Annotated in this window: 201 protein-coding genes, 1 pseudogene, 2 riboswitches and 1 other annotated feature (2 of these 205 only partly in view); of the genes and pseudogenes, 38 read left to right on the top strand and 164 right to left on the bottom strand. The window is 44.4% G+C overall.

Features of this window, described 5'->3' with window-relative positions; translation table 11 throughout:
• The 9 genes from EYS05_RS08985 to EYS05_RS08945 form a co-directional block, all read right to left on the bottom strand.
• Nucleotides 1-1295: the 5' portion of a glycoside hydrolase family 3 C-terminal domain-containing protein gene (locus EYS05_RS08985; RefSeq protein WP_174235840.1), read on the bottom strand. The gene continues 1144 nt to the left of window position 1, outside the view; 1295 of the gene's 2439 nt are visible here — the first part of the coding sequence; the start codon lies at nucleotides 1293-1295; its stop codon lies beyond the left edge, outside the window.
• Nucleotides 1296-1321: 26 nt separating this feature from the next.
• Complete coding sequence (locus EYS05_RS08980; RefSeq protein ID WP_138277038.1) at nucleotides 1322-4183, bottom strand: glycoside hydrolase family 3 C-terminal domain-containing protein; 2862 nt, start codon at nucleotides 4181-4183, stop codon at nucleotides 1322-1324.
• A 140-nt stretch (nucleotides 4184-4323) separates the two neighbouring features.
• Nucleotides 4324-5631, bottom strand: a complete 1308-nt coding sequence (locus tag EYS05_RS08975; protein WP_138277037.1) for an ATP-binding protein — start codon at nucleotides 5629-5631, stop codon at nucleotides 4324-4326.
• A 23-nt stretch (nucleotides 5632-5654) separates the two neighbouring features.
• Nucleotides 5655-6359 carry a LytR/AlgR family response regulator transcription factor gene (locus EYS05_RS08970; RefSeq protein ID WP_118512626.1) on the bottom strand — a complete coding sequence of 235 codons (705 nt, stop codon included), beginning with the start codon at nucleotides 6357-6359 and terminating at the stop codon, nucleotides 5655-5657.
• A gap of 203 nt (nucleotides 6360-6562) precedes the next feature.
• Entirely contained in the window at nucleotides 6563-7312 is a 750-nt protein-coding gene (locus tag EYS05_RS08965; RefSeq protein ID WP_117593148.1) for an ATP-binding protein, read from the bottom strand.
• Between the two features lie 136 nt (nucleotides 7313-7448).
• Nucleotides 7449-7643: a hypothetical protein gene (locus EYS05_RS08960; RefSeq protein ID WP_015542178.1), complete on the bottom strand. Its 195-nt coding sequence runs from the start codon at nucleotides 7641-7643 to the stop codon at nucleotides 7449-7451.
• Nucleotides 7644-7659: 16 nt separating this feature from the next.
• Complete coding sequence (locus tag EYS05_RS08955) at nucleotides 7660-9477, bottom strand: cobaltochelatase CobT-related protein (RefSeq protein ID WP_138277036.1); 1818 nt, start codon at nucleotides 9475-9477, stop codon at nucleotides 7660-7662.
• 6 nt (nucleotides 9478-9483) lie between these two features.
• Complete coding sequence (locus EYS05_RS08950; protein ID WP_138277035.1) at nucleotides 9484-10416, bottom strand: AAA family ATPase; 933 nt, start codon at nucleotides 10414-10416, stop codon at nucleotides 9484-9486.
• 85 nt (nucleotides 10417-10501) lie between these two features.
• Nucleotides 10502-11272: an ATP-binding protein gene (locus EYS05_RS08945; protein ID WP_138277034.1), complete on the bottom strand. Its 771-nt coding sequence runs from the start codon at nucleotides 11270-11272 to the stop codon at nucleotides 10502-10504.
• Nucleotides 11273-11440: 168 nt separating this feature from the next.
• Here EYS05_RS08945 and EYS05_RS08940 point away from each other — a divergent pair, with 168 nt between their 5' ends.
• Nucleotides 11441-12088 (top strand): TetR/AcrR family transcriptional regulator, encoded by a 648-nt coding sequence (locus tag EYS05_RS08940; protein ID WP_082424858.1) that lies wholly within the window; start codon nucleotides 11441-11443, stop codon nucleotides 12086-12088.
• Here the strand turns inward: EYS05_RS08940 and EYS05_RS08935 are convergent.
• Both EYS05_RS08935 and EYS05_RS08930 read right to left on the bottom strand, forming a co-directional pair.
• Nucleotides 12010-12636, bottom strand: coding sequence for a DUF3786 domain-containing protein (locus EYS05_RS08935; protein ID WP_138277033.1), 627 nt, complete (start codon nucleotides 12634-12636; stop codon nucleotides 12010-12012). The two genes, EYS05_RS08940 and EYS05_RS08935, sit on opposite strands and share 79 nt — an antisense overlap.
• Before the next feature lie 40 nt (nucleotides 12637-12676).
• The gene (locus EYS05_RS08930) at nucleotides 12677-13009 is read right to left on the bottom strand and encodes a nitrous oxide-stimulated promoter (protein ID WP_118064022.1); all 333 of its coding nucleotides are present in this window, start codon (nucleotides 13007-13009) and stop codon (nucleotides 12677-12679) included.
• 228 nt (nucleotides 13010-13237) lie between these two features.
• Here EYS05_RS08930 and EYS05_RS08925 point away from each other — a divergent pair, with 228 nt between their 5' ends.
• Nucleotides 13238-13675 carry an Rrf2 family transcriptional regulator gene (locus EYS05_RS08925; RefSeq protein ID WP_118623306.1) on the top strand — a complete coding sequence of 146 codons (438 nt, stop codon included), beginning with the start codon at nucleotides 13238-13240 and terminating at the stop codon, nucleotides 13673-13675.
• Nucleotides 13676-13997: 322 nt separating this feature from the next.
• On the opposite strand, the gene EYS05_RS08920 is transcribed toward EYS05_RS08925, so the two are convergent.
• The 4 genes from EYS05_RS08920 to EYS05_RS08905 form a co-directional block, all read right to left on the bottom strand.
• Nucleotides 13998-14840, bottom strand: coding sequence for a S8 family serine peptidase (locus tag EYS05_RS08920; RefSeq protein ID WP_243119068.1), 843 nt, complete (start codon nucleotides 14838-14840; stop codon nucleotides 13998-14000).
• 107 nt (nucleotides 14841-14947) lie between these two features.
• Complete coding sequence (locus EYS05_RS08915; RefSeq protein WP_005428244.1) at nucleotides 14948-16540, bottom strand: recombinase family protein; 1593 nt, start codon at nucleotides 16538-16540, stop codon at nucleotides 14948-14950.
• Complete coding sequence (locus tag EYS05_RS08910) at nucleotides 16537-18126, bottom strand: recombinase family protein (RefSeq protein ID WP_110103791.1); 1590 nt, start codon at nucleotides 18124-18126, stop codon at nucleotides 16537-16539. The genes EYS05_RS08915 and EYS05_RS08910 overlap by 4 nt, the downstream gene beginning before the upstream one ends.
• A 76-nt stretch (nucleotides 18127-18202) precedes the next feature.
• Nucleotides 18203-18370, bottom strand: a complete 168-nt coding sequence (locus tag EYS05_RS08905) for a hypothetical protein (protein WP_009245398.1) — start codon at nucleotides 18368-18370, stop codon at nucleotides 18203-18205.
• A gap of 343 nt (nucleotides 18371-18713) precedes the next feature.
• Here EYS05_RS08905 and EYS05_RS08900 point away from each other — a divergent pair, with 343 nt between their 5' ends.
• A complete protein-coding gene (locus EYS05_RS08900) occupies nucleotides 18714-20957 on the top strand; it encodes a tetratricopeptide repeat protein (protein ID WP_005428247.1) in 2244 nt (747 codons plus the stop codon).
• 336 nt (nucleotides 20958-21293) lie between these two features.
• On the opposite strand, the gene EYS05_RS08895 is transcribed toward EYS05_RS08900, so the two are convergent.
• From EYS05_RS08895 to EYS05_RS08870, 6 genes are all read right to left on the bottom strand, one after another.
• Nucleotides 21294-22973, bottom strand: coding sequence for an ABC transporter ATP-binding protein (locus EYS05_RS08895; protein ID WP_005428253.1), 1680 nt, complete (start codon nucleotides 22971-22973; stop codon nucleotides 21294-21296).
• 25 nt (nucleotides 22974-22998) lie between these two features.
• On the bottom strand, nucleotides 22999-24093 hold the full coding sequence (locus EYS05_RS08890) for a S8 family serine peptidase (protein WP_009245400.1): 1095 nt from the start codon (nucleotides 24091-24093) through the stop codon (nucleotides 22999-23001).
• Nucleotides 24094-24208: 115 nt separating this feature from the next.
• Nucleotides 24209-25729 carry a DUF6034 family protein gene (locus tag EYS05_RS08885; protein ID WP_005428257.1) on the bottom strand — a complete coding sequence of 507 codons (1521 nt, stop codon included), beginning with the start codon at nucleotides 25727-25729 and terminating at the stop codon, nucleotides 24209-24211.
• A gap of 255 nt (nucleotides 25730-25984) precedes the next feature.
• Nucleotides 25985-26626 (bottom strand): ABC transporter ATP-binding protein, encoded by a 642-nt coding sequence (locus tag EYS05_RS08880; protein ID WP_009245407.1) that lies wholly within the window; start codon nucleotides 26624-26626, stop codon nucleotides 25985-25987.
• A 12-nt stretch (nucleotides 26627-26638) separates the two neighbouring features.
• On the bottom strand, nucleotides 26639-27532 hold the full coding sequence (locus EYS05_RS08875) for a hypothetical protein (protein WP_005428264.1): 894 nt from the start codon (nucleotides 27530-27532) through the stop codon (nucleotides 26639-26641).
• Nucleotides 27525-28280 carry a hypothetical protein gene (locus tag EYS05_RS08870; protein WP_005428267.1) on the bottom strand — a complete coding sequence of 252 codons (756 nt, stop codon included), beginning with the start codon at nucleotides 28278-28280 and terminating at the stop codon, nucleotides 27525-27527. Before EYS05_RS08870 ends, EYS05_RS08875 begins: the two co-directional genes overlap by 8 nt.
• Before the next feature lie 537 nt (nucleotides 28281-28817).
• On the opposite strand from EYS05_RS08870, the gene EYS05_RS08865 reads away from it, so the two are divergent.
• The 6 genes from EYS05_RS08865 (at nucleotide 28818) to mobQ (ending at nucleotide 33953) form a co-directional block, all read left to right on the top strand.
• A complete protein-coding gene (locus EYS05_RS08865) occupies nucleotides 28818-29735 on the top strand; it encodes a ParM/StbA family protein (protein ID WP_009245410.1) in 918 nt (305 codons plus the stop codon).
• Nucleotides 29736-29738: 3 nt separating this feature from the next.
• Nucleotides 29739-30122, top strand: coding sequence for a hypothetical protein (locus EYS05_RS08860; protein ID WP_005428271.1), 384 nt, complete (start codon nucleotides 29739-29741; stop codon nucleotides 30120-30122).
• Nucleotides 30123-30146: 24 nt separating this feature from the next.
• On the top strand, nucleotides 30147-30863 hold the full coding sequence (locus EYS05_RS08855; RefSeq protein WP_005428274.1) for a replication initiator protein A: 717 nt from the start codon (nucleotides 30147-30149) through the stop codon (nucleotides 30861-30863).
• Entirely contained in the window at nucleotides 30860-31717 is an 858-nt protein-coding gene (locus EYS05_RS08850; protein ID WP_005428275.1) for an ATP-binding protein, read from the top strand. The genes EYS05_RS08855 and EYS05_RS08850 overlap by 4 nt, the downstream gene beginning before the upstream one ends.
• Nucleotides 31718-31886: 169 nt before the next feature.
• Complete coding sequence (locus EYS05_RS08845; protein ID WP_005428277.1) at nucleotides 31887-32108, top strand: hypothetical protein; 222 nt, start codon at nucleotides 31887-31889, stop codon at nucleotides 32106-32108.
• Between the two features lie 135 nt (nucleotides 32109-32243).
• Nucleotides 32244-33953 (top strand): MobQ family relaxase, encoded by a 1710-nt coding sequence (gene mobQ / locus EYS05_RS08840; RefSeq protein ID WP_023924145.1) that lies wholly within the window; start codon nucleotides 32244-32246, stop codon nucleotides 33951-33953.
• A gap of 411 nt (nucleotides 33954-34364) precedes the next feature.
• On the opposite strand, the gene EYS05_RS08835 is transcribed toward mobQ, so the two are convergent.
• Together EYS05_RS08835 and EYS05_RS08830 are read right to left on the bottom strand one after the other, a co-directional pair.
• On the bottom strand, nucleotides 34365-35030 hold the full coding sequence (locus EYS05_RS08835; protein WP_005428282.1) for a PBECR4 domain-containing protein: 666 nt from the start codon (nucleotides 35028-35030) through the stop codon (nucleotides 34365-34367).
• A 309-nt stretch (nucleotides 35031-35339) separates the two neighbouring features.
• On the bottom strand, nucleotides 35340-35720 hold the full coding sequence (locus EYS05_RS08830) for a TnpV protein (RefSeq protein WP_005428283.1): 381 nt from the start codon (nucleotides 35718-35720) through the stop codon (nucleotides 35340-35342).
• A 156-nt stretch (nucleotides 35721-35876) separates the two neighbouring features.
• Between EYS05_RS08830 and EYS05_RS17470 the strand changes: the two genes are divergently transcribed.
• A complete protein-coding gene (locus tag EYS05_RS17470) occupies nucleotides 35877-36047 on the top strand; it encodes a hypothetical protein (protein ID WP_005428285.1) in 171 nt (56 codons plus the stop codon).
• A 54-nt stretch (nucleotides 36048-36101) separates the two neighbouring features.
• Here the strand turns inward: EYS05_RS17470 and EYS05_RS08825 are convergent, their stop codons facing one another.
• Complete coding sequence (locus EYS05_RS08825; protein WP_118512634.1) at nucleotides 36102-36938, bottom strand: S8 family serine peptidase; 837 nt, start codon at nucleotides 36936-36938, stop codon at nucleotides 36102-36104.
• Between the two features lie 201 nt (nucleotides 36939-37139).
• Here EYS05_RS08825 and fliB point away from each other — a divergent pair, with 201 nt between their 5' ends.
• Entirely contained in the window at nucleotides 37140-38288 is a 1149-nt protein-coding gene (gene fliB / locus EYS05_RS08820) for a flagellin lysine-N-methylase (RefSeq protein ID WP_138277032.1), read from the top strand.
• A gap of 32 nt (nucleotides 38289-38320) precedes the next feature.
• On the top strand, nucleotides 38321-38638 hold the full coding sequence (locus EYS05_RS08815) for a LysR family transcriptional regulator substrate-binding protein (RefSeq protein WP_118512636.1): 318 nt from the start codon (nucleotides 38321-38323) through the stop codon (nucleotides 38636-38638).
• A gap of 90 nt (nucleotides 38639-38728) precedes the next feature.
• On the opposite strand, the gene EYS05_RS08810 is transcribed toward EYS05_RS08815, so the two are convergent.
• The 12 genes from EYS05_RS08810 to EYS05_RS08760 form a co-directional block, all read right to left on the bottom strand.
• The gene (locus tag EYS05_RS08810; protein ID WP_138277031.1) at nucleotides 38729-39550 is read right to left on the bottom strand and encodes a protein-ADP-ribose hydrolase; all 822 of its coding nucleotides are present in this window, start codon (nucleotides 39548-39550) and stop codon (nucleotides 38729-38731) included.
• A 99-nt stretch (nucleotides 39551-39649) separates the two neighbouring features.
• Nucleotides 39650-40630 (bottom strand): Sir2 family NAD-dependent protein deacetylase, encoded by a 981-nt coding sequence (locus EYS05_RS08805; RefSeq protein WP_138277030.1) that lies wholly within the window; start codon nucleotides 40628-40630, stop codon nucleotides 39650-39652.
• A 226-nt stretch (nucleotides 40631-40856) separates the two neighbouring features.
• Nucleotides 40857-41252: a pyridoxamine 5'-phosphate oxidase family protein gene (locus tag EYS05_RS08800; protein WP_138277029.1), complete on the bottom strand. Its 396-nt coding sequence runs from the start codon at nucleotides 41250-41252 to the stop codon at nucleotides 40857-40859.
• A gap of 307 nt (nucleotides 41253-41559) precedes the next feature.
• Nucleotides 41560-41991: an Rrf2 family transcriptional regulator gene (locus EYS05_RS08795; RefSeq protein ID WP_118512640.1), complete on the bottom strand. Its 432-nt coding sequence runs from the start codon at nucleotides 41989-41991 to the stop codon at nucleotides 41560-41562.
• Between the two features lie 90 nt (nucleotides 41992-42081).
• Nucleotides 42082-42699 carry a flavodoxin family protein gene (locus tag EYS05_RS08790; protein ID WP_138277028.1) on the bottom strand — a complete coding sequence of 206 codons (618 nt, stop codon included), beginning with the start codon at nucleotides 42697-42699 and terminating at the stop codon, nucleotides 42082-42084.
• An 84-nt stretch (nucleotides 42700-42783) separates the two neighbouring features.
• Nucleotides 42784-43005 carry a hypothetical protein gene (locus EYS05_RS08785; protein WP_118512642.1) on the bottom strand — a complete coding sequence of 74 codons (222 nt, stop codon included), beginning with the start codon at nucleotides 43003-43005 and terminating at the stop codon, nucleotides 42784-42786.
• Nucleotides 43006-43160: 155 nt separating this feature from the next.
• Nucleotides 43161-43766 (bottom strand): hydrolase, encoded by a 606-nt coding sequence (locus tag EYS05_RS08780; protein ID WP_138277027.1) that lies wholly within the window; start codon nucleotides 43764-43766, stop codon nucleotides 43161-43163.
• Nucleotides 43767-43813: 47 nt separating this feature from the next.
• Nucleotides 43814-44311, bottom strand: a complete 498-nt coding sequence (locus EYS05_RS08775; RefSeq protein WP_138277026.1) for a nitroreductase family protein — start codon at nucleotides 44309-44311, stop codon at nucleotides 43814-43816.
• Between the two features lie 90 nt (nucleotides 44312-44401).
• Nucleotides 44402-44938: a methylated-DNA--[protein]-cysteine S-methyltransferase gene (locus EYS05_RS08770; protein WP_138277706.1), complete on the bottom strand. Its 537-nt coding sequence runs from the start codon at nucleotides 44936-44938 to the stop codon at nucleotides 44402-44404.
• A gap of 65 nt (nucleotides 44939-45003) precedes the next feature.
• Nucleotides 45004-45126, bottom strand: coding sequence for a hypothetical protein (locus tag EYS05_RS17805; RefSeq protein ID WP_256372094.1), 123 nt, complete (start codon nucleotides 45124-45126; stop codon nucleotides 45004-45006).
• Between the two features lie 45 nt (nucleotides 45127-45171).
• A complete protein-coding gene (locus tag EYS05_RS08765) occupies nucleotides 45172-45546 on the bottom strand; it encodes an MATE family efflux transporter (protein ID WP_243119067.1) in 375 nt (124 codons plus the stop codon).
• Nucleotides 45547-45584: 38 nt separating this feature from the next.
• Nucleotides 45585-45905 carry an MATE family efflux transporter gene (locus EYS05_RS08760; protein WP_138277024.1) on the bottom strand — a complete coding sequence of 107 codons (321 nt, stop codon included), beginning with the start codon at nucleotides 45903-45905 and terminating at the stop codon, nucleotides 45585-45587.
• Between the two features lie 297 nt (nucleotides 45906-46202).
• Between EYS05_RS08760 and EYS05_RS08755 the strand changes: the two genes are divergently transcribed.
• Genes EYS05_RS08755 through EYS05_RS17665 form a run of 3 tightly spaced genes read left to right on the top strand, consistent with a single transcriptional unit; the run spans nucleotide 46203 to nucleotide 48259 of the window.
• On the top strand, nucleotides 46203-46418 hold the full coding sequence (locus tag EYS05_RS08755; protein WP_118512644.1) for a FeoA family protein: 216 nt from the start codon (nucleotides 46203-46205) through the stop codon (nucleotides 46416-46418).
• A gap of 48 nt (nucleotides 46419-46466) precedes the next feature.
• A complete protein-coding gene (locus EYS05_RS08750; RefSeq protein ID WP_138277023.1) occupies nucleotides 46467-48065 on the top strand; it encodes a diguanylate cyclase domain-containing protein in 1599 nt (532 codons plus the stop codon).
• The gene (locus EYS05_RS17665) at nucleotides 48014-48259 is read left to right on the top strand and encodes an EAL domain-containing protein (RefSeq protein WP_243119295.1); all 246 of its coding nucleotides are present in this window, start codon (nucleotides 48014-48016) and stop codon (nucleotides 48257-48259) included. The genes EYS05_RS08750 and EYS05_RS17665 overlap by 52 nt, the downstream gene beginning before the upstream one ends.
• A gap of 48 nt (nucleotides 48260-48307) precedes the next feature.
• On the opposite strand, the gene EYS05_RS08740 is transcribed toward EYS05_RS17665, so the two are convergent.
• The 4 genes from EYS05_RS08740 to EYS05_RS08725 form a co-directional block, all read right to left on the bottom strand.
• A complete protein-coding gene (locus EYS05_RS08740) occupies nucleotides 48308-49672 on the bottom strand; it encodes an MFS transporter (protein ID WP_138277021.1) in 1365 nt (454 codons plus the stop codon).
• A 101-nt stretch (nucleotides 49673-49773) separates the two neighbouring features.
• Nucleotides 49774-50802: a zinc-dependent alcohol dehydrogenase gene (locus EYS05_RS08735; protein ID WP_118623290.1), complete on the bottom strand. Its 1029-nt coding sequence runs from the start codon at nucleotides 50800-50802 to the stop codon at nucleotides 49774-49776.
• A gap of 301 nt (nucleotides 50803-51103) precedes the next feature.
• On the bottom strand, nucleotides 51104-52210 hold the full coding sequence (locus tag EYS05_RS08730; protein WP_118512648.1) for an ROK family transcriptional regulator: 1107 nt from the start codon (nucleotides 52208-52210) through the stop codon (nucleotides 51104-51106).
• A 78-nt stretch (nucleotides 52211-52288) separates the two neighbouring features.
• Entirely contained in the window at nucleotides 52289-53473 is a 1185-nt protein-coding gene (locus tag EYS05_RS08725; RefSeq protein ID WP_114001789.1) for an SAM-dependent methyltransferase, read from the bottom strand.
• Nucleotides 53474-53809: 336 nt separating this feature from the next.
• On the opposite strand from EYS05_RS08725, the gene EYS05_RS08720 reads away from it, so the two are divergent.
• Nucleotides 53810-54331 (top strand): hypothetical protein, encoded by a 522-nt coding sequence (locus EYS05_RS08720; protein ID WP_118623288.1) that lies wholly within the window; start codon nucleotides 53810-53812, stop codon nucleotides 54329-54331.
• A 499-nt stretch (nucleotides 54332-54830) separates the two neighbouring features.
• Here the strand turns inward: EYS05_RS08720 and EYS05_RS08715 are convergent, their stop codons facing one another.
• Nucleotides 54831-55442, bottom strand: a complete 612-nt coding sequence (locus tag EYS05_RS08715) for an NUDIX hydrolase (RefSeq protein ID WP_138277020.1) — start codon at nucleotides 55440-55442, stop codon at nucleotides 54831-54833.
• A 176-nt stretch (nucleotides 55443-55618) separates the two neighbouring features.
• Between EYS05_RS08715 and EYS05_RS08710 the strand changes: the two genes are divergently transcribed.
• Nucleotides 55619-57007, top strand: a complete 1389-nt coding sequence (locus tag EYS05_RS08710) for an MATE family efflux transporter (protein WP_243119066.1) — start codon at nucleotides 55619-55621, stop codon at nucleotides 57005-57007.
• Nucleotides 57008-57134: 127 nt separating this feature from the next.
• On the opposite strand, the gene EYS05_RS08705 is transcribed toward EYS05_RS08710, so the two are convergent.
• From EYS05_RS08705 to EYS05_RS08605, 21 genes are all read right to left on the bottom strand, one after another.
• Nucleotides 57135-57770, bottom strand: a complete 636-nt coding sequence (locus EYS05_RS08705) for an ECF transporter S component (protein WP_118512651.1) — start codon at nucleotides 57768-57770, stop codon at nucleotides 57135-57137.
• A 130-nt stretch (nucleotides 57771-57900) separates the two neighbouring features.
• Nucleotides 57901-58018: riboswitch (FMN riboswitch) on the bottom strand.
• Nucleotides 58019-58066: 48 nt separating this feature from the next.
• Nucleotides 58067-61270 carry a glycosyl hydrolase gene (locus tag EYS05_RS08700; protein WP_138277019.1) on the bottom strand — a complete coding sequence of 1068 codons (3204 nt, stop codon included), beginning with the start codon at nucleotides 61268-61270 and terminating at the stop codon, nucleotides 58067-58069.
• Nucleotides 61271-61306: 36 nt separating this feature from the next.
• On the bottom strand, nucleotides 61307-62809 hold the full coding sequence (locus tag EYS05_RS08695; RefSeq protein WP_138277018.1) for a response regulator transcription factor: 1503 nt from the start codon (nucleotides 62807-62809) through the stop codon (nucleotides 61307-61309).
• Nucleotides 62787-64478, bottom strand: coding sequence for a sensor histidine kinase (locus EYS05_RS08690; RefSeq protein ID WP_158293327.1), 1692 nt, complete (start codon nucleotides 64476-64478; stop codon nucleotides 62787-62789). Before EYS05_RS08690 ends, EYS05_RS08695 begins: the two co-directional genes overlap by 23 nt.
• Before the next feature lie 265 nt (nucleotides 64479-64743).
• Nucleotides 64744-65574, bottom strand: coding sequence for a carbohydrate ABC transporter permease (locus tag EYS05_RS08685; RefSeq protein ID WP_138277016.1), 831 nt, complete (start codon nucleotides 65572-65574; stop codon nucleotides 64744-64746).
• A 1-nt stretch (nucleotide 65575) separates the two neighbouring features.
• Nucleotides 65576-66436 (bottom strand): carbohydrate ABC transporter permease, encoded by an 861-nt coding sequence (locus EYS05_RS08680; RefSeq protein WP_138277015.1) that lies wholly within the window; start codon nucleotides 66434-66436, stop codon nucleotides 65576-65578.
• 101 nt (nucleotides 66437-66537) lie between these two features.
• Nucleotides 66538-67857, bottom strand: coding sequence for an ABC transporter substrate-binding protein (locus EYS05_RS08675; protein WP_138277014.1), 1320 nt, complete (start codon nucleotides 67855-67857; stop codon nucleotides 66538-66540).
• A 359-nt stretch (nucleotides 67858-68216) separates the two neighbouring features.
• The gene (gene thiC, locus EYS05_RS08670; RefSeq protein WP_022426187.1) at nucleotides 68217-69521 is read right to left on the bottom strand and encodes a phosphomethylpyrimidine synthase ThiC; all 1305 of its coding nucleotides are present in this window, start codon (nucleotides 69519-69521) and stop codon (nucleotides 68217-68219) included.
• Between the two features lie 479 nt (nucleotides 69522-70000).
• Nucleotides 70001-70249 (bottom strand): hypothetical protein, encoded by a 249-nt coding sequence (locus EYS05_RS08665; RefSeq protein ID WP_118512653.1) that lies wholly within the window; start codon nucleotides 70247-70249, stop codon nucleotides 70001-70003.
• Between the two features lie 106 nt (nucleotides 70250-70355).
• The gene (locus EYS05_RS08660) at nucleotides 70356-71384 is read right to left on the bottom strand and encodes an AraC family transcriptional regulator (protein ID WP_138277013.1); all 1029 of its coding nucleotides are present in this window, start codon (nucleotides 71382-71384) and stop codon (nucleotides 70356-70358) included.
• Between the two features lie 202 nt (nucleotides 71385-71586).
• Nucleotides 71587-72573 carry a bile acid:sodium symporter family protein gene (locus EYS05_RS08655; protein ID WP_138277012.1) on the bottom strand — a complete coding sequence of 329 codons (987 nt, stop codon included), beginning with the start codon at nucleotides 72571-72573 and terminating at the stop codon, nucleotides 71587-71589.
• Nucleotides 72574-72576: 3 nt separating this feature from the next.
• Nucleotides 72577-73416 carry a pantoate--beta-alanine ligase gene (panC, locus tag EYS05_RS08650; protein WP_015526223.1) on the bottom strand — a complete coding sequence of 280 codons (840 nt, stop codon included), beginning with the start codon at nucleotides 73414-73416 and terminating at the stop codon, nucleotides 72577-72579.
• Between the two features lie 100 nt (nucleotides 73417-73516).
• Entirely contained in the window at nucleotides 73517-73909 is a 393-nt protein-coding gene (gene panD, locus EYS05_RS08645) for an aspartate 1-decarboxylase (RefSeq protein ID WP_015526224.1), read from the bottom strand.
• A 410-nt stretch (nucleotides 73910-74319) separates the two neighbouring features.
• A complete protein-coding gene (locus EYS05_RS08640; protein ID WP_306466229.1) occupies nucleotides 74320-75183 on the bottom strand; it encodes a mechanosensitive ion channel family protein in 864 nt (287 codons plus the stop codon).
• A gap of 342 nt (nucleotides 75184-75525) precedes the next feature.
• Nucleotides 75526-77682, bottom strand: a complete 2157-nt coding sequence (locus tag EYS05_RS08635; RefSeq protein ID WP_138277011.1) for a Tex family protein — start codon at nucleotides 77680-77682, stop codon at nucleotides 75526-75528.
• 72 nt (nucleotides 77683-77754) lie between these two features.
• Nucleotides 77755-78702, bottom strand: a complete 948-nt coding sequence (locus EYS05_RS08630; RefSeq protein ID WP_138277010.1) for an L-lactate dehydrogenase — start codon at nucleotides 78700-78702, stop codon at nucleotides 77755-77757.
• A gap of 346 nt (nucleotides 78703-79048) precedes the next feature.
• A complete protein-coding gene (locus EYS05_RS08625) occupies nucleotides 79049-80650 on the bottom strand; it encodes an FMN-binding protein (RefSeq protein WP_138277009.1) in 1602 nt (533 codons plus the stop codon).
• Between the two features lie 164 nt (nucleotides 80651-80814).
• Nucleotides 80815-83028 carry a penicillin-binding Tp47 domain C-containing protein gene (locus EYS05_RS08620; RefSeq protein ID WP_158293326.1) on the bottom strand — a complete coding sequence of 738 codons (2214 nt, stop codon included), beginning with the start codon at nucleotides 83026-83028 and terminating at the stop codon, nucleotides 80815-80817.
• A 125-nt stretch (nucleotides 83029-83153) separates the two neighbouring features.
• Nucleotides 83154-84218, bottom strand: coding sequence for an FAD:protein FMN transferase (locus tag EYS05_RS08615; RefSeq protein WP_138277008.1), 1065 nt, complete (start codon nucleotides 84216-84218; stop codon nucleotides 83154-83156).
• Between the two features lie 3 nt (nucleotides 84219-84221).
• Complete coding sequence (locus EYS05_RS08610) at nucleotides 84222-84995, bottom strand: 4Fe-4S binding protein (RefSeq protein ID WP_138277007.1); 774 nt, start codon at nucleotides 84993-84995, stop codon at nucleotides 84222-84224.
• Complete coding sequence (locus EYS05_RS08605; RefSeq protein WP_138277006.1) at nucleotides 84992-85585, bottom strand: FMN-binding protein; 594 nt, start codon at nucleotides 85583-85585, stop codon at nucleotides 84992-84994. Before EYS05_RS08605 ends, EYS05_RS08610 begins: the two co-directional genes overlap by 4 nt.
• 416 nt (nucleotides 85586-86001) lie before the next feature.
• Here EYS05_RS08605 and EYS05_RS08600 point away from each other — a divergent pair, with 416 nt between their 5' ends.
• Both EYS05_RS08600 and EYS05_RS08595 read left to right on the top strand, forming a co-directional pair.
• The gene (locus EYS05_RS08600; RefSeq protein WP_138277005.1) at nucleotides 86002-86370 is read left to right on the top strand and encodes a NusG domain II-containing protein; all 369 of its coding nucleotides are present in this window, start codon (nucleotides 86002-86004) and stop codon (nucleotides 86368-86370) included.
• Nucleotides 86371-86471: 101 nt separating this feature from the next.
• The gene (locus EYS05_RS08595; protein ID WP_138277004.1) at nucleotides 86472-86960 is read left to right on the top strand and encodes a Gx transporter family protein; all 489 of its coding nucleotides are present in this window, start codon (nucleotides 86472-86474) and stop codon (nucleotides 86958-86960) included.
• A gap of 58 nt (nucleotides 86961-87018) precedes the next feature.
• On the opposite strand, the gene EYS05_RS08590 is transcribed toward EYS05_RS08595, so the two are convergent.
• The 16 genes from EYS05_RS08590 to EYS05_RS08515 form a co-directional block, all read right to left on the bottom strand.
• Nucleotides 87019-87807 (bottom strand): DUF975 family protein, encoded by a 789-nt coding sequence (locus tag EYS05_RS08590; protein ID WP_118512665.1) that lies wholly within the window; start codon nucleotides 87805-87807, stop codon nucleotides 87019-87021.
• A gap of 102 nt (nucleotides 87808-87909) precedes the next feature.
• On the bottom strand, nucleotides 87910-89118 hold the full coding sequence (locus EYS05_RS08585; protein ID WP_138277003.1) for an aspartate kinase: 1209 nt from the start codon (nucleotides 89116-89118) through the stop codon (nucleotides 87910-87912).
• Nucleotides 89119-89139: 21 nt separating this feature from the next.
• Nucleotides 89140-90351: a homoserine dehydrogenase gene (locus EYS05_RS08580; RefSeq protein ID WP_021652697.1), complete on the bottom strand. Its 1212-nt coding sequence runs from the start codon at nucleotides 90349-90351 to the stop codon at nucleotides 89140-89142.
• A 4-nt stretch (nucleotides 90352-90355) separates the two neighbouring features.
• On the bottom strand, nucleotides 90356-90808 hold the full coding sequence (locus EYS05_RS08575) for an ACT domain-containing protein (RefSeq protein ID WP_059086691.1): 453 nt from the start codon (nucleotides 90806-90808) through the stop codon (nucleotides 90356-90358).
• 172 nt (nucleotides 90809-90980) lie between these two features.
• Nucleotides 90981-92100 (bottom strand): peptide chain release factor 2 gene (prfB, locus tag EYS05_RS08570; protein ID WP_118512668.1). Its coding sequence is split into 2 segments (ribosomal slippage): nucleotides 90981-92024 and nucleotides 92026-92100, totalling 1119 coding nucleotides; the frame shifts between segments, so codons are not numbered across the junction.
• A gap of 73 nt (nucleotides 92101-92173) precedes the next feature.
• Complete coding sequence (locus EYS05_RS08565; protein ID WP_138277002.1) at nucleotides 92174-93007, bottom strand: carbon-nitrogen hydrolase family protein; 834 nt, start codon at nucleotides 93005-93007, stop codon at nucleotides 92174-92176.
• Between the two features lie 154 nt (nucleotides 93008-93161).
• A complete protein-coding gene (secA, locus tag EYS05_RS08560; RefSeq protein WP_092069768.1) occupies nucleotides 93162-95741 on the bottom strand; it encodes a preprotein translocase subunit SecA in 2580 nt (859 codons plus the stop codon).
• A 232-nt stretch (nucleotides 95742-95973) separates the two neighbouring features.
• Nucleotides 95974-97743, bottom strand: a complete 1770-nt coding sequence (locus EYS05_RS08555; RefSeq protein ID WP_138277001.1) for a fibronectin type III domain-containing protein — start codon at nucleotides 97741-97743, stop codon at nucleotides 95974-95976.
• 70 nt (nucleotides 97744-97813) lie between these two features.
• Entirely contained in the window at nucleotides 97814-98683 is an 870-nt protein-coding gene (locus EYS05_RS08550) for a hypothetical protein (protein ID WP_138277000.1), read from the bottom strand.
• A 173-nt stretch (nucleotides 98684-98856) separates the two neighbouring features.
• Nucleotides 98857-99384: a ribosome hibernation-promoting factor, HPF/YfiA family gene (gene hpf / locus EYS05_RS08545; RefSeq protein ID WP_015526242.1), complete on the bottom strand. Its 528-nt coding sequence runs from the start codon at nucleotides 99382-99384 to the stop codon at nucleotides 98857-98859.
• 247 nt (nucleotides 99385-99631) lie between these two features.
• Entirely contained in the window at nucleotides 99632-100402 is a 771-nt protein-coding gene (hisA, locus tag EYS05_RS08540) for a phosphoribosylformimino-5-aminoimidazole carboxamide ribotide isomerase (protein WP_118512673.1), read from the bottom strand.
• Nucleotides 100403-100482: 80 nt separating this feature from the next.
• Nucleotides 100483-100941, bottom strand: coding sequence for a hypothetical protein (locus tag EYS05_RS08535; protein ID WP_138276999.1), 459 nt, complete (start codon nucleotides 100939-100941; stop codon nucleotides 100483-100485).
• A gap of 179 nt (nucleotides 100942-101120) precedes the next feature.
• Complete coding sequence (dapB, locus tag EYS05_RS08530; RefSeq protein WP_015526245.1) at nucleotides 101121-101876, bottom strand: 4-hydroxy-tetrahydrodipicolinate reductase; 756 nt, start codon at nucleotides 101874-101876, stop codon at nucleotides 101121-101123.
• 35 nt (nucleotides 101877-101911) lie between these two features.
• Nucleotides 101912-102808, bottom strand: a complete 897-nt coding sequence (dapA, locus tag EYS05_RS08525) for a 4-hydroxy-tetrahydrodipicolinate synthase (RefSeq protein WP_015526246.1) — start codon at nucleotides 102806-102808, stop codon at nucleotides 101912-101914.
• Nucleotides 102809-102843: 35 nt separating this feature from the next.
• Complete coding sequence (locus EYS05_RS08520) at nucleotides 102844-103251, bottom strand: cob(I)yrinic acid a,c-diamide adenosyltransferase (RefSeq protein WP_330575607.1); 408 nt, start codon at nucleotides 103249-103251, stop codon at nucleotides 102844-102846.
• Nucleotides 103252-103480: 229 nt separating this feature from the next.
• A complete protein-coding gene (locus tag EYS05_RS08515; RefSeq protein WP_021652685.1) occupies nucleotides 103481-104107 on the bottom strand; it encodes a single-stranded DNA-binding protein in 627 nt (208 codons plus the stop codon).
• Nucleotides 104108-104308: 201 nt separating this feature from the next.
• Here EYS05_RS08515 and typA point away from each other — a divergent pair, with 201 nt between their 5' ends.
• Both typA and adhE read left to right on the top strand, forming a co-directional pair.
• A complete protein-coding gene (typA, locus tag EYS05_RS08510) occupies nucleotides 104309-106141 on the top strand; it encodes a translational GTPase TypA (RefSeq protein WP_138276998.1) in 1833 nt (610 codons plus the stop codon).
• A gap of 752 nt (nucleotides 106142-106893) precedes the next feature.
• Nucleotides 106894-109530 (top strand): bifunctional acetaldehyde-CoA/alcohol dehydrogenase, encoded by a 2637-nt coding sequence (gene adhE / locus EYS05_RS08505; protein ID WP_022427337.1) that lies wholly within the window; start codon nucleotides 106894-106896, stop codon nucleotides 109528-109530.
• A gap of 155 nt (nucleotides 109531-109685) precedes the next feature.
• Here the strand turns inward: adhE and EYS05_RS08500 are convergent, their stop codons facing one another.
• From EYS05_RS08500 to EYS05_RS08435, 14 genes are all read right to left on the bottom strand, one after another.
• The gene (locus EYS05_RS08500; RefSeq protein ID WP_138276997.1) at nucleotides 109686-110876 is read right to left on the bottom strand and encodes a pyridoxal phosphate-dependent aminotransferase; all 1191 of its coding nucleotides are present in this window, start codon (nucleotides 110874-110876) and stop codon (nucleotides 109686-109688) included.
• Nucleotides 110877-111032: 156 nt separating this feature from the next.
• A complete protein-coding gene (locus EYS05_RS08495) occupies nucleotides 111033-111587 on the bottom strand; it encodes a phosphatase PAP2 family protein (RefSeq protein ID WP_015526252.1) in 555 nt (184 codons plus the stop codon).
• Nucleotides 111588-111941: 354 nt separating this feature from the next.
• Nucleotides 111942-112616, bottom strand: coding sequence for a V-type ATP synthase subunit D (locus tag EYS05_RS08490; protein WP_021975777.1), 675 nt, complete (start codon nucleotides 112614-112616; stop codon nucleotides 111942-111944).
• 14 nt (nucleotides 112617-112630) lie between these two features.
• Nucleotides 112631-114004, bottom strand: a complete 1374-nt coding sequence (locus EYS05_RS08485) for a V-type ATP synthase subunit B (RefSeq protein ID WP_015526254.1) — start codon at nucleotides 114002-114004, stop codon at nucleotides 112631-112633.
• A 1-nt stretch (nucleotide 114005) separates the two neighbouring features.
• Entirely contained in the window at nucleotides 114006-115775 is a 1770-nt protein-coding gene (locus EYS05_RS08480; protein ID WP_022427341.1) for a V-type ATP synthase subunit A, read from the bottom strand.
• A 24-nt stretch (nucleotides 115776-115799) separates the two neighbouring features.
• Nucleotides 115800-116120 (bottom strand): V-type ATP synthase subunit F, encoded by a 321-nt coding sequence (locus EYS05_RS08475; RefSeq protein ID WP_021652678.1) that lies wholly within the window; start codon nucleotides 116118-116120, stop codon nucleotides 115800-115802.
• Entirely contained in the window at nucleotides 116113-117084 is a 972-nt protein-coding gene (locus EYS05_RS08470) for a V0D/AC39 family V-type ATPase subunit (RefSeq protein ID WP_015526257.1), read from the bottom strand. Before EYS05_RS08470 ends, EYS05_RS08475 begins: the two co-directional genes overlap by 8 nt.
• A 30-nt stretch (nucleotides 117085-117114) precedes the next feature.
• Nucleotides 117115-117708: a V-type ATP synthase subunit E gene (locus tag EYS05_RS08465; protein ID WP_015526258.1), complete on the bottom strand. Its 594-nt coding sequence runs from the start codon at nucleotides 117706-117708 to the stop codon at nucleotides 117115-117117.
• A gap of 20 nt (nucleotides 117709-117728) precedes the next feature.
• On the bottom strand, nucleotides 117729-118199 hold the full coding sequence (locus tag EYS05_RS08460) for a V-type ATP synthase subunit K (protein ID WP_015526259.1): 471 nt from the start codon (nucleotides 118197-118199) through the stop codon (nucleotides 117729-117731).
• Nucleotides 118200-118203: 4 nt separating this feature from the next.
• Nucleotides 118204-120210: a V-type ATP synthase subunit I gene (locus EYS05_RS08455; protein WP_138276996.1), complete on the bottom strand. Its 2007-nt coding sequence runs from the start codon at nucleotides 120208-120210 to the stop codon at nucleotides 118204-118206.
• Between the two features lie 16 nt (nucleotides 120211-120226).
• Nucleotides 120227-120535, bottom strand: a complete 309-nt coding sequence (locus EYS05_RS08450; protein WP_158293325.1) for a hypothetical protein — start codon at nucleotides 120533-120535, stop codon at nucleotides 120227-120229.
• A 302-nt stretch (nucleotides 120536-120837) separates the two neighbouring features.
• Entirely contained in the window at nucleotides 120838-121935 is a 1098-nt protein-coding gene (locus EYS05_RS08445) for a substrate-binding domain-containing protein (RefSeq protein WP_118512686.1), read from the bottom strand.
• 140 nt (nucleotides 121936-122075) lie between these two features.
• On the bottom strand, nucleotides 122076-122774 hold the full coding sequence (locus EYS05_RS08440) for an RluA family pseudouridine synthase (RefSeq protein ID WP_118512687.1): 699 nt from the start codon (nucleotides 122772-122774) through the stop codon (nucleotides 122076-122078).
• Between the two features lie 2065 nt (nucleotides 122775-124839).
• Nucleotides 124840-127098 carry a hydratase gene (locus EYS05_RS08435; protein ID WP_138276994.1) on the bottom strand — a complete coding sequence of 753 codons (2259 nt, stop codon included), beginning with the start codon at nucleotides 127096-127098 and terminating at the stop codon, nucleotides 124840-124842.
• A gap of 227 nt (nucleotides 127099-127325) precedes the next feature.
• Here EYS05_RS08435 and EYS05_RS08430 point away from each other — a divergent pair, with 227 nt between their 5' ends.
• The gene (locus EYS05_RS08430; protein ID WP_015526267.1) at nucleotides 127326-127592 is read left to right on the top strand and encodes a hypothetical protein; all 267 of its coding nucleotides are present in this window, start codon (nucleotides 127326-127328) and stop codon (nucleotides 127590-127592) included.
• 56 nt (nucleotides 127593-127648) lie between these two features.
• Here the strand turns inward: EYS05_RS08430 and EYS05_RS08425 are convergent, their stop codons facing one another.
• Complete coding sequence (locus EYS05_RS08425) at nucleotides 127649-128512, bottom strand: MurR/RpiR family transcriptional regulator (protein ID WP_118512689.1); 864 nt, start codon at nucleotides 128510-128512, stop codon at nucleotides 127649-127651.
• Nucleotides 128513-128785: 273 nt separating this feature from the next.
• On the opposite strand from EYS05_RS08425, the gene EYS05_RS08420 reads away from it, so the two are divergent.
• Nucleotides 128786-130054, top strand: coding sequence for a Glu/Leu/Phe/Val family dehydrogenase (locus tag EYS05_RS08420; RefSeq protein ID WP_138276993.1), 1269 nt, complete (start codon nucleotides 128786-128788; stop codon nucleotides 130052-130054).
• Between the two features lie 287 nt (nucleotides 130055-130341).
• Here the strand turns inward: EYS05_RS08420 and EYS05_RS08415 are convergent, their stop codons facing one another.
• The 5 genes from EYS05_RS08415 to EYS05_RS08395 all read right to left on the bottom strand — a co-directional run bounded on the left by EYS05_RS08415 (nucleotide 130342) and on the right by EYS05_RS08395 (nucleotide 136408).
• Nucleotides 130342-130941: a hypothetical protein gene (locus EYS05_RS08415; RefSeq protein ID WP_118512691.1), complete on the bottom strand. Its 600-nt coding sequence runs from the start codon at nucleotides 130939-130941 to the stop codon at nucleotides 130342-130344.
• A gap of 149 nt (nucleotides 130942-131090) precedes the next feature.
• The gene (locus EYS05_RS08410; RefSeq protein WP_138276992.1) at nucleotides 131091-132479 is read right to left on the bottom strand and encodes a UDP-N-acetylmuramoyl-tripeptide--D-alanyl-D-alanine ligase; all 1389 of its coding nucleotides are present in this window, start codon (nucleotides 132477-132479) and stop codon (nucleotides 131091-131093) included.
• 64 nt (nucleotides 132480-132543) lie between these two features.
• A complete protein-coding gene (locus EYS05_RS08405; RefSeq protein WP_118512768.1) occupies nucleotides 132544-133584 on the bottom strand; it encodes a D-alanine--D-alanine ligase family protein in 1041 nt (346 codons plus the stop codon).
• A gap of 67 nt (nucleotides 133585-133651) precedes the next feature.
• Nucleotides 133652-135052: a L,D-transpeptidase family protein gene (locus tag EYS05_RS08400; protein WP_138276991.1), complete on the bottom strand. Its 1401-nt coding sequence runs from the start codon at nucleotides 135050-135052 to the stop codon at nucleotides 133652-133654.
• A 72-nt stretch (nucleotides 135053-135124) separates the two neighbouring features.
• On the bottom strand, nucleotides 135125-136408 hold the full coding sequence (locus EYS05_RS08395; RefSeq protein WP_118512694.1) for an aminotransferase: 1284 nt from the start codon (nucleotides 136406-136408) through the stop codon (nucleotides 135125-135127).
• A gap of 393 nt (nucleotides 136409-136801) precedes the next feature.
• Between EYS05_RS08395 and EYS05_RS08390 the strand changes: the two genes are divergently transcribed.
• Both EYS05_RS08390 and EYS05_RS08385 read left to right on the top strand, forming a co-directional pair.
• A complete protein-coding gene (locus EYS05_RS08390) occupies nucleotides 136802-137665 on the top strand; it encodes a class I SAM-dependent methyltransferase (RefSeq protein ID WP_138276990.1) in 864 nt (287 codons plus the stop codon).
• A gap of 682 nt (nucleotides 137666-138347) precedes the next feature.
• On the top strand, nucleotides 138348-138536 hold the full coding sequence (locus tag EYS05_RS08385) for a hypothetical protein (RefSeq protein WP_138276989.1): 189 nt from the start codon (nucleotides 138348-138350) through the stop codon (nucleotides 138534-138536).
• A 122-nt stretch (nucleotides 138537-138658) separates the two neighbouring features.
• On the opposite strand, the gene EYS05_RS08380 is transcribed toward EYS05_RS08385, so the two are convergent.
• From EYS05_RS08380 to EYS05_RS08300, 17 genes are all read right to left on the bottom strand, one after another.
• Nucleotides 138659-139933, bottom strand: coding sequence for a GIY-YIG nuclease family protein (locus tag EYS05_RS08380; RefSeq protein WP_138276988.1), 1275 nt, complete (start codon nucleotides 139931-139933; stop codon nucleotides 138659-138661).
• 534 nt (nucleotides 139934-140467) lie between these two features.
• Nucleotides 140468-141919 (bottom strand): uracil-xanthine permease family protein, encoded by a 1452-nt coding sequence (locus EYS05_RS08375; protein ID WP_138276987.1) that lies wholly within the window; start codon nucleotides 141917-141919, stop codon nucleotides 140468-140470.
• Nucleotides 141920-142125: 206 nt separating this feature from the next.
• Entirely contained in the window at nucleotides 142126-143502 is a 1377-nt protein-coding gene (locus tag EYS05_RS08370) for a radical SAM protein (RefSeq protein WP_021652466.1), read from the bottom strand.
• A gap of 56 nt (nucleotides 143503-143558) precedes the next feature.
• Nucleotides 143559-144113, bottom strand: a complete 555-nt coding sequence (locus EYS05_RS08365) for an HdeD family acid-resistance protein (protein WP_118512697.1) — start codon at nucleotides 144111-144113, stop codon at nucleotides 143559-143561.
• A 180-nt stretch (nucleotides 144114-144293) separates the two neighbouring features.
• The gene (locus EYS05_RS08360) at nucleotides 144294-144848 is read right to left on the bottom strand and encodes a TetR/AcrR family transcriptional regulator C-terminal domain-containing protein (protein WP_118512698.1); all 555 of its coding nucleotides are present in this window, start codon (nucleotides 144846-144848) and stop codon (nucleotides 144294-144296) included.
• Between the two features lie 145 nt (nucleotides 144849-144993).
• Nucleotides 144994-146322 carry a hemolysin family protein gene (locus tag EYS05_RS08355; RefSeq protein ID WP_227574281.1) on the bottom strand — a complete coding sequence of 443 codons (1329 nt, stop codon included), beginning with the start codon at nucleotides 146320-146322 and terminating at the stop codon, nucleotides 144994-144996.
• A gap of 267 nt (nucleotides 146323-146589) precedes the next feature.
• Complete coding sequence (locus EYS05_RS08350; protein WP_330575604.1) at nucleotides 146590-148272, bottom strand: sensor histidine kinase; 1683 nt, start codon at nucleotides 148270-148272, stop codon at nucleotides 146590-146592.
• Nucleotides 148273-148306: 34 nt separating this feature from the next.
• Nucleotides 148307-148990, bottom strand: coding sequence for a phosphate signaling complex protein PhoU (gene phoU, locus EYS05_RS08345; RefSeq protein WP_022427023.1), 684 nt, complete (start codon nucleotides 148988-148990; stop codon nucleotides 148307-148309).
• Nucleotides 148991-148994: 4 nt separating this feature from the next.
• Nucleotides 148995-149753, bottom strand: a complete 759-nt coding sequence (gene pstB, locus EYS05_RS08340) for a phosphate ABC transporter ATP-binding protein PstB (RefSeq protein ID WP_021652472.1) — start codon at nucleotides 149751-149753, stop codon at nucleotides 148995-148997.
• Nucleotides 149754-149762: 9 nt separating this feature from the next.
• Nucleotides 149763-150677: a phosphate ABC transporter permease PstA gene (gene pstA, locus EYS05_RS08335; RefSeq protein ID WP_138276985.1), complete on the bottom strand. Its 915-nt coding sequence runs from the start codon at nucleotides 150675-150677 to the stop codon at nucleotides 149763-149765.
• Complete coding sequence (gene pstC, locus EYS05_RS08330) at nucleotides 150667-151524, bottom strand: phosphate ABC transporter permease subunit PstC (RefSeq protein ID WP_118061759.1); 858 nt, start codon at nucleotides 151522-151524, stop codon at nucleotides 150667-150669. Before pstC ends, pstA begins: the two co-directional genes overlap by 11 nt.
• Nucleotides 151525-151653: 129 nt before the next feature.
• Nucleotides 151654-152517 carry a substrate-binding domain-containing protein gene (locus EYS05_RS08325; protein WP_138276984.1) on the bottom strand — a complete coding sequence of 288 codons (864 nt, stop codon included), beginning with the start codon at nucleotides 152515-152517 and terminating at the stop codon, nucleotides 151654-151656.
• A gap of 152 nt (nucleotides 152518-152669) precedes the next feature.
• Complete coding sequence (locus tag EYS05_RS08320; RefSeq protein WP_118512709.1) at nucleotides 152670-153104, bottom strand: RrF2 family transcriptional regulator; 435 nt, start codon at nucleotides 153102-153104, stop codon at nucleotides 152670-152672.
• A 447-nt stretch (nucleotides 153105-153551) separates the two neighbouring features.
• Complete coding sequence (gene cysK / locus EYS05_RS08315) at nucleotides 153552-154484, bottom strand: cysteine synthase A (protein WP_118512710.1); 933 nt, start codon at nucleotides 154482-154484, stop codon at nucleotides 153552-153554.
• Between the two features lie 237 nt (nucleotides 154485-154721).
• Nucleotides 154722-155726 carry a DUF4097 family beta strand repeat-containing protein gene (locus EYS05_RS08310; RefSeq protein ID WP_118512711.1) on the bottom strand — a complete coding sequence of 335 codons (1005 nt, stop codon included), beginning with the start codon at nucleotides 155724-155726 and terminating at the stop codon, nucleotides 154722-154724.
• Nucleotides 155719-156402: a DUF1700 domain-containing protein gene (locus tag EYS05_RS08305; protein WP_118623196.1), complete on the bottom strand. Its 684-nt coding sequence runs from the start codon at nucleotides 156400-156402 to the stop codon at nucleotides 155719-155721. Before EYS05_RS08305 ends, EYS05_RS08310 begins: the two co-directional genes overlap by 8 nt.
• Entirely contained in the window at nucleotides 156399-156719 is a 321-nt protein-coding gene (locus EYS05_RS08300) for a PadR family transcriptional regulator (RefSeq protein WP_118512713.1), read from the bottom strand. The genes EYS05_RS08305 and EYS05_RS08300 overlap by 4 nt, the downstream gene beginning before the upstream one ends.
• Before the next feature lie 176 nt (nucleotides 156720-156895).
• On the opposite strand from EYS05_RS08300, the gene EYS05_RS08295 reads away from it, so the two are divergent.
• The 3 genes from EYS05_RS08295 to EYS05_RS08285 are packed head-to-tail and all read left to right on the top strand — an operon-like array spanning nucleotide 156896 to nucleotide 161761.
• On the top strand, nucleotides 156896-157921 hold the full coding sequence (locus tag EYS05_RS08295; protein ID WP_243119277.1) for an N-acetylmuramoyl-L-alanine amidase family protein: 1026 nt from the start codon (nucleotides 156896-156898) through the stop codon (nucleotides 157919-157921).
• Nucleotides 157922-157942: 21 nt separating this feature from the next.
• Nucleotides 157943-159097, top strand: coding sequence for a serine hydrolase (locus tag EYS05_RS08290; RefSeq protein WP_118512714.1), 1155 nt, complete (start codon nucleotides 157943-157945; stop codon nucleotides 159095-159097).
• Nucleotides 159098-159139: 42 nt separating this feature from the next.
• Entirely contained in the window at nucleotides 159140-161761 is a 2622-nt protein-coding gene (locus tag EYS05_RS08285; protein ID WP_138276983.1) for a CAP domain-containing protein, read from the top strand.
• Between the two features lie 101 nt (nucleotides 161762-161862).
• Here EYS05_RS08285 and EYS05_RS08280 read toward each other — a convergent pair whose 3' ends face one another.
• The 11 genes from EYS05_RS08280 to EYS05_RS08230 all read right to left on the bottom strand — a co-directional run bounded on the left by EYS05_RS08280 (nucleotide 161863) and on the right by EYS05_RS08230 (nucleotide 179471).
• Complete coding sequence (locus EYS05_RS08280; protein WP_138276982.1) at nucleotides 161863-163089, bottom strand: hypothetical protein; 1227 nt, start codon at nucleotides 163087-163089, stop codon at nucleotides 161863-161865.
• A 42-nt stretch (nucleotides 163090-163131) separates the two neighbouring features.
• Nucleotides 163132-163947, bottom strand: coding sequence for a PP2C family protein-serine/threonine phosphatase (locus tag EYS05_RS08275; RefSeq protein WP_138276981.1), 816 nt, complete (start codon nucleotides 163945-163947; stop codon nucleotides 163132-163134).
• Nucleotides 163948-163977: 30 nt separating this feature from the next.
• Nucleotides 163978-165927, bottom strand: coding sequence for a serine/threonine protein kinase (locus EYS05_RS08270; protein ID WP_138276980.1), 1950 nt, complete (start codon nucleotides 165925-165927; stop codon nucleotides 163978-163980).
• Between the two features lie 97 nt (nucleotides 165928-166024).
• On the bottom strand, nucleotides 166025-169723 hold the full coding sequence (gene rpoC / locus EYS05_RS08265) for a DNA-directed RNA polymerase subunit beta' (RefSeq protein WP_138276979.1): 3699 nt from the start codon (nucleotides 169721-169723) through the stop codon (nucleotides 166025-166027).
• A 17-nt stretch (nucleotides 169724-169740) separates the two neighbouring features.
• Complete coding sequence (gene rpoB, locus EYS05_RS08260) at nucleotides 169741-173598, bottom strand: DNA-directed RNA polymerase subunit beta (RefSeq protein ID WP_138276978.1); 3858 nt, start codon at nucleotides 173596-173598, stop codon at nucleotides 169741-169743.
• A 225-nt stretch (nucleotides 173599-173823) separates the two neighbouring features.
• Complete coding sequence (locus tag EYS05_RS08255; protein WP_138276977.1) at nucleotides 173824-175980, bottom strand: right-handed parallel beta-helix repeat-containing protein; 2157 nt, start codon at nucleotides 175978-175980, stop codon at nucleotides 173824-173826.
• The gene (locus tag EYS05_RS08250) at nucleotides 175896-176459 is read right to left on the bottom strand and encodes a hypothetical protein (RefSeq protein ID WP_138276976.1); all 564 of its coding nucleotides are present in this window, start codon (nucleotides 176457-176459) and stop codon (nucleotides 175896-175898) included. The genes EYS05_RS08255 and EYS05_RS08250 overlap by 85 nt, the downstream gene beginning before the upstream one ends.
• 149 nt (nucleotides 176460-176608) lie before the next feature.
• A complete protein-coding gene (rplL, locus tag EYS05_RS08245; RefSeq protein ID WP_015526302.1) occupies nucleotides 176609-176983 on the bottom strand; it encodes a 50S ribosomal protein L7/L12 in 375 nt (124 codons plus the stop codon).
• 75 nt (nucleotides 176984-177058) lie between these two features.
• Nucleotides 177059-177568 carry a 50S ribosomal protein L10 gene (gene rplJ, locus EYS05_RS08240; RefSeq protein WP_138276975.1) on the bottom strand — a complete coding sequence of 170 codons (510 nt, stop codon included), beginning with the start codon at nucleotides 177566-177568 and terminating at the stop codon, nucleotides 177059-177061.
• Nucleotides 177569-177619: 51 nt separating this feature from the next.
• Nucleotides 177620-177756: a sequence feature (ribosomal protein L10 leader region), on the bottom strand.
• A 50-nt stretch (nucleotides 177757-177806) separates the two neighbouring features.
• Nucleotides 177807-178436, bottom strand: coding sequence for a uracil phosphoribosyltransferase (gene upp, locus EYS05_RS08235; protein WP_118623620.1), 630 nt, complete (start codon nucleotides 178434-178436; stop codon nucleotides 177807-177809).
• Nucleotides 178437-178592: 156 nt separating this feature from the next.
• Nucleotides 178593-179471, bottom strand: a complete 879-nt coding sequence (locus EYS05_RS08230; protein ID WP_138276974.1) for a Cof-type HAD-IIB family hydrolase — start codon at nucleotides 179469-179471, stop codon at nucleotides 178593-178595.
• 330 nt (nucleotides 179472-179801) lie between these two features.
• Here EYS05_RS08230 and EYS05_RS08225 point away from each other — a divergent pair, with 330 nt between their 5' ends.
• The gene (locus tag EYS05_RS08225) at nucleotides 179802-180938 is read left to right on the top strand and encodes an FAD:protein FMN transferase (protein ID WP_138276973.1); all 1137 of its coding nucleotides are present in this window, start codon (nucleotides 179802-179804) and stop codon (nucleotides 180936-180938) included.
• Between the two features lie 124 nt (nucleotides 180939-181062).
• Here the strand turns inward: EYS05_RS08225 and EYS05_RS18185 are convergent, their stop codons facing one another.
• Nucleotides 181063-181233, bottom strand: a complete 171-nt coding sequence (locus tag EYS05_RS18185) for an MGH1-like glycoside hydrolase domain-containing protein (RefSeq protein WP_442858068.1) — start codon at nucleotides 181231-181233, stop codon at nucleotides 181063-181065.
• Here EYS05_RS18185 and EYS05_RS08220 point away from each other — a divergent pair.
• Nucleotides 181224-181493, top strand: a complete 270-nt coding sequence (locus EYS05_RS08220) for a response regulator (RefSeq protein ID WP_138276972.1) — start codon at nucleotides 181224-181226, stop codon at nucleotides 181491-181493. The two genes, EYS05_RS18185 and EYS05_RS08220, sit on opposite strands and share 10 nt — an antisense overlap.
• A gap of 138 nt (nucleotides 181494-181631) precedes the next feature.
• Nucleotides 181632-181796, top strand: coding sequence for a helix-turn-helix transcriptional regulator (locus EYS05_RS18055; protein ID WP_138276971.1), 165 nt, complete (start codon nucleotides 181632-181634; stop codon nucleotides 181794-181796).
• An 87-nt stretch (nucleotides 181797-181883) separates the two neighbouring features.
• Here EYS05_RS18055 and EYS05_RS08210 read toward each other — a convergent pair whose 3' ends face one another.
• The 5 genes from EYS05_RS08210 to EYS05_RS08190 all read right to left on the bottom strand — a co-directional run bounded on the left by EYS05_RS08210 (nucleotide 181884) and on the right by EYS05_RS08190 (nucleotide 187500).
• On the bottom strand, nucleotides 181884-182135 hold the full coding sequence (locus tag EYS05_RS08210) for a hypothetical protein (RefSeq protein ID WP_044961921.1): 252 nt from the start codon (nucleotides 182133-182135) through the stop codon (nucleotides 181884-181886).
• A 108-nt stretch (nucleotides 182136-182243) separates the two neighbouring features.
• Complete coding sequence (locus tag EYS05_RS08205) at nucleotides 182244-184412, bottom strand: glycoside hydrolase family 2 protein (RefSeq protein ID WP_110103599.1); 2169 nt, start codon at nucleotides 184410-184412, stop codon at nucleotides 182244-182246.
• A gap of 9 nt (nucleotides 184413-184421) precedes the next feature.
• Nucleotides 184422-185264 carry a carbohydrate ABC transporter permease gene (locus tag EYS05_RS08200; RefSeq protein ID WP_021976595.1) on the bottom strand — a complete coding sequence of 281 codons (843 nt, stop codon included), beginning with the start codon at nucleotides 185262-185264 and terminating at the stop codon, nucleotides 184422-184424.
• The gene (locus EYS05_RS08195) at nucleotides 185261-186133 is read right to left on the bottom strand and encodes a carbohydrate ABC transporter permease (RefSeq protein ID WP_138276970.1); all 873 of its coding nucleotides are present in this window, start codon (nucleotides 186131-186133) and stop codon (nucleotides 185261-185263) included. Before EYS05_RS08195 ends, EYS05_RS08200 begins: the two co-directional genes overlap by 4 nt.
• A gap of 59 nt (nucleotides 186134-186192) precedes the next feature.
• Nucleotides 186193-187500 (bottom strand): ABC transporter substrate-binding protein, encoded by a 1308-nt coding sequence (locus EYS05_RS08190; RefSeq protein WP_138276969.1) that lies wholly within the window; start codon nucleotides 187498-187500, stop codon nucleotides 186193-186195.
• A gap of 212 nt (nucleotides 187501-187712) precedes the next feature.
• On the opposite strand from EYS05_RS08190, the gene EYS05_RS08185 reads away from it, so the two are divergent.
• From EYS05_RS08185 to EYS05_RS08175, 3 genes are all read left to right on the top strand, one after another.
• On the top strand, nucleotides 187713-189506 hold the full coding sequence (locus EYS05_RS08185; protein WP_138276968.1) for a sensor histidine kinase: 1794 nt from the start codon (nucleotides 187713-187715) through the stop codon (nucleotides 189504-189506).
• Nucleotides 189507-189520: 14 nt separating this feature from the next.
• On the top strand, nucleotides 189521-191128 hold the full coding sequence (locus EYS05_RS08180) for a response regulator (protein ID WP_158293324.1): 1608 nt from the start codon (nucleotides 189521-189523) through the stop codon (nucleotides 191126-191128).
• A gap of 183 nt (nucleotides 191129-191311) precedes the next feature.
• Nucleotides 191312-192685, top strand: a complete 1374-nt coding sequence (locus EYS05_RS08175) for a sodium-dependent transporter (protein WP_138276966.1) — start codon at nucleotides 191312-191314, stop codon at nucleotides 192683-192685.
• Between the two features lie 191 nt (nucleotides 192686-192876).
• On the opposite strand, the gene EYS05_RS08170 is transcribed toward EYS05_RS08175, so the two are convergent.
• Both EYS05_RS08170 and EYS05_RS08165 read right to left on the bottom strand, forming a co-directional pair.
• A complete protein-coding gene (locus EYS05_RS08170) occupies nucleotides 192877-196269 on the bottom strand; it encodes a DEAD/DEAH box helicase (RefSeq protein ID WP_138276965.1) in 3393 nt (1130 codons plus the stop codon).
• 123 nt (nucleotides 196270-196392) lie between these two features.
• On the bottom strand, nucleotides 196393-197823 hold the full coding sequence (locus tag EYS05_RS08165) for an aspartate ammonia-lyase (RefSeq protein WP_138276964.1): 1431 nt from the start codon (nucleotides 197821-197823) through the stop codon (nucleotides 196393-196395).
• A gap of 397 nt (nucleotides 197824-198220) precedes the next feature.
• Here EYS05_RS08165 and EYS05_RS08160 point away from each other — a divergent pair, with 397 nt between their 5' ends.
• Complete coding sequence (locus tag EYS05_RS08160) at nucleotides 198221-198667, top strand: Lrp/AsnC family transcriptional regulator (RefSeq protein ID WP_118512732.1); 447 nt, start codon at nucleotides 198221-198223, stop codon at nucleotides 198665-198667.
• An 18-nt stretch (nucleotides 198668-198685) separates the two neighbouring features.
• Here the strand turns inward: EYS05_RS08160 and EYS05_RS08155 are convergent, their stop codons facing one another.
• The 6 genes from EYS05_RS08155 to arfA all read right to left on the bottom strand — a co-directional run bounded on the left by EYS05_RS08155 (nucleotide 198686) and on the right by arfA (nucleotide 205531).
• Nucleotides 198686-199630 (bottom strand): hypothetical protein, encoded by a 945-nt coding sequence (locus EYS05_RS08155; protein ID WP_118623170.1) that lies wholly within the window; start codon nucleotides 199628-199630, stop codon nucleotides 198686-198688.
• 824 nt (nucleotides 199631-200454) lie between these two features.
• Nucleotides 200455-201096, bottom strand: a complete 642-nt coding sequence (thiE, locus tag EYS05_RS08150) for a thiamine phosphate synthase (RefSeq protein ID WP_138276963.1) — start codon at nucleotides 201094-201096, stop codon at nucleotides 200455-200457.
• Nucleotides 201097-201112: 16 nt separating this feature from the next.
• Nucleotides 201113-202015, bottom strand: coding sequence for a hydroxyethylthiazole kinase (locus EYS05_RS08145; RefSeq protein WP_138276962.1), 903 nt, complete (start codon nucleotides 202013-202015; stop codon nucleotides 201113-201115).
• Nucleotides 201978-202532 carry an energy coupling factor transporter S component ThiW gene (gene thiW, locus EYS05_RS08140; RefSeq protein ID WP_015526323.1) on the bottom strand — a complete coding sequence of 185 codons (555 nt, stop codon included), beginning with the start codon at nucleotides 202530-202532 and terminating at the stop codon, nucleotides 201978-201980. Before thiW ends, EYS05_RS08145 begins: the two co-directional genes overlap by 38 nt.
• 280 nt (nucleotides 202533-202812) lie before the next feature.
• Nucleotides 202813-202915, bottom strand: a riboswitch (TPP riboswitch).
• A gap of 50 nt (nucleotides 202916-202965) precedes the next feature.
• Entirely contained in the window at nucleotides 202966-203955 is a 990-nt protein-coding gene (locus EYS05_RS08135) for an aldo/keto reductase (RefSeq protein WP_118623166.1), read from the bottom strand.
• Nucleotides 203956-204025: 70 nt separating this feature from the next.
• A complete protein-coding gene (gene arfA / locus EYS05_RS08130; protein WP_138276961.1) occupies nucleotides 204026-205531 on the bottom strand; it encodes an arabinosylfuranosidase ArfA in 1506 nt (501 codons plus the stop codon).
• Nucleotides 205532-205866: 335 nt separating this feature from the next.
• Between arfA and EYS05_RS08125 the strand changes: the two genes are divergently transcribed.
• Nucleotides 205867-206643, top strand: a complete 777-nt coding sequence (locus EYS05_RS08125) for a helix-turn-helix domain-containing protein (protein ID WP_138276960.1) — start codon at nucleotides 205867-205869, stop codon at nucleotides 206641-206643.
• A gap of 54 nt (nucleotides 206644-206697) precedes the next feature.
• On the opposite strand, the gene EYS05_RS08120 is transcribed toward EYS05_RS08125, so the two are convergent.
• The 8 genes from EYS05_RS08120 to EYS05_RS08085 form a co-directional block, all read right to left on the bottom strand.
• Entirely contained in the window at nucleotides 206698-208395 is a 1698-nt protein-coding gene (locus EYS05_RS08120) for an acyl-CoA dehydratase activase (RefSeq protein ID WP_138276959.1), read from the bottom strand.
• Nucleotides 208392-209672: a 2-hydroxyacyl-CoA dehydratase subunit D gene (locus tag EYS05_RS08115; RefSeq protein ID WP_138276958.1), complete on the bottom strand. Its 1281-nt coding sequence runs from the start codon at nucleotides 209670-209672 to the stop codon at nucleotides 208392-208394. The genes EYS05_RS08120 and EYS05_RS08115 overlap by 4 nt, the downstream gene beginning before the upstream one ends.
• A 317-nt stretch (nucleotides 209673-209989) precedes the next feature.
• Nucleotides 209990-210169, bottom strand: coding sequence for a DUF6472 family protein (locus EYS05_RS08110; protein WP_015526328.1), 180 nt, complete (start codon nucleotides 210167-210169; stop codon nucleotides 209990-209992).
• 108 nt (nucleotides 210170-210277) lie between these two features.
• Nucleotides 210278-210736 carry a ferritin-like domain-containing protein gene (locus tag EYS05_RS08105; protein ID WP_118512741.1) on the bottom strand — a complete coding sequence of 153 codons (459 nt, stop codon included), beginning with the start codon at nucleotides 210734-210736 and terminating at the stop codon, nucleotides 210278-210280.
• Nucleotides 210737-210800: 64 nt separating this feature from the next.
• Nucleotides 210801-213185 carry a glycoside hydrolase family 31 protein gene (locus tag EYS05_RS08100; RefSeq protein WP_138276957.1) on the bottom strand — a complete coding sequence of 795 codons (2385 nt, stop codon included), beginning with the start codon at nucleotides 213183-213185 and terminating at the stop codon, nucleotides 210801-210803.
• A 31-nt stretch (nucleotides 213186-213216) separates the two neighbouring features.
• On the bottom strand, nucleotides 213217-214038 hold the full coding sequence (locus EYS05_RS08095) for a carbohydrate ABC transporter permease (protein ID WP_118512743.1): 822 nt from the start codon (nucleotides 214036-214038) through the stop codon (nucleotides 213217-213219).
• 15 nt (nucleotides 214039-214053) lie between these two features.
• Nucleotides 214054-214932: a carbohydrate ABC transporter permease gene (locus tag EYS05_RS08090; RefSeq protein ID WP_118061727.1), complete on the bottom strand. Its 879-nt coding sequence runs from the start codon at nucleotides 214930-214932 to the stop codon at nucleotides 214054-214056.
• A 110-nt stretch (nucleotides 214933-215042) separates the two neighbouring features.
• Entirely contained in the window at nucleotides 215043-216419 is a 1377-nt protein-coding gene (locus EYS05_RS08085; RefSeq protein ID WP_138276956.1) for an extracellular solute-binding protein, read from the bottom strand.
• A gap of 434 nt (nucleotides 216420-216853) precedes the next feature.
• Between EYS05_RS08085 and EYS05_RS08080 the strand changes: the two genes are divergently transcribed.
• Nucleotides 216854-217879, top strand: coding sequence for a LacI family DNA-binding transcriptional regulator (locus EYS05_RS08080; protein WP_138276955.1), 1026 nt, complete (start codon nucleotides 216854-216856; stop codon nucleotides 217877-217879).
• Nucleotides 217880-217988: 109 nt separating this feature from the next.
• On the opposite strand, the gene EYS05_RS08075 is transcribed toward EYS05_RS08080, so the two are convergent.
• A complete protein-coding gene (locus EYS05_RS08075) occupies nucleotides 217989-218261 on the bottom strand; it encodes a hypothetical protein (RefSeq protein ID WP_138276954.1) in 273 nt (90 codons plus the stop codon).
• Nucleotides 218262-218406: 145 nt separating this feature from the next.
• Nucleotides 218407-218895, bottom strand: a complete 489-nt coding sequence (locus EYS05_RS08070) for a DUF1648 domain-containing protein (protein ID WP_158293323.1) — start codon at nucleotides 218893-218895, stop codon at nucleotides 218407-218409.
• 212 nt (nucleotides 218896-219107) lie between these two features.
• Here EYS05_RS08070 and EYS05_RS08065 point away from each other — a divergent pair, with 212 nt between their 5' ends.
• Entirely contained in the window at nucleotides 219108-220490 is a 1383-nt protein-coding gene (locus EYS05_RS08065) for an NCS2 family permease (RefSeq protein WP_138276952.1), read from the top strand.
• A gap of 42 nt (nucleotides 220491-220532) precedes the next feature.
• Here the strand turns inward: EYS05_RS08065 and EYS05_RS08060 are convergent, their stop codons facing one another.
• The 14 genes and pseudogenes from EYS05_RS08060 to EYS05_RS07995 form a co-directional block, all read right to left on the bottom strand.
• Nucleotides 220533-221387 carry a YitT family protein gene (locus EYS05_RS08060; protein ID WP_118512748.1) on the bottom strand — a complete coding sequence of 285 codons (855 nt, stop codon included), beginning with the start codon at nucleotides 221385-221387 and terminating at the stop codon, nucleotides 220533-220535.
• Nucleotides 221384-221737 (bottom strand): arsenate reductase family protein, encoded by a 354-nt coding sequence (locus EYS05_RS08055; RefSeq protein WP_118061718.1) that lies wholly within the window; start codon nucleotides 221735-221737, stop codon nucleotides 221384-221386. Before EYS05_RS08055 ends, EYS05_RS08060 begins: the two co-directional genes overlap by 4 nt.
• Before the next feature lie 274 nt (nucleotides 221738-222011).
• Nucleotides 222012-222749, bottom strand: a complete 738-nt coding sequence (locus tag EYS05_RS08050; RefSeq protein ID WP_138276951.1) for a zf-HC2 domain-containing protein — start codon at nucleotides 222747-222749, stop codon at nucleotides 222012-222014.
• Complete coding sequence (locus EYS05_RS08045) at nucleotides 222746-223231, bottom strand: RNA polymerase sigma factor (protein WP_118623144.1); 486 nt, start codon at nucleotides 223229-223231, stop codon at nucleotides 222746-222748. Before EYS05_RS08045 ends, EYS05_RS08050 begins: the two co-directional genes overlap by 4 nt.
• A 234-nt stretch (nucleotides 223232-223465) precedes the next feature.
• A complete protein-coding gene (locus EYS05_RS08040) occupies nucleotides 223466-223903 on the bottom strand; it encodes a DUF4186 domain-containing protein (RefSeq protein ID WP_202030576.1) in 438 nt (145 codons plus the stop codon).
• The gene (locus EYS05_RS08035) at nucleotides 223881-224378 is read right to left on the bottom strand and encodes a GGDEF domain-containing protein (RefSeq protein ID WP_118623140.1); all 498 of its coding nucleotides are present in this window, start codon (nucleotides 224376-224378) and stop codon (nucleotides 223881-223883) included. The genes EYS05_RS08040 and EYS05_RS08035 overlap by 23 nt, the downstream gene beginning before the upstream one ends.
• 144 nt (nucleotides 224379-224522) lie before the next feature.
• Complete coding sequence (locus EYS05_RS08030; protein WP_138277701.1) at nucleotides 224523-225620, bottom strand: RNA-guided endonuclease TnpB family protein; 1098 nt, start codon at nucleotides 225618-225620, stop codon at nucleotides 224523-224525.
• Nucleotides 225583-225717, bottom strand: a pseudogene (locus tag EYS05_RS08025) (transposase); the annotation flags it as partial. The pseudogene EYS05_RS08025 and the gene EYS05_RS08030, both read right to left, overlap by 38 nt.
• A 164-nt stretch (nucleotides 225718-225881) precedes the next feature.
• Nucleotides 225882-226172 carry a hypothetical protein gene (locus EYS05_RS08020; protein WP_138276950.1) on the bottom strand — a complete coding sequence of 97 codons (291 nt, stop codon included), beginning with the start codon at nucleotides 226170-226172 and terminating at the stop codon, nucleotides 225882-225884.
• Nucleotides 226173-226260: 88 nt separating this feature from the next.
• Nucleotides 226261-226401, bottom strand: a complete 141-nt coding sequence (locus tag EYS05_RS08015) for a hypothetical protein (protein ID WP_194149847.1) — start codon at nucleotides 226399-226401, stop codon at nucleotides 226261-226263.
• A gap of 700 nt (nucleotides 226402-227101) precedes the next feature.
• Nucleotides 227102-227578 (bottom strand): XRE family transcriptional regulator, encoded by a 477-nt coding sequence (locus EYS05_RS08010; RefSeq protein ID WP_194149846.1) that lies wholly within the window; start codon nucleotides 227576-227578, stop codon nucleotides 227102-227104.
• A gap of 51 nt (nucleotides 227579-227629) precedes the next feature.
• Nucleotides 227630-229252, bottom strand: coding sequence for a recombinase family protein (locus tag EYS05_RS08005; protein ID WP_008791695.1), 1623 nt, complete (start codon nucleotides 229250-229252; stop codon nucleotides 227630-227632).
• 107 nt (nucleotides 229253-229359) lie between these two features.
• The gene (locus EYS05_RS08000) at nucleotides 229360-229545 is read right to left on the bottom strand and encodes a hypothetical protein (protein ID WP_004849804.1); all 186 of its coding nucleotides are present in this window, start codon (nucleotides 229543-229545) and stop codon (nucleotides 229360-229362) included.
• Nucleotides 229546-229815: 270 nt separating this feature from the next.
• Nucleotides 229816-230686: the 3' portion of a virulence-associated E family protein gene (locus tag EYS05_RS07995; protein ID WP_009321442.1), read on the bottom strand. 470 nt of this gene lie beyond the right edge of the window; the window shows 871 of its 1341 coding nt (coding positions 471-1341); its start codon lies beyond the right edge, outside the window — the gene reads right to left on this strand; its stop codon occupies nucleotides 229816-229818.

Raw genomic sequence — 230686 nt, 5'->3', positions numbered from 1 at the left:
AGATCGATCTGATCCTGCGGAATACGCATATGGGTTCTGTCCAGTCCTTCTGATTCACTGATCTCATCAAGACCAAAGCAGAAAATTACAATATCCGCATTCATAGACAAATTTAATGCAAACTTTCTATCATTCTCATCTACATCTCCATTTCTATGATAGCCTCTTGTCATTCCCAGAATATTCAGATCATATTGTTGCAAAATCGATGACATATCTTCTACTTTTGTTGGATTGACCATAGAAGATCCTGCCCCCTGATATCTGGGTGAAAAAGCAAAATCTCCAATAACAGCGATGGATTTTTTGGTATCCAGCGGAAGAATCTGTTTTTCATTTTTTAGAAGAATCATGCTTTCTGCTGCTGCTTTCCTTGCCAGTTGATGATGTGCGTTTCTGTCAAAGTTTTTATCTGAAAGCTTCTTTCCTGATGTCAGTTCCATCACTGCATCTACCAGTTCTCCAACTCTTTCATCCAAATCCACTTCCTTCAGCTTTCCTTTTTGGACAGCAGCAATCACTTCTCTTGCAGAATCATACCCACAGGACGGCATCTCCAGATTTGAGCCGGCAGCAACACCTTTCACATGGTCATTGCTTCCGCCCCAGTCTGTTATTACAATTCCATCAAATCCCCAATCTTTGCGCAAGATGTCTGTCAAAAGATGTTTGTCCTCATTAGCATAAATCCCATTAATCTGGTTGTAACTGCTCATGATTGCTTTTGCGTGTCCTTCTTTAACAGCTATCTCAAAACCGGTCAGATATATTTCTCTTAATGTCCGTTCGTCAACAACTGCATCCATTGCCATTCTCCGAAGTTCCTGACTGTTAACCGCCAGATGCTTCGGGCAGGCATAAACGCCTTTACTCTGTATTCCACGAATATATGATGCTGCCATCTTCCCGGAAAGATATGGATCTTCTGAAAAATATTCAAAATTTCTTCCACATAATGGGCTTCTTTTAATATTCAATCCCGGACCAAGCAGTATATTTACATCCATACTTGCTGCTTCCTCTCCAAGAGCCTGTCCAATCTCTTCCCCCAGATCCTGATTCCAGCTGTTTGCAATCGTCGCTGCTGTGGGAAAACATGTCGCATTTAAGGATGCATTCAGTCCCAGATGATCTCCTGCTCCTGCCTGTTTTCTGATTCCATGTGGTCCATCTGAAAGAAAGATGGACGGGATGGAAAGCCTGTCAATTTCTCTGGTCTGCCAGACAGTTTTTCCACTGAGGATTGCTGCCTTTTCTTCTATTGTCATCTTTTCAACCAATTTTTGCTGTTTCATAACTGTTTTCCATCCCACTTTCATCCTTATTCAGCATTCTTTCTTTTCTTATATCCTCTGATTACCAGTACTTCCATTCCTGCCATGAAAAGTGCTATTACAATGTCGATTCCAATTCCTGCTTTTTTCCAGTTTTCCATACCTGTTTCTTCGTGTTCTCCATCATAAGCCCAGCTGCTTACAACTGTATACATGACATTTTTGCAGGCATTCCTCATCTGAAGTACAGATGTTGGATGCTTCTGATTGGCTACATTGTTCTCTTCTCCGTTGAATGTGGACAACATTGCATCTACTCCATTCGCCAAAGCTGCATCTGCATTCATAAATCCATGACCATTGTTTCGGAAGAAGTCTGTAAGCGCCATTCCCCTGAATCCCCATTCATCTCTGAGAACTGTATTCATAAGGTTGCTGCTTTCTCCAGTCCATTTATCTCCAAGAAAACTCCAGGAAACCATAACCGCATTTGCGCCACCCTGTTTTACAGAAATTTCAAATGGTTTCAGATAGATTTCTCGGATTGCCTGCTCATTTGACCAGACACTTACCATCTTTGCATTTCCCTCATACAGAGCAAAATGTTTGATGTAAGAATAAACTCCATATTTTCTTGCTCCTTCTACTGCTTTTGCTCCCATATTTCCTGCAAGAACTCCATCTTCTGAAAAGTATTCATAGTTTCTTGCTCCAAATGCGGTTCTATGAGTATTCATACCTGGTGCATACCAGCCCTCTGCACCCATTTCCTGACTCATCTTGCCCATGCATTCACCCCAGGCCTGTGCAAGTTCCTTATTCCATGTGGAAGCAACCACAACTTCAATTGGAAATCCAATAGAACCAACTCCTGTAAAGTTGTTATTAATTGCTGCTGGTCCATCGAAATCAAGTGTAGCCACTTTTCCCACAGAATCCATGGCTGCTGTCTGATAACCTGCCATTGCAATCATATTTGCCATTTCATCAACAGTAAGCTGATCCAGAAGTTTTTCCCAACGAGGATCGTCATAATCAGCATCACGCATATCAGCTAATGTAAGTCCATTATCTGCTCCCGTTGTCGGCATTACATCCTCATCATTGAGATATGTAGTCTTATCAAAGTTGCTGTTCAGATGATATTCAGAAACATATGGCTCACCCAGCTCTGCAGATGCCGGTGCTACTGTAGCCTCTTCATAATTTGCAAAATGATCTGCTCGTGATAAATATGTCACATCGCCTTTTGCATCTTCAAATACATTTGTTGCTGCAGTATCATCTGATGCTCTTTTATTTTCTCCCTTATATACTACATCAGCATCTGCAGTATAAGTTTTCTGATCCAGCACAGTGTGTGAATCGCTGTTAATAGAGATTATATAGTCACCTTTTTCAAGAACATATGCTTTTGCATTATTCTCATCATAAGATGCCATATCTTCTATACTAAATGTAACTGTAACAATCTGAGATTCTCCCGGCTGAAGCAGATCTGTTTTTGCAAACTCGATCAGATTTGCAGAAGATTTCTCAATTCCCCCATTTGTATATGGCGGTTTATAATACACTTCTACTACATCTTTCCCGGCAACATCTCCGGTATTGGTTACTTCTACATCTACAGAAATCTGTCCGTCTTTTTCCTCCAGTTCACCCATTTTCTGTTCAAATTCCGTGTAACTCAGACCATATCCAAATGGATACTGTACAGTCTTATCGTAATCAATCGCACCTTCCTGTGCAGCTGTTTCATAGTACTTGTATCCTACATAAATGCCTTCCACATAATTGGTAAATGCCGGAGCATACACCTGCGCAGTTCCTGCGTTCATTCCTTCAACAGCCATATCTGCCAGATTTGTATACTCTATTTTTTCTGCATTATTCCACCACGGAGCAGTCGTCATATCATAAATAAATGTATCCGGTGTTTTTCCGGAAGGATTGACTTCACCTGAAAATACTTTACCAAGTGCATTAAATCCCACATTTCCCGTTCCGGGGCACCATACAACAGATTTAATCTGAGGATATTCATCTGCGAAACCAAGTTCAAACTGATTTGCCCCATTATAAATCACAATCACATTATCAAAGTTTGAGCAAACCATATCCACCATATCTCTCTCAGTTTGTGAAAGCTGTAAATAATGCTCTCCCTCAGGAAAATCATCATATTCATCTGAATTATTATCATATGCTGCTTTTTTTACATCCATAGGAATATCATTATGACCTTCACCTGCTTTTCTGGAAAGAACCACAACTGCCACATCAGAATACTCTTTCGCACTTTTAATAAGCTCATCATCGTAAGTATCTACAGGTGGCTCCGGTAATGTCCAGCTCTGTTTCTGGATAGACATTTCCGGATTATCTGCACCATAATTGTTATAAAAATCAACCAGTTCCTGGTTAATAGAAAATCCGGCATTTTCAAGTCCCTGATTCAGACTGACAATATCATACAGATCATTAATTCCACCGGAACCAGCTCCTCCGTAAGCCGGATTAATAGATTCCCAGCCAAAAATATTCAGTTTTTTTGTTTCATTTAAAGGAAGCAGGCTTTCATTCTTCAGAAGAACAATTCCGTCTTCCATAATTTCTTCTGCTACTTCCGCAGCTTCTTCATTTGTTTCATCACTTAAAGTTCCATTTCCCGTTGCCAGTCCAATCAACGTAGCCATTGGTCCAAAACAGATCATATTCACGCAGACAACAACTGCAAGAACCATTGCGATCGCAGCTTCCCCTCTTATCAGAAATCTTTTGTCCCTGGACATCCTGCGGCATGCTATCATAATTACGATTCCAATTACAAGTGCAGCAATAATACCGATAATATACGGTTTGCATAATTGTAATACCGCCAGAACATCTTCCATTTCAACACTGATCATTCTCTTTTTCCTCCTTTGACTCTCTTGTCTTTTTCAGGTATCATTTCCTGTTGGCATTACTATAACATGGTCATTATTTCGTGCCGTTTTTGGCACAAGATGCAGCAAATATGGCACAAAATACAAAAATACCCAGAGTATTACAATACTCTGGGTAAAAGAATCTTTAATTCAAACCAGTTCTGCTGTACTCCAAATACTACAGAACCATCATATTTTTCTACAGCTTTACGAATACTCTTCAATCCAAAACCATGGTTTTTACTATCCTTTTTTGTTGTTGTAATCAGATCTTCTTCATTTTTGGAAATTTCTGCTTCACAATAATTCTCTATCTTGATAAACACAAATCCTTTTTGAGCGGATACTGTCAGATGGATCAGTCTTTTTTCCGGATCTGAAATCAAAATTACATGTTCAATCGCATTATCCAAAGCATTTCCAAATATAGAACATATATCTGTTACATGCATATGATCCAATAATTTTCCATCTGCCACACAGGTAATCTGTATATGATTTTTTCGACAATGGAAAATCTTAGCTGCCAAAATCGTATCAAGTACCTGATTCCCCGTTCTGCTTATATTTTCAAAGGCAGCGATTTCCTTTTCCATGGAATCAATCCATTTTTTTCGTTTCTCTTCATCTGATTCCGCACGAAGTCCCGTTATCTGGTGTTTCAGATCATGGTATTTCATTTGTATAAGATCCAGGCTGTCCTGATAATTTCGGTATTGATCATACTGGCTTTTCAGCATCACGTTCATTACTGAAAGTTCTTTCTCGGCAACATACTCACTGATCCTGCTCTGATAAGCATGCAGGATTGCAATTCCTCCAAAATCGATCAGTGTTCTGATAGAAAAAATATCTGCACGTTCTCTGCTCGCAAATGGTGCATTTTCATTTAAAAATCTCAGATTACTAAAAGCAAAGATTGCAACAGCCATGATTGCCGCCGCTGCTACTTCCTTTACTGTCATCTGTTCAAGATAATTCTGCTTCAGGAGATCTTTTTCTAAATAAATATTAATAGTAAAGCAGCCTCCAAAAATAACCATCGTGATCAGAATTTCAACCCAGATGCTTTGATTCCCCCATGCCTGTACAATAGATACAATCTGCCACTGCAGCGAAGCTACAAACTCAGCAAGAACAAATGCACGGGCACAGCAATAAGCCGCTCCCAGAGGCTTCATATTTCCTCCGACCATAAGAAATCCATACATCATACCTGCAGCGATCATCATACAGGGAACCCACAAAATTTCAGTTACGCTGCCTGTCAAAGTCAGAAAGATACTCTGCATTGCCAACATGAAAAGACTGCCTGTAAGAAAATGTACAGATTTCATGTTTTCTTTTTTTAGGATATAAAGATAAACCAGACATGATCCCCACTCTGCTATTGCCGTATAAATTCTCGGAATATCCTGATATAACATAGTATCCTCCATTTCGCATGAAATCATTCCATATTGAGGTTTTGCAGAAGCACATTCATGAATTCTTTTTTTCTGGTTCTGCTGACAGGTATATGTACATTATGGATCACACAATCAGAACCAACAAATCCCTCTACATGATTCATATTTACCAGATATCCCTTTGCACATCGAAAAAAATTATGTACCGCAAGTTTTTCTTCGAGTTCTTTCATCGTAATTCTTGAACAGTAATCTCCTCTCGAAGTATAATAAATTACATTATGTCTCTGCCCCTCAATAAAATAGATATCTGCTATATCTATCTTTACAACTCCTTCCCCAATCGGAATCGTAAGAAATTCTTTAACCTCAGAGCGCATACGTCCAACTGCTTTATCCAGTTTCTGCGAAAAAGAAAAGTACTCAACTGGTTTTACTACATAATCCATTGCATCAACTTCATATCCACGTACTGCATATTGAATCATATTTGTAATAAACATAATAATTACTTTCTGATCCATCTGACGGATTTTTTCTGCTGCTGTCATACCGTCCATGAACCGCATCTGAATATCCATCAGAATAATGTCAAAACCGCCACTGTAATTCTCAGTGATATCTTCTCCATCACCAAATACCGTAACCTTTATTGATCTTCCCCTTTCCGTTTGATATTTTCGGATATACTCTGTTAATTGTTTTACATAAATTTCTTCATCTTCCACAATTGCAATCTGTATCATCCTATACCCTCCACAAGAATTACATTCTTTGTAACTGTTCAATCACACAATATAGTCCCAGGTTTTTATTGTTATTTTATAAATAACTTTTGGTTCAGTATATCACTGCTTATTTCTTGCGTCAAGTGGATGTAATATTACAAATTATAGCTGTATGATCTGGTGTTCTTTTATCATATATCCACAGTAAATCTCCTCATTCTTTAAATAGAAAGTAGAAATTCTGTTAAGTTTTCAATAGCATCTGGTTTTTCTGATAGTTCTTTCCCCATCAGTCCCTCTCCCATAATACCAGGATCCGCACTAAGAGATACAGCGACTCGACTTGAATTCCATACAGCTTCATACATCATTTCCTGATTCTCTTTTGTTACTTTATTGAGAACGTAATAAAATGGTTTTCGAATACTTTCCGATAATTCCCCGATTTTTTTGGAAAGCTGTAGGGATTCATAGGATGGATCTATGATTATCAATATCAGATCTACACCGTTATCAATTCCACGTCCAAAGTGTTCAATACCAGCCTCCATATCCATTAGCGCAAATTGGTCTTCTGTAAGCCTGAGATTTTGGATGAATTGAGTCATAACAGTTCCCATAGCACAAGAACACCCTTCATTTGCCTGATGAATTTTTCCACTGGTCATCAGTTTTACACCGTCCTTCAGGCTATAATAATCTTCTGGTATATCATCTATAGTCCAAGTTTCCTCAAAAAACTGATGAGTAAATTTTGATAACATCATATCATTTAAAACATTTTGCTTACCACCGAAATAGTCTGTAAAATCTCTGGGAAGCTTCATACCTAGCTGTCGGTGCAGACCATAATTAGATTCATCGGAATCAATTACCAAAATTTCTTTTCCTCGTCTGGCTAAAGCCTTAGCCAAAAGACTGGTTACTGTACTTTTTCCACATCCACCTTTTCCGCAAACTGCTATTTTCATCTCTATATTTACTCCTTTTCTTTTTTCTAAATAATAAGCATTACATATGACCATACTTCAAACTGTTTTCGAAAAATAATTAAATTAATATAATGTCTATTTTGCCATTACATCAAATATCTCTCTTAAATGCTTCTTACTCCACTTCCTCCAGTTCTGTTCCTTCTGGAAGAATATATCCGCAGTTATCACATACTCCGTCCTCTGCAAGTATCCCGTCTTTCACAAAGGCTTCAATGCCTCCCGGTTCATGACAGCGTGGACAATCTAATTCCTGTATCTTTTTCTGATTTCTTACATCCTGGCAATTGGCAAATTCAATTTTACCCATAGTGATTTCTCCATTTTCATTCCATATCAATTTGTCTTCGCAAAAAAGTTCCTACCATACGGGAAAAATTGCTGATATTACGAATATAGGCAAAGTCTTTTCCATAGATTCTCTTTTCCACGGAGAGTTCTTCTTCATTCCCTACAAAAATACCAATCACGAAAATTCCCTGATTTCTGGCCCGACGCACCTCATAAGCAGTATCTTTCACAGCTCCTTCTCCGTCATAGATCTTGGGCTGGCGGGTTCCTGGTCGTTGTATGCTCATATCACAGGGTTTTCCATCACTTAATACGATTAAAATCTTATTTTTTTCCGGTCGCTCCATGAGAGAGGAACAGACGGTTTTCAGTGCAAGCCCATCTCTGTTATTGGCATATGCCCGGAATTGAAAGATTCTTTCATTTGTTTCCCTTGGATCTTCATAATCCCGAAATCTCTGAAGTACTGTATATCCCCAGAAAGCACAGTATCCTGTCACCCGATGAGGAATTCCTGCCTGGCTTAATGCTTCACTGATAATATATCCCTGAGCCGCTACCTGAGCCTGTCTGCCAGCTTGGGAACCACTGGAATCAATCAGGACGTCTATTACAAACTCAGAATCTTCAGATCTCTTTTTTCTATTAAATAACTTGTCATCGTCTGTTCTTCCAATTTTCCATAACCTCTCAGGAACAAGCTGCCCTGCATCAGATCTGCTGACAGAATCATCCTTTCGGATTATAAATGCCCGTTTCAGTGACTCTGCCAACACAGAAATATTTCTTTTGATGATCCAGTGATTATTTCCATAATAGGCTTTATTTTTTTCAAACTGCAGCTGAGAAAAACGGTATTGATTATTTTTTATGACTGGGTTCTGTAAAATTCCATCTGTAAGATACAGGATACAGTTTTTGTGGATTCCTGTACAAAATTTCCGGTTGATTCTGGCCTGCTCCGATTCACTTAGATGCGATTTCCCGTAATTCAGTTCCACATATTCCCGTATCCGTCGCACTGCCTGTGGATTTATATTCTCCGAGCTTTCCGAAACTTCTTCATTTTCCGGAGAGAAATAAAATCTTTTTTTCTTTTTGTTTCTGATATCCAGACTCATCATCTTTTTTTTGAGATTAGAAAGATATTTTTGAATGATGTCTTCCATCTGTTCATCCGTCATGCATTCCTGCCACGCGTCATTGGCCAACGCCATATCCGGTAAATTCAGAATCTTCTCCAGATTTCCATTCCTTTTTTCAAAAGAGGGATCCAGAACATGATTATAAATCTCATCTATCACGTTTATGACCTCTTCCGTATTTTCCGCATCCTTCAAAGAAAGAATCTTGTACAATGCAATCTCTGCCTGTGGATCCATTCCCTCATCGTCTGTGTTCTCCAGAACATGCCTTATATACAGAAGCCTAATCCTGTGAATCAGGTCTGTTCCAGCTTTGTCTGATACCTGCTCTTCCTCGGCCTTTTCCAATTCTCTGAACGCCTGTTCTCTGATTTCCTTTGTTCCCAAACGTTCTCGAATGATAAAACGATTCACTGCAGCATCCATGCATAATCCAGCAAGAGGCAAGAGCATATCTTCTCCAGCAGAAAAATGTAATTTTTTCATCAAATACATGCCAAGTTTCTTCTGATCAAAATATCGTGCAAAGGCACCCTGCTTCACTGCCTCATATAGAACCGTTTGTTTTGAATAAACATATTTTTCTGTGTCCGGTTCAAATTCTATATCATAATCACCACTGACTGTCCAAAAAAGATTTCTGATACGATTACTGATCTCCAGACGATGTTCTTCCAGTTGTTCCGCCGGCCATCTGACATCCTCCATACAAGCTTACCCCCATATATCTTTTCCGGTCCAGGAAGATGGGATTCTGGTAGAAACCACATCTTCTACGATCTCTTTTTCAAATACATCAAAACTTTTATTTATGATCCCCATCTGGATTGCATCAATTGGAGAAAGTCCGCTTTTTGTTGCTTTTACAGCAGAAACCAATCCTCTTAGGTCAAGAGATTTTGTTGAGATTTCTCCATGATAAGCTTTGATCTGCAAATCCAGAAACAGTCCTGCAAAAGCTTTCAGCGCACTTTTTTTCCCATCTGGAAAATGTTGTCTCAATACAAAAAGGACACTATCCTCATCCATTTCAGGCATATCAATTACCATAAACCTTGAAACCAATGCTTCATTTAGTTCTCTGGTACCTGCGTAACCATAATTCATCGTACCGATAAATCGTGTTGCCGGATGAAGTAAAATCCTGTTATATCCTGGAATATCGATTCTGCGCCGATGATCCAGTGTGGCATGCAGTACAGAAACCGCATCATTTTTTGCCATATTGATTTCGTCCAGGATTCCAAATCCTCCAAATTCCGCGCATTGGTAGATAGGGCCTTTCCGAAGGCGAACCTCATTATTTATAAAGGTATCCGTTCCAATCAGATCGGCACTGTCTGTATTTACATGAAAAGAAATGTCGTATTCCGGTCTTCCGAATATCCATGCCAGTGTCTCACATAGTACATTTTTTCCTGTAGCTTTCGCACCGGAAAGTAACAGGTTATCTCCCTGAAGAAGCGCTGCTATTGACATTTCCAGAATCTTTTTCCCATAAAATAGGATATCCGGTTTTTCTACCCGTTCCTTTACTTGATTTTCTACCTCATAACGCATGTGAAAATCTCTCAGTTCTCCAATCAGTTCCTGCGCTATCTTCTGGTCTTCTAAATATTTTTCTATTTCTGTCCAATGATTTCTCATGAAGATTTTCCTTTCTTTGCAATTGGTTATACCAAATCAGATAATATTTCTGTTTGCTCAATCTTCAAACTTTCAATCCTCCAACTCACAATCCCAACTTCTTTACAATTTCTCCCAGTGCACTTCTTACAGGAGAATCTTTCGGAAGCTGTATGATCGGCTTTCCATCACAGTCATACTGATATACCTGGTCATCATGTGGCACAACCCCTAACAATTCCAGTCCCTGATTTCGGATTTCTTCCAGAGTTCCGGCATCCAGTTTTCCATCTGGAACACGATTCACGATCAATCCGGTTTTCTGTGGTTTAAAGTTTAACTCCTTCATCAGCTTTGCAATACGTCCGGCCGCCTGAACACCTCTTCTGGAACAGTCACTTACAAGAATCGCAACTTCCATCATTGGCAGGATTCCTCTGCTGATATGTTCCATACCTGCTTCGTTATCAACCACAATATATGGATAATGGCTTTGCAGTTTCTGAACCTGGGTCTGCACAAGACCATTTACAAAACAATAGCAGCCCTGTCCCTGGGTTCGCCCCATTACCATCAAATCATAATCATCTTCTTCTGCAATTGCATCGGAGAGACGCATTTCCAGATAAGCCTGTTTTGTTATTCCTGTCGGAATCTGATACCGTGGATCAACTCCTGCACGTTCAATCTCTTCTCTCAGTTCTCCGAGTGTAATCTCCGGTTCAACGCCGAGCACTTCATTCAAATTCGCATTTGCATCTGCATCTACAGCTAAAACCGGATGTTTTCCATTTTCACATAAATATTGAATCAACAATCCACAAAGGGTTGTTTTCCCTACGCCACCTTTTCCTGATACTGCAATTACATGTCCCATGTTTTTCCTCCTAAAATTCTGAACAATCTGTTGACTTTTTCTTTAAACCTCATTATAGTTGTTACTATATAAATTACAATAATCAATCTGTGAGATTTGTATGGTTACTCAACACATCAGAAAAATTGTTGAGAAATTATATGATACTAACTAATACAGGAGTATATAATGTCAGAAAAAACGAGAAAACAAGATCGCCGTACCCGCTATACCAGGCAAACCATAAAAGATACGTTCTTAGAGTTGTTAAATCAGAAAAGTTTTACGAAAATTACAGTTACAGAGATCTGCAAAAATGCTGAAATCAACCGTGGCACTTTTTATCTTCATTACTACGATATCCATGATGTATTATCAGATATTTTTAATGATATGACTCAGGATATGTTAACAACTGTAGATCATTTATTCTGTCTAAATCAAAAAAGCTGTTCCTATCCGTTCTGTCAGAAAATACAGATGGAATCACAATACAGGGCACTGTTTCTGGATGATGCAATTGCCCCTATTCTTCTGGAAAAAATAGCAGAAAATACAAAAGAAGGCTATGTGACCTGGCTTATGTCACACAGCCTCCTGACCTTTGAACAGGCAGAATCGGTTTTTTATTTTCAAATGAATGGCTGCCTTTCCATCAACAGACTGATGCTCCGCAATCACTGTAATGACTGGAAACAGATTCAGACAGTAATCGACAAATTTATCAAAGCCGGACTGGAAAGTTTTCTGATTCATGATCAGAGGGAAGAAAATGCTTCCGATAATTTTTGCAGCAAAATTTCTCCAACTGTTACCGCATCTTCTACACTCAGATAATGATCGGCATGATCCTGAAGAAATATTTTGCCAGATGCAGGAAATTCTTCATCTGCAAACCATATCTTTAAAGTTACCGGATATCTTGGCAGAACTGGAAAAACAGCACACAAATCCGCCTTTGTCTCTGTGAATTCTGCACCCAGGTTTTTACATGCTTTCTGAATTTTCTCAGGATCTTTATCCTGCAAAAGCTTTTCCAGTTTCTGCTCTGCAGTCCGGTCAAACCTGGTTCCTCGAATCAATCCATCTTTCAGGTTACCAAAAGTAATGAGCTTCTGTGAACCTTCTGTTCCATCGGCCATATCCAGATAATGCAGCAATGTCAGATAATGCCATTCATCTATATCTGAACTAATATAAAACTCAGGAAGTTGAATTTCAAACACTTCATGAAAACTCGGTACCTCAAGCACATTTCGGCTGCTATGAAAAACAGCCCCACTTTTTGCAGCAATATCCTCTCCGGAACGATTTTGCAGCCGTTTTACTGCTGCCTGCAGCATTTCCTGAAATGCACGATTTTCTGTTTGATTTCTGTATTCCATAAGTTCTCCTTTGTAAATATTTTATCGCATCATGTAATAATCAATGTTTATGCAAGGATTTTGGTGGTTTCATTAATCTGGCTTTATCCGGATTCTCTTTTATCCATTCCCGGACAAAATCCATTACCTCAGTCATAGTTTCATAATCTTTTCCACAAAAACAGCAACTTGGGCATGTTGGACATGGCCATCCCTTATTTTTGAATCTGCATGCGTCTAAATGTCGGTATGCTCTTAATAAATTTGCTTCATATTCTTCTTTAGACTGTGAAGCTTCCCTGTTTTCACGATAATAAAGGTGATACATTTTTTTAGTCATATGTTTTTTGATTCTGGTATATAAATTTCCTTTTAATTTGTCCACAATCAGCATATTATACAATCCTCCGTAAGTTTTATTACTATGTTGACTTTTCCTTTAAATTTCATTATAGTTGTAATTATATTATTTACAATCATCAAAATAAAAAATATGTACAATTTCTCAACACATTAAAAAGAGCTGTTGAGAACTTGGGATGTTTTTGACAAACCAGAAATATTTTCGCCTCAAAAACGTGAAACCAAAATCATTATATCATACTACAAGGAGTTTCTTATCATGAAATACTCAACGAAATTAAGCGATACTGTTCATGTGATGGTTCTGATTGCTATCAACCAGGAAAAATCTCTCTCCAGCGCCTCAATTGCAGAAAGTGTCCATACAAATCCCGGCTTTGTACGCCAGCTTATGTTAAAACTAAAAAAAGCGGAACTTATGACCAGTGTAGCCGGACATGCCCGTCCTTCTCTTTCAAAACCAGCAGATCAGATTACATTGCTGGATATTTATAAAGCAGTTGAAGGTGATAAACCATTGCTTCATTTAGATACTCATACCAATCCAGAATGTGGCGTTGGCATTAACATTCAGTTATCTTTGCAGGGATTTTATAATGAAATTCAAAAGACTGCCGAAGAAAAAATGAATACGATTACTTTACAGGATATCATAGATATCTACTATCAGCGGATATCTATAGAAAACAACTTATAAAATATCATTTAACAGGAGAACATTTTCATGTACCTTCAGCAAATACGAAATGCCACCATTTTTTTTTATTATGGTGGAAAAACATTTTTAATTGATCCTATATAAGTCAGTTTCATATTATCATGACCTCGCTTTCGTTTGATTCTTATTTCATTAACTGTCCATAACAGAACTGCTGGTTCATGTTATGTCATTGCTACAAAAGGTGCTTTCCATATCATTTTGCGTCTAACCCGGGCAGATTTTCTTCAAATTTATGGAAAAAGTGCTTCATTTCTGTGTTGAGAAAATGAACGGAAACACTTGATTTTACTGACTTTCTTCAATGTGACCTTATTATAACGTTCTCCCCCCATCCCACCTCCACATTCGGATACTCTTCATACCCGCCCACACTCTGTGCGCCTTTCCTCAAATACGCCTTCACCTTTTCCCCATAAAGAAACGGATCATTTCCTTTCACGATCCCCCACTCCATAAGCAGAGCTGCGCTTCCGCTGACAAAGGGTGCCGCAAAAGAAGTTCCGGTAACAGTGGCGTAGCTTCCACCGGGAAACGGGGCGGAGATGGATACGCCGGGAGCTGCGAGGTCAGGCTTCCGGATCGGCAGGAACTGACTTCCCCTTCCGGAAAAATCTGCGTAGGCATTCTGTCTGGAATCATAAGCTCCAACAGAAATAACTTTTCCGGCAGTGGAAGGAATCGTCAAAGTTCCCACAGCCCGAGGAGAATAAAACCCGGTTCCGCGATTCAGTACATTTCCACCCGGCAGCCAGAGGAAATACTGTCCGGAGCGCACACGTTTTCCACTCAAAAGAACTTTCCAGACACCACTGTCCACATAATTACCCTCAGGAATGAAATCTATGTAGATTTCCTGTGACAGCTGATAGGGACCGGGTTTTCCATAATAGATCAGAAGCTCTGTATTTTCCAGCAGATGCCGCTGTGGGCCCAGCCTTTCATATAATGGACCGATCCGTTCTCCGGACGGACTTTCCAGATAAATTTCCATCTCATCTTCATAATCCTTCCATAACTGTACATTTAATGTGGTTTCAAAAACTCCCACCGCCAACTGGATTTCTTCTGTTTTCCCCTGCTGCAGAATTCCTCCCGCATGCCAGGGCTGGCTGCCGTTATTTCCGGTTCCTGTAACGATCACAGTCCGCCCCATGGCCGCAACTGTATCAATATAGTTTTCCAGGAGGGAGTCTCCTCTGTGTGTTCATTATAACTAGGGGAAAATTACTGTAAAAAAATTTGCAGTCTTTACACTGCCTGTTTTTCTACCGGATAAGGCGACTGATACTTAAATACAATATCAATGCTCTTATCTCCATTCACAACAATTTTTTCAATCAATTCTGTCACAATTTCTCTTGTCACTTCGGATAATGTTCCATACTTGATAAATTTCTCTATCCAGTTTTCATAAGATTCTTCTGCCTCTCCAAAGCTGTCTTTCTCTTGTTCTGCCAACTGAATCTTCGCCCTGATATCTTTATCCTGCTTTTCATATTCTGCCTTATAGGAGAGATATTCTTCTTTATCCAGAACACCATCTACATAATTTTCGTAAGTTTTCTTTTTATACTTTTGGACAGCCGCAAGTTCTTTTTGTAACCGTTCAATCTGCTGGTCTGCTTCTGCACATCGTCTCTGCACCTCCTTCTTCCTATCTGCTACTTTTAATATTTCATCCTTATCACTTTCTTTCAGTGCCAGTTCCGCTTGTCTTTGGATTTCATTTTTTACAATAGAATCCAATACTTCTTTTTTAATGAAATGAGAATAACAAACTGTGTTTCCTTTTTTGTGATAGGTACCGCACTCATAACCGTCCCGACAAGTAACCCTCTGGAAATTATATCCGCAATCTCCACAAACAATAATTCCTGCGTATGGATTTACCTTTCTCACTTCGCTATTAAATCCCGGTGTCCGTGTTCTTTTCTTCATAAGTTCCTGTACCTGCTCAAAAGTATCTTTGCTAATAATTGCTTCGTGCATTCCTTCCACAATATACTGCTGTTCCTCTGGAATATATTGATACTTTTCCACTTTATAGGATATCTTTTCTGATTTATGCTGTACCATAGCCCCTGTATAAACTCTGTTTCGCAAAATTACATTGATCGTAGGATATGCCCAGCCCTTTGCACCCGCTTTTTCTAATGCATTGGCATATTTCAATCCCTGCACCTTTCTCTTATACTCTGACGGTGTCAGAATTCCTTCCTGATTCAGTTTCTTTGCAATACCATCCCTGGAATATCCTTCCAAACTCATATAAAAGATTCTCCGTACCACTTTAGCTGCTTCTTCATCTACAAGAAAATGATGCTTATCTGCCGGATCTTTTACATATCCATATGGGGCAAACCCAGACATAAACTGTCCCCGTTTCTTCTGGGCGGTCAATGCACCTCTGATTTTCTTAGATATATCACGACTATACATATCATTAAACAACGTCTTAAACTGTGCCAATTCTTCATTACTGTGATGAACAGAATCCACGCCATCCAAAATTGCAATATAACGCACACCCAAAGATGGAAAAACACGCTCAATATAGTTACTGGTTTCAATATGTTCACGCCCAAGCCGGGAAATATCTTTCGTAATAACGCCTTGAATTTTCCCTTTGTAGATATCCTCCATCATCCGCTGAAATTCCGGTCTATTCGCAAAATAAAGCCCCGAATAACCGTCATCAATATAAATATCTGCGATTTCCAGATCCTCTGATTTAGTCACATACTCACGAATCAGTTTCATCTGATTTTCAATACTCTCACTAACTTTATTCTCTCCATCATCCTTCGACAGACGACAATATACACCCATCTGATACATCATATCACCCCATCTTTCTCAAGTATTCTATCTGGTGAACTCTCTACTGAAGCAAACTTAAAATATATATCTATTTTCTGCTCTGGATATACATAAATTTTATCAACTAACTCCACAAGCGCTTCTCTGGTAAGCTGCTTTACCGTTATTCTTCTGCGATTAAAGTGCTCCAACCATATCTTTGTTTCATTGACCGCCGCCCGCTGCCTTTGCTCTTCATGGTTCAGTTCTGATAATTCTTTTTGATATTTCTGATTCTCTGTTTCATACATCTGTTTTAATTCCAGATATTCCTCTTTGGAAAGTACTTCATCCATAAACTGTTCATATGCTCGTTTCCGGTATTCCAGATTTCTTTCTATTTTTGCCTGCAATTTTGCAATTTTACCATCCAGTTCCGGCTGTTTCTGTCTGATCTGAGTTTCCAGATTATTCATATCCATCTTCATCTGTTTCAATTGCTGGTTGATTGCAAATACAACCAGTTCATCCAGCTTTTCAAATGTAATATGATTCAGCTCACAGTAATTCTGCCCCTGCTTCTGATGAAAACCACACATATATCCGTCATAGTCTTTATGAGATGCCAGATAACGTTTTCGCATGGCTGTTTTACATTTCCCACAAAAGAGCAGTCCCACATATTTATGTGGTTCATTGTTTTTATCAAAATAGGAAACTCTGCGCCCCTTTCTTATTTGCTGAACCCTATCAAACTCTTCTTTAGAAATGATTGCCTCATGTGCATCCGGCACCAGCTCCATTTCTTCCAGGGGAATTGCCTTTTTGTATTTCAGCTTATAAGACGGTCTTTCATGTTTCCGAATCACAACCGCCCCAGTATAGACCGGATTCTTTAAAATTCCACTTACAGTAGACGATGTCCACAGACCTTTTCCCGAATCCCATACATAATTGGTTTTTAAAACTTCCTTTTTATATTTTGCGGGACAAGGGATTTCATCTTCATTCAAAGTCCTGCAAATAACCGTACAGCCAAATCCATTTTGATACATTCTGTAAATTCTTCGAACAACCTCGGCTGCATAAGGATCAATTTCCAGATGATTATGAATTGTTTTACTTTTCACATATCCAAAGGGGGGCTGTTTCGGAGTATATTCGCCCATACTTCTTTTGGTCTGAATCGTTGTCTTAATCTTTCTGGATGTATCTCTCAAATACATATCATTCAGCAAAGTTTTTATTTCTAACATTTCATCATAAGTTCCAACGGCTGAATCATAATTATCCAGAATCGAAACAATCCGAATCTGTTTCTCCGGGAAATATTTGCCTAGATAATAGTTGGTATCAATATGTTCTCTTCCAAGTCGAGATACGTCCTTAAAAATCACCATATTGATAACACCAAGCTCAATATCTGCCAGCATCCTCCGAAATTCAGTTCTTTCAAAATTACTTCCAGAAGCCCCATCGTCTACATAAACTTTTTTCTCTGCAATATCTTTATTCTCTGCAATATAATCTCTTGCCATCTGAATCTGAGAGTGAATACTATTGCTGTATTCACCCTCTTTATTTTGCTCTTCAATGGAAATTCGGCAATAAATTCCTGCCTGATACATTCTATCCCTCTTTTCATCGGTCTTGCGTAGTCATTGTCTTTAATTGTCTTTATTTTACAACAAGAACTTAAGAAAATCAACCTGCAATTTTTCGTTCAGTAAGATTCTGAATGCACTGGATCAATGTCTTTTCCCCATTAAAATGCACTCGAATCTGATATCCTGCATGTTCATAGCTTACATTCTCTTTTTGGATTTCTTTTTTTGTATCCAGAACTTCTACAGAATCAAATAACGTATTCATGCTATATGCCTCCTTCAGCATACAGTTCTCTCTACATCCTATGCCGGCAGGATTGTACAAAAGTTCTGTATGAATTGAATTCGGCTTTCGAAAGCCTGATTACATTCTAAAATTATTCTGCACCAATCACATTGAATTGAAATTGACCGCAGATTGAGTTTTTAAGATTCATTTTCTTCCTATACAGTATCAATTCCTATTGTCCGGAACATTTGTTCGTGTTATAATAAAAAGACTTTAAGAATATAAAACACGAAAACCAAAGGAGGGATTTCTGTTGGAACGATGTGATTTTTCTTCTATTAGCACATGCCTAAAAAATCAAATCAGTGAAAGCAATCAGATGAACCAACCTGATTTTTTATACGAATTATTTGAAGATTTTATGAATGATCCGATAAATGAAGATTTTTCTATGGATAATGGTCTAATTTGCCGCTGGATAACCGGACAAGCAAAAATCAGTCCCAAAATAACCTCATATTATGCAAAACCCAGCAATCAGAAAAAACTGGCAACAACCATTCAGCGGAACTTACTTCCCTTAATGGCAGACTGCAACATGGTTATACAGGACATTTACACGTTATTCATACAGGACGATACGATTTCGGATACAAAAAAGCAGGAACTTGTATCTCTATATAAACCTTCTGATTCAAGGCTGTTGTTTTTAGCAAAAGTACTTTCTTTTGGTATGGAACGGCAATTTATTAAACGTGATACAAGAAATCAAAAACTGATTGCAGGAGGTGTTCTATCTCCGATTGTTCTGGATTACATTATGGACAGCGAAGTCCCAAAACCATGCCGTCATTTTCTAGGAAGAGAAGAAGAACTGGATGAACTCCATACTTTGTTTGAAGAGAACCGACATATATTTCTTTATGGAATTGCCGGAATTGGAAAAAGCGAGCTTGCTAAAGCCTATGCAAAGCAATACAGAAAACAGTACACCAATATTCTCTATATGGAATACACCGGTAATCTATATCAAGATATTGTAGACATGGATTTTATTGATGATCCACCAGAAATCAGTGAGCAGGAACGTTTTCAAAGACATAACCGTTTCTTACGCTCTTTGAAATCTGATACACTGCTGATCATAGACAATTTTAATGTCACATCCACACAGGACAGTTGCCTGTCAGTCGTATTAAAATACCGTTGCCGGGTTTTATTTACAACCAGAAGCCAACTGTCTGAATACTGTAGTTTTCAATTAAAAGAACTGAAAGATATACCCACTCTTTTTCAACTGACATCTGTATTTTATTCAGAAGCAGAGGAAAACCGGGCAATCGTAGAAAAAATCATAGAAACTGTACACTACCATACTTTTGCTGTCGAACTGGCAGCCAAACTTCTGGAAAATGGAATTTTAACTCCAGAGCAATTATTGATAAAACTTCAAGAGGAAAAGGCTTCTCTTCATAATGAAGATAAGATTAAAGTAATGAAAGATGGTCAGAGCAAAAAAGCCACCTATTACAACCATATCCATACCCTGTTTTCGTTATACTCCTTATCACGGAAACAGCAGGATATTATGTGCAATATGTGTTTTATGCCTTCATCTGGTATTTCTGCCCGTATATTTTCCAAATGGCTGGAGCTGCCTACTTTAAATGACGTGAATGATCTGATCGAGACAGGTTTTGTACAGTCAAGTCTCCGGCATACTATTTCTCTGCATCCAATGATTCAGGAAATTGCAGTTTCCGAGACCGCACCTTCTGTTACAAGCTGCCACACGTTATTGGATTCTCTGCAAAAAATATGTTTGATGCATGGCATTGAAGTTAGCTATTATAAAAAATTATTTCAAACAGTAGAAAACATCATGCTTTTCATTGAAAAGGACGATATTCCCCAATACCTGTTATTTTTAGAAGATGTTTTTCCATATATGGAGAAGTACCACTATCAAAAGGGTATGAAAAAAATCATCCAGGAACTACAGCATTTTATAAAAGCAAATACTTACGGGACTGCATCTGACCGTGCCTTACTATTGGATTATCAGGCAACTCTGGAACCCAAAACAGAAAAAGCGATAAAATTAGAAAAAGAAGCACTTGCTCAAATAAAAGAAACCACAAAAGAAAATGCCCACCTGGTTTCCAACCTCCATTCCAATCTTGGAGGGCTTTACCGAATCAACGGACAACTTGATCTCGCTAAAAGGCACATGAAAATGGGTATCTCTCTTTTACAACAATACCAGCTTCTTTATACTAATGACAGTATTCCTCAGATTAATAATTATGCTGTCCTCTTAATTGAAATACAAGAACCTGACCTTGCCCTGTCTGCTCTTCAGAAATTAGCACAGATTATCAAAGAATATAATTCAAACCACTGTTTGGATTATGCCCAGGTACAGGAATCCCTTGGAAGTATCTGCCTGATCACTGCAAATATTTCGCAAGCGAAAACCCATTTTAAAAAAGCCTTGAAAATTTATGAGGATATATGGGCAGACGAACCCGAATTGATTGAAGAAAAATATCAAGCAATTCAAGAATTGTATCCACAAGCTGGAATTGCTCTGGCAAAAAGTATTCTTCTCACCAAGCACTAACGGTTCCTACAAACACTTGTAAAATATATTGCCTCAATAATGTAAACGCCTAGTTTTGAGATACACTCCAAGACTAGGCGCTTGTCCATTTCCATTTTTTCTTAGACATGGAGCGTTTACATAAGGATCACTTTTCTTTTTTTGACACTTTTCGCTCCTCCTATCTCAAATTTTTTATAGTCTAGGTATATTGCCTTCATCAATGCCTGAGAACTTGTAAATATGCTCCTCTGCTTGTTCAATCTGCGATACATTACAATCATCTCGTCATCAACCTACTGTTTGATACAATATGTCAAATGCATAGTGGCTCAGTTCTATTAGAAATTTATATCTCTAACTCCGCACCAATTCTAAAATTCCTTTTGAAAGGCGATATACTTTATCAACACTTTCCAGTTCTTTATACTTATGCGTAATAAAAACGATAGTCTTATTTTTTAATTCACTATGTAATAACTCACGTAAAGCTTCATTTGATTCAACATCAAATCCTTCTGTAGCCTCATCCATAAGTAAAATGTCTGCATTTTTCAGCAGAGCCCTAGCTACAGCTATCTTTTGTCTTTCTCCTCCAGAAAGTTTTGCACCATCTTGTCCAATTTTTTGTCCAAATCCATGATCCAATTTTTCAATAAAACCTAAAGCACCACTTTTTCTACATGCTTCAACAACTGCATCTCTTGACGCCTTTCCATCGATATTAACATTCTCCTCTATAGTCCCTTGGAATAGATATGGCCTTTGGCTTATAACCGCAATTCTATTTCTCATATCTTGTATATCCATCAATTCCACAGGAGCTCCATACAATTTTATTATTCCTTTTTGTGGCCGGTAGAATCCCGCCAAAAGGTTCAAAAGTGTTGATTTGCCACTTCCATTTTCTCCTACGATCGCAATTCGTTCCCCTTTTTTTACACATAGTGAAATACCATTTAAAATAGGGTGTCCTGGTTCATAACCAAAGACAAGATTTTTTACTTCAAAAACCATATCCCTATCTTGATAAATTTTCTCAGGTTTCATTTCACATAATTTCATTTCCAATTCTTCCGGTTGTCCCCATAACTCAAAAAGACGTTTTGCCGATGGCTCAATTTGCGCAAAATAATATTTAATGTTTATCAATGCTGAAATTGGATTTACAACATATGCACTATATGTAATAAAAGCAAATGCTCCGCCTATAGTGAATTCTCCTTTTATTATAAAAAGCCCACTTAATATATATAATAACGCATTTACAACCGTGTCTATTACTACAACACTGACAGTACTATATTCATCTAGCATTGCGTTCTTTTTATATGAATCCATCAAATCTTTTTGCAGACCTTCAAATTGAGATTTTTTTACCTGAAACAGATTCCAGAGCTTCATTTCATGAATTCCATTTATACACTCGGCAAACCAACTCATAAACTTTCGTTTATCCTCAATCCACTGTTCAAACACTTCCCGTTTCTTGTTTGCACAATAGGACACTATTATAAATTTCAGTGGAATAATTGCTTCTATCAATATTGCTAATTTCCAGTCTAATAAGGACAGCCCAACTACTCCTCCTATTATTTGGAGAATTGATGATATAGAAAACTGAGTAATCTGATCCACAACAGATGACACATTATCAATATCCATACCAATTGTATTTATAATCTCTGCACTTCCTCTTTCAGCAAAATACTGTATTTTCATCCTATTGATTTTCCAGTAAGTCTTTTTATAGAGAGAATGTGTAAACTGATTATGTACATTTGAAAATAATTTTGTTTGGATTATATTTAACTCTTGCTGGGTTAAAGAAATTATTATTAATATAACAGAAAATAAAAGAATGTATTTCATGTTTTTCTGCAATATACCACAATCTGTTATTTGTCTTATAAGCAGTGGGTGTATAAACGTTATGAATGATGAACCCAAAAGGCAACAGATAATCCCTGGAAAATACTTTTTATATTCACACAACATTTTACAAATTCGATACCATGTTTTCCCATTTTCTCTCATATCCAATTGCCATCCTCACTATTCGTTAAGCAAAATATTGACAAACAAGCTCATATATATCCTCTATATTGTAAGTGATTCCTATTCGATCTTCTGCATACAATTCATACATATTATTTTTACGCACAATATACATATCTATATCTGATGCCTTACTACTTTCAAATATTTCTTCCTCTTGATTCAAAAGAATAATATCAGGTTCATAAGCTATATATACTGTATAAAGGATATCGTTCAATGACTCATTGGAATCGTCATAATATTCTAAAGGAATTACATTTTCATCTAAAGGATTTTTCTGCAGATTTATTGCGTAATAACCGTTCTGACTAAACATCACTTTTAGCTGTATCATTTCCTCGTAATCTAAATCAATACCGGCAATTACCGGTATCTCTATATTGGTTTTATCCCTTATTACATTTTCTAGTATATCCGGATAATCAGATTTATGCGTTGCTATAGTCATCAAAAAGTCCATAACATCATCAAATCCTGCTGTGGGCTTTCTGTTTAAATATGTAGCAATATGTCCAGTGACAACAGGAGCCGCATAACTATTGGCTTGATTTACGATCCCATTCCACGAAAAATTTGCTATAATAGAATTCTCAATATTATAACCTTTTTGTTCTTGAAACAGAATTTGACCATTTCCCAAAAGACCATAACGATCCTGCCTGACACCAAAAACACCTGGATATGCAGCTGGATAAGTCTTTATATTTCTGTTATGATATGCTGCTACTATAATCGCATCAGCATCAAGTAATCTTTTTATTTGAATCCATAAGGGTTTAATATCAAAATAATTGATTGTTCCAAGACTCATGTGAATTAACTTTATTTTATTTTGAATACACCATTCCAAAGCTTCCAGCAAAACTGTGATCTGTGTTGTTCCTGCAGAGTCAGTCACATTCAAGTCCCATAATTCTATATCACTACATATGCTTGTGATAATTCCGACGCATACAGCGCCATGGAATGATTTATCGTCTTTATACTCACTTGGATCGCATTTAGAAGCCAAAAAAGATTTATGAACAATCCTTTGATTCCTGTTATTTCTCATATGATAAGGTATACCGTTATCAATCAATGCGAGCTTAATCATTTGCACTATTCCTATTCTTACCTGTTATATATCCAAGCCAAATATCGCATATTTATTATTCTCATGATAAACCTTGTAATTCTATGGTCAATAAAAATTCAAGTGTCGCTGAACCCTAATATGCTTCTCCAATCACACTGCCATCATAAGCATTGATCACATAAGAAAGCTCCTGTAGAGAATTTCCACCAATACTTTCCCTGACAGTAAAAATCCATGCTGGAACCAACCATGCGTGTTTCGGCTCCTGATAGGCTGTGGTATAAGTATACTGCAATTTTGCGTTTACCACATCATACTCCAGTGCGGTAGTGTCGTTGGCAGACTGGCCTTTTCCGGAATACCAATAAAAAATCTGATCTGTCAGCTTTGCCTGTATTTTTTCAAAAGGCAGAAGCTTTGTATTTTCCGTCACCGTACAGACTTCTTCCGATATCCCATCCCATTTAAAATATTTAATTCCTTCCTCTGTTATCAGAATAGAGATTGTTTCTACCTGGAACGGAGGCACATAACTATCCACTGTTTCTTCCGCAACCACGCCATCAGGAACTGAAGTAATACCCTCTACACTTTTCGAAAAACAATACAGATATCCCGGTAATCCTCTATCCAGATCTCCCTGCCACAAAGCATCACTACCAAGTCCCAGACCATTGCGCTCTGAACATGCGCCATTCGGGAACCACACGGTACGATCAGAATCTACAAGGCCCATTCCATCGATACCTAAATCCTCTAAAACTTGTTCTGCCTGTTCCTTTCCATCTTCCTCTGTAAAGGTGATCTTGTCCATGCACTTTCGATACGCATCTGCCAGTTCATGAAATTTCTCTGTATAGCCGTTGGTATCCATGCCAAAGCTACTGTAATACTCACTCTGCATTTCCTCAGTTTCTATTGTTTCTTCTTCTATAAAATTAGAACCCTCCATCCAGAGAAAACTACTGTCATTGTCAATTTCCTGATTATACCGCTCTGCTTCTATATATGCCTTCCTGTCCTCGCCCACATCTGCAGTAAAATAATCCTCTGTATCTGTGTTTTCCAATTCAGTACTCATCCAACTCCGTGCCGCTTCCACACCGTGATCCTCTGTTTTTTTTTGAAATTTTATCTCCATCTTTTCCGGTGCAGACGCTTCATCCGGTGCAAGCTCCATCCCCTCTCGGGTTGCGTTTTGAATCCCTGCAATCGATGTAGAATATGCTGATTGCAAGTAACTTCCTTCCTTGCTGGAAATCCTGTCTAACACTTCCTGATACGCATCCTTTGTCACCATCTGTGGCATATATAGTTCCTCACCGTCCGTAAAATAATCAATCAATCCATTCAGTTCTTCCTGCGTTAACTCGTGATTTTGCATCTCTATGACTGGAAGATTGCCAATGCTTTGTTCGCCCAACTTAATATCTGCCTGGATAACCACACGGTCGTTGCTTTTCTTTTCTTCAAATTTCCAATGCGTTGGAACATTTGTCTCTCTCTTTTCTCCTTTTTTAAGAGGTTCACAGACAGCCGCCTCGCTAATCCCATCCACTTTGCTGACTACCGAACTCTCCTCTGGTGTTTCCTGACAGCTGGAAAGAATAATACACAACGCACCTACCATAATTGCTAGAACACTTTTTTTCATTTTTCCTCCATATATCTTATAGAATTGTCGCTTTTTCACGAAACTTCAATTATAAACTCTTTAACTTATAAATACCTTCCTGACACTATTAACGTTTTCGTATATTTTTTAGAAACAGACTACCTTATTTATTTTAATGTATAAGGCAGTCTGTTCTATGTACTAGTAATCCAAAGAACGATCATAAAAATATTTCTGCATTGGTGTTTGAATGCATTTAATTAATACCTTTCCCATATTCTTTCCCCCGTATTTTTATTTTATCTGCGTCAGGACACCTGCATCCATCTCACAGATCGTATCGCAGAGCCATTCGATCTCCAGCATGTTATGTGCTGCGATAAGAATAGTCTTCCCTCGTTCCTTTAATCCCCGCAAAAGCTCGCAGACCTCTCCTGCCCCCTGCTTGTCCAGACCATTAAAAGGCTCGTCCAATATCAAAAGCTCCGGATCTTCCATGATTGCCTGTGCGATACCAAGACGTTCACGCATTCCAAGAGAATACTGTCCTACCTTCTTTTTAGACAGAGGATCAAGCCCTAGGGCACGCATCGTCGCCCTCACATCGTCATCGGAAATACGGTGTTTCAGAGACGCCAGTCTCTTTAAATTCGCAAAACCGCTGAGATCCAGAAAGAAGCCAGGGTTTTCAATGATAATGCCTACGGAATCTGGAAAGTCCAGCTCCTTCCCGATCTGTTTTCCCCCTACGAGCACTGTGCCGCTCTCAGGTTGTAAAAATCCACAGATGCATTTAAACATTACGGTTTTCCCTGAACCGTTAAACCCCATAATCCCATGAATCTTCCCTTTTTCAAAATCATGGGTAATGTTCTTTAATACTTTTTCTTTTTGAAAGGATTTTGTCAGTCCCTTCAACCTGATTGCATATTCCATTTTGCCCTCCATTTATTCGTTTGTCTGCGTAAAAGAGAAATTATAGCCCTTAATTCGGACGGCTGACAAGCCGATCAGCGCTATGATTAATATTGCAAATATGAACATGCTCATCCCGATCCCTGGCAGGTAATCATAACCAAAGCTGTGCATGGGAAAGGTAGCTTGGTTCAACGGAGACAGCCAGCCGCAGAACACGTTCGCCCTATATTCCTGACTTTCTGTAAAATGAAACAGTTTCCGGAAAACATCTGGGTTCAGCAGGAGCCCATACAGACTGACTGCAAAAGCACCGATCACCCCTGCCATATTTCCCGCAGCCAGATTTAAAAACAACATGAGAACTGCGATAAAAAGAGTATATAAAAGTACAAGTCCAAACACTATTGCTGCGCACATATAAGGAGTTGAGCTTTCCATTGTTTTTATGGAAACAGGAACGGTTATGCTCTCCCCACCGCCATAGCCCAACATTGCCGCTGTTTCGCTCCACACATTTCCCGTAAAGGAAAAGGGAGCTCCCATAATTCCAAGCATCACAGCCAAAAAAATATTATAGATCACAGTCGCCAGGATCACATAGATAATCTGACCCGCAAGCCATATCTTCCGTTTTGTGCGTACAAGCCAATACGGAGTTGCCTGACTGATAAATGGCATGTCCGCAAAGAGCAGGATTAAAAGCAGGGAGGACAGCATAACAGAGGATGCATCCCCATATGTCCAAATAAACGGCTCGAATACCTGAAGGATTGTCTCATATTTTATCGCATGGGAAATAATCTGATCCGACAGCATCAGACATAATATAGCTGCCAAAATAAAGGTCATCCAGATCCTCGGACTTTTTTTCCATCCATAGAAATTCTGGCCTGCAATCCAAAAAGCCTGTTTAATATCACGCATACCGCAACCTTCTTTCTATTGCGCACATAAAGATCAGTGCCGTTAAAAAACTTCCAACCGCTAATATAGCAATGCAGAAGATATCATTGTAGTAAATAGACGCCGCCCAATAGCGGGGACTCAGAAAGAATGCTTTTTGATAGTAACGCTCCTGAAATACGGTCAGGACATAATAAAGAATAAAAGGAACGGCATAGGACATATAGCGATTTTTTGTTATGACAGCCGACGTACCGCCAATTAGCGCCCAAAAAGCGCCATTTAAAAACAATCTCAGAAAGCTTACCGCCGTTCTGCCCACAAGCACTGCCATCTCATAATTTCCGTCAATCAGAGAAGGATACTGACCGAACCTCAGTATACAGATTACAAGAAGGAACACCATGGCTAAAAAAGCTGTCAAACCTCCGGAGACCAACAATCCTGCTGCTTTTCCTACGAGATACTGTTTTCTCCCTGAACGGATATAACTGAACAGAAAAAAACGACTGTGCAGCTCAGCCTCCGTATTCTCTCCACCCGCAAAAGCAACAGCAATGGGAACAAACAGAAGCATATTAACGCTGTTCATACAATAGGTGTATGCTACGAACCAGCCTGGTCCTTCTGCAGATCCGCCTGCATTTATGATCTTCTGCAACATCTCATGCTCAGACATCAGGGTAGCCGAAACGATTAGAAAAATCCCCAAAATAAAGCGAATGCTTCGAATATTGTTTTTTATGTCCGTTGCCAACACATTTCTCATACGCTTTTCTCCTCACTTCAAACAGCTATAGACTTGATTTTTTTATTTTTATAAAATCCTAGTTTTTTGCAATAATATCACTATTTGTATAAAACTACACTCCTTATCAAACAACAGTTAAGGACTTGCAAAAACTGTTGTTCCTACTGAAAGCATTGCAACAGCTGTAAAAATTGATAATATTTTAAATTTTCTATTATTCTAAGTTCTACAAATACATAAGCCGCCAGTTAAGTACGATTAGTTTTATTATAATTCAATAAATTCCATCCAACTTTCCACATTTTATTGTACAATTTTACCATTTATATAATAACATGTCAACATTTAATGAACGTTTATAACAAAAAAATGCAGGGCTATAAAAAACTAAAGAAATTGCTCTATTTTACAAAATTATATCCTATTTTTCAATTCCAACTCAATTTTCCCTCAATGTCTTTTTCCTCCAACTTTCGTATGCTTATCTCACAGCAAAGCAGTACCACACCGGTACAGCCTGCTGAATTAATCAATACGAAAATGGAGGTGTTTTTTATGCGAGAACTCAGAAACACAAAAATCATTGCTGTAGATCACGGCTACGGCAACATGAAAACAGCAAATACCGTCACACCAACCGGAATCAAAGCCTATGAAACAGAACCCATCTTCACCGGGAATATTCTGGAATATAACGGCATTTACTACCGGATTGGCGAAGGACACAAAGAATTTATCCCAGATAAAGCTATGGACGAAGAATATTATCTTCTAACTCTCATGGCGATTGCAAGGGAACTGAATGTCTTTTCCATCCGTGAAGCAGACGTTCATCTGGCTGCCGGGCTTCCTCTGACATGGATCAGAAACCAGAGAGAAGATTTCCGTTCCTATCTGCTCCAGAATCCAGAAGTCCATTACCGATTTAACAGCAAAGAGTATCATCTCCGTTTTGTGGGATGCAGCCTTTACCCGCAGGGATATCCGGCTATCGTAAACCGACTTGGAGATTTCAAGGGGACAAATCTTCTTGCAGATATCGGCAACGGAACCATGAACATTCTGTATATCAATAATAAGAAAGCACAGGAAAGCCGGTGCTGGACAGAAAAGTTTGGCGTAAACCAATGCATGATTGCCGCTAAAAACGCTGTTCTGGACAACTTCGGAGTAAAGATTGAAGAATCTACCGTAGAGCAGATTCTGCGGTTTGGAACCGCTGACATTTCAGCGTCTTATCTGGATTGTATTACTGCTGTTGCCAGACAGTATGTCACAGATATTTTTGCCACGCTCCGCAAATATGAATACAATCCTGGCCTGATGCGCCTGTATGTGGTCGGAGGCGGTGGATGCCTGATCCGTAACTTTGGAGCGTATGACAAATCACGAGTTACCATCCTTGATGATATCTGTGCCACTGCCAAAGGTTATGAATCTCTGGCTTATATGAGCCTGAAAAGGAGGGGATAAGCCATGCAGAACCATATCCGCAACACAAACCTGCGATTTAATCTGGACAAAGACCAGCAGCGGAGAGCCTGGGAATATTTACAGACGATGGACAGACAGAATTTTAAATCTTACAGCCAGGTAATCTCCCTTGCACTGGTCGATTATTTTGACCGCTACTACCGCACTCAGGCTGATCCCTATCTGGAAACAAGGGAACGGGAAGAACTTTTTGTGAAACAGATTGTAGAAGCAGTAGAACACAGCCTGAAACAGTCATTGCCGATTTTTCTGTCCGGGCTGACTGCAGGCATGTTGGAAAGGGAATCCCCCATCAGGATGCCCTTTCCAGCTCCTGAAAAAGAACAGCCGGATCGTGATATAGACTGGGATTTTCTTGGAGAATAAACCATTGTGATTGGAGGTGAACACATGACGGACTTTCTGACAGCAGACACAAGCCTGCCATCTTATATGATGTTTCCCCGTTTTCTTCTGGACATGGAAATAAACGAAACTGCCAAAATGCTTTATATGATCCTGCTCGACCGTGCAAGGCTTTCCCAGAAAAATGAGGGCTGGTCAGATACAAATGGTCATGTGTTCCTCTACTTTACGATTGAAGCACTGGCAGAAGTTCTCCACAAAAGCCAGATGACGGTGAAAACTGCTCTGGCAGTACTGGAAAAACAAGAGCTTATCTTCCGAAAACGGCAGGGACCCGGACACCCTAATCGGATCTATGTAAAAATCCCGAAAGAAACCCTCAGCAATACAGACAGAATTCTTTCCTCAAGACAGACAGAAAACTGTCCTATTGACAGACAGGATTCTTTCCCTGATACAGACAGAAAACTGTCCAGTAATAAGAAAGAGATAAAAAAGAACCATTTAACAATAAGAGGGAGTAAAGAGCCACGCTCACCCTATGGAACATTTCAAAATGTTTTTCTGTCAGAGACGGAGCTGGAAAATATCCGGCAGACAATCCCTGACTGGCAGGACTATATGGAACGCTTATCCGGTTATATGGCTTCTACCGGAAAGCAATACCAAAACCATGCAGCTACCATCATCCGTTGGGCAAGACAGGATCATCCTGTTTCCCGGCAACGAAATTATGAAAGTGAGGAATACGAAACATTATGACAACATTTACAGAAAAACCAACAGCTATCACACCAAACAGAGAGCTTCAGTCTGATGAATATTTTAACGAAACAAATCACCTGATCTACTGTTCCAAATGCAATACGCCAAGACAGTGCAGGCATGAATTACAGGGAAAGGTTCTTATTCCTTCCATCCGCTGTAAGTGCCAGCAGGAGATCTTTGAACAGGAGGAAGCCCAGAGAAAACTTCATGAAAAGCAAATGGAAATAGAGCATCTCAAAACCAGCGGCTTACAGGACAAATCACTTTATGACTACACCTTTGCCAAAGATAACGGCAGCAATCCGGAAATGAAACTTGCACACAATTATGTAAGTAACTGGGAAGAGATGAAAGCAAACGCTTCCGGACTTCTCATCTGGGGCGATGTCGGTACTGGAAAATCTTTCTTTGCAGGCTGCATTGCCAATGCCCTTCTGGAAAAAGGCGTCCCGGTACTGATGACCAACTTTTCCCGGATTCTGAATACCCTTACCGGAATGCATTTTGAAGACAGGAATCAGTTCATCCACAGCTTAAACCGCTACAGCCTTCTGATCATTGATGACCTCGGAATTGAACGGAACTCTGACTTTGCACTGGAACAGGTATTCAATGTGATTGACAGCCGTTACCGCAGTAAAAAGCCCCTGATCATAACAACCAATCTCACTTTATCAGAGCTGAATAACGCCGCTGATATCGCACACAAGCGAATTTATGACCGGATTCTGGAGAGATGTGTTCCCATCCGTATCAATAACCGGAATATCCGTCAGGACAATGCAACAGCTAATTTAAAAAAAACGAAAAAAATTCTGTTAGATAATCACACTTCAAACCAGAGTTGAAACAAAGCAGCATCGCACAATAACTATTTTTCACTGACAGTAGTACTACTTTCTTTTCTTATTTATCACCAGAGACATGCCACTGTCAGTTATCTAAAACTATAGTACTAAACCACAAGATTTTAAAACTAAATCGCCCGGATACGGGCATAAAAAGGAGGTGCCAGATATGGCAAATAAAAGAATTATGACACCAGAAGAAAAAGTGCTTTTACAGGCAAAACACAGACTGGAAGAAATCGAAGCAAGAAACCGTAAAAAGGAACGTAATGCCAGAACACGCAGATTGATTCAAGAAGGAGCGATTCTGGAAAGCATTGCTCCACATATTAAAGAAATGGATTTAGATACCCTAAAGCGGGAGCTGATGCTCCGGCTAAGAGGAATGTAAATACACAAGTTCTACTCCCGAAGGGCGCACTTACTCACCACCCGATAAATCGGGCGGTGGTATCCCCTACGGGGCTCGTGCGCTCTGCCGAGGGCTATCCGCTGTTGCAGGCAACATCGAAAGGAGGTGCCAGATATGGCAATTTATCATATGCAAGCCAAGGTCGTCAGCCGTGGTTCCGGGCGGTCTGCTGTCGCTGCATCTGCTTATATGAGCTGTAGCCGCATATACAATGATTACGATGGCATCCAGCATGACTACACCCGAAAACATGGACTGATCTATCAGGAAGTAATGCTTCCCCCTATGGCTCCGCCTAAATGGAAAAACCGGGAGCAACTCTGGAATGCTGTAGAAGCTGCTGAAAAAACAAAAGACAGCCGACTGGCAAGAGAATTTGTTGTCGCACTCCCTATTGAGTTGGATAAAGACAGCAATATTTCTCTTCTTCAGAATTTTATTCAAAAGAATTTTGTAGATATGGGAATGTGTGCCGATTTCGCCATTCACGATACAGATGGTCACAATCCCCATGCACACATTCTACTTACTGTCCGTCCATTAAACGAAAACGGAACATGGCAGTATAAAACCGAAAAAGAATATCTATGCATCAAAGATGGAGAGGAAAAGGGATTTACTGCTTCTGAATTTAAGGATGCTCAGAAAGAGGGCTGGGAAAAACAGTATCGTTATAAAGCTGGGAAAAAGAAAGTATATCTGACTCCCTCGGCAGCACAGGAGAAAGGTTATGAACGTATCGACAAACATCCAAAAAGCACCCGGTATGGCAGACAAAACCCGATTTCCGAACAATGGAACAGTGAGGAACAGCTCTGCCTCTGGAGAGCAAACTGGGCAGATGCCGTAAATAAAATGCTTGCCCTTAATCAGATAAATGCCGCCATTGATCACCGCAGTTTTGCAGCTCAGGGAATCACTGAACAGCCAACCATCCACGAAGGCTACATTGCCCAGAATATGGAAAAGAAAGGCATGATAGCAGACCGGTGTGAAATCAACCGTCGGGTTCGTGCGGATAACAGAATACTACGGGAATTAAAAACACAGATAAAAAAATTGGTTCAAGCTGTCGAAAAATCTATTCCGGTAATTGCAGAAACATTAGAAGCAATCCGCAATCATATGATTTTTACACAATATCATTTACTTCATAATGAAATGCAAAAAGAAGTGATCCATGACTGGATGCAGCATTTTCGTCCTATCCTAAATAAATATGATACCATTAAGAAAAAGCTCAAAGCGAAAGTTACTGAAAAGAAAGAACTAAATGTGCAAAAAAGTAAAACCAGTATTCTAAATCCTTTCCAGCATATAAAGTTAAACCAGCAGCTTACAACCGTAACAGAAGAAATCGAGGAACTGAAATCTGCCAAAGAACAGCTGCTGTTTCAGGCTGAATGCTCCACAGAGAAAGATATGGCGAGCCTTTCCAGAAAATACGACCAGATGGATAAGAATCTGGATATTCTCGATTCTCAGGATATGGCTCTCAAAGAGCAGCTTGAAAAAGATGCTGTCGCTTTCCAAGAGGAAAAACTCCGGCCTAAACCAGAGCAATATACAGAATTACTGGATGCCAGAATCCAGATACGACCTACTTTCCGAGAGAAACTGATTGAGCAGCTCAAAGGTACTTTTGGTGAATATTATGACTATCACTATCGTGATATCGCAACCCATGAAGTGGATGATCTCAATATGGAAGATCCCTATAGCTTCTCTCATCGTACCTGGGAACTTGAATATCAGAGGAAACAGGAATTGCAAAAAAAACATCCTGTTCAATCCAGGCAAAAATCGCACAACACAGAACTATAATGTTTAAACTACTAATATAAAAAATATCCCGTTTTCTCAAAACAGTTATATTGCTTCATCCCAATAATTCACAAACTGCTAACCACCGAGCAAAAGTGAGGCACAAAGTGCGTAAGCATAATTTGATTTCTTTCCGCTTACGCACTCTCTTTTTATCTTGAGCAAAAAATTCCTACTTTGTAAAGCCAACAAATGGGGTTTGGGGGGCTCCCAAAGTGCGTTTGGATATCCAAACGCTATGCTTGCAAAACCAGTTCCACTAATTTCCCTCGATACTCCCTTCTTCTAAAATCAATGATAATTATAACATTGCCAATTTTGTAAAGTAATAATCAACTTAAAATATAGACGACAAACAATAAAACCATGATACTGTTACAAAAAGCAGTAGCATGGTTTCTTTATATTTCATTATAGATTTTCTCTATCTATCATATTTTCTATTGTTTCTGAGAAACAACACTCTTTCAAATCAATACTTTTGTCCATCTTCACAAGATTTGTATATTTCTCATCTGTATAGTGTTTTGATATTACAGCAAATACTTTATATGTAGGCTGTGCTGTTACATCTCTGATGTCCTTTTTCAGCAATGTGTTCGGTACATTTAATTTCGTATTTTTATCTTTTACGAAGCCAATACAACCACATATATTCCCGGCAGCTTTTTCTGTATATAATTTCGGTCCTCGATCTGTAAATTCTCCTATCATTGTTACGTTTTTCTTAATAAGCATCATACGTTCCAATATATCCAATTTTTGCCCCGTAGAGCCATCTTTTGCAAAAACAAAATCATTTTCTGTTAATCGCTTATCCAGGCATTTCTGGTAAAAATGAATTGCAGAAGCTGTCTCTTTTTTATTCAATCGAACTCCTGTCAAATGTAAAAAATTGTATCTATGGAAAACAACTTCATATCCCTGTACAGATGACAAAATCTTATTACTTTCCTGTAATTGCTTATTCACCTCTTTCGGTAAGCCATATAGGAACAAAACCTTCTGATCCTCAAGATGTTCTTTATATAGTTGTGCCGCTTTTGTCATAATCTGAATTGCACGTCTTTTGTCCATAACTTAATCCTTATCCCATAAAATTTAGAGAAGGGAATGTTCACGCCGCAGCACTAAACATTCCCTTCTCATGGTTGATTTTTCCGTTGTCTGCCAACCTCCAGCACCTTCGTCTGGAAAATATCAGGTTTTTCCGTTGCCTGCCAACCTCCGACACCTTCGTTCGGAAAACGTATCAGATTTTAGGTGTCAACCCACCGCTGATGCACAGCTTTTCTAATTACATTTTACACGAACTATGTGGAAAATGCAATTACAATTTTATCTTATGATGCCCTGCTACATTTTATACACTATTTATCTTACATTTCATTCTTGATAAATTATCTCTTTATCCACAATCTCCCTCGCACATACTTGTATATTGTTCATTCTTCCTATCCATTCCAAGACATTTTCCACCTTTAGCTGTTCTGTAATGCCTTGTGCCTGTTTCATCTGTTCTACAAGTCTTTCAAAGCGTTCCTGTGCCTGTTCTTCTATATCAGCCAAATAACCATTCAGCCTGCCGCTTGTAAGCATATTCAGATATAGCAATCTGCGGTATTCCTTCAAATACCGCAAATGTCTTTGTCCCCATACACCGACAACCCTTTGTTCTTCTTCCTTCGGTAAGGTAAGAGCAGGGATAAGATAATCCCCATGTCTGATATAAGTACCGCCCATCTCTTCAAAAATTGTTTTCTTCATTGTCTGTTCTACCTTTCTTATCGTTCTCTATTCATAGATTTTCTTTACGACCGTTCCAATTTTACAGTAACAATAATTCTTCAATTTTCAGTTCACATTGCCCCTCCCGAAGAAGTATGATAGAATAATTCTATTAAATTGAATCGGAGGTGCCACATGGCTATCAGTTCCAACAATATTCAGGTCTATACTACTTTGTCCAAAGAACTGGTTGCTGAGATTGATAAGGATGCAAAAGCGAACTATCGTACACGTTCCCAGCAGATTAACATGATCCTGACCGAGTATTATAAGACTCAAACAACAACCAAACATGAATCCGAGTAAAACACTGAATTGCCTGAAAACACAGGAAATATCAGTGTTTTCTTATGTTTTCCCTTAATTATAAGGTTCATGAGACCCATAATTATTCCCAAAACTCAGATTGATCACCAACGGCCGATTTAGTTCCAGCGCCTTCCTCATCAGATAGTCGATTCCCTGGATCAGTTCCGTTGTCCTGGGAAAAGAATTCTCCTTTGGAATTCCCATTTTCACAACCAGGAGATCACTTTCATAGGCAACGCCTCTGTTCACACCACCGGAAGCCCTTCCGTTTCCGGCTGCGATTCCAAGCACAGCAGTCCCGTGTCCGCTGATATCCACAGACGGAACAAGGCGTCTGCCCTGGTTTTCTCCAAGTGCAAGCGCCTCATCAATTTCTTCTTTCGTATATTCTGTTCCTGCCCCATATCCTGCCGGTGGTTTTCCCGGAATTCCCTGATCCCATAGATACAGGATCCGGCTGCTTCCATCCTCATTTCGAAAATCAGGGTGGAAATAATCAACACCGGAATCCACGATTCCCATAAGGATTCCTTCTCCGGTCAACCCTTCCGCTCCGGTCTGTACCGCCTGGATGCAGCTGGCTGTTTTTCCCTGAAACACTTCAAAATAAAGTTGTTTTGGTTTTTCCATAAAGATCACATTTTCTCGGTCAGAATAGCTGTCGATCTCACGCTCCGGAAAAGTAACAACTGCATAGTTTCCCAGAAGCGGAACTGCCTGTATTCCCTCTCCGGAAAGCTCCTCCTCCCTGCCTGTGTATTTCACGATCACATCCCAGGTTTTCCCAGCAGGATCATATCCTGTGTTCAGATTTCCGGATTTCTGGCGTTCCTCTTCTGTAGCATCCAGGGCTAGATTTAAAAGATTGTCAATTTTCTGATCTGGCATGATAAGCTCGCTTCTTTGATTCCTTACTTTACTATACACAGTTAGCCCACATTAATTAACTTGAAAAGCTTATCAGATTACATGACAATTTCCAGTTCTCATTCTTAACACTGTCAGGATATCACGCTTCATTTCTGTTGTAGTTTCTTTTATGCAGTGCTATAATTCCAGGTAAAATTTACAACCTTCGGGAGAACTATTATGCAAATCACGAAACCTACTTTTTGTAATGAATTTTCCTGCATCGCAGGCAGCTGTCCGGATACCTGCTGTGCCGGCTGGCAGATCATGATCGATCAAAACAGTCTCAAAAAATACCGCCACTGCAAAGGAGCTTTTCGCAACCGCCTTCTGAATGACATCGACTGGAAGGAACATTCTTTCCGTCATTATCAAAAACGCTGTGCATTTCTGAACGAAGATAATCTCTGTGATATCTACAGCGAAGCGGGCAAAGATATGCTCTGCGATACCTGCCGTAAATACCCGAGGCATATCGAAGAATTTGAGGGACTTCGGGAATTGTCTCTGTCTCTTTCCTGCCCGGAAGCCGCCAGAATCTTTCTCAGCCACAAAGAAAAAATCACATTCCGGACTGTGGAAAAGGAAACTCCAGAAGAGACTTATGACGACTTCGACTATTTCCTTTTCACCGCGCTGATGGACACCAGAGACTATCTCTTCTCCGTGATCCAGGACCGTTCCGTTCCCTGTGCGTTACGCCGCCGGAAGCTTCTGGCCTGCGGCCATGATTTTCAGCTCTGTCTGGACCGGAACAAATTGTTTCAATGGGAAACGATCCGCAGTCGTCATCAAAATTCTGCTTTCGGAGATTCCTTCCAGAAAAAACTCCACAAGTGGATCACTGCCAAAAAGCCTTCTGCTGACCTGCGAAAAAACATATGGAAAACCATCATTCCTCAAATGGAAGTTCTCCGCTCTGGCTGGCATGATTACCTCTTGGAAACCTTAACCCCGTTATATACCGCCTGTGATACCGAACAACAATACCAGGATGTCTGTCTTGAATTCGAAACCTTTTATCCGGACTGGAAGATTCAGGAAGAACAGCTCCTGCTCTATTGGATCTACACGTATTTCTGCGGGGCCGTATATGATGAACAGATCTTCGCCAAAGTAAAAATGGCAGTTATCTGCACCTTCATGATCCACGAGCTGGCAATGGGAACCTGGCTTTTGCAGCAAAAGCAGTTTTCCTTTCCAGATCTGGTCTCAATCTGTTACCGTTTTTCCAGGGAGCTGGAACACTCTGACCAGAATCTTAATAAAATGGAAGAACTTCTTGATTGGGAATCAATTTTTTCTCTGGAAAATCTGCTGGAAATATAAAGGGTAATTAAAGTTGTTGAAGGGCGCTCTTCGTGAGGGGCAAACTTGAGGGTGTTGCTAGAATAGCCTGCCAGAACGCCAATTTTGTACCAAATATCGTTTTTACCAGCCACAGAACCGATTCCATTCTGGACATGGTGACTAATCAGGCCTGTGTGGCCCTGCTGATGGATGTTCACGTCCAGCTTCCCGAGAACGGTCCCAGACCCAGCTACTCTCCCTGGCGTGCCATTCCCATCACACCAGCGATCTCTTCACAGCTGTCCCTGTGCTACCGCAGCGACAGACCTCTTTCCAGAACAGCCCAGCTGTTTGTGGATCTCTGTAATGATAAACTATTTAAAAAATAAAATAACAGCCCCGCAGAAGGCATGGCATACAATAACCGTATGCAGTCTTCAGCGAGGCTGTTTTCATAAAGCCAGGAGCTGACCGGATACTTAAAACTGATTTTTATAATACTCCAGATCCATATCCTTAAACACATTAAAGATCACCCGGTCAAAAGCATCTCCTTGTTTTTCCAGAAAGGCTTCTGTGGTGTTCACAGCGATCTCTGCTGCTTCTTTGTTGGGAAAATGGAACTCTCCGGTGGAGATACAGCAGAACGCTACGGATCGGATATTGTTTTCCAGGCAGCAGTTCAGCACACTTTCGTAACAGTTTTTCAGATCCTGCCGTAACTTGTCCGTGACTTCGTAGTAAACAATAGGCCCCACCGTATGGATCACATGCTCCGCCGGAAGGTTATAGCCACCGGTCACCATGGCCTGTCCGGTTGGTTCTTCATAGGATCTTCCGTAGCGGATCCGTTTCTGGTTCATCTGGCGGCTGCACTCTGCACGAAGCTCCACTCCCGCAGCCGAATGGATCGCATTGTCAATACATCTGTGGCAGGGCACAAAACAGCCCAGCATCTGGGAGTTGGCTGCATTGACGATAGCTCCCACCTGAAGTCTGGTGATATCGCCCTGCCAGATAGAGATTTTTTCCGCAAAAGGCACAGTACTGTGGTACGCCTCTTTTACCGTCGGAATCTGATCCAGGGTTACGATTCCTTTTTCCCTGGCATCTTCCTTCAGGAATTCATCCTGCACCTTCAGGATTTCTTCATCCATATGCCGGGGCATGCGAATGTTCATGAGAGAACGAAGGATTCTTCTTTTTTCTGCATCGTTGTCCGAGACCTTAAGGTTCCTGTATTCTCCGGAATCTTCTTTGAATTTTTCCACAAGATAATCAAGACGCTGTTTCTGATCCATATGTCCTCCTTCTGTTATTTACCAGTTCTGTTTTGACCTGCCTGTAACACTTCCGCAGATTTTTCCCATTGGGCACTTTGGTTTCTGTTGGGTTTTATATCAGCTGTCCTGCAAATGATCTGCGGATATCTTTTTTATTTCTATTGTAATATCCCGTAAGCTGTCGCACAAGTCACGATTGATTCCGATTCCACGTTCTCCGAAGCTTTCCGGTATCACAGCCTCGTCTCTGTTCAGGCGGATCAGCTCTGTATTTTTGTGCTCACGTACCATTTTTTCAAAAGGAAAGCGAATAATAGATGGTGTGTTAAAACCAACGCCCAGCTCCAGCAGTACAGCCTTGCCTTTTTTCAGCTGTTTCAGATACTTTCCATAATTTTCCGCAGCCTCATTCCACTGCTCATCCTCCACAAAATACTGGTCGCATCGGAGATTCATAGCCATAGGGCCGCCGCATACCGGACATTTCGGCACCATATAAGAAGGAATCTTACAGTCCTTTTCTGCCTGAACCATCTGGGCAAACATGGAAACGGCATCATAGGTCCTGGGATGACATCCCTTCATGCACTGGATCCGGCCATAATCTCCCTGTGTGGCAAAGATCCTCTCTTCCGAAAATCCGGCTTTCTGAAACTGGTGATCCACATTGGTGGTCAGCACAAAATAGTCTTTTTCTTTCACCAGGTCAAAAAGCTGCTGATACAGTGGCAAAGCCGGTGGTTTGATACGGTTTACATAAGAATGTCTGCACCAGTAACCCCAGCGCTCTTCCTCTGTCTGAAATGGATAAAAACCGGCAGAATACATATCCTGCAGCCCGTATTTTTTTATAAAATCGCTGAAATTTTCCTGAAAGCGTTTCCCGCTGTAGGTAAGACCGGCCGCTGCAGAAAGGCCGGCACCTGCTCCGATCAGCACATGATCTGCTTCCTTCAGATATGCCGAAGCCTGTGTGATCTGTTCCTCATAGGGCTCCTTCTGAAATATATAATCTCTTGCGGGTATCCCGCATAAAAACTGTGCCCAGTCCACTTTTTTCTGCCTCCTTATGATATGAAGATGTTTACGGATCTCCATAGCTTACCTTCTTTCCACTGCTCCGAAAGGACAGACCTCCATGCAGTTCCTGTGAAATGTATCTGTTGTAAATGTCCGATTTTTATGTATTGGAAATGTTACTGTTCACAGAGTGAACAGTAACCAGGAAATTCCTGCGTCCATTGAATGAGGAATGAATGCAGGAATTTGCCTTGGTGCTATCGGGAGTCTGTTATGACATAGAATCAATTGGGTGTTGATTCAATTAGAATTCATATGGCGGGTTTCCGGAGAAGTCTGCGATCAGACCATGTGGGTTCTCAAGGTAGAATACCTCAAAGATCGGGTTCTCAGCAGTCTCATACTGACCTTTGACAATAGGATTCTCCATGCAGGCTACCTTTACTTCATGGTTGTCCTCAAAAACAGCTTTTCCGTGAAGACGGATCCATGCGTACTCCGGATTAGATACGGAAACCTCGATCTCCGGGTTTGCCTGCATATCCTTGTAAACATCCTTGGTATTGTTTGTGCAGAACCAGAGCTTTCCGTCTTTCTCAAAACAGAACATGAACGGGCGGCATTTCGCCTTTCCATCGCGTCCTACAGTTGCCAGATACTGTACCGGGTTTGCCTGTAAAAATTCTACTACTTTTTTCATGATCGTTTTCTCCTTTATTCTTATTATTCGCATCAATAACATTTTCTTATAATCATGACCGGCCAGTCATTGTTGTAACCTTCTTTATTACATCAAGTAATATAGCATCGTTTTATTGTAATGTCAATAGTTACAACTAGATTTTTTATATTTTTTCTCAAGTGCTTTTTTATACCATGAAATATCACTGATCAATTTCCCCAAATATAAAAAACCGCTACTCAGCAGATTTCATAACTTCTCTGCTTGGTAGCGGCTTATCATTTCTGTGATGCGCTTTCGCGATTCTGTTCTGTTTTATCTTTTACTACTGAAGATATTTCTCCAGATCTTCTTTCACATCCTCCAAAGTGATAGACTGAAGCTCCCGCTCCATTGCGTCCTGCACCTGCTGCAGCTTATCATCCAGGATATTGTGGATATTTTTTCCTACCGGACACTGCGGGTTGGGATTCTCGTGGAAGTGAAAGAGCTTGTTGTCTTCCACACACTCCACCGCTTTATATATATCCAGAAATGTGATTTCTGATAACGGTCTGGTAATGGTAGTTCCGCCGGTTCCCCTGGCAACCTGCACCAGACCGGCAGCCTTCAGCTGCAGAAGGATCTTGCGGATGATCACCGGATTTACATTGGTACTGCCCGCAATAAAATCACTGGTTACTTTATATTCATTCTGAAACGTATCAATGCATGTAAAAATGTGCACTGCTAACGTAAATCTGCTGGATATCTGCATTCTTCTTCACCTCTTCTGTTTTTTCTTATCATATATCCTTCCCGTTGTAATGTCAATGATTACAGTAAGGTGAAGATCAAAATCACCTCGTCATCTGATAAAATGAGTAAATGCCCGTTCTTCTGTTTCCGGAAGCCCGAATTTTTCTTTTCCCAGGGCAATGCTCTTCATGAGGAATGTCATGTTTCTGGCGAGGACACGCATGGTCTGCTTACCTTCCTCATCCTGTTCTGCTTCTCCCTGCTCCCGTCCATGAATGGAATTCCAGTACTGGCTGGATGCGATGGGCATATTTGAGATGGTGAAAAATTTGTTCAGCTCATCAAAGGTGGCGGAACATCCGCCACGTCTTGCACAGACAACGCTGGCACCTACCTTCATGGTCTTGTCAAAATGGGTGCTGTAAAAAAGTCTGGTAAGAACAGCAACCAGTGTGGCATTGGCAGAAGCAAAATAGACCGGACTGGCAACTACAAGACCGTCTGCTTCTTCAAATTTCGGCGCCAGTTCATTTACGATGTCATCAAAAACACATTTTCCAAGCTCGTAGCAGCGCTGACAGGCAATGCAGCTCCGGACCTCTTTATGACCTACCCGCACGATCTCGACTTCCACGCCTTCCTGTTCGAAGACCTTTTTCATTTCTTCCAGAGCAAGTGCTGTATTTCCCTTTACCCTGGGACTTCCGTTAAGCATTAATACTTTCATGTTTTGTTCCTCCTTATACATAACTGCCTTCCATTTCGACAAAAAAACAGCATCTGCAGCTTCTTTTCTGCAGACGCTGTTTTTTTATTCTGTAAATGTATATCTTACCATGTAACCGTTTCCGTCACCGGTTACGATCACCACATCCCCGTCCGGATTCTGCGCTGTATCGATCACCGGAAATCTTCCGTTCTGTTTCACATAAGCTTCCGGGCTCTCAATCTCCGCTTCAATGATCTCCTGCTGGGAATGACGCTCGCCGCCGCATGGATTGATCGTTTCAATAATGATCTCGTATTCTTTCATGTTATCCACCTCTTCCTGTTTTCTTAACTTACTACGATAAATGCCTGTTTGAATTTTATACAGATTCTATCTTTTATTTTACCGCAGAAAAGTTTTTTCTGCAAAAGGCTTCTTTCACAAAACACCCTTCTCAGCATTGGTGATTTTTACTATTCTTATACTTCTTCCGCTTCCATCTCTTTCTGAATATCATCTTCGCTGTCTGCCATAGCCTGCAGTGTCATGGTAAGAAGCTTGGCAAGATCCCATCCCAGCTGATCAGCACCACGCTGGATCACCTCTCTGGAGCAGCCGGCTGCGAAGCCTTTGCTCTTATATTTCTTTTTGAGGGATTTCAGTTCCATGTCCTTGGTGCTTTTTGACGGACGCATCAGCGCTGCTGCCCAGATCAGTCCTGTCAGCTCATCTGCCGCAAAGAGAACTTTTTCCATTTCATGCTCCGGTTCCGTCTCAATGGTTTTTCCACAGCCAACGGTAATTCCGTAGCCATGGGAAACCACTGCATGAATGATATCCTCTCCCACACCAGCCTCACGAAGAAGCTCCGGTGCTTTCAGACAGTGTTCCTCCGGATAAAGTTCAAAATCAATGTCATGGAACAGTCCTACAATGCCCCAGTACTCTGCGTCATCTCCATATCCCAGCTCTTTTGCGTACCACTTCATCACTGCCTCAACTGTCAGTGCGTGCTGAATATGAAAAGGGTCTTTGTTGTATTTTTTTAATAAAACAAATGCTTCATCTCTTGCGATATGTTCCATTTTTTGTTCCTCGATTCTGTCATTATGTTTCTTCACAGTCAGCTGTTTTATTCCACGAAATGGATCCTGCTTTCATCAAACCGGTTCTGCTGTTCTCTTTTTTCTGCCGGATAGCCCAGGGCAAACAGAGAAAATACCTCCACGTTTTCCGGAAGCTCCAGCATGTCATGAACCTCATCCATGCGGTCCTGCATCGGTGCGATTCCGATCCACACGCCACCAAGTCCCAGTGCATCCGTTTCCAACCAGATATTCTCCTGGGCAATGGACATATCGATCTGTGCCATAGACTGTATCACCAGGCCTTCTTTGCGATATACCGGAACGATCACGACAGGCGCGCCTGCCGCACAGCCGGAATAGGGTGTCGCACCGGAAAGCTTCCTGATCTTCTCTTTATCTGTTACCACATAAAATTCCCAGGGCTGCTGATTGCATGCGCTTGGAGCCTGCATACCTGCTTTCAGGATCTGCAGGATCTTTTCTTTCTCTACCGGTCTGTCTTCATATTTTCGGATACTTACTCTGTGAAAAATATTCTCCATGATGATTCCTCCCGTACAAAATTTTTATTTATTTTATCATAATTATAAAAGAATCAACAGTGCATATTTCTGAAAACGTTTTCTGTTTTTCTACAGTGCCGTTCCCTTCTTCGGAACAAAAAATCCGGTTATATCTGTTTTTTCCAGTTTCAGAAGCGCGATCTTCTTGTCGATCCCGCCGGCATATCCGGTGAGACTTCCGTTACTTCCTACCACACGATGGCAGGGAATGATAATGGATATCTTATTATGACCCACCGCTCCTCCTACCGCCTGCGCGGACATTTTTTTCACGCCCCGCTGTGCGGCAAGCTGTCCGGCGATCTCACCGTAGGTGATCGTCCGGCCGTAAGGAATCCTGCGCAGGATCTCCCACACCGCACATTGAAATTCCGTTCCCACCGGATGAAGCGCCGGCATAAAATCCGGCTCTTTTCCCTGAAAATAAATATCCAGCCAGCGCTTTGTTTCTTTCAGCACCGGCGCTTCTTCCTGCCTGCATTCTTCTTTTTTTATCTGGGCAGCATAGTATTTCTGCCCTTCCAGCCACAGACCGGTAAGACCTTTTTCATCTGCCGCAAGAAAGATCGTTCCCAGTGGTGACTGATAATCCGTTGTATAGGTCATAGCATTTTCCTCTTTTTTCATATAAGTACATTTCCATTACCATAATAATCCCGTACCATATCACTTTATACACGCTGCTTCTTTTTCAGATACAGCATGCAGCCAAGGCAAAGCGCGATCTGCTGCGCAGAGGACATTGGTGTCGCCAGACCGATATCAAACAGTGTCGCTTCCGGCTGGCGGCTCATAAACCAGGATACCGGAACACGGACACAGAAAGCGCCCAGGATTCCCTAGATCATCACAAACTTTGTCAGACCGATTCCATTATAGAAACCGATGTAGCAGAAAAAGATCGCCGTAAGCATGCAGTCAATGGCATAGGCTTTCAGATAATCTGCCGCCGCATCAATAACCATGGTATCCGACGAGAAGATTCCCGCCAGAGCACCTCCATGGAAAAATGACAGGAAAAACATTCCCACGCCGATGGCAAAAGAAACTGCCACACCATAATGCAGCGCTTTTTTCGCACAGTCCATCCGTCCTGCGCCGTAATTCTGAGCCACAAAAGCAGAGATGGACTGCATAAATGCTGAGGAGATCAGCATGATAAACGCGCAGACTTTTTCCGCAACTCCCACTCCTGCGGAAGCTGTCACATCCATGGAATTCACGATGGCAAGAATGATCAGGAAGGAAATACTTACCAGCAGATCCGTACATAATCCACAGTCTTGTCAAAGGCTTCTTCCGGCGCATTCATGATACTGCTGACCTGAGGCGCAAAAATCACAAGGATCACAGTCATGATCAGCGCGATCACTCCGAACATCACAATGGCAGTTCCCACCGTCCGACCTCCCTTTTTCCGCTCTCCACAGCCAATCTGCTGCCCCAGCAGAACCGTAGTTCCCATGGCAAAGCTGCTCACAAGATTAGTCAGCGGCTTCAGGATCTTGCCCTGGGTGATTGAACCGCCAAAGAAGCCTATTGTCAGCTCTTCTCCTCTTTCGGCGCGCTGCATACAGCGAAAAAGTCTGCTGAAATCTTATTTTACCGTATCCATTTTTCTATCTCCCCTGCTGCATTTTTATTCATCTTCCTTATACGCCTGTCGGCTAAACAATTTCTAAACATTCTTATATTTATTGACGATATTTTTTTATCATATCACAAACTGCTCTGCCTGTCGTCCCATATAAAACTGCTTTGAAAAATTTCACTCAAAAGTAACACTCTGCAAACCATTGACATATCTTTTCTTTGCGATATAATGTTAGTTAAAACTAATTTAAAATAAAACCATTTTGTCGGAGGAACTATGCCACTGAATTTAGCTGATATCAACACAGATTATATCATTCAAAAAATATGCGGCAATGAAAACGAACGCCATCATCTGGAAACGCTTGGTTTTCTTGAAGGAGCAACGGTACGGATTCTGTCGATTCTTTTCGGCTCTTATATTGTACGAATCCAGGAAAGCAAGATCGGCATCAATCAGGACTTTGCCAAAATGATCATCGTGCAAGTCTGAAATACTCTGCCATTTTATCAGTAAACAACAAGGAGATTTATTTAATTTATGAAAAAAGAAAAAAGTGTACTTCATCTTTGTGAATGCACCCTGCTGGCGCTTGTAATCCTGCTGATCATTGACCTGTATCTCCTGAAATTTCTTCAGGAACCCGGTGTTTCTTATTATCCTATGCTCCGGCTTATGGAAATTGCACTGGCTCTGCTTGTGGTGACTCTTGCCCTTTCCCTGATTCAGAGAGAGCTGCTTTCCCGCCTTATCGTAAAAGCCTTCCGTGATATCACCGGTGTCCACAATAAAACTTCCCTGGAAAAACTGATTCTGGAGCTAAATAACCGTCCGAGTACCTTTGGCATCGGTGTCATGATGTTCGATCTGAATGATCTGAAATATGTCAATGACACCTACGGGCATGAAAAAGGAGACGAATTTATCCAGTCCTTCTCCTACTGTCTGACGCGCATCCTTAATTCTGACAGTTTCCTTGCCCGTTACGGAGGAGATGAATTTATCATCATCCAACAGAATACTTCTGAAGCCTCTCTTCGACAGATGGCCCGAAAACTGAATTCCCTTGTACAGGAATATAATAGCAGAACCACCCTTCCGCTAAGCTATGCCATCGGTTACGAGGTCAGCTATCAAAATCACTACTTTATGATGCAGGATCTTATTAATGCGGCAGATCAGAAAATGTATCAGGATAAAGCGCATAAGAAAATTGCAGCAAATAAAAAATTTTCTTCCCGTTCCGTTTCTGCAGGCACTGCAATTCCCACGATTTCTTCTGAAACTCTTTCCGAAAAGATTCGGCAGATTCAGAGTAATACCGGAAACACCCATTCCCTTGCTCTGATCTCCACTGATGTGGAAAACTTTCATTTTATCAATGATAAATATGGATATTCCCTGGGAAATGAGATTCTGAACATGGTCTATGAAGAAATTGCCGGTGCACCTTTTACCATTTTTACCACTCGTTTTTTCTCGGATGTTTTTATCAGCATTGCAGATATTTCTGATCTTACAAATGATGCATTTCTTTCAGAGATCCAAGCTCTTGACCGAAAAATCTGCAAGCGTATGAGAAATACCTTCCATGTAAATTTTTTCCGTACCAACTCCGGAATCTGCCTTGTTCCTGATGCCGATACCACTCCGGAAACTATCCTTTCCTGTGCAAATGTAGCCCGTAGACTTTCCAAAAAAATGCTTTCTCCTTGCTGTATTTATTCTGATGAGATCGACCGCCAGGAAAAAATGCAGGCCGAGATTCTCCACTCTTTTCATCAGGCACTGAAAAACGAGGAATTTCAAATATATTTTCAGCCCAAAGTAACTCCCCAAAATGGAAATATCTCCAGTGCGGAAGTTCTGGTTCGATGGATTCGTGACCAAAAAATGCTATGGTCACCAGCTGTATATATTCCTCTTTTTGAGCAAAACGGCTTTGTGATCCGCCTGGATTATTATGTTTATGAAAAAACCTTCCGTTGGCTTCAGGAATCTGTGGAATTTCTTCCCGAAAATTTTCGTCTGTCCTTAAATGTTTCTCCTCTTCATTTCGAAGAACCGGAAAACTTTGTAAAAAAGATCTGCTCTTTAATGAAGTTAAGATCGACCGAAAATTCCTGGGGGATTCTCTGACTGAAAACACCCAGATCGTTCTCCAGGAAGTTTTCCATATGCTGAAACGTATGGGAAAATCTATCGTATGCGAAGGTGTGGAAACAAAAGAAATTGCAGAATTTTTAAAAGCAGAGGGCTGTGACGAAATCCAGGGCTTTCTGTATTACCGGCCTATGTGCCAAAAGGATTTTGAAACACTTCTCCATATATAAAGCAAAGCTCCCGGACAGCCACATCCGGGAGCTTTTATGGTTCTCATATTATCCTCTTTTTCCATATTTCAGATCTTCCACGATCTCATTGTATCTTTTTCTGTTCAATCTGTAGAAGAACAGCACCACTGCCGTAACGATCCACAGGATTCCGGGGATCGTGGTAAAGGAATGTTTCATGATGCTGAGCACGGCTGAATTCTGGGCCTGGTTTGCCACATAACCGTATTTTCCCAGAAGCGCCGCAAGGAGCGCTGTTCCGATCGCCATTCCAATCTTGTTTCCGAGGGATACGAACGCATACTGGAAACCATCGTTGCGAAGACCTGTTTTCCATTCTCCGTATTCCACGCAGTCCGGTATGATCGCATAGATTGCCGTGTTAAATCCGGAGAAAAAGAACTGTGTGATTCCTGCCAGGGCGTAAAAGGCAGCCGGAGATTCTTTTACATTAAAGAAATACATGGCAAGCATGGAAATTCCGGTAAGGAGCGCAAACAGAGACGCTGTCCGCCCTTTGTTGTTCAGTTTCCGGAAGACCGGCTGAAAGCAGGCAGCTCCGATAATGGACGGAATGATGATACACATGGAGTAAGTTGTATAGTAAGATGCGTTTCCCTCCACATAGGTAAAGTAATACAGAACATCCGCGTTTCTTCCGTAAAGAGTGAAACCAAACAGTACCTGTCCCACCAGTGCCAGAAGATATGGCCGGTTCTGCATGACTGCTTTCAGCTGAACCCGGATGGATATCTTTTCTTTTTCCGGTGTGGTCACCTGCTCCTTTGTTTTTGCAAAGCAGAAAATATGACATGCCGCAAAAATGCATCCGTAAATGATGGCTACCAGAAGATAACCTGTCTTCTGACTGCTGCTTCCCAGTTTTCCGATCAAAGGCACAGTAATGATGTTGATAATTCCGATAGCGATCATAGCCGCAACCGAACGGGACGTATTGATCTTCGCCCGCTCATCAATGTCCTGTGTCATTGCGCCGCAAAGCGTTCCGTATGGAATGTTTACACAGGTATATCCCAACACCAGCAGGCAGTATGTGATCACCATATAGATGATCTTGGATGTATCCGACCAGTCCGGATGTGCCCAGAACGTCATCATCAGAAGGATCGCTGTAACAGGCGCCGCAATGAGCAGCCACGGACGGTACCGTCCCCATCTGGTCTTCGTCTTATCCGTAAGTCCTCCGACAATGGGATCGTTGATCGCATCCCAGAATCTTGAGAACAGCATCAGCGCTGAAACAGCCGTCATACTGATCCCGAATACATCTGTATAAAATATCATCAAAAAATTACTGACAAACATCCAGCTGAAATTACAGCCTACATCACCAAAACCATACGCGATCTTACTGATCAGCGGTACCTTTCCGTATCTGTCTTCACTACCCATAACTCCTCCTGTTTTTCGTTACTCCTCGTTTACTGCTTATCGCTTATATCTCTCCCGGACAGCCACATCCGGGAGATTTCCTGTTAGTACATTTCCTGGTGTTATTTCTCCTGCACGTTGATGATAACCTTCATGGTTGTCTCACGGTTGGCATCAATATACTGGTAAGCCTTGAGATAATCCTTAAAGGCAAAGGTCTTGGAGATCAGCGGTCTTAAATGAACCTTCTCTGCATTCACAAGATCGATGGCATCCACATAGTCATCATGACGGTACATCATCGTGCTCTTGATATCCAGCTCATGGTCATTGGCAACTGCCAGGTCAATGGTGGCCATATCCGCAAAAACAGCTACCAGCACGATCACGCTGCCTTTTCTTGCGTATTTGATCGCCTGTCCCATGGTGATGTTATTTCCGGCACAGTCATAGATCACATCTGCTTTATCCGGGCCAAAGGCTTCCACCATAGCCTCACCAAAATCTTTCTCCTTGGTATTTACGCACACATCAATACCGCACTCTTTCGCTTTCTCAAGGCGAAGATCACTGACATCCGTGATCATAACCTTCGCAGCGCCCATTCCTTTGGCACTCTGTGCCACCAGATTTCCAATGGGGCCGGCACCAAGAACAGCAATATTCATCCCCTTCACATCGCCCATCTGTTTCACTGCGTGAACAGCAACTGCCAGAGGCTCGATCATCGCACCTTCCTCATAAGACATTTCCTCCGGGATCGGTGTGACCTTGGAAGCGTCTACCGCAAAATACTCGGAAGCTGTTCCTGTTGTCTGGAAGCCCATAACCTTCAGCTCTTCGCAGAGATTATATTTGCCGTGGCGGCATGGATAACAATGTCCGCAGTATACCTGTGGCTCGATCGTTACCTTCTGTCCTACCTGAAAGCCTGTGACATTCTTTCCCAGCTCTGTAATCTCACCGGACACCTCATGTCCCTGTGTCACCGGATACTTGGTAAAAGGATGCTTGCCGTGATATACATGAATATCGGAACCGCAGATACCAATGTTCATGATCTTAACGAGAACCTGGTCATCTCCCACCTTCGGAACCGGAACCTCTCTGAAAATAATCTCTCCTGGATTTGTCATTACCTGCTGGATCATAATGTTTTTCCTCCTTGTTTATTATGTATTATCTTTTATTAATTGTTTTATTAAAGTAATTACATTATTGTTCTTTTGAGAGGATTTGTCAATAGGGTTTCCGGTGATTCTCCCTGTTGAACAAATTCGATCCGGTTTTTTTATGCACATTTCACTATCCACCACATAAAAAAAGAACCCGCAGCTCCGGCAAGGTTCTTCCATGCCGGAGCTGCAGATTCTTTTCTCTGCATGATTCGTATTCTCTATGCATTTGGTCAATCGGATATTCGCACCCCCGCAGGGGACTTACTTGATTCGGTTAAATATTTTTGATTAGCTCATGAAAAAAGTGCTTCGCCGCGCCAACTGCAGATGCTTCCTTCCGGTAGCTGCAGTTCTTAAGATATCTGGTATCACGGTCAAAACCATTGTACTCCATCACTTTTTCTCCGAGAGGCAGCATATGATCCGGCAGATATCCGCCAACCTCGCCGCCCAGGATAATATCCATATCATAAGCCATCCGGAGATTGGAGATCAGTACGGCAAGATGGTCCAGATACTCTCCCCATTTTTCAGAGGCATCTGCTTCTCCTGCGGAAAGACTGTCCATAAACTGTTCCAAAGACTCATAGCGCTCACCGGTCAGCGCGCTGGATGCACAGTAAGCGTCTGCGCATCCCTTCTTGCCGCAGTAACACGGTCTGCCACCCGGAACCAGGATCATATGGCCAAATTCACCGGCCTTCTGATTTTGCCCGGCAAACAGTTTCCCGTCAATACAGAAAGCACCGCCAAGCGTATTATTAAGAGACAGATAGATCGCGTCCTGATACAGATGAAGATCTTCCGCCAGCATAGCTGCATTCGCGTCATTTTCAAAATAAACAGGACAGGAAAAAGCCTGCTCCAGAAAACTGAGGCTGTAATTTTCGATCTTAAGCGCATGCGATTTCACAACAAGATGCTGCTCCCGACTGATGATCCCGGGAATTGAGATTCCGATTCCAAGCAGCTTCTCAGGAGCTTCCATATCTCCCAGAAAATCTTTGACCAGGGAAGACAACTCCAGGCAGTAAGAAGTCTCCGGAGAAAACTTCATTCTTACACGCTCTGTCTTCTCAACCTCTGACCGCATATTTACCAGGACCATCCCGACATGATTCGCCGTGATCATAATTCCTGCTGCATAACGGTAAGAAGGATTAATGCCGATACTTTTCGCCTTTCTGCCTCCTGTGGATGCATACTCCCCGGTCTCTACAAGAACACCGCTCTCCATCAGTTCATTTACGTTGGACAGCACAGTCGGCATACTCATATTCAGGTTTTTGGAAAGCTCCACCTTTGAGGTGCTCCGGTTATTCATCACATAGGTGATGATCCTGGATCTTGTATTGTTTTTTTTCTCTGCTTTTCCTGCCATATCAAACCTCTTGATTGCTTTTATTAATTATTTTATAAAAGTATGATATTCCTTTCCGGCAGATTTGTAAAGAGAAAATCAATACCAGCGGGTCATTGGCAGATCATTGTTCACACCCTTGGTCATAAGAATCTGGTGAAGATCGATAATTCCGTTGTGGAAGGTTGCCGCACATGCTGACAGGTACAGATCCCACATACGCAGGAACTCTTCGTCAAACATAGTCTTTTCTTTTTCAATATTGTCCCGGAAATTCTTTTCCCAGTGAAGCAATGTCTTATTGTAATGCAGACGGAGATTTTCGATATCCAGGGTATGGAAATTGTCCTCTGCCATATGGTTCAGGATCTCACGTAAGCTCGGAACAGTTCCGCCTGGGAAAATATATTTCTTGACCCACGGGTCACCCGGATGCTCCTTCAGAGCACTGATAAAGTGAAGCAGAAACAGTCCGCCCGGCTTCAGAACCTTTTCCACACAATCAAGAAACAGCTGATAATTATCACGTCCAACATGCTCCAGCATACCGACACTGACAACACGGTCAAACTGATACTCCTTCTTCGGCAGATCACGGTAATCCATCAGCTCTACCGTAAGATAATCTTCCAGACCCTGCTCCTTGATCCGTCTCTGAAATTCTGCATACTGTTCATGACTTAAGGTGATACCGGTACCATGAACCTTATATTTCTTAGCTGCCTCGATCAGCAGAAAGCCCCAGCCGCAGCCGATATCTAAAAGACTCATACCCTCTTCCAGATGTAATTTTTTAAGAATATAATCAACTTTATTTACCTGCGCCTGATACAACGTATCATCCTCATGGATAAAATACCCGCAGGAATAACTCATAGTCTCATCCAGCCAAAGTTTATAAAAGTCATTTCCAATATCATAATGGCTGGTTACTTCCTTTTCCTGGTTCTTCTTTGATGTTGAACTGAACATGATCTTTTTCAGAGCAGATTCATTGGTAGAAAATTTTCCCATCTGACCCAGAAAATGATCCAGCGCTTCATAAAGATTTCCCTCGATATCCAGATCTCCACGCATATACGCCTCACCCAGTGCAAGGGATGTGCTCTTCATCAGATCTGCCAGAGGAATCGCTTTCTTAAAATTCACCGTAAATGTAGGTTCACCCTCTCCGATGTGATACTCGGAATTCTTGAACTTTACCAGAAATGGATAATCTGTAAAGCGTTCAAGGAACTGCACCATTGCTTTCTCTTCAGTCTTCTCCTGTAATGTCTCAAACATAATAGTCTACCTCCTTTAACACTGCATATGATACACCCGGAGGAAGGCTTTATGTCAAGGGAGATATACGACAAAATTCCATCAATAAAATGGGGATATTTGGTAAATTTCTCACTTACACTTAGTGAAATAAACTAGATATTTACAATCCATTTTTAAACAAGCCGGTAAAAACACTGATATTTTTAAGACACATCTGTTAATTATATATCACTTTTCAATAATCGCCTTTGTATTTTACGTATTTTTTATTGCTTTATATACAATTCAGACTTATAATAAAAGATACAAAAAAAGAGCGAAAACCATATAAAATTCAACACTGGAGGGAACATTATGAACGAAGAACTTTTTAATGAAGCATCAAAATCCAATATTCTGTCAAAACAGCTGGTCGACAAGCTTCAGGAAAGCATGACCTACAGCAGCATCTCCTTCATCAATTGGACCATCGAAGTCCTCAAACTCCTGAAAGCCCGCATCGAACGCGGCGACAAGATCAAAGATGAGACCACCGGCGTGATCTACGATTTCTACACCTTCCGCCAATTTGTAGAAACCAACTTCTCCACCTACATCACCGGTCAGGTCTTCAACACCTCCATCCGGTCCCAGAAAGTCTACTTCACCCTAGAATCCTGCCCAGGCGGCTACAACCTTCTCATGGCAGACTCCGGCAACGAAAAAACCTACCGCTGGATCTCCAGCTTAAGCAAACGCTTCTCCCTGGTAGAAATGATCGCCACCGGAATCGTCTACGTCAAAGACAACCGGACCGACACCTACCAGCCATTTATCTCCGAAAACGGCAAATACTGCAAATACAACAAAGACCTTGGAAAACTCATAGAACTCTGATCAAAACGGGGAATCCGCAGCCGCAGATTCCCCGTTTTCCCCAGCCATCCAGCGCAGCGCTGATGGCCACCCCTCTCGTCAAACCACAAGGAAACTCAGCCTTTCCTCCCAGCCGTCCAGCGCAGCGCCGATGGCCCCCTCTCGTCAAACCACAAGGAAACTCAGCCTTTCCTCCCAGCCGTCCAGCGCAGCGCTGACGGCTCATCCAACTCCCGTCATGCCACCATACTATCAACACTCCCCACGAGATTTAACACGTCTCACGGCCAACGCACAGCCAGTAAGGGGCTTCTTTCCAGACTGACTCTGCAGGAGGGGAGCTGATTCTTAGGTGGCGGAAATCTGCGTTGCTTCAAAAAATCTCGCTGTTTGAGCGGCTTCAGACGCGAGTTCGAGATTATTTGAAGCGCTTTTAGCAGAATTCCGGCACCTTAGAAGCCAGCCCCCGACGAAGCCCCAGTCTGGAAAGAAGCCCCTCGCTGGCGTCCCCTTCCATCATTTAAATCTCCCCAAGGAACCCAAACGGCTCCTCATCCTTCAAAAAGTGCATCAACATATATGCACACATAATAGCAACCCTCTCCTCCTTCAAAATCCTTCGCACTTCATCTCTGTCAGCAATAACAACTTCAATCTCTTCACTATCCTCCTGAGCAGCCTTACTAACCTCACCACTGGCATACCCATAAACCGTAGCACAAGATTCATCCGTCATCCCAATCGTCGTAAAATACGGCTTCTCAAAAGCCTCCGCAACCTTGATCGGCTCCAGCTTCAACCCGGTCTCCTCAAACATCTCCCGCACGGCACCCTCATGGAAATCCTCCCCAGGCTCCACAAGTCCCGCCGGAAACTCATAAATATACCCGCCGATCGTATACCGATACTGACGGATCAGCACAACCTTATCCCTCTGCTCTCCATAAATACTGTAAATGATCACCCCGTCCGGATGATTCTCCCCCGTAGAAAGCTTCAAATCCTCCACACACTTCGCCCTGGAAGCCACAAAATAAGAAACCGGCGTATCATGTACACTGGTCGCATCCACCCCATAAAGATTCACGAACTTATTATCTGTAAGTTTTTTCACATTGTTGATCTTACCCATCTGAAAAGCTCCTTCCCGAAATTTTTTTCTAAAAACATTTTATCCCATCCAAAACCAAAGGTCAATTTTTTATACTTACACTCACTTCACAATAGTGCTATAATAAATACCCTACTATAAAAATTACTTATTACATTACCAAACAGCTACTGTAGATAAGAAAGAAGGAAAAAACATTGAAAAACCAGACCACCTCTGCCCAGGCCGAAAACCCTCTGGGAACCGCCCCTGTAGGCAGCCTGATCACCAAATTCGCCATTCCCGCCATCATCAGCATGCTGGTCAGCGCTCTGTACAATATCGTTGACCAGATCTTTATCGGCCAGGGCGTAGGAATGCTTGGAAACGCCGCCACAAATATCGCATTTCCCGTAACCATTATCTCTACTGCTGCTGCACTGCTCCTGGGAATCGGCAGTGCCTCCAATTACAACCTGGAAATGGGCGCAGGAAACGAAAAAAAAGCCAGCTCCATCGCAGGAACCGGACTTTCCTCGCTGATAATCTCCGGTACGATACTCTCTGTCATCGTCCTTCTGTTCCTGAAGCCACTGCTTCATTTTTTCGGCGGAACACCGGACGTCATGCCCTATGCCATTGATTACATGGGGATCACCGCCATTGGACTTCCTTTTTACGTTTTAAGCACAGGCGGCAATCACCTGGTCCGTGCAGACAGGAGTCCCACCTATTCCATGACCTGTATCCTGGCTGGTGCTGTCATCAACACCATCCTGGACCCACTTTTCATCTTTGGATTCGGCTGGGGCATCAAAGGTGCTGCCTGGGCAACCGTGATCGGTCAGGTCGTATCCGGACTTCTGATCATTTTTTATTTTTCCAGACTTCGGAAAATGTACCTGGACCGCTCCATGCTGATTCCTAAGGCACGCAATCTGTCTGCCATTTTTTCTCTGGGAATGGCATCCTGTATCAATCAGGTTGCCATTGCTGCAGTGCAGATCGTCATGAACAATACACTTCGCCATTACGGAGCACTCTCAGCCTACGGGAGTGATATTCCGATCGCCTGTGCAGGAATCATTTCCAAAGTCAACCAGGTATTTATGGCCATCTGCATCGGAATCTCCCAGGGCTCCCAGCCCATCTGGGGCTTTAATTACGGTGCCGAAAAATACAGCCGCGTGCGCCAGACATACCGCTATTCCGTAATCTTATGTACTGTGATCGCAACCATATTTTTTATCTGCTTCCAGTTCTTCCCACATCAGATCGTAGGCATCTTCGGAAACGGCAGCGACCTGTACTTTCATTTTGCAGAAAAATATCTCCGCATCTTCATGCTGATGACCTTTGCCAACGGAATCCAGCCTATGTCCGCCGGCTTTTTTACCTCCATTGGAAAAGCCAGACTTGGTGTGATCATGTCCCTTACAAGACAGGTGCTCTTCCTGCTGCCACTGATCGTCATTTTCCCGATTTGCTTCGGAATCGATGGCGTCATGTACGCAGGACCAATTGCAGATACCTCTGCATTTGTACTGGCCGTTGTTTTTGCGAGACGTGAGCTCGGAGTCATGAAAGCTGCTGAACAAAACGCCTGACATAAAAAATGCCATGTAATTTACTGCCCATCGGCAATATATTACATGGCATTTCTCACATTCTCAGATATTTATCTGAAACCACCAATTTCTGATCTTTTCTTCATCCTCCGGCAACTGCTTATGATCAGTCACCCTTCAGTACAACACGGATCTTCTTATAAATCACAAACACGATCAGAGATGTCAGTGCATATTTAAAGATATTAAACGGTACAATGATCAGCAGTGCAAAGGTAAGCAGTCCGTTTACGGAACTGTGTACTGCGCTTCCCATCTGGATAAAGGTCTCGATCGGCATTCCAAAAGCCTTACCGTAAGCCGGAAGCAGTACAAAAGCATTGATGAAACATGCAAGGATTGCTGTCAGAACAGTTCCCACTGCCATACCTGCAACTGCATGTACTCTGCTTTTTTTGTGATGGAAACGATAGATCAGGCCGGCCGGTACCACATAGGCACATCCAAACAGGAAGTTGGCAACATCACCAACACCGGCTGTCATAGTTCCCTTGGTCACAAGATGTACAAGGATCTTCACAAGCTCGATCAGAATACCTGCCACAGGTCCCATAGCGAAGGTTCCTACCATAACCGGTACCTCGGAAAAATCAAGCTGATAAAAAGACGGTGCAAGAAAAGGAATCGGAAACTCAAGATTCATCAATACTCCTGCCACAGCACCAAGCATGGCTACCTGCGCGATGGTTCTTGTTCTGCTTCTTTCCACGGCATTTCCTCTCTGTAATATCTGTTCACTCATAACTCTCTCTCCTTCTTCAGAAATATTCAAAGAAAATTTCTACAAGAAATCTTTACGCGAAAAAAATTTCTTCACATAAAAAGCCCCGGGAGCTTCTTCCCGGGGCACTGAGCACGTTCTTCAAATACTGCGCGTTCTTCTCTCATCCAGACTTTACTGTCGGTTCCGGAATCTCACCAGATCAGCCGCCAAAGCGGGTCGCGGACTATACCGCCGGTAGGGAATCACACCCTGCCCCGAAGAAATTTTCTTTTTTATGGGTTCATTATAACGCGCTCTTTTTATAATTACAAGCCTTAATTTTTCTCTACAAAAACCGGCGCTTTCAGAAGACCTGACGGTTTTATCTGATACTCATAGGACCAGAGGTCACCGGTTGTCCTCCATGCATTTGGTCCATACCAGTCTTCTTTCTGGTCACAGTTGTGTAAGATTCCAAATGTATTCACCCTGTTTCCAAATACAGTCAACTCCAGGAGATGCTCTCCTGACGGCAGTTCACCAAGAGATACCTCATAAGGAGAAAATGCAATATACCCCGCTTCTTTTCCATCCACAGAAGCCTTCATAACCGGTGCGCGGAACAGATTTGCCCGTACATTTACTTCTCCGCCTTTGCTGATAAATGGAATTTTATATGTCACATTTCCACCATAGAACGGATAACCCTGAACGGTAAGATCACTGAAGGCTGCCTTGTGGCTCACCGCATCCAGCACCTGATCTCTTCCCACAACTTTCACGGAAAACTCTCCCAGCAGGAACATTGCTTCGATATTCACTTTGGAATTGTAAGGGATCTCCACAACCAGTTCATGCTCTCCGGATTCCATCTTCGGAAGCGGCACTTTGCGGATACAGTGATCTGTATACCATCCCTCTGCACGGTTTTCCACTGCTTTCTCATCCAGGAATATTCTGGTTTTCCCGTCATTTTCCATGGCAAGGAAAATCCCTTCCAACAGAACCTCTGTATGAATATGGAATCGCAGGGACAAAGTATGTTCAAAGCCTTCCTCTCTGTCATTGGTCCACGGCTGTGCAAAAGCCTCCATGCGGAGCGGATATCCCAGTTTCTCACGGAACAGATTGTCAATGCGGAGAATCTCTTCCTCCGGCTGCCACTCCCCACCGTCAAACGCATATTCAGCCAGATCCAGAATACTTACATTCGGCTCACTGCGAACAATCTCCACCTGATCGGAAATATCCAGCTGGCAGCTACATTTCTTCTCCTCACTTGCAGAACCATTCTCAGTATTCTCAGCATTATCTGTTTCAGAAAGCAATTCTTCTGATACCATGGATGCTGTGCCAGCCGGCTCCAGCCAGAGAAGAAGACTGTCGTGATCAAACATGCTTCGTTCCAGAACAGTGTCCCCTTTATGGTACTCTGCTTTCACCGGATAAATTTCACCTGTCATGGCATCATATACCGTCAACTTCCAGGATCCACGGATACGGATGCGAAGTTTTTCTTCTCTTGGAAGATCCTGATTTTTCTTACGCTCCTGCAGTTCATTGATCACGATACAGGCATCGGAGACCTTCTCTGTACGGTTTACATGACACAGGAACAGCCAGCGGTTTTCTCCCTCTTCTCTCATCTGGTAGATCAGGTTTGTAGCTGGTTTACCGTCATCCTCAAGTACCTCGATATCTCTTGCCTCTTTCACAGCTTCCAGCAGACGGTACTTACTGAATGACACAATCTCACACTTCTCTGCCAGCTTCGCACCTCTGTCTGACGGACGGGCATCTGCATATTTCGGAAGCTGTCCTGCAAAGATCACCCGGCCGCCTCTTTCCTTAAATTTCTCAAGAATCTCCAAGGTAGAGCTTCGAAGTGTCAGGCAGTTCGGTACGAGAACTGTATCATATTTCATTACTCCCACCTTCAGAAGTTTTTCCTCTTCCTGTCCCTGATTCAGATCCGGAAGCAGAGACTCTGAAATAAAATCAAAATCAACGGTACCATAAAGCAGCCATTCGATCATATGGATAAAGTTTTCATCCATCTCCTCACGGATTGGTGCTGTCTGCTCCTTCGGTCCCCAGAAAAGCCAGTAAGACTCTACCGGATGGATCACTGCCAGCTTCACATGCGGAACGCCTCTTGTGAGAGCTGTATTGACTCTTGCAAAATAATTCTCCACAAGAGGATATTCTTTATACCACGGTGACTGGTAGCTGATAGAAGCCGGATAATCACGTTTTGCCTCACCTGCCATGGAGGTCCAGGTCAGATGCGGCACACGGACCGTTACTCCAAGAGCTGCCTGCCAGTCCCCCTGAAGCTTATGGCCCCGGAAATCAAAATCCCAGTTTGTAACACCATAAAGTTCACTTGTCATTCCCTCTCTTCCAAACTGGTGCACAGCACTTTCTGCCTGCTTTGCAGTAGAAAATTCTCTTCTGTCACAAAGCATATCAATTCCCGGGATCTCAAAGGAACGATAGGAACGCATGGCTTCTCCCAGGGCCGCTGTCTGTGTTTCCAGAGTCGGCTCCTCCATCATATGTCCGGTCAGGGCAATGCCATGTTCCTTACACCAGCCTCCCACAGTATCCGCAAAAGCCTCTGCAAAACGCTCCGCAATGTGGTCATGATACTCATAACGGATTCTGGAAACTGCATCTCCCGGAAGTTCCCAGAACAGTTCCGGAAGATGCTTAAGAAGGCTATGTCCATATGCATCACGGAAAGTTTCTTCCAGATCATCGGTATATGGAATGGTCACATCCATCCGCTCATCTGCAAAATCCAGGCACTGTTTATGGGAAAATTGCGGCTCATCTGTAAAGATGGCAGGAATGGTTTTCCCAAACTCCTCTCCCAGATTTTCATAATACTTCTCGTGGGTTACCTGGATAAAACGCTCCACTGCCTCTTTATCCAGTGTGTTCAGATACGCCTCATTGTTAAACCATGGATTATCACCGGACACCTCAAGATAGGCAAACCATTCCTGAAATCCCTCCTTCAGCGGTGCATCCTCATCGATCTTTTCATACTCTGTAAGGTAACCATCCTCCAGCCGTACCTGATATTTTCCAAGAAATGTACGCTCATTGCTTCGGATCGCCTGTCCGGAAGAACGAAGTTCGCTGTTTTCAATCTCTTTTCCATCCTGGCACTCCGGAGTGAAAAGCAGAAAACGGATCCTGTATTTGTGGTCTCTTGTTACCAGTCCGCCGCCTGCTCCGGATGGCCAGCGGTCTTCATCATACAGCCAGGTCAGCATATTTTTTTCCAGGCTTTTTTTCCAGGAATATTTTACCAGATCCAGAAACTCTTCGCCCATGTAAGGATTATCCATTCCTGTGCGGCAGTGGATATGTCCGCCGCCCATTCCCATCGCCTTCAGAGCATCCAGAGTATTGTCGATCTCCGCTTCTGTCATCTTACAGTTCCATGCCCAGAACGGAGCCGCTCTGTACTCGCTTCCCGGATCCTGAAATTTCTCTTTTGTAAGCTTTTCCCCATTATGATACAGCATACCTTAACCCTCCATTTTAGATTAATATTATTTTTGTTATATCATCCCATGATTTTCTTTCTCAACATATTCTGACGGCCTCACTCCTGTATAGGAATAAAAAATACGACTGAAATAAAACTGATCTTTGTATCCTACCTTTTCCGCAACATCTTTCACATACATCTTCTCTTCACGCTGAAGAAGAAGCTTTGCCTTCTCCATGCGAAGTGCTGTCAGATAAGTATTAAAAGATGCATCCTCATACCTTCTGAAAAGTCTGCTTAAATATGTCTGGGAGACTCCCACTGCTTTGCTCACACTGTGCAGAGACAGCTGTTCCGCCATGTGTTTTCGGATGTATTCTTTCACACTCTCAAAATATTCTTCGGTATCTGTTTTCTGTGTGGATGTCAGATCTTCCTTTATATCCTTAAAAAAGATATCGGAAATCCCGTTGCAAAGCTGTTCCACATTTTCTGCAGTGGAAAAAATATCATCCATAAGAAATTCTGACTCCCGGTAATCCCGGTTTCCTGCATCATAACGCTGAAGCAGATAGCCTATCTGCCGCACACGTCCTTCGATCCACAGCTGAGGATGTTCTTCCTGCACCCACCTGCTGATCAGTGCTTCTACTTCCTTCTGAAGCCGGTCGTACTTCTGTTTGCCAGCCAGATATTCCAGCTCTTCCAGATATTCGTAATCCTTTCCCGGTCTTCCAGCTTGAACCTGCGATGCGGTTTCCTCCAGGAGCAATGTCTGGTTTTTCCCCAGGATAATAGAAGAATCCAGCTTCCGGTAAAGCTCTCGCATCATTTCTCCGATCTGTGCTGCCGGAACTGATCTCCGCCGGATCACAGACGTCACATATGCAGCTTCCGGCTGTTCTTTTCCAATACGTCTCCTGATCATCTGTTCATAATCCTCATCACTGACCAGTTCTCCCGGACAGAGATACAGTGTCTCCTGAGTGTCACGTCCATATGCGATCATCATCTCATTGATGTCTGAAAAGACTTCCTTTTTCCCCCGTTCCCCGTAACGACTGGGAAGTCCGTTCAGTCTTACAATGGCCCCATAATAACATTCTGACTGAAAATATCTCCGAAGTGTTTTTTCATCCACAGGAATTTCATTTACCATCTTGTGTATCAGTGTATTTCGTTCTTTGTAATATTTTTGTTTCAGCTTTTCTTCTATCCTGGTGATCAGTTTGGAAAATTCCGAGGGCACGATCGGTTTCAGGATATAATCACACACCCCAAAAGCAATTGCCTGTTTTGCATACTCAAATTCCTGATATCCACTGACGATCACACTGATCACATTGGGATATTGCTTTTTTGTTTCTTCCACAAGCTTCAATCCGTTCATTACCGGCATCTGGATATCTGTGATCAAAATATCCGGTTCTCCTCTTTCCTGTATCAGCTCCAGTGCTTCTTCACCGTTATAGGCAGTTCCCATAATCTCGAACTTGTTGTATTTCTGTTTTATAATGTTGACGATCAGACTGGCGGCCATCGGCTCATCATCAACAACCATCACCTGATACATCGGCTTCGACCTCCTTTTCCGATACTCCTATGATGACGCTTAATCCTTCTTCAAGGTTTCGTATCCGGAATACTGCTCTTCCATTGTACAGAAGGAACATTCTGGCATAGGTATTCGCCAGTCCCATACCTCCGATTTCCATCTCTATGCTGCTTCCTCTGGACATGATCTTTTTCCGGATTTTTTTCATTTTTTGTTTTAACTCTTCACATACTTCATCTGTGGCACCCTGTCCGTTATCCCGTACTTCAAAGTACCAGCCGGTTTCATCCCGCCAGCCACGTACATAAATTTTCATGATATTTTTGCTGTTATTATATCCATGCTGTATGCTGTTCTCCACCAGCTGCTGCAGCACAATCTTGGGAAGCTGTTCATGTTTTACGGATTCCTCACAGTCTACTTCCACTTCCAGGCGATGCTCATACCTGGATTTCAGCAGAACAATATAACGTTCAAGATACTCCAGCTCTTTTTCTACCGTTGCGTATCTCTCCTTTGTGTTTGTGGAATATCGGAGCATGGCTGCCAGACAGCCGCATATCTCACAAATTTCCTCATCACCGTCCATAATGCCTCTGCTTGATATCACATTCAGTACATTATAGAGAAAATGCGGATTAACCTGAGCCTGAAGGGTATCAAACTGAGCCTGAAGCTGCAGAAGAGACATTCGTTTTTCCTTTACAATGGATTCGTTCAGTCGACGCATCAGGTTCTGGTATGCGATTCCTACTGCCTGCACTTCATCATCTGTATCCGGAACTGCAAGCTCTGCATCCAGATTCTCGAGCCCGGTATTTTCCATCTGATCCTTCAGTGCAGTAAGTGGCTTGGAAAGCCTGCTTGCAATAAAGATCACCACTCCCATAGAGATCACAAAACAGCCGACAGCCATTCCCAGTGCGATCATCACCGCTTCCTTCATGCCCGCAACGATCTCCGTCTTTTTCTCCAGTGCAACCACCCGGATCCCGTAATTATCGGACACTTCTGATGCCGATGCCCACATGCTCGTGTCTGAAGAAACGGTAATGGAATCCATTTTTGTTACTTCCGGATGCTTCTTCATGTAGCTTACCAGATCGCCAGTCAGTCCCTCAGACTGATACAATACTTCTCCTCCCGGAAGAAACGCCACAACTTTAATATCGGAATCCGGAATCTCAAATATATCCTTCAGTTCATCCGTAGCATACTGAACTTCAATATATCCGAAATCTCCGCCCTGTACTTTTCTGGCCAGAGAAAAAACTTCCTCGCTTTCCCGGATTCCCCAGCCATCCATATGTGGTGCTATCAGGATCGGTTTACCGTGCATTCTGTCTGCTGAATCCAGCCATTTGATGTTGGATGTATTTCTTGCCTTATTGGTAAGCTTGGAACCGGTATTGGTACTGGATGCCACATCTCCGAATTCATTAAAAATAATCACTCTGTAAAAATTTCTGTTGATATAATACATAGCAAGTCCTGAATTCAACGCATCCAAAAGGTCATTGTGCACTATTGTCCTGCCGACACTAAAACTGCCGTTTTCATAATACTTCGGAAGCGTTTTCATCGCATTGAGCATATCCTGGTCCGACAGGATATAGTCTGTCACATGTTTCATGGAATCTATGGTAAAATCAACATTAGAAGCAGTCTGCCTGGAATAAAATTTCAAACTTTGCGCTGCTTTTTCTGACAGCCTTCTAAAATTATAGTTATAGCAGACTATCCCCAAAATTGTTGATATAAAAAATATTACAACAGAAAAACCTAAGATCAGTTTTGTACGGAATTTCATAAGAACACCTCGCATTTCATCTGTATATAGCAATAAACAGATACCCCGCCTGTACAGCAGAGTATCTGTTTTTCCCAGTTGCACGGCATCTTAAATCTTACCATACAAAACTGATCTTGCATATTTGGTAACCTGTTTTGCATCAGCCTTTGACAGCTCCGGCTACCATACCATCTACGATCTTCTTGTTGAAGAACAGGAAGAGGATCAGCATCGGAATGGTGATAAGCAGTACATCTGCAAACAGCAGATTGTAGGAACTGGAATATCTTCCCATGAAGTTGTAAAGAGTAAGCTGAACTGTTACGTTGTCATTTCCGGGAAGGAAATACAGCGGATTTGTAAAGTCATTGAAGATCGTTACCGCATTCAGGATAATGATTGTGGAAGTAACCGGTTTCAAAAGAGGGAAAATAATCTTTACAAACAGATTGCTTCTCGTACAACCGTCAATATATCCGGCCTCTTCAAGCTCTACCGGGATCGTATTCATAAATCCCTTATAAAGCATGATGGTAAACGGAATCTGAAGTGCTGTCTCAACCATGATCATACCAAACATGGTTTTGTAAATATGAAGTCCCTGCATAACCCAGATGGTAGGAAGGATCGCAGGAGGGATCATAAGACCTGTCATAACAAGTGTATCCACAATCTTTACAGGTCTGTCAGATCTTCTCTGAAGAACATAGCCTGCCATGGAGCCTACAATGATCAACACGATCAGGGAGCCTATCGTGAGGATGATACTGTTCTTAAATGCTGTGATGATCTGATAATTGTTTGCGGAAAATACTTCTTTGAAGTTGCTCCACATCCACTCCGTCGGAAGGGAGAGTCTCAGAAGATTTGCTTCTTTTCTGTCCTTCAGTGCATTGATCAGCATGAAGAGAAACGGTACTGCAAAAATGAGAATACCGAAAACACATCCGAGGATGTCTCCTAATAAGGTAATTCTTTTCTGTTTTTTCATTTTAGTTGTACACCTCCCTGCTGTTAAGGAACTTCTGAAGTGGGAATGCGATGATCGCAATTACCGCAAACATGATTACGTTTCCTGCTGTAGACAGACCGAAGAAGCCTGCTGCGTACTGCTTGTAAACAACCGATGCAAGTACGTCAGTTGCAAATCCAGGACCACCCTTTGTCATAGCCCAGATCAGGTCAAAGCAGCGAAGCCCGCCGATCAGGGAAAGTGTGATGATAGTATTTGTTGAAGAACGAACCAGAGGCATTACAATGTTTCGGATCGTCTGCCAGCGGGTTGCACCGTCAATGGAAGCAGCCTCATAATAACTGGAATCAATCGAAGTAATACCTGCAATAAAGATAACTGTGGAAATGCTGACACCTTTCCACACATCAACTGCAATCACAGAAAACAGTGCCAGGCTTGTATCTCCAAGCCAGTTCGGTCCGGAAATTCCGATGGCTGCAAGAAGTGTATTGAACAGACCCTTGCTCGGATGCATCAGTGCCTTAAAAATAATACCGATGGCTACTGCACTGACAAGATTCGGGAAAAATACAAGAGATCTTAAGAAATCTTTTGTTTTGATCTTACTTGTCAGGAACAATGCAATGAAAAATGCAATGATCACCTTCAGTCCACTTGTAAGAAATGCGTAGATCAGGGTATTTCTTACAGATATACTTAAGGATCTCTCACTGAAGAACGTTTTATAGTTATCAAAGCCACAGAATGTAAATGATTTCAAGTCCCATACAGTTAAGCTAAAAAACAGTGATGTCACCATCGGAATGATGAAAAAGATCACAAAGATCGCAACTGCCGGAACGAGGAACCATAAACTATATATTTTCTTTTTGTTCATGCTCTATTTCCTTTCCGTTTTTCCAGATATCTGGCAGCTTTTTGTAAATGCAGTTCCGTAAAATCGGCCGCCTGCAACACAGGCGGCCGACACACATTCATTTATTTCCAGTCAAGTCCGAGCTGTGTAGCCTGTTTCTTGCAGTCCTCATCGTAAGCCTTTGCAGCTTCCTCTGCTGTAGACTGTCCGGTTGCAACCTCAGAGCAGATATACTCGCAGTTTGTTCCCTTTACAGATGTCTGGAACTCCATTGCAACGCTTGTTTTGCCTGCATCGAAATATTTCTCCTGAGCCTCTTTAACTCCGTCATATGCGTCATCCGGAAGCTCATAGCCCTTGATGCAGTATGGGCCGTCCGGTTTCTGTGCAGCTGTAAATGCATCCAGTGCCTCATCAGATGTGTAGAACTCCATGAATCTTAAGATATCATCTTTCTTATCGCTGTTTGCATTTCCATAGATAGCAGTTGGCTCCCAAACTGTGATTCCGTGGTTATCTGCATCTGTTCCAGGAACACCCATAACACCGATCTTATTTACATCATCTCCGTAAAGCTCGTAGATGCTGGAAAGTGCCTGGGAAAGAATGAACCAGTGTGCGCCCTCACCATTTACAAGTTTATCGCATGCATCTGCATATGTAGTTGCTGTGTAGTCATCATTGAAGTAATCCTGAAGATCAGCAAGTTTCTGGAAGCTTGCAAGACCAGCCTCTGTTGTAGCGTATTTTGCCTCGCCAGCTTCAAATTTCTCTGAGAAATCAGGCTCTGCTGCAAGTACATTGTAGTGATCTCCAAGGTATGGAACCTGAATGGTCCAGGAATCTCCAAGAGATCCGATCACTGCTGTCTCACCAGCCTCTTTCAGAGTATCGCAGTTCTTAAGGAAATCTTCCCATGTGTCCGGAACCTCAAGATCATACTGCTCATAAAGATCTTTGTTGTAAAGAACGCATCCCAGCATGGAAGCGGTAAGCGGTACACCGTATACTGCGGAATCAGAACCTGCACTTACTGCAGATGCGAATGTATCGTCAAGACGGCTTGCCCACTCTTCGCCGGAAATATCGATGAAGTTGTTCTCCGGATCGAGCTCATTGAGTTTAGCTCCTGAGTTGTATCCGCAAAGATCTGTCATCTCGCCGGATGCAAGTCTTGTTTTTACCTGGTTGTCTCCGTCACCGCCTGATGCACGAAGCTCTGTCTCAATGTGGATACCTGTCTCTTTCTCGCAGAGATCAAATACTGCCTGATATCCGGATGATGCTGTGTCCGGATCGATCAGGAATGTAAGAGTAGCCTCTTTGTACTCCCATTTGCTGTCGGAATCTTTGTCGTCAGCTGCAAGTACGCTTGTTGCACCTGCCAGTGTTGTTCCCATCATCGCTGCACAGAGCAGAACGCTGAGCATCTTTCTTTTCATGTTTCGTCCTCCTTTATTTTGACGTTCTCCGTTATTTGATGATGCTATTTTAACAATTTGGACACAAAAAATACATGGATTATCCAATCCTTCTGCATGGATTATTGAGCACTTTGCATATGGAACATGTATTTTTTCGTCATATAGACGATATTTTGTATGTATATTTTTATTTTATACACAGAAAAAGAGCCGCCCTGTTGTGATATTTTACCACAGACATGGACAGCTCTGATATTCCGGTTTCTTCTATATTATACTGATTATACTGCAACGAAATAATATATCCGCTCCGGCTGGCTGCTGAATATCCCGAAAACAGGTATACTGTGCTGCATGCTTATCTGCATTCCGTTTTTTTACAGAATATCGATATGCTCTCCTGCAAGTGCCTTGTTCATGCTTCGTACTGCACAGAATTTACCGCACATGGAGCAGGTATCATCATGCTCCGGTTTGCGCTCGTTCCAGATACGTTTTGCGGTTTCCGGATCCATGGCGCATTCCCACTGTGCCTCCCAGTCAAGCTTTCTTCTGGCATCTGCCATCTTGTCATCGATCTCACGGGCACCGCGGACACCTTTGGCAATGTCTGCTGCATGTGCTGCGATCTTGGATGCCATGATTCCCTGTTTTACGTCTTCAAGATTCGGAAGTGCAAGGTGCTCTGCAGGTGTTACATAGCAGAGGAATGCTGCTCCGGACATAGCTGCTACTGCGCCGCCAATCGCGGATGTGATGTGGTCATATCCCGGTGCAACGTCAGTTACGATAGGTCCTAATACATAGAACGGTGCGCCCTGACAGATGGACTGCTGTACTTTCATATTTGCCTCAACCTGATCAAGCGGCACATGTCCCGGTCCCTCGACCATAACCTGGACGTCTTTTTCCCATGCACGTTTGGTCAGCTCGCCAAGACGTACAAGCTCCTCGATCTGGCATACATCTGTTGCATCAGCCAGACATCCCGGACGGCAGGCATCACCAAGAGAGATGGTCACATCATACTCGCGGCAGATATCCAGGATCTCGTCATAGTATTCATAGAACGGATTCTCCTCACCTGTCATGCACATCCATGCAAATACAAGAGATCCTCCTCTGGAAACGATATTCATTTTTCTCTTGTGGTTACGGATCTGATCGATGGTCTTTCTTGTGATTCCACAATGAAGAGTTACAAAGTCAACACCATCCTGTGCATGGAGTCTTACTACATCGATAAAATCCTTGGCTGTCAGTGTATCAAGATCTCTCTGATAGTGGATAACAGAGTCATAAACCGGAACGGTTCCGATCATGGCTGGACACTCGGATGTCAGCTTGCGTCGGAACGGAATGGTATTTCCGTGGGAAGAAAGATCCATGATGGCATGAGCGCCCATGTTTACAGCTTCCATAACCTTCTGCATCTCCACGTCGTAATCCTTGCAGTCTCTGGATACACCAAGGTTTACATTGATCTTGGTGCGGAGCATGGAGCCTACGCCCTCCGGATCGATACATTTGTGATTTTTATTTGCACAGATAGCCACCTTACCGGAGGCTACCAGCGGAAGCAGTTCCTCTGTTGTCATGCGTTCCTTCTTAGCTACGATTTCAAGCTCAGGTGTGATGATGCCTTTACGGGCAGCCTCCATCTGTGTACTGTAATTTCTCATGTAAAAAAACTCCTTTCATTTTGTATCCAAATCTGGAAAATCTGTCACTACTGTCGGAAGTTCTGTTCCCGGCAGATAGTTATAGGGTATCCTTCTGTAAATTCTTTATGTTTATACAACAAAAAACCGGCTGCTGCAACGCACACGCATCACGGCAACCGGCTCTTAATCTTACGTACTTAATGAAAATCTTCTGTACTTCTGATCTCTTCTGTACTCTCTGATCTTCTGTGTCTTTAAGAATCCTTCGTGCATATGTCCCTACGTTGGCATTATCCAAATCAGGTTATGGGTCAAGACATTTACAGTCTACTCTCAGCTCGCTTCAGCGGGCCCCCCTGTTTTCATATGTTGGGGACGTCTGTTCGTCCATGTGGTTATTATAGTATACCGGCTAAAATTTGTAAACCGCATTTCTGCATTTTCTGACTTTTTCTTTCGACATAATGTGACTTGTGTCTATTGGTTATACCAGATTATCACACTCTGTCTCCACAATCGACAGCGCATGCACATATCGTATGTGCGTCACATCTGCATTTACCGGCACTGTTAGACATATTCTCCGTAATATTTCCCGAACTTTTCTTTAATCGAGATATCATGACGATCAATTTCCGTAAAAATCTGCGGCGTTTTTCTTTTTTCTCCCGTTCTTTCTTAAACTCAACTTCAAATCCCTGGTTAATCATAGCTCCGATCATAGAATAAGTATCATTATATTTCATACTGGCTTCCTCCTTTTTTATTCTGCATTGATATTTTTTATTTACCTACATCATAGCGGAATATCGGAACTGCTTCCATGGTCTAAAATAATCAATTTAATTGACTTTATTTATTCTTTCTTCTGTATTGGCTTGGTGTATCATTGTATAAGCGGCGAAATGCACGGATAAAACTTTCCGGATTTTTATACCCTACCCTGTCACTGATATCTTCTACGCTGAGCTGGCTGCAGAGAAGAAGCTGTTCGCCTTGCTGCAGACGGATCTCTGTGAGAAGATTGGAGAAAGTTTTTCCGGAGATAGATTTGATCAGTTTTGAACAATATGGTACAGAAAAATGAAATTTCTCTGCAAGTTCATTTAAAGTTACTGTACTGCAGTTTCTCATCATATAAGCAAGCATTTCGGATTCCTGCTCCGTTCGTTCTCTTCTGTTATCCGGTATGCTTACTTTTTTCCCGTGGCGTCTGGTCAGTTCCACAAAAAACAATGTAAGGATGCTACAGATGATCCTGTCCGAAAAACTGTCGCCGGTTTTCTGTTCCCTATACATGTCCAGAATGTAATTGCGGATAACTATATCATCCTTCGTATGGAAAAGAAGGTAGCGTATTTTTTCTCTGGAATATAGATTTCCTACAAAGAAACCGGAAATCTGAGTCTTATCACGGACTGTATTATAAAAGATATCCATAAATGTGCTGCGGCGGATCAGGATATTCAGAATGATGCTGTCATCCTCCACTGCCAAAATTCCATGTCTGACATTAGGTGCAAGCAGGCACAGGTCTCCTGCTGTCAGTTTCTCTGTGGAATCCCGGAAGGAATTAGTACAGGTTCCTGACAGAACATATATGATTTCAAAAAAATCATGTTCATGATAAAACACCGGCAGATAACGGGGATGCTTTACAAGACTTACATTATATTTTTCAGAAATAAATTCATCTTCACCTGCATGCTGATTCAGTAATTCTGGATTCAGCACCCATCCTACTTCCAGTTCGTGATCAGAATGGCTTTTCACAAAATCTTTAACTTTTTCGGGAGTTTTTTTCATAAAGTAGTATTCCCGGTATATCTTCTCATCATACTCCCATGTATTCAATTCCTGTATCAAATCATCACATTTCATTGCAGTGTCCTCTTTTACAATGTTTAATGTTCACAAGCTCCTTTCCTGAGCCCGTATTATATCTGCGATTTATATTTCCAGTCTAACATGCTATTTTCAAATCCACAACGCAAAAAGCCCGGCAACGTACAGATTATCCCATACGCCACCGGGCTTCTTTATAAACGATATTTCGAATTTCCTTCAGTATTCTTCTAACTTTTTATCTTTCTTCTGCCAATATACTGCTCCCTGGTTCTGTCTGACGTTCTGCACCTGCACGGCGGATTCCCGCAAAAATGGAGCCCGCAATATTGTGCCATACACTGAAGATCGCGCCCGGAAGTGTTGCAAGCGGATTGGCTGCAAAATTAGCTGCTGCCAGTGAGACAGCAAGGCCACTGTTCTGCATGCCTACCTCTATAGCTATAGCTGTTGTTCTGGAATACTCCACATGGAAGATTTTTGCAGCCAGAAAGCCCAGCATCATACCACAGAAATTGTGGATCGCCACTACTCCAAGCACCAGAACTCCACAGCTTACGATCTTCTCTGCATTTACAGCCACAATTCCTCCGATGATCATAACAATAGCTACAACCGACACCAGCGGCATAATATCGGATACCTTATCCACATGCTCTCCCGCAAGGCTCCGGAGAAAAACTCCCAGGAGAACCGGGATCAGAATTACCTTTACCACAGAAATCACCATAGCCCAGAAGGATACTTCCACCCAGGCTCCTGCCAGAACATATACAAGAAACGGTGTCATCAACGGCGCTGCCAGTGTGGAAACTATGGTCATTCCCACAGAAAGCGCCACATCACCTCCTGCGATATAGGTGATCACATTGCTGGCTGTTCCGCCCGGACAGCATCCCACCAGGATCACTCCCAGTGCCAGATCTGCCGGAAGGTTCATCACTTTACACAGAAGCCAGGCGATCACCGGCATAATGGTATACTGAGCCACTGCACCGATCACCACTTCTTTGGGTCTGGAAAAAATTGCCCGGAAGTCATCCAGTTTTATGGTCAGACCCATACCAAACATGATCACTCCCAGAAATACAGACGTATAGTTTGTCATCCAGGAAAAGCCGTCACGCCAGAAAAAAGCCAGGCAGGAAAAAGCGATGATAATGATCCCGATATATCTGGATGCAAGGCTGCTGATAATTCCGATTTTCTTTAAAATTTTCCCCATACATTATACCTCGTAGCTAAAGTTGTCGATCAGTCTTGTTTTTCCGATGTAAACAGCCATTGCTACAAGAACGCTGCGGTCAGCTTTTTCCACCGGCTGCATGGTAAGTGCATCTACCATGGATACATAATCGATCTTTGCCAGAGGCTCTGCTTCGATCACTGCTCGCATTTTTCCGAGAAGCTCTTCTGCCGGGATTCCTGCGTGAATGGCTTCCTGTCCGGCTTTTACTGCCTTTGACAGGCAAAGAGCTGCTTTTCTCTCTTCAGGGCTTAAATATGTATTTCTGGAGGATTTTGCAAGTCCGTCCTCCTCACGGATGATCGGACAACCTACGATCTCAATATCGAAGTTCAGATCACTCACCATCTTGCGGATGATGGCCAGCTGCTGTGCGTCTTTCTGTCCGAAATATGCTCTGTCCGGTGCCACAATGTGGAACAGCTTGGTCACAACGGTACACACACCTTTGAAATGGATCGGACGTGTTTTTCCGCAAAGTGTCTCTGACAGAGTATCTATACTTACAAATGCGTGGGGATCATGATACATCTCGGAAGGCTCCGGGCAGAAGATCAGGTCCGCTCCCAGGCTTTCGCAGAGCTTGCTGTCACGCTCAAAGTCTCTCGGGTAGGCTTCCAGGTCTTCGGTAGGACCGAACTGTGTAGGATTGACGAAATCGGATACCACTACGATATCATTCTGCTCTCTGCATTTTTTGATCAGGCTTGCGTGTCCCTCATGGAGAAATCCCATGGTTGGCACAAGGCCTACTGTTTTTCCTTCTTTTTTCCACGCTTTGATCTGTTTTCTTGTTTCTTCTACTGTTTTTGTTACCTGCATTGTGCTCTCCTCTTTTCCGGTTCCGGACCGGTTTTCTTTATAGATTCGAGATAGCCTCTTTTCTGAATTCACCTTCGTCTTATTGTATTTCTGATCTGCGTCAGGCCATATCCTTCAGCAGTCCGTGTTTCTCATAATTAGTCACTCTGCTGATTCTGTTCTCTTCATCTACAAATACAACTGCAGGCTTGTGGGTACGGGCTTCTTCCTGCTCGTACTGTGCGTAAGCCATGATGATGATCTTGTCACCGGTACTCACACATCTTGCTGCTGCTCCATTCAGGCAGATCATACCACTTCCGCGTTCTCCGCAAATGGTGTATGTCTCGAAACGGCTGCCGTTGTTCACATCTACGATCTGAACCTTCTCATATTCCAGTATCCCGGCAGCTTCCAGCAGTTCCTCATCCACAGTGATACTTCCTACATAATCCAGTTCCGCCTGGACAACGGTTGCTCTGTGGATCTTTCCTTTTAACATCTCTATTGTCATCTTATATAAGTCCTTTCCTGCAGGGAATAACTTTCAAGTGGATAAAAGCATCCGCTTCCGTATTTAATAAAAAAGCGTCTCGGGGCACACTTCGACCCTGAAACGCTTCTGATTGATTCCCTGTATATTGAGTCCTGTTTTTTGTACATAAAAAACATTCACATAATTTATGTCATTAATACAGGCTCGTATCTTTCATAATCTTTTATAATTTTCATATATCCGTCCGTTCCCGGTCCCGGGTTCCGGCTGGCTATTTTTATATAAGATTCCAGTGATTTCAGCCAGAGTATAGTTTTGAGTCCAAATACTATCTCTGTGGGGTATTATTACACCCCGACACTGGTTTGTCAATAATTTTCATATTCTCTGCCATGTGAAAGGGCCTTATCTTTCTTCCTTGATGCATATTATTTATGGATATGCACATCCAGCTGATTATAAGGAATCTCAATCCCATAATAATCAAAATCTTCCTTGATCCTCTGGTTCAATCTCCATCTGGCTGCCCAGTAGCGGTCAGTAGCTACCCAGACACGAAAGCCCATGATCACAGAGCTTTCTGCCAGCTCGTCTACAAATACCACCATCTCTTCGTCTTCTCTTGTATCCGGATCTTCGGTGAGGATATCTTCCAGGATATCCTTGGCCTTCTGGATATCTGCATTGTAAGAGATTCCCACTTTGATCTCCAGCCTTCGCTGATCCCTTGCTGTTACGTTGGTGATGGTCGCATTGGAAAGAGTACCGTTCGGGATCACGATGTGCTTGTTATCAATGGATAATAACGTTGTATAACAAATCTCGACCTTGGCTACCGTTCCCTCGCTTCCGTCCTGTCCGTTAACGATGATGTAATCCCCTACCTGGAAAGGCTTGAACAGAAGAAGCATCATACCTCCTGCCAGATTGGCAAGTCCGCCCTGGAGGGCAAGACCCATAGTAACACCTGCAGTTCCAAGAAGTGCTGCCAGAGATGATTCCTTTACTCCAAAGCTTGTGGATATATTAAAGATCAGGAGTATGTAAAGTACGATCTTGACCAGTGAGGATATAAACTGTGCCGCTCCTGTATCCAGCCTGGATTTTGTCAGTGATTTCCTCACAAACTTTACGATCCATTTAATTACCGTGCTTCCTACCCAGAAAGCAACGATAGCCAGAACAACCTTGATTCCGAATTTTGTGATGTCCGGCAGATAATTTTCAAACATCTGCCTGTACTGGTTTACCTGATTTCCGACCTCCTGCACGGTCTGTACAGTACTATCCAAATATAATCCCCCCTGTCTGATCGATCATTCGATATACATATGCGGATCGATCTATGTATTCCTGATGTAAACATTCCCTATAATCCGCATCTGGCAATATAATAATACAGCAGTAGTTTTTCCCTGTAAACCTGATTTCTCCGGTTTTATAAAGTATAGGGTATAAACCACTGCTGTAATTCTGTTATAGGTTATAGCTTTATTGTATTTCTGTCCGGTAATCCGCCGCAGAATGCTGCAGAATATACGTTACTTTTCACTTCGTTCTCAGTAACACGCCTGGCGATGCACAGAATTTATGCTGATCGCATAAATTCGCGCGGTATGTCTCGGGTTTTTTCTTTATTTATTAATTCCCTTCATGGAAAGGCTGATACGTTTTTTCTTCATATCAACACCAAGAACACGGACATCCACGATGTCTCCCACACTGACTGCTTCCAGCGGATGTTTGATGAATTTCTCGCTCATCTCGGAAATATGGACCAGGCCATCCTGATGCACACCGATATCTACAAAAGCACCAAAGTCAATAACATTGCGGACAGTTCCCTTAAGAACCATGCCCTCTTTCAGATCCTTCATATCCAGTACATCGGTACGGAGAATCGGTTTCGGCATCTCGTCACGTGGATCTCTGGCAGGTTTTTCCAGTTCCTTTACGATATCACGTAAGGTTGGCTCTCCGATCTCCAGCTCCTTTGCCAGTTTTCCGTAATCGCGGATCTGTCCGGAAATACCGGCAAGCTTACGCTCTGCCACATCTTCCGGTGTGTAGCCTAGCTTTTCCAGGAGTTTTTTTGCTGCGTCATAGCTTTCCGGATGGACACTGGTTGCGTCCAGGGGATTTTTGCCTCCTGTGATCCGTGTGAAACCTGCACACTGCTCAAAGGCTTTCGGACCAAGCTTAGCAACCTTAAGAAGCTCTCTTCTTGTCTGGAAACGGCCGTTTTCCTCACGGTAGGCTACGATATTCTTTGCGATGGCCTTACTGATTCCGGAAATATACTCCAGTAGGGAGGCAGATGCCGTATTCAGATCCACTCCGACCTTGTTTACACAATCTTCCACAACACCGTTAAGGGCTTCTCCCAGCTTCTTCTGGTTCATATCATGCTGATACTGACCGACACCAATGGATTTCGGATCGATCTTTACAAGCTCTGCAAGCGGATCCTGTACACGTCTTGCGATGGATGCGGCGCTTCTCTGTCCAACATCGAAATTCGGGAATTCTTCCGTGGCAAGCTTGCTTGCGGAATATACAGAAGCACCTGCCTCGTTGGTGATGACATACTGGACCTTTTCCGGAATTTCCTTAAGAAGCTCCACGATGATCTGCTCGGATTCTCTGGATGCCGTTCCGTTTCCTACAGAGATCAGTGTCACATGATATTTGCTGATAAGCTTTTTCAGGGTTTCCTTTGCGGCACGGATCTTGGTCTCATTGGTTGGTGCTGTGGGATAAATGACTGTGGTATCCAGAACCTTCCCGGTCGGATCTACCACTGCCAGCTTGCATCCTGTACGGAAGGCAGGGTCCCAGCCAAGAACTACCTGTCCTGCGATCGGAGGCTGCATGAGAAGCTGCTTCAGATTTTTGCCAAAGACATGGATGGCACCGTCCTCTGCTGCCTCTGTAAGGGCGCTCCGGATCTCACGCTCAATAGCCGGTCCGATGAGACGTTTATAGCTGTCCTCAATGGCTTCTTTCAGAACAGGTGCAGTGTATGGATTATCGCGGACGATCACCTGTTTTTCAAGATAACGGATGATCTCTTCCTCAGGTGCAAGTATCTTCACAGTAAGGAATTTCTCTTTCTCACCACGGTTCAGAGCAAGGACACGATGACCTGCAAGCTTTTTCACCGGCTCTTCAAAGTCATAATACATCTCGTATACAGACTGCTCCTTCTCATCTCTCGCATTAGAGCATATAGTTCCCTTATCCATTGTTCTCTTACGGATGCTGATACGATAATCTGCTTCATCGGAAATGTGCTCCGCAATGATATCTCTGGCACCACTGATGGCCTCTTCCACAGTTTTGACTTCTTTTTCCTCAGAAAGAAATGCTTTTGCCTCTTCTTCAAGAGGTTTCTTCGTCATCTGGAGAAGAATGATGTCAGCCAGAGGTCCCAGACCTTTTTCCCTGGCGATGATGGCACGTGTACGGCGCTTCGGGCGGTACGGACGGTAAAGATCCTCTACCACAACAAGTGTCTGCGCTGCCTCGATCTGTTTCTTCAGCTCCGGAGTCAGCTTGCCCTGCTCCTCGATGCTGCCCAGAACCTGAGCCTTTTTATCCTCAAGATTTCTTAAATAGGTAAGTCTCTCATTAAGATTACGAAGCTGTTCGTCGTTCAGTGTACCGGTTGCTTCCTTACGGTATCTGGAAATAAAAGGAATGGTGCAGCCTTCATCGATCAGCTTAACTGCTGCCTCAACCTGCCATTTCTCAACGTTCAATTCTCTGGTAATTACCTGAATAATATCCATTTTTATCTTTCTCCCGTTGTTTCAAATTTGCCTGAGGCTGCATTTTCCTCTTTACACAGCTTCTGACATTTATCAAAGATCAATCTGTGCGATCACGTCCTTCAGAGCATTGGCGCTTGCATGAAGCTTCTCTGTCTCCTCCTCGGTCAGTGGAACACGAACGATACGTTTTACACCTTCCGGTCCGATAGAAGCCATGGTACTAAGACATACGTCTTCAACACCGTACTCTCCGTGAAGCATGGTTGATACACTGACTATTGTATCAGATGCAGCAAGAAGAAGCGAGCAAAGTCTGCAAACAGATACGGCTACCGCATAAAATGTAGCACCCTTCTTGGCGATCACAGTTGATCCTGAAGTATGAACATACTCCAGAACCTCTTCTCTGTCAAGTGGCTGCATATCTTTCTGATCCTCATGAACGATCTTGTCAAATTCATCAAGGGTCGCACCTGCAACAAAGGCTCTGGACCACGGTACAAAGGAAGTATCTCCATGCTCTCCGAATACATAGGCGTGGATGTTTTTCTCAGATACGCCGTAGTGCTGGGAAAGTCTGCAGCGGAGACGGGCCGTATCCAGGGCGGTTCCGGAACCAAGGATCTGGTTCTCTGGAAGACCGGAAATTTTTGCAAATGCGTATGTCATGATATCACATGGGTTGCTTACAATGATATAAAGCGCTTTTGGAGCCACCTTTACGATCTCCGGAGTGATGCTCTTCATAATGTTGACATTGGTCTGTGTCAGCTCGATACGTGTCTGTCCCGGTTTTCTGGCAATGCCGGAAGTGATGATCACAATGTCAGAATCAGCTGCATCCGGATAATCTCCTGCCACAATGGAGATCGGTTCACGGAAGCTGGTTCCCTGGTCAATATCCATGACCTCGCCCTCTGCCTTCTGCCTGTTGATATCGATCAGGACAATTTCTGAGGCAATGCTCTTCTGTGATAAGGTGTAGGCGATAGTTGAACCCACGCTTCCTGCTCCGATGATCGTAATTTTACTGCTCATATTTGTTCTCCTTTCAGCGTTGTTTGTCATTTAAATAACAACTTTAATTACACATATTCAAACATAACATAAAACATTGCCCTGTGCAATAAAAATTTTATTGTATTTCTCAGGTTAATCCCTGCCAATTTGCATTTCAAATTATTTAAACCGCTTTTATTTTCTGATATTTCCCATATTATTCTGTATATATTCCTGTTATTTTTTTATCGATTTATAGAAACAATTTCAGAAACATGGCAAAAAACCTCTGAACTTCAAAAAAAATCAGAAGTCCAGAGGTTTCTTTCATCTCTTATTATTGGCTTAGATTCAGATGTTTATAGCTGTTCCAACGTTCACCCGGTTAATTCTTCGCCTGGGCAAGGGCCTTTTGTGCAGCGTCCAGGATCCCTTCGGATGAATATGTGGCTCCGCTGACAGTATCAATTCCATCTGCCGACTGGTTTGCCATGATCTGAGAATAGATCATGCTCCATGCAGGATCAAAAAATTCCGGTGTATCCTGATTTGTCTGCTCAATGGATACGATCTGGCCTCCTGAGATCGTGATTGTCAGATATGTTTTTCCTCCATATCCAAAAGCTGATCCCGTATACGTTCCATCTCTGTACATTCCGGCAGGTTCCGGTGCTTCCGTTGGCTCCGGCGTGGCATCCGGCTCATCTGTCCCTGGTGTTGGAGTTACATTGGGTTTTTCAGGAACCGGCGTCACATCCGGGTCGTCCGGCTCCGGCGTCGGGGTTGCTGCCGGTGTCTCTGTTGGCTTCGGTGTGGCTGTTGGTTTCGGCGTTGCCGCAGGTTTCAGTGTGGCTGTTGGCTTTGGTATCGGTTTCTTTGTCGGAGTTGGTGTGGGTTTCTTTCCATACTCCGGATTGACCGCTTCTTTGAGAGCTTTTTTTACAGCATTCAGAATTCCGTTGGAAGAATAGGTTGCTCCGCTGACTGTATCAATATCATCCACAGAATCTGTGCCTATGATCTGTTTTTCCAGCACGCTCCATGCTCTTTCAAAAAACTGCTCCGTGTCCGTATTTTCCTGTTTCAGAGCTTCGATCACTCCATCCTTGATGGTCACAATTACTTTCACGTCTCCATTGAAGCCCTTTGCCGAAGCTGTATATTTACCGTCCAGATATTTTTTCGGACTGTCCGGATCTTCCGGCTCCTTTGCAGAAGATGGTTTTTTTGTAGGTGACGGTGATGGTGTCATAGTTGGTACAGCCGTTACTACAGGTGCAGGGGTGACCTGCTGGCTACTTCCATCTGCCGCTGCCTGGGAGAGCGCATTCTGAACTGCCTGGATGATTCCGTTGGAGGAATAGGTTGCTCCACTTACTGCATCTACATTCGGTGTATTTCCGGCGATCATCCTGCTGATCACACCCTGAGCTGACGCAAAATAAGATGCAGTCTCGCCAGATGCATCCAGAATATCAATGGCTGCGATCTTTCCTCCGCTGACTGTTACCTGTACACGGATCGTACCACCGAATCCGGTTCCAGATCCTTCATATACTCCATCTTTATAGCCATTGGCCGGAACTGCCGCTACCGGGGTCTGGGTAGAACCCTGTCCTGCCGCACCGGCATTGCTTTTTGCTGATTCTGAAACCGTTCTCGTACCAGAACTTTTTTTTGCTGCTGTTTTTTTCGCACTTTTCTTTGATGAGCTTTTCTTTGATGTACTGTTTTTCTTATCTGAGGCAGATGTGCTGTCAGAAACAGTATTTCCTTCTTCATATCCGAGATATTTTTCCAACTCCGAAGCAGACATCACGGTTGTCTCTGCTTTCTGTACTGCTTCCGTTGATTCCTCGGATCCCTTCGCCTTTATGCCCGAAAACGCAAGCGCCGCAATCACAGCTGCTGCAGGGATCATTTTCGTCCAGGGCACCTTGGGTGTGCCATTTTCGGCTGGTTTTTTATCTTTTAACTCTTTTTCCATGGATACTTGTTCTCCCCTCTTTCTATGCGGCTTCCCGTCAGGCATATGCTCTGTATCGCATTCCAGGTGATTTTCCGGATTGCTGTAGAAATGAGCAGACCTCTGCCGCAGACATAAAAGGGTCTGCGGCAGAGGTTGTTCTTACTCTTTGCTAAACAGTTGCATTATTTAACAGTTACCACAAATTTCTTTGTAATTCCGTTGCATTTCACTGTGATCGTTGCTTTACCTTTTTTGATTCCCTTTACAACACCCTTGCTGTTTACAGCTGCAACTTTTTTATTGCTGCTTGTATATGTAACCTTGCCTGCAGGTGCTGCTTTGGATCTGATGGTTGTTGTTTTACCTTTTTTGATCGTTGCAGAAGATTTTACAAGACTGAATGCAGGATTCTTGACAACTACTTTGCAGGTTGTCTTCAGGGCTCCTGCCTTTGCTGTAATCGTAACGGTTCCTGCTTTGATTCCTTTTACAACACCTGTTTTGCTGTTTACGGTTGCAACCTTTGTGTTGCTGCTTGTGTATTTTACAGTTGCAGATGGTGTTGCAGTTGCTTTTACAGTTGCTGTTTTTCCTTTGTAGATCGTTACGGAGGCCTTTGCAAATTTAATTGTAGAAGCTTTTACTGTTACCTTGCAGGTTGCTGTGGCATTTCCTACCTTTGCTGTGATAACTGCTGTTCCGGCTTTTACGCCTTTAACAACACCCTTGCTGCTTACTGTTGCAACCTTTGTGTTGCCGGACTTAAATGTTACTGCTGCATCGCTGTCATTTGTTGTTGCCTTAAGAGTCGTCGTTTTTCCTATATATACAGCAGCTGCTGTCTTATCAAGTGTAACTGTTACCTTCTGAAGCTCTTTCTCTGCTCCCTGAAGATGTTCAAGTGCTTCATTTACCTCAGCCTGACTTGCATCTGTTTTTGCAAGAATGTCTTCTGCTTCCTGAAGCTCACCGGCAAAGGACTTCCAGGTTGCAATTGTGTAATCCTTCTCTGCCAGAGCTTTTGCAGCTTCCACTTCCGTTTTAAGACTTGTAAAATCAGTCGGCTCCATTGTAGGATTTACGATATTCTCTGCAGTTGCCTGGAAGCTGTAGGTATAGTCATTATATCCAAGAGCATACACTGTCAGTTTCCAGTATCCTGTTCCGTCTGTTCCTCCCGGAAGCTTGCAGCGTGCAGATTTTGTAAGTCCAAGCTGGATTCCCATTGCTTTATGCATCCAGTTATCTGCGGCAAACTTGGTTCCATAAGAAGCGAGGCATTTTGTATATGTGGAATCATCTCCATAATAATCCCAGCGTACAGCCTGCATATTTGCACCAAGATCGCCATAATTTCCATTGAGATCCACACGGAGGAATTCGCCGTAGCTTCCGCTTGCTGCTTTTACACTCGGCTTGATCCCTGTTGCTGTTTTTAACGCCTGATCCTTGATACCGGAAGCTGTTCCGTCTGATTTTCTTGCTGTAAATGTAAAGCCGTCACCATTTTTCTCCGCATATTTCAGACCATTTGTCTGTGCATTTACGTCTGCCACAAGGCCTTTATAATACTGGAGATTGTTTTCACTGTATCCTCCGGAGAGCATAGCTCCATCCTGTACGACATTATACTTTTTGCAGAAATCTGCAAAATCTGCGGTCTTAACTGCTACCGGAACATATTTCAGACCATATATCTCATAATGATCCATCGTATAGGTTTTTCCATCTTCTGTTGTTATACTGCCTCTGTTCCATTTTACCTTGGAACCGTCTGTAAGATAAAGTGTGCTTCCTTTATCCTCCCAGTAGGATATATCGAATCTGGTTCCGTCTTCAGCAATGATCGTAGCTTCTGTCTGATAGCTTCCTCTGTGGAGTCCATGATTTGCAGTTGCTCTTGTTACTGTATCAAAAGCTCCTGTATCAAACTCACTATGTGAATCCTTCTCTTCTGAAGAGCTTGTATCTCCAGCTGCATAGACGCCTTCAGCTGCCCAGTACTCACCCCAGGTAAGTCCTGCATATACATACTGATACTCGCCTGTCAGCTGGTCAGAATCGGAAAATGCTTCTGCCACTTCATCGCCTTCTGTAAAATCCTCTTCTCCTGTAGAGAACGGATCTGCTTCCTCTGCTGTCTCATCCAGATTCTCAACAGCTTCTGTATCTTCCTGCTGGATATCCTCTGTCTCGTCTGCCGCTGCTTCTGTCACTGCTGCTGTATCCTCTGTTGTTTCCTCTGTTACAAAATCTTCCGTATCTCCTGCCTCTGCCTCGGAAACCACGGCTGCATCAAGATCAGATGCCATTACAGCGGTCGGAAAAGTTGTTGCTGCCACCGCAAGACTTAAGATGCATGGAGCTGTTTTTTTCAGTAGATTCCACTTCTGCATTGCTTATTCCTCCTAAAAATATGATATATTTATAGAACCCTTTCCAGGTTTACTATCGCAAGTAACGCGGATATGAGCATTCCCTCTGCCAAACGGTCATAAACCGGATCGCCGGGAGATCAGCTTCACTCTGCAATATCCTCCACACTGTAGGAATCTGCAATCAGGCTGAACCGCTCTTTCATCCCCTCAGTGAGATATACATGATGATCTTCATCCACAAAAAGTCCGTCTGCACCGTAAGCTTTCAACAGCTGTGCCCCTTTTTCCACCCCCAGCACAAAACATGCTGTGGAAAGCGCATCTGCCTCCAGTCCGGTGTCACAGACTACCGTTACCCCGGTCACTCCGCTTTCTGCCGGATAGCCGGTAGACGGGTCCATAATGTGGTGATACCTTACACCATTTTCGATAAAATATTTCTCATAATCTCCGGATGTGGAAAGAAATTCTGTACCATTTAAGGCAACCACACCAAGATAGTCATCCTCATTTTCAGCTCTGGGATCTGTCACTGCCACATTCCAGGAAGAACCATCCGGCTTGCTTCCATAAGTCATGACACTGCTTCCTCCCAGATTCATAAGCGCCGCAGAGACTTCTTTCTGCGTTTTCAGATATTCCAGGATGGAATCACAGCCGATTCCCTTTCCGGCAGCTCCGAGATCCAGAGAACAGCCCTTATCCATATGAACCATATTTCCATCCAGGGAAACCTTTTTGTATCCGGAATCCTTCAGCGCTTCCTGAATTTCATCTTTTCCGGGAATCCGCTGATTCTCCCCTCCGATATCCCACAGCCGAATCAGTTCTCCAATCGTCGGATCAAAGGCTCCATTAGAATCTTTCGCAATGGCAAGGATGCGTTCCAGATATCCGGAAAGTTCTTCGGAAATCTCCGTATCGTTTCCGCAATCTGCGTTCACCTTATAAATCTGCGAACTCTCATTTGTCCAGGACAGAAGATTCGTCTCCACATCTGTCAGAATTGAAGTCAGTTTACTGTTTATATCGTCTCCTGTGGTATAAAGTGTTTCCGATACCACAGTATCCATGGCAAAATCGGTATCTGTATAGTTCTGTATATCTTTCTCTGCCGCAGCCGGACATCCAACCGGAAACAGCATCACTGTCCCTGTGAGTACTGCTGTGGCAAAAAAAGCTTTCTTTTTAAGAGCCTGATATTTCATAGATTATTTTTCCTCAGTTGTTCCAATGTGAATATTTTTCCGCGGGCATGTCGCCGCACAGGCATGGCAGCAAAGACATTCCCCTGACATCGCCGTATCACCGTCAATATCCAGATGCGCCGGACATCTCTTTTTACAAAGTCCGCATTTCGGCGGGCATTTCTCACGATTTCTCCGGAATAAGGCTCCCGGCAAAATCGGCATCAGCGCAAACACCGCTCCCATCGGGCAGAGAAACTGGCAGAAAAAGCGCTCCTGGGTGCACATTCCGATCATGATCAGGATCAGCAGGATGATCCCCACCAAGTATTTACTGTTTGGAAGCCGTCCAGCTGTGATCATGGAAAAAACATCCCACGGGCTGGTTCCTGTGAGCTTTCCGTATACACCTGTGATGCAGGAAAGCAGGATCAGGGCCAGTACGATATATTTGACTTTCTGAAGTCTGTGGACCAGCTTTTCAGAAAGGGCTGGTTTCTTTTTTTTATGAAAACATTTCGTCCAGATCCAGGAAAAGCCTTCGTACACGGCATCGCCGAAAGATCCGAACGCACACGCATATCCACAGAAATGTCTTCCGAAAAAGCAGGTGAAGATCAGAAGAACGGCCGTCACGGTCAAAAAAGAATTCCACTCCACCGCCTGTCCGGATCCAATGGCAAGAAAGATTGATTTGATTCCCGCAAAAGCTGTAGAGAACAGAGAAGGTGCCGCAATAAAGAACGCTAACTGTATCCCCGCACGCATCAGCCTTACTTCCCTCTGTCTCTTTTTCATGAATTTTCCGCCTTTCCAAGAGCTTCATCAACCGCATTCAGAATTCCTGTGGAACTAAAAGTTGCTCCTGATACGGTGTCCACATCTGTACTCTGGGCACTGATAATAGAATCGATCACGCTTTCTGCCTGAGAAAGATACGCGCTGTCCTCACCGGGAGCGCTTGTCACATTAATGGATGTGATCTCATCACCGGAAAGCGTCACCTCAACCTGAATCGTTCCACCGTAACCCTGTGCTTCTCCTGTATAGGTTCCGTCTTTATAGACATTATCTCCGCTGCTGTCTGCTTCGCCACTGTCCGCTGTACTGCCTGAACCGGAGCTGTCCACAGATTCGTTGTCTGTGCTGTCGCTGCTGGATGCCTCGGTTTCTGCTGCAGTACTCTGGTTCTTCACACGGTTTGCGTAGCTTGTCTCCAGCGCGCTGAGAAGTTCATTCTGCTGCTCCTGAAGTGTATCTACCTTATCTGTCAGAGCCGCGATCTCTTTTTCATTTGCCTGGGCTTTCATGCTGCTGTTATAAAAAAGCACAGCAAGAACCACTAACAGCAATGAGATCACTCTCATGTAAAAATTCTGGTTTTTCATCTCTTTTCTCCCTTGTATTTATAACAATTCCGTAAATTGCTGCATCAGACTCAGGCTATACGAACATATATTGCTGCGTCAGATGCTCTCGATCCAATCCTGCAATCTGCGTATAACTGTCTTTTGGATAAATTATGTAATTTTTATCCATATCCATAAATTAGTTTAGATTAATCATTTTTATAAAATTAGATGTTGCTAACTTACAGTCAAGTATTATATCATCTGATTTTTTTCTTGTCTACATTTTTGTTAGTAGTTTTTAACTTTTTATAATGTGAATTTTTTCGCCACTCCTCCCTTTCCGTTTGGAACAGCTGTATGAATTATGGTTAGATATCATTAACTTATGTTTGCCTTTTAATTTCGATTATGATATGATTTTTTTGAATCTGTAACAGAAATGGAGATTTGTTTTGAAGAAAAAAGAAATGATTTTTATTGCCGGGATCCTGATTCTGGCAGGGGTTCTCTGGCTTGGTTTTCAGATTGCGGGGAAACGGTCCCATAATATGATCCGTATTACCGTTGACGGAAAAGAGTTCGGAACCTATTCTCTTTCCCAGGACCAGATCATACACATCGGAGACACCAATGTCTGCGAGATCAAAGATGGAAAAGTTACCATGATCGAAGCAACCTGCCCGGATCATTACTGTATGAAACAGAAGGCTGTGGACGAGCACGGCGGTTCCATCATCTGCCTTCCTAATAAGGTTGTGATAGAAGGGGAAAATACTGCAGAGGATTCGGAGAGTTCCCCGAAAATTGATGCGGTGACATAAAATTTCCGGAGAATATGCGTAATGTATATTCTCCGTACAGTTTTCTCTGACAGATGGTATTCTGTCTGTGATATTCCTGCAACAAATGAAAGGATTTATTTATGAAACGAAAAACAGCTTATCTCGGATTATTTGCCGCAGTAGCAATCATTTTTGGATATGTGGAGTCTCTGATCCCTGTATTTACAGGGATTCCGGGTATCAAGCTCGGACTTGCAAACCTGGCGGTGCTTTTTATACTGGACCGATATTCCTTTAAAGAAGCGGCTCTCGTGTCCGTTGTCAGAATCCTGGTGATCGGATTTATGTTTGGAAATCTGTTCAGTATTTTGTATAGTCTGGCTGGCGCTGCGCTTAGCCTGACTGTGATGGATCTTTTGAAAAAACATTCCTGCTTCAGTCTGATCGGTATCAGTGTGGCCGGTGGTGTCACACATAATATCGGTCAGCTGATCGTTGCCATGATCGTGGTGAGCAATACGAGTTTGATGATTTATGCACCGGCACTGCTGGTGGCAGGTGTCCTGGCAGGTATTCTCATAGGAGTGTTGACAAAGGAAGTTGTGGGACGACTTCCTTTGAATCTATAATGGATGTAAGTTTTAATTTCTTCCACAGCCTGCAACAACTGCGTGCCCGGAAAGGCGATCAGGCTTCTGTTTCATCATGGAACTGAGGGATCGGAGTCACCGGAGGATACGGCTCCGCCGGTGGCTCATCGAACTCTCCGGAAATATTCCGATAGAAAACTGCCATACAGGTTTCTATATAAGGCACCAGCCAGATCAGTGCCAGATACAATGTAAATATGGAAAAAATGATCCACGGAACAAAACTTAAGAGCATTTTCATATATTCCCAGTAATGTCCTTTCATAAGCTTCGCACTGGCTTTCAGCGCCTGTACTCCTTTTATGTCCGAATTATCGGACAGGATGTAATAGCTCATGGTGAACGGCATAGCTGCCAGCAGGTTCAGCGCGAACCCGAGAAGTGTGAGCAGCATGTAAGTTACTGTCCAGTTCATCTGCTCCTTCGTTGTATTTCCCATATTGCTTGTAAAAGAAAACCACACCAATGGAAGTGATGTCACCAGATTGATCAATGCCAGCACAAAAGATGTCACGATCACATGATCCGGCTGATGGCTGAAAAAGTACAGAAGATCTCCGAAAGAGTAGGCTTCCCTTCTGGAAATATTCAGGTAGATCCGGTAAAGTCCTGCGGAAAAAACACAGATCACCAGAGAAAGGATAAAACTGAATACCTCTCCTCCAATGATCGCATACAGGGAATCTCCCGGAAAAAGTGCTGTGGAAATATAGCTTGAAATTGCGCTCATCGCCGCAACTGCAATGCTCCCGATCACAGGGACAGTAAAATTACCGGCCAGAGTTTCCCCTGCCAGCTTCTTACAGCCCTTCAGATTTTTTCTCATAATTCTGTATCCCTTCGTTATAGAAGGCGAAGACTCCTCCAAGCCTCCGCCTCGTCATTTTACTTCAAATATATCATGTTTTTATATTTCAAATTTGTTTGTTTAGTCTGCAAGATTAAACGCATCATGTACCGCATTCATGGCACGTACGCCATCTTTCTCGTTAATGAGAACCGTCACACGGATCTCAGATGTTGCGATCATATTGATGTTCACACCCTCATTGTAAAGGCTCTCGAACATTTTTGCAGCAACACCCGGATTGCTCATCATGCCTGCTCCTACAATAGAAAGCTTGGCAATGTTTTTCTCCGCATGAAGCTCAGAATAGGCGATGCGTGCCTGGTTAGCTTCCAGAACATCCATTGCATCGTCCAGATCATTTTTATCAACGGTAAAGGAAATATCCTTGGTTCCGGCACGGCCGATAGACTGAAGGATCATATCCACATTGATATTTTTCTTAGCCAGGGTATCAAAAAGCTTAAATGCCACTCCTGGTGAATCTTTAAGTCCGATCACAGCAATACGTACTGCATCTGTATCCAGAGCAACACCGCTGATCAGCATTCTCTCCACTGTTACTTCCTCCTTTACCACAGTTCCTTCGCTGTTGTTGAGACTGGAGCGTACCACCAGCGGCACGCCGTATTTCTTTGCCATCTCCACAGAACGGTTATGAAGCACTCCCGCACCCAGAGTTGCCAGATCAAGCATCTCGTCATAAGTGATCTCCTGGAGCTTGCGGGCATTCGAAACCTTACGCGGGTCTGCGGTATAAACACCATCCACATCGGTATAGATCTCACAAGCATCTGCATGAAGTGCTGCTGCAATAGCTACGGCTGTGGTATCAGAACCGCCACGTCCAAGTGTGGTATAGTCATTATATTTATCAATGCCCTGGAAGCCTGTGACCACAACGATCCTGCGGTTATCCAGCTCTCTGCGGATACGTGCCGCATCGATCTTTTTCAGGCGTGCGCTGCCGTGTGCACTTGTTGTATGCATAGCTACCTGAAAAGCGTTCAGGGAAACAGCCGGTACTCCCAGACTGTCCATAGCCATGGACATCAGTGCCACTGACATCTGCTCTCCGATGGTAAAAAGCATATCCATCTCACGTTTCGGAGGTTTGTCATTGATATCTTTTGCCATGGTGATCAGCTCATCGGTATACTTACCCATTGCAGAAAGCACGACCACCACGTCGTTTCCTTTTTTGTAATCTTCGATACATCTTCTGGCAACGTTAAAGATACGCTCTTTGTTTGCCACAGAAGTACCGCCAAATTTTTTTACGATCAACATGTTCTTTTCTTCCCTTCGGCATCAATCCTTTACACGGATCATTGCCAGTACTTTTCCGGTAAGCTTGCTGATCTTCTCATAATATTCAGCCTGCTTCATCACCGGTGTGATAAATCCGAATTCGTCCGGAAGGTCATCCGGCTCAATGGTCTGTACATCACCAAAAGCTTTTTCCACTTCATCCATAGTAGTATCAGACACACGTACGAAGAAACGTCCCTCAACTTCATCCATATCCATAAGCTTCAGGGCATAGCTGCTCCAGTTTGTCATAATATTTCTGTGGAGATGCTTTGCTTCATCCACAACATCTGCAACTACTGCACTTGCAGTCGGAAGCTTACCTGCTCCGCTTCCGTAGAACATGGCATCTCCAAGAACGTTTCCGTGCACAAATACTGCATTAAACACATCATTTACACTGTAAAGCGGGCTGCTCTGACCTACCAGGAACGGCGCTACCATTGCATAGAAAGAATCTCCGATCCTGCGGCTTGTGGCAAGAAGCTTGATGGTCATGCCAAGCTCTTTTGCATATTCCATATCTGCCGGTGTGATCTTTGTGATTCCCTCTGTATAAATATCCTCGTAATTCAGGAATTTTCCGTATGCAAGTGAAGAAAGGATGGCGATCTTACGGCATGCGTCAGCACCTCCTACATCTGCAGTCGGATCTGCCTCTGCATAGCCCTTTGCCTGGGCTTCCTTCAGAACCGTATCAAAATCACAGTTCTCTGTGCTCATCTTGTAAAGCATGTAGTTTGTGGTTCCGTTAAGGATTCCTGTGATCTCATCGATCTCATCTGCTGTCAATGAAGAATTCAGTGCACGGATGATCGGGATACCGCCGCCGCAGCTTGCCTCAAAAAGGAAGTTGATATTTTTTTCTTTTGCGATCTCCATAAGCTCGGAACCATGCTTGGCTACCAGGGCCTTATTGGATGTGCTTACGCTCTTTCCTGCCTGAAGCGCTCTTTTTACAAAAGTATAAGCCGGCTCGATTCCGCCCATAACCTCAACAACAATATCTACCTCCGGATCGTTTACGATCACTTCATAATCATGAACCAGAACTTTCTCAACCGGATCTCCCGGGAAATCTCTTAAGTCAAGAACGTATTTGATGTTGATCTCATCTCCGGCTCTCTTGTTAATGCTCTCATGATTGGTGTTGATGACTTCAACAACTCCGCTTCCTACTGTACCGTAGCCTAATACTGCTATGTTTATCATATGCTTACTCCCTGCCTAAAATTTTCAAATAGTGTATACCGTCTCTCTGCTCAATATCCTCCACCATAGCCTCTGCGTCGCCTTCTCCCGGAAGGATGTCAACGCTCAGCGTCAGTGTTGCGACTCCGTTAATTGGAATACTCTGATGTATGGTCAGGATATTACCGTGAAAACGGGCAATCGTCTGCAGCACCATTGATAAAAGCCCCGGCTCATCGTCCATCTGAATGATAAAGGTGATGGTCTTTCCCTTGGTCTCCTCGTGGAAAGGAAAAATATCGTCCTTATATTTGTAAAAAGAACTGCGGCTGATCCCGGTCCTTTCAGCAGCTTCCTGAACAGTAGCCACCCGTTTGGATTCCAGCAGTCTCTTGGCCTCAACCACCTTGAGAAGTACTTCCGGCACTGCCCGTTCTCTTACTACATAGTATTTTTTCTTTTCAACCTGTTTCTGCATAGTAACCTCTCTGACTGCTGTTCACACTGTGGCCAGCAGCCCCCTGTCCGTTTCATAAAGACAACTGTTTTTGTACAAGAGATATATTATCATAATAAAAGAAACTCCACAAGCGCTTTTTTTGCCTGCGGAGTCCTTTTCTCTGTCTTTATGGGGTTCCGTGACAGTAATGTTATTCTTTCTTTTTCGCCAGCGCGATCCATTTCAGGTATGCATTGATAAAAATGTCAATACCGCCGTCCAGAACTGCGTCAACATTACCGGTTTCTTCATTGGTTCTATGGTCTTTTACCATGGTGTATGGCTGCAGGACATAGGAACGGATCTGGTTTCCCCAGCCGATATCTGTCACTTCGCCTCGAATGCCGGAAAGCTTCTCCTCAGCTTCCTGCTGTTTCAGCATATACAGCTTGGCCTTCAGCATCTGCATAGCCTTATCCTTGTTCATGTGCTGAGAACGTTCATTCTGGCACTGTACCACGATTCCTGTCGGAAAATGGGTGATACGGATCGCAGAGGAGGTCTTGTTGATATGCTGTCCGCCGGCACCACTGCTTCGGTAGGTATCGATACGGATATCGTCATCATTGATCTCAACGTCCAGATCCTTCTTGATATCCGGCATAACATCGCAGGATACAAAAGAGGTCTGTCTCTTTCCTGCTGCATTAAACGGGGAAATACGTACAAGACGATGAACACCCTTCTCGGATTTCAGATAACCGTAGGCGTTCTCTCCGTTCACCTGGAAGGTTACAGATTTCACACCGGCCTCATCACCGTCAAGGTAATCCAGTACTTCCAGCGCAAAGCCTTTCTTCTCCGCCCATCTGCTGTACATACGGTAAAGCATTCCGCACCAGTCACAGGCTTCTGTACCGCCGGCTCCTGCGTTCAGCTTGATGATGGCATTCTCTCCGTCGTACTCTCCGGAAAGAAGTGTCTTCACACGGATGCTGTCAAAACTTGCCTGGAACTCGTCCAGCATTTCCTGGATCTCAGGGACGATCTCAGGATCATTCTCCTCGTACCCCATCTCGATCATGGTTTCCATATCTTCCATCTGTGTTTCCAGATTATGGTATGTCTCAATATCGTCCTTGAGACTCTTTAACTGTTTCATCTTCATCTGGGATGCTTCCGCATTATCCCAGAAATCAGGCGCTTCCATCTCGCGCTCTAATTCTTCGACCTTCTGCTCTTTGTTAGCGAGGTCAAAGTGAATCCCTCACTTCCACTAATGGCTCTGTGTATGTTGCAAGAATACTCTTGAACTGATCTAACTCAACCACAGCTTCACCTTCTTTCTATATATTGATACAGGATTTCCTGCCTGTCTTATACAATACCATATGGACATAAAAATTACAACGAAAACGTGGTCAGGGCGTAAATATCCCCTCTCCTGTGCTTCAGAAGCGGCAGCTGCTCCCGGACTTTTTTTACCTCGTCCAGTTCCAGTTCCACAACCTTCACAGCCAGCTTCTCATCCATCTCCATGAGGACTTTTCCCCAGGGATCTACGGCAATGGAATGGCCCCAGGAATGATATCCGGCGTTCAGGTCTCTGGCAGGTGCAGCTCCGATAGTATATACTTGATTGTCCACGGCTCTCTGGCGGAACATCAGCTCCCAGTGCAGCGGACCTGTGGTCATGTTAAAAGCAGCCGGCACGATGATCACCTGGGCACCTTCGTCCACCATCAGCCTGGCAAGCTCCGGGAAACGAAAGTCGTAGCAGATGCAAAGGCCTATCTTTCCAAATTCTGTGTCAAAAACCGTCACCTGGTCTCCTGGTGTCAGAGTATCGGATTCTTTAAAATACTGACCGCCTTTTACATCAATATCAAAAAGATGCATCTTCCGGTGCTTACCGATCTGATGACCATTTTTGTCAAAGACATAAGAAGTGTTATAAATATGGCCGGCTTCATCTCTCTCCGGCATGCTTCCGGCTATAAGATAAAGCCTGTGTTCTGCCGCCAGTCGGGAACATTTTTCCCAGGTATCTCCGCCCTCAGTTTCGGCATATTCCGGAAAGTATTTATTTTCGTAAGGACAGCAGAACATTTCGGGCAGGACTGCCAGATCGATCCCCTGAAGCTCCGGGCTGGCAAGAAGTTCTGCCGCCTGGGTGATGTTGCGAAATTTATCAGTATATACATGTGTCTGAAGAATTGCAGTTTTTATAATTGCCATATTATCATGTCCCTTCTCTTACATCGAAAATTAAGTATCTGCTATATTGACGCAGGATGATTAATATTCGCTGTACTCTGTTCCTGTGTAACAGAAATCCCAGAAAAAATAGCCCCACCGCATCATCTGGGTGAGACTATTTTTATCTTCCTTCTCAGATCTTGGCAGCCTTGCGTCCGCAGCACTGTTTGTATTTCTTGCCGCTTCCGCATGGGCACGGATCATTCGGATATACTTTATCTTCTTTTCGCTGAACCGGTTTCTTCGGGCCTGCGCTGTCATCTTTGTTTGTGCCGGTTACCTTAGCAACCTGCTCACGCTCAATCTTCTGCTCTACATGAACATGATACAGCATACGTACAGTGTCTTCCTGAATAGAGCTGATCATGCTGTTAAACATCTCGAATGCGTTCATCTTGTACTCAACAACCGGATCTCTCTGGCCATACGCCATCAGACCGATACCCTGACGGAGCATTTCCATATCATCGATATGATCCATCCATTTGCTGTCGATGCATTTCAGAAGGACAACTCGCTCAAGCTCACGAAGCTGCTCCGGTTCCGGGAACTCAGCCTCTTTTGCTTCATAAAGCTTCACAGCCTCTTCCTTCACAATGTGCTTGATCTCGTCTTTCTTATGGCCTTTTACCTTCTCAGCGGTCAGCGGATGGATCGGGATGATCGGAGTGATCGCAGTATTGAACTCATCAAGATCCCACTCAGAAGAATCCATATCATCGGAGAAGCACATGTCTGTCATGCTGTCTACGATATCTGTGATCATCTTGTAGATGGCATCACGCATATTCTCACCGTCAAGTACCTGGCGGCGCTCCTCGTAGATGATCTCTCTCTGCTCATTGTTAACCTGGTCATAGTCGAGAAGATTTTTACGGATACCAAAGTTGTTGAACTCGATCTTCTCCTGGGCTTTCTCGATGGCATTGGAAAGCATCTTGTGCTCAATCTGCTCATTCTCCTCAACACCAAGGGATGTGAACACCTTCATCAATCTCTCGGAACCGAACAGACGCATCAGATCATCCTCAAGGGAAATGTAGAAACGAGATTCACCCGGATCTCCCTGTCGTCCGGAACGTCCACGGAGCTGGTTATCGATACGTCTTGACTCATGACGCTCGGTACCGATGATCTTCAAACCACCGGCCTCTCTTGCCACATCATCAAGCTTGATATCGGTACCACGACCTGCCATGTTGGTCGCGATGGTAACGGCATCTGCCTGTCCTGCCTGAGCTACGATCTCAGCCTCAAGCTCATGGAACTTGGCATTCAATACGTTGTGGGGGATTCCCTCTCTCTTCAGCATTCTGCTGAGAAGCTCGGAAGTCTCGATGGTGATCGTACCAACCAATACCGGCTGATGTTTTGCGTGAGCTTCCTTAACTGCCTCTACAACGGCGTTGAATTTCTCTTTCTTTGTCATGTAAACGGCATCGTCAAGGTCTTTACGCTGTACCACGCGGTTGGTCGGGATCTCTACAACGTCCATGCCGTAGATATCGCGGAACTCTTTTTCCTCGGTAAGAGCTGTACCAGTCATACCGCCTTTTTTGTCATATTTGTTGAAAAAGTTCTGGAAGGTAATGGTTGCAAGAGTCTTACTCTCTCTTTTAACCTTCACATGCTCTTTCGCCTCGATCGCCTGATGAAGACCATCGGAGTAACGACGGCCCGGCATGATACGTCCGGTAAACTCATCAACGATAAGGATCTCGTCATCTTTTACAACATAATCCTGATCCTTATGCATCAGATTATGTGCACGAAGTGCAAGGATGATGTTGTGCTGGATTTCCAGGTTTTCCGGATCTGCCAGGTTCTCGATATTAAAGAATTTCTCAACCTTCTTGATACCCTGCTCGGTAAGGTTGACGATCTTGTCCTTCTCATTTACGACGAAGTCACCGGTCTCGATAACCTCCTCACCCATGATGGCTGCCATCTTGGTCATTTCATGGCTGGCCTCACCACGCTCCAGCTGCTGTGCAAGGATATCGCACACTTCATAAAGCTTGGTGGACTTGCCGCTCTGTCCGGAAATGATCAGAGGTGTACGTGCCTCATCGATCAGAACAGAGTCGATCTCATCGATGATACAGTAGTGAAGATCTCTCTGAACAAGCTGTTCTTTATAGATGACCATGTTGTCACGAAGATAATCAAATCCAAGTTCGTTGTTTGTTACGTATGTGATATCACATCCGTATGCTGCACGGCGCTCTTCCGGCTTCATGTCGTTAAGTACCACGCCTACGGTCAGGCCAAGGAACTCGTGAACCTTACCCATCCACTCGGCATCTCGTTTTGCCAGGTAGTCGTTGACGGTTACGATGTGGACACCTTTTCCCTCAAGGGCATTCAGGTATGCAGGAAGTGTGGAAACAAGAGTTTTACCTTCACCTGTTTTCATCTCGGCGATACGGCCCTGATGAAGGATGATACCACCGATGATCTGTACCCGGTAATGCTCCATTCCAAGTACACGCTTGGCTGCCTCACGTACAGTGGCAAATGCCTCCGGAAGAAGATCATCCAGTGTTGCACCTTCTGCAAGACGTTTCTTATATTCTCTTGTCTTGTCTCGTAACTGCTCATCAGTAAGCTGCTGCATCTGAGACTGATAGCTCTCGGTTTTTTCAACCAGCGGCATGATACGTTTTACCTCACGCTGGCTGCGGGTTCCAAATACTTTTGAAAAAACATTCATGTTTCTGCTCCAATCATTTTATTCGAATAAGACTGCTGTCTCTGATCTGTCCAATTTGGGATCATTCCAGTTCTCTGTTGATATCCGTTATACTGGATCACATATGGTATATATTCTACCACTTTCCTGTTATAAAAACAATGAACAATTATTTAACAAATCATGTCAGGAACAACAGAAAATATCCCGCATAGGATCCTGTTTTCGAGGATCCCGCGGGATATTACAGATCTTATTTCCTTACTTTTGCATTTTTTACACTGCTCCAGGTACCATAATATGCCTTTCCGTTTACTTTTTTACAGGAACGGATACGAACATAGCAGGTGCTTCCCTTTTTCAAACCGGAAAGTGTTCGGGTCAGTGCACTGGTAGACACTGTCCTGGACCCTCTCATGGACCTTGATGCCGCATACTGGATCTGATAGCTGGAAGCGCCAGCTGCTTTTTTCCAGCGGACAGTCAGCTTCCCGGAAGCCTTGCTGGACGGTTTGTACTGCACCGGAGCTGTCAGGCGGACGATCCTGCTGCCGTTTTTGTTATAAGCACTTAAAGCAGAGCCTTTGTATGCGCGGACTGTATAGGTATACATGGTTCCTGCTTTTACTGATCCGTCTGTGTAGACCAGCGTATTGCTTCCGCTTACGGTAGCGATATTGACCCACTTGCTGCTGTTTCCGGTCCTTCGATATATCTTATAGCCGGAAGCATTTGCAGCTTTTTTCCATTTGAAGATGATGCCGGCAGGGCTGTTGGAAGTACCGGATAGCCCGGGAGTGGTAAGCTTTACAGTTGTCAAGGCCGCGGACCGGAACTGGTATACGGCTGACTGTACTTCGTCAGTCTTTTCCCATGCAGATTTCTGATAAACATACTTCTGAAAAAAGATATACATGTTATAAGTTGCGGCTTTATTTATTCCTTTGGCAGATCCGATCCGCCATGTAGTATTCTTCCTGTTATCGGTTGGATTTGGTGAAGTACTCCAGTAAACCGGCACCCACTTCACGTCTCCAGGCCCGGGATTTGAATTTGTAGTTCCCGCGCCGGTCACGGTAAAATTATAATATTTATTCGGAGTAAATTCCAGCGGAGAATCCAGACCTCTTACAAAACTTTCTTTGACATCCGGTATAAAAGGTGTATAGGTTGGTGTCGGCGTCACATCATATTTCGGACGGGTCCCCCCGTAATTCAGCTTTAATTTTTTCAGTCTGCTGGTTCTTCCATCTGAACCCAGTATCTTAAGATACAGATCAAATTCTTTCTCTGTATCCAGATTCTTAAGATATATCACAAAGCTTCTGTTTGCAGTAACCAACACACGAGAGTTTCCCGTATCAATCCTCGGAACATCAGATGTTCCGTCCTTTTTTCTCGCTGCAGCTTTGTAGTAACAGGCTCCGTTTGCATCAACTTGCAGTGTCACGTTTACAGAACTGCGGCTTACCCATTTTTCTCCGGTCCATTTTACGTTTATTTTGGGCACCGGTGTTGGTGTCACTGTCGGTTCCTGAATCTCTGTCGGTGTCACTGTCGGCTCCGGATCCGCTGCCGGTGCCACTGTCAGCTCCGGATCTGACGTTGACGTAGCTTCTGCGGTTTCTTCTTCCATACTGTCTCCGGCTTCCTCAGGTATCAGTTCTGTCAATAATACTTCCGGATCATCCTCACTGGAGATTTCTTCTGAAACTCCTTCCTCAGCTTCGCCGAAAGCATCCTCGCTGTTCTCCGCATTTTCCGTATTTTCCACATCTTCCATGATTACACCGGAAGAGTTATCCACAGTTCCCTCAGAAATATCCTCACTGTCTTCTGCAGGCTGCCCGGTCTCTCCCATAGGCTCTGTAGTTTCCTCTGCGGAAAACATCTCCTGGCTGTCAGCAGCATTTTCTACGATTTCTGCATCACCGCTGCCAAACTCTGCAGCCATACCGGTTGCCGGAAGCACCGTCACACAAAGCGCGGCACTTAAAAAAAGCGCCAGAACTTTTTTCTTCATTTACCTTCCTCCTTTTCTCCATGTGTTACATATTTATTATGTCAAGGAGATATTCGCACTCTACACAATATTATTTTTCAGAAAGTGAGGCTGACTGAAACTTGTACTGTACAGACTGTATCTTATCCGTAGACTGCCATTTGGAATCCTTGCAGGTATATTTGCGGAAGAAAACATACAGATTAAATGTTCCCTCCTGGTCGATTCCTTCCTTGGAACCGATCTTCCAGGTGCTCCGGATCCGGTTGGAATTCGGATTCGCAGATGTACTCCAGTAAACAGGCACCCACTTAATGTCTCCGTTTTCCGGATCTTCATTATCGGTACCTGCACCGATAACCTTAAAATCGTAAAATGTATCCGGATAGAATTTCAGAGGAGAATCCAGCCCCTCTACCGTACTGTCCTCCGCCTTTGGTTTGGCTGCTTTATGTTTTTTTGCAGAATCTGTTTTTTTCGCCGGGCGGCTGTCCTGATCCAGTTCCATCCGCTTCAGATCACTTAATTTCCCCTTCTCATCCTCAATCTGGATATACAGATCAACTGCCTGGTCTGTATCCAGGTCTGCAAGTGTGATCCCGAACTCTTCATCCTCACTGATCAAAACCTCATCATTCACGGTATTTCCGGTCTCGATCTGAGGTACCTGGGAATTTCCGTCGTCCCCTCGCTCTGCCCATTTATAATAGCAGACACCGTTAACGACTGACGTAAGCGTTATTTCTGCCTGGGAATAGCTGTCCCATTTAAATCCTGTCCATTGTATTTCTGACTTTTGGGAATCCTTTGTATTGTTTTCTCCGGAAATCAGTTCCAGGTCCTCCACAGTCTGTTCTTTTGTGGTGTCACCACTGTTAAATTCCGCTGCCATACAGGTAGCCGGTATCATGGTCATGCCAAGAGCTGCACTTAAGATTACCACAGGAAGCTTCTTTTTCATTTCCCCTTCCTCCTTTCGCATATGTCTTCATTATATAGTTCTCCCCTATTGCTTGCAACAGAAAAGAAGCCTGATTTTGCTGTGACATAAAAGGCTCCGGAAACCTGCCGATTTCTCACACAGATTCCCGGAGCCTTCCATTCAATATTCAGTTGTGATAATAAAATCCCCTATCAGAACTCTGGTTCGATCAGTCCGTAAGTATTTCCTTTACGTTTATAAACTACGTTAACCTGCTCTGTCTCAGCATTAAAGAATACAAAGAAATTATGTCCGAGAAGCTCCATCTGTACGCATGCATCTTCCGGATACATTGGTTTGATCCCAAATTTCTTGGTACGGATGATCTTAACTTCCTCATCCTCTTCATAATCCTTATCAAGGTATGCCTTCTGGAAGTTTGTGGATTCCTGCTGCTTGTCAACGATCTTGTTCTTGTATTTACGAAGCTGACGCTCAATTACCTCTTCAACCAGATCGATGGATACATACATATCGTTGCTTACCTGCTCGGAACGGATAATGTTACCTTTCACAGGGATCGTTACCTCGATCTTCTGGCGATCCTTCTCAACGCTTAAGGTTACTGAAATCTCAGTTTCAGGAGTGAAATACCTTTCAAGTTTACCAAGCTTGTCCTCAACAGCTGTTTTAAGTCCTTCGGTTACTGCTATATTCTTTCCACTAATAATAAATTTCATGACTTCCATCCCCTTTGCTGTTTTATGTTGCTATTATAACATATTAAATTGAATTTTAACATCACTTTTCAAAAATTTCATAAATTTTTTCCAAATTTATTCGATATATTCCTTCAAAATGTTTTTTTTGTCGTGAATGCGCAACTATTAGAGTATTTCATCTAATTAATTCATTACAAATGTATATCTGCACACCAGTGCCAGAAGATTGATGGGACAAAAGCTTCTGCTTCACTATTTGTGTATACTATTTCATTTTTGCCAGAGCTTCAAAGGATATGCTTCCGCCAAAAATATCCAAAGCACTGCCAACAGTTACATCCAATCTGCCCTGCCCTGCTTTTCGAAGTTCTTCAATATCTGCCATAGAACCCACACCGCCTGCATAGGTCACCGGATGAGCTGCATACTGTCCCAGAAGCTTTGCAAGCTCTGTTTCCACACCTCGGGCCTTTCCTTCCACATCCACTGCATGGACCAGAAATTCGTCGCAGAAGCTTCCGAGTCTTTCCATCAGCTCCGATGTCACGATCTCTTCTGTAAACTTCTGCCATCGATCTGTGACAATATAATATTTGCCATCTTTTTTGCGGCAGCTCAGATCAAGTACAAGATGTTCTTTCCCTGCTGCATCACGGATTTCCTCCAGATTTTCCCAGGAGATCACTCCGTTTTTAAACACATAGGAAGTTACGATCACGTGGCTGGCGCCAGCCTCCAGATATTCGGCCGCATTCTCCGGACAGATACCGCCTCCGATCTGAAGCCCTCCGGGATATTTTCCCAGAGCCAGAAGTGCCTGGGCTTTCGTTGCTTCGTAGTTCGGAGAATCCTTTCCGTTCAGAAGGATCACATGACCGCCCTTTAACCCTGCCTTCTTATAAAGCTCTGCATAGAATGCCGCATCCTGCTCTGACACAAAATTTTCTGCCGCCTGATCCCCCTGATCATTCAGGCTTCCTCCTACGATCTGTTTTACCTTTCCGTTATGTATATCAATGCATGGTCTGAATTTCATAATCCTGTCCTCCGTTTTCTTTCCATGCACTGATAATAGCATCTGAAACAGTTTTATGCAATGCTGTGGTAAAATATCTGTTATCTTCCTTCTACCGCATTTCCCACTGCGTTTCCGATATCATCCACTGCATTACCTACGCCGTCGCCAAGGTCCTTTACACTGTCACCCAGCTCACCGGATACCGTTCCGTCATTTTCGTTTCTGTCAGCATCCGCAGCTCCGGATGCTGCTGTCCCGTTATTTTCATTTCCTGCAGGCGTCACGGTAATATTTCCATCGGACATCTCATTGTTATCCGTGCCGGAATCCTTAATGCTCTCTCCATTGTCCTTCACACCGTCATTGTCTGCTTTTTCTTCCATAGTTTCATCTTCTGCGGCAGTATTTTCGTTTGTATCTTTTTCCTTATCCTTCGTGTTTTTATCTTTTTCATCCACTGTTTCATCCGCATTGTTTACCTCTGTGCCGCAGGCTGTAAATGTACACAGAGACAGGGTAAGCAAAGTACCAAAAAGAATCGCCTTCCATTTTTTCATATTATCTTCTCCTTTTTCTAAAAAATTCTGTATTCCTAATATGGCACTTTTTCCGCTATCCTATTCTGGGAAAAATTTCAAAAACCGCAATTTCATCCAAAAAAGACGGGGTCCGATCTTACACGAACCCCGTCTGTATTACCTGTAATTTTATTCTGTTGCGGCTCAATCTGTCAGAATCAGCCGATCACGTCGCTCATATCATAACGTCCTGCCGGTTTGCCGGCAAGGAATTTGGCTGCTTCTACAGCACCTTTTCCAAAAATAGCCTTGGAATATGCAGTATGCTTGAACTCGATCACTTCGTCCTGACCTGCAAAAATTATCTCATGCTCACCTACGATAGTTCCGCCGCGAACTGCGGAGATACCGATCTCCTTATCATCGCGTTTTTCACGTTTCTGGCTGCGGTCATATACATAATGATACTGGTTATCCATAGCTTCATTAATGCTGTCTGCCAGCGCAAGTGCAGTACCACTTGGTGCGTCTAATTTCAGGCGGTGATGCTTCTCTACGATCTCCATATCAAAGCCTGCAGCTGCAAGAACCTTAGCTGCGTCCTGAACCAGCTTCAGAAGTGTGTTGATACCAAGAGACATGTTTGCGGATTTCAGCACTGCTACCTTCCGGGATGTTTCTTCCACTTTTGCAAGCTGCTCCTGGCTTAAGCCGGTACTGCACAGAACAACCGGGATCTGGCGTGCCGCGCTGTACTCAAGAAGCTTGTCTGTTGCCTTTGCGGAAGAAAAATCAATGATCGCATCTGCCTCCACCTGACATGCGTCAATATCGGTGAATACCGGATAGCTGTTTTTTCCCTGATCTGCAATATCAATACCTGCTACGATCTCAGCATCCGGATCTTTCTCCACAATGCCGCTGATGACCTGGCCCATATGTCCGTTGCAGCCGTGCATGATGATTTTTACCATAGTATATTCTCCTTTACCTTTCGCTTACAGTCAGATCACTTAGCAAGCTTAAGGCCGAATTTCTCGATCTCTTTTGCAAGAGCTGCCTTTGTGTCCTCTTCCATCTCGCAGAGCGGCATACGAAGCGGCCCTACGTTCATTCCCATAAGGTTCATAGCTGTCTTAACAGGAATCGGATTTACTTCGCTGAACAGCGCATTGATCAGCGGAAGAGCTTTCAGCTGATCCTCTGTTGCTCCCTTGGTGTCGCCGTCGAAATATTTCATGACCATGTCATGTGTAAACTTCGGTGCAACGTTGGAAAGTACGGAAATAACTCCAAGTCCGCCAAGAGAAAGAATCGGAAGTACCTGATCATCATTTCCGGAGTAAAGCTCAAGCTGTCCGTCTGCCAGAGACATCATCTTGGCGATCTGGGAAAGATCTCCTGTTGCTTCCTTGATTCCGACAATGTTCTTTACATTCTTTGCAAGGTAAGCTGCTGTAGCCGGCTGGATGTTGCAGCCTGTACGGCTCGGTACGTTGTACATGATGAGCGGAGTTTCCGGAACTGCATTGGCAATTGCTGTGTAATGAGCGATAAGACCCTTCTGTGTAGCCTTGTTATAGTAAGGTGTTACAATAAGAAGAGCGTCTGCGCCATAGGAAGCTGCTTCCTTGGACATCATGATCGCTGTCTCTGTACAATTGGAACCTGTTCCTGCGATAACAGGCACACGTTTGTTAACTTTATCAATTGTGAACTTAATTGTCTGAAGATGCTCTCCGTGTGTCAGAGTAGAAGATTCTCCTGTTGTTCCACAGATAACGATGGCGTCTGTGCTGTTCGCGATTTGATCCTCAAGGATCTCCTCAAGTTTCTCAAAATTCACCTTACCGTCTTCATGCATAGGTGTTACGATTGCAACGCCTGTTCCTTTAAAAATTGCCATTTGTCTTCCTCCTTCTTTCTTCTGTGAAATATTGCTTATTCCCGTTCCTGGTCAGTCAGCTCTGTTGTTATCGTGGTAATACTATCCACATAGGGCTTCAAAGCATCCGGAAGCCAGCGTCCGGTCATAATTATATGCATACTTTCATCCTTCTGCTTAAGCATATCGATGATCGTCTCAACTGGAGCGATTCCTTTATCCATAAGCCCGAGGATCTCATCCAGCAGCAGAAAATCACACTCTCTGGTAGCAATTACCTTCCGTGCGAAATTAAGGCCATTGAGAATATTCGTTCTCTCTTCTGCCTTTTCCTGCTCACTCAGGTCATTATAGCAGGTGTCCATTTTTTCGAAACGGAAAATCTTGAAATCAAAATTATCCAGTTCCTCAAGGAAATCCAGTTCTCTGCGTTCCCTGCCCTTGAGGAACTGTATGATGATCACACTTTTTCCCTGTGTAGCAAAGCGCAGCCCCGGCCTACAGCCAGAGTTGTCTTTCCTTTCCCGTTCCCGCAATAAACCTCTGTTATTTCTCTTTCCATGATTTTTCCTCTTACTGTTAGTGAAACCGGTAATTCCCCATTTTTCTGATTTTTTTAATATTACCGCAGATTGGCTGGAAATGCAAGTGTTACCTTAATGTTCTCACCACTATTCCAAAATATATCCAATGTTACTCAACATATTCCAATTTACTCACCGAAACTTCATAGGCAATCCTTTTTTCTGTTTCGTTTTCACTAATCCGTTTCATGTACTCCCTGCTCTGGATCCTGCCCCAGATCAGTACATGCCCGCCTACTTCAAAAGCAGAAGCATATCTGGCATTTCTTCCCCAGCATATACATGGTATGTAATCGGATTTTCCGTAAGGTCGATTGACTGCCATCAGAAGATCTGCGATCTCTCTTCCCAACGGTGTTTTTCTGTATACAGGCGGTTTACAGATATATCCGTCCAGAAAGATCTGATTGACCGGCACAGTTTCTTCGTCCTCCCCCACAAACTTCACTTCCCGGGCAAAGACTGAAAGCACAAGCCGGTTTCTCTTTTCTTCATGACGGTTATAGGATCGGAACTGTCCGTGGATCTCGATATATTCTCCCACATAATCCTGTGTGATATCGATCAGCCGCTCAGACACCATCACCGGGATCCTGTCCTCCGAATCGCTGAGACGTTTTACTAGGATATCCATCATGTAAAATCCTTCTCCAAAGACCTGATGGCTGAAAGTAAACCCCGTAGCGATCCGTCCCATAACGGATACCTGATTGTTTTCAATAATTTTATCTGCCATAATAAGTAGCTCTCCTTCCTCTTCGTGTATTTCGTCTATATCAATCTATGTGTATTTACGGTATAATATGCCTGAAAAATGAAAAACCAAAAATATTTTTTTATGTCTTGTAATCTCACAAAAATGTGATAGACTATAAATTTGGACATCATTTTTAACAAAAAAGATTACTTATATATGGAAAGAAAGGATTTGGATTATATGAAGACCAAGCGTGAAGATGTTCGTAACGTGGCCATTATCGCCCATGTCGATCACGGTAAAACAACACTTGTTGACGAGCTTTTGAAACAGAGCGGTGTTTTCCGTGAGAACCAGGAAGTCCAGGAACGTGTCATGGACTCCAACGATATTGAGCGTGAGCGCGGCATTACGATTCTCTCCAAAAACACCGCAGTTCATTATAAGGATGTAAAAATCAATATCATCGATACTCCAGGTCATGCGGACTTCGGCGGCGAGGTAGAGCGTGTGCTGAAGATGGTAGACGGCGTTATTCTTCTTGTGGACGCCTTCGAGGGTGCCATGCCTCAGACTAAATTTGTACTTCGTAAAGCTCTCGAACTGAACCTGCATGTTATTGTCTGCATCAATAAGATCGACCGTCCGGAAGCACGTCCGGAGGAGGTTGTCGACGAGGTTCTGGAGCTTCTCATGGATCTGGACGCATCTGACGAACAGCTGGACTGCCCGTTCCTGTATGCCTCCGCAAAAGCCGGCTATGCAGTTCGTAACCTTGAGGACAAACCTGAGAATATGGCTCCGCTTTTTGAGACCATCCTTGATGCGATTCCTGCTCCGGAGGGAGATCCGGACGGAGATACGCAGGTTCTTATCAGCACCATCGACTACAATGAGTATGTAGGCCGTATCGGTGTCGGTAAGGTTGAGCGCGGAACCATTTCCGTGAACCAGGAGCTGATGCTTCTGAACCATCATGACCCTGACAAACACGAGCGCGTAAAGATCAGCAAACTCTACGAATTTGACGGACTGAACAAAGTTGAAGTTAAAAGCGCTACCATCGGAGCTATTGTTGCAATCTCCGGTATCGCGGATATCCACATTGGAGATACCCTCTGTGCAGGAGACAACCCGGAGTCCATTCCGTTCCAGAAGATTTCCGAGCCAACAATCTCCATGAACTTCCTTGTAAACGACAGTCCTCTTGCAGGACAGGAAGGTAAATACATCACTTCCCGTCACCTTCGTGACCGTCTCTACCGTGAGCTGAACACAGACGTCAGCCTTCGTGTAGAAGACACCGATACAACCGAGTGCTTCAAGGTTTCCGGCCGTGGTGAGCTTCACCTCTCCGTTCTTATTGAGAACATGCGCCGTGAGGGATACGAGTTTGCAGTCAGCAAACCGGAGGTTCTCTATCACACAGACGAGCGTGGACGTAAACTGGAGCCGATCGAAATCGCATACGTTGACGTTCCGGAAGAATTTTCCGGTACTATCATCCAGAAACTCAGCGAGCGTAAAGGTGAGCTTCAGGGTATGAGCACAGCAAGCGACGGAACTGTACGTCTCGAGTTCTCCATCCCCTCCCGTGGACTGATCGGATTCCGTAACGAATGCCTTACCTCCACCAAGGGTACCGGTATCCTGAACACCATGTTTGACGGATACGCACCATACAAGGGAGACTTCCCGTACCGTAAACAGGGTTCCCTCATCGCATTCGAGGCAGGCGAAACTGTTACCTACGGTCTTTTCTCTGCTCAGGAGCGTGGTACTCTCTTTGTCGGACCTGGCGAGAAGGTTTACAGCGGTATGGTCATCGGACAGAACGGAAAGGCCGAGGATATCGAACTGAATGTCTGCAAGACCAAGCACCTTACCAACACCCGTTCCTCTTCCGCTGACGATGCACTGAAGCTTGTTCCGCCAAAGATCTTAAGTCTTGAGCAGGCCATTGAGTTCATCGACCAGGATGAGCTTCTTGAGGTAACACCGACAAGCCTTCGTATCCGTAAACGTATTCTGGACTCCAGAGACAGAAAACGTGCCGCATTCCGCAAGAGCTGATAGGTTTTGACTGTTATTTAGTACGGTTCACCGGTAATATTCCGCATGAACCACATTTATACAACTGCCATATGGGAAGAATTTCCCGTATGGCAGTTTTTTTCTGCCGGAAAATCCGTTTTCTGTCGTAAAATCCTGATACTTTTCGCTTAATTGTTCTGAAAATTTGAACAGTTTCAAGTTTTTTTATTTCTTATGATTCTATACTTTACCATGGCGCGATATTTTTGTTAATTATTTATCAAAATCTTTCTTTATTTTTGTTAATTATTTATCGAATTCTCTATTGACGTCTAAAATCAGTTAAATTATAATGTGTATATGATCGTTTGACAAAAGTTTAACGTTAATGTTTTAACCACATGTTGCGTTTTATCTTTTGCCCACCCTTCATATGTGTGCATGTTTTTTGTCAGTGCTGACAATTTTTTAACATGTTTTTTGTTCACAGTGCTGAATTTCAAAAATTTTTTTAAGATTTTTCCAATAATTCAGCGTTCTGCAAAGTAAAATTTACAGTATTTTCCCCGAATTTTCTGTTCGTCATTTTGCACATAGTGGCAAAATTCAGAATTTGCGTTTTTTTCAGAATTTTGATACTATATCAGTATCAAAGCAGAAAATTCAATCAGATTGAATCAACAACGAAACGCAGCGCGGGAACTTACAAAACTCTGCAGCACCTGCCGGCGAAAAAAGGATAAGCCCGCAGGACCACAGACCATTATCATATGAAAACAGGAGGATTCCACATGGCAAAGAAAGAAACTATCCCTACCATCATCGACACTCCAGAAGCCCTGACCGCGAAAATGGCTGCAATGAAAGAGGCACAGAAGATCTTTGCTACCTACACACAGGAGCAGGTCGACAAGATCTTTAAGGCAGCTGCTACTGCTGCTGACAAGATGCGTATCCCACTTGCCAAAATGGCTGTTGAGGAAACAGGCATGGGTATCATGGAAGACAAGGTTATCAAGAACCATTACGCAGCAGAGTATGTTTACAATGCATATAAGAACACTCAGACATGTGGTGTTGTAGAAGAAGACAAGGCATACGGACTTAAGAAGATCCTGGAACCTGTAGGACTGATCGCAGCAGTTATCCCTACAACCAACCCGACCTCCACAGCAATCTATAAATCTCTTATTTCCCTGAAAACCCGTAATGCGATCATCATCAGCCCGCATCCGCGTGCTAAGAAATCCACTATTGAAGCTGCAAAAGTTGTTCTGGAAGCAGCTGTTGCCGCAGGTGCGCCGGAAGGAATCATCGGATGGATCGATATCCCAAGCCTTGACCTTACCAACATGGTAATGCAGAACGCAGATATCATCCTTGCCACCGGTGGTCCCGGAATGGTCAAAGCAGCTTACTCCTCCGGTAAACCGGCTGTTGGTGTAGGACCCGGAAATACACCTGCCATTATTGATGACAGCGCAGATATCCGTCTTGCAGTTAACTCCATCATCCACTCCAAGACCTTTGACAATGGTATGATCTGTGCTTCCGAGCAGTCCGTAACTGTTCTGGAGAGCATTTATAAAGAAGTGAAGGAAGAGTTCCTTTACAGAGGATGCTACTTCCTTAAAAAAGACGAGATCGAGAAAGTCAGAAAGACCATCCTTATCAACGGTGCACTGAATGCCAAGATCGTAGGACAGAAGGCTGCTACTATCGCTGAAATGGCAGGCGTTACTGTACCGGCTGAGACCAAGATCCTGATCGGTGAGGTTGAGTCCGTTGATATCAGCGAAGAATTCGCACACGAGAAGCTTTCCCCTGTACTTGCCATGTACAAGGCCAAGAATTTTGACGATGCTGTTGCAAAGGCTGCGCAGCTCGTTGCAGACGGCGGCTATGGTCATACCTCTTCCCTCTACATCAACGTAAATGAAACAGAGAAGATGGATAAATTCGAAGCAACTATGAAAACCTGCCGTATCCTTATCAATACCCCTTCTTCCCAGGGTGGTATCGGTGACCTTTACAACTTCAAGCTTGCTCCATCCCTTACTCTTGGCTGCGGTTCCTGGGGCGGTAACTCCGTATCCGAGAACGTTGGTGTCAAACACCTTCTCAATACCAAGACTGTTGCTGAAAGGAGAGAGAATATGCTCTGGATGAGAACCCCGGAAAAGGTTTACTTTAAGAAGGGCTGTATGCCGGTTGCTCTTGATGAGCTCGGTACTGTTATGGGCAAGAAACGCTGCTTCATCGTAACAGACTCCTTCCTCTACAAGAATGGCTACACCAAACCGATCGAAGATAAACTGGATCAGATGGGCATCGTTCATACATGCTTCTCTGATGTAGCTCCTGACCCGTCTCTCGCTTCCGCCAAAGCCGGTGCCAAGGCTATGACAGCCTTTGAGCCAGACTGCATCATCGCTCTTGGCGGCGGTTCCGCAATGGATGCCGGCAAGGTTATGTGGATGCTTTATGAGAATCCGGACGCTGACTTCTCCGATATGTCCATGGACTTCCTGGATATCCGTAAGAGAGTTTATACCTTCCCGAAGATGGGTAAAAAAGCTTACTTCGTAGCGATCCCGACCTCTTCCGGTACAGGCTCCGAGGTTACTCCTTTCGCCATCATCACAGATCAGGATACCGGCGTTAAATGGCCACTGGCTGATTACGAGCTTCTCCCGGATATGGCGATCGTAGATACCAATAACATGATGAGCGCACCGAAGGGACTTACCCGTGCTTCCGGTATCGATGTTATGACACATGCCATTGAGGCTTATGTTTCCATGATGGCTTCCGATTACACCGATGGTCTTGCACTGAAAGCGATCAAGCTTGTATTTGAGTATCTGCCGCGTGCATATAAAGATGGCAATGACGTAGAGGCCAGAGATCACATGGCTAACGCTTCCTGCATGGCAGGTCTTGCATTCGCCAATGCATTCCTCGGCGTTAACCACTCTCTCGCTCACAAGCTCGGTGCTTTCCACCACCTGCCACACGGTATCGCAAACGCAGTTGTTCTTCTGGATGTTATGCGTTACAACAGTGCTGAGGTTCCGACTAAGATGGGTACTTTCCCACAGTATCAGTATCCGAAGACACTTGCACGCTACGCTGAGATCGGACGTTCTGTAGGTCTTACAGGCAAGAACGATGCAGAAGTATTCGAAAAACTTCTTGCTAAACTGGATGAGCTTATGAGAACTATCGAGATCCTGCCGACGATCCGTGATTACGGCGTAGATGAGAAACATTTCCTGGAAACTCTGGATGAGATGTCCGAGCAGGCCTTCAATGACCAGTGTACCGGTGCCAACCCGAGATATCCGCTTGTATCCGAGCTGAAAGATATCTATCTGAAAGCTTACTACGGAGAAATGCCAAATAAAGAAAAGAAAAAAGCCAAATAAATGTGGAACATCCTTTTAATGAAACACAGTCGGGAGTCTATTCACTCCCGACTACGTTTCATTTGCTTATTCCCTCTTGCAAAAGATCCCCGATACAGGGCTGCATGAACAGACTGTACCGGGGATCTTTTATTCAACTGCTTGGTAATGATCGTTTATTTCAATCCATACTCTGCTGCAAGTTTTTTAAATTCAGGAAGAGAATTCACAATTGTCTCATAGGATACACAATATGCAAGTCTCACATAACCGGGGCATGCGAAGGAGCTTCCCGGTACCATAAGGATGTTATATTTCTTACCGGCTTCACAGAAGGCTTTTTCGTCTTCAACCGGAGATTTTACAAAGAGATAGAAGGCACCCTGTGGTTTGATACACTCAAATCCGCATTCTTTCAGGCCATTATAAAGTGCCTGCCGATTTTTATCATAAGCTACAAGATCAGTCTTGGCGTCTACACATTTTGCAACTACCTTCTGGATCAGGGACGGTGCATTTACACAGCCAAGTGTACGGTTTGCAATGGTTGCTGCAGAGATCAGCTCTTCGCTTCCGTCTGCCTCATCAGGGATCACCAGATATCCGATACGTTCACCCGGAAGGGAAAGAGATTTGCTGTAGGAATAGCCCACAACAGTATTGTTATAATATTTCGTCAGGTATGGGACCTCCACGCCATCATAAGCCAGCTCACGGTATGGCTCATCGGAGATCAGGTAGATCACACTTCCGAACTCTTTCTGTTTTGCTTCCAGGATTGCGGAAAGTTTCTTGATCGTTTCTTCTGAATATACAACTCCGGTAGGATTGTGCGGGGTATTTACGATAACTGCTCTTGTCTTCGGTGTGATCTTCTGTTCAAACTCAGCGAGATTTGGCTGGAAGGTTGTGGTATCTGGAGAGATTTCCACAAGGACACCATCATAATTGCGGACATATGCACCGTATTCCAGAAAATATGGCGCAAAAACGATCACCTCTTCTCCAGGATTCAGGATTGTTTTCAGGATCACATTCAGTCCGCTTGCAGCACCGACGGTCATGATCAGATTCTTTGCGGAAAATTTTGTATCGAAACGTCTGTTGAGGGATTCTGCGATGGTCTGGCGTACATCCTCAAAACCTGCATTGCTCATATAGCCGTGAAGAATAGTCGGATCCGTAGTGTTTACAAGCTCGATAATTGCTTCGCGGACGCTGTCCGGTGCCGGTACACTTGGATTTCCGAGACTGAAATCAAAAACCTTGTCTGCGCCGTATTTCGCACGGAGGCGGTTTCCTTCCTCAAACATCATACGGATGGCGGAATTATTTTTTACGTAGGGTTTCATTTTTTCTGATATCATTTTGTGCTCTCTCCTTTTATCCGATTTTACAGGGTTTCATATCATTATTTCTACCATAGTCAGAATCTGTTGTACTGTCTACAATTTTACCCCGTCTTGCTTCAGCGTGTCAATACTTTGTCCAGGTAAAGTGCTTCATATTTCCTATGGACAATGCTAATGTACCTGTTTGTCTTCCGGTTTCGTTCGCACGATCCATACTGACAACATGCTTCCCACCAGCGCGATCACGAATCCGGTCAGAACATCTGTCGGATAATGGACACCAAGATACAGTCTGGAAAATGCCACCAGTGCTGCCAGGACTACTGCCGGGATTCCGAATTTCTTCGGAAGCATCCGGAGCATTACCAGAGCAACGGCAAAGGATGCTGTGGTGTGACCTGACGGAAAAGAGAAATCCTTCGGTTTGGTGATCATAGGGATGAGAGCTTCGATTTCCGCAAAAGGCCTTGGTCTTGCCACTATATTTTTGAGAAGCAGGTTGGTAACGATCGCCCCGAAGATCAGGGACAAGGCTGCCGCATAGCCTGTTTTTCTTGTCTTTGGAACAGCAAGAAGAACAACTGCACAGAGGATCCAGAACCATCCTCCGTTTCCCAGAAATGTAACAGATTTCATAAATGGTGTCAGCATATCCGTTCTTAAATATCGCTGGATCAGGAGAAGGATTTCTCCGTCCAGCTGTTGTATTGACTGTAAAATATTCATATACCTCTTACTGATCAGACGCTACCGCAATCTGCTTTGCCATCTGTTCATAGCCATGCAGCTGCCCGGCAGTTTACCTGGTCAGATCAGCTTTCTCCTCTTTCTTTATTTTTTATTTCTTTATTTCTCAGCAGACAGAGCAGCTTTCTTTTATATTTCTGCATCTGCAGCTGTCTGATTTACTTATTATCTATTATACTGTATTTTTCTTGATTTTCTAATAACAAAAGCTAAATATTTTATAAATAAAACGCCCCTGCACTGCCGAAATTTCACACAGTACAGGGACATCTCCTTCCCGTTACTTAAAACTTTCTATATAAACTTTTCTTTTTCTTTCAGGATGGCTGCGCTTTACGCTCCGCGCTCTGCCTCCCGCTCCTTATAATGATGTGCCTCCTCCAGCATCATATCTTTCACCTTCATCAGTCGGATCTGGGTACTTCTCTCGTTCTCATCCAGCTTCATGGTGATGTATTTGATGTTTGCCTGTGCTTCCGGTATGATGACATGCTCCAGGGCATTTACACGACGCCTTGTTTTTTCGATCTCGGAAGCCATAAGCTGACAGGCCTTTTCCACTTCTGCCAGACGAAGCATATCCGGCAGGATGTCTGCCAGGGATTTTACCGCTCCGTCCAGATCACTGGATGTAAAAGCAAAGCCATAGGAATAAATATCGTTGGCATCCGGTGTTCTTGTTTTGTATTCAAAAACAGGAATATCCACACTCATGACATTCTTTTTTCCGGTTTCCAGATAAACTTCCTGCTTGGGAGCCATCAATGCCGTATTCAGCGTCTCCTCCGACATTCCTGCTTTTGCAATGACAAAATTGGTGTTGGCGCTTCGGATACCGGCTTCTACTTTTTTTCGCAGCTCCATATTCTCCCGTACCAGATCCAGGAACTGTCTCATCAGCTCGTCCCGCTTATCCTTCAGAAGCTTATGGCCACGTACTGCAGTCACCAGCTTCTTTTTCTGCTTCGTAAGCTCCATACGGGTAGGATTCACCTGTGTTGATGCCACAAATCATCCCCCCTTTATACTTTTCCGTAATACTGATCAAGGAATTTGTCATCGATACGTTTCAGCTCGCTTCTCGGAAGAATGGAAAGCAGCTTCCAGCCGATGGCCAGTGTTTCCTCAATATCACGGTTAGCCTGATAGCCCTGGGAAACATATTCCTTCTCGAAAGCATCCGCAAATTTTGCATAGATCAGGTCAATGTCAGAGAGAGCTGCCTCACCAAGAATGGTCATCAGCTCTTTGGCCTCTTTACCACGAGCATATGCGGCAAACAGCTGGTTCATGGTGTTTGCATGGTCTGCTCTTGTCTTGCCTTCACCGATACCCTTATCCTTCAGTCGTGACAGAGACGGAAGAACATCGATGGGCGGTGTGATTCCCTTACGGTAAAGCTCACGGCTCAGGATGATCTGTCCCTCTGTGATGTAACCGGTAAGGTCCGGGATCGGATGGGTCTTATCATCCTCAGGCATAGTCAGGATCGGAACCATGGTGATACTTCCTGATTTTCCTTTCTGACGGCCTGCACGCTCGTAGAGAGAAGCAAGGTCTGTATACATGTATCCGGGATATCCACGACGGCCCGGAACCTCTTTACGCGCTGCGGAAACCTCACGGAGAGCATCCGCATAGTTTGTGATATCTGTAAGGATTACCAGTACGTGCATATCTTTTTCGAAGGCAAGATATTCTGCTGCTGTCAGTGCCATTCGCGGAGTAGCGATACGCTCAACAGCCGGGTCATTTGCCAGGTTTACAAAAAGAACAGTACGGTCTATAGCTCCGGTTTCCTTAAAGCTCTCTACGAAGAAGTTTGACTCCTCGAAAGTGATACCCATGGCAGCAAATACAACGGCGAACTGCTCGTCTTTTCCGCGAACCTTCGCCTGTCTCGCGATCTGTGCCGCAAGCTGTGCATGAGGAAGACCGGATGCGGAGAAGATCGGAAGTTTCTGTCCACGTACCAGGGTGTTCAGTCCGTCAATCGCAGATACACCCGTCTGGATAAACTCCTCCGGATAACTTCTGGCTGCCGGATTCATCGGCAGGCCGTTGATATCTCTTCTCTCTTCCGGAAGGATCTCCGGACCGTCATCAATGGGACGGCCTAGTCCGTCAAAGACACGGCCCAGCATATCGCCGGATACACCAAGCTCCATGCTTCGTCCCAGAAAACGTACTTTACTGTTGGAAAGGTTGATACCTGTGGAACTCTCAAAGAGCTGTACCAGCGCATTGCTTCCATCAATCTCCAGAACACGGCATCTTCTTGTTTCGCCATCGGCAAGTTCAATCTCGCCCAGCTCGTCAAATGCCACATCTTCAACGCCTCGTACCAGCATCAAAGGGCCGGCAACTTCCTGTATGGTCCTATATTCTTTTGGCATTTTACAGGCCCTCCTTTCCCAGAAGTTCCGCAGTCTCTGCTGCAAGCTGGCGGGTTACTTTCTCATATTCTGCTGCCAGCTGATCTTCTTTTGTATATTTATAACGGCCGATCTGCTCACGTACCGGAAGCTTTACGATATCATTAATATCTGCGCCCTGTTTCAGCGCATCCAGACCCGCATCATAAAATGCAAGTACCAGACGCATCATATTGTGCTGTTTTTCCAGAGATGTGTAGGTATCGATCTCGTGGAAAGAGTTCTGGTGGAGGAAATCCTCTCGGATGGAACGGGCTGCTTCCATTTTCAGTCGATCACCCGGAGAAAGCGCATCCATACCTACCATCTTTACGATTTCTTCCAGCTCTGCCTCTTCCTGAAGAAGGGTCATCATTCTCTGACGGAGCTTCATCCAGTCATTCGCTACATTTTCGTCAAACCATCCGCCAACGCTGTCCAGATACAGAGAATAGCTGGTCAGCCAGTTGATCGCCGGGAAATGACGTTTGTATGCAAGGTTTGCGTCCAGTCCCCAGAATACCTTTACGATTCGAAGTGTCGCCTGGGAAACCGGCTCGGAGATATCACCACCTGGAGGAGATACGGCGCCGATCGCTGTCAGGGCACCCTCTCTTCCGTCTTTTCCACTGCAGATCACATGTCCGGCACGCTCATAGAACTGTGCAAGACGGGAACCAAGATATGCAGGATAACCTTCCTCGCCTGGCATCTCCTCCAGTCGTCCGGACATCTCACGGAGAGCCTCAGCCCATCTGGAAGTAGAATCTGCCATCAATGCTACGGAATATCCCATATCACGGAAATACTCCGCAATTGTAATACCTGTATAGATCGACGCCTCACGAGCTGCAACCGGCATATCTGAGGTATTGGCGATCAGAACCGTACGCTCCATCAGAGACTGTCCTGTTTTCGGATCCTTCAGCTCCGGGAACTCGTTCAGAACGTCTGTCATCTCATTTCCACGCTCACCGCAGCCGATATAGACCACGATATCTGCCTCAGCCCATTTTGCAAGCTGATGCTGGATAACCGTCTTGCCGCTTCCGAACGGGCCGGGAACTGCTGCCACACCACCCTTGGCAATAGGGAACATGGTATCAATAACACGCTGTCCTGTTACCAGAGGCTTGGCTGGCGGAAGTTTCTTCTTATATGGACGGCCACGTCGTACCGGCCAGTGCTGCATCAGGGTCAGCTCTTTATCGCCGTCTGCTGTGGAAAGAACTGCAACGGTCTCATCCACGGTAAACTCGCCGGATTTAATTTCCTTCAGAGTACCTTTCATATTGGGAGGTACCATGATCTTCTGTGTAACAACGATAGTCTCCTGAACGGTTCCAAGAACATCGCCGCCCTCCAGCTGATCTCCCACCTTCGCAACCGGAATGAAATTCCATTTTTTATCCCGCTTCAGGGCAGGAACCTCAACGCCTCGTTTCAGGTTGTTGCTGCCTGCTACCTTCATGATGTCATCCAGCGGACGCTGTATTCCATCGTAAATGCTTGTAATAAGGCCAGGACCAAGCTCCACGGAAAGGGGCACCTCCATGGACTCTACCGGTTCTCCCGGACGAAGTCCTGAAGTCTCCTCATATACCTGTATGGAAGCCTCATCTTCATGCATCTCAATGATCTCACCGATCAGACGCTGGCTGCTTACACGAACCACGTCATACATATTTGCATCCCGCATACCCTTGGCAATTACCAGCGGTCCTGCCACCTTCTTAATGGTTCCTCTGCTCATCTGAACCAATCACCTGCTTTCTTGTCACTCATTACTGAAAAGAATATCGGAGCCAACTGCCGTCTCCACGGATTTCTTTACATTTTCGATACCTGCACCTGTATTTCCGGAAATTCCGGGAATCTGAATGATCGCAGGCATCAGCTCCTCACTGTATTTACTGATCTCTGCGGAAAGCTGGGCCGCCAGCTGTTCCGTAATATAAATAACCGCATATTCACCGGCCGCCAGACGGTTAAGCTTCTCTTTACCTTCTGCGGGATCCTCCACCGGAAAAGTATCAAGGCCAAGAGCCGCAAACCCGTAAATGCTGTTATAATCACCTAAAACTGCGATCTTATACATACATTTCCCTTGCCCTTTCCCGGATAAACTCTTCCGGAAGGCCGCTGCGCTTTCCGGTGAGAATGATCCGCACCGTCTTGATCTCATTTTCACGGGCAAGCACATAAGCTACCAGCGGTCCCAGTGAAAATGAATTGTACAGCTGAGGGCGGATGGTCTCCATGATCTGGTTATCACACCATCTCTCAAAAGCGGAAGCTGATTCCGCCAGTGCCAGAGCTCCGTCCCCATATTTCGTTTCTGCCAGATAACCCATGATCTGATCCATTCCGCTTACTGCCGCGTGGATCAGTCTCTCCTTATCCAGTGTGTCACATTCTGCCATGGCTTTTTTCATAAAGTCCGAACTTTTTCCTGTTTTGCAGGCACGGACTGCGATCCGGATATCTGCTACCGCTACCGTGGATTCCGCATACTGCCGGACGATCTCTTCTTTTGACCGTTCTCCGGCTTTTTTTATGGCATCCAGTGCTGCCCTGTCTACGATAATATCCGCAAGCTGTCCGTCTCTTGTGTGCAAAAAGGTCTCATAGGCTTCTCTTGCCGCTTCCCGCATATCCTCAGGAAAACGATCATATTCCTTATCCTTCAGGAATTTCACCATATCCTCTCCGTCAATGGAACAGTCGCTGAAAAAAATATTCGGCGCTGCCCCTTGCAGGATGCTTGCCTTCACAGCCGCTTTCAGATTGTGGAAAAGATCCTGATAAGAAAGAACAGAAAACACAGATCGGTCCGCTACCAGCGAATCCATGATCTCCCAGATCTTTTCTCTCTCCCGGGAAAGAATGGCGTCCGCACCGGCTGCAGGATCACCGTTTCCCCAGCCCTTCTCTGTAAGGATCTGAAGGCACTGCTGCTCATCCTGACATGCCAGAAGCTGCTCGATCGCCGCCTGATTCAGAAGTCCGGTCTCCAGAACACGTATCCGCGCCACCGCATAGGCATAATCTTCACCAAACATCATTCACGCCCTCCTTTTTGCGATGGTGTTTTACGCAAACAAAATCTTTCTTACCTGATCCAGAAGCTCATCCCGCTTCTCTGCGAACATGGCATCAATGGAACAGTTTTCCTCAATGCCGCCGTATATCAGGATAAAACCTCCGTCTATGTTTCGGGTTTCACCGGAAATTTCCAGCACACCACCCTTTTTCTGTGCCAGGCTCTTTATTTCCTCACGGAAACCTGCCGGCATACGTTCCAGATCCTTTTTTGAAAAACAGATCTCTCCTTCTCTTGGAAGAAGATATTTCTCAGCCATATTCTTAAGGATCCCAAAATATTTTTCTTCATCCAGATTCTTCACACGGTCACAGGCATCTGCGATCACATTTCCGATCAGCTCCTGCTTGGCTGCAAGAACTGCGGTACGCTTCTTCATATCTGCAGCGGAAGCTGTCCGCTCTTCATAGCTTTTTACCTTTGCCCTGGACTGTTCTTCTCTCTGCTGCCGGATCTTATCTGCCTTTTCTCCGGCTTCCCTGAGGATCTCTGCGGCTTTTTTCTCCGCATCACTGATCGTAACGGCTGCAGAAGCATCGGCCTCTTCAAGAATCTGGCTTACCATCTTCTCTAATCCTGTCATGCTCTGCCCCTCCTGATGAATCAAACCTGAATTCCGCTGACTGCAAGAATGGAAATCAGAAGAGCCAGAATCGCATATGTCTCAACCATTGCAGGGAAAAGCATGGCTTTACCGAACTGCTCCGGCTTCTTGGCTACGATACCGATGGAAGCTACGGAAGTTTTTCCCTGATGGATCGCAGAAAGAAGACCTGCGATAGCGATCGGAAGACAAGCCACAAAGATCATAAGACCGGTTTCCAGGGAAATATCAGCAACACCGCCGCCCAAGATACCAACCTTGGAAAGTGCAAGGAATGCTACCAGAAGTCCGTAAATACCCTGCGTACCGGGAAGAAGCTGAAGAAGCAGAACCTTAGCAAATTTGTCCGGGTCTTCTGTTACAACGCCTGCTGCTGCACGGCCGGCTGTACCAACACCGATGGCGGAACCTATACCTGCAAGAGCTACGGAAATTGCTGCTCCCAATAATGCCCAAACGATACCACTCATAATATTAATCCTCCTTAATATCTACATATTTTGTATTTTCGCGGAAGGGGTGGAACTCTTTTCCTCCGCCCTCAAAGAATTTGCCGAAAAATTCTACGTACTGTAATCGGCAGGTGTGCACGTATGCACCCAGAAGATTGATCAGAAGGTTAAAGATATGACCAATCACAAATACAAGGATAAATACGATCCATCCCAGAATACTGTCTCCCAGCATACTTCCCATCTGGTTCATAACCGATGCGATAACTCCGGTGGCAAGTCCCAGGGCCAGAAGTCTGGAATAGGAAAGGATATCACTGACCCATCCCGTGATATTGTAAAGATCATAGGCTCCAAGCGCCAGCCTCAGGAATGGATTCTTCTTATCTCTTCCTGACATGAAGAGAATTCCCACCGCACCAATGATCGCCATCCATTTTCCGACCTGTATCACTGCCGGCGAAAGGTTCAGATCCATCTGAGAAATAGAACGGAACATGCTGCTTGGGATAAAGATCAGGATCAGTCCCATAAGAAGCAGGAACCAGAGTACTACGTCACAGAAAAAGTCGAGATATTTTCTGTCACGTAACAGCATGTAGCCCTTAAGACCCATTCCCAGAAACATATGGATCAGACCAAACAGCATGGAGAACACCAGAAGTCTCATTGGCTCATTTAACGGTGCAAACCATACCGGCTTCACCGTGACCGGCCTGTGCAGATATACCTTCGAAAATACATCGATAAAATCTCCGAAATATCCGCCAAACATCACGCCCCAGAACAAAGTGGACAATCCACAGTACATAAAAAGCCGGATGGATTTCTGCATTCCGCTCTCCATCCTGGGGAACTTCAGAAGTACTCCCAGACAGACTGCAAAGACGATCAGTCCATATGCTGCGTCTGACAGCATCAGTCCGAAAAGAAATACATAGCAGGCTGTCATGATCATGGAAGGATCGATCTCTCCCTTTCCGGGAAGACCAAATGCTGCCAGAACTCCCTCTCCTGCTGCTCCGAATTTACCGTTCTGAAGGGCAACCGGAACATTTTCTCCCTCAGCATCTTCTGCTTCAAAAACAATATCGTACTTCTCCGTAAGCCGTTTCTCCATTGCAGGAACCTGTTTCTTCGGAAGATATCCTGTCACAAAAAAAGTGCTCTCCGACTGGCGGAGCTGTCCTAATACCTCATATTTCTGTGCACGGATTCGGAAATAATCGGACAAAAGCTGAAGAGAGCTCTTCCTGCCGTGAAGAGCGCATATCTGCTCCCGGATCTGTTCGGACTCTTCCTGAATGCGTACCACTTCATTCTTAAGGTTCTCCAGTTCCTGTGCCGGAACCTCTGACACCAGCTGTGCCGGTCTTGCAAATCCCTGCATCCGAAGCGCTTCTTCCAGTTCCTGCGCCTGTGATTTCAGGCAGACAACCACCAGGCTCAGCTTACCGGCGTCATTTGAGATTTCCCGGATATCAAAGGCTTCAAGCTGTGGTGCATCCGCTGCCAGCTGACTGTATACCTGATCCAGAGTTATATTTCCGTCAATACTTCCCACAAGTACCGCTGCTTTCGCTGTACCTCCGAAGTTCATCGGAATATCCAGCTTCAGCCATGGAGCAAGAGCTGCTTCCTGCTGTTCCAGCTTAACTGCCGCCGCAATGTTCTCTGTAAGCTTCTTCCGGTATCCCTGTATTTCTCTGGCTGTTCTCAGGATCTCTTCCTGATCCCGGATAGCTTCTTCCTCCTGCTTCCTTCCGATCAGCGGTTTCCCTGCCAGGGATGCCAGCATGGATTGCTTTTCCTTTGAAAATTCATCCAGTATCTCGATTGCCTGATCACAAAGGGATGCGTTCTTCTCAAAGATCAGCCGGGCATTCATGGTATCCATCGTCTTAAGCTCCGGATCCAGCTCCGCTGCATCGATCTCCAATACTCCAATTGACTGCAGTTCTTCCAATATGGCCTTACGGTTCTTTTTCATTGCGCAGATACTGATTCGCTGCATCTGCAATACTGCCATTTTCGCACTCCCCCTCTCAGAACAAACTGTCCATTACTGCCTGGATAGCCTGCTCGTGCTTCGACTCCGCTTTCTTTTTCAAAGCTGCAAGCTCCTCCTCTACTTGTCCAACGACAGTGTTCTCTGTACTGTGTGCACGTTCCTCGGCTGCTTTCATATCAGATGCCGCCTGTTCGCCGGCGACTGTTTCCGACTTTCTGATAATATTCTCTGCCTCTTTCTCAGCTTCGCTGATGATACTCTGTGCACGGACGGATGCATCCTTTATCTTCTGCTGCGCTTTTGCCTCCGCCTCTTTCACTGCCTTGATCGTTTCCTGGATCATCTGATCACCGCCTCTCTGCATATCCAAATTGTACCACAATCACTTTTTTAAAACAACGTTTATTATGCAATTTAACGAGAAATTTATTTGTATTGTGTCAAAAACTCGTCATATATGTTATATTTTTGCCATTTTTTCGCGCACTTTTTATTTGTTTATTCTATTCATATTTTTTATTTTTATTCAAAAAAGCCATCAGCCCGATGAAAATGTTCTTTACATCTTCATCGGACTGATGGCTTTCAGTTATGAACAGGTGATAAATGTGAACTGCCTCATCCGACCAAATTACAAATTATCTGTTAATTATACAGATAATTTGTAATGTCTTCGCTTTTGATATTCTCAGCATCGATCCATACCGGATCAAGTAAAACCTTCTTATCAATCTTTGTTTCCTTCTTCGGTGCAGTAGACTGAATAGCCGCCCACATGGTCTGATATCCCATCGCATAAGGATTCTGGGAAAGCACTCCCAGTTCTTCCCCTTTCTGGATTGCTTCCTGCTGTTTGCTGGTTGCATCTACGCCTACCATAGCAACTTTATTTTCTCCTGTGTCCTTATTTACCTCCAGAAACATTTCAGAAACCTCGGCATTGGTGCAGAAAACACCATCCAGTGCCGGATATTTATCCAGAACTTCCTTCATGGCTTCCTTCATATCATCAACCTGGTCAGAATATACGGTTTCCACCACTTTAATATCCGTATAATTTGCAATATTATCCAGAAATCCCTTTACACGTTCCTGAGCGCTCTGTGTTTTCTCCTGCGCAGAAAAAACAGCCACATTTCCCATTTTTCCAATGGCGCTGCCAAGCTTATATGCTGCATATTTGCCGATCTGTGTATTGTCTGTCCCACGGAAAGCTCTGACCAGCTTCGTATCACTGACATTGGAATCAAATGCGACCACCGGGATTCCGTTCTCTTTCGCTGCTTCCAGCTGTGCCTGACAGGAATCCATGTCTCCGGCAGAAAGACACACTACAGATGGATTCTCAGCGATCACTGCATCAAGAGTATTGATCTGACTTTCTACGTCCTCTTCATCATCCGGACCCTCAAAGGTCATCGTGATCTGCTTGTCTTTTTTGAAACCGTACGCCTCATTTACGTCCTTGACAGCAGCTTCCATTCCTTCTTTTACTTTATTCCAGAACTCACCTTTTTTGCTTTTGCTGACAACAGCTATTCTGGCACCTTCTTCAATAGAAAGAGTGTCATCGATCTCAGGGATCAGCGGGCTTTTTTCTTCTTCCACTTCGGTTGCTTCAGGGGTTTCCTGGACATCTGCTACAAGCGGTGCAACAAGCTTTTCTACTTCTTCTTTCTGACAGCCTGTCAGCAGGGTTGCCACAGCCAACAAGGCTGCTGACGCTACTGCAGCTCTTTTCATTGTAATCTCCTCTTCCTCGCTGGTTACTGTTCTTTATCGTCTGCCTTGTCCGTCCACAGTAACTTATACTTTACAAAAAACTTACATTTGGTTACTTGCTTTTTACATTATACACTTTTTCGTATTTCCGTCCAGAGTTTTTACATTTTTTTCACAAAATCCAGAAACGCGCTTCCCTGTGGCTCTGTTTCAAACTTCATCATTTTTCCTGTTCTGGGGTGTTTGAATTCCAGACAACTGGAACAAAGTCCCAGTGATGTACCTTTTTCTCCTGAAGGATTATATTTCCGGTCTCCCAGAAGGGGGATTCCCTCATGAGAGAGCTGCACACGGATCTGATGATGTCGACCTGTTTCCAGCCTGATCTTAAGAAGTGTCCGGGATTTTCCGTTTATCTCCTGCTGATCCAGAACTTTATAATGAAGGATTGCTTTTTTTGCTCCCGGTGTATTTGCAGACACAACCTGAGACATGTTGGCTTTTCCATTTTTTTTCAGATAGTCTGTAAGAGTCCCTTCTGAGTTCTTTGCTTTTCCCTCTGTTACTGCCAGGTAATATTTTCCGGCGCCTCCTGCCATCATCTGTTTACTCAAATTTCCTGCTGCTTCGGATGTTTTCGCAAATACAAGAATGCCTTCTACCGGCTGATCAAGGCGATGCACTACTCCCAGATATGGGATCTTCCCCGGTGTTTTTTTAACCAGATAATTTTTCAGGGCACTTTCCATGTCCATTGTTCCTATTTTTGCTGCCTGCACCGGCATTCCTGCTGTTTTTCTGCACACAAGGATTTCTTTGTCTTCATATAAAATATTTTCTTCAATCTGATAATTCCACATATTTTCTCATCTTACTTCCTTTCTCACAGAAGTATAACTGATGATGTTTTTGATGGCAACTGATAAATATAACTGTTCGGAAAATCTCTGATTGAAAATTTTGATCTCTGATCGGATCATATTATTTTATCCAGGGCTTTTCGGAACGATTATATACTTAACATATGCAATCTTATATACACAACGAGACGGTCATCACTTTTTTTACTTTTACAGTTTCCAAAAATGATGACCGTCTCAACACTCTTCGTTATTCAATTTTTCTTCCTCTTCGTTCTTTCGAATAAAGTTTTCTTGTTATACTTATTATATTTATCAATCGAAATCTCTGATTTTATATACTTTATAAAATAATTTCGATTCTCTTTATTCAATTTTGAAATTTTTCTTTTTCAGATTCTCTCTTCTTTTTTATTTCCTGCTCATAAACGACTGATATATGTAAGTATATCTCCTCGATTATTTAGAAAGTTTTATAGATTGGAAATCATCTTTTACGATGTTTGATTTCCTGTTTATCTGAAGAATTTCGGTGGTTATACTTTTTCCTGTTCACTAAACAATTCTGGACTTAACTTCTTAAATTCAAAACCATTTGTTATCTCTGTACTTTGTGATCTGCTGATTCAAATCGACCTATTGGGATTTTCTCCTCTGCAGTTCTTTAAAGTATCCTGGAAAAAAGTTCCTGCCCGATTCTTCTGTTTTTAATATCCTCTCAGATATTCTTCTGATGCAAAGCTTCAATCCATATCCTAATGGTTCTGATATGCATTTCAAAGTATCGTTCTCATCTTCACGTTTGTTCTTGGAATCTCTTCTTTCCAACGAACCGGTGAGTTGAGGGTTTTACTCTTTCGGGAAATATTTCTTTACATATTTCCTAAAATCTTTGTATCAGGTGTGTGACAGTTGTTCAATATGAGTTACCGATTCTATATTACCTGAAATACTGATTTCCTTTTGTTTCTGATTTCTTAAAATATAAGTAAGATTTAAGAGAATCTTATTTATATTTCCTAAAAGAAACTTCTGTTTTCTTAAGGTGTATCATATGTGATCTGTATCAGGTCTTTCTTGCAGGAAATTCGGTTCCTGTCACTCTCATATTGATGATGGTGTTTGTTCATGTTCCCACTGGAATCACCTTTTCCTTTCTTCATCCTTCATGTGCATCTATGCTATGAATTGAATGATTTTCTTTTTTTATTTTTCTCTTGTTGTTTTTGATGGTCTTATAATAACATCGTTGCGGGTATTTGTCAATACATTTTTGTGTTTTTATGCTATTGTTTTTATTTATTTGTTTTGTTAGGTGTTTATATTTTATAATTTGTTTGTATTTTTTATTATTTTCTGTTAATTTATGCTATTGTGAAGTTGTGAAGAACGGGATGGTATGTTGCGAACGGACGGTCGGGAAGGACGGGCGGGGCGGGTGAGGCTTCTAAGGCTGCAGGGATTCTGCTAAAACCGCTGAAAAAATCCCAGAACTCGCTGACGCTCAAACAGCTGGGATTTTTCCAGCAACGCAGCCTCCCCGCGGCCTAAGAAGTACTACGACTCCTGCAGAGTCACCCGCCCCGCCCGTCCTTCCCGCCCTGACTTTCGAACATGGAAAGTTAGTTAGAAAAATTTCTGTGTGACTGCATTGGCCCTGCAAACATTGCAATGTTTGTACTTTACAATGTTTGTACTTTGCAATGTTCGCAGGGGATTGAGATAAACTTTATTCGAAAGAACGAAGAAGAAGAAAAATTGAATAACGAAGAGTGTTGAGACGGTCATCATTTGTTGAGCTTTTCTTGATATTTTTACCGAGGCTGGAATTTGTCTCTGGGAATGTCAGCGTGAGGTGTCCGCATCGTCATAAGTATCCACAACCCTAAAAACTTCCCACAACCACACCTCTAAAAGTAAAAAAGCAGACCGGCAACCTTGATCAAAATGGTCACCAGTCTGCAAAACAATACGGAAATTCTTAAATTACTATATTCCTCTCTGCAGCATATTCATGAACACAGCTCCAACGCCTTCACGCTCTGCATATGTTCAATCCCTGCATCTATTTACGATTATAATTGATCAGACAACCCTTAAGGATAATCTCTCTCTCATCGTCTGTCAGCTCACCCAGAGTTACCTCGAACTCCTTCAAAGAATCACCTTCAACGGTATAGCCCTTGATCACATCTGCTTTTTCCTCAACCGCCTTGCGGATTCCCGGGAAGAACAGATAATCACCGTTCTTGAACGGAAGATCTCCGGACGGGATCAGGAATGGAAGCATACCCCAGTTGATCAGATTGGAACGATACCTCTTGGTTGCATACTCATTGGCAATGTTTGCCCAGCCGCCAAGTACCTTCTGACAGGATGCAGCCTGCTCTCTGGCAGAGCCATCGCCCGGTTTCACTGCAAAGATGGTACTTCCTACGCCAAGGTTGGTCTTATCTACATCCGGATAAGTCTTGTTGATGGTTTTAATAACCGGTTTCAGTTCCGGAACAGCCTCTGCCGGGCAGCTACCTGCCTGGATTGCCTTCTGTGCTGCCTGGATCTCTTTTGCACGGCCAACGTAAGCCGGATCCTTTCTGGACAATGTAAACTCTGCAAGTCCAAGCGGGTTGGAACGGTAGGAGGATGTCTCACCGGACGGGATCAGCTCGTCAGTGGTAGTAACTGGATCGTGAATCTCAGAAACAACCTTCAGGATCAGGTTGTCTGCAAGTGCAGCCATCTCCGGCCAATCTTTGATATTCGGTCCAAACTGGATCTCTACGCTTGAATCTGCCACGCCCTTGCTGTCAAATACACGGTTATCGTAGATAGACTTATCGAAGTAGTATTTATGCTCGGAATAGCTTCCGCCAAACTCCTCTGCTGAGGTAAGGAATCCCTTGTTTGCTGCTGTAGCCGCAATGGAACGTGCATCCATAAGTGCAACAGAAGAAATCTGACCGTTCTGGATCTTGGAGCCTTCACGGTTCGGGAAGTTTCTGGTTGTATGACGGATACTGAATGCATTGTTTGCAGGTGTATCTCCGGCGCCAAAGCACGGTCCGCAGAATGCAGTTTTCACAACTGCACCTGTTCCGATCAGTTCTGCAAGAACACCGTTCTTAGCCAGCTCCATGTAGATCGGAGTACTTGCCGGGTATACACTTAAGGTGAAGGCATCATGGCCGATATTTTTGCCCTTGAGGATATCTGCTGCTGCACAGATATTCTCAAATCCGCCACCTGCACAGCCGGCAATGATTCCCTGCTCAACATAAAGCTTGCCATCAACTACCTTATCTCTCAATGTGAACGGAATCTTTCCGTCAAGGCTTACCTGTGCTCTCTTCTCCACATCTGCAAGGATATCGTCAAGGTTTGCCTTCAGCTCATCGATGGTGTAGGTGTTACTCGGGTGGAACGGCATTGCGATCATTGGCTTGATCTCACTGAGATCGATCTCTACACAGCCATCATAGTATGCAACGTTGCCCGGTTTCAGTTCTTTGTAATCCTCCGGTCTTCCGTGGATCGCATAGAATTCCTCGATCTTCGCATCTGTCTGCCAGATGGAGGAAAGACATGTGGTTTCTGTTGTCATAACATCAACACCGATACGGAAATCTGCGCTTAAGCTGGCAACTCCAGGTCCAACGAACTCCATAACTTTATTCTTCACATAGCCGTTGGCAAAAACCTCGCCGATGATGGCAAGCGCAACATCCTGCGGTCCTACACCCGGACGTGGAGCACCTTTCAGATAAATAGCAACTACGCCTGGCATATTAATATCGTATGTCTGGCAGAGAAGCTGTTTTACAAGCTCCGGTCCGCCTTCTCCCATAGCCATGGTTCCAAGTGCTCCGTATCTTGTATGACTGTCGGAGCCGAGGATCATCTTTCCGCCGCCTGCAAGCATTTCTCTTGCAAACTGATGGATAACTGCCTGATGAGGCGGTACATAAACTCCGCCGTACTTTTTGGCACAGGTGAGACCAAACATGTGGTCATCTTCATTGATGGTTCCGCCTACTGCACAGAGGGAGTTATGACAGTTGGTCAGTACATATGGTACCGGGAACTTCTCAAGTCCTGAAGCTCTCGCAGTCTGGATGATTCCTACAAATGTGATATCATGGGAAGTCAGTTTATCAAATTTGATCTGAAGCTTCTCCATGTTATCAGATTTATTGTGAGCCTTAAGAATAGAATATGCGATGGTATTCTTAGCAGCCTCTTCTTTCGCTACAGGCAGATCAGCCTGGTTCTCGGGAATGATTTCCTGTCCGTTCTGAAGATAAACGCCGGTATCGTAAAGTTTCATTTCGGTTCCTCCAATCTGTAATGATTCTTTTTTTCATAATTTCGTTTATTATAGAGGATTTTTACACATTAGTCAATAAAAGCGAGCATACCTGGTGCATTGTTTTGCGTACAAGCGTTGCTGCCCTGTGCTTTACTTTCCCTGCAAAATCCGCTATACTGAAGACCATATCGGACGGATATTTATATTCTGCCGGCTGTGGCAGTTTCAATACGGAGGTACTGTTTATGTTTCGTTTATGGGGAAAAATATGGAAAGACAATCGCATGCTTCAGGACACCGTTGTCTGTGATGACAGCGATGATACCAGAACCCACAAGATTTTTCACGGACTTGAGGAAATCTGCTATCAAATGGATCTGGGAAATCCTATCTGGCTGGATGCCACGGTGCGGGATTTCAAAAAGCATGATAAGGCCCGTTTTTATCAGGATAATTTCATTGAACATATTGAATTCGACTACCTGGAGATCCAGGTGATCGAGGAAGACTGAGTAACATGTAAAAGGACGCAGGAAAGCCACGAATGCTTATCCTGCGTTCTCTTTTTTTAAAAATTCCCAATCTGGGAGGTATATTCATCAATGCGCTCCAGCAGCTCCTGATTGGAGTAGTTTGTTTCTCTGCATATATAAGCGCAGAGCATTTCTGCGGCAAACATTCCTGCTACATAGGAATTATAGAATTCACTGCTGTCGCCTCTGGCCGTCAGTACCACGTCCGCAAACTTGGCTGTTTCACAGGTAGGCTTGTCTGTCAAAAGGATAATGGATGCCCCCTGCTTATGTACCATCTCAGCAGTGAGATACATCAGCCTGGAATACCTGGAGTAGGTGATAAAAACAGCAGCATCACCTTTTTTCAGATCACTGGCAAAATCAAACATGTTCTGTCCATGACTTCCGTAATTATATACATGAGGAAGTGTCTGTCTGAGGATCGTATTCAAAAATTCTCCCACACAGGTTGATCCTCTTGAGGAAAAAATATATTTCACATCGCTGTTGATGAGGATACTGGTGGCTTTACGGTACTGTTCTTCGGTATTGCCGGCGATGGTACTCTGGATATTGCTGAGAGTATAGGCACATACCGTATCCTGAACCGTTGCCTTGTGCTCCTTTTTCTTGATCGCCTCGATACGTTCCGCAGGAATGAGGATTCCGGCATCCACATCCCTGGACTGTTCCGCATAGCTCTCCCTCAGAAAATTCTGAAAGTCCGGATACCCGGTAAAGCCCAGTGTCTTGGTAAGCCGGATCACGGAGGAATAGCTCACATTCAGCACCCCGGCCAGCTCTGTTGACGTCATAAAACAGCATTTCTGCAGATTTTCAAGAACATAGTCTGCAACTTCTTTTTCCTTTGGTGTCAGCTGTGCTGAAATGATCAGCTTCTGTAACTGATTTTCCATGAAATATCCTCCTGGTCTTACTGATTTTATACTTGATACATCTGTCGTAAAGCAGTAAATCGAATGTTCACATTCTATTCTGTTATGCACTGTTTTTATTTTAACATATGGTTATGTAAAAACGCCCAAAAGAATATAAATATTTTTATATATATTTTAATGAATAAAATTATTTACTATTCAAATTCATTATGATATACTCTGTTCATCAGATGAATAATATTATTCTTAATACCAAAATTAAAAATATTTATTTTCAAAGGAGTGGTAACAATGGCAGATAAAAAGTATAATCCATACGACAATATGCTCTCTGTCCTGAAGCAGTCTGCAGAGGCACTTGGTCTCAGTTATGAAGATTACGCAACACTTTGCTACCCGGAGCGTGAGCTTAAGGTTTCTATCCCAATCCGTATGGATGACGGTTCTATTAAAGTATTCGAGGGATACCGTGTTCAGCATTCCAGCGCACGTGGACCGTGCAAGGGCGGCATCCGTTACCATCAGAATTCCGACATGGACGAGGTAAAGGCACTTGCAGCATGGATGTCTTTTAAATGTGCTGTTGTAAATATCCCTTACGGCGGCGCCAAGGGTGGTATTAAGGTTGACCCCTCCAAGCTTTCCAGAGCTGAGCTGATCCGTCTGACTCGTCGTTATACAACTCGTATCCTTCCGATCATCGGACCGGATAAGGATATCCCAGCTCCGGATGTTAATACAAATGGTGAGGTCATGGCATGGATCATGGATACCTACAGCATGTTCACAGGCCATACTGTTCCGGGTGTTGTTACCGGTAAACCGATCGAGATCGGCGGTTCTGTCGGCCGTGTAGAAGCTACCGGACGCGGAGTTACCATCATCGCTTATCAGTGCATGGAAAAGAATCATGTTGATCCTGCACACGCCGCTATCGCTGTTCAGGGTATGGGAAATGTAGGCGGAACTGCCGCTGAGATTTTTTATAAGAATGGTCAGAAGGTGGTTGCTGTCAGTGATTACACCGGTGGTCTTTACTGCGAGGACGGACTTGATATTCCTGCGATCCGCAAATTTATTTCCGAAGGAAATACTCTTGATAAATACGAGGCAGAGGGCGTTTCCCACGTTACAAATGACGGCCTTATCACCTGCAAATGTGATGTTCTGATCCCGGCTGCCCTTGAGAATCAGATCACAGAAGATAACGCCGGACGCATCCAGGCAAAACTGATCATCGAGGCTGCCAACGGACCGACTTCTGTTGAAGCTGACGAGATCCTGAATTCCAGAGGAATCATCGTATGCCCGGATATCCTTTCCAATGCAGGCGGTGTTGTTGTTTCCTACTTCGAGTGGGTACAGAACATCCAGAACCTTACATGGGATCTTGATGAAGTTAACAAGATGCTTCAGAAGATCATGCTTACTGCCTTTAATGAAGTTTATGCTCTCAGCCAGGAGAAAAATGTAACGCTCCGTATGGCAGCTTACATGGTTGCGATCAAGAGGATCACCACAGCCGGCAAGCTCCGTGGCGGCCCGATCTCCATGGGTTGAGGCGGTATAGCTGATAAATTCCTTATCTTACACAACTGCATACATAAAAGAACTCTCCGGCGGATACAAAGAATCGTATCTGCCGGAGAGTTTTTTTGTAAGTATATATTTCGTCAAGCGGATATCCTCAAGCCCTCCGCTGCTTATTGCTTTTCGCAATTGAGGCAGGGGACTTACCTGATTCGGTTAATCTGCAGCATTTCTGGAAATCACTGCATCCGCTCTCCTTATTCAGGAATATCCTTATGCGCATGTCAGTATTTTCTCAGATATAACAGGTTCTGTTCTTACTCTGCATTCATAAATTCCCGTATGATCTCCCGCATGATCTCTTCCTCCTCCGGAGAAAGCATCTTGCTGAAGTGGCTTCCGGTAGCAGCCGTCTGACGGATACTTCTGGTGATCTTATCTACGATCTCTTCCTGCAAAACAGGATCCGGTTTTTCTGCGACCGGTACTTCCTCTACCCAGGTACGGACCTGTTCCACATAATCTGCAAGAGAAGCCATCACAAGCTCTTCCTTATAAGAAAAGTCCAATGCCTGACGAAGAAGAAGCAGTACTACCGGCACTGCTGCCCCTATATAGAGATAAAGCATAGGCAATCCTTCTCTGTATCCCAGTCTGCTGTTGAGAAAAACAGACAGTCCCAGAAGAAATGTACAAAACAGTGACGGATACCACACAAATCGGTTCATCCGATGCCAGAGCCTGTCCCTTGACTTCCACAGGTTCAGCCATTTTTCTTTCAGATTCTGTAATCGCTGCGTATTTCGGATCATTCTTCGGTAGGTAAGGTTTGTTGCCAGCATCCCCAGACCGCCGATACATCCCATGGATGTCATGACGTAAAGCGGGATGTTCAGCTTCATGATCATCTCCAGCATAAGCCCTCCCTTTTTCACTGCCGCACAGTACCTGAGCGTACTTTTGTTCTATAGCTGCACTGCTCATCGCCTTAGGAATATTATACTTCTATATAACTTAACTGGAAAGAATTTTCGTTCGTCAAATGCTGCCCCTGTTTTCGGTCTTTTTACATTTCCTGCAGTGCTTTGACTACATTTTCAAATTTCATGAAGTGAGAAGCCTTTACGAGGATGGTATCTCCAGGTTTCACATATGTGTTCAGGTTCTTAAGAAGGCTTTCCAGATCTTTTTCCCGGATGACTGTCAGGTCCGGATTGGTCTGAGATGCTTTTTCCGCGATATGGGCTGCAAGTGGTCCTACGCAGATGCATGCATCGATCCTGCACTGACCTGCATGAACGCCTACACCTTCATGAAGTGCAGCTTCATCAGTTCCAAGCTCACCCATATCGCCAAGGATGGCAACCTTTCTTCCAAGTCCGTCCTGAAGAACATCCAGGGAAGCCTTCATGGACATGGGGTTTGCGTTGTAGCAGTCATCTACGATCATGAATTTATCGGTCTCGATCATATTGAATCTTCCGCTGACCGGTTCCAGGCTTTCGATGCCATTTTTGATCTGCTCTGCATTCAGTCCGTAAAGTCTGCCCACAGCTGCTGCTGCCAGCGCATTGGATACCATATGACGTCCCGGCATTGGAATATCTACATGAAATGTCTGGAGTTCTCCGTTCTCTGCCATTTTTCCCTTCAGACAGATGTCACAGCTCATTCCCTTCAGGCCACGGCTTTCCACATTTTCACAGGTAACAGAAGCATTTTCTCCGTTTCCGAAAAATACCGGCTGCATACCGTTGTATTCCTTTACTGTGGAGAGCTTATCATCATCACCGTTAAGTACGATATTTTTCTTCACATACTGAAAAATCTCTGTTTTTGCCTTCAGGACGCCGTCTCTGTCCCCAAGGTTTTCCAGATGACAGGTTCCGATGTTTGTGATCACGCAGGTGTCCGGTTTTGCGATCTTTGCAAGACGGGTCATCTCACCGAAATCACTGATCCCCATTTCCAGAACTGCGATCTCATCTTCATCACGAAGGCGGAATACTGTCAGTGGAAGTCCCAGCTCATTGTTGAAATTCCCCTGAGTTTTCAGTGTACGGTATTTTTCCTTCAGCACAGAGGCAATCACCTCTTTTGTGCTGGTCTTTCCAACGCTTCCTGTGATTCCCACAACAGGAATATCAAGCTGCTCCAGATAAAACTCCGCAATGTCTTTTACTGCCTGAAGGGAGGAACCTACCTGGATATACGGATGATCCGCTCCTTCAAGAGTTCTCTCGGATAAGGTTGCAAGTGCACCTGCTTCCATTACCTGCGGGATAAAACAGTGAGCATCCACACGCTCTCCTACTACCGGTACAAAAAGACCTCCTTTTTCCACCTTACGGCTGTCAGTTGTGATCGCAGTCACTTCCTCCTGAAGTTTTTCCTGCGGGCCGTGGTAAATACCATTGCAGACTTTTGTGATATTTTCCAATGTAAGATTTTTCATGAATAAAATCCTTTCTTTTGCCAGAAACTCCTCCTGACAACAGGAGGAGTTACGGTCAGATATTTTATTTTCTGTATTTCTTAAAAGAAATGCGAATCAGTTCTTCACAGAGATCCGGATAGTCGATTCCCAGGACCTTTGCTTCCTGCGGGATCAGACTGGTGGGTGTCATTCCCGGAAGTGTGTTTGCCTCCAGGCAGTACATATCACCGTTTTCTTTCATCATGAAGTCAAAACGTGCATAGCCTTCAATGCAGAGAGCCTTTGCGCCAGCTTCCGCATAATGCTGCATTTTCTCAGTCAGTTCCGGTGAGATCTCAGCCGGACAGGTTTCTACTGTGGATCCTGCCTGATATTTGTTCTTATAATCATAAAAGCCCTGCTTCGGTGCGATCTCGATGATCGGATAAGCCTTTCCGTCTACAACTGCAACGGAAAACTCACGGCCCCTGATATACTCTTCAACAACTACCTCATCTTCATAAGAATAAGCACCATCAATGGCATCCTCATATTCTTTCTGATTGTTTACAATATAAACACCTACGCTTGAACCACCGCAGCATGTTTTTACAACAACAGGAAATTCCATACCAAGATCATGGATGTTTCTTGTACAGTTTTCTTTCAGCATGGAAACGCCCTTCGGTGTCGGTACCTGATCCATGAGAAAGATCTTCTTAGTGAGACCCTTATCCATAGCAAGGGCACTGCTTAAATATCCGGTTCCTGTGTAACGGATTCCCAGAAGATCGAAGGTTGCCTGAACCTTTCCATCCTCTCCGTTGGAACCGTGAAGTCCCATAAATACAATGTCTGCTGCCTGACACAATTCCAGTACATTCGGTCCGAAAAAGCTTCTTCTTGTGCGTTTGATCTCTTCGATATCATCATCGAAGCTTCTCATATACTCTGCCGCAGAATCTACCTCATAATCTTTATCTCCAAAGGGCTCATCCCAGTCCACCGGCTCCAGTCCGCAGAAAATATCTACAAGAATGGCATTATGGCCTTTTTTACGAAGTGCCTTGCAGACACCTGTTCCTGTTACGATGGAAATCTCTCTTTCTGTACTGGTTCCGCCTGCCAATACAACGATATTCATACTTTCATCTCCCTTGATGATCTTGTGTTTTCTTTCTTCGTATTCTTTTAATATTTCTTTTAATCTCTTATTCATAAACTACGATCGGTACTCCTACACTAATATTATTATAAATGATTGCCGCCTTATCCTTCGGGGTGTTTACACAGCCATGAGAACCATTTGTGATATAGATCTGCCCACCATACTGTGAACGCCAGCTTGCGTCATGGATTCCGACTCCTCCGGAAAACGGCATCCAGTATGTAACCGGTGATGCATATCCAGGTCCCTTCAAAACTGCCGGTGAACGCATGGCATCCAGTGCAAAGCATCCGGTTGGTGTGGAATGGCCCTTTCGGACACAGCCGGTAACTACCGGTGTATCTACCAGAAGCTGTCCGTCTTTATAGAATACCATTCTCTGGTTGGTCAGGTCAATCTCTACATATGTATTTCCGATATCATTGGTATCTCTGCAAAGTCCACTGTAAGCATAAGCCGGCTGTCTCACTTCTGTGGTTCCTGCAAGAATGGCATTATAAAGCCATTCAGTCTCTGTGGTCTGATCGATAGCCCATCCGTAATCACCGCCCTTGATGGTTTTCTGGCGGCCATCGTAGGTGGTAAATGTCCTCGTGCAGCCAAAGGTATCATATTTATATCCCAGGCTGTTCACATAAGCTGCAACCTGGTCTTTGTTTACTATATAATCTCCGTTTGCGTCCCTGACCAGCCAGTCTTTGATGGTATTTCGATCAAGCTGTTCAGACCGGTCCGAAAAATCATAGGTGATCACGCAGCTGGTAAGCTTGTTCATCTGGTCACAGTCTTTTTTCAGAGCTTCATCGTCTTTATATATCGATGGTTTTTTGTAGCAGTTTTTCTTTTCCAGACTGACTTTTTTGTCTCCTGCGGAAACAGCTGCACGGATCACCTTCTGAACCTTTTTTGTATCCAGGGTCGTTCCTTCTTTTTCCGGCTGGATCTCGTAGGTTTCGCCATTATCCTTAATGCATGCGTCTTCAGGCTTTTCCATATTGTCCTTCTGCATGCATTTCAGGTTCTTCACAGCCTCTGTCAGCTTGTTCTGATCTTCATAAGCAGTATCCGCTGCCAGTGTATATTTTTTCTTCTGATTAAAAGCAAGGAACCATTTGTACCGGTCCTGTTTCCTGATCAGCTTTTTGGCTCCGCCATCCGGCTTGTAGACCAGGCTGGCTTCTTTTGCGGTAATGCTCTCTTTTCCGTTGTTTCTTGTCTCAACGGTAAGGACATATGCCTGCACTTCCTTTGCAAGAAGCTTTTCTGTTTCATCCGCAGTTTTATAAGAGCAGTTAAAACCATTCACCTGAGATCCCGGCAGAAAATGATCTGTAAAATAGTGTACACCATATCCATAAGCCCCTGCTGTAAGGATCAGCAGGACCATGATCAGTGCAATGACCAACTTTTTGCCTGTTTTCATTTTTTCTTTTTCCTCATCCATGAGCTCTCTCCAATAGTTATGACTGCCCGGTATTACGCATGCTGAAATACCGGGCAGTCTGATGTGATCGATTTATTTCTCCAGAAGTTTTTCCACACTTACAAGCTTCACACAGAGAACAAACACCTCTGCTGCCTTGCCAAGTTCCTCAACGCTTGGGTAGCTTGGCGCAATACGGATATTGCTGTCTTTCGGGTCCTTTTCATATGGATAGGTTGCGCCGGCTCCAGTCATAACAACGCCTGCTTCTTTTGCTTTGGCAACGATGGCTTTCGCACAGCCTTCCATAGAATCAAAGGAAATGAAATATCCGCCGTGAGGTTTGGTCCACTCACCGATTCCAAGTCCATTAAGTTCTTTATCCAGTGTTGCGAGAACAAGCTCGAATTTCGGACGAAGGATGTCTGCGTGTTTCTTCATATGCTCATGCAGTCCGTTGATATCTTTGAAGAAACGAACGTGACGAAGCTGGTTCAGTTTGTCGTGTCCGATGGTCTGTACAGTCATGTATTTGCGGAAGTCATCCAGGTTCGCTTTGGATGCAGCAACTGCTGCGATACCGGAACCAGGGAAGCTTACCTTGGAGGTAGAAGTAAATTTATAAACAATGTCCGGATTTCCTGCTTTTGCACACTCATCAAGAATCTCAAGAAGGAAATCCTGATTGTCATCATAGAGATGATGGATGCTGTAAGCGTTATCCCAGTAAATACGGAAGTCCGGTGCGGCCGGCTTCAGATGCGCAAAACGCTTAACTGTTTCTTCGGAATATGTGTAGCCCTGCGGATTGGAATATTTCGGAACACACCAGATTCCTTTTACTGCCGGATCTTCATTGACATATTTCTCAACCATGTCCATATCCGGGCCTTCCGGAGACATCGGAATGTTGATCATCTCAATGCCGAAAAATTCTGTGATACGGAAATGACGGTCGTATCCTGGTACAGGACAGAGGAATTTCACCTTGTCAAGCTTGCACCATGGTGTATTTCCCATTACTCCGTGGGAATAGGAACGTGCAATGGTATCGAACATTACGTTCAGACTTGAGTTACCATAGATGATGATGTTCTCAGGCTCTACCTCTGACATCTCACCGAGAAGTCTCTTGGCTTCCGGGATTCCGTCGATGACTCCATAGTTACGGCAGTCCACACCGGTCTCACATTTCAGATCTGCATCCCCTGCAAGTACTTCCATCATTTTCATGGAAAGATCAAGCTGATCCGGTGCAGGTTTACCACGGGACATATCCAGTGCCAGACCTTCGGCTTTGATCTCGTCGAACTTACGGTCGAGTTCTTTCTTTAAATCGAGTAGCTCTTCCCTGCTCATCTCACAATATTTTTTCATAAGTTTGCTTCTCCTCTTTTTGTGTACAGTTTCATATCTGCGGTTGCTGTGTTTCTTCTGTTAACGATTTCTGTCTGTCAGGAATTCTCTGCAAAATCTCTTCCGCAAAAAACAGCCACAGTTTCACGGAAGCGGGAAGCCTATGCCCCAGCAGAAAATCTCTGCGTACATTTTAGTATGTAAAAGCGCTGTTGTCAAATCTTTCGTGGAAAATCCTGCACTTCTCTTGCACAGCATCCATTTTTCCTCTATACTGGAAAAAACATTATTATGGCGTTTTTATGGATTCACGTCCCGATCGGCCGGATCTGGTACAGTGATCTCCGGAAATGCTATATAAAAATGATATATATATCTTATAAATTTACTATTATGAAAGAGGTATTGATCATCATGTGGATTGCAGATGGATGGAAAGAATATGAAGTTATTGATACATCAAAAGGAGAAAAGCTGGAGCGCTGGGGAAATTATCTTCTGGTTCGTCCGGACCCGCAGGTAATCTGGGATACTCCCCGCAAAAACCGTGGCTGGAAGCATATGAACGGACATTATCACAGAAGCAGCCGTGGCGGCGGTGAGTGGGAGTTCTTTGATCTGCCTCATCAGTGGGAGCTCCATTACAAGGACCTTACTTTTAATCTGAAGCCTTTCAGCTTCAAGCATACAGGACTTTTCCCGGAGCAGGCTGTGAACTGGGACTGGTTCGGTGAAAAGATCCGCAATGCAGGACGCCCGATCAAGGTGCTGAATCTTTTTGCCTATACCGGCGGCGCTACTCTGGCTGCAGCTGCAGCCGGTGCTTCCGTTACTCACGTGGACGCTTCCAAGGGTATGGTGAACTGGGCAAAAGAGAATGCTGCTGCTTCCGGACTTTCCGGTGCGCCGATCCGCTGGCTTGTGGATGACTGCGTGAAGTTCGTAGAGCGTGAGATCCGCAGAGGTAATCATTACGATGCGATCATTATGGATCCGCCTTCTTACGGCCGCGGACCTAAGGGCGAGATCTGGAAGATCGAGGATGCGATCCATCCGCTGATCAAGCTTTGTACGAAGATCCTCAGTGATGATCCGCTGTTTTTCCTGGTGAATTCCTATACTACAGGTCTTGCACCGGCTGTGCTGACTTATATGCTGGCTACCGAACTGAAGCCCTGGAAAGGTAATGTGGAATCTCAGGAAATCGGGCTTCCTGTGACGGAGAGTGGGCTGGTGCTTCCTTGCGGAGCTTCCGGACGGTGGAGCTCCTCCCGGTAGGATCAGGATATTGTGTTGTCCTGATGTTCTGGCACTCGCGTGCGGCGGAGTTCCCCTTCGGGGGAGCACTTTGGCGTGCGGCAGTTTGCGAGAAGGGGAAGCACTCATAGTTGCGAAGGCCGTCTCCCCTTCTCGCGCTCTTCCCCTCCTGGCCACGCCGCTGTTCTGCGTTGTGGAGATGTGTGTATTTTTTCGGCTTGGTCCTGTATGCTGCTGTATTGGTAGTGTTGGGCTGAGCCGATTTTTTTGTTTTGGCGTACGGGAAAGCGGCCCGCACAGCGGGCCTGTTCCCTGGGATGTTCAGGAACGGGTTTGCTGCGCAGACCGTTTTTTCGTTTCTTTTTCTGTCAGATGCTGTATATGATTACTCTTCCACTCTGTTTTTTTCATTCGCAGTCATTCTTCAGCTCTGGTTTTCGCTTCCGATAGTGTAGCATACATCACCCTGTCAGCAAATTCACGGATCTCTACAATCGTCCAACAGCGGCGTGCCCGGAAAAGGGGAGCGCGAGGGGGAAAAGCGGGCTTCGCTAACTCTGAGTGCTTTCCCCCTCGCAAACTGCCCCACGCCAGAGTGTTCCCCTGAAAAGGATTATGAAAAGGATTCCGGAAAAGGAATCAAAAACTTTGTTGAAACGCTCTTTTTACAGGATTATAATGTAAGAAAAAGGAGCGTGATCTTATGAAAACAGAAACAGCAAAGGATACCCTTCCTTTCACCTGCACACCGGCTTATGACCGAGATGCCTGTAAAGGGTGTGTCTGTTCTACCTGTTACGAGCAGGAATTCTGCGACCGCTGCAGTTCCTGTGTGGAGCAGAGTCACCGGAAGGAACGGTGTAACGCTTATGAGGGAGCCTACAATTATTAACCCCTGCCAAAAGAGGCCGTCAGGAAATATTTCCCGACGGTCTCGTCTCTAATCGTACATTCCTTCTGAACTGCCAGCTCTGATAAGGTCTGTCTCATATGATTTCACTGTAAAATATTGATTTATTCTTCTATCGGGTAAATCCAATCCGCCTTAATTACTTCGGCAATTATAAAATATGAAGCACCTTTAGCATCACTGAATACCACTTTCTCATCTGGAATTGATTTTTTAAATTTATCTATTTCTTGTACATCAAATTTATTAATCTCCAATTCCTTTTGCAAATCAGCATTATTAATAATAGCTTCTTTTTTAGAAACAATTTTAGCTGGCAACTGTGTAAAAGAGCCAATTTCTTCATTCATTAATATTCTCTGACTTTGCCAATCTTCTCTAGGCTTAGAATGGTAATAATAATTTTGAACAAATTTACTAAAATCAAAATCTTCTTTTACAGACATAAATTTATCAATAATAAGTGCTTTAGCTCTTTTCCTTTCCGGAGCAGTGTCAAAAAGCCCCGTATCCTTATGAATATATTTTTTTAATTTGAATTTTGATTTATATTTCGACGATGTCAATGCAAATATGGCATACACTCTTTTTTCATCTCCGAAGCCATATTTATCAATAAAATTATTTATCTTAGCAATATTCGGTAAATTTGCTGCCCACAGGCATTTTTTATGATCAGTTATACAGGCTAACTTCTCCACGATTATATCTGTGAAGCTCTGTGCTTTATTATCTTCTCCAATATAATCACCCATTTTACCTACAATAATATGATCCAATTTACCCTTTTCGTATAAATCCTTAATACTTATTCGTTGAAATTCGATTTGTTCTTCACATTTTTTTACTTGTTTTGTGCAGGCATCTAAAATGATATCCTTTTCATATTTACCAATTATATCCTGATTAATTCTCCTTTTTGTTTCATTATTAATCTGAATAATAGGCGTTTTCAGCTCTTCCATTATAGTTCTTTTAATTTGTTCTACAGCCTGATTTAATTCATCTTCCCGTGGATTGTACTTCTCTGTCAAATCAGCTTTATTATGAACAGATTCTTTGCCAAAATATCTTAAAGCAGCTTGAAAGTATAAACTTTCCTCAATATCTAATTGTGCCTCATCTACTTTAACAATGCATCTATACAAATAGTAATTATCTTCACTGTTGAATTCGCGCAACAAATTTTTATTATCAAATACTCGCTTTATTTTATTTGAATATAAAGCATCTAAATGCTGACGCATTCTTTCTTTCATGTCTTTAGCTTGTCCAATATAAGCAGTTTTTTTATTTTTATTATATATTATGTATATTCCCGATTCCGAATACAGTTTCTCAATCTCAAAAATATTATCTTTACTATTCTTTTCAGCCATCTTTTCCCTCAAAATATTTTCCCATTTTTGCTTTATAACTCTACTATAACAGCTTCACTCTCCCTATTCAACTTATATCTTTACTTCTCCATTCCCAATCAAATCACCCCCTCCCAAAACCAGGAAACAGGCCCACAGCATAGCCTGAACGTCTACAATACATTGATCAACCACCTCCCAGAACCAGGGAACAGGCCCGCAATCGGGCCGCCTTCCCGTCCCTCTTAAACTCTTTCCCACCCTGTCAAAACTATACACAACCATCCAGCGCCCCAGCCTTTCGCTCCCGATACCGCAGCATCCATCGCCCTGTCAGTAACTCCACACATCCCCACAACCTCGAACAACTGCGTGCCCGGAAAGGGGGAGCGCGAGGGGGAAAAGCGGGCTTCGCTAACTCTGAGTGCTTTCCCCCTCGCAAACTTCCACTGCTTCCCAAGCATCACCTTTTTCAAAAAAATAAACCTCATAAAAAAAAGAGACCATCAGACCCCAAAAGTCCAACAGTCTCTCCCAAAAAGAAAAACTCTATTTTTATTCTTTATTCTTTACCTTCTCCAGCATCTCCTCAGCTCTCTCGATCTCACTCTTCTCATCCTTCGGAAGAACAATATTAAGAATAATAGCAAATACCGCTGCCGGAACAATACCGGAACCGCCGAAGATCAGGCTGATCGCCTGTGGCAGATGCACCAGGATCGCTGTATTGGAGCCAAGTCCATAACCAAGACCAAGTGCTACGGAAACGATCGTAACATTTCTCGGTCCTATCGGCCACTTGGTAATTAACTGGATACCGCTGACAACAATGGATGAGAACATCATAACAGCAGCGCCGCCAAGAACACTCTGCGGCATGATGGAGATCAGTGCTGCAAGCTTCGGGAACAGTCCGCATGCGATCAGGAAGATTCCTCCTGTAGCGATACAGAAACGGTTTACAACCTTATTCATTGCAACCAGACCAACGTTCTGGCTGAAGGATGTGTTCGGAAGCACACCGAACAGTGCTGCGAAGGAAGATCCAAGTCCGTCACACATAACACCACCGGAAAGCTCTTTGTCTGTAGCCTCTCTTCCAAGACCACCCTCTGTGATTCCGGAAATATCACCAACTGTTTCAACTGCAGTTACAATAAACATGATCAGGATCGGCACGATCGCACGTGCGTCAAATACCCATTTTACAGGCATCAGTGCCGGTACCGCAAACCATTTTGCCTGAGCAACCTTGTCCCAGTTGAGAACCCAGGCCTTTGTAGCCTCCACAGCAGCACCTGTGTCATCTACATATGTAAATGTTGTAGGAAGTACCATAGCCATGATACTTACCAGAATGTATCCCACGATAATACCGATGAGGATTGAAGAAAAGCTTGTGAAGCCTTTTGTTCCATGCTTCAGTACAATGATCACGATCAGAACTACAAAGCCTACGAAAAGGTTTTCAAGAGAACCGTAATCCTTTGCGGAATTTCCGCCACCAAAAGAGCTGATTCCCACACCGATCAGTGAAAGACCGATTGAAAGTACAACCGTACCTGTTACAACAGATGGGAAAAATTTTCTTAAGGGCTTCAGAAAGCTTCCCAGAACAGTCTCAAAAAGACCGCCGATAAAGCAGGCCGCCATGATCGAACCATAGGCAATGACACCATTTCCCATAACTCCGGCAACACTCTGACATACGCCGATGAAGCCTGAACTTGTTCCCATAACGATAGGAAGCTTGCCACCGACCGGTCCGATCGTAAAGACCTGTACAAGTGTAACAATTCCTGCGATCAGCATTGCATTCTGAAGTAATGCAACCTGAAGATCCCCTCCTGCTTCGATCCCGCAGGCAGCTGTGATGATCAGAAGCGGGGTAAGATTACCCACAAACATGGCAAGCACGTGCTGCAGTCCAAGGGGAATTGCCACCTTAAGAGGCGGGCGTCCGTCCAGCTCATAAGGGCTGGCTGTGTTTTTCTCCTGTTTTTCCATAATGAATCCATCCTTTCTTTCCCTATGTCCTGACGATAACATAAAAAAGAAGGCAGTTATACCCACTGCTGAATATAACCGCCCTGTTATCTGTCAGTACACGTATCGTGTCTCTTCTTTTTCGACACTCTTATCTGAACTGTTATTTCAGACTCCTGAAAAACGGGTTCATTATACAGTATCCCAACATCTATATCAAGTATTAATTAACAAGTTGTTGATTTTTTTGCAGCTTTTTTCGCCTGGCTCTCACTCCAGAGCTCATCGGCCTGTTTCTTCCATACCTCTGCATAGTGATCACACTTTGCACAGAGATGCTCCGCTGTTTCCGGTGACTGAAGATCTGTAGATTTCGCTCCTGCACGCTCAACCATCTTGCGGAGAAGTTCAGGATTTTCAAGCATCGGACATGGACGAAGCATGTTCTTGTTGAACGGCTGACCTTTGTGATACTCCATAAAGATCGGGCTCTTCAGCGCCTCAAGAAGTGTACATTCTTTAATGTTCGCATTGGAGAAATGAATGAATACACAAGGATCCACGTCTCCGTTTGCATTGATATGGAGGTAACGACGGCCACCTGCGATACATCCGCCTACATACTCTGCATCATTCTGGAAGTCCATTGTGAAGAGAGATTTTGTGGCACGGAATCTGCGGACGCTGTCATACATTTTGATTCTCTGCTCCGGTGTGGGAAGAAGATCTGCTGCCGCATCATTTCCAACCGGCATATAGTGGAAGAACCATGCAAAATAAGCACCGCACTCGATCAGATGATCGAAGTATTCCTCACTGCTTACTGCATCTACGTTTGCGGATGTGTAGCATGTGGAAACACCGAACGGAAGTCCGTGACTCTTCAGAAGCTCCATGGCATGCATAACCTTCTGATATACGCCATCTCCACGACGTCCGTCTGTAGTTGCCTCTGTTCCCTCAAGGCTGATAGCCGGAACGAAGTTTTTCACACGGAGCATTTCCTGACAGAATTCTTCGTCGATAAGAGTTCCGTTTGTAAAGGAAAGGAACTCGCAGTCCGGATTCATCTCACAGATCTTAATGAGATCCTTTTTGCGGACCAGTGGCTCACCGCCTGTGTAGATGTACATATAGGTTCCCAGCTCTTTACCCTGTTTTACGATAGAATCGATGGTCTCAAGATCCAGGTTCAGCTTGTGGCCATACTCTGCTGCCCAGCATCCTGTGCAATGAAGGTTACATGCGCTGGTAGGATCAAGAAGAATTGCCCACGGTACATTGCAGTCATTCTCTTCTGATACCTTTTCCTGCGTTGCGCTTCCCTTAAGACTGGCATTTACAATAAAGTTGCGGAAGAATGTCTGGCGTACGCCTGCATCCAGCTGATACATACGAAGGATCAGCTGATACCAGTTGTCCTTTGCCTCGATGGAGTGACGGATCGCATTTCTCTGTCCTGCATACCAGCCATCCGGCGTTACTTTATCAACCATTTCCATGATCTTCGGTATGTTTGTCTCCGGATCCTTCTCAAGATAATCCAGTGCTTTTGTTACGGTAGCTGCGATCGCTGCCTGTTTTGCTTTGTCTACGATTCCCATACTCTATTTCCTCCTATGTTATTATCTAAAGTGATTGGTTATTTTTATGTTTATGTTTAAAGCCGACTCTTGATGATCTTGATCGTCAGGATCCCGACCCATAGGTTAAGAATTCCTTCCAGTAAAATGGAAAATCCTACCAACGCCATCATCGTAGCTGCTGCTTCAAATGGTCTGATAAAAACCAGAACTCCGATTACTCCGGTGACCAGTGCGATCAGCAGGATCTGCCACCACAGCGCCAGACCGAATCTCTTCGCATCTACAGACATCTGGATCTTAAACAGGGCATCTGCCAGGATCAGGATTCCAAACACGGAAAAAATAAGATCCACTGCGAAATTTTTTCTGGCTATCATGATCACTCCCACTGCCATCAGCAGGATCCCGAAAGCCAGATCGAACTGAAATGCCAGACAAAAAGCATCTCGCGTGAAATATCCGCTGATCTTAATAGCTCCGTACAGGATCAGCATGATTCCCATAAGCACGCACAGCATTTTTACAGAGCTTTTGGGCTTTGCCATCAGAAAAATACCCAGCACGCAGAACAGTAATGACATGACGATGTAGATGTTTTTTACAAGCTTCAGCTGTTTCAGGTCATCCATACGTTCCCTCCTTGATAATTTTTTCTCATTTATTGTACTGAATTATACATCACCGTGTCGTTTAAAAAAACAGACAAAAAAGAGCCAGTGCCTAAATTTCAGACACCAGCTCAAAATTAACTGTTTCTATATTTTAATAATATTCGAGGACATTCCTGTTCCACAGGTGAATGGATATTTTTAATCTTTCAGATTTTTGTACTGACTCTCGAGGCTCTTCTCGTAAATATACTCCAGCTTATGCATATCTGACAGGATATCATAATCCATATCATGCCGCAGCCAGTCCAGGATCACTCCCACAAATACGCATTTATAATACCGGCTTATAAGATGCCTATCCTCCTGATCCATTTCAAAGTCTCCGACCGCCCTGTTGATCAGCTCCTCCACCACACGCTCCGTGGCATGATCCAGATAATCGGCAAATACATCCCTCTGAATCGAGCGGTACAGATGTATCATGGCTTTTTTGTTCTTCTGAACTGCATTGACAAGGATTTCCATACAGTCGCTGACTGATTCCGGTGCTTTCTGATCCTTCAGAATGTCATTCAGCTCTTCCTTCACCATTGCTTCCACCGCATCCGGAATATCCCTGAAATGGTAGTAAAATGTATTCCTGTTTACTCCACAGCGTTCCACGATGTCCTTTACCGTAATCTTGGACAATGGTTTTTCGTTCATAAGTTCCGTCAGTGTATGCAGTATAATCTGTCTTGTAAAACCTGGCATTTTCTCTCCCCCATCACAAGCTTTCCTCGGGTTATTTCCTTATTATGTCACAATATTAACACTCTTTCAAGCGACAACATGTTAGAAAATGTCCATAAATCCTCCCCCCGATAACTGTCCCATGGCCTGACTGAACAAGGTTTTGTCAGATTTCTTCTTTCTGTTCCTGCACTTTTTTCTCTGGCTGAATATGAACGATTCCCTCCACAACGGTATGGTTTCTGACCTGATTTACCACAATATCCAGATTTTTCCAACTGCATCGGAACTGTTCTCCATCCTCCGGTACACGTTCCAGAACTCCACAGACAAAGCCGCTGAAGGTATCATATTTTTCTACAGGAAGCTCCACATTTATAGCCTCTGCCACATCATCCAGGATCGCTCCCCCCTGTATTTTCCAGATATGTTCTCCTGTCTTCTCAATATCATCCGGCTTCGGCAGATCCGTCCTGTCGTCAATATCTCCCACCAGTGTTTCCACAAGATCATGCAGAGTGACGATCCCCACAAAACAGCCGTATTCATCCAGCACTACTGCAAAATAATCCCGTTTCTCCCTCATTTCCCGGAAGATCAGGTTGGCACGCATGGATTCCGGTACAAAAAACGGTGAATAACAGGCATGCTGCAGAACAGCTTCTCTGGATCTGTCATCCAGGCGGAAATAATCTCTGGTGTCCAGAATATGGATAATATCATCCTGATCTTCCCCGCATACCGGATAAAAGGTGTGACGGTTCTCTCTGATGATCCTTTCCCATTCCTCATCGGAGTCTTCCATATAGAGGACAACCACATCTCTTCTGTGTGTACAGATCTCATCTGCCGCAGTATCATCCAGGTCAAAAACATTCTGGATCATCTCGCTTTCTTCCTGCTGGATGCTGCCCTGTTCATTTCCCTCTGTAAGCAGCATACGGATTTCTTCCTCTGTGGCCTGCTCCTCTTTTTCTTCCGGTTTGATCCCCATCAGATACAGCACACCATTGGCAGTTACTGTCAGAAGTGCGGTAGCCGGCCAGACTGCAATCATCGCGATCTTAAGAAGTCCTGCCAGACGCAGAGACAGCTCATCCGGATTTTTCATTCCCAAACGTCTTGGCACCAGTTCTCCGAACAGAAGACTTACATAGGAAAGCAGTATGGTCACAATAATCATGCATACGATCTTCAGAACATTCTGTGGTACATCTGTTCCTGCCCTTATCAGTGCTGCTGTCATCGGCTGTGCAAAATATTCTGCCGCAAAAGCGCTCTGCAGAAATCCTGCTGTAGTTACCATTACACGGATCGCTGTCATAAAATGTGCCGGCTGTTCTGTGAGCTTTATCAAAATCTGCGCCCGGTGATCTCCCTCTTCCGCCAGCTCCCTCATCTTTGCTTCATTCATGGACAGAATCGCCATTTCCGCACCTGCGAAAACAGAGTTCAGAAAGATCAGGAATACCAGTAAAACAATTGCCTGTATCATATTTTTATTCCCCTCAGTATAGTCGTTCGGAATTATTCCGAACCAATTATAATACAGAAAGCGGACCGTTATCATCCGCTTTCCTGTTGCTTATTCTGATTATTATTACATAAGATAGCATAACCCTTCCGGTCTGTCAAACCATCCGCTTCCAACCAGTAATATACTATACTATAATATAAAAAACAGCAGATACATGCAACAGAACGGCCTTTCATCTTCCACTCTGCTGCATGCCTGTGAACATCATCGCTGCACGACCTATGTTCACTCTGCTGCTTCCTTTTCCATATGTTGTTTCGGAAATTCCATAATGATCTCGGTTCCCTGTCCCGGTTCACTGTTAAGCCACAGCCTGCCGTTCAGAGTTTTTACCCCGTGCTTCACAATGGAAAGGCCAAGACCGGTTCCGCCGATTTCCCTGGAATGGCTTTTGTCCACCCGATAAAAGCGTTCAAAAATGCGTTCCTGATCTTCCTTCGGAATACCGATCCCTGTATCCCGCACATTCACGCGAACTGCATCCTCGCCATCCTTCAGCCTCACAAAGACCTCTCCGCCCCGACGGTTATATTTGACAGCATTATCGCAGACATTATAGAGAACCTCTTCCATGATCGTCGGCACTGTATCCAGCACTGTACTTCCGCCTTCCATATACATATGCACTTCCTGCTTTTCAGCAGCTTCATGTAAGGTAGAAAAAATATCGTGAGTCAGACTGTAAATATCCAGTTTTTCCCACTGATACGGCAATCCGCCTTCATCCAGACGGGAGATGCGGATCACATCCCCAACCAGACGGATCAGTCTCTGCGCTTCCTTATAGATGCGTCCTGCAAAGACCTTCACATCCTCATCCTTCACAAATCCGTCCTGCATGATCTCAGCAAATCCGGAAATGGAAGTCAGCGGCGTTTTCAGTTCATGGGAAACATTGGCGGAAAATTCTCTTCGCAGCTGTTCCCTTTCTACTTTTTCGGTCACATCCACCAGAAGGATCACCGCACCCTCTGTCTTGTTTTCTCTTGTGACAGGATTGGCGATCACCTGAATCTCACTGCCACCCAGACGAAGGATCTTGTTCTCATGTTTTCCTTCAAGGACCTGCCCAACGACACCTCGGAACTCCTCCGAGCGGTTCAGAAGATATACACTTTCTCCTGTTTTGATCTCCTTTACCTTAAGAAGCTTTCCCACACTGGAGTTGACAGAAAGTACCATGGTATAACGGTCGATCACAAGAAGTCCCTCCTGCATGTTCTCCGTGATAATAGAAAATTCCTTCTGCTGTCTTCTGGCTGCCTCAAGCTGCAGACGGATCTGCCGGCTCTGTCTGCCGATCTTGCTGAGAAGCGGCTGTACCTCATCATAGGCATCATTCTCCTCAGGATGCTCCAGATCAAGCCCATTAAGAGGTTCCACAACCTTTCCGGAAAGCCTGGATGCAAATACGCCGGACAGGAGCAGCATAAGTATCAGAACTGCAACAAAAGGTGGAAGCAGCTGCAGGAGCAGCATCCATACAGAAGCCTGGTTACTGGAAACTCTCAGCACATTGCCATTTTCAAGGCGTACTGCATAATACATGGTTTTTTCGGAAAGAGTTGATGACATTCTTTCATCTGCACCTTCTCCGTTGATCTCTGCTTCACGGATCTCCTTGCGGTGTCCGTGATTATCCATGCTTTCCACATCTGCCTCATTGTCGTAGATAACTTTTCCACTTTCATCCACATAGGTGATCCTGGAATCCTCATCATTCAGCTTCTTCAGATAATCTGTCCCGGCACTTTCCACACCTCTGGAAATATACACGGCTTCTTTCTTCAGCTCACCCATCAGCTGTCCTTGAAAATAGTGATAAAGGATCCCCACGACAAATGCCAGTCCCAGTACTGTGATCAGTGAGGAAACCAGCATGATATACTTAAATATTTTTTTACTCAAAGCTCAGCCCTTTCCAATCTGCTCTTACTTATTTCTATTCCTCAACAAAATAGTTATCTGTATGGCTGGAACCGCTTCTGTGGTTTCCTGTGATGGAATATTCCACCCACTCTGCAATATTCACGGCGTGATCACCGATACGCTCGAAATATTTTGCAGCCATAAGGATATCCAGACCGATACTTGCATCCGGCTTTCCGTTATTCAGAACCTCGGCCAGCTTTTCCTTGATATCATTGAAGGCATCGTCCACCTTATCATCATCGTCAATAACTTTTCTGCAAAGCTCAAGATCACCCTTTACAAAGGCATCGATGCTTTCTGTAACCATCCGGACAGTATCCTCTGCCATCTTCCGGATATTAATGATATCTCCGGTAACTGCTTTGTCCTCGATATGCTTGGACAGATCCGCAATATCTGCTGCCTGATCACCGATGCGTTCCATATCGGAGATCATCTTCAGCGCTGCGGAAATGGATCGCAGATCTCCGGCTACCGGATGCTCATGAAGAAGAAGCTTCATGCAGAGATTTTCAATCTCTTTTTCCTGTGCATCGATCTCTTTTTCCGTCTCAAAGATCTTGCCAATGAGAGTCATCCCGCCTTCACCCTGAATAGCTTTGGCAGAAAGTGAAATTGCTTTTTCGCAGAGACTTCCCATGGTGATCAGTTCCACGTGAAGCTCTTCCAGCTGTCTTACAAAACGTTCTGACATAATCTCAACCAAACCTTCCTGTAATATAATCCTCTGTACGCTTATCTGCCGGCATGGAGAACAGCTTGTCTGTATCCGCAAATTCCACAACCTCACCAAGAAGGAAAAATGCTGTCTTGTCGGAGATACGGGTTGCCTGCTGCATGTTATGTGTGACCATGACAATGGTGTAATCCTTTTTAAGCTCTACTGCCAGATCCTCGATCTTGGAAGTGGAGATCGGGTCCAGGGCAGATGTGGGCTCATCCATAAGAAGCACCTCCGGCTGTACTGCCAGGGCACGGGCAATGCAGAGACGCTGCTGCTGTCCGCCTGACATTCCAAGAGCACTTTTTTTCAGGCGATCCTTGACCTCATCCCAGATTGCCGCATCACGGAGAGATTTTTCCACGATCTCATCCAGCTTTGCCTTGGAACGGATACCGTGTGTTCTCGGACCGTATGCAATATTATCATAAATGCTCATCGGGAACGGATTGGGCTTCTGGAATACCATTCCCACACGTTTACGCAGAAGATTCACGTCCATATCTCCGTAAATATCTTCCCCGTCAAGCTCTACCTTTCCTGTGATGGAACAGCCTTCCACAAGGTCGTTCATACGGTTTAAGGATTTCAGAAGTGTGGATTTGCCGCAGCCGCTTGGTCCGATAAATGCTGTGATCTCTTTTTCCGGGATCTCCATATTGATTCCCTTCAGGGCATGAAAGTTTCCGTAATGGAGATTCATATTGTCAATTGAAATTTTTGTATTTTCACTCATGATCGATCATTATCCTTTCGCAATTTTTCTGGCTACCAGACCGGACAGTCCGTTAATAACAAGTACAAATGCCAGAATGACTACTGCTGTTGCAGATGCCTGGTTTACATGAAGTCCCTCACTGGAAAGCACATACATGTGAAGTGCCAGGGTACGTCCGGAACCCATCAGGCTGTTTGGAACTGCCGCAACAGTACCGGAGGTATAAAGAAGTGCTGCAGTCTCACCTACCACACGTCCGATGGCCAGGATCACACCTGCCAGGATTCCGGGAACTGCGGAGGGAAGTACGATCGTAAAAATAGTACGGAGCTTGCCTGCTCCAAGTCCGAAGCTTGCCTCACGGTAAGAATCCGGAACAGATTTCAGTGCTTCCTCAGCGGTACGCATGATCAGGGGAAGTACCATGATCACCATGGTCAGCGCGCCGGAAAGAAGAGACATGCCCCAGTGCAGTGTGGTTACAAAGAACAGCATACCGAACAGACCATATACGATGGATGGAATACCGGAAAGTGTCTCTGCGGTAATACGGATCAGCTTTACAAAGCGGCTGCCTTTTTTTGCATATTCTACAAGGAAGATCGCTGCAAAAATTCCTACCGGAGCGGCAATCGCCAGAGATACCAGTGTCATGATCAGGGTATTGATCAGTGACGGGAGAAGGGAAACGTTCTCTGAGGTATAGGTAAGGCTGAACAGACTTGCATTCAGATAGGGGATACCTTTTACAAGCACATAGCCGATGAGGAAGAACAGCAGTGCAAAAGTGATCACCGCTCCCAGCAGTGTAAGGAATGCCAGGACTCCCGCGCCAGGATGTCTTGCATAGGACTTCAGCTGGTCTCCTATGGTAAGTGTATTTCTTTTTTTCATGGTTGCTTCTGCCGCAGGATCTGCGGTTACTGATACGTTAGTTTGCATGCTCCGCCCTCCTGTTCAGCAATGAAAGACTTAAGTTGATGATCAGGATAAATACAAAGAGTACAACTCCTGTTGCGATCAGTGCTTCTCTGTGAAGTCCTGATGCATATCCCATCTCAGTTACGATATTTGCAGTCATGGTACGTACACCCTGAAGAAGACCTTTTGGCATACGTGGCTGGTTTCCGGCTACCATGATCACAGCCATGGTCTCACCGATAGCACGTCCGATCCCAAGGACAACACCTGCCAGGATTCCGGACTTTGCTGCAGGAAGCATAACAAAGAAAATGCTTCTTTCTTTTGTTGCGCCAAGTGCAAGTGAGCCTTCATAGTAGCTTTCCGGAACGCTTCGTACTGCCGATTCCGTAACTCCGATGATCGTCGGAAGGATCATGATTCCCAGAAGGATACATGCTGCCAGCATACTGCTTCCGGTTCCGCCGAACAGCTGGCGGATCAGCGGTACCAAGAGAACCAGACCAAAATAGCCATATACGATGGATGGAACGCCTGCCATAAGCTCAATACCGGATTTCAGTGGTTTATAAATTTTTTTCGGGCAATATCTTGCCATAAATACGGAGGTAAAAAGTGCGATCGGAACTCCGATAAGGATTGCTCCTGCAGTTACATAAATACTTGCCACGATCATTGGCAGGATTCCGAATTTATCGTTTGTCGGTCTCCATTCTGTTCCGAAGAGGAATTTTAAGGGACCAATCTTTCCCATTGCAGGAAGGCCATTTGCAAAAAGAAACACACAGATAAGAAATACTGCGAGAACCGATGCACAGGCCGCAATGAGAAAAACGACCTTCATGGCCTTTTCTCCTAAATGATTCATAAGACACCTTTCTCTCTGTTCCAGTGGATATCCACTGTGCTGATATATAACGGAGCGGCTTTCCTGACCTTGTCATGATCGCCGCTCTGTGGAAGATACTTCAATAATCAGTTTCGCAATTTCGGGAGATTATTTTGTAACGTCTTCCCAGTCTGTGATGTCGCCTGTGAAGATGGATTTTACCTGGTCACTGGAAAGTTCCTCAAGGTCATTTCCGTTGTTTACGATTACTGCAATACCATCTCTTGCGATTGCTTCGGAGCTGATTCCTTTATCTTTCTCTTCGTCCTTCAGATCACGGGATGCCATTCCGATATCACATACACCTTCTGCTGCACTGTTGATTCCTGTTGTGGAGTCGCTGACCTGAACCTCTACTGTGATGTTTTTATTTGTTTTCTGATATGCCTCTGCAAGCTTCTCCATTACAGGTCCTACGGAAGAAGATCCCATAACTACGACTTTGCCTTTTGCATCTCCGGCTTTGTATGCCTCTGCTTTTTCATCTACTTTGATGTAGCCTTCTTTTTCGATGATGTCCTGTCCGTCAGAGCTCATGATGTAGTTAATGAAATCCTGTGCTGCATCGCTGAGCTTGTCGCCTGTTACGATGTTGAACGGACGTGCTACCTTGTATGTATCATCTGCAACGTTCTCTGCTGTTGCCTCTGCTCCATCGATCTTTACTGCTTTTACTGTATCGTTCAGGGAACCCAGGGATACGTATCCGATAGAATTCTCATCTCCTGCTACTGTGGTCAGCATTACATCTGTGTTGTTTGTGATGCTTGCTTCCTGTGTTGTCATATCTACTTTCTCGCCGTCTTTTTCTTCTTCGATTCCAAACAGCTCTACGAATGCTCCACGTGTTCCGGATCCGTCCTCACGGGAAATTACGTCGATCGCTCCGGATGGTGCTGCCATTACAACTGTTCCCATTACTGTAGTTCCGATAAGTGCTGCTGTTAAGATGCCTGCGATTCTTTTTTTCATGATTTTTTCTCCTCATTTCTATGATCATTTTTACTTGCTCACTGCTTAAGTACAGGTGTTATTATAGGAATGGAAGGTAAAATATAAAATCGCAGTTTTGTAAAATGTTGGTTAAAAAACGGGATAAAAAAAAAGCTGCTTACGCAGCTTTTTTATATGATATACTCGTCCGCCTTCACGGATTGCCAGTTCATCAGGTCTTCCAGTGTTATATGATCTACCACACCTTTGATGGCGTCGTCCAGCTTTTTCCAGAGGATCTGGGTGACACAGTTCTCCTCACGGTCACAGATGGCCCCGTTGTCGTCCAGACATTCCACAGGGGAAAGACTTCCCTCTGTAAGACGGAGGATCATTCCGATGGTGTATTTATCCGGGGTCTGCTGCAGTGCATAGCCGCCCTGAGGGCCACGGACACTGCGGACAAAGCCTGCTTTGTTCAGGATGGAGATGATCTGCTCCAGATATTTATCGGAAATCCCCTGACGCTTCGCCACATCCTTCAGTCGGATCGGTTTTCCTGTATAATTTGTGGCAAGATCCAACATCAGTCTCAGCGCATATCTTCCTCTTGTAGAAATCCTCATGTAATATTTACCTCCAATATTTCAGTATTCTTCTGATTCATAGCCTTTTGCTCTTTCTGTTATTGTGCAGCTGTTCAGCCGGAAATATTCCTCTGTATTCCATGACCGGCACCCTTCTCTGTGATGCACAGATAGCAGTGTCTGCTTTGCAGACTTTATTCTTTATATTGTTAATAGGTTTTATTCGTTTTCTCTATTATACCTGAAAAAGCTGCAAGATACAAGCACGTCCCCACAGAGTGCTTACTTAATTATAGCAATTCCATAAATTACTGAAAACAATCCAGTCCATCATAGCGTGAAGTCCTGCGTCAGATATCTTTGCCGTGCGTCAAAATCAAGAATAAAACCGGCGCTCCGGCAGCCTGCTTGAACAGGCATTCAGGAGCGCCGCAAATAATCCCGCAGAGTCTCGCTTCGGGGCAAAAGAAGCGGTCTTCGGATCGATTATTTTATAAACAGTGGTGTGGAGTAGTAACGGTCTCCACTGTCCGGAAGAAGTGCTACGATCACTTTACCCTTGTTCTCCGGGCGTTTTGCAAGCTGGATCGCAGCATAGAGAGCTGCACCGGAAGAAATTCCTGTAAGGATTCCCTCTTTTTTTGTGAGGAGTTTGGATGTCTCGAATGCATCCTCATTCTCTACCGTGATGATCTCGTCATAAACCTTGGTGTCAAGTGTATCCGGAACGAAGCCTGCGCCGATACCCTGGATCTTATGCGGGCCGGCTTTTCCCTCAGAAAGTACAGGAGATGTTGCCGGCTCAACAGCTACTACTTTCACATTCGGGTTCTGACTCTTCAGATACTCGCCTGTACCTGTGATCGTTCCGCCTGTACCAACACCGGCTACGAAAATGTCTACCTTCCCGTCTGTGTCGTTCCAGATCTCAGGACCTGTTGTTGCTGCATGTACCTTCGGGTTGGCCGGGTTCTCGAACTGTCCTGGGATAAAGCTTCCCGGAATCTCTTTGGCAAGCTCTTCTGCCTTGGCAATGGCTCCCTTCATTCCCTTGGCTCCATCTGTCAGAACTACCTCTGCGCCGTATGCTTTCAGAATGTTTCTTCTCTCAACACTCATGGTCTCCGGCATGGTAAGGATCGTCTTATAGCCCTTGGCTGCTGCGATAGCTGCAAGTCCGATTCCCGTGTTACCGGATGTGGGCTCGATAATGGTTGCGCCTGGTTTCAGAATACCTTTCTGCTCTGCATCTTCGATCATTGCCTTACCGATTCTGTCCTTAACGCTTCCTGCCGGGTTAAAATACTCAAGCTTGGCAAGTACTGTAGCCTCAAGTCCCTCAGACTTCTCTACGTTCTTAACCTCCACAAGCGGTGTGTTTCCGATCAGTTCCAGTGCGCTTCCGTAAATTTTACCCATGATGGTGTCCTCCTTATTTCTCTTATATCCATCCCCCTATTTCCTAGTAACTATATATGCTTTCTGTGATTTGATTGAATTATATCATAGTACAGGGATTTGTCAATACATTTCAGAGAAAAAAACGCAGGAATTTTTTGCCTGAGAAATCCTCTTTCCAAAGCTTTCTGTCGTGCCTTTACCAGGCATAAAAAAAGTCTGCATACAGGTGGGGTTCCATGTATGCAGAACTCTTTTTCACTTTTCTGATTCTGTTAAGGTAATATCTCCATCTCCGCATTTCACATTCAGAGCCGGTGCGGAAGTATCCACTTTATTCTCGTAGACAGAGTAAGAATCCCCCTCACTGCTTCTGCCTTCTGATACGCCGGAAGCATCCACATCGCCATCTGTGGTCTCCAGATGTATGTTGGTTTTTTTCACGCTGCCAGCTTTCATTTCAATGGAAACATCACCGTCAGAACTGTTGATATCCATATCGCCGTTAAAACTGCTGTCTCCGATCTGCAGCTCACCATCTCCAAGGCTGATCTCCCCATCTCCAAGAGCTGCCCTTTTCAGCGTCACATCACCGTTGCTGTTTTTCAGTTTCAGAGATCCTGTCCGGATATCCCCGATCTCAAGCTCCCCGTCTCCAAGTGTCGCCTCGAAATCTTTAAACTCACCTCTGTCCAGATTCATATCTCCATTTGAGAGCTTCACTGTCATTTTCTCACAAAGCAGCTGTTCTGCGTTAAGATCTCCGTCCGAAAGATGGATATCGCCCTCCGAAAGTTCTGCGTTCTCCGGCACATAAAGGATCACTGTGTTTAAATACTTCTGCGTTTCTGTTTTCTTTACATGCTCTCTGAAGATTCCCAGATCATATGTTATATAATAATTTCCTGAAGAACCTTCATACTCTTTTAAGGTAAGTTTCCCGTCTTTATCTTCCCATGTAAGAGGATCTTTTTTTCCGGTTTTTTCAAGTTTGTATTCCATATAATAATGAGTATCATCGGAAGTCCGGATTTCCAGATCAAGATTGCTGAAATCAACATCCAGTTTCGTAAAATCATCGATCTGCTGTTTTTCCATCACTGCAAGGTTTTTATCAGAAGAATTTCCTCCGGATACATAGAAATGATCGGAAGCATATGTGAAATCTTTTCCCCCAGCAAAATATCCGGCAGTGGAAAGTACAACTCCCGCCACACAGAGTGCTGTGCCTGTCATCAGTGCTGTCTTTGCAATCTTATTCATCTTTACGCACCTTCTTTCTTACAAATCTGTTTACCAGACGTCCGATTCCTGTTGCACACCATTTACAGATATATATGGTAAGAATTCCGATCAGGATCCCGGCGCCTGCCATAAGAAATCCGCTGCCTGCCATCATACACGCTGCTGCCACGGACTTCAGTATCAGCATCGCACCAAAACCGGCAAGCAGGATTCCTCCGGCTATCGCTGCAACACTTGTCACACCCAGGGAAAAGATCACTGATGCGATCACAACAACTACTGCAAACAGTACTGTCAGCGCACTGATCAGAAGTACCAGACTGACTGGTGACGCACAGAGGACCAGGATAGCAAGGAGGATGATCTTCCCCGGGGAACGCTTATTTTTTGTGGAATCATGGGCATTCTGCCCTGCTGTACTCCGCCCCTGGACAACGGAACCGACTTCCGGCAGTGCTGCCGTTTTTTCCCCGGTACTGTCCTTGCCGCCACCAACACTTTCCTGCAGAAGGTTCAAAAGCAACTCCCTTGCTGCTTCCCGGGGTTGTCCCAGTTCTTCCATGACCTGCTGTTCATTCTCAGGTCCTGCCTCATCAAAGTATTCCGAAAAATACTCAATGGCATTGTCATAATCTTCTTTCGGCAGCCGCTTCAGATATTTCTTCAGCTGCTCCATATATTCATTTCTTGTCATTTTCGAAGTCTCCCTTCCACAATATCATCTATGGTATCGCGGTATTCTCTCCACTCTTTTCTCAGATATTCCAACTGTTCACGACCGGCTTCCGTGATGGAATAGTACTTTCGCTTCCTGCCCTGGAACTCCTCGGAATACGTTGTGAGATAACCACCTGTCTCCAGCTTACGCAGGATCGGATACAATGTTGACTCCTTGATAGATGCAACCATCTTCACCGTCTGGCTGATCTCATACCCGTAAGAATCCTGCTGTTCCACAACGGAAAGGATCAGGCATTCCGTCAGCACAGCTGACACCGGATAGTAATACATACGCTCACCTCTTTATGTAATTATTTTATATATAAAATTTTTATATATAATTATTTTATATATATAATATCACACTTTTCCCTGTTGTCAACACCAATTTCACAATTGCTTTTTCCTACCTCCTTCTTTATAATATTTACAAATACAAAACATCCACCCAGAAAGGACATGAATTTATGGAAAAAAAGCCTCATCTGATGGCGATCGTCCTGTTTCTGACGGGTCTTATCTGTATTGGACTGCTTTTTGGTTTAAGCTATAAAACCTACCAGAAGATTGATGCAGTTGACCAGAAAATGGCATCCGTGATCAAACCGGTCCAGCAAAAGCAGAAATCCATGAAAGAAGACATCGAACTTTATACAGCTAAGATCGAAAAGAAACAGGCAGCCGACAAATACCTGCAACAGCGGGCACAGACAGAAAAAGCTGTCAAAAACAGCACCGGAGAGCACGAACGGGCGCCGGAATCCGAAAACAGCCAGAAAACAACCAAACCTTCCGTTTTCAGTGAAGCCGGCGGCGAAGGATTCACGGATGGCGGTGATGACACCACATCTTCTGCTTCCAACGGCCATATCGTCGGGATTGATCCCGGACATCAGGGCAAAAATGTTGATATGAGTGCCACAGAGCCTAACGGACCAGGTTCCTCCACCATGAAGGCCAAGGCTTCCACCGGAACCAGAGGTTCCTTCAGCGGTCTCCCCGAGTATCAGCTGAACCTGGATGTTTCTCTTCTGCTTAAGGATATCCTGGAACAGCGTGGATACCAGGTAATAATGACAAGGACAGACAATGATGCCGCTATCAGCAACAAGGAGCGTGCAGAGCTGGTCGCTTCCCAGGGTGCGGAGATCTGTGTCCGTATCCATGCAAACGGAGATGATTCTGCAGATGTCTCCGGTGCTCTGACCATGTGTCCGTCCCAGCAGAATCCTTATGTTTCCAGTCTCTATGACAGTTCCAACAAACTATCCAAATGCATTGTGGATTCCTACTGCGCAGCTACCGGATTCCAGAACCGCGGAATCATCTACACCGATTCCATGACAGGCATCAACTGGAGCACGATTCCGGTGACTATTGTGGAAATGGGATTTATGACCAACCAGAGCGATGATCTGAAAATGGCAGATTCTTCCTTCCAGCAGACTATGGCAGAAGGGATCGCCAATGGAATCGATGCTTATTTCCAATAATAAAAAGGAGTTTGTTTATATATGAAAAAAAATACATTTCTGTATATTGTGATCGCAGTGCTTGTCATCGCACTGGCAGGACTTGGGGCACTGAATGTCCGCTCCCTAGACAAGCTTGCTTCTCTCCAGACAAAAGTTAACAAGCTGCAGAAAAGTGTGCAGGAGGTTTCTGATTCTGCCGCTGAGCTCAGCAGCAAAGCCGATCAGCTGGATGCTCTTTATCCTGATGATCCTACCGTTTCCAGCGCTGCTGCCGCAGCATCTTCAGCTGAAATCCAAGGTCCTTCCGTACAGGAAGAATCCACAGATACATCTGCAGCTTCCGATTCTTCCGAATCTTCCGGCAGCAAGGACAGTTCTTCTTCCACTCAGGAAGAAGGAACACTTTCCCCATCCAGCGGAGGCACTTTCACAGACAATTCAGACTCCAGTATGGACAACCTTCTGAACCAGGTACAGTCCCTTCTTCCCACCGATAACGGAACCTGGTCCGTGTATGTATGCAACCTTGCAAAAAATACCGAGGGAGCCATCAATGACCAGCAGATGCAGGCTGCCAGCCTGATCAAGCTCTATATCATGGGTGCCGTATACGAAGATTATGACAGTCTTTCCTCCAAATACAGCAAAGATGCCCTGGACAATGCGCTGAATTCCATGATCACCGTCAGTGACAACGATGCAGCCAACACTCTTGTCAACTACCTCGGCGGCGGTGATGATGCAGCCGGAATGGCACGTGTGAACAAATTCTGCCAGGATCATGGATACACCAGCACATCCATGGGACGTCTTCTTCTTGCAGATAATTCCAACGGAGATAACTACACTTCTGCAAAAGACTGCGGAAAATTCCTGAAGACCATCTACCAGATCGACAAGGGTACTGCTACCGACAATAATGACACACTTGCAGGAGCGGAATACATGTACCGCCTCCTGAAAATGCAGACCAGAAAAAACAAGATCCCGGCTCAGATGCCTTCCAATGTAAAGGTTGCCAACAAAACCGGTGAACTGGACACCGTAGAAAATGATGCCGGCATCATCTATGACACAGCCAAGGGAATCGACCTGGTAGTCTGCTTTATGTCACAGGATCTTAACGACACCACAGCCGCACAGAACACCATCGCACAGGACAGCCGTGCGATCTATGGCTACTACAACGAATAACGAAAGAAAACATCTACATTTTTTACCGAAAAGGAAAACATCATGAACGAGACAAAAGAGGAAAAAACAAGACATTTATTCTGGCCGGCGCTGCTGCTCCTGCTTCTTCTGCTGGCACCAGTCCACATGGTCCGTGTGCAGGCAGCCTCTGACCAGAGTACAGTTGAGCTGAAACTCAGCCAGGGTATCCGCCGCTATGACTATGCTTACCAGGTCCTTGATCTGGTAAATCAGGAGCGTGCCAAAAAGAACCGGAATCCTGTCACTATGGATAAGAACCTTCTGGAATGCGCCATGACCAGAGCAGAAGAACTGACCGTTTACGCCAGTCATACCCGTCCCAATGGTTCCATCTGTTTTTCAGCCTTTCCTTATTTTGAGGATCCAAGTGAAAATCTTGCGATCAACCAGGGAACTCCTGAAGAAGTTATGGAATCATGGATCGAATCTTCCGGACATTACACGAACATCATGAATTCCAAAAATGTTTCTGCCGGAATCGGCTGCTACTCACAGAACGGTCATCTCTACTGGATCCAGTGCTTTTCTTCTCACGCAGCAGAAACCTGCACACAGCCTGCCAACCAGAATGTCTCCCCTGTTCTTTCCGTGCTTCCACGCCTAATGAACATCCATTTTAATGTATCTTCTCCTGTAAAATTCACAGAAGAACAGAAGACTCTGACCATTTATGCAACCTGTAACGGATTCAGCTATATGAGTTCCAGCCTCGACCCGTCTTCTTTTACATGGTCAACAGGTGATCCATCTGTTGCTACTGTGGATCAGAGTGGTGTGATCCGGCTGAAAAGTAAAGGAAACACAACAGTTACCGCAACACTGAAATCCTGCCCTGACAAAATACTGACTGCAGATCTCAATGCCTACTATGATCTGGAAGATTCCAAAGAAACATCCCTGACCTATACAGGTTCCTGGAAGTATACCGGAAAGCCTATTACTTTTTCCCCTGTACTTAAGTTTCATGACCGCACACTGACTGAGGGAAAAGATTACACTCTGTCTTTCTCCAACAATCAAAACAGCGGTGTGGGAACTTTCACGATCACAGGTCTTGGCCTTTATTCCGGAACTCTGACGAATAATTTCGGTATCTGGCAGATCAATCTCTCTCAGGCAGAGGTTACTTTTTCCCAGTCCTCCTATCTGTATACCGGAACTCCACTGACCCCGAAGCCAACCGTCACATGGAATGGTATAACCCTGACAGAAAATGTAGATTATACACTCTCCTGGCATAACAATGCCCAACAGGGAAACGCTTATGTTACTGTCTCCGGTAAGGGAAATTTCACCGGTGAAACAAATAAATCTTTCTACATCGATCTTACCCCGATCACAGAAGCTGAGATCGGTGATATCCCGGATTATGAATATGCTCCTGGCAAAGAATTCAAGCCGGAGCCAACGGTCACATTAAATGGTGTTACTTTAAAGAAAGATGTTGATTATACCCTTTCTTATTTTGATAACACCATGGCAAGTTCCAGAACCAACAGACCTCGTGTCCATATAACCGGTATCGGCATTTACAGAAGCGGTTTTTCCAAATACTTCACCATCAATCCACTGAAGCTCTCCGGCGAGACGATCGAACTTCCGGATACTAATTGTGGAAATGGATCTGTAACCACTTTCCTGCGGAATCATCTTGTGATCACCTATAATGGCGTACAGCTGACCTCCGACGATTACTCGATCACTTCCCTGCGCTGTTCTGCTTGCAATGAAATCCTTGGTTTTTCTATTTCCTACAAGCAGAATTATTCCGGAACGAGGCAGATGACATCTGTAAAACGCTGTGATCTTTCGGACATTCCGGAACAGATTTTCAGTGGTAATGCAGTAACGCCGAAACCGACTGTAAAATACGGCTCTGCTACACTTCAGGAAGGTACCGATTATGTCCTTTCCTGGGCGGATAACACAAAGACTGGTACCGGATCTGTAACTGTCACCGGAATCAATAAATATTTTGTAAGCCAGACCCTGACCTTTAAAATATCCGCTCCGGCACCGACAGTTACGCCAACTCCGAAACCAACCAACACTCCAACTCCGAAACCAACCAGCACTCCGGCTCCAGCGGTTGTGAAATTAACAGCGCCGGCAATCAAGGCTTCCACATCCTGGAACAGCTGTACACTCCGCTGGAACCGTGTAAAGAATTCCCAGAATTATATTCTCTACAGAAAAACAAATTCCGGAAAATACGCAAAGATCAAAACTTTAAACGCAAATACTACTTCATACAAAGACACAAAGATCACTATCGGAAATAAGTATTCTTACGTGATCCGTGCAAGCCGAAAAACATCCTCCGGTTATATCTACAGTCCAACTTCCAAAGCAGTGACCGTGAAACCGAATCTGCTCCGTCCGTCCACAAAGCTTAAAACCCTCAAAGGAAAACAGATACTTTCCTGGAAAAAAGTTCCCGGAGCAACCGGCTATGTCCTCTATCAGAAAAAAGGAAACGGCTCCTTCAAAAAAGTAAAAACCGTTTCCGCCAGAAACTTAAATTATACGTTTAAAACATCAAAGAACACCACATACAGTTACAGAGTGGTTCCATACCGTACTATAAACAGAAAAGCAAAGACAGGACCTGCAAGTGCGGTAAAAACCGGAAAAGCAAGATAACAGCGGATAAGCGGGCAGTCAGGCCAGGCAAATGGTCGAACCAGTCATCCGCATTCAGCAAAAAAGGATGATGCGCAAGCACAATACGCATCATCCTTTTTTCAATTCTTTTCTTCTCCCTCTTCATAGGATTTTTCCCAAATCTCGGAAAATACTGCCAGCGGACAGTCTGTCAGCAGGCACATCAGAAGAAAGCACTCATATGGGTTCACTATGTAGATCTCACTCATTTCACAGCGGGCCAGGATTTCCTGGATCTCCTCCAGAAAATGGCGGTATCTTGTATACGGATCATCATCTGCCATCTCCTGAGAGATCACAAAAAACTCCAGCGTGATCAGATCGAACCGCTCCACCGGAAATTTATGGTTCAGGATATTGTTGATCCTCTGGCGGCTGAAGCGCTTCTGGCTGAAATGTTTTGCCAGAATGGATGCGGACATCTTTTTGAGATTTCCCATTTTATTAATAGGAATCCCGCTGCAGATAACCTTTTCCAGATCCGAAGCACTGATATTCTCAGGCTTCCAGATCTTTTTGCCACCGTTTTCTTCCTCATCTTCCTGATACATGGCTGCAATGATCTTCTTTGCCCGCTCCAGAAGGATCATAAATTCCTGAAAAGCCTGGCTCTTCTCTGATTTCGGATCATCATGTCTTCCTTTCAGAAAAGCCAGATATTCCCGAAGCTTTTCTTCACTGTCCAGACAAAGCCCTGTGCCATACACGATCTCTCCGGTCTTTTTTTCCACCGGAGTCATCTGTTTGTAGGTTTCTTTATATTCCTCAGCTTTATAATAGCCAAGATGATTCCGATAGCAATACCAGTAGATCACTTCTTCCGGATTATGAAAATCAAAATCCTGCTCACGAAGCACCCGGGTCAGAAAATCTGAAACATCCTCTGTACTCATCCGAAGTCCGAACCCCAGAAGAAAAACTGTTTCACGCTTCACAGATGCCTGAGTCAGCCAGTTATTCACCAGAGAACTCAGTTTGGCTGATGTAGGTGACATGGATTTCGGTGTGTAGGTTTCCTTGAAGGATTCCACAACGATCTCCCTGTAGACTTCCTGAGGCACCTGGGAAAAAGGCTCCTCAAGCTCTGCACGCTCATACACATATCGTTTCAGATAGTCACCAAAGGAAACCAGTTCCATCTCCTTGTAAAGATAATGAAAAATAACATCTGCATCCTCATCCTCAAAGGAATCCAGACTGACAACCTGGCGGAACTTCTGTGCCGCCTTTCTTGTAAATTCAAAGTCCTTCACTGAATCGAAGGCAACTGTCTGTTCAAAATCAAGATCCTGCATTCGATTTCTCATCACAAATTTTCTCCTTATCCCTTTTCTTACTCCCCGGGTTTATTACCGTCCGGTACTGTGGCGTTCTGCCCAGCGTTTGAGAAGATTTTTTTCTTCATAGCCGCTGATCTGTGCAAGGACCAGTGTCACATTATCTCTGCCGCCTCTTTCCAGTGCCTGTTCCAGGATCTTACCTACTTTTTCTTCTGCGGTTTCTGTCCCGTCAAGGATCTTCTGAAGCTCCTGATCAGAAAGCATGTCTGTCACTCCATCTGAACAGATCAGATACGAGCTTCCCGGCTGATAACCGATCTCCACGATAGAAGGCTCCAGTGCCATGTTTTCTTCCTGGAAGCCCAGATACTGCGTCAGCGGGGCTTTTCCCAGCATTTTTCCACTGATCACATGGTCCGTGGAAATCTGCTGGAGCTTCCCCTGAAAATGACGGTAGATACGGCTATCCCCAAGGTTGCAGGCATAGATCGCCTTTTCACTGAAAGACAAAAGTGCCATGGTTGTTCCCATGCTTCTGATACAGTTTTCATTGCTGTAGCGACATACTGCCTCATTCATATTTTCGCAGGCTCCTGTCAGAAAAACCACAGGCTCTTTTTTCAGGGTCTTTTTGTTTTCTTCATAGAAGCCTCCCAGCGCTTCCACAGCTGCAGAAGCTGCCATTTCACCGCAGCTTTCTCCGCCCATGCCGTCAAAAACGGCCAACATTGGAAGCTGCCAGTGCTGTGTATGACCTGCCAGGATCCCGTCAACCCCCTGGTTGTGCACCGGCAGACGCACTCCGCAGCACCAGAAATTATCCTCATTATTTGTCCTCACCTTTCCGGTGTGACATGTATACGCATAATCAATCTGATAGGCCATTCTTTTTCCTTTCGTAAAACCCCTTCGACATTACTGCTGAAGCTCCACTACAGAATTACTCCAGTATTTGTCTCCCAGTTCTACATATTTGTCGTTATCGCTCTCTTTATCATGAACCTTACCATCTGCATCGATCCATCGGATCAGAAGGCCGTCCTGATAATAAAAATACTGCTTCTCATCTCCGTCCCATACATAAGTATAAAACATCTGCTCGCCCCAGTAAAAATATTCCTCATAAACGCCATCTGCGGAACTGCCGGGATATACAAGTACTTTGGCGATCTCTCCTGATCCATTATAAAAGCGCAGACGATCCCCCTCTGTACCTTCACGTCTATAGCTGTCCAGAGCATTTTCTATGGTTGTCGCATGGTCACGTATCGTTTCCATTGCCTGTGCGAAACTTTTATCCGAATTGTCTGCAGTACCGAAATTTCCTTTGTTCAGAGCATCAGAATCATCAGAATCTGTATACGAAGGCTCTCCATTATCCGCAGGTTTCCGTATCGTTCGTACCGCAAGGATCCCGCCGATCAGTACAACAAGGATCCCGGCAGTTATGAGCATTCTGAAAATACCTTTCCGCCTCTTTCTGTCATCGGTTTTTCCGCCATTCTCTGGCACGGATCCCTCCCACTCCTGGAGATTCTGGTCACGGTCGTCTTCCAGATCTGTGATAGAGGTAACTCTGGGCTTTACAGCTCCGGTTTTTCTTATACCGGGCTCTGACTGAAGGGAACGTCCTGACGGATAGCCGGACCGGCTATCTTTTTCATATACTGTTTTTTCGGATGCAGATTTCTGAGGCTTCTGTATTGTGCTCTGAGCCTTTGGCGTATTCCGGGCTGCATTTTTTACTATTTCTCCGGCTATCGGTTTCTCCGGCTGTACGGATGCCGGCGCAGGATTTCTACGTGCCTGACGGATCGCATTCGTATTCAGCTGACTTGTTCTTGCCAGCTGTCTGGCGGCACCCTCCTGGAGAAACTTCGGCATGGACTCCGGAACAGGTCTTTCCTCCACTGGTTTCTGTTTCTCATGAACTCCCTGTTCTCTGTTTGCCGCTCCATATCGGAGTTCTTCCAGTGCTTCCCGAAACTTGTCAGGAGTCTGATATCGTTCTTTTGCATCATAAGCACAGGCTTTTAAGATAACGGAGCCGAAAGCCTCTCCTGCATCCACAGGTGGTGGCGGTGTTTCACCTGACATCCTCCTCGTGAGTGCGTTTTCCTTATCTCTATATGTGATCAGTTGTTTTTCAAGATTCAGAAACGGAAGTCTGTTATGATTCATCAGTTTATATAACACCAGGCCAAGTGCATAAATGTCCACCCTGCTGTCGTACTGTTCTCCCCTGTACATCTCCGGCGCCATATAAGAATAAGTTCCCTTTTTGGAAAGGGTACTCATGGTTTTTTCCAGTTCTCTGGCGATTCCAAAGTCCCCCAGCTTGAAATCCCCGAACCTGGATACAAAAATATTCTCAGGTTTGATATCCCTGTGGATGATGTGAAGCTGCCCACAGTATTCCAGTGATCTGCAAAGATCGATACCTAGCTTCATCACTTCTTTTTCTGTGAGATTTTTTCCCGCATAATATTCCATGAAGCTTGTGAGATATTCCATGCGGATAAAAATATCCCATCCGATCTCGTCCAGATATTCCATCACCTTGTAATCTTCTACAGATACAATATGGGAATTTCCCCGGAAATACTCCATGGTGCTTACTTCCTGAATGCACTCCTCCACCAGATTTTCAAAATAACCGCGGACAGATTTTTCATCACCGGATTCTGAGCGCACACTGTCCAGCTCCCCTTTACTGGCGGGGATTGTGATTATCTTAATTGCCGAGTAAAAAGAACGTCCCTTCTCAGTTCTCTGAGCTTTATACACTCTTCCAAAAGAGCCTTCCCCGATCTTGCTTACGATCTTCCATTCCGGCCACGGGGAAATTGGCAGTTCCTTGTCCATCGCAATCCCTCCTCTCTCAGAAAATCCCTGCTTATAAACAGAAATCTCCCTCCGGATTTCCGGGGGAGATTTATTTATATTAGCAAGGTATATCGACTTATTCTTCTACCGGTGCAGTTTCCTCTGCTGTCTCTTCAACAGCAATGGTCTCTTCCTCCGGAGCAGTCTCAGTCTTCTCTTCCTCTACGGAAATTTCCTCTGTATCCTCAGGCTCCTCGGAAGCTGTTTTTACTTCCGGCATTCCTGTGTCAAGACTGATCTCACTGTAACGCTTCATACCTGTACCTGCAGGAATCAGCTTACCGATGATAACGTTCTCTTTCAGACCGATCAGCGGATCGACCTTACCTTTGATAGCAGCCTCTGTCAGGACTTTTGTTGTTTCCTGGAAGGATGCTGCTGACAGGAAAGAGTTTGTAGCAAGGGATGCCTTGGTAATACCAAGCATAACCTGTTTGCCCTCTGCCGGCTGTTTGCCCTCTGCCTCAAGTTTCTCGTTAACTTCCTCAACATCAAGGACATCAACAAGTGTTCCTGGCAGGAACTCTGTATCTCCGTTATCCTCGATACGGATCTTCTTCAGCATCTGATGAACGATAACCTCGATATGCTTATCGTTGATCTCAACACCCTGCAGACGATATACACGCTGAACCTCACGGATCATGTAATCCTGAACTGCACGCACACCCTTGATTCTCAGGATATCATGCGGATTTACACTACCTTCTGTCAGCTCATCACCGGCCTCAAGAACCTGTCCATCAAGGACTTTGATACGAGAACCGTATGGGATCAGGTAAGTCTTGGAATCGCCTGTCTCCGGATCATTTACGATGATCTCACGTTTCTTCTTAGTGTCGTTGATCGTGGCAACACCTGGGATCTCTGTGATGATCGCAAGACCCTTCGGCTTTCTTGCCTCGAAAAGCTCCTCGACACGAGGAAGACCCTGTGTGATATCTCCACCGGCAACACCACCGGTATGGAAAGTACGCATGGTCAGCTGTGTACCTGGCTCACCGATAGACTGTGCTGCAATGATACCAACAGACTCACCAACCTGTACCGGCTCACCGGTAGCCATGTTCGCACCATAACATTTTGCGCAGACACCAACCTTGCACTTACAGGAAAGGATGGTACGGATCTTCAGTTTGTCGATCGGTCCGCCTGTCTGGTTGCTTACGCCCTCTTTCATGATACGGGCTGCACGCTTCGGTGTGATCATGTGGTTTGCTTTAACAAGGATTTCTCCGTCTTTATTCTTAACTGTCTCACAGGAGAAACGTCCTGTGATACGCTCCTGAAGACTCTCGATCTCTTCTTTTCCGTCCATGAATCCACGAACGACCATACCGGAAATCTCTGCTCTGTTCTCACAGCAGTCCGCCTCACGAACGATCAGATCCTGAGATACGTCAACAAGTCGTCTTGTCAGGTATCCGGAATCGGCTGTACGAAGAGCGGTATCAGAAAGACCTTTACGAGCTCCATGAGCAGACATGAAGTACTCCAGTACGTCAAGACCTTCACGGAAGTTTGACTTGATCGGGAGCTCAATGGTATGACCGGTTGTATCAGCCATCAGTCCTCGCATTCCGGCAAGCTGTTTGATCTGCTTATCGGAACCACGGGCTCCGGAGTCAGCCATCATGAAGATGTTGTTGTACTTATCAAGACCTGTAAGAAGTGCCTTTGTAAGCTCATCATCGGTCTTCTTCCAGGTATCAACAACCTCTTTGTAACGCTCTTCCTCAGTGATAAGACCACGTTTGTAGTTCTTTGTGATACGGTCAACAGTATCCTGAGCCTGCTTGATCATCTCCGGCTTCTGCGGCGGCACGGTCATATCGGAAATAGATACGGTCATGGCTGCACGTGTGGAGTATTTGTAACCCATAGCCTTAACGGAGTCAAGCACCTCGGCTGTCTTTGTTGCACCGTGAGTATTGATAACCTTTTCAAGGATCTGCTTCAGCTGTTTCTTACCTACAAGGAAATCAACCTCAAGAAGCAGTTCGTTTCCAGGTATGCTTCTGTCCACAAATCCAAGATCCTGCGGAAGGATCTCGTTAAACAGGAAACGTCCCAGCGTAGAATGAACATTGCCGCTTAAAACAGTTCCGTCCGGCATTGTCTTATGGCAATGAACAATGATCTTTGTCTGGAGTGTGATGACCTTGTTCTCATATGCAAGAATTGCCTCGTTGACACTCTTGAAGAACTTGCCCTCACCCTTGTTTCCAGGTCTCTCCTGTGTCAGGTAGTAGATACCAAGGACCATATCCTGTGAAGGAACGGCTACAGGACCACCATCTGACGGTTTCAGAAGGTTGTTCGGTGATAACAGAAGGAAACGGCACTCTGCCTGTGCTTCCTGAGAAAGCGGGAGATGTACGGCCATCTGGTCACCATCGAAGTCAGCGTTGAACGCGGTACAAACAAGTGGATGAAGCTTGATCGCCTTACCTTCTACAAGGATCGGCTCGAACGCCTGGATACCCAGACGATGCAGTGTAGGTGCACGGTTAAGCATAACCGGATGCTCTTTAATGACGTCCTCAAGGACATCCCATACTGCAGGCTCAAGTTTCTCTACCATCTTCTTGGCATTTTTGATATTGTGAGATGTTCCGTTAGCAACAAGCTCTTTCATAACGAAAGGTTTGAACAGCTCGATAGCCATCTCTTTCGGAAGACCACACTGATAGATCTTCAGCTCAGGTCCTACGACGATTACAGAACGTCCGGAGTAGTCAACTCGTTTACCAAGAAGGTTCTGACGGAAACGTCCGGATTTACCTTTCAGCATATCGGAAAGGGATTTCAGAGCTCTGTTTCCAGGGCCTGTTACAGGACGTCCACGGCGTCCGTTATCGATCAGGGCATCTACAGCCTCCTGCAGCATACGCTTCTCGTTGCGGACAATGATATCCGGAGCACCAAGCTCCAGAAGTCTTTTCAGACGGTTGTTTCTGTTGATGATCCTTCTGTAAAGATCATTCAGGTCAGATGTTGCAAAACGTCCTCCGTCCAGCTGTACCATAGGACGAAGATCCGGCGGGATAACCGGGATAACGGTCATGATCATCCACTCAGGACGGTTGCCGGACTCACGGAAGGACTCCACAACTTCAAGACGTTTGATGATTCTTGCACGTTTCTGGCCTGTTGCGTCCACAAGCTCTGCCTTCAGTTCTTCGGAATCCTTTTCAAGATCGATAGCCTGAAGGAGCTCCATGATGGACTCGGCACCCATACCTACACGGAATCCTTCTCCGTAAGACTCACGTGCTTCCTGGTACTCACGCTCGGTGAGTACCTGTTTGTACATAAGTCCGGAATCTGCAGGATCCAGAACGATATAGTTAGCAAAGTAAAGCACTTTCTCCAGTGTTCTCGGAGAAATATCAAGGATCAGACCCATACGGGACGGAATTCCTTTAAAGTACCAGATATGAGACACCGGAGCTGCAAGCTCGATGTGTCCCATACGCTCTCTACGAACGGCAGATTTGGTTACTTCAACACCGCATCTGTCGCAGACAACGCCTTTATAGCGAATTTTTTTGTACTTTCCACAGTGGCACTCCCAGTCCTTGCTCGGTCCGAAAATTCTTTCACAGAAAAGACCATCCTTCTCAGGCTTCAAGGTTCTGTAGTTGATCGTTTCAGGTTTTAAAACCTCACCGTGTGACCACTCTCTGATCTTCTCAGGGGACGCCAGTCCGATCTTGATGGCATCGAAAGTCATTGGCTGATATGTTTCATTGGCGTTGGTTGTTTCTGCCATGTATTCTTTCCCCTTTCTTATTCCTCATCATCAAAGGACTCTTCAAACTCGATCATATCATCTTCGTCTTCCATGTCCTCATCTTCTTCTACATTGACAAGCTCTTCTCCGCTGAACTCCTGCTTGGTATAGCCGTGTTTACCGAAGGACTCCTCATCTCTGCGTCCTCTGGAATCGCCCTCGATGACATGACGAAGATCAGTATCTCCGTAATCAGAGGTTTCCATAATGTGTACCTCTGATCCGTCCTCGCTGAGCACACGTACATCCAGACCAAGAGACTGAAGCTCTTTAAGAAGTACCTTAAAGGACTCAGGAATACCTGGCTCAGGAATGTTGTCACCTTTGATGATCGCTTCATAGGTCTTAACACGTCCGATCACATCATCAGACTTCACTGTCAGGATCTCCTGCAGTGTGTAGGAAGCACCATATGCCTCCAGTGCCCAAACCTCCATCTCTCCGAAACGCTGTCCACCGAACTGAGCTTTACCACCCAGAGGCTGCTGTGTTACCAGGGAGTATGGACCTGTGGAACGTGCATGGATCTTATCATCTACCAGATGATGCAGCTTCAGGTAGTGCATGTGACCGATAGTTACAGGGCTGTCGAAGTACTCGCCTGTACGTCCGTCACGAAGTCTTACCTTACCGTCTCTGGAGATCGGAACGCCCTTCCAGAGTGCTCTGTGAGCTTTATTCTCATCGAGATACTGCATAACATCCGGTGCAAGGATGTCTTTATATTTCTCACGGAATTCCTCAAAGTCTTCCGTATTAACGTAATCGTTGGCAAGCTCCAGAGTATCCTGGATATCAACCTCGTTTGCGCCATCGAATACAGGTGTTGCAATATTGAAGCCAAGTGCTTTGGCAGCAAGGCTCAAGTGGATCTCCAGGACCTGTCCGATGTTCATTCGGGAAGGTACACCCAGAGGATTCAGCACGATATCAAGAGGACGTCCGTTTGGAAGGAATGGCATATCCTCAACCGGAAGTACACGGGAAACGACACCCTTGTTACCATGACGACCAGCCATCTTATCACCAACGGAGATCTTTCTCTTCTGTGCAATATAAATACGTACTGCCTGATTTACTCCAGGACTCAGCTCATCGCCGTTCTCTCTTGTAAATACCTTGGCATCTACGATAATACCATACTCACCGTGCGGTACCTTAAGGGAAGTATCACGTACCTCTCTTGCCTTCTCACCGAAGATAGCACGAAGGAGACGCTCCTCAGCAGTAAGCTCAGTTTCTCCCTTAGGAGTAACCTTACCGACAAGGATATCACCGGCACGTACCTCAGCACCGATACGGATGATACCGCGCTCATCCAGATCCTTCAGAGCGTCATCGCCGACACCCGGAACGTCACGTGTGATCTCTTCCGGTCCCAGCTTGGTATCACGGGATTCTGCCTCATATTCCTCAATATGGACAGATGTATAAACATCATTCTGTACCAGTTTCTCACTAAGAAGAACAGCATCCTCGTAGTTATAACCCTCCCAGGTCATAAATCCGATCAGCGGGTTCTTACCAAGTGCAAGCTCACCATTGGATGTAGACGGGCCATCCGCGATAACCTGTCCTGCCTCAACATGCTCACCCTGGAACACGATCGGTCTCTGGTTGTAGCAGTTGCTCTGGTTGCTTCGCATAAATTTAGTCAGATGATAATCATCTTTTGTTCCGTCATCATTCTTGATAGAGATATCTGTAGATGTGGAACGAAGTACTGTACCTGCTTTTCTTGCAACAACGCATACACCGGAGTCAACAGCTGTCTTGGTCTCCATACCTGTACCAACAACCGGAGCCTCTGTTGTAAGAAGCGGAACGGCCTGACGCTGCATGTTGGATCCCATCAGCGCACGGTTCGCATCATCGTTCTGCAGGAACGGGATCAGGGCTGTAGCAACGGAGAATACCATTCGCGGAGATACATCCATGTAATCGAACATGTGCTGCTCGTACTCCTGTGTCTCCTCGCGGTAACGACCGGAAACGTTCTTATGAAGGAAGTGTCCCTCTTCATCCAGTGGCTCATTCGCCTGTGCTACATGATAATTATCTTCCTCATCCGCTGTCATGTATACAACCTCATCGGTTACACGCGGGTTGGAAGGATCTGTTTTGTCGATCTTTCTATACGGAGCCTCTACGAAGCCGTACTGATTGATCCTTGCATAGGATGCAAGGGAGTTGATAAGACCGATGTTCGGTCCCTCAGGAGTCTCGATCGGGCACATTCTTCCATAGTGGGAATAATGTACGTCTCGAACCTCGAATCCGGCTCTGTCTCGTGACAGACCGCCAGGTCCCAGTGCGGAAAGTCTTCTCTTGTGAGTCAGCTCTCCAAGCGGGTTGTTCTGATCCATGAACTGTGACAGCTGGGATGATCCGAAGAACTCTTTTACTGCTGCAGTTACCGGTTTGATATTGATCAGGGACTGCGGAGAAATGCTCTCTGTGTCCTGTGTTGTCATTCTCTCACGTACCACACGCTCAAGTCTGGAAAGACCGATGCGGTACTGATTCTGAAGCAGCTCACCGACAGCACGGATACGACGGTTGCCCAGGTGGTCGATATCATCATCGTTACCAAGGCCATACTCCAGATGCATATTGTAGTTAATGGACGCAAGGATATCTTCCTTGGTGATGTGTTTCGGGATCAGGTCGTGGATATCACGTTTGATCGCATCACATCTGTCCTCAAATGTGTCATTTTCTTCCAGAATTTTTTCGAGCACTGGGTAGTATACTAATTCTGTAACACCCAGGGACTTCGGATCCTCAAGCTCCGGCAGATAGTGACGGATATCAACCATAAGGCTGGAAAGGACTTTGATTTCTCTCTCCTCACCCTGGATCCATACGTACGGAACTGCGGAATTCTGTAATGTATCAGCAAGCTCTTTTGTAACAAGTGTCTCAGCCTCAGCAAGGATCTCACCTGTTGTTGTATCTACAACATCCTGAGAAAGCTTGTGGCCTACGATACGTTTATTGAAATGAAGCTTCTTATTAAATTTATAACGTCCGACTTTGGCAAGGTCATATCTTCTCGGATCGAAGAACATTGCCATGATCAGGCTCTCTGCGCTCTCTACTGCAAGCGGCTCGCCCGGACGGATCTTCTTATACAGCTCAAGGAGACCTTCCTGATAGTTTGTGGAGGTATCCTTTGTAAAGCTGGCAAGGATCTTTGGCTCTTCACCAAACAGATCGATGATCTCAGCATTGGTTCCAATGCCCAGTGCACGGATCAGAACAGTGATCGGAACCTTTCTTGTTCTGTCTACACGTACATAAAATACATCATTTGAATCTGTCTCGTACTCCAGCCATGCACCTCTGTTCGGAATTACAGTACTGGAAAACAGTCTCTTACCAAGCTTATCATGAGCGATCGCGTAGTAGATTCCAGGGGAACGTACTAACTGGCTGACAATAACACGCTCAGCACCATTGATAACAAAGGTACCCGTAGCTGTCATCAGCGGTAAATCTCCCATGAAAATCTCGTGTTCGTTGATCTCTTCTGTTTCCTTATTGATCAGCCTTACTCGAACCTTCAAAGGTGCGGCATAAGTCACGTCACGTTCTTTACACTGCTCGATGGAATATTTTGCATCTTTTTCATCGTATGTGAAATCGATGAATTCCAGACTGAGCTTTCCGCCGTAATCTGCGATCGGAGAAATATCATCAAATACTTCTTTTAAACCTTCGTCAAGAAACCACTGGTAGGAATCTTTCTGAACTTCGATCAGGTTTGGCATTTCCAGGACTTCTTTTTGTCTCTGGTAGCTCATACGCATGCTTTTTCCAGTTTTTACAGAACGAATTCTGTTTTTTTCCATTGACGTTTCACCCCTGTTTTTTTATTATTTATTACAACATGATCCCGCCTGACCTTTAGGCAGGCATATCTAGCCATAATATAGCATCCTCCACTTTAACATAAGAAAAAAAGTGTGTCAAGCACTTTTTTTGATTTTTTTACATTTTTCAAAAAAAAGATTCTGTTCCTTCTATACATACGATGTATGGATATCCGGAACAGAATCTTTTTTTATCACACATACTTACTTCACAACAGTATTTACTGTTACTGTATTTCCGTATTTATCTTTTGAGACAAGTTTCAGAGCAGTATTCTTTTTTTGCTTCTTTATTTTAATAACGTACTGTTTCTTTTTGTTTACGGATGATACCCCCAGCTTTGTCTGTTTTCCGGAACGCTGCACATATGCAATAACTGTCTGGCTGCCTGATGCAGTTCCGCTTATAGCTGTACTTCTTGATGTAACAGTTCTGCATGAAGGACGGTTGATGCCGGTCCATCCTTTGCAGCTTTTTACATATATCGCCTGAACCTTTCCGTTTTCGCAAAATGTATTCTTTTTCATGACCGGTATTACAGATGCATATGCATAAACACCATTCCCCGTATTTTTCTCCGCACGGTTTCCTGATACTTCGGATACTTTTGATTTCCAGAGCAAAATACCACTTTTTGCATTTGATGTCACACGATTGCTTTTTACCCTGACTCCGCCGACCACATACTCAATTTTCACGCCATGATTTTTGTTGGATAAACAGGTATTACCAAGAACATTATTGTTCTTTCCTGCATTTACACGTATTCCCGAGCCGGCCGCTGATTTAACAGTATTCTTCTGTGCAGTGGATGAAGTATTTACAGATTGCAGATAAATTCCATCTCCGCCTGCTCCGGAAACAGTATTCTGCTCTACAAGATTTCTCTGTTCTGATCCTGCTGCATAGACAGAACCGGAGAGATAAATTCCCGTATTTGCAGTTCCGGACACTGTATTCCTGCTGATAACGCTTCCTCTGGAATCCTGGGCATAAATCCCAAAATTGGAATATGAAGAAGTTTTTTTCATTGTTACCTGATTATCTGTTACGGTATCTGTGTCAGTAAGAGACATGCTGATTCCGTTTCCATATCCGCTGATCTGATTATCTTCTACAGTCACACCTTTCACCGGATATATCTTTTTAGGGAGCACAGCTCCATCTTTTTTCATATTATAGCCTGAAACTTTTATACCACTGCAGATCCATGCAATTCCACCAATGCTGGTAGTTCTGGCAAGACTGATGTAGTTTCCTGCCACACGAAGATTCCTGTTTTTCAGCATGTTCGGCCCATCATCATAGCCTGGCGTCTGGTGTGTATTGCTGCTCACAGAAGAAATGTCCACTCCATTTCCCACATTTACCATGGTATTATTTTCTGCTGTAGAATCTTCATAATTCATAAACCTTATACAGCGTTTTTTTACATTATGGAAAGTATTATTCGTAACTGTGATCCTTTTATATGTTTTTCCGGACATCATACTGTGCGTTCCCAGCCCTGTAAAGACATCTTCGAACACATTTCCATCGATCACAAAATCTTCACAGGTCGTTCCATCATAAGGTCTGTACTGCGGAAAAACATTGCTCTCATCTGTACAGCAGTCGATCTGAATACATTCCTGTCCGCCTTCCACATAATTCTTATAATAGCCACTGAATGTACAGCCTGTGATCTTGGCATTTTTCACTCCGCCAAATTCCAGAAAATGAGATTTCAGATTATTAAGAAATGTAGCATTTTTAATCGTAACATTCGTAGCATGTCCAATGCAAAATCCCACAAATCCGCCTGGTGCATCCTTATTTTCCACACACTGATAATTGTAGTCCCAGGTTCCTCCATCGATCACAATGTTGCGATATCCATCATATCCGCCTTCTGAATCTTTGGTATTTCCAAGACGGAGGATCAGATGTTTGGTGGTAGACGTTTTTGTAATATTAGCGTCTCTTGCATATAAGTACATATTACTGTACATGCAAAGTGTACCTGTCAGTTCATAATTTCCCGGTGGAATTATGATCTTGCAGGGATTTTCATCTGTGGCCTGATCTTTCAGTTCAAGAAACAGTGTATTCAAGGGCGCTGTGATATCCTGTCCTTCCTCAACTTCCAGAGTCACAGTCTGATAAGTTCCAAGTTCTCCATCTGAAGCATCTCCTGCGGAAAAATCCCCAGCAGCATTGGCATCATCTGTAAAATCAGCCGGTGCCTGACCTGCGCCTTCATCAGCTTTATTATTATCCGGCTCTGCGACGTTTTCTACATTACCGTTTTCCTGCTGAAGCTGAAGTTCTTCGGAACCGTTATCGCCGTTCTCCGTTCCTTCGGAAAAATCTGCCGGCAATTCTCCGCTGATACTGCCATCTGTTGTCTGAATATCCTCACTGCCAGCTTCCGCTGCTGCATTGTCAGAAATATTCTTATTTGTGTCAAAATCTCCATCTGTGCTTCCATCTGAAAATGTGTCTTCAGTTGAATTTTCCGATATTTCCTCATCCCCGGTGCCTCTGATACATCCACTGCTTCTACAGCACCTGACTCTATTTTTGTCCAGGATGCCTGTGATGCAGGAACCACACTGCCATCGTTATCCAGCACAAGCGGATCCAGATCCTGTCCCGGCATATTTTCCTCTTCTTCAAGCTCCTCCTGCTGCTGCATTGCAGCTTCCTGAGCCCGAAGTTCATCCAGAGGATTTTTCACGTTTACAGTTATATTTTTTACATTTTTTCCGACAGACACTGTCCTGGCTGCCGTCGGAAAAGAAACTCCTGTGATTCCCAACGCAGCAGCAAGGATACAGGCCATTATTTTTCGTTTCATATTCCATCCACCCTTTCCTGTCTCCTTTATTATCCTTTCTTTTTCTTCAAAAATCAAGATTTACCCTGGATTTTTTCACTAAAAAAGGCTGCTGTGCCGCCGGTAAACCGGCAGTCACAACAGCCTTTAAAACTTCTGATCTGATCGGATTATTTAAGTGTAACCTTAGCTCCCTCAGCCTCAAGTTTAGTTTTGATGTCCTCAGCCTCAGCTTTGGATGCGCCCTCTTTAACAACCTTCGGAGCACCATCAACGATAGCTTTAGCCTCTTTAAGTCCAAGACCTGTAACCTCACGAACAACTTTGATAACTTTAACTTTGTTAGCGCCAACCTCTGTAAGCTCTACGTCAAACTCATCTTTCTCCTCAGCTGCCTCGCCTGCTGCACCTGCTGCTGCTACAACAACACCTGCTGCTGCGGAAACGCCGAACTCTTCCTCACAAGCTTTTACAAGGTCATTTAACTCTAATACAGATAATTCTTTGATTGCTGCAATAAATTCTTCTGTTGTTAATTTTGCCATTTTAATTTCCCTCCATTTATAAATTTTAATTAATAATCATGCGGTCGTTATGCCGCCAATTGCACGTTGCTGGGATTACTCAGCAGCTGCTGCGTCAGCTCCACCGTTCTGCTCTGCGATCTGATTAAGCACACGAGCGAAGTTTGCGATCGGAGACTGCATGCTTCCAAGCAGTTTTCCAAGAAGTTCCTCTCTTGAAGGAATTGTGGACAGTGCCTGAATTCCGGCCTGATCATTGTAGTTACCTTCAACTACACCTGCGATCAGCTCCAGTGCCGGGAACTGTTTTGCATATTTAGCAAGGATTCTTGCCGGAGCAGTTGCGTCTGTCTCGGAGATAGCGATCGCATTTGTGCCATGTAAATGATCACTGAGGCTCTCAAATGCTGTACCCTCGAATGCACGACGCATCATGGTATTTTTGTATACCTTGTACTGAACACCAGCTTCTCTTAACTCTTTACGAAGAATTGTATCCTGCTCAACTGTAAGACCGCTGTAGTTTACAAGTACAACAGACTGTGCGTCTTTAATGCAGTTAGAAATCTCTTCTACGATTGGTTGTTTCAGTTCTACTTTTGCCATAAAATGGTACACCTCCTTATAGATTTTGTATACCGCCGTCGCAATAAGTCAATCTGTTTAAAAAAAGACCTTACTGCTTCGCAATAAGGCCTTGTGTAATCTTAACTCAGAATACTTGGACCTCGGTAGGCGTTTTGATCCTTATGCCTTACGGCACCTACTGTCTTCGGCAGCGTTCTTAGGTACAATACCATAACAGTGCCGGGTGTGTCAAGTATTTTTTAAGATTTTTTCAAAATTATTTAGTACCAAAAATACGGTCTCCGGCATCTCCAAGTCCCGGGCAGATGTAAGCGTTCTCATTGAGCTCTCTGTCAAGGGAACCACAGTAGATCTGTACATCCGGATGTGCCTCGTGAAGTCGTTTCAGTCCTTCAGGAGCTGCGATGATGCACATAAACTTGATATTCTTTCCGCCCTGTTTCTTGACAAAATCAATGGCAGCTTCGGCAGAACCGCCGGTTGCAAGCATCGGATCAACGATCACTGAAATACGCTCGTCAATAGATTCAGGAAGCTTACAGTAATACTCATGGGGCTCATGTGTTACCGGATCACGGTAAAGTCCCACATGTCCGACCTTTGCAGACGGTACCAGTGTGAGAATGCTGTTTACCATTCCAAGTCCTGCGCGGAGGACCGGGATCACTGCCAGCTTCTTACCTGAGATCATCGGTGTCTTACAGGTTTCTATCGGTGTCTCGATTTCCACTTCCTCTGTAGGAAGATCACGAAGTGCCTCATATCCCATCAGGATTCCGATCTCCTCCACCAGCTTACGGAACTCGTTTGTTCCTGTACTTTTGTCACGGAGCATTGAAATTTTGTGTTTGATCAGCGGGTGATCCATAATATAAACATTTTCCATTTTTTCCATCGTGATTTCCTCTCTTTGTCTGTGTTTTTGTAAAGCGAAACTTCTCATTCCACTCTGCTTCATACACCGGAACGCAAACCTTTCGCTTTTCTGTATTCATCTTTCTACATTATAATATAAACGACACTTTTTCAAAAGGGGGAAAAACTATTTTCCCTGGCGTTCCAGAACCTGATCAATAGCATAGGCCACACCAAATTCATTGTTGTTCTTTGTGATGTATTTTGCTGCTCTTTTAATCTCCGGAACTGCGTTTTCCATTGCAACAGTTGCGCCGAAATCCATGGAAATCATGGAATAATCATTAAGACTGTCACCAAGGACCATCACCTCATCCATGGTATAACCCAGAGACTCGATATATTCTTTCAGCACCGGGCCTTTCTGCGCCTCTACTGCTGTAATCTCCTGATTATATATAAAGGAAGAAGCCACTGCAACGGCTGGATTTTCTTTCAGCTCATCGCTGAGTTTCTCCAGCTGCTCCACATCTGCCGCAAAAATGAAGATCTTATATACCGGCGCACCGCTGCTCTCCAGGGAACGGATATCGGAAATCCCTTTCGTGTTTCCGGCGATCCTGCGGTACTGCGGGGATTTCCGTACAATCTCCTCGCTGGTATCTATGTCCATATTGAAAAGACGGATCTGCTGAATGATCCCGTCTTCAATTTCTTTCTTTGTTCCAATACGGTAATCATAGCGATCCGTAAAAAATGCTACAGATACCGGGTATTTTTTTGCCGTATTGTAGACCTCCTCACACAGCTCAATAGAGATCGGTGTACTCTTTACAACCTCCTGCTGCGGATTCCGTACTTCAGCACCGCTGCTCACCACATAATCACAGGTCAGCTCTGTTCCCTTCAGTTCCTCCATGGCACCGGGGAAATTCCGGCCGGTGGCAACCATAAAGCGGATTCCCGCATCGCAGGCACGCCTGATCGCCGCAAGGGTTTCCGGTGCGATCCTGTGGTCATCACCAAGAAGTGTACCGTCCATATCACTTGCAATTACTTTTATCATGAAAAATTTCTCCTTTTATCTGTAAAAATTCCGGTCAATCATTCGGATCCATATCATCCATAGCAAATATGTTCTTTTTTCGGAGAAATTATATCTTATATTATTGCAAAATACAATGATTTTGCGACAGGCATATACCTTTCTGGTTTCAGAAATACATGGTATAATGAGATTTCATAAATCTGTCCGATGTCGGTCAAGCGGATATCCGCAATCCGCATCGCTACTTGATCCGGTCAAGTGAATGACCCCATCCACATGTACTACATAGATTTGCATCAAATAAATGCTCTTCAGTTAAGCCAATCAATCAGAAAACAGGAGAATATTATGTCAACTTATTTTTTTCATTCCAAAAGAAGCCGCTCGCATTCTCGTTTCTTCTATTTAATATTGTGCACAGTCCTTGTCTGTCCAATGCTCCTTTTCACAGGCTGCGGAAATATCACGGATGCAGATACATCCACCACCGGAAATGAGCCTATCAGTATCAGCAGTATCAAATTAAATACAGCTGTACAGATCACAATTTATGATTCTCAGGATAAAGCTCTCCTGGATGACTGTCTGGCACTGTGCGATAAATATGAGCTGGTCTTCAGCCGGACAAATGAGAAAAGCGAGCTTTATAAATTAAATCACCGCAAAGACACATCGGATAAAGATCCCAATACCGACCGGCAGACTACTCCATATCCGGTCAGCGGCACAGCAGACACCTGGCATATATCTGAAGACCTTGCCGCTCTGCTTTCCGAAGGACTCGATATCACCAGGGAGTCCGACGGTGCCTTTGACATCGCCATTGCGCCTTTGACCTCTCTCTGGGATTTCACAGCAAAAGACCCGAAGGTTCCGGATGATGCAGCTATTCAGAAAGCACTCCCTCTGTGCAGCTCCGACGGCGTCACCATTGACGGGCAGGATATCACACTTCCCTCTGATGACATCCAGTTCGATGTAGGCGCCATTGCCAAGGGCTATATCGCAGACCGCCTGAAAGATCTTCTGGTAAAAAAAGGGGTAAAAAGTGCCATCATCAACCTTGGCGGCAACGTCCTCTGCATCGGCTCAAAGCCCGACGGCACTCCCTTCAAAGTAGGCATCCAGAAGCCCTTTGCAGATCGCAACGAAACCGAAGCCGTTATGGATATCACCGGAAAATCCGTTGTATCCTCCGGAATTTATGAGAGGTGCTTTAAGCAGGACGGAAAATTATATCATCATATCCTGAATCCCCAAACCGGCTATCCTTATGATAACGGCCTGATCTCTGTGACGATCATCTCCGACCAGTCTGTGGACGGCGATGCCTTAAGCACCACCTGTTTCGCCCTTGGTCTGGAGGACGGACTGAAATTTGCGGAGAAAAAAGGAGTGCAGGCCGTTTTTATCACAGAGGATTATAAGCTGCATTATACGGATGGATTCCGGGATGAGATCAGGGTCACTGATGTGGAATCCTGAACCATGAAATCTTTTTCAGTAACAACCAAAAACCTTACGGATAGACCATATTTGTCACATAAGTCTGCGGATAATCTTTCAGAAGATTTGCCATTGCTGTCTGTGTCTGTGTCGTTGAAAATGGCTAGGATGGACCGTTCCACAGACATTCATAATCTGCGTACCGTGGATGTCTCTGTTCCGCAGTTGTAGGGCCACAGGGGGAGGCAAAACCTTCCGGATTCACAATCTGCTCCCAAGCTTCTTCATATCCCTTATCCGGAAGTTCAAAACACCATGGGATAAATCCGAGCAAACAGTGATCTTCTGGAAGCAGATAATGCCGAAGATGGCCTGAAGATCATTCTCAAAGAGCATCCTGACATTATTATCACAGATATGAAAATGCCCGTCATGGACGGAATACAGCTCTTAAAAAAGTTGGAAGAACTTCACATCGACAGCAAAATCAGTGTGATCAGCGGATTCAGCGATTTCAAATATACAAGACTTGCGATCCAGGCCGGTGTTATTGATTACATACTGAACCCTGCTCTGCGTTCACCAGTAGGGTAATCAGTGATGTTTTTGATTATATCAATGCACATTATCTGGAAAATATCTCCCTGGCCGATATTGCAGAATCTTTTTTCTAAGTAAGGAGCATCTGTCCAGATTGTTTTAAAAAAACGTCAGAATCTTTTTTCCTATACTATGCATTTGAAGCTCACCGAGGCGAAACGGCTTCTGCCGTCTACGGATATGACTCTCGACGACATTGCCTGGCATCTTGGTTTCAGCAATGGAAATTACTTCAGCAAGGTTTTTAAAAAGAACTGTCAGATGTCTCCCAGTGAATACCGGAACGTACAGCTATAGTTCTTCAGAAAACTTTTCTCCGATAAAAAGTGGCTGTAACTGAGCGTATTCGTTCAGTTGCAGCCACTTTATTCAATATTATTATATTCAGTTATTGATCATATCCGGCCAGGAAAGAATCTCTGCCGAAATCTTCTCTTCATAATCTCCGTCAATGTCCTCACTTCTTCCAGCCGCATAAATATTGGTCTCGGCACCCCAACCGTTGTCCTCGTATTCCCATACATGGAATTTCAGTCCACGGAACATGAAATCCAGACTTCCGCAACCATCTTCCTCTGTGTATTCGAATTTGATATTTTTTTTGTTCAGGGCATCCTGTACTTTCTGTAAACGCATATAATATCGCTCCTTCCACGCCGAAAATCTTCCTTTATACACAAAGTATAACATGTTGTGATTTTTGACACAAGTCAAGGATGAAAGTGCCTGTGAGCTACGGATATCTCAGGCCCAGTAGAGTCTCATTCCAAACTCATGGCTCATACGGTCCGGATGCCCATCAACTCTTGAAAGCAAAGTACAGATATCCTGATAGGTATTCTTTGCCATACATTTACCGCTATTATCAGAAAGAATTAGTGTAAGGTTCCACTTCTCGCCTTTTCCGTATTCTTTCTCAAAGGTTTTTACCATGACACGGCTGTCTGCCGGAACTTCTGCTTTAACACTTCCCTTTTCCACCAGTTCTCCGTTCAATGTTTCTGTAATGATCCATGTAAGTTCACACTCTCCCAGAGCTCCATCTGTATCATTTACAATATACAGACTGTCCAGATGATCTTTGTGCTTTGCAAAAACACCCACTGGTGCGTTGCTTTCCAGTATAGCCTGAAGACCCTTTTTGGGAATTCCCCACCAGTCATATAAACCGTAGAAGCTCTGAGGACACAGGTCGATAAACATAAACTGTACATATCCTGAGCAAGGTTCATATTTCTGGATCCTGTAATGCTCTGTATAATATTTCAGAAGCTTATACTGATATTCCTGGATCTTCGGGATATCATCCACCAGTTTTTCCAGACGATAATATACCGCCGGAACAGTTTTCAGATTTTCACTGCTGCCCGGTGCATCAAATCCGTACTCTGTATTCAGCTTTTCTGTCTGCTCATAAATATCTGCATATTCTCCACCGCTTAAAGAACCCAGATAATTGTGGCTGTCCCCGCTAAGCGGATCATCTTCGCAGAAAGAACCCTTGATGATCGGTCTGCCCGGATCCATCTTCTGTACCTCCCTATACAGAGCAGGTCCCGGATTTTCCTCCATAAATCTCCTTCTCACATTTCCATCCGGATCAACACATCCCGGTTCATTCATAATGATCCAGCAGATCAGAGACGGATGATGCTTCAGAAGTTTCACATTTTCTCTGTAAACATCTGCAAATCTCTGCGCCCATTCATCTGTTGAAGGATGCGTCCAGTTGTACTCCGAATCCTGAAGAACTGCAATTCCCAGCTCGTCACACAGATCATAAAAAACTTCCTGCTCTGTGTGGACATGTACTCGTACCAGGTTAAAACCTGCCGCCTTTACATTAAGAAGATCTCTCAGGTACCGTTCCCTTGTCATTGCGGAAATATAACAATCCGGAAAATAAGAGGTTCCTCTTATATACAGCTTCCTGTTATTAAGCCAGAATCTTGTTATTTTTTCATTACGCTCAATCTGAATGTCCCGGAAAGCAAAATTCGTTGTTCTGCTGCTCAGTATGTCTTTTCCCCTGCTTAACGTAAGTTCTGCCTGATACATCCAGGGATAACCATGATCCCATGTGGACCACAGTCTGACATCTTCCACTTTAAGCTCACATTTAAAGCCTGTCTCTGCTTTCTCTGCCATTATCTGAACAGTTTTTTCTGCCTTTATAAGACCGGACTCTTTTTCCCGGATCTTTACATTAAAATCATATGTCTCCCCGGATTTCAGACCTCGCGCTTCAGTTTCCACATATACGTCTGCTTTCTTTCCATCTGGATCCAGTTCATACTTCAGATCTGTCTGATCTTCCAGAACACCTTCTTCTGTCAGGATCAGCTCCACTTTTCCGTAGATTCCTACAGGATTTACATCTCTCTGGATAAATGTATCAGAATGTTCATAGGTACCTTTTACCATATTTCTTTTTACCAGGGTGGTTCTGGAATCCTGTGCATCCAGCTCCACCTCATCATCCCATGGAGAACTTACCTTTACAATGAGATAATTTTTCTTTCCAAAAACAAGCTTATCTTTTACATTAAAGGAAAATGGAGCGGAATATCCTTCATGCTCTCCAAGAAATTCTCCGTTAAGCCATACTTTTCCATAATAATCCACATTGGTAAATTTAAGGACAGCATCCGTAACTTTCTGATCCGGAACTTCAAACTCTGTTTTGTACCACCAGGGTGCCTGATTGAAATATCTCAGTTCACGCCCGAAATATGGCTGTCTGGCATAGATAAGCTGCAGATGTTTCAGTTCCTCCAGTTCCTCCCATTCAGACACCTGGGAACCTACGGAAGTATCTGCTTCCCTGGCAGCATAAAGCCCGATCTTTTCCCCTGTATCATGAACATCCTGCAAAATTTTCCATCCTTGTTTCAATTCAATCCTTGTTTCCATTTCAGCCTCCTAACTCTTGACCGCACCTGCAGCCATACCTTCGATTATGTTCCTGTTAAGAATAAAATACACGATCAGTGTAGGCAGGATCGATATTACGATCGCCGCAAATGTACTTCCCCAGTCCACTCTTCCGAACTGCCCCACAAAGTCATTCAGGCCAATTGGAAGAGTTTTCATATCAGAAGATGAGATAAACGTATTGGCATAGGTAAATTCATTCCATACAAAAACAAAATTGTATGTAAGAACTGTCATTGTAGTATTTTTAGCCATAGGTACCACGATCTTGCGGAATGTGGTTCCCATTGTGGCACCGTCAATAACTGCCGCTTCCAGAAGAGAATCCGGCATAAATTTAAAAAATCCGGTGTAAAGATAGATACACATTGGAAGTCCGAACCCGATCTGCGGAAGCACCAGTGCCCAGTATGTATTTCTCAGTCCGATCCTGTTATAAATCTGGAACATGGGTACAAGGCAGGAAAAAATAGGCACCATCATTCCAAACAGGAAAAATGCCATCAGTGCATTGGCATATTTTACCTTTACCTTACTGATCACAAATGCAACCGGGCATCCCAGGACTACGATGCCAAGAAGTGTGAGAACTGCCACAACCGTACTGTTAAGAAAATATCTTGGAATGGATGAGATCGTCAGTGCGCTGATATAGTTTCCAAGATAAAATCCTGATGGCAGGGCATACTGTGCAGTATATGTCATTTCATCCGGTGTTTTCAGACTGGAGCAGATAACCCAGAAAATAGGGTAGACCTGTATCATGACAAAAATAAGGATCACTACATAGAACACAGCACGAATAGGTATATTTTTTCTTGATTTTATCATTCTGACCCATCTCCTTTCGCCGATCCCAGGCATTTCTGTATAATCCCTACTGCTACCAGACATTCAATGACCAGAAAAACGGACAATGTACTTCCATAGCCAAAGTCAGCCGAATTAAAAGCGGTTTTATACATATAAGTTGCCACCATCTCTGTTGATCTGGATTTATTGTCAAGAATATAGAATACATCAAAGGTTTTCAGACAACCATTTACAAGCATTACAATGACAATGCTGAATATATTTTTCACCAGTGGAAGCTTTATGTAACGATACTGTTGAAAAACATTGCAGCCATCCATTGTAGATGCCTCGATCACATCCTTTGATATGGATACAAATGCGGAATAAAAAATGATCATGTACAGACCACAGTATTTATATCCATCGATCAGGGTTATGGTTATCAGCGCTGTATGGGAATTTGCCAGCAAAGCGATAGGTTCCATTCCCAGTTTTTCCATCACATAGCAAACCAGACCCTGGGGCTGGACAGAAAGCATTTTGGAAAAAATCTGGCAGATCGCCATAGATGAAATGATACATGGAATAAAATAAATAACCCGCAGAATATTTCCACCCTTGGAAATATGTGTAAGCAAAATCGCCAGGATCAGTCCTGCACATAACTGGAACAGACTTCCCAGTACAACAAATTTAAGATTATTTACAACAGCCTCACGAAATGTCTCATCCTGAAACATCCTCACATAATTTTCCAGTCCGATAAACTTCATATCACCGATTCCATTCCAGGAAAAAAGGCTGTAACCCATTGACCACAGAATTGGGATGATAACAGTAAGAATATATACGATCAGTGCAGGAAGAACAAATGGTAAAGGCTGGATTTTATTTCTGGGCTTCATATCCTCTCCCCTTTCATACGCAGATGCAGATAAAATTCCGCATCTGCGCATTCTATCAGTTATTCTTCAGTGTCAAAATAATCAGATGCATACTGTTCTACAGCTTTGTCCATGTTTTCACAGAACTCTTCAGGTGTTGATTCTCCCATTCCAAGGCTTGCCAGCTCTTTTCTGTAAACCTCGTTTGTAGAAGGATCCAGACGAACATCCCAGCACTGGGCAAAAGTGCCGCAGTTCTCAAGATCGCTTAAAATCTGCTGTGTAAGCTCCGGCAGCTTCTCCGGGTCACTTGGCATCATGGATGGAAGCATATTGAACTCATACATTGCCGTATCAGCAAAATTATCCCATACATAACTGATGAAATCTTTCATCTCATCACTCATGGAATCCTTGAGAATGGCAGTTCCGATTCCACAATTCGCATAGTAATCATTTTCTCCCGTAGCGGTTCCCTCGCTGTCTACAGGAAGCTTGAACATGGAAATGTCATCTTTAAGATTTCCCTCATCATCTACAAGATCCGGTGTATCCCATGTTCCGGTGTATAACATTGCCGCACCATTGTTCAGAAACAGATCCATCTGCGCGGTAGTATCTGAACTTGTCCATCCTTCACTGAAATACTGGGCTATATCCTGTGTATACTGGGCTGTTGCGATACCTGTCTCAGAATTAAATTTTTCTTTTCCCATTCTTGCATTGTCAATGAAGTCATTTCCTTCCAGTCTGAAAGCCTTAAATGCCGGATAACGCATGATCATGTCGTAATTTCCTGCGGATATCGGGGTCATTCCCGCATCTTTCAGCTTCTTGCACACATCCAGGAGATCTTCCAGTGTCTGGGGTGTTTCAGTAATTCCGGCTTTTTCAAACATGTCTTTGTGATACCAGAAATACTCTACATTTCCCTGCCAGGTCATAAGGTAATTGCTTCCGTCGCTGAGTTTCGGATAATTCAGTGCAATATCAAAGAACTTGTCTTTGATACCCAGTTCATCATAAAGGTCATCCACACTGTAGATCAGATCTTTTTTGCAAAGGCCTTCAAAAAATGCCTCCGGATCTGCATCAAACCAGTCCGGCAACTCATTGCTGGATGCAAGGATCTTGATCTTCTGAAGATATGTTTCTCTGTCTGCAATAGACTCTACATTGAATTCAAAATCCGGGTGATCTTTTTTGTAATCTTCTGCAAGCTTCTTCAATGTTTTTAACGCTGCATCTGTTTCGCCTCTGGCACTGATATAATTGATCACAAGTGGTTCGGAATCCTCTTTTTTATCTGCCCACACATTCATCATGCTGAATGAAGAGAGACACATCATTGTGGCAAGTGTAGCAGCCATCACTTTTTTTAATTTCATTTTCGTCCTCCTTTTGGTACATTTCTATTCATCCGGATTGAATATTTTGTTCCGCTTTCCTTATCGATGAGACCATTATATTAAATCCGTCCGGAAAAATACATGGAAAATCTTCGCTGTACCTGGAATATTTTCTCCAATAATTTCCCAACACTTGTGAGAATTTTTCCCTTATTATATAATGTAGCCAATAAAATCAGGAGGGGGATTCCATGATAGAAAATCTGAAAAAAAAGGCGTTTCAATTATTTTTAGGAATCAGTCTGAAACGCAGGCTTTTTATTACATATCTGCTGCTCAGTTCTCTGATACTTATGCTTACTTCCGTGTTTTTTTATACTGCATCCAAAAAAGTACTGATCAAGCGTGCCGCACTTTCCAGCCAGCAACAGCTATCCCTGATCACCAGCAACCTTGGAGAAAAGATCGATCATATATCAAACTATGCCATCACTCTTTCCATCAACAGCAATATCGCCGATGTTTTAAAAGAAAATCCCACAGTTCCCGAAAACACACTGGAACATTTTCTGGTAAATTCCGAACTTACAGACCAGGCTCAGCGTATCATCGGACTTCACAAAAACATCTATGCCTGGGATATCCTGGATACGGAAAACCACTGGTTTCACAGCAGTACCACAGAAACAGATCAGCTTGATTCCATTTTAGGTTCTGAAATCCTTGACAGCCTTCAGACTAATCTGGCCTTTCAGTTTCTCGGGCCCTTCCAGATAAGCGGAGAACCAACCTTTGTAGCCTTAAAAAGTATTACAAACATTGATAACACCAAATATCTGGGCGCCCTGGTCCTTCTGATCAGGGAAACAAATATTTCCTCTGCATTCCGCGATCTTCCGGACAGCTCTTCCAGGGATTTCTATATTACTGATGAAAACGGACAGATACTTTCCTCGTCTTCATCCAGAGGTATTTATAAAGACTTCTCATCCTACACAAAAATCAGTTCAGAGAATTATAAAACCCTGACAGAAACCGACAGGCAGTTTTTTTCCGTAGACGGCACTAACACTCTTTTTATCTGCAAATCCTATCCTGACCTGAACTGGAATGTTATCAACCTGATTCCTCTGGAAAGCCTGCCTCTGGATCATATGGTGATCCTGCACAATATTCTTCTGATCAGCATTGTAGTGTTCATTTTATCTGTATTTTTTTCCATATTATGTACAGGTACTGTCACCGCACCTATACAGAGACTTGTAGAAAAAATGAAATCTGCGTCTGCCGGAAAGCTGAATATTTCTGCCAGTTACTCTTCAAATGATGAACTTGCAGTTCTCTATAACCAGTTTAACCTTATGATGCAGAAGATCCAGACATTACTTAACGATATCTATGAGGAACAAAATGCCAAACAGAAAATGGAAATACGTCTTTTACAGTCCCAGATCAATCCCCATTTTCTTTATAATACTTTAAACACCATCAAGTCTCTCATAGAACTTGACATGAATGATACCGCAGTAAAAGCAGTGTCTGCCATGTCATCTTTCTACAGAAACTCTCTTTCAAAGGGACAGTTTATCATTCCTCTGCGCCAGGAGCTGCTTCTTACAGAACAGTATCTTTATATCCAGAATCTGCGGTATATGGATTTTGTTGATTACGAGATCATCTATGAGCCGTCCTGGGAGGATCATGGGGCAGAGATACCCAAGCTGACCATACAGCCTGTTGTGGAAAATATTTTTGTCCACGGACTTACCAGCCAGATATGCCATATTCACTTAAATGTTTCTATCAGAAATGGTACCATCTGTATTTCTGTTTCTGATAATGGTTCCGGTATCCCGCCGGAAAAACTTGCCGAACTTAACCGTTCTATCAGAGACTTCAAAACTGCCCGACATTCTTTCGGGCTTCCAAGTATCAACCACAGGATTGCTCTTCTCTACGGTGAGAATTACGGACTCACCATCGAAAGTTCACCTGAAAAGGGAACCACTGTAACCATAGTAATACCTGACAAAAAATCTGATTGAGGGGGAAATATAAATTGAAAACACTCGTAATTATTGACGATGAAATTTTTTTCAGAAAATCTCTGATCAATTTTCTTGAAAAACAAAACATTTACAACATTGCAGGGGAAGCTAATAACGGACAGGCCGGAATCCAGCTTATTGAAAATGTCAAACCCGATATTGCCCTTGTGGATATATCCATGCCGGTTATGAGCGGTCTGGATATGATTGCAGCTCTTGGAACAGACTGTCATACCAGGTTCATCCTTTCCACAGGATACGAAGATTTTGACTATGCCCAAAAAGCCATCTCTCTTCAGGTCCGCGGATACCTCCTGAAGCCACTGGATCACCGGGAGCTTATGGAGACACTCCAGAAAGTAAGTGACGAGATCGATCAGGAAAATTCCAGAAACAGTTATGTGAATAATTATTTTCAGTTCCGCGATCTGTATACACGACAAATGCAGCTTAATTTCTTCCAGAAAGTGATCAGTGGAACAACCATTTCTCCGGATGATCTGAAAAAAATTCCGGTTCATAAAACTTCCGGTTATCTTACTATTCTTATGGAGATCCACAGTGCCAATCCGGAAATATGGGATGAAAAAGGTGATTTTTCTCTGCTCCACACCATCCTGGAAAATATATGCAGAGAAATCTTACAGCCTGTGTGCAAAGAGCTTATTTACATTGACTATTCTCAGATGAGACAGTATATCATCATGGAAAAAAGCTCTGATTTTTCTTTTGCCGATCTGGAACAATCCTGTCTCAGACTTGCCGGGATATATGATAATATTGCACAGATTTCCACTTTTTTCTGCTGCGGAACACCTCATGAAGGCGTGGAAGGAATCCGTTATTCCTATGAAGAGGCTCTTTCTGTTTTTCATAACAGAACTGCGTCTTCTTCCGGATTTCTTTATTTCACGCCCCAGTCCCATTCCGCTGATTTTACATTAAAGCCTCTGGTTTATGATGATATCCTGATCTTTCTGCGCCAGCAAAATTCACCGGCTCTCTGTAAATATATTGATGAATATTTCAACGATATCATCACAAAAAAAATCCATATCCGGCAGACCTGGAGTGTAACTGCTGCTTTTCTTACTGTACTTGACGGTTTTATCACGGAGTGCAGTCAGCGTGAAACACTTTTTCCTCTTCTGGAAAACGCCCTGAATACTTACCAGAACTGCCAGAGTGCCCTGCAATTAAAACAACTGCTCCAGTCTACCTGCAAAGCAGTTCTGGATTCCCTTGCTGATGAAAAAAATCCGCGGAAGTCAGCTCTTGTGTCCCAGGTTCAGGAATATATCTGTCTGAATTTTAATCAGACGGATCTTCGTCTTGAAACTATTGCTTCCCATTTTTTTGTCAATCCCCAGCATCTCTCTGCTGTATTCAGTCAGGAATCCGGAGTTACACTTACCTCTTATATCAATGTCTGCCGCATGAAAAAAGCCAGACAGTTTCTTCTGGAAGACAGCCCTTCCATTCAAAATGTAGCTTCTTTATGCGGATTTTCTGATTCCGGATATTTCAGCAAATGTTTCCGGAAATATTACGGAATCTCTCCAAAAAACTTTGTATCCCTGACTGAAAAGAACAGTTATCCAGGTTCTATCGGCATATGATCTTTATCTAGTTAAAGCGTAACGTTTCACCACTTCGCCTCGTTAAAATTACATTTTACTCTAACATATGTTTTATGTAAAATGCAAGTTCTTTTTATTGTGCAATATCCCGGAATGTGTTAAGATAAAACCTGTGACTTTATACAAATAGCAGTTTACCATACTGCAATAATGAGGTGAATTATGAAAGAGAGAGAGCAACTGGGATCCCGTCTGGGATTCATTCTGATTTCTGCCGGCTGTGCCATCGGAATCGGAAATGTGTGGAAGTTCCCTTATATGGCCGGACAGGGCGGCGGCGGTGCATTTGTACTGTTTTACCTGATCTTTCTGGCAATCCTGGGTCTTCCTGTTATGACTATGGAATTTTCTGTTGGACGTGCCAGCCAGAAGAGCCCTGTCAAAGCCTACTATGCACTGGAAAAACCCGGCCAGAAATGGCACATCCACGGATACATCACTTTGATCGGCTGCTACCTTCTGATGATGTTCTACACTACTGTTACCGGCTGGATGCTGAATTACTTCTATATGACTGCCACCGGCAAATTCCAGGGACTTGATTCTGAGGGTATTGCCGGAAAATTTACAGACATGCTGGGGCAGCCTGTTACCATGGGCTTCTGGATGATCGTTGTTGTTATCGCAGGTGTTTTTGTCTGCTCCCGTGGTCTTCAGAATGGGCTTGAAAAAGTTACCAAGATCATGATGATCTCCCTTCTGATCATTATGGTGGTTCTGGCTGTCAACAGTTTCACTATGGAAGGTGCAAAAGAAGGACTGAAGTTTTATCTGATCCCGGATTTTGAACGCATGAAGGAGATCGGTATCATTTCCACCATCACCGGTGCCATGAACCAGGCATTTTTTACTCTTAGTCTTGGTATCGGCGCAATGGCTATCTTCGGAAGCTACATCGGAAAAGATCACGCACTGCTTGGGGAATCCGTGAACATTGCGCTTCTGGATACTTTTGTTGCGATCACCTCCGGACTTATTATTTTCCCAGCATGTTTCACATTCAATGTTGACCAGACTTCCGGACCGAGCCTGATCTTCATCACACTGCCGAATATTTTCAACCACATTCCGCTTGGAAGACTGTGGGGAAGCCTGTTCTTCATCTTTATGTCATTTGCAGCTTTCTCTACCATCCTGGCTGTATTTGAAAATATTATTTCCTGCGGTATGGAGCTTACCGGCTGGAGCCGAAAAAAATCCAGTCTTGTAAATGCCATCGCCATCATCCTTCTGTCTCTGCCATGCGTACTTGGATACAATGTATGGTCCTGGGACTGGCTCAAGGTATTCGGCGGCGCAATTCTCGACCTTGAAGATTTTCTGGTAAGCAACATTCTGCTCCCGCTTGGTTCTCTTGTATACCTGCTTTTCTGTGTTTCCAAACGGGGCTGGGGCTGGGAAAACTTCACAGAAGAAGCCAACACCGGAAAAGGCATGAAGATCCGGAAATGGATGCGCGGATACATCACTTATGTCCTGCCGCTGATCATTCTGTTTATCTTCTTCTTTGGTCTGTACGATAAGTTTTTTTCATAAAATAAAACTTTAAATAAAACACCCCTGACGGATATCGTATGTAATTTACACACGCGATTTCCATCGGGGGTGTTTTTGTTGAGTCAGGCGGATATTCACAGCCTGCATTCTTCCCGATACAAGCAAGTCCCCTCACCGCGTATTGCTTTTCGTAATTGAAGCAGGGAACTTACTTGATTCGGTTAAGAATTTTATCTGCCTAGCAGCTCCAGTAATTCCTCTCTGCTTATCAAAGCCTGGCCGATTCCCTCGCCGCTTAAGATCTCATCAGCCAGTTCCCGTTTTCTTTCCTGAAGAGCCCGGATTCGTTCTTCTATGGTGTCTTTCATAAAGAGGCGGTAGACACTGACAACGTTCTGCTGACCGATGCGGTGGGCACGGTCTGTTGCCTGATTCTGCACGGCAAGATTCCACCAGGGATCGTAGTGGATCACAATATCAGCTGCCGTAAGATTCAGGCCTGTTCCTCCTGCTTTCAGAGAAATGCAGAAAACAGAAGTATCATCCTCATTAAATGCATGTACCATCTGCGCCCGTTTTTCCTTGGAAGTCGATCCGGTCAACATATAAAAAGAAACTTTTGCTTTTTTCAGACGGACAGCCAGCACATCCAGCATGGTAGTAAACTGGGAAAACAACAGGAGCTTATGTCCGCCATTCACCGCATTCTGAACCAATTCCATGCACATCTCCAGCTTGGAAGAATTCCCTTTGTATCCTTCATATACCAGTCCTGGATAACAGCAGATCTGCCGCAACCTCGTGATCTCTGCAAGGATCTGCAGTTTAGAAGTGCGAAACTCCGCATCCGACTGCATCCCAAGCATCAGGCGAAGCCGTTCCGTATGGGCCTCATACAGCTCCTTCTGCTCGCTTTCCAACGGGGAAAACATATCTTTTTCCAGCTTATCCGGAAGATCCTTCAGCACATCCCTCTTCAATCTCCGCAGCACAAAAGGACGGATCATTTTCTGCAGACGCTCCATCGCATCGGAATTGCTGTACTGCACAGCTGGAAGCTCTATTTCCTTGCGGAATTTCTCATAAGAATACAAAAATCCCGGCATCAGAAAATCAAAAATACTCCACAGCTCACTAAGCCTGTTCTCCACCGGTGTACCGGTCAGCGCAAGCCTGAATTCCGACCGGATCTCCTTCACAGCCTTTGCCACCTGAGTTCCGTGATTCTTGATATACTGCGCCTCATCAATGATCTGCACAGCAAAATTCAGGTTCTGATAAGCCTTCAGATCCCGTTTCAGAAGGTCATAGGAAGTGATCAGAACCTCCCGTTCTCCCGCATTTTTGATCAGTGCTTTCCTCTCCTTCACATCACCAGTCACAACGGTAGCCGGAAGTCCCGGCGCAAAACGTTCGATCTCGTTCATCCAGTTAAACACCAGCGAAGCAGGCGTTATCACAAGGGCACGTCTGTTTTCTCCCGGCGCAGATTCCTGAAATTCTGACCAGAGAAAAGTGATCACCTGGAGGGTTTTTCCAAGTCCCATATCATCTGCCAGGATCCCTCCAAACTGATTATGCTTCAGAGTTTTGATCCAGTAAAAGCCCTCTTTCTGATAGCCCCGGAGGATTTTTTCCTGCTCCCTGGGAATCTGAAATTTATGTTCTTCCATTGTCTGCATGTTCCGGATCAACGCACGAAAGGCATTGTCCTTCTCTACCTTGATCAGATCGCCGCCCTTCAGCTGACTGTCCAGATACATAGCACGATAAGCCGGAACCTGAGTCTTTCCTTTTTTCAGTTCACGATCACTAATCTGCAGTCCATTTTTCAGAGCAGAAAGCTCCCTGAGCTGACCATCGGAAACATCCAGAAAGCTGCCATCCTTCAGGCGGAAATATTTTTTCCTGCGATCGTACCTGGAAAGAATATCAAAAAGCTGCGCCTGATCCATCCCCTCCACATCCAGATTCAGATTCAGAAGTCCGGCTGACAGAGAAACGCCAAGACGGATGTTTGGCAGCTTTGTCACCTGCATCTGTTTGATGGACTGGGAAATATAGACATCTGCAACTTTCTGCATGGCGGGGATACCTTCAGTGAGAAGCTGGTAAAGCTTTTCTTCGGAATCTTTCACACTGTCGGGCTTCCCTGAACCTTCCCTGCACAAAGATTCCAGTTCCCCGGCACGACAATCCAATGCCAGCTCCATCCGCTGGTCATCATATCCATTAAAATATTTTGACAGCAGCGCAAACACACCAAGCTCTCCCGGAATATCCCTGGTGCGGGCAGACACATCCCGGTCAAAAACCGAAAATTTATCCTTCCCGTAAACAGAAAACGCCTTACAGGTGATCCAGTCACGCTCCGGCGCATCCAGATAGATCTCATATGCAGCCTTGTAGCATTCAAGACCTGTTTCTTCCGGGAAATCCCTGAGATCACAGTGAAAAAATTTTTTCAGGGAAGGAAGCAGCTCACGCACAAACACAGGCACATCCGGTTCATCAATAAAGCCTCGGCCTGCAGGAAGCCGCTCCAGACAGGTAACAAATTCCTCCACTGCTCCAAGCTCCTGCCTGGAAACCAGATATACCTTCGCATTATCAAAATACATATGATACCGTATGCCTGTCACACTGTATACCGGCGCGATCTCAAGAGATAACCCCTGATCCTTCTTCCGGATCATCAGCGTCCTGTCCGGAATTTCTCTGACAGAATGCCATGTTGTTTCCGGATCATTGTTCATTTTGAACTTGAAACTTTTTTCGCCAAGTATAAGAAGCAGATCCTCAAGTTCTTTTCTGTCAACGGTAAGATCCCTCACCTTTTCCACAGCTATATTCTTCAGCTGTTCATATCTGGACATGTAAGTGCCGTGATGATTCTCGACCCATTCCCGGATAAAGGACAGCACGCTTCTGGATCCTTCTGAAAAGACTTCATCGGAATGGATAAATTCCAGATTTTTTCCATAAGAAACCTTCTCATTATGATCCAGATTCCACACAAAGGCCAACACATCCTTGAGGATATATTTTTTCTCACAGCCAACACGGAATTCCACGGTAAAGCAATTTCTCACAGAATTAAATTTCAGGCAGGTTTCCAGCTCCACCCTGCCAAAATACGGATCCCCGGAAAACGGAAGCATACGGCTGTATAGCTGGCGATTAAGGAGGCTTTTCAGCTCAACGGTGGTTTTCGTTGCAGGCTGCCCTGGTCCGGATAAAGCAGCCGGAAATGCTGTTCCGCTGAATAACTCTGCCTGCTTCTGTTCCTCATCCTGCTGTCTGCGGATTTCCACACGCTCATAGGCCTTACGGTCTCCATATTCCAGAAGCACTGCCACGCAATGCTTACAGATCCCGGAATAGCTGCGAAAGGCCGGGCAGTCACAGTATGCTTCTTTTATGCGGTCCGCTTCTGTATCATACTGAAAGCCTGTATTGTATACATTACGCCCACTTCCCTTCACTGCTGCAGATATTTTATCCACAGCTCCTTCCGACTTAATATCCAGCGACTGGATCCTCTTTCCGGTACGGTAAATATCAAGGCCTCTCTGATATGCCGTTGTATTACAAAGTGCCCGTATGGCTGTTCGTTTAAGCATGCATCTTTCCCTTCTTTTCTTATCGCGTTTCTTCCATTATAAAAGGAGACCTGCACTGTGACAAGTCTCCTGTGTGTATTCATTGATATCTTATTCCTGTCGATGTTACTGTTCACTCCGTTCTCAGCAGGCTTTCCTTCTTGCTTCATCCTCTTTCCGCTCTTCTCCGACTTCTGTCATCAGATACGGATCAAGAACCTCTTCCAGCTCTTTCTCAGTCATGATCTCCTGTTCCAGAACAAGTTCCCGGACAGATTTGCCGGTTTTTACTGCAGTTTTTGCGATGGTTGCAGACGCCTTGTAGCCAATATGCGGGCAAAGAGCCGTTGCGATTCCTGCGCTGCTTTCCATCAGGTCTTTGCAGCGTTTGCGGTTTGCGGTGATTCCTGTGATGCAGTTTACGCTCAATGTATCCACGGCTTTTTCCAGAGTCGTAATGGATTCAAAAAGATTACAAAATACAACCGGCTCAAAAGCATTCAACTCCAGCTGTCCGGCTTCTGCCGCCATGGTAATGGTGGTATCATGTCCTACGATGTGGAAAGCAACCTGGCTTACTACCTCCGGAATGACCGGATTTACCTTACCTGGCATGATGGAAGACCCATTCTGCTTTGCCGGAAGATTGATCTCTCCAAATCCGGTTTTCGGGCCGGAAGACATCAGTCGAAGATCGTTGCACATCTTGGAAAGATCCACCGCACAGGTTTTTACCACACCGGATACAGCAACAAAGCCGTCCAGATTTTCTGTTGCGTCAAAAAGGTCCTCGGCCTGTTTCAGCGGATAACCTGTAAGCTTTTCCAGATTTGGCACGATCTTATAAAAATAAGAATCAGAAACATTGATAGCAGTTCCCACTGCAGTTCCTCCAAGGTTTACGGTATACATTTCCCTGTGAGCCTTTTCGATACGTTTCCGGTCTCTGGAAACCATAGACGCATAACCGTGGAACACCTGGCCAAGACGGATCGGAACTGCATCCTGAAGCTGTGTACGTCCCATAGTGATCACATCATCGAACTCCTCTGCCTTTTTTGCAAGCTCCTTCTCAAGTCTTATCAGTGCTTTTTCCAGAGGTGCAAGAAGATCCAGAACGGTAAGCTTACCGGCCGTCGGGATCACATCATTGGTGGACTGCGCCATGTTTACGTGATCATTTGGATGGACCATTTTATAGCTGCCCTTCGGACATCCGAGGATCTCACCGGCTCTGTTTGCGATCACCTCATTCATATTCATATTTGCGCTGGTTCCGGCACCACCCTGAATGGCATCTACGATAAATTCCTCAGCCAGTTTTCCTGCGATCACTTCATCACAGGCTCTGACGATGGCATCTGCCTTATCCTCCGGAAGAAGCCCTGCATTATTATTAGTGATAGCTGCTGCCTTTTTAATCTGTGCCAGATTCCTGATAAATACCGGATGAAGCTTTGTACCTGTAATAGGAAAATTCTGTTTTGCCCTTAAAGCCTGAACTCCGTAATAAGCCTCTGCAGGCACTTCCATAGTTCCGATTGAATCTGCTTCCAGTCTTGTTTCTGTTGTCATTTTGTCATCCCTCTTCTTTCTTCTGATCCTGTGCACATCTGATTTGCCCGTCCTCTGATCTCATTTTTTCAGTCCGACGGATATTCACTGTTTACAAATCATTCTGTTATTTTCATTTTTATCAGCAGCTGTTTTTCTGATGCCTAAGAAACTAACACTTTCTTTGTGGCTTGTAAATACTTTTAAGGGAAAACCATGATTATCCGTGTTTTTCAAAAGTTTATATTAATCTTTTTAAGAATTTCTTTTATTTTTCTTATTTATATTAAGTCGTTTCTTGTGTTGTAACAACACGCGCAGTATAATCAATACAGAAATATATATTTTCAATCCACTTCCCCACGCAGCTCTGCACCAGTTGCAAATAACATTTTTTCATCGAAAGGAGCCATTCCACATGGAACACAAACTCGACAACATCGACCGAAAGATCATCGAAATGCTTCAGAAAAACGCCCGCACCCCGGTAAAGGAAATCGCAAAGGAAGTCTTCCTCTCCTCCCCCGCTGTCTCCGCCAGGATCGAACATCTTGAAAAAAACGGGCTGATCACAGGCTACCACGCCCAGATCAACCCGGTATTTCTCGGTTATCATATAAAAGCATTCATCAACCTGGAAGTAGAACCCAACCAGAAAAAAGACTTCTGCCCCTTCATCCAGTCCATCCCAAACGTCATCGAATGCAACTGCGTCACCGGCGATTACTCCATGCTCATCGAAGTAGCCTTCCGCTCCACCATGGAACTGGACCACTTCATCAACGAACTCCAGCAGTTCGGCCGTACCAAAACACAGATCGTATTCTCCACCAACGTAGAACACAGAGATCTGCCGGTGGAGTAACCCCCCACCGGCATTTTTTTATAAACCGTATTCCCTGTACAATTCTTTACACACATCCTCACTATCAGCCATCTTCTGTATCTCATCCACGCGACCATCCGAGATCAGACAATTGATCAGGGCTCGTATTCTTGCTTCTCCCTCTGCTTTTCCTTCTGCTTTCCCTTCCGCTTTTCCACGAACTTCTCCAATAGCCATACCTTCCTCCCGAAGTCGCTCCGACTCCAGCTGCAAAACCTTTCCGCCCATAACTTCACCCACTCCTTTCCTGACTTTTTCTTCTTTTCGAAAAATATAATCCGATATTCTTATGATCAATTTATTAAGATCTGTATACATACCTGCTCTTCCAGTGATTGAAAATTCTCTCTCAAGTTTTATCCTGATATCTTCATATTCCATCAACAATCCCTGTAACTTCTCCGAATCTTTAGCAAATATATCTGCTACATTTTCATACCTCATCACGTAAAACGGAAGCAACATCAACAGATTCTTTTCGAAAATACTATCCTTCGTATAAAGTTCCATCTTCACTGTCGGAACCCGGTACACACACACCTGTCCATCCGGAAACAAAACCTTCACTTCCTCAACATCAGGCGTATTCTTCGTAGATCTCAAGTATATCACACAAGATTTCGGGAACTCTACATAAAACTTCCTTCCGACTCTCCGTCTGTTCTCCAAGGCAATTGCAAGATCATACTCAAACATCCTGATCGCCATCATAGTATCATCAGAACTCTGACACTCAATATGGTACACCTTATCCCCGATCAGAAGTCGAGCATCCGTGATCAGTTCACCATCCTCAAGCTGATGCTCATTCCTAAGGTGCATGATCTTCACATCTTCCGGATATGATGTATGAAACACCTCATTGATCAGCGGAACGGTCAGATATGTCATCTTTTCCACTATCGTCCGGAAAACATCATCAAATATAGTATTGTTAGTCATTAACACTCCTACTGGTATATATAGATTATACCACACAAATAAAACATGAAAACACCCTAAACCGGCCTTTCATAAATTTCACAGTACCCAAAAATGGAAAATGCTTCAGAACTCGAAGCTCCAAGAATGTCCATACAGACAAAAGATCTTATAAGATATAACAACCATACCACATACTATAATAAAAATCACTCAAAATTCATCCAAAAATCTCAACAACATTCGACAGCAGTTACTGTTCACTCCGTTCTCAGTAACACGCTTCGCGATGCACAGAATTTATGCTGATCGCATAAATCCGCGCGGTATGTCTCGGCCCCCTACCGTCAGGCAACCGGAAACTCAGTCTTTCCTCCCAGCTATCCAGCGCACCGCTGATGCCTCATCCACCTCCCGGCAGACCACAAGGAAACTCAGCCTTTCCTCCCAGCTATCCAGCGCAGCGCTGATAGCTCATCCATCTCCCGGCAAAGGCCACTCAACCCAACATTTACACCCAAACTCCCGAGCAGCCCCTCCTCTGCCGCCTTGAAAAACCAGCCCGTGAGGCGTGTGCTGCCTGTCACCGGACTCTGCAGGAGGGGAGCTGATTCTTGGCTGGCGGAAATCTGCGTTGTTTTTCAAAAGTCCGCTGTCTGAGCGGCTGCAAGACGCGAGTTCGGACTTTTGGAAAACGGTTTTAGCAGAATTCCGGCAGCCTAGAAGCCAGCCCCCGACGAAGCCCCGGCGACAGGCAGCACACGCCTCACGGGCGTCCGTATTTCAACAAAAAAAGAACAGCAATGAACCTCAAATCCACCACTGCTCTTCACTCATTTCCTAAATCACTTTCCTATCAAAGCAACAATCTTCTCCTTCAGCTCCCGTGCATTCCCCTGAGGATCCTCCGCCTTCATGATCGCAGAAACAACCGCCATACCACTCATACCGGCACCCTCAAGCACATCCATATTCCCGGCATTCAATCCCCCGATCGCAACCGCCGGAATCGGAACCGCCTCACAGATATCCTTCAACGTAGAAACCTTGGTAAGAATCGTCACAACCTTAGTAGTAGTAGGATAAATCGCCCCCACACCAAGATAATCCGCACCATCCTCATAAGCCTTCACAGCAGCCTCCACCGTCTTGGCAGTAGCCCCCACGATCTTATCCGGTCCCATCAGCTTCCTTGCCACAGCAACCGGAATATCAGAAGCTCCAACATGCACACCAGCCGCATCACAGGCCAGCGCTACATCCACACGATCATCAATGATCAGCGGCACATTGTAACGATCTGTGATCTCCTTCACCTTAAAAGCCTTATCCAGATACTCACGTCCACCCTTATTCTTCTCGCGAAGCTGGACCAGAGTCACACCACCCTTACAAGCCTCCTCAACCGTACGGAGCAAAGACTCCTCCGTATGATAAGAACTATCCGTCACCAGATACAACGTTACATCCAAATCTTTTCTATCCATCCTAATCCCCTCTTTTTCAGTACATTTCAATCTTCAACAGATCCAGCAGCTGTCGATCCGAAAGCCCATAGATCTCATCCAGCAGATTTACCTGAAAGCTTCCCGGACCGCGGGAAATCTTCTCCGCTTCCTCGCCGGCGATACCCATAAGTGCAGTACCAAGCACTGCCGCAGCCAGATAATTCCCGGATCTCCCATTTAATTCCATCTCAACGCCAGACCAGACACCTGCCTCTATACTATCCGTCATCTCTTTCGCAATATTATCTTCGCACCCTGGCAAAAACGCCGCAGTCAGTGCACCGACCATACAGCCGGTTCCTGTGATCCCGGACAGCGCCGCACTGCCATTTTGTACCAGAACAACCCGTTCACCATCCGTAACAAAATCCTGTTTCCCGGTAGCCAGCACAATTGCCTGATTACTCCTTGAAAAAGCCCTCAGCACCTCACTGACAGTCTCCATATTTTCCGCAGTCAGGGCATCCTGCGCCCCCGCATCGATTCCGATCGCATGAGACGGCAGTCCGGAAACAGCCAGAAGCTCTGACATATTTCCCTTCAGCACTGCCGGATGGCCGATGCTCAAAAGCTCCCGTGCCAGATCCAGCCTGAGATCACTGCAGGCAACCCCTACCAGGTCCAGAAGAACCGGAATTTTATTTTCCATCGCTGTTCTCATAGAACGCTTCATTGACTCGATCCTGGCATCGGTAATATTCCCGAGATTCAGCATCAGCGCACCAGCCGATGCCGTAATACCTGTCACCTCTGCCGGATGCTCCGCCATGATCGGCCTTGCACCTACTGCAAGGACCACGTTGGCACAGTCATGGATCGAGATCGGATTGGTGATGCAATGGATCAGCGGCTTTTCTTCTTTAATTCGCTTTCGCAGTTGTAAAATTCTTTGTCTCATATGTTTTTGAACCCAAAGCTGCCTGGAATTTCACCAGAAGACCTGCTTTACTCAGAGCCTTCAGGAAAATATAGGCAACACATCCTCCCATTGTGGTTGCTGCAAGGAACATCGGCGTATAATAAAATGCTGTCAGTCCGCCTCTTCCCATCAGGAATGCCATCACCGGATAAGAAACCATGGATCCGATGATACCTGTTCCAAAGATCTCACCGATCACCGCGCAGATGATCTTGCCTTTGGAAAGTCTGTAGAACACACCTGAAAGAAATGCGCCAAATACTGCACCGGTCAGTGCAAGTGGCGGGATTCCCATAAACATCATACGGATCACGCCGATCATGGTCGCACAGAGAAGGGAATACCACGGTCCCATCAGAACCGAGCATACGATATTGACAAGATGCGCCGTGGGGCACATTCCCTCAATCCTCAGGATCGGTGAAATAACGACACCGATCGCAACCATCATTGCCAGCATTACCATACGAAGCGTGTGCATCCTTTGTTTTTCCATAGTGTTTTCCTCCCTGAAATATCAGGCAGAGCCCTGTCAGATCCGGGCAAAAGCTTCCCGTCTGCTGCAGTCTGCCCTTAGATTTTGGCGGTCGAAGTTCCCTTACTTCCTCTCACTCCGAAAACACGGATTCCCATCGCTTACATGATCCTTCCGGAAAAATCCTCCGGAATATCACTCTCCTGCCAGACATTAAGGCGCTCCCCTTCCTGCCCGCTCTTTCGCAGAAGCTCACATAAAAAAGTGAAAGCGCATCTCCATGGATAAACTCCACGGAGACACGCTCTGAAATCACAATCCCTCCGTTGGCATTACCCAAATCAGGTACGGTCGAAGATCTATCTTCCTCTCAGCCTGTCACACAAGCTCCCGCTGGCACTTTTCTTTTCTGTTTTTCAATATAGCATACCCCTGTTTCATTGTCAAACTTCTCTTATTTAGAAATCGCGTCGATCAGACGCAGTTCCTCAGCTGTAAACGGCGCACAGTGGATAGCCTTCACATTATCAATGATCTGCTGCGGTTTGGATGCTCCGATGAGCACGCTGGTGACTTCCTCATGCTGGAGCAGCCAGCCAAGTGCCATGTCTGCAAGTTTCTCGCCTCGCTGTGCTGCCAGATCGTTCAGTCTCCGGATCTGGTCCAGACGCTCCGGTGTCAGGGCGCTTTCTTTCAGGAATCTTCCGTCCCTGCGGATTCGGCTGTCCTCCGGAATACCGTTCAGGTAACGGTCTGTCAGCTGTCCCTGAGCAAGCGGGCTGAAAGTGATCAGGCCTTTTTTCAGGATGCCGGTAGTTCTCTTTAAACCGTTCTCTTCCACAGTTCTGTCAAAAATGGAATAACGGTTCTGGTTGATCACAAATGGGCATTTCAGGTCTTTCAGGATCGCTGCTGCCTGACTTAAGGTTTTTCCATCATAATTGGAAAGTCCTACGTAGAGGGCCTTGCCCTGCTGAACTGCGGTTGCAAGCGCGCCCATAGTTTCCTCGAGGGGAGTCTCCGGGTCCATTCTGTGATGGTAAAAAATATCCACATATTCCAGGCCCATACGTTTCAAGCTCTGGTCAAGACTTGCGAGAAGATATTTGCGGCTGCCCCAGTTTCCGTAAGGGCCCTCCCACATATCATAGCCTGCCTTGGTTGTGATGATCAGCTCATCACGGTACGGCATCAGTTCTTCTTTCAAAATCTTGCCAAAATTCCGCTCCGCACTTCCGTAAGCCGGACCGTAATTATTGGCAAGGTCAAACTGTGTGATTCCGTTGTCAAAAGCTGTGAAACAAAGCTGTTTCATATTTTCATAATCAGATGTATCTCCGAAATTATGCCATAATCCGAGAGATACCTTCGGAAGCATCAGACCGCTTTCTCCGCAACGGTTATACTCCATGGTTTCGTATCGTTCCTTTGCAGGTGCGTACATAAAAAAATCCTCCCATAATGTCCCATGATTTACCTTATCTGCAACTACTTCTACTATACTTCACCCACACCTATTTCGCAAAACGGATCATATTCCAGCTGTGTTTTGTAAATACTGCTTCCAGTTTTCCGCCGTCCAGCTTTGAGCATTCTGCACTGGCTTTTACAGGAACTACATTCTCGGGCTGCGCCTCTGTATTAACTGCCTGAAGATTATCGTTATTCAGCACGATATGCTCTATGATCTTATATCCCTCAAACTGTCTTAAATCACAGGAAACTTCCATATCCTCATCCAGACTCTTATTCACCGCAAAGATCGTCAGTGTATCCTTTTCCTCATCCCAGACACAAACGGAATCCAGATACGGAGCCTCACCATAAGTTCTGCTCTCATATACCGGTGTGAGAACCTGTGTATTCAGTACCGTTCCTCTTCCATAAACACTTGTCAGCATATATGGATAAAAAATCGTCTGACGCCATGCGCCTGTATCGGATGTCATGATCGGCGCAATAACATTTACCAGCTGTGCCATGCAGGCGATCTTTACACGATCTGCATGACGGAGAAGTGTGATCAGCATACTTCCCACAAGAAGTGCATCCTCAAAGTTATAAACATCCTCCAGCTGATGGGGCGCCTGTACCCATTTTTCCAGCTTCTTATCCTGTTCATTGCTGTGGTACCATACGTTCCACTCATCAAAGGAAAGATTTATCTGTTTTTTTCCATGCTTCTTTGCTTTTACAGCATCGCAGATGGAAACCACTCCTGAGATAAAATCATCCATTCCCTTGGAGCTTGCCAGAAAATCGGCAGTGTCTCCCGCTGCATTTCCATAGTACTGATGCAGGGAAAGATAATCCACCTGATCGTAAGCCTCGTCAAGAACCGTATACTCCCAGGAGCCAAAGGTAGGCATTTCCAGATTGGAGCTTCCGCAGGCAACAGTCTCAACTTCCGGGTCCATAAATTTCATCAGGCGGGCAGTCTCTGCCGCAACTCTTCCGTACTCTGCCGCAGTTTTATGTCCCATCTGCCACGGACCGTCCATCTCGTTTCCGAGACACCATAATTTGATATCATGCGGCTGTTCATAGCCGTGAGCCTTACGGAGATCACTGTAATAGGTACCTCCCTTAAAGTTACAGTATTCCAGAAGATTTTTCGCATCCTCCGGTCCTCTTGTTCCCAGGTTTACTGCCATCATCACATCGCTGCCGGCTTTTCTGGACCAGTCCATAAACTCATTGAGACCAAACTGATTGGTCTCGATCACGCCCCAGGCCAGCTCCGTTCTGGACGGACGCTGAGCTTTCGGCCCGACACTATCCTCCCAGCGGAATCCGGATACAAAATTTCCGCCCGGATAACGAACGATCGGTACCTGAATCTCTTTTACCAGTTCCAGAGTATCCTTCCGGAAGCCCTGCTCATCAGAAAGGGGACTGCCTTCCTGATAAATGCCCTCATAAACCGCACGTCCGAGATGTTCTATAAAGGAACCATAAATCCTTTTGTCTGTTTTTCCGGTGAGGAAATATTTGTCCACGATGATCTGCGCTTTTTTCATTGTAAAAATCCTCCTGTAAATTATTATTTTCTGCTGCTACCGCATTTAGCTCTGTTTCCGATTCCGCCATATACCGGCTCTTACGCCTCTGTTCGCTCACACACTCTCAGCGGAAATCAACCGTTTCTATGTTTCATTTTACCATCCTGTTCTATCCATACCAGTGATTATCTTCCGAAATAGTTGACTTTTTTTCCGGTAAGATTTATCGTAAAGACAGTCTTACCAGACGGACGTCCCTCTGTCACTTTACTTTATACTTCCAGACAGAAAGTTCTTTACAATGCCACAGTCGGATTGTCTGATCTACGTAATGAAAGGAGCGCAGCATTTCCATGGATTTCACCTTAAATTTCTGCGAATACAACCGTTCCAACTCCGATTACGACAGGATTTTCCGGCCGGAGGGAAGCGGAGATTTTCTTTTTCTTTTATTTAAAACACCAATGAAGGTTTATCTGGGCGGTCAGCTTACTGTCACCCGGGATAATGCCTGCATCTTTTATATTCCGGGAAATCCCCAGCATTATCAGGCTGTACGAAAATTTCGGAACAGTTATGTCCATTTTTCCTGCGGAGAAAACCTGGCAAAACGGTTCGGACTTCCCTGCAACGAAATTTTTTACCCCAGTGACTGCCAGGAGATCGATCACTGTATCCAGAAGCTGCAGCATGAATATCTGAACAGAGAAGTTTTTTCCCAGGACTACGAGTATGCCCTGCTCTGCCAGCTGATGATCACAGCCTCACGGGAACTCCGCAGTACAGATACAGGCAAGTCTGCAGACTCGGAGCTCTGCAGACTGTTCCAGAAGATCCGTCTGGAAATGCTTACAAATTACGAAAAGCCATGGACAACAGAAAAGCTCTGCGCCATGGCTAATCTCGAAAAAAGTCAGTTTTATTCCTGTTACCGGAATTTTTTTGACAGCACCCCTCATGCTGACCTGAATCTGCTCCGTCTGGAAAAAGCCAAAAATCTGCTCACCAACGAAGCTCTGCCTGTTCAACAGGTGGCTCTGCTGTGCGGATTTTCAAATCTCTCCCACTTCAGCCGGTACTTTCGAAAGAACTGTGGCTGTTCGCCCAGTGAGTGGGCACGCCGCCCCTGACCAAAAGGATATTCACACTCTGCATTCACTGCGCAGGCAACTTGTCTGATCTGATCACCGTGCCGCATTACACTTCTCATAAGCAAACAGTGCCGCACCAAGCGCACCACAAAGCTGTGCTTCATCACAGATATAAAGCTTTGCACCCAGCTTCTCCTCCAGTGCCTGGATGATACCTTTATTTCTGGCAACACCACCGGTCATCATGTATTCCCCCGGATTCTTTTTGCCAAGGCGGGCTGCAAGAGCTCCTACCTTGGAAGCAACAGATACATTCAGACCATGGATGATATCTGCCACGTCCTTATTCTGGGCAACCAGGGAAACTACCTCGGACTCTGCAAATACAGTACACATGCTTGAGATCACTACGTTCTCTTTCCACTCCAAGCCACGGGTACTCATCTCCTCCAGGGAAAGTCCAAGAGTACGGGCCATCATTTCCAGGAAGCGTCCGGTTCCGGCCGCACATTTATCGTTCATCAGGAAATTTTTTACCGCACCGTTGTCATCAATGCTGATAGCCTTGATATCCTGACCGCCGATATCAATAACTGTACGCACATTCGGATTCAGATAATGGGCACCCTTTGCGTGACAGGTAATCTCTGTGATACTGTCATCACCACTGTCAATATAGGCACGTCCATATCCGGTAGTAACGATACGCACGATATCTTCTTTCCTGATCCCTGCTTTTTCCACGGCCATCTCCAGGCTCTTCTCTGCACTCATCATAGCGCCGCCGCCTGTGGGGATAATCATGGTCGATTTAATTTTTCCGTCTTTATCCAGGATCACAACATCCGTACTTGTGGAACCGCTGTCGATCCCTGCCACATAATAAACTCCTGATTCCATTTTTTTTCTTATCTCCTCGCTAATTCCTTTTGATGGGTCCATATCCTCAGAGCCTTCCAGGGTCTCCGCAAAAGCCTGTACTCTGGTAAGGAGCTGTCCTGCACTCTGGCTTGTAAAATCTGTCTCGATTTTCAGAAGCGGAACCTTGATATCTCTCTTGATACTTGCATATTCAAAACCATAATAATCACAGAACTTGATGGTATGATAAATAATCCCCTTCAGGTTCGGATCCAGATACAGCCGGTTTCTTCGGGTGCTGTTGTTCATACGGAAACAGGGCATCTGGGAAAGAAGTGCATCCGCATAAGCCAGGAACATGGCATCGTCTTCCATTTTTTTCAGCTCCTCACAGATCACTGCAAGACGTCTTCCACCTGTGCAGGTCAGATTTTCCACATCCATGCGGATATTATCCCGGATCATTTTTTCCAGGACACCGCTGACACGGACACCCAGAACGCCGATGTATGGCTGGTTATCCACATCTTCATGGGAAAAAGCATTCAGAAATCCACTTTTATCGAAGGTTTTCCCCGAAAATTTTTCATAAGCTTTCTTCAGACGGTGGATGCCCTGGGCAAGCTTCACCTTTTCACAGTCGTTATCCTCATGAGGCATGTCCAGCATGTACAGAAATTTACATTTACCGGTACTTTCCACAATGTCGTACACACGGCGCATGGAATCACAGCAGTTAACAAGAACAAGCTGCTCTACCTTTCCTTCCAGCACTGCCTGGATCACAGATTTTCCGAAGCCGCAGAGATTGGCATGGGCAATCTGGTCCGAAAGCTCAAAATTCTCCGGCATTTCCTCAAGAACCGCACATTCCTCGCCAAAGCCCTTAAACAACTCTAGCGGTGTATATTTACAGACGTAATGTATCATGACCGTTTTTCCTCCTTACCTTCTGACAACATTTCCAGATATGCCTGAAGTCGTGTGGATACCTGGCCGTCACTGGAATTGGCCGGGTTGCAGCCGTCACCGTCCAGGACCATGGTTGGAAGTCCTGCATTTTCCAGAGAATTTTTGATCAGGCTGGAAGCTCCGATGGTTCCCTTGCAGCCCCAATGTGCAAAAAGGATCCCGCCGTCTGCCTCTGTAAGGTTCGCCAGCTCCTGGGCACGCCGGATCCTCTGCTTCACACTTCCGTTGTAAATGCAGTTGACCATTTTTTCCGCAAGGGCCTCGTAAGGATCCGAGGCCTGCATCCGCTGAAAACCGTCTGCAACAAAATCACAGGCACGGATATGCACGTTCTGGCTGTAATTAAATACATCCTTTACCGGCTCCTGCAAAAACGGCATCATATGCATCCACAAAATATGAAGACCTTCCCCCTTTGGTGCCTTCTTCACATCCTCAAGAAGCATTTTTGTGTATTTCAGGGATTCCTCTGAGCCCGCCAGAAGATGGCACATAAAGATCGCATACAGCTCATTTGTCAGGGAAGTCACCGGATCGTGATCCTTTCTGAGGGCAAGCTGGCTGCTGTAATAGGAGGCCGCTTCATTGCTGTTGGCAACTGCACGCTGTACCGACTGCTCGGAGATTTTTTTCCCGCCTACATCCTCCAGGAATTTCTTCAGCTCACGGAGCTGATCTGCAACATAGCTGATGGAATCCTGATTTTTTTCATAGGGTACGTCAATATAAAAGCCCGGGATCTGATATTTCTGTTTCAGATAAGGAAACGTCATCATGTTTCCATCGCAGGCAAGGTTTGTGTAGATGGTACATTTGGGCTTCGGTACCAATCCTGTCATGGACGCTCCCAGAAAAACTCTGTGATAGGAGCACATGGTTTCCGGAAAGCCCTCTGATTCCGTCTGTGCCAGAAATGCCTGCTCACATCTGGTTCCGGCGATGAAGCAGGACATTGCCTCCACGGAATACGGAGTGATCCCTGCTGCTGTCAGAAGCTCTCCCGGTACAAAAATGCTCACCAGAGCGGTATCGTCCGGTTTTGCAAGGGCTTTGATAATATTCTGCATAACTACACGGGCTACATACTGTCCCGAAGCCGGAAGCTTCCTGTCAGGAAAAAGCTGCAGACGTTTTTCCTGAAGCCGGTAGCCAGTGAGAAGAAGTTTTCGTGCTTTTTCCGGGTCCCTGATGGATTCCTCTCCCACCATATCCCCAAATTTCTTTATAATATCCAATCTGTCACACCCTCCATCAAGTCAAAAAATCTATTATAAGTCTGTCAGACGCTTACCCGAAATTTTGTCTCAGACAAAATCCTGTAGCATTATCATCGTCTGGATGGTATAAAGGTTCCACCTGTCAGACCAATATTTTTATTATAAAGATATTTTTTTCAAATGTAAACACGCTAATTTTTACAAATTTGAAGCCTTTTGCACATATCAAAACATCAAAATGCAGATTTTCCACAAAACTCGCATTCCTTTTCGTGGAAAACCTGCTTTTGTCTTATCACATTATCTTCTGCTCTGTTTTTTTCCGTTACTCTGTATCACATCTGATGACGTACCACCTTATATTCATCTCCGGAACGATAATACGGACATTCCTTGTAATCACTGCTCACAAAACGATAATATTCATCCTCATCCAGATTGACATCACAGTAATATTCGTCACACTCTTCATCATATGTATAGTTTGCACAGTATTCGCAGCTGGTTCCCTTCATATCTATTCCTCCTCTCTTTGCAGGAAAGTATTTCTCCCTGCTGTTCTCCTGATTATATAATAAAAAAAGGAAGAATTCCATTACTGAAATCCTCCCTTTTTTTATATATCAGAACATTCCGTTCGCAGTCTTATATTTGTAAAGCATCTCCGCATGATTCTGCTCTTCCACCTGGATATCTGCCAGAAGCTTCCTCACACCACTGTCTTCAAAAGCAAAAACCTCCGAGTTGTATTCTCCGGAAATCAGCTTTTCTGTTCCGATACAGTCTGTTGCAAGAAAAGCATCGTGTTCCTTATCCTCTGAGGACATCACAGATGTGTAAGTAGTCTTTGGCTGGTAATCACGGCCGTCACTGTCATTACAGTTTACCTGTGGAACTGTGCCGGAAAGCACCTGGCTCAGGGAATCGTAATGCTCCTGCTCTTTTTTCTGAAGAGTCTGAAATAAGCTTTTAAGCTCCGGATCCCTGGCCTGCTGTGCGTATTTTCCGTATTTTTCAATGCAGCTTTTTTCCTGTGTCTGAAGATCCTGGATCACTGTGCGTTCTTTTTCCTTTAATATCATTATGATCATCCTTTCTTTTGATAATAATGATAGTATGGTTTGGAAACGCGATTTTATTCATATTTTACGCAGTCAGGATCTCCATCAGTGCTCCGTAAAGATCCTTGTCCAGCTCCATAGACTGAAGCTCAGATAAAAGAACCGGCAGCTTCTTTCCGGCTGTGACCAGCTGATATAATCTGTCCTTCAGCACAAAACCGATCTCTGCCTGGTTCAGGAAATCAAAGATACGTTTCTCTATACGATTATCCGCTACCTCTCCTGCAAGAATGATCTGCACCTCTGCCGCTGCGTCTGCTTCCACTTCCACACAGATCTTCTGAAGCTTCTCCTCATATTTTACAGCAGCCTCAGTATCTGCTCCGTTAACCAGAACCTTCACAGTATCTGTGCCTGTTTTCGCAAAATTACAGAACTCCACGGTATAAGTTCTCTTTGCCGGGATCAGCTCTGTTTTTCCCTGTGCGGGATGAATGGTAAACACTGCCTGATCCTTTTCCTTATAATCCATTTCCGTAAATACACAGGCACCATTTTCGTAAGCACAGGTTTCGTTGTCATCCTCATACAATCGGAAGCTTCCGTCAGCGCCCGGGAATACCCGGATATTCAGGCTTTCCGGATTCTTTTCCGCCTCTGTTCCACGGATCTCATCGGTCATCACCAGAATACCGCCTGCTTTTGCAAGAACCGGGATACTGTCCAGAGTACGGTACATATCCACCATTCGTCCACCCTCATAGCGCAGACCTGTGTAAATATCATACCATACCCCATCCGGCAGCCATACTGCCGTCTTTGCTACATTAAGGCCTTTTACTCTCGGTGTTGTCACAGCCGCTACCATCAGCTGGTCTCCGAAAAAGTACTGATTTTTTACTGCATATGCCTCCGGTGCCTCCGGATATTCATAATACATGGGCTCCACCAGAGGAAGATCTTCCTGATAGCTTCTGTAGTTCATTGTATAAAGATACGGCATCATTCTGTGGCGCTCACGGAGAGCTTCTTCCATGACAACCTCTGTCTCCTTTTTGAAACGCCACGGCTCTTTTCCGTTGAAGTCACTGCATGAGCTGTGAAGACGCATGATCGGAGAAAAGATCCCGTACTGTGTCCAGCGGGCGGTCATCTCGTCATCCTTATATCCAAGCATATGTCCGCCGATATCATGGCTCCACCATCCATAACCGATGTTGGAAGCTGTGGATGTAAAGTATGGCTGAAAATCAAGGGAATCCCAGGTAATATGAGTATCTCCGGAAAAGCCTATCGGATATCTGTGGCTTCCGGGACCTGCATATCTGGAAAAGGTCATGGGACGTTTTCCGTTTCTGGCACTGTCCAGGAAATGGAAGTGGTTGAAGATCCACAGAGGATCAAGCCCTTCGATCTTGCAGTTGCTTCCCTGCTGCCAGTCGATCCACCAGAAATCCACACCTTCTTCCTCTCTCGGATGATGAAGATATTTGAAATAGGCTTCCATAAATTTCGGACTTGCCGGATCACATACTACCGGATCTTCATTCTCATAATCCACACCCATGGCCTTTGCCATGTCCTCATACATTTCTTCCCAGCCCTGTACGCCGTCTGCAGGATGTACATTTAATGTGGTACGCATTCCTCTTTTATGTAAACCATCCAGAAAACGTTTCGGATCCGGGAAGAGCTCTTTATTCCAGGTATATCCGGTCCAGCCGCTTCCATATTTCGGGTCAACATCGGTCACATGCCAGTCCATATCAATAACGGCAACCGTAAATGGGATATTTTTTTCCTGGAATTTATCCATCAGCTCATTGTAGCTTTCTTCAGAATATTTATAATATCTGCTCCACCAGTTTCCGAGAGCAAACCTTGGAAGCATCGGTGTTTTTCCGCAGAGTCTGTAAAAATCATGAAGTGCTTCTTTGTAGTCATGTCCGTATCCGAAGAAGTACAGATCCTTGATACCCTTTCTTCTTGGCTCGATCCAGCCGTCCGGCAGAAGCACCTGCGATCTGCTGTCGTCCACAAGAGAATATCCGAACCTGGAAAGAATACCATGCTCCAGCTCTGTTGCTCCGTCCACCATATCCAGCGTTCTGGCGGTTCCCTTCAGATCATGGATCTCTTCTCCGTAGTGCCAGATGCTGTGGTAAGCGCTTAAGTTTCCTTTTACCTGAATGCTTAAGCCCCAGCTGGTAAATTCCTTCTCATTATAAATAAGGTGGATTCTTTTCGTATGGACCTCGATCCCATCCTCTGTACGCACTACACGATAGTCCGCTTTCGGAAAATCCCTGAAAAACACCATCTGCGTAGGGCGATCCTCAAATACACCCTCCTCATCATACTCAAGACGGATCAGCCCCTCTGTGAGAAACGTAATCCTGTATTTATCCCCTGTGATCATATTTTCACTTAACGCCAGAGGATGCGTTTCTACTTTATATATGTCCTGCATTTATGTTCCTCCGTTTATTATTTGTATGCCATCATCCCTTTACAGCAGAAGCTGCAATTCCGGCGATAAACTGTTTCTGGAAAAACAGATAGATCAGAAGTACCGGGATGATAGAAATGGCAGTTGCTGCGAACAGTGCACCATAATCTGTGGAATACTGTCCGTTAAACATCTTAAGACCAACGGCAAGAAGCTGTTTGTCTTTGTTTGTAATTACCAGGTATGGCCACAGGAAATCCTCCCATGCCCAAAGGAACTGGAAGATCGCAATACTGAAGATTCCGTTTTTTGACATCGGTAATACGATTTTGTGGAAAATATAAAACTCATTGGCTCCGTCAATTCTTGCCGCCTCCAGGATCTCATCCGGAAGTGCGGAGATATGCTGCTTCATCATGAAGATTCCGAAGCCACTGAACATAGCCGGGATGATCAGTGCTTTGTAGCTGTCCATCCAGCCAAATGCCTGGATCATGGAATACTTCGGGATAATGGTAACACACCACGGGATCATCATAGTAGAAAGTACGAATCCGAAAAGAATATTTCTTCCTTTAAATTTGTATTTACTCAGTACAAAACCACAGATAGTACTTGTATAAATTACGATCAGAGTGATCACTACCGTAATAACAATACTGTTTAAAAAGAAACGGACAAAATTAAAATGCGCGTTCATATTGATGTAGTTATCAATGATGAATTTCTGCGGAAGGAGATGCTGCTCCAGAGCCATGATCTCCTGATTTTCCTTGAAGGATGAAAAAATCATCCATACAAAAGGATATACGGTAACCACTCCAAGGATCAGAAGGAGTGCATTTAAAGCAATACTACTGACTTTTCTTTTCATGAATGTTTTCCTCCTTTAATCTTCTGTTCCGGAAACACGGAATGATAACCAGGTAAATACTGCTGTGATAACGAACAATACAAAGGACAGTGCAGATGCATATCCGAAGTTGTATTTTACAAACGCTTCATCATAGATGATGTAGGATGCAAGGTAAGTTGCTGTTCCAGGGCCACCTTCCGTCATGATCAGGATCTGAACATATGCCTGAAGGTAGGAAATAATAGAAGTGATGATAACGAACAGTGTCATAGGCTTCAGCAGCGGAAGTGTGATGTAACGGAACGTCTGCCATGCGTTGGCGCCATCTACTTTTGCGGCCTCAAGAGCATCTGTCGGAAGAGAATAGAGACCTGCCATGTACATAACAACTGCGTATCCGAAATCCTTCCAGATGGTCATGATCATAATTGCAAGAAGGGCAGTTTTCGGATTCATCAGCCAGTTTACATCCAATCCGAAGATCTGATTGATAGTACCGATCTGAGGATTGTACATAAATTTCCATACAAAGGCTACGGCTACCATAGGAGTTACAACCGGCATGTAATATACAGCTCTGAAAAAGCTTTTATATTTTATCAGTGTGGAATAGATCGCATAGGCGATTCCAAGTCCAAGACCTACACGAAAGAAAATAACTACAACAGAGAAGATCACTGTGTTCAACATGGATTTTCCAAACAGAGCACTGGTAAATACTTCCTTATAATTCTCAAGCCCCAGGAACCGGTAAGTACCGCTTAACGGGTTCCACTCATGAAAGCTTCCTGCAAAAGCGATTCCAATAGGTACGATCAGGAATACCGTAAAGAAGATCACCATTGCCAGAACAACGATATTTCTCAAAATGATCTCGCTTTTGCTCTGCAGCGGATTTGTTTTTTTAAACATCGATGCATCCTCCTTATCTTTTCGATACACATCTTTTTGCTGAGAAAGGCGCACCCTTTTCCAAGTGCGCCTTTCTGCTCTGATACCTGCGGATTACTCACGGCATCTTTTTATTTTGCATACTTATAAAGGTTTTCTACAGATTTGAATGTACTGTTCTTCATATCCTTTGTGATGTTGGCTTCTGCTTCGTCCAGGGCAGTATCGATGTCAACACCGTTGAAGAATACATCCTCTCCTGCTTTTTTCATAGAAGTCTCTACAGTTGCAGGCATCGGGCCCGGCCAGATATAGTGGTCAATGTGCTCGGAAAGAACCTTCAGAGAAGGATTCTCAAGGATCTTCTCATTATCTGCCAGAGATTTCTTAGCCGGGAAGGTACTCATTGCCAGGTTAAATGCGACCTGTGCGTCATCATTTGCCAGGAAATATTTTACGAAGTCCTGTGCAACTGCCTGCTGGTCAGCCGGAGCGTTTTTGTTTACACCAAAGGTAGACTCACCGTTGTAACGGTTGTAAGCATATGGCTCGCCGTCAAAGGTCGGGATCTCAAATACGCCAAAGTTGATGTTGCTCCATGTTGTTTTCAGAGTGTTGTAGTAGTGTCCCCACTGGATAACCATGGCTGACTGTCCCTGTCCGAAACTGTCTGCTGCTTTCTCACCGAAGTCCTTGGAACCGATGCCATCTACGTCATACATATCTACCAACATCTGCATTACCTTCTTCATTGCATCAGAGTTTACATTCGGAGTAACTCCGTCTTCCTTGAAGAGGTTTTCTCCCAGCTGATAATTCAGGCCAAGGAGGTAATTCTGATGGAAATCATCGTTGAAGTTCAGACCTGCCTGAACGATCTTGTCACCGTCTTTAATAGTAAGCTTCTTGGCAACCTCGATCATCTCGTCCCAGGTCTTCGGGATATCAGCATCTGTCAGACCTGCTTTCTCCCACATATCTTTGTTGTAGTATACAGATCCGGTCATCATACCGTAATCAATATAGTAAACCTTTCCATCGATCACATGAGCACTTACACCATTGAAATCTGCCTCCAGATCCTCTGTGGGAATATCAAGAGGAGCCATGTAATTGATCAGGTTCTCATGGTAGCTGTTATGTACGTTGAAAATAGCCGGTCCGTTGTTTCCATCCAGTGCAAGAGGAAGCTTTGTCCAGTAATCCTCCCATGGGTTATCAACAAGATTGATGGTTACATTTGGATGAATCGCTGTGTATCCGTCGATGATCTGCTGGAACAGCTCGTCACTGCCCCACTCCCAAAGCTCTACGGTGATGTCTTTTCCGTCATTGATCTCCACGCTTGGGTCATATTTGACCGTATCTCCGAAAGGCTCTGTAGGTACCTCTGCTTTGGCTTCGGATTTGCTGTCACTTCCGGCAGAACTTCCTGTACTGCCACATCCTGTAAATGCAGTTACAACCATTGCTGCAGCAACTACCGCTGCAAAAACTCTCTTTTTCATGCATTACCTCTTTCTTTCCGGTATTTTCCTGTTTTCTGACTACGTTTTCCGTTCCTTTTAGTTTAGCGCTAAATCTATTGTTAATTTATCACGCTCATAGAAATTCGTCAACATATTTTTGTATTTTCATCATTTTTTCCAGTTTTTGTGCCTGCGTTTTGTCTATTTTTCACATCGCAATGCTGTATTTTTTTATTTCCCATCAATCATACATTGATTTTTTTACTATGTTGGACTATAATATATATAGTTTATAAACTGTTTTTTTTGAACATTTATATTTTTTGTTTAAACCTTATAAACCTGTAAAGAGAGGATAAATAAATTCTGGGTTTTTCATTGTATTTTTATTTTTGGCTGAGAAATGCGTCAGAATTTTTTATGACTGCAGTTTTCTTCCCGGAAACTGCTATGGAAGAACAGAGGTGTAAAGTATGACATTAAAAGATATCGCAGACCTGGCCGGCGTCAGTATGATGACCGTCTCCAATGTGATCAACGGCAAAACCAGCCGCGTTTCCCAGAAAACCAGAGACAAGGTCAATGCGATCATAGAAGAATACGGATATGTTCCCAACCTGAATGCCCGGAGCTTATCCAATAAAAAATCCCACATCATCGGCATCATCATTTTCCTTGATGAAAAAGATGTGCTCCTGGGAACCAACTATTTTGAGAACCCTTATATCAGCACCATGATCGGTACTATCGAAGGAGAACTGCAAAAGAATGAATATTTCACCATGATCCGCTCTGTATCAAAAAATGCGGATATCATTTCCCTTCTGAAGAACTGGAATGTAGACGGAATCATCATTCTTTATCCGGCCGCCGGCGAATACATGGCGAAGCTGATGGATTCCGCCACCTGCCCCATCGCCACATTTGACTGCGAGCTGGAGCATCCCAATCTCATCAATATTACCTCCAATGATGAAAAAGGCATGTATCTTTCCACAAAATATATGATCAATCACGGTCATTCTGCCATTGCTTTTGTGGCCGATTACAAAAACAACCACGTTCTTACCAGCCGTTTCAATGGCTATAAACGGGCGCTGGAGGAGAACCATATTACTTTTAACCCGGATTACGTTTATGAGTACTCTCCTTCCTATGAGGGCGGTATCCGGGCCGGCCGTGAGATTGCATCCAACAGCTCTCCAGTTACCGCTGCGGTAACTACAGCGGATATCTGTGCTATCGGAATTATGGAGGGTGCCCGCCTGGGCGGCTACCGCATTCCTGTGGATCTCTCTGTGATCGGATATGATAACCTGACACTGTGCCAGTACACTCTGCCCAAGCTGACCTCCGTCTCCCAGAACATCCCCCGGAAGGCACGCCTTGCCACCAGTCTTCTCCTGGAAAAGATCCGCACCGGCTCTGTCAGCTCCTCCTGCCAGTCAGCCCTGGATGTTGAGATCGTGGACAGGCAGTCGGTGATCTCTTTGTATTAAGTTCAGTGATTTTATCTCGACTATCTCTTATTCAAGGATCAAATCATAAAATCCCGGAACTGCTGCAGTGCTTCTGATCGCCAGCACTGGCACAGCTCCGGGATTTCCGTTACAGCCCCTCCCGATACACGCTGTTGATCGTAGCCTGGGCGTGCTCCAGCTCTTTCTTCCGGATGATGGATTCCCGGTCACTTAAGATCGCCAGCATCTCATCGATCACATCCTCCACTCTGGGACTTGTCACCCTGTATAAATACCCCAGCATCCGTGTAGCTGTGTAATCGGTATTCATATGTTTGTAGGCGATTTCCCGGCACAGCTCATCGGGATAGCCCTTATCCTGAAGCGCTCTGTAAAGCTCATCTGTTCTTGTATCTGCCATATCCTCCTGAAATTCCTTTCCTGTTTTTATTATAACTTCGCCAGGCGGATATTCGCGATCCGCTTTCGCTGGTTCCATTCATATTCAGTACAATAAATCGAACCTTTACCTTCCACTTTGCTACATGATCACAAACGCGACCGCTTCACGATTTATCATCCTCATCCATGTCAGTTTCTTTACCAGTCTTATATATCTCCCGGATTCCCCGGAGCAATGTTACAAAAATCCCTGCGATCAGTATCCACACCGGCCACATAGGTGCCGTTCCCAGATTCCCGCTGATCCCGGCATAAAGACATATTCCAATGGATAACAGCTTGATCACAGACATCATTTTTGACGCGATCTCAAAGATATGCTCTCTGTTCTCCTCTGTCACCTCAACCGGATAATTCCACCACTGTGGAAATCTCTGACAGAACATCAGAAGTGCCAGGATCAACAGCCCCAAAATCGGTTCCAGAAGAAGGCTGCCCTTCTTCCCATACCGGTCCGGGATCCCATGAGCATTAAAATGGATCGGCACCCTCTCCGGCAGATTTCCCCAGGTGGCCACAAGATACATCACGTACCCAAGGATAAGCAGAAAGCAGAGCACATCTGTAATATTCCGCAGTTTTTTCTCAGACATTATCCATCCCCCTTTCATTGCAAAATAAACTCGTCTGTAAATTAAATACTCTCTCTCCTGTATTTTACACACAAATTGCCTGCCTGTAAAAGTATTTTACAAAAAAACACCTATTATAATCATATCTGTGCACACTAACGATTGCATACGAAATTTTTATATGATAAACTAGACATGTTGTCCAAAAACATATTTAAGAAAGGGAAAGAAATATGTTAGAAAAAATCTTCAAGCTGTCCGCAAATAAAACGGACGCCAAAACAGAGGTTCTGGCAGGTATCACCACCTTCATGACAATGGCGTATATCCTGGCAGTTAACCCGAACATCCTGTCCGCGACCGGCATGGATTCCGGAGCTGTATTCACAGCTACCGCACTGGCAGCCTTCCTTGGAACACTGCTGATGGCGATCTTCGCCAACTACCCGTTCGCACTGGCACCCGGAATGGGTCTGAACGCATACTTTGCCTATACAGTCGTTATCGGTATGGGATACAGCTGGCAGTATGCACTGACCGCAGTTTTTGCAGAAGGTATCGTATTTATCGTTCTTTCACTTACCAATGTACGTGAAGCGATCTTCAACGCGATCCCTCTGAACCTGAAATCCGCAGTCAGCGTTGGTATCGGTCTTTTCATCGCATTTGTAGGTTTACAGAATTCCAATATCGTGATCGGCGGCTCCACACTGCTGCAGCTTTTCTCTGTAGACGGATATAATGCAGCTAAGGGCGTGGAGGCTTCCTTCAACAATGTGGGAATCACCGTTATCCTGGCTCTGATCGGCATCATCGTAACCGGAATCCTGGTTGTTAAGAATGTAAAGGGAAACATCCTCTGGGGTATCCTGATCACATGGGGACTTGGAATCATCTGTCAGTTCGCCGGACTTTATGTTCCGAACCCGGAGATCGGCTTCTACAGCCTGCTCCCAGATTTCAGCAACGGACTCTCTATCCCGAGTCTTGCTCCGATCTTTGCGAAGCTGCAGTTTGACGGAGTTTTCTCACTGGATTTCCTTGTTATCCTGTTTGCATTTTTATTTGTAGATCTTTTTGATACTCTCGGAACTCTCGTTGGTGTATCCTCCAAGGCCGGTATGCTGGACGAGAATGGTAAGCTCCCTCACATCAAGGGTGCCCTTCTTGCAGATGCTGTTGCAACAACTGCAGGTGCTGTTCTCGGTACATCCACGACTACTACTTTCGTAGAAAGCGCTTCCGGTGTATCCGAAGGCGGAAGAACCGGACTTACCGCAGTGACAACTGCCATCTTATTTGGCCTGTCCCTGTTCCTGTCTCCGATCTTCCTGGCGATCCCGTCCTTTGCCACAGCTCCGGCTCTGGTGATCGTCGGATTGTACATGCTCAGCAATGTTATCAGCATTGATTTCAGCGATATGTCCGAAGCGATCCCATGCTATGTATGTATCATCGCAATGCCGTTCTTCTACAGCATTTCCGAAGGTATCTCCATGGGAATTATCACATACGTAGCCATCAACCTGATCACAGGTAAGGCAAAAGAAAAGAAGATCAGCGCTCTGATGTATGTACTGGCAGTGCTGTTTATCCTGAAATATATTTTCCTGTAAAATATGGTAAAAAATTCCCGGGAGGTTTATCCCGGGAGTTTTTTATTTCTTCGGCTGATACCGCATATTCGACACATTATAAACCGTAATAAAAGCTTTTGGGTCCTCCTGGTTTATAAACTTCATCAGCTTCTGATATTCACCTTTATCTACAATGGTTATGATCTCATGACGTTTTTCCATTTTATAGGCTCCGATGGCCTCATAGATCGTGGCTCCGCTGTGCAGGTCATGAACAATAAACTGCCTCAGCTCCTCTTCCTTCTTCGTGATAATGCAGACGCGCCGTTTGATGTTATGATCAAAAATAAAATGATCCAGAACAATTCCGTTAAAATACGTTCCCAGAATACTTAAGACTACCGTCTTTTTATCATACACAAGCGCCGCGGAAAGTGCCACGCACATACCGGAAAGGGACATGGCTTTTCCAAGCTCCATGTGGAGATACTTATTCATGATCTTCGCCACGATATCCAGTCCGCCTGAGGATGCATTCCGGTTAAAAAGAATGCTAAGTCCCACACTCACTACCAGAACATAACACAGAACATCCAGTTCCTGGCTGTCTGTCATGGAACCGAAATCTGGAAAAATGATCTCAAACAATCCCAGAAACAACGGCAGCATCACACTGGTATAAACCGTCTTAACTCCAAACTCTCTTCCACAGGTAAAAAATCCGATGATCAGCAATACCACATTCAGGATCATGGTAATAGCCGACAGCTGCAGCGGCACAAAGTTGGAAAGCACGATTCCAAGACCGGAAATACTGCTGACCGACGTATGGCTTGGCACCAGGAAAAAATATACCGCTGCTGCAATGATCGCCACTGCCACGGTGAGGATCGCGGTTTCCTTAACGATATCCGCATAATTCAGTTTCTTTTTCATGATTTCAGATACTCTTCCCATTCTTTTTCTTTAGCGCCCACCAGCACCTTGTCTTCCCCGACAAGGATTGGTCGTTTCACAAGCATCCCGTCTGTTGCAAGAAGCGCAAGCTGCTCTTCCTCACTCATCTCCGGAAGTTTGTCTTTCAGTTTCATCTCTTTATAAATATTTCCACTGGTATTGAAGAAACGCTTCAGCGGAAGACCGCTTTTTTCCCACCAGGCTTTCAGTTCCTCTGCAGTTGGATTGTCCGTCTTGATATCACGCAACGTATATTCCACATTGCTCTCATCCAGCCATTTCTGAGCCTTTTTACAGGTACTGCATTTTGGATAGCATACAAATAACATGTTGTGTCCCTCCTGTTCTTCAGCAGTAAATAAATTCACTGCTGTCTGTTTTTGTCGCCTGCAGCACAGAATTTTTATAGAACTTTTTTTACTGTACTGTCCAGGTTTTATTTTAACATAGACGATGCAGTATTTCTATCCTGTATCTGCCCATCTTCCTGCATTTGCCTGGTTTTGCCAGTGAACAGTACCTTTGCCTGTTTCCATTTAACCAGAGTGAATAAATCCTTTGTGAATTACAAATCTCTACCTGATTCATAAACAGAGTTTTATTCTATTGTTCCGACCATATCAGCTTCGATTCCTGTTTCATCTCATCCACAATTTTCTCCGCTGCATCCAGATCTCCCTTTACTTCCAGCTCTGTTAATTCCAGGCTCTTCTTTCCGGCTTCCGCACTCATATAATAAACCTCTGTTACAGTTTCCGGGATGCTGTCATCTTCCGGTGATACTTCCTCTGTCTTTTTGGAAAAATCCTGAAGCAGCATGTCATCGCCTTTCAGTTCCAGAGTTCCTGCATATGGCGCGTCAATGGCGTAGACGAACTCTGTTTTTCCATCTTCTGTGTACTGTACTTTCATTCGATTGATGAGATTATTAGAAGAATACAAATTATTATTTTTTACGTACATTCCGCTATTTTCCAGGGTCATGTATTTTTCGTTGAAATACCAGTGGTTGTAGCTTGCTGCCGCAACGATGAGTGTCAGGATAACTGCCACTGCTGCTGTCAGCACTCTGCGTATCATTAATTTTTTCCGGATTTTTTTCAGTGCGGCTGCACTTCCGATATTTTCCGTTTCATCAGCTCTGCGTCGTGCTCCGGAGGCTGCAGATGATATCATTTGAGCCTGCTCTTTTCCCTGCTCCTCTTTCATAATCTCCAACATTTTTCTGCATTCCTCACAAGCTTCCATATGCTCTTTTACCAACGCCTGACTGTCTTCACTTAAAATGCCGTCCACATAAGATGGCATCAGATCCTGTATTACATCACATGTGATCCTCATTGCTCCAACTCCTCTCTGATCTTTACTCTTGCACGGTAATAAGTCACCCTCGCCCAGTTTTCACTTTTTCCGAAAAGCATTCCGATCTCACTAAACTTAAGCTCTCCGAAGGTCCGCAGGGAAAAAACTTCTTTATACGGTTCCGAAAGTCTATGCAGAACTTTGTGGATCTCCATAGCCTGGCTCCGCTGCGCCAGCTTTTCCTCCAGAAGCTCTCCGCCATCACTTTCTGCTTCTTCCAGCTTCTCATCCCCGAGAAGTTGCTTCTTCTGTTTTTTCAGATGATCGTACAACGTATTTTTTGCGATCTGGCAGAGCCACACACGCACATCACAGTCACCCCGGAACTGGTCTATCTTTTCCAGAGCTTTAAAAAACGTTTCCTGTGTCACTTCCTCAACCAGCGCTCCATCCTGTGAGATAGAACGGATATACCGATATACAATGTCAAAATATGTCCGGTAAAGTTCCTCTATGTTCATCGGTTTTTCTCTTTCCTCCCTTCTCACTTATAAGACGAACCCGTTTCAAAAACGTTACAGAAAATCCCGGAAAAATTTTACCCGGATTTCCAGCTCTTTCTTCCATTACAAACGAAATGCCCGATATAAAAATACCGGGCACAACATAATCAGAAACTTTTTCCTGTTCTTATCGTTATTTCTTTTTTTCGTACAAACAAGCACAATTGAACCTGTCGCTGCGCTTCTGATCAACTATACAAACGGCAGCGTCAGCTGCTCATACTCCGGTTCCTTCGCTTTCTTCCCGGAAGCTGAAGCCAAACTTTTCGACGGCCGGTATCCTTCCATCTGCCGGTCGATCCAGGTCATCAGCACATCCACAACGTATTCCTGTTCTTCGCCGGTCAGTTCACGCCCTTTTGGTATCCCGTGCCACTTCTCCAGGCAGCCACGGCAGCAACAGGCACAGGCATGCTGGGCCAGAAATACAGGATGGCCTTTCATCGGCGTCTGTTTCCCGTCATTGGGGATCACTGCAGGCGCCAGACGCATACGGATGAAATCCTGTGCATGCTTTTCTATTTTTTCTCTGCCTTTGTCTGCTGCATAAGCCTTATCTTTTTCTTTCAGATAAAAACCGCTGCGGAATTTCGACTGTGCCAGCCGGTCAAACAACTCCATGTTCCTCATAATATTTCTTCTTTTCCTCATACATAAGATCATCTGCTCTTCTCAGCATGGTCTCAAGCTCCGAAGAGCTTTCCTCCCAGACAGCGCCAACAGAAACACTGATCCTTTTAGCAGCAATGCTGTCACAGATATCCCTGACCTTACTCCGAAAAATCTTCTCATCCATGTCAAAACAGATGAGTACAAATTCATCGCCACCTACCCGGTAAGCATTCTCCGGCAGAATCGCAAGCATGGAACGCGCTGTATTTATGATCAGCCTGTCTCCGGCCTCATGTCCGTAAAGATCATTCACCCGTTTCAGACCATTGATATCAATATATGCTACTCCTGTTTTTATCACTGTTTTTGCCTGCATGCCTTCCAGAACCTGAATATACCTGTTCCTGTTATACAAGGTCGTCAGCATATCACGGTAGCTCATGTACTGCAGACGCGCCTTACGCTCCTTGGCTTTCAGGCTGTCCGGTGACATGCTCCCACCACTTAAATCTTACGATTTTGAAGTGGGGGCTTCCTGCTCGATTACCCTTTAGGGCAAAGCTAAAACAGGCTATCCCCGCGTGTCCCGCGGTTTTGTTTTTATGTTTATCCGGTTACGGATTTTTTTCTTGTGCCGTCAGGCACATTCTTTATAGATTCTTTTTCCTTCTTCACGGATGTTGACTGCTGCATTCACATACCGGTCCATCCTATTTCCACATTCACAAACATACATTCTATCCGACAATGCCAGTTCCTTTTTCTTATGTCCGCATACACTGCAGATCTTGCTGGATGCAAAATAACGGTCTACTTTTATAAGATGTTTTCCGCATTCTTCCAACTTGTATCCCAGCATGAACAGAAACTGCCCGTACCCGTTATCCTGCACACCTTTCCCAAGGTGCAGCCCTCCGGACATTCCCTTCAGATTCAGATCTTCCACACATACTGCATCATATCTTTCCGCAAGCTCCCTGCTGAGCTTATGCTGGAAATCTTTTCTCTGATTCTTTATCTTTTCATGACATAAAGCTGCTCTTTTTTTCTGTTTCTGATAGTTCCGGCTTTCTTTTTCACAGTGGGAGAGCTTTCTCTGTTCTCTTGCAAGTTTTTTCTCTGCTTTTCTGTAAAACATAGGGTACCCGGCTCTTTCTCCTGTAGAAAATACACACATTCCCTGCATGGCAAAATCGATCCCAAGAAATCTCTCTGCCGGTCTTTTTTCCACTGTTTGGTCCTCACAGCAGAACAAAAGGCTGGCAAAATATTTCCCGGATGGCTCACGGCTCACAGTTACAGACTTCAGTTTCCAGTCTGATGGAATCTGACGGTGAAGTTTTATCCTTATGACGGACATCTTTGGAAGCTTCAGATGGGTATCCTGCAAAAGGATATTTCCATTTAGTGCATTGGTCGTATATGAATTTCTTACATGCTTCTTTGATTTATAACGTGGAAATCCACAGGCTGGTTCCCGAAAAAACTTCCGGAACGCACTTTCCAGATGCAGCTGCGCATTCGCCAGGGCAAGGGAATCCACCTCTTTCAGCCATGGATATTCCTTTTTATATCCGGCCGGTGTGTTCCGGAGCATCTTTTTTTCTTTCTGGTAATAGCTGATCTTATCTGCAAGCATCTGGTTATAGATAAAGCGGCTGCAGCCGATTGTTTGCTCTATCTGAACTCTCTGCTCTTTATTTGGATAGATCCTTATTTTTACGGCGCGGTTCATTCTTCTCACCCTGGCTTTCTATATACTGCCGTATCGTTTCAATCGTTGCTCCGCCTGCACTGAGCAGACAGAAGATCTGACTCCAGAATGCATCTTTCGTGGTCTAACTCCATTATATTTATCATCCTTTTTCTTATACCGACGGATATGTATTTATGAACTAATTGTTCTTTTTTCAGTATACTACATCAGGGAAGGGAGAACAAGTGTTTCTTTTATACTATAGAGATTTTTTTGAGCAGATATGATCAGATGTGCAATTCATCTCACCACCTGAAGAGGTGGGAGAATTCTTGCTACATTTGTTAAAACGAATACGAGAAAACTCGAAATCCGAACCATCACACTGCCCGGAACTCCGGGATATCCGCTGAAAATATGCGCCATGGCATCCATCAGCAATAACAGAGAAGCAAAACTCTCCATCAGGATAAGATACCGACGCTTTTCCCTGTCATAATTACTGCTCAGAAACATACATAATGCAACTATGGCACAAAATGCACATCCCCATATAAGTATCGCTACCTGCAGTACTTTATCATCCGGCATAAAAAACACTCCTCACATTCGTCACTTACAATAAGTATTACACTTTACCGTGTAAAAGTCAACCTTTCAAAAAAATCCCAAAGTATTTCTACTCCGGGATTTTTTTCAGTTCTGATAAAATTTTAATTTCCACCTCCTTTTCATTTCGCACTCCACGGCCTGCTACTACCAGAACATTCTCTTCCTCAAGGCTCTTTACCTTATCAATGACCCTGGATGACAGAATCATGATCCTGGAATCTGCCATTTTTTCGTTTACTGGAATAAGGTTGTCCTAAATTCTTTATTGCCAACGCCTACTACTTCCTCTGCCATTTTCTTATTGCGCCCGTAATTTTTTATTATTATAATCTGAACATGGGTGCTACCATAACGGTAGGCGGTTAGTCCTTCAACAGAGGGACTGTGGTCTACACTCCGTTACGGTCGGTGCTAAACGAGTGCCGCCGGCACTCAGCACCCCTCTGATTACATAGAAACCCGAAAGGGAATCCACTGGAAAGGAAGGCTAAGCCAATGAGTATTGTTGACTTCATAGCAGTAGTGAGCTTCGGCTTAACCAGCTTTAGTATCGGATATACATTAGGCAAAAATAATCATAAACCACAAAAATAACCGCCCTGTCTGCAAACTAAGCGGTTATCTTTGATATCTTAATAGTAAAACGTACTAACCGTCTATCGGTAGCACTCTATTTCTAAAATCATATTATCACGCATCTGTGAAAATGTCAAAAAGTTCTTTTTCCATAGTATGTAATACGAATTTGAAAAGTTACTGTTCACTCCGTTCTCAGTAACACGCTTCGCGATGCACAGAATTTATGCTGATCGCATAAATTCGCGCAGTATGTCTCTGGTTTTCTGTGACCTTCGCTCACAAAAAACACCTCGCGGAACATTACCAGTGAACAGTAACTTTGAAAATACTTATAAGCCGAAAAAATGCACCAGTACCAGCTTGAGCACAGCAGCTCCACCAAAAGCAACAACTGCAGTTACAACTAATTGCATAGGTTTTGGGAAATTTTCGAACACAAAAACTTTCCTACTCTTGCTCCGCACCTTGCTTAAAGATCCTGTCGTAAATGCTGCCATCATTATGACTGACACAGATACCAAGGTCTCACAATAGCCGGCAAGCTTTCCTAACACATCATTATACATATATGCACCTGTTTCATGCAGAATCCAGTATAGAACCAATGCACAAACTCCCATGACACTTTGGAGCTTCATTTCTTTAAAAATCTTCTCTTTCTCTGTAGTTGCATAATCTGACATTGTTTTAGCAATTTTTCTTTCTTCTTCGTTCATCATCTCGCTTTTCCTTTCCCCACTGATAATCTCCGGAATACTGATATCATAATAATCTGCAATATCCACAAGAATACTGATATCCGGCATATTGTTTCCCGTCTCCCTTAATTAAAGATATTGTTGGGTAAAAAAGAAAGGTCAGTCGATTTTGCCGATGAAGCGGTAGTAGATTTCTACTTCCTGCTCACGGCTTCCGTCCTCGCCCTTGACAGCTTCGTGGACGGTTATTTTTTCAATTAGAGTGTTCAGAAGTTCGGCGGTCAGCTCCACAGGGTTGACATACTGTTTCATCAGGGCAATCCACTTTTCAGCATCCGCTGCGGTCTGTACGGCGGCTTCCATCGTTTCGTGAAGCTGTCTTATTTTTGTTTCAAGCTCCTTTTGCTCGTTCTGGTACTTCTCGGACAGCATATTGAAGTTATACTCGGTTATGCGTCCGGCAGACCAGTCCTCATACATTTTAGCAAACAGCCCGTCAACCTCGGCTTTACGCTTCTCTGCCTTTTTCAGCTCCGCAGCCTGCTTTTTCTTCGCAGAGTTTCTTTCCCTGTCGCTGGCATTGAGCAGGCGTTTCAGCAGCTTGTCCTCGTCTTTCTGTGCCAGCATAGACCAGTATTGCAGTCTTGCAAGCACATAGGCATACAGTACATCATAGCGGATATAGTGCATGGAACACTGGCGTAATCCCTGCCCGTTCTTGCTGCAATGGTAGTACCCGTATGGGTTCTTATTCTGCTTGTTTTCCCCATAGGCTAAAGACCATCCGCAGTCTGCACATTTTATCAATCCTGCGAAAATCTGTGTCGTACCGTTTCTGCGTTTCCTGCGTCTGCTTGCAATCAGCTCCTGAACTTTTTGGAACACTTCTTCAGAAATGATGGCTTCGTGGGTATTTTCCACACGATACCATTCTTCCTGCGGCTTCCGCACCTTTTTCTTGTTCTTGAATGAAATGTTGCTCTGCTTGTTGTGAATGCTGTGACCGATGTAGGTTTCCTCTTTCAAAATGCTCTTGACCTGTGCTATCGTCCACGCATAGGCTTTTTCTGCGGGCGCACCGGCGTAGATATTGGCGAAAGTCCCGTATCTTTCATAGTTCAGCCAGCCGGGGGTAGGTACTTTTTCCTCCACCAGAATCCGTGTAATGCTGGCGGCTCCACGCCCGTGTACAGCAAGGTCAAAAATCTTCTCTACAATCCAGCGTGTTTCCGGGTCGATCAGAAGATGACCTTTTTTGTCCGGGTCTTTTACATAGCCCAGCGGTGCATAGGCTCCATAGTGTGCGCCATTGGCAAATCTTGTGTGCATGGCAGCCTTGACCTTTTTGCTGGTCTGTCGGGCGTGCATTTCATTCAGGATGTTTAAGAACGGTGCAAGCTCGCTTTCTCCGTTGATGGTGTCCACATTGTCATTGATGGCAATGTAGCGTACTCCCTTGCTGGGGAAATAGATTTCCGTGTACTGACCGGTCAGGATATAGTTTCTTCCCAGACGGGATAAGTCCTTTGTGACAACGCAGTTGATTTTCCCGTCTTCGATGTCATCAATCATCCTTTGGAAACTTGGACGCTCGAAATTTGTCCCACTCCATCCGTCGTCAATGTACTCGTCTACAACGGTCAGCCCATGCTCTGCGGCATACTGTCTAAGCATCATGCGCTGGGTCTGGATACTGCCGCTTTCCCCCTGTAATTCATCGTCACGGCTCAATCTCAAATATAGTGCAGTGTTATAAATCGTTGTATTGTATGGTTGTTTCACGGTTAAAAATCCTCCTTCTAAAAGAAACAACCCACGCTTATACAATACTCGCTGGTACAAGTATATCATAAGCGTGGGCTGATTGACAGTCGTTATTCCGTATTTTTTCAGGAAGCGGCGGCAGCGTGCTGGATCACATCTTCCAGCAGGCTGTCAAGCGGCTTCCCATCCTGTGCGAAATGCTCCGATACCTTGATACGGACTTTCCCCATGACAAAATACTGGGTGCCGTCTTTTTCGGTAAGCAGGGTGCCGCTGTTTTTGTTATTGCTCTCGTTTTTGCTTTTTGCCATAGGCAGTTACCTCCATAAATGAAATATGCCCGACAAGGGAATGTCAGACAGGTGTACAGCCGCAGACTGTCTCCGTGTCAACCAAACCGTGTCAACCGGCAGAAAAGACTTTGAAAACAATCCATAGGCGCTCTATTATTACTTTTTACTTTTTCTTTGATTTCTTGGTTGACATGGTTGACAAAGGAGAGAAATGCCCCAAATATCAGGCTTTTCCCCGTCAACCGGCTGTCAACCAAAGCGTCAACCAAACTGTCAACCGGTGGCTTTTCAGAATGGAAGTTCCATTTGCCGGGCTTCTTCTTCCGTGATTTCCTGAAAACCGTCCCCCTCCGGCGGAGCTTGGTTGACACGCTCCCAGCCTTTTTGAGAACCGTATTTCTTATACCGCTTCGGGCTTTTGTAGGCTACCCAGCCCTGTATGATGCCGCCCGCAATGCCGGTATTCATAATCTCGCAGATTGCCCGTGTCTCCCAGTCTGCCGGGGAATTTAAGTTCCCCAGCGCTTCCTCATAAAGCTGCTTGGAACATACCCTGTCGCCGGTGTAGTCCTCCAAATAGGCGTAGATCATGCCGGCCTGTGTGTCTTCCTGCATAAAGTCCTGCTGGTGGGCGTTCAGGTATCGGTTCATTTCCATGCTGAATGACAGCTTATACTTCCCACTGCGATAAACCGTCATGGCTTCCGCCCACATCTGTTCGATATACGCCCTCGCCGCCGCTTCATCGTCCAGTATGTGAACCTCCGCCCGTTCCGGGTACACCGTCACGGGGAGAAAGCGCCGGTTGCCGGTGCGATCACGGGGCAAAAAGTCCTGCCGGTTGGTCGTCCCTCCAAATACACATTGCCGCAGCCGGTCTGCCGGATGTGTCTCATACGGCACTTTGTAGGTTTCTTTCTGGCGGCTTAAGAATGACTTGATTTCCTCAATACTCTTGGCGTTGGCTGTGGCAATCATCTCCGACATCTCGATAATCCAATGCCCTTGCAGCTTGCGGTACACATTTTCATCGTCCAGCTTTTTCAAATCGTCTGAAAACCATTCGTCCCTGCCTGCCAGCAGCCGGAAAAAGGTAGATTTCCCGGCTCCCTGACCACCAACCAGACAGAGCATGACCTCAAACTTGCTCCCCGGTCTG

It is taken from the genome of Blautia sp. SC05B48 (assembly GCF_005848555.1).
GTDB lineage: Bacteria > Bacillota > Clostridia > Lachnospirales > Lachnospiraceae > Blautia_A.
The sequence above is the reverse complement of the archived record's forward strand: the minus strand, read 5'-3'. Positions and strand labels throughout refer to the sequence as shown.

Bases quoted from the DNA above. Each gene is read 5' to 3' on its own strand.
- EYS05_RS08850 (WP_005428275.1), top strand. From the start codon at position 30,860: ATGACAACATTTACAGAAAAACCAACAGCTATCACACCAAACAGAGAG.
- EYS05_RS08325 (WP_138276984.1), bottom strand. From the start codon at position 152,517: ATGAAAAAAAGAATCGCAGGCATCTTAACAGCAGCACTTATCGGAACT.
- EYS05_RS08175 (WP_138276966.1), top strand. From the start codon at position 191,312: ATGAAAGAGAGAGAGCAACTGGGATCCCGTCTGGGATTCATTCTGATT.
- thiC (WP_022426187.1), bottom strand. From the start codon at position 69,521: ATGAGAAATTACAGTACACAGATGGAGGCTGCCCGTAAAGGCATCATC.
- EYS05_RS08805 (WP_138277030.1), bottom strand. From the start codon at position 40,630: ATGGAGATCCGTAAACATCTTCATATCATAAGGAGGCAGAAAAAAGTG.
- EYS05_RS08765 (WP_243119067.1), bottom strand. From the start codon at position 45,546: ATGGATGTGACAGCTTCCGCAGGAGTGGGAGTTGCGGAAAAAGTCTGC.
- EYS05_RS08120 (WP_138276959.1), bottom strand. From the start codon at position 208,395: ATGATACATTACGTCTGTAAATATACACCGCTAGAGTTGTTTAAGGGC.
- EYS05_RS08085 (WP_138276956.1), bottom strand. From the start codon at position 216,419: ATGAAAAAGAGAGTTTTTGCAGCGGTAGTTGCTGCAGCAATGGTTGTA.
- EYS05_RS08435 (WP_138276994.1), bottom strand. From the start codon at position 127,098: ATGAAACTTTACGATACCGGCGTTTATCTTCAGAACGGACAGGAAATC.
- EYS05_RS08045 (WP_118623144.1), bottom strand. From the start codon at position 223,231: ATGAACATAGAGGAACTTTACCGGACATATTTTGACATTGTATATCGG.
- panD (WP_015526224.1), bottom strand. From the start codon at position 73,909: ATGACAATAGAGATGTTAAAAGGAAAGATCCACAGAGCAACCGTTGTC.
- EYS05_RS08755 (WP_118512644.1), top strand. From the start codon at position 46,203: ATGCCACTGAATTTAGCTGATATCAACACAGATTATATCATTCAAAAA.
- EYS05_RS08965 (WP_117593148.1), bottom strand. From the start codon at position 7,312: ATGAAAATAGCAGTTTGCGGAAAAGGTGGATGTGGAAAAAGTACAGTA.
- EYS05_RS08775 (WP_138277026.1), bottom strand. From the start codon at position 44,311: ATGGAGAATATTTTTCACAGAGTAAGTATCCGAAAATATGAAGACAGA.
- dapB (WP_015526245.1), bottom strand. From the start codon at position 101,876: ATGGTAAAAATCATCATGCACGGCTGCAACGGACATATGGGCCAGGTC.
- secA (WP_092069768.1), bottom strand. From the start codon at position 95,741: ATGAATGTTTTTTCAAAAGTATTTGGAACCCGCAGCCAGCGTGAGGTA.
- EYS05_RS08555 (WP_138277001.1), bottom strand. From the start codon at position 97,743: ATGAAGAAAAAAGTTCTGGCGCTTTTTTTAAGTGCCGCGCTTTGTGTG.
- EYS05_RS08270 (WP_138276980.1), bottom strand. From the start codon at position 165,927: ATGGACAAGGAACTGCCAATTTCCCCGTGGCCGGAATGGAAGATCGTA.
- pstB (WP_021652472.1), bottom strand. From the start codon at position 149,753: ATGAGTGAAAATACAAAAATTTCAATTGACAATATGAATCTCCATTAC.
- EYS05_RS08475 (WP_021652678.1), bottom strand. From the start codon at position 116,120: ATGTATAAGATCGCAGTTTTAGGTGATTATAACAGCATTTACGGGTTT.
- thiE (WP_138276963.1), bottom strand. From the start codon at position 201,096: ATGGATAGAAAAGATTTGGATGTAACGTTGTATCTGGTGACGGATAGT.
- EYS05_RS08740 (WP_138277021.1), bottom strand. From the start codon at position 49,672: ATGGGTAGTGAAGACAGATACGGAAAGGTACCGCTGATCAGTAAGATC.
- EYS05_RS08205 (WP_110103599.1), bottom strand. From the start codon at position 184,412: ATGGAAACAAGGATTGAATTGAAACAAGGATGGAAAATTTTGCAGGAT.
- EYS05_RS08700 (WP_138277019.1), bottom strand. From the start codon at position 61,270: ATGCTGTATCATAATGGGGAAAAGCTTACAAAAGAGAAATTTCAGGAT.
- EYS05_RS08460 (WP_015526259.1), bottom strand. From the start codon at position 118,199: ATGAGTGGTATCGTTTGGGCATTATTGGGAGCAGCAATTTCCGTAGCT.
- rpoC (WP_138276979.1), bottom strand. From the start codon at position 169,723: ATGGCAGAAACAACCAACGCCAATGAAACATATCAGCCAATGACTTTC.
- EYS05_RS08945 (WP_138277034.1), bottom strand. From the start codon at position 11,272: ATGGGACATGTAATTGCAGTATCAGGAAAAGGTGGCGTAGGGAAAACA.
- EYS05_RS08825 (WP_118512634.1), bottom strand. From the start codon at position 36,938: ATGCCAGATCAGAAAATTGACAATCTTTTAAATCTAGCCCTGGATGCT.
- upp (WP_118623620.1), bottom strand. From the start codon at position 178,436: ATGGAAAATGTTTATATTATGGATCACCCGCTGATCAAACACAAAATT.
- EYS05_RS08895 (WP_005428253.1), bottom strand. From the start codon at position 22,973: ATGAGAGAAAATGGGAAAACATGGTATCGAATTTGTAAAATGTTGTGT.
- EYS05_RS08680 (WP_138277015.1), bottom strand. From the start codon at position 66,436: ATGAACAAAAAGAAAATATATAGTTTATGGTTCCTCGTTCCGGCAGTT.
- EYS05_RS08015 (WP_194149847.1), bottom strand. From the start codon at position 226,401: ATGATTCTGTCATCCAGGGTCATTGATAAGGTAAAGAGCCTTGAGGAA.
- EYS05_RS08145 (WP_138276962.1), bottom strand. From the start codon at position 202,015: ATGAGACAAAGAATTTTACAACTGCGAAAGCGAATTAAAGAAGAAAAG.
- EYS05_RS08905 (WP_009245398.1), bottom strand. From the start codon at position 18,370: ATGAATACGTTATTTGATTCTGTAGAAGTTCTGGATACAAAAAAAGAA.
- EYS05_RS08110 (WP_015526328.1), bottom strand. From the start codon at position 210,169: ATGAAGGGAACCAGCTGCGAATACTGTGCAAACTATACATATGATGAA.
- EYS05_RS08885 (WP_005428257.1), bottom strand. From the start codon at position 25,729: ATGAAAAAAAGTGTTCTAGCAATTATGGTAGGTGCGTTGTGTATTATT.
- pstC (WP_118061759.1), bottom strand. From the start codon at position 151,524: ATGAATCATTTAGGAGAAAAGGCCATGAAGGTCGTTTTTCTCATTGCG.
- EYS05_RS08200 (WP_021976595.1), bottom strand. From the start codon at position 185,264: ATGATAAAATCAAGAAAAAATATACCTATTCGTGCTGTGTTCTATGTA.
- EYS05_RS08515 (WP_021652685.1), bottom strand. From the start codon at position 104,107: ATGGCAGATAAAATTATTGAAAACAATCAGGTATCCGTTATGGGACGG.
- EYS05_RS08355 (WP_227574281.1), bottom strand. From the start codon at position 146,322: ATGATACAGGCAATTGTTTTACTGGTATTCCTGATCTTTCTGAACTCT.
- EYS05_RS08380 (WP_138276988.1), bottom strand. From the start codon at position 139,933: ATGGCTGAAAAGAATAGTAAAGATAATATTTTTGAGATTGAGAAACTG.
- EYS05_RS08320 (WP_118512709.1), bottom strand. From the start codon at position 153,104: ATGAGGATTTCTACAAGAGGAAGATATGCGCTGAGACTGATGTTGGAT.
- EYS05_RS08155 (WP_118623170.1), bottom strand. From the start codon at position 199,630: ATGACTAACAATACTATATTTGATGATGTTTTCCGGACGATAGTGGAA.
- EYS05_RS08585 (WP_138277003.1), bottom strand. From the start codon at position 89,118: ATGTTGATCGTAAAAAAATTTGGCGGTACTTCTGTGGCAAACAAAGAG.
- arfA (WP_138276961.1), bottom strand. From the start codon at position 205,531: ATGAAAAAAGCGCAGATCATCGTGGACAAATATTTCCTCACCGGAAAA.
- EYS05_RS08230 (WP_138276974.1), bottom strand. From the start codon at position 179,471: ATGATAAAAGTAATTGCAAGTGATATGGACGGTACACTTCTTGGTGAT.
- dapA (WP_015526246.1), bottom strand. From the start codon at position 102,808: ATGGCAATTTTTAAAGGAACAGGCGTTGCAATCGTAACACCTATGCAT.
- EYS05_RS08370 (WP_021652466.1), bottom strand. From the start codon at position 143,502: ATGGGAATCGTAGACAAAGCAAAACAGGCAGCGATCGCAGCTACCGTA.
- EYS05_RS08760 (WP_138277024.1), bottom strand. From the start codon at position 45,905: ATGCAGCGCGCCGAAAGAGGAGAAGAGCTGACAATAGGCTTCTTTGGC.
- EYS05_RS08055 (WP_118061718.1), bottom strand. From the start codon at position 221,737: ATGTTATTTGTATGCTATCCAAAATGCAGTACCTGTAAAAAGGCTCAG.
- EYS05_RS08125 (WP_138276960.1), top strand. From the start codon at position 205,867: ATGGATTTCACCTTAAATTTCTGCGAATACAACCGTTCCAACTCCGAT.
- EYS05_RS08465 (WP_015526258.1), bottom strand. From the start codon at position 117,708: ATGACAGGATTAGAGAAGATGGTAAGCCAGATTCTTGAAGAGGCCGAT.
- EYS05_RS08795 (WP_118512640.1), bottom strand. From the start codon at position 41,991: ATGCAGATATCCAGCAGATTTACGTTAGCAGTGCACATTTTTACATGC.
- EYS05_RS08095 (WP_118512743.1), bottom strand. From the start codon at position 214,038: ATGAAAAGAAAAGTCAGTAGTATTGCTTTAAATGCACTCCTTCTGATC.
- EYS05_RS08195 (WP_138276970.1), bottom strand. From the start codon at position 186,133: ATGAAGCCCAGAAATAAAATCCAGCCTTTACCATTTGTTCTTCCTGCA.
- EYS05_RS08065 (WP_138276952.1), top strand. From the start codon at position 219,108: ATGTTAGAAAAAATCTTCAAGCTGTCCGCAAATAAAACGGACGCCAAA.
- EYS05_RS08070 (WP_158293323.1), bottom strand. From the start codon at position 218,895: ATGTCTGAGAAAAAACTGCGGAATATTACAGATGTGCTCTGCTTTCTG.
- EYS05_RS08615 (WP_138277008.1), bottom strand. From the start codon at position 84,218: ATGAAATATCAGGCTCTTAAAAAGAAAGCTTTTTTTGCCACAGCAGTA.
- rplJ (WP_138276975.1), bottom strand. From the start codon at position 177,568: ATGGCAAAAGTAGAACTGAAACAACCAATCGTAGAAGAGATTTCTAAC.
- EYS05_RS08365 (WP_118512697.1), bottom strand. From the start codon at position 144,113: ATGGATGACCTGAAACAGCTGAAGCTTGTAAAAAACATCTACATCGTC.
- EYS05_RS08900 (WP_005428247.1), top strand. From the start codon at position 18,714: ATGAACCAACCTGATTTTTTATACGAATTATTTGAAGATTTTATGAAT.
- typA (WP_138276998.1), top strand. From the start codon at position 104,309: ATGAAGACCAAGCGTGAAGATGTTCGTAACGTGGCCATTATCGCCCAT.
- EYS05_RS08975 (WP_138277037.1), bottom strand. From the start codon at position 5,631: ATGTTATATCAGGATATTCCGAGAATTTATACGGCAATAGCAGAGTGG.
- EYS05_RS08375 (WP_138276987.1), bottom strand. From the start codon at position 141,919: ATGGAAAAACAGGAGAAAAACACAGCCAGCCCTTATGAGCTGGACGGA.
- panC (WP_015526223.1), bottom strand. From the start codon at position 73,416: ATGCAGGTAACAAAAACAGTAGAAGAAACAAGAAAACAGATCAAAGCG.
- EYS05_RS08675 (WP_138277014.1), bottom strand. From the start codon at position 67,857: ATGAAAAGAAAGATGCTCAGCGTTCTGCTCTGTGCAGCGATGATGGGA.
- EYS05_RS08285 (WP_138276983.1), top strand. From the start codon at position 159,140: ATGAACGAGACAAAAGAGGAAAAAACAAGACATTTATTCTGGCCGGCG.
- EYS05_RS08930 (WP_118064022.1), bottom strand. From the start codon at position 13,009: ATGCTGATTGTGGACAAATTAAAAGGAAATTTATATACCAGAATCAAA.
- EYS05_RS08080 (WP_138276955.1), top strand. From the start codon at position 216,854: ATGACATTAAAAGATATCGCAGACCTGGCCGGCGTCAGTATGATGACC.
- EYS05_RS08385 (WP_138276989.1), top strand. From the start codon at position 138,348: ATGAAAACAGAAACAGCAAAGGATACCCTTCCTTTCACCTGCACACCG.
- EYS05_RS08880 (WP_009245407.1), bottom strand. From the start codon at position 26,626: ATGGAATATGCAATCAGGTTGAAGGGACTGACAAAATCCTTTCAAAAA.
- EYS05_RS08910 (WP_110103791.1), bottom strand. From the start codon at position 18,126: ATGTATCAGGCAGGAATTTATTGCCGAATTTCCATTGAAGAGCAAAAT.
- mobQ (WP_023924145.1), top strand. From the start codon at position 32,244: ATGGCAATTTATCATATGCAAGCCAAGGTCGTCAGCCGTGGTTCCGGG.
- EYS05_RS08000 (WP_004849804.1), bottom strand. From the start codon at position 229,545: ATGGCAAAAAGCAAAAACGAGAGCAATAACAAAAACAGCGGCACCCTG.
- phoU (WP_022427023.1), bottom strand. From the start codon at position 148,990: ATGTCAGAACGTTTTGTAAGACAGCTGGAAGAGCTTCACGTGGAACTG.
- EYS05_RS08280 (WP_138276982.1), bottom strand. From the start codon at position 163,089: ATGAGAAATCGAATGCAGGATCTTGATTTTGAACAGACAGTTGCCTTC.
- EYS05_RS08705 (WP_118512651.1), bottom strand. From the start codon at position 57,770: ATGAGTGAACAGATATTACAGAGAGGAAATGCCGTGGAAAGAAGCAGA.
- EYS05_RS08565 (WP_138277002.1), bottom strand. From the start codon at position 93,007: ATGGCAATTATAAAAACTGCAATTCTTCAGACACATGTATATACTGAT.
- EYS05_RS08960 (WP_015542178.1), bottom strand. From the start codon at position 7,643: ATGGGTAAAATTGAATTTGCCAATTGCCAGGATGTAAGAAATCAGAAA.
- EYS05_RS08655 (WP_138277012.1), bottom strand. From the start codon at position 72,573: ATGGGGAAAATTTTAAAGAAAATCGGAATTATCAGCAGCCTTGCATCC.
- EYS05_RS08865 (WP_009245410.1), top strand. From the start codon at position 28,818: ATGCGAGAACTCAGAAACACAAAAATCATTGCTGTAGATCACGGCTAC.
- EYS05_RS08035 (WP_118623140.1), bottom strand. From the start codon at position 224,378: ATGTCACCGGACAGCCTGAAAGCCAAGGAGCGTAAGGCGCGTCTGCAG.
- EYS05_RS08295 (WP_243119277.1), top strand. From the start codon at position 156,896: ATGGAAAAAAAGCCTCATCTGATGGCGATCGTCCTGTTTCTGACGGGT.
- EYS05_RS08835 (WP_005428282.1), bottom strand. From the start codon at position 35,030: ATGGACAAAAGACGTGCAATTCAGATTATGACAAAAGCGGCACAACTA.
- EYS05_RS08695 (WP_138277018.1), bottom strand. From the start codon at position 62,809: ATGTATCAGGTGATGGTTGTTGATGATGAGCCGATGGCCGCCAGTCTG.
- adhE (WP_022427337.1), top strand. From the start codon at position 106,894: ATGGCAAAGAAAGAAACTATCCCTACCATCATCGACACTCCAGAAGCC.
- EYS05_RS08845 (WP_005428277.1), top strand. From the start codon at position 31,887: ATGGCAAATAAAAGAATTATGACACCAGAAGAAAAAGTGCTTTTACAG.
- EYS05_RS08225 (WP_138276973.1), top strand. From the start codon at position 179,802: ATGTCAACTTATTTTTTTCATTCCAAAAGAAGCCGCTCGCATTCTCGT.
- EYS05_RS08970 (WP_118512626.1), bottom strand. From the start codon at position 6,359: ATGATACAGATTGCAATTGTGGAAGATGAAGAAATTTATGTAAAACAA.
- pstA (WP_138276985.1), bottom strand. From the start codon at position 150,677: ATGCAAACTAACGTATCAGTAACCGCAGATCCTGCGGCAGAAGCAACC.
- EYS05_RS08590 (WP_118512665.1), bottom strand. From the start codon at position 87,807: ATGAGAAAAAATCTGAAGGGCTGTAAGAAGCTGGCAGGGGAAACTCTG.
- EYS05_RS08060 (WP_118512748.1), bottom strand. From the start codon at position 221,387: ATGAAAAAGAAACTGAATTATGCGGATATCGTTAAGGAAACCGCGATC.
- EYS05_RS08595 (WP_138277004.1), top strand. From the start codon at position 86,472: ATGAAACGAAAAACAGCTTATCTCGGATTATTTGCCGCAGTAGCAATC.
- EYS05_RS08300 (WP_118512713.1), bottom strand. From the start codon at position 156,719: ATGTATTACTATCCGGTGTCAGCTGTGCTGACGGAATGCCTGATCCTT.
- EYS05_RS08210 (WP_044961921.1), bottom strand. From the start codon at position 182,135: ATGCGTTTACAGAAAGTACAGGATGCCCTGAACAAAAAAAATATCAAA.
- EYS05_RS08890 (WP_009245400.1), bottom strand. From the start codon at position 24,093: ATGATTAAGCTCGCATTGATTGATAACGGTATACCTTATCATATGAGA.
- fliB (WP_138277032.1), top strand. From the start codon at position 37,140: ATGCAAATCACGAAACCTACTTTTTGTAATGAATTTTCCTGCATCGCA.
- EYS05_RS08875 (WP_005428264.1), bottom strand. From the start codon at position 27,532: ATGCGTGATATTAAACAGGCTTTTTGGATTGCAGGCCAGAATTTCTAT.
- EYS05_RS08410 (WP_138276992.1), bottom strand. From the start codon at position 132,479: ATGAAAAATCTTACATTGGAAAATATCACAAAAGTCTGCAATGGTATT.
- EYS05_RS08770 (WP_138277706.1), bottom strand. From the start codon at position 44,938: ATGACCTATACAACGGATTATCAGTCACCACTGGGAACGATCTTTCTT.
- EYS05_RS08170 (WP_138276965.1), bottom strand. From the start codon at position 196,269: ATGCTTAAACGAACAGCCATACGGGCACTTTGTAATACAACGGCATAT.
- EYS05_RS08860 (WP_005428271.1), top strand. From the start codon at position 29,739: ATGCAGAACCATATCCGCAACACAAACCTGCGATTTAATCTGGACAAA.
- EYS05_RS08625 (WP_138277009.1), bottom strand. From the start codon at position 80,650: ATGGAAAAAGAGTTAAAAGATAAAAAACCAGCCGAAAATGGCACACCC.
- EYS05_RS08405 (WP_118512768.1), bottom strand. From the start codon at position 133,584: ATGAATATCGTTGTATTGGCAGGCGGAACCAGTACAGAAAGAGAGATT.
- EYS05_RS08660 (WP_138277013.1), bottom strand. From the start codon at position 71,384: ATGAAATGTGATGATTTGATACAGGAATTGAATACATGGGAGTATGAT.
- EYS05_RS08580 (WP_021652697.1), bottom strand. From the start codon at position 90,351: ATGATAAACATAGCAGTATTAGGCTACGGTACAGTAGGAAGCGGAGTT.
- EYS05_RS08190 (WP_138276969.1), bottom strand. From the start codon at position 187,500: ATGAAATTAAAAAAAGTGATGGCTGCTACACTTGCCACAATGATGTGT.
- EYS05_RS08665 (WP_118512653.1), bottom strand. From the start codon at position 70,249: ATGAAATATAATGATACTTATTCTATGATCGGAGCTATGATTAACCAG.
- EYS05_RS08275 (WP_138276981.1), bottom strand. From the start codon at position 163,947: ATGGCCTATCAGATTGATTATGCGTATACATGTCACACCGGAAAGGTG.
- EYS05_RS08720 (WP_118623288.1), top strand. From the start codon at position 53,810: ATGAACGAAGAACTTTTTAATGAAGCATCAAAATCCAATATTCTGTCA.
- EYS05_RS08535 (WP_138276999.1), bottom strand. From the start codon at position 100,941: ATGAAAAAATGGAAGGCGATTCTTTTTGGTACTTTGCTTACCCTGTCT.
- EYS05_RS08800 (WP_138277029.1), bottom strand. From the start codon at position 41,252: ATGAAAAAAGTAGTAGAATTTTTACAGGCAAACCCGGTACAGTATCTG.
- EYS05_RS17470 (WP_005428285.1), top strand. From the start codon at position 35,877: ATGGCTATCAGTTCCAACAATATTCAGGTCTATACTACTTTGTCCAAA.
- EYS05_RS08160 (WP_118512732.1), top strand. From the start codon at position 198,221: ATGGAACACAAACTCGACAACATCGACCGAAAGATCATCGAAATGCTT.
- EYS05_RS08310 (WP_118512711.1), bottom strand. From the start codon at position 155,726: ATGAATAAGATTGCAAAGACAGCACTGATGACAGGCACAGCACTCTGT.
- EYS05_RS08420 (WP_138276993.1), top strand. From the start codon at position 128,786: ATGGCAGATAAAAAGTATAATCCATACGACAATATGCTCTCTGTCCTG.
- EYS05_RS08630 (WP_138277010.1), bottom strand. From the start codon at position 78,702: ATGAGCAGTAAAATTACGATCATCGGAGCAGGAAGCGTGGGTTCAACT.
- EYS05_RS08305 (WP_118623196.1), bottom strand. From the start codon at position 156,402: ATGACAAGAAATGAATATATGGAGCAGCTGAAGAAATATCTGAAGCGG.
- EYS05_RS08955 (WP_138277036.1), bottom strand. From the start codon at position 9,477: ATGGAGGATGTCAGATGGCCGGCGGAACAACTGGAAGAACATCGTCTG.
- EYS05_RS08105 (WP_118512741.1), bottom strand. From the start codon at position 210,736: ATGATATTAAAGGAAAAAGAACGCACAGTGATCCAGGATCTTCAGACA.
- EYS05_RS08030 (WP_138277701.1), bottom strand. From the start codon at position 225,620: ATGAACCGCGCCGTAAAAATAAGGATCTATCCAAATAAAGAGCAGAGA.
- EYS05_RS08485 (WP_015526254.1), bottom strand. From the start codon at position 114,004: ATGCCAAAAGAATATAGGACCATACAGGAAGTTGCCGGCCCTTTGATG.
- EYS05_RS08250 (WP_138276976.1), bottom strand. From the start codon at position 176,459: ATGAAACGAAAAATAATGGCCTGTATCCTTGCTGCTGCGTTGGGAATC.
- hpf (WP_015526242.1), bottom strand. From the start codon at position 99,384: ATGAAATTTATTATTAGTGGAAAGAATATAGCAGTAACCGAAGGACTT.
- EYS05_RS08725 (WP_114001789.1), bottom strand. From the start codon at position 53,473: ATGTTTGAGACATTACAGGAGAAGACTGAAGAGAAAGCAATGGTGCAG.
- EYS05_RS08575 (WP_059086691.1), bottom strand. From the start codon at position 90,808: ATGCAGAAACAGGTTGAAAAGAAAAAATACTATGTAGTAAGAGAACGG.
- EYS05_RS08480 (WP_022427341.1), bottom strand. From the start codon at position 115,775: ATGAGCAGAGGAACCATTAAGAAGGTGGCAGGACCGCTGGTAATTGCC.
- EYS05_RS08390 (WP_138276990.1), top strand. From the start codon at position 136,802: ATGTGGATTGCAGATGGATGGAAAGAATATGAAGTTATTGATACATCA.
- EYS05_RS08430 (WP_015526267.1), top strand. From the start codon at position 127,326: ATGTTTCGTTTATGGGGAAAAATATGGAAAGACAATCGCATGCTTCAG.
- EYS05_RS08400 (WP_138276991.1), bottom strand. From the start codon at position 135,052: ATGGATGAGGAAAAAGAAAAAATGAAAACAGGCAAAAAGTTGGTCATT.
- EYS05_RS08610 (WP_138277007.1), bottom strand. From the start codon at position 84,995: ATGAAAAAGAGACAGAGGGAAGTAAGGCTGATGCGTGCGGGGATACAG.
- EYS05_RS08635 (WP_138277011.1), bottom strand. From the start codon at position 77,682: ATGGATATTATTCAGGTAATTACCAGAGAATTGAACGTTGAGAAATGG.
- EYS05_RS17805 (WP_256372094.1), bottom strand. From the start codon at position 45,126: ATGAGCCGCCAGCCGGAAGCGACACTGTTTGATATCGGTCTGGCGACA.
- EYS05_RS08075 (WP_138276954.1), bottom strand. From the start codon at position 218,261: ATGGCAGATACAAGAACAGATGAGCTTTACAGAGCGCTTCAGGATAAG.
- EYS05_RS08470 (WP_015526257.1), bottom strand. From the start codon at position 117,084: ATGTTTGGTGAAGATTATGCCTATGCGGTGGCGCGGATACGTGTTCTG.
- EYS05_RS08135 (WP_118623166.1), bottom strand. From the start codon at position 203,955: ATGTACGCACCTGCAAAGGAACGATACGAAACCATGGAGTATAACCGT.
- hisA (WP_118512673.1), bottom strand. From the start codon at position 100,402: ATGAAATTCAGACCATGCATTGATATACATAACGGAAAGGTAAAACAG.
- EYS05_RS08360 (WP_118512698.1), bottom strand. From the start codon at position 144,848: ATGCCAGGTTTTACAAGACAGATTATACTGCATACACTGACGGAACTT.
- EYS05_RS08185 (WP_138276968.1), top strand. From the start codon at position 187,713: ATGATAGAAAATCTGAAAAAAAAGGCGTTTCAATTATTTTTAGGAATC.
- EYS05_RS08940 (WP_082424858.1), top strand. From the start codon at position 11,441: ATGTCAGAAAAAACGAGAAAACAAGATCGCCGTACCCGCTATACCAGG.
- EYS05_RS08935 (WP_138277033.1), bottom strand. From the start codon at position 12,636: ATGGAATACAGAAATCAAACAGAAAATCGTGCATTTCAGGAAATGCTG.
- EYS05_RS08980 (WP_138277038.1), bottom strand. From the start codon at position 4,183: ATGATCAGTGTTGAAATGGAAGATGTTCTGGCGGTATTACAATTATGC.
- EYS05_RS08415 (WP_118512691.1), bottom strand. From the start codon at position 130,941: ATGCTGGAGATGATCATGAAGCTGAACATCCCGCTTTACGTCATGACA.
- EYS05_RS08715 (WP_138277020.1), bottom strand. From the start codon at position 55,442: ATGGGTAAGATCAACAATGTGAAAAAACTTACAGATAATAAGTTCGTG.
- EYS05_RS08040 (WP_202030576.1), bottom strand. From the start codon at position 223,903: ATGAGGAACATGGAGTTGTTTGACCGGCTGGCACAGTCGAAATTCCGC.
- EYS05_RS08605 (WP_138277006.1), bottom strand. From the start codon at position 85,585: ATGAAAAACCAGAATTTTTACATGAGAGTGATCTCATTGCTGTTAGTG.
- EYS05_RS08810 (WP_138277031.1), bottom strand. From the start codon at position 39,550: ATGGATCAGAAACAGCGTCTTGATTATCTTGTGGAAAAATTCAAAGAA.
- EYS05_RS08050 (WP_138276951.1), bottom strand. From the start codon at position 222,749: ATGAGGATCACATGTGATGTAATACAGGATCTGATGCCATCTTATGTG.
- EYS05_RS08440 (WP_118512687.1), bottom strand. From the start codon at position 122,774: ATGTGGAATTATCAGATTGAAGAAAATATTTTATATGAAGACAAAGAA.
- cysK (WP_118512710.1), bottom strand. From the start codon at position 154,484: ATGGGTAAAATTTACGGAAGCGCACTGGAACTGATCGGAAACACACCG.
- EYS05_RS08620 (WP_158293326.1), bottom strand. From the start codon at position 83,028: ATGCAGAAGTGGAATCTACTGAAAAAAACAGCTCCATGCATCTTAAGT.
- EYS05_RS08445 (WP_118512686.1), bottom strand. From the start codon at position 121,935: ATGAAAAGAGCTGCAGTAGCGTCAGCAGCCTTGTTGGCTGTGGCAACC.
- EYS05_RS08020 (WP_138276950.1), bottom strand. From the start codon at position 226,172: ATGCCGGATGATAAAGTACTGCAGGTAGCGATACTTATATGGGGATGT.
- thiW (WP_015526323.1), bottom strand. From the start codon at position 202,532: ATGGAAAAACAAAGGATGCACACGCTTCGTATGGTAATGCTGGCAATG.
- EYS05_RS08090 (WP_118061727.1), bottom strand. From the start codon at position 214,932: ATGTTTAAAAAAACAAATCCGCTGCAGAGCAAAAGCGAGATCATTTTG.
- rpoB (WP_138276978.1), bottom strand. From the start codon at position 173,598: ATGGAAAAAAACAGAATTCGTTCTGTAAAAACTGGAAAAAGCATGCGT.
- EYS05_RS08925 (WP_118623306.1), top strand. From the start codon at position 13,238: ATGAAATACTCAACGAAATTAAGCGATACTGTTCATGTGATGGTTCTG.
- EYS05_RS08010 (WP_194149846.1), bottom strand. From the start codon at position 227,578: ATGCCGGATATCAGTATTCTTGTGGATATTGCAGATTATTATGATATC.
- rplL (WP_015526302.1), bottom strand. From the start codon at position 176,983: ATGGCAAAATTAACAACAGAAGAATTTATTGCAGCAATCAAAGAATTA.
- EYS05_RS08870 (WP_005428267.1), bottom strand. From the start codon at position 28,280: ATGAGAAATGTGTTGGCAACGGACATAAAAAACAATATTCGAAGCATT.
- EYS05_RS08165 (WP_138276964.1), bottom strand. From the start codon at position 197,823: ATGACAACAGAAACAAGACTGGAAGCAGATTCAATCGGAACTATGGAA.
- EYS05_RS08915 (WP_005428244.1), bottom strand. From the start codon at position 16,540: ATGATGTATCAGATGGGTGTATATTGTCGTCTGTCGAAGGATGATGGA.
- EYS05_RS08495 (WP_015526252.1), bottom strand. From the start codon at position 111,587: ATGAATATTTTACAGTCAATACAACAGCTGGACGGAGAAATCCTTCTC.
- EYS05_RS08455 (WP_138276996.1), bottom strand. From the start codon at position 120,210: ATGGCAGTATTGCAGATGCAGCGAATCAGTATCTGCGCAATGAAAAAG.
- EYS05_RS08790 (WP_138277028.1), bottom strand. From the start codon at position 42,699: ATGAAAGTATTAATGCTTAACGGAAGTCCCAGGGTAAAGGGAAATACA.
- EYS05_RS08750 (WP_138277023.1), top strand. From the start codon at position 46,467: ATGAAAAAAGAAAAAAGTGTACTTCATCTTTGTGAATGCACCCTGCTG.
- EYS05_RS08855 (WP_005428274.1), top strand. From the start codon at position 30,147: ATGACGGACTTTCTGACAGCAGACACAAGCCTGCCATCTTATATGATG.
- EYS05_RS08685 (WP_138277016.1), bottom strand. From the start codon at position 65,574: ATGAAAAAACAGAAAAGAATTACCTTATTAGGAGACATCCTCGGATGT.
- EYS05_RS08100 (WP_138276957.1), bottom strand. From the start codon at position 213,185: ATGCAGGACATATATAAAGTAGAAACGCATCCTCTGGCGTTAAGTGAA.
- EYS05_RS08780 (WP_138277027.1), bottom strand. From the start codon at position 43,766: ATGGAACATATCGCAAGAGATGAAGCATTTGTTTTATTAAAAAAATAC.
- EYS05_RS08830 (WP_005428283.1), bottom strand. From the start codon at position 35,720: ATGAAGAAAACAATTTTTGAAGAGATGGGCGGTACTTATATCAGACAT.
- EYS05_RS08395 (WP_118512694.1), bottom strand. From the start codon at position 136,408: ATGAAAAAATATTGTGAGATGAGCAGGGAAGAGCTACTCGATTTAAAG.
- EYS05_RS08290 (WP_118512714.1), top strand. From the start codon at position 157,943: ATGAAAAAAAATACATTTCTGTATATTGTGATCGCAGTGCTTGTCATC.
- EYS05_RS08500 (WP_138276997.1), bottom strand. From the start codon at position 110,876: ATGATATCAGAAAAAATGAAACCCTACGTAAAAAATAATTCCGCCATC.
- EYS05_RS08450 (WP_158293325.1), bottom strand. From the start codon at position 120,535: ATGATCCAGGAAACGATCAAGGCAGTGAAAGAGGCGGAGGCAAAAGCG.
- EYS05_RS08735 (WP_118623290.1), bottom strand. From the start codon at position 50,802: ATGATCCAGCAGGTAATGACAAATCCAGGAGAGATTATTTTCAGAGAG.
- EYS05_RS08425 (WP_118512689.1), bottom strand. From the start codon at position 128,512: ATGGAAAATCAGTTACAGAAGCTGATCATTTCAGCACAGCTGACACCA.
- EYS05_RS18055 (WP_138276971.1), top strand. From the start codon at position 181,632: ATGCATTTGAAGCTCACCGAGGCGAAACGGCTTCTGCCGTCTACGGAT.
- EYS05_RS08785 (WP_118512642.1), bottom strand. From the start codon at position 43,005: ATGAAAGAATACGAGATCATTATTGAAACGATCAATCCATGCGGCGGC.
- EYS05_RS08950 (WP_138277035.1), bottom strand. From the start codon at position 10,416: ATGAGAAATCATTGGACAGAAATAGAAAAATATTTAGAAGACCAGAAG.
- EYS05_RS08730 (WP_118512648.1), bottom strand. From the start codon at position 52,210: ATGGCAGGAAAAGCAGAGAAAAAAAACAATACAAGATCCAGGATCATC.
- EYS05_RS08550 (WP_138277000.1), bottom strand. From the start codon at position 98,683: ATGAAAAAGAAGCTTCCTGTGGTAATCTTAAGTGCAGCTCTTGGCATG.